This is a genomic window from Telluria sp. Soil_C_11 (genome assembly GCF_057657395.1).
Window position 1 is genome coordinate 112,643 of the sequence record NZ_JBDGIN010000007.1, and the last position, 192,378, is coordinate 305,020.

Sequence of the window (192,378 nt, forward strand, 5' to 3'; positions counted from 1 at the left end):
CGCACTACACCTACGGCGTGGCCGGGCGCCTGGCGCAGCGCCACCGCGTCGTGGTGCTCGACCGCCCCGGCTCCGGCTACTCGACCCGCGCGCCCGGCACGCCGGCCGACCTGTCGACCCAGGCGGCCTCGATCGCGGCCCTGATCCGCACGCTCGGCCTGGGCCCGGCCTTCGTGGTCGGCCACTCGCTGGGCGGCGCGGTCGCGCTGGCGCTGGCGCTGGAGCACCCGGAGCAGGTCGCCGGCCTGGCCCTGCTGGCGCCGCTGACCCACATGCGCGACGACGTGCCGCCGGTGTTCAAGGGATTGACCATCCGGTCGCCGCTGCTGCGCAAGCTGGTCGCCTGGACCCTGGCGATCCCGGCCTCGATCAAGAACAGCCGGCCGACCCTGGAAGTGGTGTTCGGCCCGGAACCGGTGCCGAAGGATTTCGCGATCAGGGGCGGCGGCCTGCTCAGCCTGCGCCCCTCGGCCTTCCTGTCGGCCTCCAGCGACTTGCAGGCCCTTCCGGACCACCTGCCGCGCGTGCAGGCGCGCTACCCCGAACTGCGCCTGCCGGTGCATGTACTGTACGGGAAGGATGACCGCATCCTCGACTGGAAAGCGAACGGCCAGGCGCTGGTCGACAAGGTGCCGGGCGCGCGGCTGGAGTTGATCGAGGGCGGGCATATGCTGCCGGTGACGCAGCCCGAGGTTACGGCGGAGTTCATCGAGGCGGCGGTGGCGTCTTCGTCCGCCGACACGGCAAAAGACGCCGCCGCCGGCTGATTAGATTACCGTCATTCCCGCGAAAGCGGGAATCCATGCCGAGCAACCGGAGCCGCCATCGTGGGCACCGTCGCCGCACCTCCGACGTACCGGCTTCTGAGGCTCAGCATGGGTCCCCGCGTCCGCGAGGACGACGCGGTGGCTAAGCCGCCGCCACCACACTCGCCACCACCGCCCCCAGCGCCGTCAAATCATACGGTTTGCGCAGCACTACCGCGTCCGGCCAGTTGTTGACTTCCCCCTTGCCGGTCGCGAACACGATCCGGATGCCCGGCGCCAGCACGCGCGCTTCGGCGGCCAGCATGTCGCCCGACATGCCGGGCAGCTGGACGTCGGTGATCAGGATGTCGGATTCGTTCGAGATCAGCGCCAGCGCGTCCTCGGCGGTGCCGGCCGAGCGCACCTCGTGGCCGAGGTGGATCAGGAGCGCCTCGGTACTGTCGCGGATTTCTTCCTCGTCCTCCACCAGCACGATGCGCAGGCGCACGGGCGTGTCGCCCTCGCCGGCGCGCGGACGCAGCGGCGGCGGCTCGTCTTGCGACCGGCTGCGCTGGTTGGCGAGTACCTGGCGGATGCGGCGCGCCAGGCTTTCGCGGGTGTAGGGCTTGCCGAGCAGTTCGACGCCGCGGTCGAGGCGTCCGCCGTGCACGATCGCGTTTTCCGTGTAGCCCGAGGTGAACAGCACGGCCAGGTTCGGCAGGCGTTCGCGCGCCATCCGCGCCAGTTCCGGGCTGCGCAGGGTGCCCGGCATGACGACGTCGGTGAACAGCACGTCGATCGGCACCCCGGACTCCACCACCGCCAGCGCGCTGGCCGCGTCGGCGGCCTTCAGCACACGGTAGCCGAGGTCGGTCAGCATCTCGACCACGGTGGTGCGCACCGCTTCGTCGTCCTCGGCCACCAGGATGGTCTCGGTGCCGCCGACAGCCGGTTGCGGCTCGGCCACCGGCGCCTTCGCATCCTCGGCCGCCAGGGTACGCGGCAGGTAGATCTTGACCGTCGTGCCCTGCCCCGGCTCGCTGTAGATCTTGACGTGGCCGCCGGACTGCTTGACGAAGCCATACACCATCGACAGGCCGAGGCCGGTGCCCTTGCCCTCTTCCTTGGTCGAGAAGAAGGGTTCGAAGGCCTGGCGCAGCACGTCGGGCGTCATGCCGGTGCCGGTGTCGGTCACGCCGATCATCACGTACTGGCCGGGCGCGACGTCGGCGTGGTTGCGGCAGTACAGGTCGTCCAGCACGGCGTTGTTGGCTTCGATGGTCAGGCGGCCCGAAGCGATCCCCCCGGCGTTCATCGCATCGCGCGCATTGATCGCCAGGTTCAGCACCGCGTTCTCGAGCTGGGCGACGTCGATGGCGGTGTTCCACAGGCCGCCCGAAATCACCAGCTCGACCTCGATCTCCTCGCCCAGCGACCGGCGCAGCATGTCTTCCATGCCCATCACGACGCGGCTGATCCTGACCACGCGCGGCTCGAGCGGCTGGCGGCGTCCGAAGGCGAGCAGGTAACTGGCCAGCTTGGCGCCGCGTTCGACCGCCGAACGGGCATTGCCGATCCAGCGCTGGACTTCGCCGCCCTCGCAATGCATCTCGAGCAGTTGCAGGTTGCCGGAGATGATCTGCAGCAGGTTGTTGAAGTCGTGCGCCACGCCGCCGGTCAGCTTGCCGATGGTTTCCATCTTCTGCGACTGCTGCAGCGCCAGCTCGGTGCGGCGGATCTGCTCGGCCTGCTCGCGGTCGGCGGTGATGTCGCGCCCGATCGCGTGGATGAAGGCGGCGTCCGGCGCCGCCGACCAGGACAGCAGGCACCAGCTGCCGTCCTTGCGGCGGAAGCGGTTCTCGAACTTGTACACATAATGGCCTTCGCCCAGCGACTCCATCTGGGTCGCGGTCGCGGCCTGGTCGTCCGGATGCACCAGGTCGAGGAAGTTGCGGCCGACGACGTCGGCATCGCTCCAGCCCAGCAGCGAACCGAAGGCCGGGCTGACCGCCTCGACCCGCCCGTCGAAGCCGGCCACCAGCATGATGTCCTTCGACAGGCGCCACATGCGGTCACGCTCGGCGGTGCGCTGGGCGACCTGCTGTTCCAGGCTGGCGTTCAGGTGCTCGAGCCGCTGCTCGCCCTGCTTGTGGTCTTCGATGTCGGTATTCGTGCCGATCCAGCCGGTGACCTGGCCGTCCTCGCCGCGCTGCGCCACCGCGCGCGACAGGTGCCAGCGGTAGCTGCCGTCCTTGCCGCGCAGGCGCATCTCGGCCTCGTAGGTCGAGCCGGAAGCGACCGCGATCGCCCAGCGCGTCGTCACCTGCGGCAGGTCGTCCGGATGGACGATGCCGGTCCAGCCGGTGCCGCCCAGCGCATCGAAACCGAGGCCGCTGTAGGCATAGGCATGCTCGTTGAACCAGTCGTTCTTGCCGTCCGCGGTGGCGCTCCAGACCTGGTGCGGAATCGCGTGGGCGAAACTGTGGAAGCGGGCCTCGCTCTCGTGCCGCGCCTGCTCGGCCAGCACGCGCTCGGTGACGTCCTGGCCCTGCACGAACACGCCGTTGACGCTGCCGTCCTCGCTGCGCAGCGGCTGGTACACGAAGTCGAGGTAGAACAGGCGGCGCTGGTGGCCATCCTCCGCCAGCCACAGCGGCGCGGCGCTGGCGGCATACGGCTCGCCGCTGCGGTACACCTGGTCGAGCAGGTCGACGAAGCCCTGCGGCACCGTCTCCGGCAGCGCCAGCCGCAACGGCCGGCCGAGCACCGGACGCTCGCCGATCAGCGTACTGCAGGCGGCATTGACCAGGGCGAACACGTGATCGGGGCCGGTGAACTGGGCCACGAAGCCCGGCGCCTGCTGGAAGATCGCGCGCAGGCGGCTGTGCTCGAGATCGAGGCCGGCCTCGGCCCGGACCCTGGCGGTCGCTTCGGTCACCAGCGCCAGCACGCCGATGATGTCGCCGTCGTCGCCGGTGACGGGCGAATAGTCGAGGTCGAACCAGCATTGCGCCGGCACGCCGCCGCGCTCCAGGGTCAGCGCATGGTCGCGGCAGGACAGCGTGCCTCCGGCCAGGACCACGTCGAGCACATTGGCGTTGAAGGCCGCGGCCTCGGGCCAGGCATCGACCGCCCGGCTGCCGAGGATGGCGGGATGGCGCGCGCCGGACAGCGCCGCATAGCCCTCGTTATAGATCAGGATCCCGTCCCGCCCCCACAGCGTGGCGATCGGCGCCGGCGAGCGCAGCATCAGTTCGACGGTGGTGCGCATCGCCGCCGGCCAGCGGGGAATGGGCCCAAGGCTGGTGGCGCCCCAGTCGAAATCGTCGATCAACTTGCCGAGGATTCCGCCGTCGTTGCCGAAGTTCCTGGCCGGGGCCGCGTCGCGCATCGCCATCTTGTCAATCTGCCTACTGTTTTTATGGGGAACGCAATTGTAAAGGTTTTGGAATTTCCGTGAAACACAAATCAAGAATTGTGTACATTTTTGAAATATCCCGGTATAAACGCGTGTCATACCGAGAATAACAATCCTGGAGAACCCATGCGCCGCCCCCTGCTCGGCACCGCCGTGCTCTTGCTGCTCGCCCTCGCGGCCTGGCTGACACTGGCACCGGTGCCGGCCGACCCCGTGGCATGGCAGGCGCCGCCGAATCCCGGCTACACCGGCGCCTATGCCGCCAACACCCGGCTGGCGGCCCTGTCGACCATCGACCTGCTGGACGGCGCGACCGGCGCCGAGCATGTGGCGCTCGGGCCGGACGGCAGCCTGTACGTGGCGGTAGTGGGCGGCAGCATCCTGCGCATGCGGCCGGACGGCAGCGGCCAGGAAATCTGGGCCCAGACCGGCGGCCGGGTGCTGGGCTTCGCATTCGACGGCAGCGGCCGCATGATCGCCGCCGATGCCCTGCGCGGATTGCTGGCGATCGCGCCGGAACCGCCGCACCACGTGACCCTGCTGGCCGACCGCATGCCGGACGGCGATCCGATCCGCTTTCCGGACGCGGTGGCGGTGGCGCGCGACGGCAGCGTCTACTTCACCGATGCCACGCAGCGCTTCGCCCCGGCCGACTTTGGCGGCCCGTTCGAAGCCAGCGTGCTCGACTACCTCGAACACCGGCCGACCGGGCGGGTGCTGGTCTACCAGCCGCGCGGCAGGCTCGAGGTGGTCGCCGAGGGCCTGTCCTTCCCGAACGGCATCGTCCTGTCGCAGGACGGGCGCGCCCTGTTCGTCGCCGAGACCGGCGCCTACCGCGTCTGGCGCATCGACACGAGTGCGCGCGGCCTCGACCTGGCGCACGGGCCGGGCGCGCAGGCCCGGGTGATCCTCGACCGCCTGCCGGGCTTCCCGGACAACCTGACGCGCGGCATGGACGGCCGCATCTGGCTCGGCCTGGCGGGACCGCGCACCGCCTCGGCCGACGCGATGGCGGCGCACCCCTTCATGCGCAAGCTGGCGCTGCGCCTGCCGCGCTTCCTGTGGCCGCTGCCGCCCAGCTACGGCCACGTGCTTGCCTTCACCGAGGACGGCCAGGTGGTCGCCGACCTGCAGGACCCGCGCGGCGCCTATCCGCAGACCACCGGCGTGCTGGAAACCGCCGACCGCCTCTACATCCACAGCCTGCATGCGCCGGTGCTCGGCTGGCTGCCGAAGACCCGCGCCGCGCTCGACGACCGGCTGCGGAGCACCGGACAACCCTGAAGCAGGCCGGGAACCGCGGCGCACGCTTGCCGCAATCGGCGTGCCGACGCTGCGGCGCGTGCTAGTGTCTTGTCCTGATCCGGCGGGCAGACGCAGGCCGAAAGCGCCCGGTTCGTGCTGCACAGCAGCAGAAAAATATTCTCGAAAAGTGCGCGTGCGAGGTCTTGCCGCAATTAATATATTTTCTGCTGCACACACCTTTACCAAGGGGAAAGTGAACTATGAGCCAGAGTCAACCTCTGTCGCTGCATGTCCCGGAGCCTACCGGCCGCCCGGGATGCAAGACTGATTTTTCGTATCTTGGCGTGAACCCTGCGGGCACCGTCCCGCGCCCGCCCGTCGACGTGCGCTACCAGGACACCCTGGAGCTCGCGTCCAGCCTCATCCGCGTGCTCGACGACAACGACGACGCCGTCGGTCCCTGGGCGCCGGAGCTGGACAGGGACACCCTGCTGTCCGGCCTGCGCACCATGATGAAAACCCGCATCTTCGACGCCCGCATGGTGATCGGCCAGCGCCAGAAGAAGATGTCGTTCTACATGACCTCGCTCGGCGAGGAAGCGATCGGCACCGCGCACGCGCTGGCCCTGAAGGACGGCGACATGTGCTTCCCGACCTACCGCCAGCAGAGCCTGCTGATGGCGCGCCAGTATCCGCTGGTCGAGATGATCTGCCAGCTGCTGTCGAACGAACGCGACCCGCTCAAGGGCCGCCAGCTGCCGGTGATGTATTCGTCCAGGAAGGACGGCTTCTTCACGATCTCCGGCAACCTCGCCACCCAGATCCCGCAGGCGGTCGGCTGGGCGATGGCCTCGGCCATCAAGGGCGACACGAAAATCGCCTCCGGCTGGATCGGCGACGGCGCCACCGCCGAGAGCGACTTCCATACCGGGCTGACCTTCGCCCACGTCTACCGCGCCCCCGTGATCTTCAACGTGGTCAACAACCAGTGGGCGATCTCGACCTTCCAGGCCATCGCCGGCGGCGAAAGCGTGACCTTCGCCGCGCGCGGCGTCGGCGCCGGCATCGCCTCGCTGCGCGTGGACGGCAACGACTTCCTGGCCGTGTACGCCGCGTCCTGCTGGGCCGCCGAGCGCGCCCGCCGCAACCTCGGCCCGACCCTGATCGAATGGGTCACCTACCGCGCCGGCCCGCACTCGACCTCCGACGATCCGTCGCGCTACCGCCCCGCCGACGAGTGGACCTATTTCCCGCTCGGCGACCCGATCGGCCGCCTGCGGCGCCACCTGACGAAAAAAGGCTGGTGGTCCGACGACGAGCACGAGAAGCTGCAGGCCGAGCTGGAAGCCGAAGTGCTGGCCGCACAGAAGGAAGCCGAACAATACGGCACGCTGATCGATGGCCGCGTGCCGAGCGCCGCATCGATGTTCGAGGACGTCTACAAGGACATGCCCGAACACCTGCGCCGCCAACGCCAACAACTGGGGGTGTGACGTGATGCGAGACATTGAAAAGGACGCCGTCGGCGCCGAGGAAGCAGAGGGCGAAAAAACGACGCCGATGACCATGATCCAGGCCCTGCGTTCGGCCATGGACGTGATGATGGAACGCGACGACAACGTGGTGGTGTACGGCCAGGACGTCGGCTACTTCGGCGGCGTGTTCCGCGTCACCGACGGCCTGCAGGCCAAGTACGGCAAGCACCGCGCCTTCGATGCGCCGATTTCCGAAGGCGGCATCGTCGGCACCGCGGTCGGCATGGCCGCCTACGGCCTGCGCCCGGTGGTCGAGATCCAGTTCGCCGACTACTTCTATCCGGCCACCGACCAGATCGTTTCCGAAGCGGCGCGCCTGCGCTACCGCTCGGCCGGCGACTTCACCTCGCCGCTGACGATCCGCATGCCCTGCGGCGGCGGCATCTACGGCGGCCAGACCCACAGCCAGAGCCCGGAAGCCTTCTTCACCCACGTGTGCGGCCTGCGCACCGTGATGCCGTCCAATCCCTACGACGCGAAAGGCCTGCTGATCGCCTCGATCGAGAACGACGACCCGGTGATCTTCCTGGAACCCAAGCGCCTGTACAACGGCCCCTTCGACGGCCACCACGACCGTCCGGTGACGTCCTGGTCCAAGCACCCGCTGGGCAAGGTGCCCGAGGGCTACTACACGGTCCCGCTGGACAAGGCGGCGATCTTCCGCCCGGGCGCCGACCTCACCGTGCTGACCTACGGCACCATGGTCTGGGTATCCGAAGCCGCCGCCAACGAGACCGGCATCGACGCCGAGATCATCGACCTGCGCACCCTGTGGCCGCTCGACCTCGAGACCATCGTCGCCTCGGTCAGGAAGACCGGCCGCTGCGTCGTGGTCCATGAGGCGACCCGGACCAGCGGCTTCGGCGCCGAACTGGCCGCGCTGGTGCAGGAACACTGCTTCTACCACCTGGAAGCGCCGATCGAGCGCGTGACCGGCTGGGATACCCCCTACCCGCATGCGCAGGAATGGGCGTATTTCCCGGGACCCGACCGCGTCGGCGCGGCATTCAAACGAGCGATGGAGGCATAAAGGTGGGTATTCACGTCATCAAGATGCCCGACGTGGGCGAAGGTATTGCGGAATGCGAAGTGGTGGCCTGGCGCGTACAGCCCGGCGACACGGTCACGGAAGACCAGATCCTGGCCGACGTCATGACCGACAAGGCGACGGTCGAGATTCCGTCGCCGGTGCATGGCACGGTCGTGGCCCTGGGCGGCAAGGTCGGCGAATCGCTGCCGGTGGGCGGTGAGCTGATCCGCCTTGAAATCGAAGGGGCGGGCAACCTCAAGGCGGAGACGGCGAAGCCGGCTACTGCTGCGCCCGCCCCGGCTGCGGACGAACCGGCCGAGCTGCCGCATGGCTTCGTGCCGGAGCCGCAGCGGGTTGCGGCGGGCGCGGCCAGCGTGCAGGCGCCGGCGGCAAGCGCGCCGGCACCGGGCACATCGGGAGGCGGCGTCACCGCTGGCGGCGCCACGGCCTCGCGCTCGCGCGCCGCAGGCGGGTCTTCGGGAAATGGCGCCGCCTCGCGCGCCATTTTCCGTGATGCGAACGAAAAGCCGCTGGCTGCACCGGCCGTACGCAAGCGCGCTTGGGACATGGGCATCGAACTGCAGTACGTGGCCGGCAGCGGCCCGGCCGGGCAGATCACGCATGCCGACCTCGACGCCTACGTGTCCGGCCGCAGGCAGGGCCACGCCATGCACGGCGGCGCGGACGGGCGCTACGCCGAGCTGCACGGCGAGGAAGCGGTGCCGCTGATCGGCTTGCGCCGCAAGATCGCCGAGAAGATGCAGCTGTCCAAGCGCCAGATCCCGCACTTCACCTATGTCGAGGAAGTCGACGTCACCGAACTCGAAGCCCTGCGCGGCCAGCTGAACGCCCGCTACGGCGAGGAGCGCGGCAAGCTGACCCTGCTGCCGCTGCTGATGCGGGCCGTGGTGCTGGCGATCCGCAAGTTCCCCGAGGTCAATGCCCGCTTCGACGACCAGGCCGGCATCGTCACCCGGTACCAGCCGGTCCACCTCGGCATCGCCACCCAGACCGACGCCGGCCTGATGGTGCCCGTGATCCGCAACGCCGAGGCCCGCGATCCGTGGTCGAGCGCAAAGGAGATCCTGCGCCTGGCGGAAGCCGCGCGCACCGGCAAGGCGGCGCGCGACGAACTGTCCGGCTCGACCATCACCATCACCAGCCTCGGCCCGCTGGGCGGCATCGTCAGCACGCCGGTGATCAACCATCCGGAAGTGGCGATCGTGGGCGTGAACCGGATCCTCGATCGCCCGGTGGTGAAGAACGGAGGCCTGGTGCCGCGCAAGCTGATGAACCTGTCGTCCTCCTTCGACCACCGCGTGATCGACGGCATGGTCGCGGCAGAATTCATCCAGGCCGTCCGCGGCTACCTGGAAACCCCGGCGACCCTGTTCGTCGAATAAGAGAGGGCAATCGACAAGATGACGATGGAAACGACTTTACTCATCATCGGCGGCGGCCCGGGCGGCTACGTGGCCGCCATCCGCGCCGGCCAGCTCGGCATCAAGACCGTGCTGGTCGAAGGCGAGCAGCTGGGCGGCACCTGCCTGAACGTGGGCTGCATTCCGTCCAAGGCGCTGATCCACGCGGCCGAGGAATTCCACAAGGCCAGCCATTACGCCGCGGTAGGTGCCGATGAGTCGCCGCTGGGTATCCGCGCTTCGGCGCCGAGCATCGACATTGGCCGCACCGTGGCCTGGAAGGAAGGCATCGTGAAGCGCCTGACCGGCGGCGTCGGCGCGCTGCTGAAGAAGAATGGCGTGCAGGTGGTGCGCGGCTGGGCCAGGATCCTGGACGGCAAGACGGTCGAAGTCATGGGGGCCGAGGGCAGCAAGACCGGCGCCGCCAACGACGCCGGCGGCCAGACCACCCGCATCCGCTGCGAGCACCTGCTGCTGGCGACCGGCTCGGAGGCGGTCGAGCTGCCCTTCCTGCCCTTCGGCGGCAACGTGGTGTCGGCCACCGAAGCGCTGTCGCCGGAAACCCTGCCCGAACACCTGGTGGTGGTCGGCGCCGGCTACATCGGCCTGGAGCTGGGCACGGCCTACCGCAAGCTGGGCGCGCGCGTGACCGTGGTGGAAGCCGCCGGCCGCGTGCTGCCGGCCTACGACGACGAACTGGCCCGCCCGGTGGCGGCGCGCCTGAAGGCCCTCGGCGTGGACCTGCACCTGGAATCGAGCGTGCTGGGCCTGAGCGAAGACGGCAAGGGCGTGCGCATGAAGAACGCCGGCGGCGAGGAAGTGACGATCGCGGCCGACCGCGTGCTGGTGGCCGTCGGCCGCCGTCCGCGCACAACCGGCTTCGGGCTGGAAAGCCTGATGCTGGACATGAACGGGCGTGCGGTACGCATCGACAACCAGTGCCGCACCTCGATGCGCAACGTCTGGGCGATCGGCGACCTGACCGGCGAGCCGATGCTGGCCCACCGCGCGATGGCGCAGGGCGAGATGGTGGCCGAGATCATCGCCGGCAAGCGCCGCCATTTCATGCCGGCGGCGATTCCCGCGGTCTGCTTCACCGATCCGGAAGTGGTGGTGGTCGGCCTGACGCCGCAGGAGGCCGCGAAACAGGGCCTGGACTGCATCAGCGCCAGCTTCCCCTACGCCGCCAACGGCCGCGCCATGACCATCGAAGCCACCGACGGCTTCGTCCGCGTGGTCGCGCGCAAGGACAACCACCTGATCGTCGGCTGGCAGGCGGTCGGCAGCGCGGTGTCCGAACTCGGCACGGCTTTCGTCCAGTCGATCGAGATGGGGGCGCAGCTGGAGGACGTGGGCGGGACCATCCACGCCCACCCGACCCTGGGTGAGGCGGTGCAGGAGGCGGCGCTGCGGGCGCTGGGACATGCGCTGCATATCTGAGGGCTACGCAAATCAACTCCGTCGTTCCCGCGCAGGCGGGAACCCAAGTTTGTTAGCGCTGCGTTAGCTCAAGCAGCATCTGGACCCCGTCTTCGCGGGGACGACGGAATTCACTTGGGTCCCCGCCTGCGCGGGGACGACGAAGTGTACGCTGCTTATTTCCGGCCGAAGTGTACGCTGCTTATTTGCGGCTCCGCTGTTCACTCCGCTCCGCATCCTCCGCCGACTGCCGGCTCCCGGCATTCCCGGTGCTCAGGCTCTCGGTCCCGCCGAGCCCGGTCTGCAATTCCCCGGCTTCCTCTCCGGCATGCCCGGTATCCGAGCCGACCACATCGTCCAGCCGCGATTCCGACTGCCTGTTGCCGACGTCGCTGTGGCCCCAGTCGTTGTGCTGGTTGCCCGCGCCGCCGATGTCTTCGCCGGCTTTCGGCCGCTTCCCTTCGTTCTCTGTATTCATGGCGTCGAGTCCTTGTTGGATTGGCGGTTGCCGGGGTTGCCGCCGACCTTGTTGCCGACTCCTTCCAGGCCGGTCTCGAGCGCGTCCGGCTGGCTGGGACGGTAGCCCTCCCGTTCAGATTCGGTTCCCGGATTCAACAAATCGTCCGTCCGCGCATCCGACTGGGCGTTTCCGGCGGCCACTTCGCCCGACATGCGGCCGACGTCGCCGGTGCCGCCCGTGCCCATGGTGGCGGCCGAGCTGCTGCCGTCCTTGGTCACCTGGTCGTAGTTGCGGCCCTTGGCATCCTTGCCTTCGCTTTGCATCGACATGACCTGCTCCTTTTCCGCTAAGGTGTCAGGTCATCATAGGGCCGCGCCGCGCGCCGGGAAATAGGCAAGCGCCCGTCTGGCTTGTAGGACATGTCGGGCGCGATGTTGTGGAATAATCAAATCCATGAGCCAACAACACATCCTGGTCCTGTATGCCCATCCTGCCCCGCACCGCTCGCCGGTCAACCGCCGGCTGGCGGACGCCGCGCGCGCCACGCCCGGGGTCGTGGTGCAGGATCTGTACGACACCTACCCCGACTTCGACATCGACGCCGAGCATGAGCGGGCCCTGGTGCGCGATGCCAGCGTGCTGGTGTTCCTGCACCCGATCCGCTGGTACGGCATGCCTTCGCTGCTGAAGGAGTGGCTGGACGTGGTGCTGGTGCCGGGCTGGGCCTACGGCAAGCCGGATTCCGTCCTGCGCAGCAAGGGCTACTGGCTGGTCGCGACCACCGGCAGCGGCCCGGACGCTTACCAGCCCGGCGGCCTGCACGGTCGGCCCTTCGCCGACTTCCTGGCGCCGTTCGAGCAGACCGCGGCCTTGTGCGGAATGGACTGGATCGCGCCGCTGCTGATGCATGGCGCGGCCCAGGCCGGCGAGGCGGCGGTCGAGGCGCATGTGGCCGAATTCAGGCGCCGCCTGCAGGCCTACGCGGCGCCGCTGCATACCCCGGGGAGCTAGACCATGGAACACAGCCTGCTGACCAATGCCCTGGTCTATCTCGCCGCCGCCGTGGTCGCGGTGCCGCTGTCCAAGCGCCTCGGCATGGGCACCGTGCTGGGCTACCTGGCGGCCGGGATCCTGATCGGGCCCTACGGCCTGAAGCTGATCGGCAATGTCGAGGATGCCCTGCACTTCGCCGAGTTCGGCGTGGTGCTGCTGCTGTTCCTGATCGGCCTGGAGCTGGAGCCGGACCGGCTGTGGGCGCTGCGCCGGCCGATCTTCGGCTGGGGCGGCGCGCAGGTGGCGGCCGTCGCTGCGGCCCTGGCCGGCGCCGCGCTGCTGGCCGGCGTCGGCTGGAAGCTGGCGCTGATCGCCGGCCTCGGGCTGTCGCTGTCCTCGACCGCGATCGCCCTCGCCTCGCTGGAAGAGCGCAACCTGATGCCGACCCCGGCCGGCCAGGCGGGCTTTGCGATCCTGCTGTTCCAGGACATCGCCGCGATTCCGATGATCGCCATCGTGCCCCTGCTCGGGATGCCCGACGATGCCGGCTCGAGCGGCAACTTCTGGCTGGCCACGTTCAAGGTGGTCGGCGTGCTGGCCGGCCTGATCTTCGGCGGCCGCTACCTGGTGCGCCCGCTGCTGCAGGTCATCGCCCGCACCGACACGCGCGAGATCTTCACCGCCTTCGCCCTGCTGCTGGTGATCGCGATCGCACTGCTGATGCAGTGGATCGGGATGTCGATGGCGCTGGGGGCCTTCATGGCCGGCGTGCTGCTGGCCGATTCCGAATACCGCCACGCGCTGGAGACTGACCTCGAACCCTTCAAGGGCCTGCTGCTCGGCCTGTTCTTCATCGCAGTCGGCATGTCGGTCGACTTCGCGGTCTTCTTCGCGCGTCCGCTGCTGATCCTGGGGCTGGTGGCGGCCTTCCTGGCCATCAAGACCGGCGTGCTGTACGGGCTGTCGCGCCTGCTCGGCATCGCGCGTGGCCAGCACCTGCAGTTCGCGCTCTTGCTGTCGCAGGGCGGCGAATTCGCCTTCGTCGTGTTCGGCGCGGCGGCCACGGCGCGCGTGTTCACGGACGAGACGGCGTCGATGCTGGTGGTCGTGGTGGCGCTGTCGATGGTGGTCACGCCGCTGGTGCTGATGGCCTGGGACCGGGTCATGGCGCGCCGCGAGTGCAAGGACAACAAGCCGGACGCCGACGCGATCGAACCGAACGAAGACCACGTGATCATCGCCGGCTTCGGCCGCTTCGGCCAGATCGTGGGCCGCTTCCTGAACGCCAACGGCATCAAGCTGACGGTGCTCGACCACGACCCGGACCAGATCGAGGTGCTGCGCCGCTTCGGCTTCAAGGTGTTCTACGGCGACGCGACCCGCGCCGACCTGCTGCGCGCCGCCGGCGCCGCCCGCGCGCGCGCGCTGGTGGTGGCGATCGACGACATCGAGGACAGCCTGGCGCTGGTCGAGACGGTCCGCCGCGACTACCCCGGCCTGCAGATCTTCGCCCGCGCCCGCAACGTCACGCACTGGTACCAGCTGATGGACCGCGGCGTCTCCATGATCGAGCGCGAGACCTTCGAATCGGCCCTGCAGCTGGGCCGCACCGTGCTGACCGCGGGGCTGGGCCACAACGCCTACCGCATCCGCCAGGCCGCGCTGAAGTTCAGGCGGCTCAACATCGCCAACGTGCACGCGGTCTACCCGTACTACAAGGACCGCGAGCAGTACGTGTCGATGGCCAAGCAGGCGCGCGAGGAACTCGAGGAGATGATCGCGCGCGACCGCCGTGCCCAGGAAGGCGAGACGCGGCACGACTGGGACTGAGGACCTTCAGGCCGCCTCTTCGCGGTCGCGCGCGCCCTGCTCCGCCAGCGCCGATTCCGCGGCTTCCGGCGTCAAGGGCTTGAAGTAGAAGTAGCCCTGCACGAAATCGCTGCCCATGTCGCGCAGCAGCTGCAGTTCGGCGTCGGTCTCGACGCCTTCCGCCACCACGTCCAGTTCCAGCGCCCGCGCCAGCATCAGCACCACCTCGACGATCTGGCGCTTGTCGTCGAATCGGTCGAGCTGGCTGACGAAGGAACGGTCGATCTTCAAGGTATCGATCGGCAGGCGGCGCAGGTAGCTGAGCGAGGAATAGCCGGTGCCGAAGTCGTCCAGGCTGACGCGCACGCCCAGCGCCTTCAGTTCGGCGAAGATGCCGAGCGCGTGCTCGGCGTCCGCCATGACGGCGCTCTCGGTCAGCTCGAGCTTGAGGCTGGCCGGGGCGATCCCGGTCTCCGCCAGCACGCGCCGCACCGCCTCCACCAGTTCGCCGCCGGTGAACTGGACCGCCGACACGTTCACGCTCATGTCCAGCCGCATGTCGTGGCTCTGCTGCCACTCGCGCAGCTGGCGGCAGGCCTGTTCCAGCACCCACGAGCCGATCGGCTCGATCAGGCCGATCTCCTCGGCCACCGGGATGAATTCGTTGGGCGGCACCAGGCCATGCGTTGGATGGCGCCAGCGCAGCAGGGCTTCGAAGCCGCTGACGCGGCCGTCGCGCGGCGACACGATCGGCTGGTACTGCAGGAACAGCTGGCCCTGCGGCAGCGCGTCGCGCAGGTCCGCCTCCAGTTGCAGGCGTCGCACCGCGGCCAGCTGCATGGTCTGGTCGAACATCACCCAGCGCGCGCGGCCGGTCTGCTTGGCGTGGTACATGGCGATGTCGGCGTCGCGCAGGATGTCCTCGACGTCGGCATAGCCGCTGGCGCTGAGCGCGATGCCCACGCTGGCGGTGACGAACACGCGCTGCCCGGCCACCTCGAAGGGTTCGGCCAGGACGCCCATGATGCGCTCGGCGACCACGATCGCCCGCTCGGCGCTGCCGATGCGGTCGAGCAGGATCACGAATTCGTCGCCGCCCAGGCGCGCCACCAGGTGGTCTTCGGCGAGCGTGATGTCGCGCGCCACCATGTCGGTCTGGCGCAGGCAGGACGAGAGCCGTGCCGCGGTGCCGATGATCAGCTGGTCGCCGGACTGGTGGCCGAGTCCGTCGTTGATCGACTTGAAGCGGTCCAGGTCGACGAACAGGACCGCGAAGTGGTTGTCCGGCGCACGCTGCGCGCGCAGCAGCAGGTGCTGCAGGCGGTCCAGGAACAGCTTGCGGTTGCCGAGCTGGGTGAGCGGATCGTGCAGGGCGTCGTGCACCAGCTTGTCCTGGGCGCGGCGGCGTTCGATCACGCGCCCGAGCTGGGTGCCGATCTGGGCCATCAGGCGCAGCATCGACTCGCTCGGCGCCTGCCGCTCGACGCTGAAGAACTCGAGCACGGCGACCACTTCGGCGCCGATCATGACCGGGAAGCCGAACAGCGAGGCGAAGCCGGCGCGCACGATCTCTTCAAGGCGCGGCAGCTCGGCCAGGGTGGCGCCGCCGACGTCGACCCAGACCGGCGCGCCACTGGCCACCACCTTGCCCGGCAGTCCGCCGCCGAGCGCGAACTCGCTCTGTTCGGTGAGCGCGCGCAGCGCCTGCACCGGGCCGGCGCCCTCGCGCGCCACGCTGTCATGCCAGATGCTGGTGGAGTCGAAGCGCCGTTCGCCGTGGCGTTCGGCGATCAGCCACAGGTGGCCGAGCGGCCAGTTCGCGTAGCGGCACATGGCTTCCAGCGCCCGCTGCATCGCTTCGTTGACGCCCGATGCCTCGTTGGCGGCCACGGCGATGCTCTCCAGCAGGCCGATCTCCTGCTGGCGCTGGAACAGGTCGCGCAAGCCCCGTTCGGCGATGGCCTCGGCTTCGTGGCGGGCGGCCACTTCGCGTTTCAGGCGACGCTCGAGCCGCGCGACTTCGGCGCCGGGCGCCGGGGTGCCGGCGCCGGTCATTGCGGCAGGCTGCGGACCTGGAACATGCAGCGCTCGGCGCCGTGGTGCATGCACTGGCTCTGGCCGATGTCGAGGCGTTCGCCGAAATGGTCGGCGGCGCCGTGCATGAAACCTTCGGCCAGGGCGCACAGGCGGCGCGGCGAGTTGTAGCCGATCGCGAGCACGTCGGCAAGGCTGGTGTCGAAGTCGAACACCGGAGTCTGGGCGCCCGGATACAGCTTGCGCACTTCGGGATGGATGATGTTATTCAGGGTCAGCAGGTAGCTGCGCACGTTCTCGTGGTTCTCGAAGAAGGCGGGATAGCGCCTGGCCAGCAGCGGCATCGCCTGGCGCCCGAACCAGCGCAGCACTTCGCTTTCGGGCAGCGCCAGGGTCTCGGAGGCCACCTTTACCAGCGCGAAGATTTCGTCGTCGCCATAGCTGCCCAGCGAGGTATAGGCGCCGTCCAGGCCGGCCGCGTCCAGCAGTTGATCCCAGGCGGCGTCGCCGTAAGCCGTACTGACCACTTCTTCCAGCAGATTGAATACGATGCCCTTCATTATTGCCCTCAAAAAAAATTCAGTGATGCCATTGGGGCTCCAATCAAAGACAGATCAGCCACCTCGCGATTCCATGAATATTGCATCAAATCAACAAATATATCAAATTCTATCGTGCGCACCCTGCCTTCGCGCCGACGGAATGATGCTTTTTTGCCGATAAGCCAACGCGAAGAGGCGTCTCAGCGCGGCGCCGGCCGCTCGTCCCGGCTCGGCCCCGGCGTCACGGGCTTGCCGTCCACCCAGTCGATGCGGTCGATGCACATGTGCCGTCCGGTGCGCCCCGGATCCCAGGCGTGGTAGACGATCCAGGTCTCGCCGCCGGGCGACAGCGTGAAGGAATTGTGCCCCGGCCCCACCAGCTCGCCCGATCCGGGGGTGCGCATCAGCAGCGCCTGGTGCCCGCCTTCGGGACGGCGGTACGGGCCCTCGGGGTGTTTCGCCACCACATAGCTGACGCCGTAGTTCTCCTTTTCCCACGCTCCGCCGCTGTAGAAGCAGTAGTACAGGCCGTCGTGCACCAGCACCGCCGCGCCCTCGACCGTGTGCCAGTCGACCACCTTGCCGTACATCGGGCGCTCCTTGCGGAACACATGCCAGTCGTGGTGCGGGCGCACCACCACGCGCGGCTCTCCCGCCAGCGTCGTCATGTCGAGCAGGCGGTCGACCACGATGCCGGTGCCGATCCGCTCGTCATGCGACATCTCCAGGAAATCGACGCAGTAGAACAGCCACCACTGGCCGTCGGCGTCGCGGAACGGATGGGCGTCGATCGAGAACGGCTGGTCCGGCACCAGCACCTTGCCCGCGTCGAGGAAGGGCCCGGCCGGATGCTCGGCCACGGCCACCCGCAGCTTGTGGTCGGTGCCCTCGGGCGCCTTGCCGGCCGAGTAGTACAGATAAAAGCGGCCGCCGTGGCTGGCCACTTCCGGCGCCCAGAATTGCCAGCCCTGCTCCGGCTCCATGCCCGGCGCCGGCAGCAGGGCATGGCCGAGCGCCTTCCAGCTCACCAGGTCGGTCGAGCGCAGCACCGGGACCTGGCGGCCGTCGGCGGCGCCGGGCGCGGTGCCGTAGGCGTAGTAGGCGCCGTCGTGCCGCAGCACGAAGGGATCGGCGAAGGGGTCCGGATGGACCGGATTACGGTAAGTGTTCATCAGTTCCGCAGCTGGCCGGGTGGTCGCGGATGACGCCCGGTCCGTGCATCATGCGCCGATTCCGGCCCCGCCTCAATAGGCCGCGGCCATGCGTGCGCGGCGTTCGCGCGCCGGCATGGCCGCGCCGTCCGCGCCGAACAGGCAGGCATGGCCGGGGTCGAAGGCCAGCAGCACCGGGCTGCCCAGCGCCGGCAGCGCCTGCCCGCCGCCGCACTTGACGGCCACCATCTCCGGCGCGCCCTCGACCTGCACGTAGGCCAGCATGACGTCGCCCAGGTATTCGACCAGGCTCACCGTGCCCGGGATGCCGGGGCCGTCGGCGCCCTCCGCGTCCAGCATGCGCAGGTGTTCGGGCCGCACGCCCAGCGTGACCCTGGCCCCGACCGCGGCGTCGCCGGCGTCGGCCGCGACCTCGACAAGCGCGCCGCATACCAGGCGCACGGTGGCGATCGCGCCCTCCTCGCCCACCAGACTGGCTTCCAGGAAGTTCATGCGCGGCGAGCCCAGGAAGCCCGCCACGAACAGGTTCGCCGGCCGCTGGTACAGCTCGAACGGCGTGCCCGCCTGTTCGATGCGCCCGCCATTGAACACCACGATCTTCTGGCCCAGGGTCATGGCCTCGACCTGGTCGTGGGTCACGTAGATCATGGTGGCCCCCAGCTCCCGGTGCAGGCGGGCCAGTTCGACCCGGGTCTGGGCGCGCAGGGCCGCGTCGAGGTTGGACAGCGGTTCGTCGAACAGGAACACCGCCGGCTTGCGCACGATGGCGCGGCCAATCGCCACGCGCTGGCGCTGGCCGCCGGACAGGGCCTTCGGCTTGCGGTCGAGCAGGTGCGGGATCTGCAGGATCTCGGCGGCGCGCTGCACCCGCTCCCTGATCTCGGCCTTCGGCACCCTGGCCAGCTTCAGCGCGAAGCCCATGTTCTCGGCCACCGTCATGTGCGGATACAGCGCATAGCTCTGGAACACCATGGCGATGCCGCGCCGCGCCGGATCGACGCCGAGGCTGGGCACGCCGCCGATCTCGAGCTCGCCCTCCGTCACGTCCTCCAGTCCGGCGATGATGCGCAGCAGGGTCGACTTGCCGCAGCCGGACGGCCCGACGAAGACCACCAGCTCGCCGTCACCGATTTCCAGGTCGATGCCCTGGATGACGGGATTGTCCCCGTAGTCCTTCCTGACGCCGCGCAGACTTACCGATGCCATACCCGCTCCTTGTTCTTTGAACTTATCCCTTGAGCCCGCTCGCCGCGAGGAAGCCTTGCGTGACCCGGCGCTGGAAGGCGATGTAGGCCAGCGCCACCGGCAGCGCGCCCAGCAGCGCCGCCGCCATCAGCTGGGCGTAGCGCACCCCGAAGGCGTCGTAGGTCTGGGTCAGCCCCAGCGGAATCGTCATCATGTCGGTCGAGGTGACGATGATGAAGGGCCACAGGAAGTTGTTCCAGGCCGCGATGAAGGTCACGATCGCCATCGCCCACACGATGTTCCCCGAGATCGGCAGGTACACGCTCCACAATACCCGCAGCGGGCCGGCGCCGTCCATCAGCGCGGCTTCGCGGAAGTCGGCCGGGATCCCGTCGAAGAACCGCTTGAACACGTAGATCGCCACCGGCGACACCACCTGCGGCAGCACGATGCCGGCATAGGTGTTGATCAGGCCGAGCTGGTTCATGGTGCGGAACAGCGGCACCAGCAGCGCCTCGAAAGGCAGCAGGAACGCCAGCATGGCGGCGCCGAACAGGATGGTCCGGCCACGGAAACGCAGCTGGGAAAAGGCGTAGGCCGCCATCAGGCTGGTCGCCAGCGTCAGCACGGTCACCAGCAGGGCCACCAGGAAGCTGTTGAACAGCCAGCGCGGCACATTGCCGGCGGCCAGGGTCCTGGCGAAGGCGTCCAGGGTCCAGTGCCGGGGCAGCCAGTGGAACTCGCTCGACACGGTGTCGAGTTCCGGCCGCAGCGCGGTGGAGAGCGCCCACAGCAGCGGCGCCGCCCACAGCGCCGCCAGCAGCACGGCGGCGGCGACGCCGATGAGGGTCCAGCCCAGGTTCGCCCTGGCCTTCATGCAGACCTCCCGGCCAGCGATCCGGCGATCCAGGCCTGCAGCAGCGACAGCAGGATCACGATGAGTACGAAAGCCATGGCGATCGCGGCCGCGTAGCCGGCGTCGCTCTGGGTGAACGCAGTCTCATACATGTAGTGCAGCGTCACGCGGGTCGTGTTGAACGGTCCGCCGGCAGTCAGGATATAGGTCTGGCCGAACACCTTCAGCGAGGCGATGACCTGCAGGACGAGGGCCGTGGCCGCGACCGGGCGCAGCGCCGGCCAGGTGATCGAGCGGAACAGCGCGAAGCCGCGCGCCCCGTCCAGCGCCGCCGCCTCGTACAGGTCGGCCGGGATATTCCGCAGGCCGGCCAGGAACAGCAGCATGTTGAAGCCGACCGTCCACCAGACGGTGCCGATCGCGACCGCCGGCAGCGCCCAGTGCGGGTCCGCCAGCCAGGGCCGCTGGCTGCCGAGGATGTGGTTGATCACCCCGGAGGAAGGCTGCAGCATCCAGTCGGCAATCAGGGTCATCACCGAGACCGGCAGCACGAAGGGAAGGAAGAACACGCCCTGCAGCCAGGCCCGGGCCTTGACGAAACGGTCGACCAGCAGCGCCATGACGAGCCCGAGCGCCGTCAGCGGCACCACGGTCAGCAGCGCGAAATAGAAGGTGTTCAGCACCGAGTCCCAGAACGCGGGATCGGCCGCCAGGGTCGCGTAGTTGGCCAGTCCGACGAAGGCATTGGTGCGGGTCAGGCTGCTCTCGGTCAGGCTCATCCAGAAGGTGACGCCGGCCGGAGCCAGGAAAAACAGCAGGAACGCGATCACGAAGGGCGCCAGCAGCAGTGTCGCCGGCAAGCCTTGGCGCCGTGCGCCGCGCAGGATGGGATCGTCGGGTTGCATTCGCCTCCCTGGTTCAGTAGCGCGGCGGGCGCTTGCGGATCAGGCGCGCGCCCTCGGTCTCGAAGCGCCTGATCGCCTGCGCCGGGGTCATATAGCCGTACAGGGCCGCCGGCAGGAATTTCGACGCGATCGCCTCCAGCGGACCGGCCGCGCCCATGGTCCAGCCGTCCGGATCGTAGACCACGTTGCGGGCAGCCTGCGCATACTGGGCGTTGGGTTGCAGCGCCAGCGCCTCGGGCGACTCCGCCGCGGAGCGGTAGGCCGGGATGTGGCCGCCCTCGGCCCAGCCCATCGCGTGGTGGCTGACGTAGGCGACGAAGCGCAGCGCCGCCCTGACCCTGGCCTGCGATGCCGGACTGCCGGCGTCCGCGGCGTTGCTGGAAGGGATGGCGAAGGCATGCGAATCGGCCCAGGCGCTGGCGTTGGCGTACATCTTCGGCAGCGGCACGATGCCGTAGTCGAAGCCGAGCGTGCCGGCCTTCGAGGCCCGCACCAGTTCCGGCACTTCCCACACGCCGTTCAGCATGAAGGCGGCGCTGCCGCCCATGAACTGGCTGGTCGAGGCCGGGTAGTCGAGCCCGGCTTGGGCATAGCCATTGCGGAACCAGTCGCTGATGCGGGCCAGCGTGGCTTCGCCGGCCGGGCCGTAGCTGTACTGGCCGTCGCGCACGATGGCGATGTCCTGCTGGGCCAGCATCGACAGCCACAGGCGCCAGATCGCGAACGAGCTCTGGCTGCTCTCCATGGTCAGGCCGCGCCGGCCGGTCCGTTCGGTGGCGACGCGGAAGGCCTCGGTGAGCGCCTCCACGCCTTCGATCGGTGTCAGGCTGCCGGCATCGTCCAGCAGGCCGGCCTGGCCGGCGAGCTGCTTGTTGTAGTACAGGACCAGCGGGTGCACGTCGAGCGGGACCGCCCAGGTCTTCCCTTCGTAGCGCGCCTTGTCCCACTGGCGAGGCAGGAAGTCGCTGCCCGCCAGGCCGACCTGGGCCAGCTCGGCATCGGAGATCGGACGCAGCACGCCGCCGCCCGCCAGGTTGACCAGGCGCGACAGGTGAATCGTCGCCAGGTCCGGCCCGGCCCCGACCACCGTGGAGGTGATCAGTTTCGTATAGAACGGCTCGCCCCATTTCAGGGTCGTGCTCACCACGCGCACCTCGTGCTGGCTGGCGTTGAAGTCGTCGACCAGCGCCCGCATGCGCGCGCCGTCGCCCCCGCTCAGCAGGGTCCACATCCTGACTTCGATCTGCGCCCACGCGGGCGCCGGCCCGAAGACCAGCGTCACCAGCAGCGCGGCGGCGGCGAGGTGATGTCCTCGTCTTGCCACGGCGTCCCCATCTTCGTTGAGTTATTCCCGAGCGGAGCGCCGTTGCAGGATGATCCAGGTCCGGGTCAGGCCACCTTGCGCCGCGCGCGCGCGCCTGCGCCGCCACGGCCGCGGCGTTCGAATCCGCCTGCCCCGGCCGGCGGATTCACCGGCGGTTCATCCGGCCGCTCGCCCGGATAGCTTATCACTTCCGCAACTTCTCCGACACGCGTCCATTCTATCGGGAAATCTGGGCCGCGCCGCGCGAGCCAGCGTTTCGCATGGCCGAGGGGGTCAAGGTGCCAGTCGTGCAGGTGGGCGTCCGGGCCGCGGGTGGCCACCGCCAGCGCTTCCACCGGCGCCTTCGGTATGCGGTCTTCGTTGAGCAGGCCGTTCTTTTCGAGGAAGGTGTCGGCCAGCTGGGTATAGCAGAAGCCGGACAGCGGGCGGCAGGCGTGGATGGCCGCCATCAGCTGCTGGTAGCGCGCCAGCAGTTCCTTGCCGTCCTTCGCCACCGAATAGCCCCAGCCCTGCTCCTCGCCCGGCTTCATGACGGCGATGCCGCCGAACTCGGACAGGAACAGCGGCTTGCCGACCCCGCTGAAGCCGTCGATCAGCAGGCGGCGCCGGTCCGGCTGCACGTGCTGCAGGGTGTAGGCGACGGCGTCGCGGCTGCCGTAGCGCTCGAGCAGGATCTTGGGGTCCTGCTCGTAGTCGTGCACGCAGACCAGGTCGCCGCACGGCATCTCCCAGCCGTCGTTGCCGACCACCGGGCGCGTGCCGTCCAGCGCGCGGGTCATGTGGTACAGGGCGCGCACGAAGTCGACCTGGCGGCGGTCGTTCATCAGCTCGGGCACGCCCCAGGATTCGTTGGTCGGCACCCAGGCCACGATGCAGGGATGCGAGATGTCGCGCTCGACCAGCTCCTTCCACTCTTCCATCACGCCGTGCACGGTGGCGCTGGAGAAGCCGTAGGCCGAGGGCATCTCGCCCCACACGCACAGGCCCAGCACGTCGCACCAGTAGAGCCAGCGCGGGTCCTCGGACTTCTGGTGCTTGCGCACGCCGTTGAAGCCGAGCCGCTTGATGAGCAGAACGTCGTGGCGCAGCTGGTCGCTGGACGCCACCATCAGGCTGTCCGGCCAGTAGCCCTGGTCGAGCACCATGCGCAGGTAGTAGGGCCGGCTGTTCAGGATGAAGCGGTCGCCCTCGACCCCGACCGTGCGCAGCGCCGTGTAGCTCTGCACGCTGTCGATCAGGTTGCCGTCGCTGCTCCTGATCTCGATCTCGGCGTCGATCAGCTGCGGGCTTTCGGGACTCCACATCCAGAGGCCGCGGGCGTCGTCGATGCCGGGGTCGGGCAGCTGGAAGATGCGCGACAGGCGCGGCCCGGTCAGCAGGCAGCGGTCGGCCACCAGCAACCGGTCGCCGAGGCGCAAGGTGACGTTGGCGATCCCGCCGTCGGGCACGTGGGCGATGTCGGCATCGAGCCGGATCTGCCAGGAGGCGACGTCGGCGGTCCAGCGCAGCTGGCTGACGTGGGCGCGCGGCACCTTCTCGATCCAGACCGTGCGCCAGATGCCGCTGCTGCGCGGATACCAGATCTTGTGCGGCTCGGGCTCCCAGTCCATCTTGCCGCGCGCCTTGTGCATGTCCTGCGGGTCGTCCTCGGCCTGCACCACCACCTCGAGCAGCGAACCGTCGAGGTGGCGGCTGACGTCGATCGAGAACGGGCTGTGGCCGCCGCGGTGCTCGACCGCGAAGCGGCCGTTGACCCAGACCCGGGCCCGGTAGTTGACGGCGCCGAAGTGCAGCATCAGGCGTTCTTCGCGCGATGGCGCCATCGACGGATCGAGCTGGATCTGGCGCTTGTACCAGACGCGCCGCCGGTAGCCGCGGTCGTGCACGCCGCTGGCGCGCGCTTCGGGCGGATACGGGACGACGATGGTGCGGTCCCAGGTGACCTCGGACGGATCGGCGCATGCCGCCAGATCGTCGAGCATGGCTTGCCATGGGCCATCCAGGCTGCGCCAGGCGGCGCGCCGCAGTTGGGGGCGGGGGTATTCCACGGTATGCTCCTTGTCCTTCTTATGAAGCCTATTTAATGACCCGCCGTCCACGAAAGCAAGCGCTTTCACGCACCGTTACAAACGGTTTCGCGCCCTGTATTTTTATGGCGACAGGCTGCTGACGGCGACCCGGACGAAGCTGGCGCGCCGTCCCGCGCCACCCAGCGCGACGGGCCCCGGCCGGGCGCCGGCGGCGGGCCCGTGGGTCAAGGCGCCCGCCGCCGGCCCAGGTGCGTCCGTCCTGGCCCGAATATGCCGTATAACGTTCCAGGCCCCCCTCCCGGTGGACAGCGCGGCGCGGCCAGGCGGCGGCGCCCGGCGTGCCGGCCACCGGCCGACGCTGCGCGGGAGCGCCGCGGATGTGAGCGGCGGCCGATCCACGATTCCCTACTCTGGTATCATGACGGCCTTTACCCCAGCCGTCCCCACGACGATGCAGACCAGGATTTCACGCCGTTTCCGCTCGCGCTGCCTTTGCCCCGTGCTCGCCTGCCTGCTGGCCGGCGCCGCGGCGGCCGCCGCGGCCGCGGACGCGGAGCTGAAGCCCTGGCCCGCGAAGCAGGCCACGCCCGCCCTGCGCCTGTCCGGCCTGGACGGCAAGGCCTGGGACCTGGCCCAGCTGCGCGGCAAGGTGGTGGTGGTGAATTTCTGGGCCAGCTGGTGCGCGCCCTGCGTGGAGGAGCTGCCGGTCCTGAACGCCCTCGCGCGCCAGGATCCGGCCAGGGTGGCCGTGGTCGGCGTGAACTACAAGGAACCGCTCGAAAGCATCGAACGCTTCGCCGGCGCCCGTCCGTTCGCCTACCCCGTGCTGCGCGACCGCTCCGGCGACATGTTCAAGGCCTGGACCGCCGGCGTGATGCCGACCACCATCCTGGTCGACCGCCAGGGCCGGGCGCGCTGGCGCAGCGTGGGCGAGATCGGCGCCGGCGATACGCGCCTGAAGGCCGCGATCGACGCCCTGCTGGCCGAATGACACGAAGAACGCAACAAGAACGACATCCACACAGGAAGACCGACCATGGACGACACCAAACCCTCGAGCCGCCGCGCCCTCCTCAAGGCTGCCACCGGCGCACTGCTGGCCGGCGCACTGCCGCGCATGGCGCTGGCCGATGGCGCCGCTGCGGCGCAACAGGAGCAGGAACGCCATTTCGACCCGCGCCCGGGCGAGTGGAAGAGCTACGAGGTGGTGACCCGCGTGCACCTGCAGCGCGCGTCCGGCCCGTCGACCGTCTGGATTCCCCTGCCGGCGGTGGACACCGACTGGCAGCGCACGCTGTCGAACAACTGGTCGGGCAATGCGACTTCGATGCGCGTCGGCGCCGATCCGCATTATGGCGCGCGCTTCCTGGTGGCCGAATTCGACGGCAGCGCTCCGCCGGTGCTGGAAGTCGTCTCGCGCGTGCAGACCCGCGACCGCGCGGCGAACTGGAAAACCCGCACGACCGGCGGAGAGTCCGCTGAAGACCTGCGCCTGTGGCTGCAGCCGACCGACCTGATGCCGCTGGACGGCATCGTGAAAAAGACCGCGCTGCAGATCACCTCGGGCGCGCGCACCGATGAAGAGAAAGCCCAGCGCATCTACGACTGGATCGTGCTGAACACCTTCCGCGAGCCGAAGGTGAAAGGCTGCGGCACCGGCGATATCAAGACCATGCTGGAGACCGGCAACTTCGGCGGCAAATGCGCCGACCTGAACGGCCTGTTCGTGGGCCTGTGCCGTGCCGCCGGCGTACCGGCGCGCGACGTCTACGGCATCCGCATCGCCCCCAGCGCCTTCGGCTACCGCGAACTGGGCGGCAAGCCGGCCGCCCTGCAGGGCGCCCAGCACTGCCGCGCCGAGGTCTACCTGAAGCGGCACGGCTGGGTGGCGATGGACCCGGCCGATGTCGCCAAGGTGATGCGCCAGGAAACCCCGAACTGGATCAAGGACCCCGACCACCCGCTGGTCGCGCCGGTCAAGCAGGCCCTGTTCGGCGGCTGGGAAGGCAACTGGATGGGCTACAACTTCGCCCACGACGTGCGCCTGCCCGGCTCCCGGGCCGGCAAGGTCGGCTTCCTGATGTATCCGCAGGCGGAAAACCGCGGCGAGGCCTACGACGCGCTGGCGCCGGACAGCTTCGCGTACACGATCACGGCGCGCGCCATCTGAGGCTGGGCTGACGATGAACCAACCCCCGGAGCGCAAGGCGGGCGGCCTGCTCGCCTTTGCCGTATTCGCATCGATCCTGGCCTCGACCTGCTGCGTGCTGCCGCTGGTCCTGGTGCTGGTCGGGATCACGGGCGCCTGGATGGTGCACCTGACGGCGCTGAAGCCGCTGACGCCCTGGGCCATCGCCCTCACCGCCGGCGCGCTCGGCTGGGCCGGCTGGCTGCTGTTCCGCCCGGCCGCCAGCTGCGCGGTCGGCGACCAGGACTGCGCCACCACCCGCCCCGCCATGCGCAGGCTGTTCATCGGCTGCGCCGTGTTCATCGCCCTGCTGCTCGGCTTCCCGCTGATCGCTCCTTTGTTCTATTGAGACCACGACCATGAAAACGCTGAAGACCCTCGCCCTGATCGCCACGCTGGGCGCCGCGCCGTTCGCGCTGGCCAAGCCGCAGACCGTCAAGCTGAACGTGCCGACCATGGACTGCGCCACCTGCCCGATCACGATCAAGGCGGCCCTCGTCAAGGTGCCGGGCGTGTCGAAGGTACAGGTCAGCTACGAGAAGCGCGAAGCGGTCGTCGTCTACGATGACGCCCAGGCCAGCGTGGCCGACCTCAAGAAAGCGACCGAAGAAGTCGGCTATCCCTCGATGCTGAAGGCGGCGCGCTGATGCCAAACAGTTACGTCGGGAAAGAACTGTTCCCGCCGTAACTGTTTGGAACAATTTCGTTACGTGCGCGGCTGTATGCAGGATTACGATTCCTGCATGAACTTTACGTTTTCATCACCAACTGCCGGTGCCTGCGCGGTCAAGCTGTGGGCAAGCGGACGCTACGGATTCTCGCTGCCGAAGAAGGTCGACATCGTGGGTCCGGACGGCGATACCGCCACCTTCCTTTACTACAACCGCAAAGTCAGGCTTACCGCCGAGCTCAGCAACCGCGCCATCGTCAAGATCGCGATCGCGCAGTTCCTCGCCGGCGCCGGGCGCGATGGCGAACCGGTCGAGATCGACCATGCCGCCGCGCCCTACGAAGGAGAGCTCACCCCGGTGCGCTCGTCGACGCCGCGCGCGCCGCTGCGGGTCCGGCCGGGCAAGCTGCACGCCCGCATGCGGCCGGAATCGCCCGGCGGGCTGCCCTGAAGACCAGCAACGAGGACGAGACCACCATGCGCATCCAGTACACACCCGGACAGCTCCGCATGCTCATCCAGCGCGCGGAAACCCAGTTCGAACACACCATCACGCAATCGCTGGCCGCCGACCCCACCGGCAGGCACATCGTGCGTACGGCCCACGCGGCGGTGCACGAAACGGTCGTCAGCCTGATCAAGCTGTTCCGCGACCAGATTCCCGGCGCGGCCGAGGTGGCGACCCGGCTCGCGCGCATGTATGCCAAGGGCGCGGATGCCGATGCCGGCGTGCCGACCCTCGACTGCCTGCGCGCCATCGCCCAGGTGACGCGCGAGGCGCGCGAACGCTACCTGCCGGCCCCGCTCGAACACTTGTGACTGGCAGTCATCAATCCCGGGCCGGCATCAGCCTCGGCTGGACATTGCGCAGCGTGACCAGCGCCCTGTACTCGGTCTTGTCGAGCACGAACTCCAGCCGCGCCTGCGGCGGATAGCTGGTCTTGATCAGCATGCTGGATGCCATTTTGGCGTCGAAGGCGGTGCGCACCCAGCCCGCCAGCGCCTGCGGCTTCTGCTCGGGCGCTTCGCGCAGGATGCGGGTGATGGCGCGGTAGTGAGCCGGGTTGTCGCGCTGGACCCGGGCCAGCGCGCCGGGCGCGTCGAGGTCGACGTGGCGGCTGGGGCCGAACCCGGCGTGGGCGGAAAAGGCGGCGCTGGCGAACAGCGCGGCGAGCATCCATTTCATGATGCACCTCCTGGTTTCACCTGCCTAGTCTACTCCCGCCGTGGGGTCAGGCCGCGCCCAGATGCTCGTACAGGATCAGGCCGCCAATCGCGATCAGCACCAGCCCGCCGATCAGTTCCGCGCGCTTGCCGACCAGGTGGCCCAATCCCCGGCCCAGCATCACGCCGAGCGTGACCATCGTGAACGTCGCCAGCCCGATTGCGCCGGCCGTGGCGACGATGCTGGCGTCGATGAAGGCCAGGCTGGCGCCCACCACCATGGCGTCGATGCTGGTCGCAAAGCCGGTGATCGCCAGCAGCCAGAAGGAATGGCTGCTCGGCTTTTCGTCTTCTTCGTCGTCCGCGGCCAGGCTGGCGTGGATCATGCGCAGGCCCAGCGCGCCCAGCAGGGTGAAGGCGATCCAGTGGTCCCAGGCTTCGACATACGGCGCCGCGACCTTGCCCAGGGCCCAGCCCGCAAGCGGGGTCAGGCCCTCGATCACGCCGAAGATGAGGCCGGTGCGCAGGGCTTCCTTGAGCTGGGGACGGTGCAGGGCTGCGCCCTTGCCGATGGCGACGGCGAAGGCGTCGGTGGACATCGCAAGCGCGATGGCTAGCGTGGCGGCTACATTCATGATTTCTCGCTGGCCGGGCAAAGACGAAGGCAGGCCGCGCGGCCCGGTCGAAGCGCGCGGCATGCCAAAGGTCTTGCCAACCGAGACGGCTGCCCGTACCACGTCGCCAGGGCGGCGACGAGTATGTTGATACGGGAACTTCCGGGAAACGGAAGCAGGCTACTCCCCAATGGGTGGCGCTATCTTACCGCATGAGCGCGCCGCTGGGAAGTTCCGTCAGGAACTACGGTGCAGGCTGGCGTACTTGATGCCGAAGTAGCAGATGAAGGCATAGCAGGCGGCCGGCACGAAGAACGAGGGCTGCACGCCGATCGCATCCGCGACAAAGCCCTGCACGAAAGGCACGATGGCGCCGCCGACGATGGCCATGCACAGGATGCCGGAGCCCTGGCCGGTGTGGCGGCCCAGGCCATGCAGGGCCAGGCTGAAGATGGTCGGGAACATGATCGAGTTGCACAGGCCGACCGCCAGGATCGCCCACATCGCCAGCGCGCCCTTGCCGAAGATGGCGGCCAGCACCAGCGCGATGGCGGCCAGCGCATTGAAGGCCAGGCTCTTGCCGGGACTGACGTAGCGCATCGCGGCAAAGCCGATGAAGCGGCCGACCAGGGCGCCGCCCCAGTACAGGCTGACGTAGCTGGCCGCGCTGGATGCGGGCAGGCCCGCGACCTGGCGCTCGCCCAGGAAGTTGATCAGGAAGCTGCCGATGCTGACCTCGCCGCCCACGTACAGGAAGATCGCGACCGCGCCCAGCACCAGGTGGCGGTAGGCCAGCGCCGAGGCCTTGCCCTCTGCCGCCGCCGTGCTGTCGTCGCCATGCGAGATCTTCGGCAGGCGCGCCAGCGCGAACAGGACGGCCAGGATCGCCAGCGCCGCCGCCAGCGCCAGGTAGGGCCCCTGCACGCTGGCCGCCTCGTGGGCGCGGTAGGCCGCCAGTTCGGTGGCGTTCATCGCCGCCATCCGGTCCGCGCCCACCGCCGCGGCGGACAGGATCAGCATGCCGCCGACCGCCGGCGCGACCGTGGTGCCGAGCGAATTGAAGGCCTGCGTGAGGGTGAGGCGGCTGGAGGCGGTGCTGGCCGGACCGAGCACGGTCACGTACGGATTCGCCGCCACCTGCAGCACGGTGATGCCGCTTGCCAGCACGAAGAAGGCGAACAGGAACAGGCCATAGCCGCTCTTCGAGGCGGGATAGAACAGCGCGCAGCCGAGCGCCGCGATCAGGAGGCCGGTCACGGCGCCCTTCTGGTAGCCCAGCCGGCGGATCAGCGCCCCGGCCGGCACCGAGACGATGAAGTAGGCGCCGAAGAAGCAGAACTGCACCAGCATCGCCTGCACATAGCTCAGCGTGTAGATGGCCTTCAGGTGCGGGATCAGGACGTCGTTCAGCGACGTCAGCAGGCCCCACATGAAGAACAGGATGGTGACGATCACCAGCGGGCCGGCGTTGTTGCCGGCGTCGTTGCCGGCGCTGGTGCCGGCCTGCGCGGCCGGCGCCAGCGCCGGGTTGGGTGCGGAATGTGCCATGGAAATCTCCTCGTATTCGTTGGCGTTATGGGTGTGCTTGGTTGAATGCGGCGCCCTTCAGGAAGGAGCGGTACCAGTGCGCGCTGTCCTTCAGGCGCCGTTGCTGCGTGGCGTAATCGACGTGGACCAGGCCGAAGCGCTTCCGGTAGCCCTCGGCCCATTCGAAGTTGTCGACCAGGCTCCAGGCGAAATAGCCCTGCACCGGCACGCCGTCCCCGAGCGCGTCGCGCAAGGCGCCCAGGTGGCGCATCAGGTAGTGCCTGCGCTGCGTGTCCTCGATGCGGCCGTCGGCGCCGACCGTGTCGTCGTAGCAGGAGCCGTTCTCGGTCACGTAGATCGGCCCCGGGCGGTAGTCGCGCTCGACCCGCGCCAGCAATTCGGCCAGCCCCCGGGGCTCGACCTCCCAGCCCATCGCGGTGATCTCGTCCCCGCGCGGCGGCAGGATGCGCGCATCCAGCGGCGCGTGGCCCGGCGCGTCGGCGACGGTCTCGGGGAAGTAATAGTTCACGCCGAGGAAATCGGTCGGCACGGCGATCGCCTCGAGGTCGCCCGGCAGTACTATCGGGGCCTGGTCGCCGACCAGCGCCAGCGTCTGCTCCGGATAGCCGCGGCCGTACAGCGGATCGAGGAACCAGCGGTAGCGCAGGCCATCGTGGCGTTCCATCGCCGCGATGTCGCGGGCGCTGCCGCTGGCCGGCCGCAGGGGATGCAGGCTGAGCGAGATGCCGACCTTCGCGCCGGGAACGTTGGCGCGGATCGCCGGAACCGCCTTGCCGTGCGAGAGCAGCACGTGGTGGCTGACCTGCAGCGCGGTCCTGAAGTCCGTCAGGCCGGGCGCGTGGCAGCCTTCGAAATTGCCGAGGATGGCCGTGCACCACGGCTCGTTATGCGTGATCCAGTGCTTGACGCGGTCGCCGACCTTGCGGGTCATGGCGTCGGCCAGCTCGACGAAGGCGTCGACGGTGGCGCGTTCGTTCCAGCCGCCGCGGTCCTGCAGGTACTGCGGCAGGTCCCAGTGGTAGAGCGTGGCCCAGGGCTGCAGGCCGCGCTCGAGCATGCCGTCGACCAGGCGCGCATAGAAATCCAGGCCCTTCGGGTTCGGCCTGGCGCCGGCTTCCGAAAAGATGCGCGGCCAGGCGATCGAGAAGCGGTAGGCGTTCAGGCCCAGCGCGCGGGCGATGTCCAGGTCTTCCGGCCAGCGGTGGTAATGGTCGCAGGCGACCTCTCCGCTCGAGCCGTCGCGGATCCGGCCCGGTGTGGCGGCGAAGCGGTCCCAGATCGATTCGACGCGCCCGTCTTCGCGTGCGGCCCCCTCGATCTGGTAGGACGAGGTGGCGCAGCCCCACAAAAAGCCAGGCGGGAAATCGGCGCGCTGCGGCGCCTGCGGTTCGGTGCGGGAACGGGTACTCATGGTGCGGTGTCGGTCAGTGATGCGTGAATTTGTATGGAAAGCTTTCCAGCAACGGTTCGAAAAAAAGCGCCGGCGCCGGCGCGGAGGAACCGCCCTTCATGCGGCCTTGCGCGCGCCGGCCGCCCTGGCGAGCGAGGCGCGCAGGGTCACGCTGGCCGGGAAGTTGCGGGTCACCGGACGCTTCATGTCGTAGCACAGGTTGAGCAGCGCATTGATGCCGTTCTGGGTCATCTCGCGCCAGGGCATGTGCACCGAGGTCAGGCCCGGCGCCGAGAAGGCGGCGCTGGGCGTGTCGTCGTAGCCGATCACCGACAGGTCGTGCGGCACGCGCAGGCCGGCCTCCTGGAAGCAGGACAGCGCGCCGACCGCCATCTCGTCGTTGGCGCAGAACAGCGCCGTGCACGGGTAGCCCGAATCGAGCAGCTCCTTCGCCGCGGCCCAGCCGCCGGCCGGAGAAAAGTCGCTCTCGACACGCCAGAGCGTGTCCGGGCCGATGCCGTTCGCGCGCAGCTCGGCGGTAAAACCTTCGATGCGCGCCACGTTGTCGGCCGCGCTGCGCGGACCTTCGATCACGGCGATCCGGCGGTGCTCGTGGTCGAGCAGCGCGCGCGCCGCCAGCCGTCCGCCCAGCGCGTGGTCGACCGTGAAGCACTGCCCGGCGATGCTGTCGAGGCGATGGTTGAGCGCCACCAGCCGGCCCGCCTTCGGGCCCAGCGCGGCCAGATCCTCGTCCTGCAGTGCGCCGGTCATCGCGATCAGGCCGTCGCAGCCGCGCGCGACCAGGAACTCGATGCCTTCGAGCGCCTGGCGCCGCTCGTCGCCGAGCCCGACCCCGAAGGCCAGCACCATGTGCAGGCCGGCGGCGCGCAGCTCGGTGTCGATGATCTGCAGGATCGGCGTGTAGAAAGTCCCGCTCAGCACCGGAATGTAGACCCCGATCATGCGGCTGGAACCCGACAGCAGCGCGCGCGCCGCATGCGAAGGCCGGAAGCCCAGCTCGTCGATCGCCTGCCTGACTTTCGCCAGGGTCGCCGGCGACACCGAGCCTTTGCCGCTGATCACGCGCGAAGCGGTGCCCAGTCCGACGCCGGCAAGTTTCGCTACATCCTTGATGGTGGGCACAGGCCTCTCCTTGGTGACGGTTGGCGCATCACAGGCGGGCGCCCGACGCGGGATCGAACAGCGACACCCGGTTCGCATCCAGCGCGAACCGGACTTCCTGGCCCGGCGCGAAGGCGCCGTCGCCGTGCACCAGCGAGGAAAGGAGGTGCTCGCCGCAGCGGATCCACACGACCACGTGGTTGCCCATCGGCTCGACCAGCGACACCGTTCCCGCCAGCGCGCCGTCCGCACGGATCGCCACGTGCTCGGGACGCACGCCGAGCACGGCGGCGCGGTCCGCGATCGCCGCCGCGCAGCAGCCGGCGCCCGGCTGGACGGCCAGCCCGCCGGCGGTGAAGCGCCCTGCCCCGTCGAGCCGGCCGTCGACGAAGGCCATCGCGGGCGCGCCCAGGAAGCCGGCGACGAAGCGGTTGGCCGGGCGCTCGTAGACTTCCAGCGGCGTGCCGACCTGCTGCACCTGGCCTGCCTGCAGCACCACGATGCGCGAGGCCAGGGTCATCGCCTCAACCTGGTCGTGGGTCACGTAGATCATGGTCGAGCCGAGCTGCTGGTGCAGCAGCTTCAGTTCGCGGCGCAGCTCGGCGCGCAGTTTGGCGTCGAGGTTGGACAGCGGCTCGTCGAACAGGAAGACCTGGGCCTGGCGCACCAGCGCACGACCGATCGCCACCCGCTGGCGCTGGCCGCCGGAGAGCTGCGACGGCTTGCGGCCGAGCAGTGCGTCGAGCTGCAGCATCCCGGCCGCATGCGCCACGCGGCGCCTGATCTCGGCCTTCGGCGTGCCGGCGATGCGCAGGCCGAAGGACATATTGTCTTCCACGCTCATGGTCGGGTACAGCGCATACGACTGGAACACCATGCCGATCCCGCGCTCGCTGGGGTCGGCGTCCGTCATGTCGCGCCCGCCGATCTCGATCGTGCCCGAGTCGGCGTCGACCAGGCCGGCGATGCTGTGCAGGAGGGTCGACTTGCCGCAGCCGGAAGGCCCCAGCAGCACCAGGAATTCGCCCGGTTCGACCTGCAGGTCGAGGTCGCGGATGATGCTCTTCCCGCCCAGGATGATGTTCAGTTTGCGCAGGCTTACGTTCGCCATATCGTCCTCTTCAACCCTTGACCGCGCCGGCGGCGATGCCGCGCACGAACCAGCGTCCGGATGCGAAATACAGGGTCAGCGGCACCAGCGCGGTCAGGATGGTGGCGGCCATGTTGACGTTGTACTGGCGGGTGCCGGTGGTGGTGTTGATCACGTTGTTCAGCTGGACCGTCATCGGCAGGTTCTCGCGCCCCGCGAACACCAGGCCCAGGATGTAGTCGTTCCACACGCCCGTCACCTGGATGATGGCGGCGACGACGATGATCGGCAGCGACATCGGCAGCATGATGCGCAGGAAGATGCGCCAGAAGCCGGCGCCATCCACGCGCGCCGCCTGGAACAGCTCGTGCGGCACCGAGCAGTAGTAATTCCGGAACAGCAGGGTCATCATCGGCATGCCGAACACCAGGTGCACCAGCACGATCGCGGGCAGCGAACCGAACACGCCGGCCAGCGCCATCACCCGCACCAGCGGATAGATCATCACCTGCACCGGCACGAAGGCGCCGGCCATCAACGCCCCGAACAACAGGTTCGCGTAGCGCGGGCGCCAGAACGACAGCGCATAGCCGTTCACCGCCCCGACCAGGATCGGCAGCACGGTCGACGGCAGCGCGATCGCCACCGAATTCCGGAAGCCGGTGCGCAGGCCCTCGCAGGCCGCGCCGGTGCAGACCGTGCTCCAGGCCTGGCGCCACGGTTCCAGGGTGGCGGCCAGCGGCAGCGCGAAGATGCCGCCCGCGCGGATCTCGTCCATGCTCTTGAGCGAGGTGACGATCATCACGTACAGCGGCAGCAGGAAGAACAGCGCCGCGCCGAACAGGAAGGCATACAGGCCGATGCGGGCCGGCGTCAGGCGGCGCCGGCGGCGCGCGCCGGCCGCGGATCCGTCGCGCACCATGGCGGCCGGCAGGCCTGCGGCGCTGCTGCGGGAATTCATGCGGCCTCCTTGCGGCTGCGGGCATACGCATAGGGCGCGAACAGCGCCAGCACCGGCACCAGCAGCACCACCGCGCCGGCCGATGCCAGCCCGACGTTCGAGCGCAGGAACAGGTGGTCCATGATGAACTTGGCCGGCACTTCGCTGGCGGTGCCGGGGCCGCCCTGGGTCATCGCCACCACCGCGTCGTACAGTTTCACGACCGCGGTGGACAGCAGCAGCAGGACCGTGGCGACGGTCGGCCACATCATCGGCAGCACGATCTGCAGGTAGACGCGCCAGGCCGGGATGCCGTCCAGGCGCGCGGCCTTCCAGATCTCGGGGTCGACGCCGCGCAGGCCGGCCAGCATCAGCGCCATCACCAGGCCGGACGCCTGCCACACGGTGGCGATCACCACGGTGTAGATCGCCATGTCCTGGTCGACCAGCCAGTCGAGGCGGAAGTCCTGCCAGCCCAGCGCGCGCACGGCCGAATCGATCCCGTCGCCCGGCTGCAGCAGCCATTGCCACACCAGGCCGGTCGCCACGAAGGACATCGCGTACGGGTACAGGAACACGGTGCGCAGCACCCCCTCCCCGCTCACGTTCTGGTCGATGAAGACCGCCAGCAGGAAACCGATCACCAGGCAGGCGAGCACGAACAGCAGGCCGTACACCGCCAGGTTCTGCAGCGACAGCATCCAGCGCTCGTTGTCGAACAGGCGCTGGTACTGGGCCAGGCCGATGAAGTGGCGCGACGGGAAGGTGCGCGAGGCCGTCATCGACATGCCCAGGGTCCACACGGCCGAGCCGATGTAGCAGACCAGCACGGTGACGAACATGGGCAGCAGCGCCGCGTAGGGTGTGAGGGTGCGCTTGATCTTCATTTTAATAACGCAGCGCCGAAGCGATGCTCTTCTGCGCCTTCTCGACCGGCATATGGGTATTCCAGTAGGCGGTCAGCACGTCCTGCAGGGCGCCGTTCTGGTCCGGGGTCAGGTAGACCTCGGGGACGCCGAGCGGACGCGCGCGGTCGCGCAGGATCGCCATCCCCTTCTGCGCGCAGGCATCGAGCCGGCCGGCGTCGAGGTCGGTGCGCACCGGCAGGGAGCCTTTCAACTGGCTGAAGCGGAGCTGCACCGCGGGCTGCCCGACCACCCTGGCCATCAGCTTCTGGGCGCGGATCGCCTCGGGGTCGCCGGTCTTCGGGAACACGAACACGTCGCCCTGGATCAGGTAGGGGCTGTCGGCGGACAGGCCCGGGATGCAGCCGTACTCCTTGCCGGCGGTCTGGCGGGCATTGGTGAATTCGCCCTTGGCCCAGTCGCCCATGATCTGGATCCCGGCGCGCCCGGAAATCACCAGCGCGGTGGCGTCGTTCCAGTTGCGGCCAGGCGAGGCCGGATCGACATAGGACTGCAGGCGCTTGTAGGCCAGCAGCACCTTGCGGAAGGCGCCGGACTGGATCGCCGCCTGGTCGCGGTCGCGCATCACCTTCAGGTACAGGTCGCGCCCGCCCAGGTTCGACAGCATGCTGGCGAACAGGATCACCTCCTGCCAGGACTGGCCGCCATGGGCCAGCGGGATCAGGCCGGCGGCCTTCAGCTTGTCGAGCGCGGCGAACAGTTCGCCGACGCTGGCCGGTTCCTTGCGGATCCCGGCCTTCGCGAACGCCGCCTTCGAATACCACAGCCAGGTCTGCATGTGGATGTTCATCGGCGCCGCGTACCAGTGGCCCTTGACCTTGATGACGCCGACGATCGGTTCCGGCAGCAGCCGGTCCCAGTCCTGTGCGAGGGCGAGTTCGTCGACGTCGTTGAGCATGTCTTCCTCGATGATGTCGAGGAACTGCTTGGAGGTGTTGAACTGGGCGGCGGTCGGGGGATTGCCGCCGATGATGCGGTTGACGGTGACGGCGCGCGACTGGTCGCCGCCGGCGATGGCGCTATCGATCCAGGTGCCGCCGGCGGCGCGATAGGCCTGGGCGACTTCGCGCACCGCGGCCGACTCGCCTCCCGAGGTCCACCAATGGATCACCTCGGCCCTCGGACCGGCGTGCGCCGCCGCAGCGGATGCGCACAGCCAGGCGGCGAGCGCCAACCTGCGTACAACCATCTCGTCTCCAATGTATCGGCCGCCACTTGCGGGACGTATTTGGAAACGTTCCCATGGCTGTTGCCGGACTATAGCACCGGGCCGAATTTAGTGTCAAACAGAAAATTCCAACTTGGATTTTCCTATAAAACACAGACGAGATGGGGGAATTTTACAGTCCCGTCGCCTTACTCATCCAAACAGCTTCGCCGCCGTCTTCGCCACCAGATCGCCCTGGAAGCGCGCGCCATCCAGTTCGTTCCTGCTGGGCTGGCGCTGGCCCTGGCCGCCGGCGATCGTGCTCGACCCGTAGGGACTGCAGCCGGTGACCTCGTCGAGCGTCATCTGGCCGGCGAAGCTGTACGGCAGGCCGACCACCACCATCCCGAAGTGCAGCAGGTTGGTGATGATCGAGAACAGCGTCGTTTCCTGGCCACCATGCTGGGTGGCGGTCGAGGTGAAGGCCGCGCCGACCTTGCCGTGCAGGGCACCGCGCGCCCACAGGCCGCCGGTCTGGTCGAGGAAGGCTCCCATCTGCGAGGGCATGCGCCCGTAGCGGGTCGGCGCGCCGATGATGATGGCGTCGTAGTCCGGCAACTCGTCGACGGTGGCGATCGGCGCCGGCTGGTCGAGCTTGAAGTGGGCCGGGCGCGCGATGTGTTCGGGCACCGTCTCCGGTACGCGTTTCACGTCGACCGTGGCGCCGGCGCCACGCGCGCCTTCCGCGACCGCCTGCGCCATCTGCTCGATATGTCCATAGGTGGAGTAATACAGAACCAGTACTTTCGCCATGTCGCGCCTCCTGTAGGGTGGATCGGTGATGTGTGCGCCATGCTAGCCCAAACCGCCGGGCGGAGACGCCCGTCAGAAAGGCGGGCGATGGCCGCTGCATGCACGTACAATGTCGCCCACCAGCAACTATTTCTCCGCCGGATGAAAGCCCGTACCTACCTGATCCTGATGGCGGCCGCGATCCTCGTGCCGGCGGCGCTGATCGCTTCGATGGGCCTGTCGCGCCTGCTGGATTCGGAACGCGAATCGCGCATCCGCAGCGTGCAGGAGACCGGGCGCGCCACCGTGCTGCTGATCGACCGCGAAATCGCGGTGGCCGAGGCGTCGCTGCGCGGCATCGTGAATTCCGAAGCGCTGCGCCGCGGCGACTTCGCCCAGCTGCACCGCGAGGCCAGCGCCATGAACCGCGCCACGCCCTGGTCCTGGACCCTGCTTTCCGACTATAGCGGCAAGCCGCTGTTCAATACCCTGCTGCCCTGGGGCCAGCCGCTGCCCGCGTATTCGGGCGGCTGGGCCTCCCAGGCCTACGACACCCAGAAGACCCACGTATCCGGCTATTTTCTAGGCCTGGTGGCGCGCCGGCCCACGATCTCGATCGACGTGCCGGTGCCGCGCGCCATCGGCAAACCCTATGTGGTCAGCCAGGTCTTCGACGCGAACTACTTCGCGCGGGTATTCAGCGATCCCGCCATCGGGCGCGACTGGGTGATCACGATCTTCGACGCCAACGGCATCGCGATCGCGCGCAACCGCAACGCCGAGGAGCTGGTCGGCAAGCCGGTGCGCCCCGAGCTGTATCGCGCCTCGCGGCGCCAGCCGAACGGCATCCTGCGCCACACGACCCACGACCGCATCGACGTCTACTCGGTCTACACGCGCGCGCCGCTGTCCGGCTGGACCCTGGCGATCGGCGTGCCGGCGCCAGAGATCGAGGCCCCGGCGCGCACCGCCACCCTGTACGCGGCCCTGTCCCTGCTGGGCATGATGGGCCTGGCGACCGGGATCGCGGTATTCCTGGCCAAGCGCCTCTCGCTGTCGCTGGACCAGGCGGGCGTCGCGGCCAAGGCGCTGGCAAGCGGCGCCGAACCGCCGACCGCATCGACCAGGGTCGCCGAAGTGGACCTGCTGCTGGACGGCCTGCGCCACGGCAGCGCCGACCTTGCGCGCGAGCGCGGCGCGCGCCAGCGCCTGCAGGACGAACGCGAGGCCCTGCTGCGCAGCGAACAGGCGGCGCGCCGCCAGGCCGAGGCCCAGAGCCACGCCAAGGACGCGTTCCTGGCGATGCTCGGCCACGAACTGCGCAACCCGCTGGCGGCGATCGCCGGCGCGGTCCAGGTGCTCGACCTGCCGCACGTGAAGCCGGAGCTGGCGGAGCACGCGCGCGAGATCGGCCGGCGCCAGGTGCGCCACCTCACGCGCATCGTCGACGACCTGCTTGACATGCGCCGCATCCTGTCCGGCAAGGTCGACCTGCGGCGCGCCCGCATCGACGCCGGCGCCCTGCTGCGCCAATGCTGCGAGACCCGCGCGCTGGCCGACGGCGGCGCCCATGCCTGGCAGGTCGACGCCGGCGCCCTCTGGATCGACGCCGACCCGACCCGCCTCGAACAGATCTTCGACAACCTGCTGCACAACGCGATCAAGTACACGCCGCAGGGCGGCGCGATCGCGGTGAGCGCGCGTGCCGACGGCGGCGAGGCCGTGGTCGAGGTGAGCGACACCGGCATCGGCATCGATGCCGACACCCTCCCGACCATCTTCGATACGCTGGTGCAGGGCCCGACCGGGATCGACCGCGCCCAGGGCGGACTCGGGCTGGGCCTGGCGCTGGTAAGGGAACTGACCGCCTTGCACGGCGGCAGCGCGAGCGCCCGCAGCGGAGGATCGGGCATGGGCAGCACCTTCACCTTGCGCTTCCCGCTGGCGCAGGCGCCGGACCCGACCGGCGCTTGAGTTCTGTCCGAAATATCCTACGTCGCCCTCGCCTGTTTTCCGATTGCCCGCTCCGGTGAGGGGCATACCATAGGGTTTTCGGCACAGACAAGGAGGCATCAATGCCAAGTAACCAGGAATACAAGGGTAAAGGCATGAAGGGCCGCAACTATGACGAAATGAGCGGCGTCGGAACCAGCAGCGCCGGCAAGACCGGCACTACGGGCAACCTCAACGACGGCGGCCGCGATGGCGGCGTCGGCGCCCCCGACCCTTCCGACTCGGGCAACCTGCAATCGGCCAACGCCGGCCAGCCGGGCGGTACGCCGGCACAAGGCAATTCGCGGCGCGGCCAGGCCAGTCAGCAAGGAGGCAACATGAACCAGCAATCAGGAAAGGACATGAACCAGCAGAGCGGCAACCTTGGCAACCAACAACAGGGAGGCAAGCAGCAATCAGGTCAGCAGCAAGGCAGCAACCAGGGCAACCAGCAGAGCGGCCGGCAGCAAGGCGGCCAGCAGGGTGGCCAGCAGCAGAGCGGCAACCGCCAGAGCGGGCAGCAGGGCAGCCAGCAAAGCGGTCAACAGGGCAGCCAGGGCGGCCAGCAGATCGGCCAGCAACAGGGCCAGCGCCAGCAGGGTCAGAACCGGCTGAATCAGGACGATTACGGTTCCGACGACCAGTTGTAATCACCATCCATGCGGCGGGCCCCCTGCCCGCCGCCGCATCACACCCAGGATTTGTCTCCGGCCGAATCGGCGCCGGCCGCCTCTTCCAGCGGGTCCGCCACCAGCAGCGCCAGCCTGCCGTCCAGCGCCTCGAAGCGCAGCGGCAATTCCAGCTTGCAGACCTCGCCATCGACCGCGACCTTGACCCGGCGCCGTCCGGACAGCAGCGGCGCGCGCACCGTCATGCTGCGGAAGGCGAACGCGACCACGTCCTCGGCCTCGCCGAGCCGCCCGAGCGCGCCGCGCAGCAGCAGGCCGAGCATGCGCCAGCGGCCGACCGGGCGCGGGGCGATCGCCGCCAGGCGCCCTTCCTCCACCGCATGGTCGAGCGGCTGCATGCCGACCTGCTGCATCTGCAAGCGGTTGTTGCCGACGAACAGGGTCGGCGTGCGCAGCCGATGCGTGGCGCCGTCCAGCTCGAGCGCGATGCGCAGGTTGCGGTGCCGCCCCAGCGCCGTCTTCAGTGCCGACACCAGCGCCACCACGCGGCTGCGCCCGAACTGCCGCTTGTCGTGCTCGCGCTCTTCGAGCAGGCGCGGATACAGGCCGACGCTGGCGTTCACCAGGAAGCTGCGGTTGTTGACCATGCCGATCTGCACGTGGCGCACGCGGGCGCGCAGCAGCGCGTGCACGGCATCGGCCAGGTCTTCGGGAATGCCGTGGGTGCGGCCGAAATAATTGAAGGTGCCTTGCGGCAGCACGCCGAACACGCAGCCGTGCCGCACCGCCTCGTGCGCCACGGCGTTGAGGGTGCCGTCGCCGCCGGCCGCGACCAGGATCGCGCCCTCTTCTGTCGCACGCCGTGCGACGTTGGCCGCGATCTCCGGCAGTTTCGAACCATCATGGACGACCTCGAGCACGCAGGACCTGCCTGCGGCTTCCAGCACCTGGCGGATGGTGTCGCAGCGCAGCTCGGTATCGGTGCGTCCCGAGCCGGCATTCAGCACGACATAGAACGGCGCATCGGGCCGGGGTTCCTGCTTTGCCATCGTCTCAACTTCCTCCTGACGCTATCTGTCCCGACAGATTAACAGCTACGCGCGAAGCACCCGTTCCCCTTGCCCGCAAGTACTTACCTGTCACCATTTTTGCGACGAAAGCGCGCACGGGACGAGAGTTATACTGCCTGCATGAAAATCAGCAAAGAAAAAGCCGCCGAGAACCGGGATGCCCTGGTACGGGCCGCCAGCAGACTGATTTGCGAACGCGGCTATGATGGCGTCGGCGTGGCGGAAATCAGCACGGCGGCCGGACTCACCCACGGCGCCCTGTACGCGCATTTCCGCTCGAAGGAAGAACTGGCGGTGGCTGCATTCTCGTACGGCCTGGAACAGGCGGGCGCACGCATGGAGATGAACGAAGCGGACGGCACGCCGGACCTGCCGGCCTTCCTCGACCGCTTCCTGTCGGTCGAAAGCCGCGACGACTATGCCGGCGCCTGCCCGATCGCGGCCTCGGCCAGCGAAGTCGGACGGCATGACCGCGACCTCAGCATCCGGTTTTCGGAAGGCTACCTGGACATGGTGCGCGTATTCGAGGGCAGCATTGCCGGCAGCCGTTCGGCCGAGGATGCACGGGCCCGTGCGATGACCCTGGTGGCGACCCTGGCCGGGGTCCACGCGGTGGCGCGCGGGACCGCGAAGGGCGACCCGGCGCTGTCCGAAGAGGTGCTGCGCGCCGCCCGCCAGGTGATCGGCGAGGCGATCGGCGCGCGCTGAAGAGTCTTACTTGGTCACCGCGATCTGGGTGCGGTGGCCGCCCTTGAAGGTGTACAGGGTGATGGTGCCGTCGCGGATGTCGCCATGCGGGTCGAAGGCGATGTTGCCGGTCACGCCCTTGTAGTGGATCTTCGCCAGTTCCGGCAGGTATTTCGCCGGCGCCGACGAACCGGCCTTGTCCATCGCCTCGGCCAGCAGCAGCGTCGCGTCGTAGGAGTACGGGGCGATGATCTGGACGTCGATGCCGAAGCGCTTGCGGTAGGCCGCGCGGAAGTTGTCCATGCCCGCCTTGCCCGATGCTTCGACACCGCCGGCTTCGGCGCACACGACCTGGCCGTCGGCCATGGTGCCGCCGGACAGCTTGTGCATCTCGTCCGAGCAGATGCCGTCGCCGCCCATCATCTTCACGTTCAGGCCGAGCTGCTTCATCTGGCGCAGCATCGGGCCGGCCACCGCGTTCATCCCGCCAAAGAACACCAGGTCCGGATTGCTGGCGCGGATGCGGGTCAGGATCGCCGAGAAATCGGTCGCCTTGTCGTTGGTGAATTCCTTGGCCACCACGTTCATGCCCTGCTGGCGCAGGCCGTTGACGAACTCGCTCACCAGGCCCTGCCCGTAGGCGGTGCGGTCGTCGATCACGGCGACACGCTTCACGCCCATGGTCTTGACGGCGTAGCGGCCCAGCGCACGGCCGAGCTGGATGTCGTTGGCCACCACGCGGAAGGTGGTGTTGAAGCCCTGCCGCGTGTACTGCGGGTTGGTGGACGAGGCCGTGATCTGCGGGATGCCGGCATCGTAGTAGATCTTCGAGGCCGGGATCGTGGTGCCGGAGGTTTCGTGGCCGATCACGCCATTGACCTTGGCGTCGGCCAGCTTCTGGGCGGCGGCCGTGGCCTGCTTGGGTTCGCCGGCATCGTCTTCCGGCGCCAGTTGCCATTTCACCTTGCGGCCGCCAATGGTCGCGCCGCGCGCGTTCAGGGCCTCGATCGCCATGCGGACGCCGTTTTCGCTGTCCTTGCCGAAGTGGGCCACCGGTCCGGTCATGGCGGCCACATGGCCGATGCGGACGACTTCCTGGGCCGGCGCCAGGCCGGCGGCCGATAACGCAGCAAGGGCAAACGCGTACTTCTTCATTCCATCCTCGTCTAAATAATTGATTCTATATAACCAAACCATAAGGGTACAGCGGATGGCGATAACAAACAAGGTTCTTATGGCAACATCTGGCTTTCAGGCACAATAGCGCCCATGCCCGACCATTCCGCTTCCCTGCCCCTGCCGCCGATGTCCGGCGCCACCCTGCTGCGCGCCCTGTTCAAGCGGGCCGCGCCCGCAGCCGGTTCCGCCGCGGCCGCCGGACCGACCCGCTACCGCCTCGCCCGGATCGACGCCGCCCAGGTCGCGCGCTACCGCGAGGCGCTCGGCTTCACCGGCACCCACCTGCCGCTGACCTATTGCTACCTGCTGGCCCAGCGCGCCCACCTGGCGACCATGCTGGACACTGCGTTTCCGTTCCGGCTGGCCGGCGCGATCCACGTCGACAATGCGCTGAGCGCCGGCATCCAGCCCGCGCCCGGCCGTGCGCTCGAGCTGGTGACCGGGGTCCAGGTCGGACCGGCGGCCGCCAACGGCGCCGTACACGCCGTGCTCGACACCCGCGCAAGCCAGGATGGCGCGCTGGTGTTTTCCTGCCGCAGCACCTACCTAGTGGTGCGCGGCAAGCGCGGTGGCGGACAGCATGCGCCGCGCCCGGCGCCGGCGCTGGCCCCGCTCGCGCGCTGGCCGCTGGCGCCCTCCGGCGGCCGCGCGTATGCCGCGCTGTCCGGCGACTGGAACCCGATCCACCTGTGGCCGTGGTCGGCACGCCTGATGGGACTGAAGACGCCGATCATCCACGGCATGCACACCCAGGGCCGGGCCTGCGCCGAACTGGAACGGGCCGGCGCGCGCCCCGTGGCCCGGCTCGACGGGCGCTTCCGCGCGCCGATCGCGCTCGGCGGCGTAGCGGCGCTGGCGGCCGACCTGGCGGCCGGCCAGTACACGGTCGAGTCGGGCGGAAGTCTTGCCGTCGAGGGCCATTTCAGTTTTGACGCAGGTCAAACTATGCAATGCGCATAACCGTCTATACTGAATAGGCCGGCAACGGCAAATTCTAGGAGGATGACCATGTACAAGCGCATCCTGATCCCGACCGACGGCTCGGAGGCGTCGCAGCGCGCGATCCTGGCCGGCGTCGATTTCGCCCGCGAAGTGGGCGCCGAAGTCGTGGGCCTTACCGCCACGCCCGAGTTCCACGTGCTGAGCACGGACACCGAGATGCTGGAGGACACGCGCGAGCAGTTCGCGGCCAGCAGCGCAACGCAGGCCCGGCGCATCCTGGCCGACATCGAGAACGCCGCGCGCGACGCCGGCGTCGCCTGCCGCACCGAGCACGTCACCGACGACGATCCCTACGCCGCCATCATCGGCGCCGCCCAGCGCCTGGGCTGCGACCTGATCGTGATGGCCTCGCACGGACGGCGTGGCCTGAAGGGCCTGCTGCTGGGCAGCGAAACCCAGAAGGTGCTGGTGCACAGCACGATTCCGGTGCTGGTGCACCGCTGAGGAGGCACCATGTACCGGCGCATCCTCGTGCCCACCGACGGCACCGAATTGTGCAGCGCCGCCCTCGCCACCGCGCTGGAACTGGCGAAGCTGGGCGGCGGCTCCATCGTCGGTTTCCATGCGGCCCCGCCCGACCGCCTGGGGCCGCTGGCCGAAGACGACGCGGTGCGCGCCGCCTGGCTGGCCGAACGCCAGCAGGCCGGCACCGACGCCCTGGGCTGGATCGCGCGCCGCGCCGCCGAAGCCGGCGTGCCCTGCGAAACCCTGATGCTCCACCATGAGAGCCCGGCGGTCGCCATCGTCGAAACGGCGCGCGACCAACTGTGCGACCTGATCGTGATGGCCTCGCACGGGCGCACGGGCCTGGCCGCGAACCTGCGCGCGCGCTTGCTGGGCAGCGAGACCTGGAAAGTGCTGGCGCTGTGCGCGATTCCGGTGCTGGTGGTGCGGGGGCCGTCGAACGGAGCCGCAGGCGTTCCGGGCGCGCCTTAGTCCAGGCCGAGCCAGCGGCGATAGGCCGCGTAGTGGTGCACGACATAGCCTCCGAACGAGCGCATCGTGCCGACGCTGCGCGAGGTGGCAGCCAGCTCCCGCTCGAGGTCCGCCTCGCCCAGGTGGTGGAATGATACTTTGCGGATCTCGTTCGGCAAGGTCTCGATGCCGATCAGGACCGGGCGGCCAATCTCCTCACCGTACTTCAGCTCGTCCAGCGCATGGCTGACCAGGCCGTCGGCGCCATCCGCATGGTCGCGGTAATCCATCAAGGCCACGTAGTCGTAGATGTCCTGCAGATGCCGGCTGACCGGCTTGCGCTTGCCCTTCCACGCGAGCTCGATCCCGTCCAGCCAGAACGGGATCGCAGGCCCGACAGGCAAGTCCTGGCCCGACTGTGTCTTCGCCCGCATCAGCGCATCCGACAGCTCGACCAAGCCCGCCAGCAATTCCATCTTGCGGGTCGACCACTCGGCCAGGATGTGCGGCTCGATGTCGAGGTTGACGCCGTCGAAGCGTTCTTCCGGCGCTGCCGCCTGGTTGTAGTCGAGCACGCGCTGCAACATCGCGACGGCTTCCTCGCGGTGGCGCGGCAGCACGTAGCGCTCGGTATGCAGGTAGCCGGAGCCGAGCAAGGCGTACACCTTCAGGCCGCAGGCATGCAGGCGGCGCAGCAGACGGCGGTAGCGGCCGGGTTCGGACACGATCAGCTGACGGCCGCGCCAGGCGTCCGCGTACAGGTAGATCGTGCCGATCGACCTGGCTTTCAGGAAGGCGATGCCCTGCGCGGCCGTGCCTTCGCTCTCGAGCATGGCATAGGACTCTCCTTCCCAGGTCCAGATCGCGCGCGGGCCGGGCCGGTCGGCGGCTGCGGGCGCAGCAGCAGCAACAGCAGCAGTAGCGCCGGCGACCATCGGCACCGCCAGCAAGGCCGCCAGTAACGCGGCGGCCCGGCGCTTCACAGCTTCATCTCCACGTGGTACTGGCCGATGCCGATCGAGCGCCCGGTCTCCGGATGCGAAGGAATCACCGACACGTAATAGGTACCATGCGGCAGCTTGCCCAGCTTCGCCGGCAGCGCCACCTGGAGCGAGCCGCCGGCGTCCAGCGTGGTCAGCTCGCCGGAGGCCTCGATCAGTTCCAGTCCGCCGGCGTCGCTGACCACTAGCAGCGGCACGAACGGCCGGGACGCTGCCGACGACTGGTTCGACAGCGTAGCTTCGATCACGGCCTCGCCCTGCGCGCCCGGCGCGGCGGCGCGGCGCAGGCCGGATACGCCGACCACGCCGCCTTCGGCCGCCAGCGCCACGCTCCGCAGGCTGCGATGCTCGTCGCGGTAGGCCGCCAGCTGTTCGAGGTGGGAGGGCGGCGCCAGCGCCGACGCGCGCGCTGCAACGCCGTTCGCCTGCAGGAAGGACTGGAACTGCGAGCGCGCGGTGGCCAGCGCCTTGCCGTCCGGCGCGCGGTCGGTCAGCATGCCGTCGGCGAGCGCGTACAGCCGGCCCTGGGCAAGGTAGACCGAGCCCGATACGAAGTCGCTGAGCTCCGTCTTGGTCTGCTTCAGCGGAATCACGTGCAGGTTGCGGAACGACGGTTCGGTGTCCAGCCCTGTGCCGAGCCAGGTGGCAGCTTGCGGCGCCTTCAGCCCGTAGTTCTTCGAGAGGTAGGCCAGCAGCGAGGGCGCAATATCGAATTGCGAGGACACGGACTTGATCGCGCGCGGCTTCTTCAGCAGCGGCGAGTAGACGATCAGCGGCACGTGGTAGCGCTCGATGCGGGTCTCCATCGGCAGCTCGGGCAGGCGGTGGTCGCCGGTGACGATATAGATGGTGTTCGCATGGCCCGGCAGGCGCGCGGCGCCCTCGAAGAAGCGGCGCAGGGCGTCGTCGGTGTACAGCACGCTGGCGAAGATCTCGCGTTGCGCGGCGTAGCCCGGGTTCGCATCCGGCGCGATGCCCAGCTGCGCCAGGCGCTGCCCCACCTTCTCCAGGTAGCGCGCCTTGTCCGGGAAGGTGAAGGGGTCGTGCATGCTGACGGTCTGGATGATCGAGACCGACGGCGCGTCCTGGCGCTGCTGCCACTCGCGGCGCAGGACGGCATCGACCAGCTCGCCGTCCGCATGGCCCCACTCGTTGCTGCGCTGGACCGGCGGGCCGATATCGCGCTCGCTGACGAACTGGTCGACGCCTTCCTGGCGCAGGAAGGTGCCCTCGTTATCGAATTCCAGGTTGCTGCCGCTATAGAACTTCAGCCGGTAACCCTGCGCCTTCAATACGCTCAGCAGCGAGGCATGGCGCGGCATCTTGTCGCCGAGCGCTGCCAGGCCGTTCTCGCCGAAGGGCAGCGAACCGAAGACCGTGGGCAGCACGCCGAAGGTGCGGCCCTGGCCGGCCAGGAAGTTATCGAAGTAGAGGCTGCGTCCGGCCAGTTCGTCGAGGAAGGGCGTGAAGCTGCCGAGGCGGGCACCAGGACCGGAAAAGGTACGGCCCAGGCCTTCGACGATGATGAAGACCAGGTTCGGCGGCGCGTCGGACGGCCGCTCGAACAGCGGGCCGAGCGTATCGGGCGTACGATCCGGACGCAGGAAGGGATAGCGCGGATCCTTGCCGGTCCAGGGCAGTTCCCCCGCCTGCAGTCCGGCGGAAGCGGCGCCGGGCGCGCCCGCCAGGTAGGCCAGCGAGCGGTCGGCGAAATAAGCGGTCTTGTTCGGCAGGTAGTCGATGCTGGCCTCGCCCTGGGCGGCCGGTGGCGCCACCTGGCCGGGCAGGAACACGAAGGCCAGCAGGCTGGCGGTGCCTGCGGCGAGGCCGCGGCGCGCGCTGGCACGCGGCCACCACGGACGCCCGCAAGCGCGCAGCGCGCCCCACAGCACTGCCAGCGAAGCGGCCAGGAACAGCACGAGCACCGGATCGACACGCCAGCCGGCACCGACGGTGGCCGCAAGTTCGGCGCTGGTGTAACCGAACAGGTCGGCGCCCAGCGGCGCGCCCGAGACCCAGTGGTACTGCAACAGGACAGCATGCAAGACCAGCAGCGCCGACCAGCACAGGCCCAGCAGCACCATGCGCGAGCGCCGGGACGGGAGCAGCGCGAGCAAGGGTGCGCCCAGCACCAACACGAAGCCGTAGCGAAGCAGCGACAGCAGGTCGTTCGCCAGCGCCGGGCCGAACAGGATGGAGACCTTGATGTCGGCGCCGGCGGCATGCCAGCTCTCGGCCACGCGCAGGCACAGCCAGGCCAGCATCAGGGCCGGCAGGCAAGCCAGCACCTCGCCCAGGGCGACGCCGAGCGCGCGGCGCACGGGGCCGGCCGGCTCGACCGGAGCAGCCGCCGCCTTGTCGGCCACGGCTACCATCGGTGGTACAGCGCGAACGACAGGCCGCGCTCGTTGCCGCCGGCGCCGGCGCCGTTGCCACTGTGGGTGCGCGAGAAGGTCGCGCCGATCTTGCCGCCCCATTGCGGCGTGAAGTAGCGCACCAGGGCGAGGCCGCCGCCACCGGAACGGGCGCGCCCGCCCAAGAGGCTGAGCGGATCGTCGCTGCGGCCGCTGTTGGCGCTCAGTTCGAGGTAGTTGTCGCCGTCGCCGGCGTAGTACCAGCGCGCCAGCAGGCGCTCGCCGGTGCTGTGCGAGCCTTGCGTCACGATGTTCTGGTGGCGCAGCTGGACGTAGAAGTTGCCGATGTACTTCGCGATGCTGGCGCCGTAGATGTTCACGCGCGAATCGAAGCCCAGCACGTCGTCGCTGAGCGAGGCTTCCCATCCCTGCCCGAGTGCCTGCCAGACCTCGATGCGGCCGGCGTTGCCCGGGAACAGGCGGGCGGTGGCCGAGTGCTGGTAGCGCAGGTTGGCATAGGCGCCGCCCCACAGCGTCGCGTAGGCGTCGAGTGCCCAGGCGCCGTCGTGCCGGCCGAAGCGGTGCGCGCGGAGGGCTTCGAAGGCCAGCGAGCCGGACGACGTGTAGCGGCGCACGCTGGCGGTCTGGTCGTTCCAGCGCGGGCCGTTGCCGAGGTCGGTCCAGCCTGCGGACAGGCCGGCCGCCCAGCCGTAGCCGGCGGCGCCCGCCGCATCCGGCGTGCCGGCGGAAGGAAGCGCGGGACGCGGCTGCAGCCCGTCCAGCAGGCTGTCGATCTCGCCGGCATCGCCGCCGAGCGTGCGCGCGCGTTCGAGGTCGGCACGCGCCTGGGCCGCATGGCCGAGGGCGCGAAGTGCGCGTGCCCGCACCACCAGGGCGGCCGGGTCCTGCGGGCGCAGCGCCACCAGCCGTTCATACGCTCCCAGCGCCTTCGCCGGCTGCTCGCTCCAGCGGTAAGTATTGCCGAGCGCTTCCCATACATCGGCGTAATCGGGCGATGCCTTCGCCGCCGCGAGCAGGTCCGCCTCGGACTCGCTCCAGCGTCCCATCCGCGCGTAGACGATACCGCGGCCCAGCAGGACGTCGGCATTGCCCGGCGAACGGGCCAGCAGGGCCGACCAGGCTGCCAGCGCCAGTTCCGGCTGGCCGCCGTTGGCCAGCGCACGCGCTGCCGCGTACTGGTCGTCGAAGGATGCTGCGCTGGCGGCTTGAACCTGTGCGGGCGGATCGGAGGGAAGCTGGAAATCGATGGGCATGTAAGAGGCAGACAGGAGGTGGACGGCGCGGCGGTCCGCGCAGCCGAAACTGTGCCGGACTTGCTCTATTGCGTCAAGGAAAGCACGTCTCGAACAACGCTTTTGCGCATGCCGATGTCGCGCAAAATCCTCAAACCTGGCCTCATTTCAAGCCTGGCCTGCTCAGGTCGACAACACGCCCCAACAGCATGAAGATGCCGTCGCCTCGGTAGCGCAGGGTCGCCGAATGGATGGACCGGAAGCCTACGGCGGGCAGCCGCGCGGATCGTGTGGAGCAACGCCCGGATCGCAGACGCTGGCGGTGCCGGCCGGGGTCAGCACCACGGCCAGCGGCTTGAAGGCGCCCTGCCGGCCCAGTGCCGGCGCCAGGTCGATGCGGCCGATGCGCGGCGCGACGCTGCCGTCGATCCAGCCCATTGGCGTGAAATACACGGCGTCGGCGTCCGCCGGGCTCAGGGTCAGCATGACGGCATTGGTGGCGGCCAGGCTGTCGGCGCTGCGCGCCACGGACCGGAAGCCCCTGGCCCGGCCGGGATCGCCGGCGGCCGCGGCGCCCGGCGTCGACCAGCTGCCGCTGCGCTCGTTGCAGGGCGTGGTCGGGGTCGGATAGCAGATGTCGACGCGCCAGTCCATCTGGCCGGTGACGGCGTTATCGCTGAGTACCAGCCGGCTGGCGCTGTGATGCTCGACCGCCTGCACGCGCGCAAGGCGGAAGCCTTCCTTGTAGAAAGCGGCCGCGGCCCCGGCCTCGCGCGCCAGCCGCCAGCCCGACAGTGTCGGGACGGCCACCGCGGCCAGCACGGCCAGCACGGCGAGTGCGACCATCGCTTCGACCAGCGTGAAGCCACGGGCTGGACGCCTTGGACAGCAGCTGTTTCCTTGCATGACTTCCACTTCAAACAGAATTTCCTTGTAGCAATAATAATGCAAAACAAAGGAAATGCATCCGTCAAGGTGCGGGATTTACAGCGTTTGTTGCGTAAAGACGCCATCAAGGCATGGAATATTTGCCAACTCCGTGAACAGACCGACAATCTTCTTGCTTAGCCGTCAATTCGCCGACACATATATACCGCCCGACCGGGATAGGTCGAAAGCGCCTGGGCGCCCTGCCCCGGCGCTGTTTCCGAAAATCCCAGGTTTTCCCAGAACGGACGCGCATCCAGCACGGCGACCAGTGCGCCGTGGGCCAGGCCGAGGCCGCGCGCGGCGCCGAGCAGGGTCTGCGCCAGGCGCCGCCCCAATCCCCGCCCATGTGCGCGCGGATGCACGGCCAGATCGTGCACATACAGGGTGTCGGCATCGGCAGCGGGCGCGAAGCCGGCGTTCAGCGGCGTGATCCTGCCGAGTTTCGACGGGTAGGCAAAGACGTAAGCACAGATGCCGCGCGGGTCCCCGGCGACCAGCGCGGTGCCGGGCGCGGCGCGCAGCCGGGCCAGCACCACCGCGGCCGGCTCCTGCATGGCGGGCGGATAGCAGGCGGCCTGCACGGCCAGCACGCCGTCCAGGTCCTGTTCGGTCATCGGACGCAACATCATCGGGTACGGCATCATCGGGAGCAACATCGGCGGCGGCATCGAGGGCAGTCTCGGCGGTTCGTCATGGGGCCTGCATTATGCCGGAGCCTGCCCGGAGTCCTGTTTAGTAAAACGCCATGAAACTTCGCCACCCATCCAGCTCTGCTATTGCTGACCGATACGTTTAGGGCTATGTTTCATGAATTGCACTAAGGAGACACAATGGGCACGCGCCTCTCTCTTTCCCTCATCCCGCTGGCGGCCACCCTGCTGTGCGCCGGCATGGCCTGGGCCGCGCCGGACGCTTCCGGCGCCCGCGTGGCCGAGGTCAACGTCTTCGTCGGCACCGGCGGCGACGGCCATACCTTCCCGGGGGCGACGCGTCCCTTTGGCATGATCCAGCTCAGTCCCGACACCCAGGTCCGCCACTTCCGCCAGAGCTATCCCTGGGCCGCCGGCTACCGCTACGAGGACGATTCCATCCTCGGCTTTTCGCACACCCATTTCTCCGGCGCCGGCCACTCGGACCTCGGCGACGTGCTGCTGATGCCGACCAGCGGCGAGCTGAAACTGGAGCCGGGCTATCCGGAGCGCCCGTTCAGCGGCTACCGCTCGCGCTTCTCGCACAAGGACGAGCATGCCGAGCCCGGCTATTACGCGGTGAAACTGCTCGATAACGAAGTCGACGTCGAACTCACCGCCAGCGAGCGCGTGGGCCTGCACCGCTACCGCTTCAAGCCGGGCGCGGAGGCGCGCGTCGTGCTCGACCTGCGCAGCAGCATCTACGATTACGCCGGCAAGAACCTGTGGTCGCGCCTGCGCCTGCGCGGCAGCGATACGCTCACCGGCATGCGCGAAACGCGCGGCTGGGCGCCGGGCCGCCAGCTCTATTTCGCGATCCGCTTCTCGCGCCCGCTCCAGTCGCACCAGATGATGAACCGCGAGGAAGGCGTCGAATACAAGGGCTTCGCCTCGCCCGGCAAGAGCCCGTCCGAGAAAGTTCTGGTGGAAGGCAAGGCGCTGGAAGCGGCACTCGACTTCGGCCGCCTCGGCGAACAGCCGCTGCTGGTCAAGGTGGCGGTGTCCGCGGTCAGCGAGGATGGCGCGCTGGCCAACCTGGACGAGATGGCGGGCTGGGACTTCGACAAGGAACGCGCCAACGCCAGCGCGGCCTGGGAACAGGCCCTGGGCGCGGTCGACATCGAAGCGCCGCAGCCGATGAAGCGCATGGTCTACACCAGCCTGTATCACAGCTTGCTGGCGCCCAGCCTGTTCATGGACCGCGACGGCAAGTACCGCGGGCCGGACAACCAGGTGCACCAGGCCGACGGCTTCCGCTTCCACTCCACCTTCTCGCTGTGGGACACCTACCGCGCCCTGCACCCGCTGCTGACCCTGATCCAGCCCGAGCAGCGCAACGCCGACTTCGTGCGCTCCCTGGTCGCCTCGCAGCAGGCCAGCCCCTACGGCATCCTGCCGGTCTGGCAGTTCGCCGGGCTCGAGACCTGGTGCATGATCGGCTACCACGCGGTGCCGGTCATCGCCGACGCCTACATGAAGGGCATCCGCGGCTTCGACCCCGAACAGGCGCTGCGCGCGATGACGGCCAGCGCCGAGTACGGCCCCTACGGCGGGCTGCAGCACTACATGAAGTACGGCTACGTGCCGATCGACCTGGAACTGGAAGCGGCCTCCAAGACCGTGGAGTACGCCTTCGACGACTGGACCATCGCACGCATGGCCGAGAAGATGGGCAGGCAGGACGTGGCCGCACGCTACTACAAGCGCGCCCAGAACTGGCGCAACGTGTTCGACCGGAAGACCGGGTTCGTCCGCGCGCGCAAGTCGACCGGCGAATTCCGCACCCCCTTCGATCCGGTGCAGTCGAACTTCGGCAGCGACTATACCGAGGGCAGCGCCTGGCAGTATTCCTGGTATATGCCGCACGATAACGCGGGCCTCGTGACGTTCCTGGGCGGCGATGCCGGCCTGCAGGCGAAGATCGACCAGGTGTTCGACGCGAAGATCGATGCCAACGTCTACGCCCACATGGAAGACATCTCCGGCCTGATCGGCCACTACGCCCACGGCAACGAGCCCTCGCACCACGTGGCCTACCTGTACAACTTCGCCGGCGCGCCGTGGAAAACCCAGGGCCGCCTGGCCCGGATCGTCGCCAGCCAGTACAAGGATGCACCGGACGGCCTGGCCGGCAACGACGACCTCGGCCAGACCTCGGCCTGGCTGGCCTTCACCGCGATGGGCTTCTATCCGGTGGCGCCGGGTACCAACGAATACGTGATCGGCCGGCCCTTCGTCGAGCGCGCCACCTTGAACCTCCCGAACGGCAAGCGCTTCACGGTGCGCGCCGAACACCTGTCGGCCACGAATCCGTATGTGGGCCGCGTGACCCTGAACGGCAAGCCGCTGGCGCGCAGCTTCCTGCGCCACGAAGAGATCCTGGCTGGCGGCGAACTCGTGTTCACCATGCAGGCCACGCCCAACACCGCCTGGGGCAAGGACAAGAGCGCCCGGCCCTACACCCAGACTCCTTACCAATGACGACGATGCGACTTCTCCTTACCGCCACCCTCGCCCTCGCTGCACTGTCCTGCCAGGCCGCGGACGCCGCCCGTCCGCTGCCGCTGGATTTCGTGAATCCGCTGATGGGCACGCAAAGCAAGCCCGAGCTCTCGAACGGCAATACCTACCCGGCCATCGCCCTGCCGTGGGGGATGAATTACTGGACTCCGCAGACCGGCAAGATGGGCAACGGCTGGGCCTATACCTATGACGCCGACAAGATCCGCGGCTTCAAGCAGACCCACCAGCCGTCGCCGTGGATGAACGACTACGGCCAGTTCGCCGTCATGCCGGTCACCGGCGCCAAGCGCTTCACGCAGGACGCGCGCGCCAGCTGGTTCTCGCACAAGGCCGAGCTGTCCAGGCCCGACTACTACCGCGTCTACCTGGCCGACAGCGACGTCACCACCGAACTCACGCCGACCGAGCGCGCGGCCCAGTTCCGCTTCACCTTCCCCAAGACCGAGCAGGCCTGGGTCGTGATCGACGCCTTCGACAAGGGCTCGTACGTGAAGATCCTGCCGGCCGAGCGCAAGATCGTCGGCTACTCGACCCGTTACGCCTACGGACCGCTGGTCAACTTCCGCAACTGGTTCGTGATCCAGTTCGACAGGCCATTCAAGAGCGGCGAAGTGTGGGATGGCGACAAACTGGTCGCCGGCGCCCAGGAAGCCCAGGTCCAGCACGCCGGCGCCATCGTCGGCTTCGCGACCCAGGCCGGGGAAAAGGTCGGCATGCGCGTGGCCTCTTCCTTCATCAGCCTGGAACAGGCCGAGCGCAACCTGGCGCGCGAGATCGGCAACGACGATTTCGACACCACCCGCGCCAAGGCCGCGCAACGCTGGAACGAGGTGCTCGGCAAGGTCGAGGTCAAAGGCGGCAGCATCGACCAGCGGCGCACCTTCTATTCCAGCCTGTACCGCATGGTGCAGTTCCCGAACAAGCTCTATGAACTGGACGCGGACAACAAGCCGGTCCACTGGAGCCCGTACAACGGCAAGATCCTGCCGGGACGGATGTTCGCCGGCACCGGCTTCTGGGACACCTTCCGCGCCCTCTACCCCTTCCTCAACCTGATGTACCCGTCGATCAACCGCGAGATGCAGGAAGGCCTGGCGAACGACTTCCGCGAAGGCGGCTGGCTGCCCGAATGGTCCAGCCCCGGCTACGCCAGCGTCATGGTCGGCAACAACTCGGCCTCGGTGGTGTCGGAAGCCTGGGTCAAGGGCCTGCGCGGCTACGACGTCGAGACCCTGTGGCAGGCGCTGGTGCACGGCGCGAACAACGCCGGCCCGATCGAGGCCGTCGGCCGCGCCGGGGTCGAGGACTACAACCGGCTCGGCTATGTCCCTTACGACGGCGGCCTGAAGGAAAGCGCGGCCCGCTCGCTGGAATATGCCTACGACGACTTCGCGATCTACCAGCTCGGCAAGGCGCTGGGCAAGCCGCAGTCGGAGATCGCGGTGTATGCCGAGCGCGCCCTCAACTACCGCAAGCTGTTCGACAGGGAGACTGGCCTGATGCGCGGGAAGAACCGCGACGGCAGCTTCCAGGCGCCGTTCAACCCGTTCAAGTGGGGCGATGCCTTCACCGAGGGGAACAGCTGGCACTACACCTGGTCGGTGTTCCACGACGTGGCCGGCCTGGTCGACCTGATGGGCGGCCGCCAGGCCTTCGTGAACAAGCTGGACCAGGTATGGAGCCTGCCGCCCGTGTTCGACGACAGCTATTACGGCCAGGTGATCCACGAGATCCGCGAGATGCAGATCGCCGGCATGGGCCAGTACGCCCACGGCAACCAGCCGATCCAGCACATGATCTACCTGTACGACTACGCCGGGGCGCCGTGGAAGACCCAGTACTGGGCGCGCGAAGTGATGAACCGCCTGTACCGCGCCACGCCGGACGGCTATTGCGGCGACGAGGACAATGGCCAGACCTCGGCCTGGTACGTGTTTTCGAGCCTGGGCTTCTACCCGGTCACGCCGAGCGTCCCGCAGTACGCGCTGGGCGCGCCGCTGTTCCCGGAAGCCGTGCTGCACCTGGAGAACGGCCGCAAGGTGACGATCCGCGCGCCCGGCAACAGCGACGAACGGCGCTACGTCGACGCCCTGCGCATCGACGGCAAGCCGGCCAGCCGCAACTGGGTCGGCCACGATGAGCTGATGCGCGGCGCGCGCCTCGACTTCAGCATGTCCGCGAAGCCCAACCTGCAGCGCGGCACGCATCCGGCGGACGCGCCCTATTCCTTCTCGACGGACCCGGCGGCGCAGCGCCGCTGAGCGCGGGCGCCGGCGCCTGCTACGATGTCGTGCCCCTGCTCGCGCGCAGGCGCGCGAGGTCGCCCAGCTTGTCGGGATTGCGCACCACGTAGATCGCGGCGATGCGGCCGTCGCGCAGCGCCAGCGTGGTGACCGAATCCGGCTGGCCGTCGCGCCAGGTCAGCAGGCCGGGCGCGCCGTTCACCTGCACCAGCTGGTGGCTGCCGCCATCGGTCCACTTGCGTTCGATGCCCACCACCAGGCGCGCCACGCGCTCCGCGCCCAGCACCTTGCGCACGGTGGTCTTCGCCTTGCCGCCGCCATCGCCCATGTAGGCGGCGTCCTCCGTCAGCAAGGCCTGTACGCGCTCCGGCACGCCCGAGCGCGCCGCCTCGATGAACTTGCCCAGCAGCGCCAGGTGCTGTTCGCGCCCGACCGCGAAACGCGGCCGCTCCGCGCGCACCCGCTCGCGCGCCCGCTGCAGGATCTTGCGGCAGGCCGGCCCGGTCTTGCCGACCATCGCGGCAACCTCGTCGTAGCCGAACTCGAACACCTGGTGCAGCAGGAACACCGCGCGTTCCTCGGGGCCGAGGCGTTCCAGCATCAGGAGAAAGGCGGTCGAGATGTCGCCGGCGGCTTCCAGCGCCGCCTCCGGGGACCCGGCCGCTTCCTCGACCAGCGGTTCGGGCAGCCAGGGCCCGACGTAGCGTTCGCGCTCGGCGATGGCGCCGCGCAGGCGGTCGATGCTCAGGCGCGTGACCACGGTCACCAGCCAGGCTTCGGGGATGCGCGCCTCTTCGCCGCCGTGCTGCCAGCGCAGCCAGGCTTCCTGCACGATGTCCTCGGCGTCCGCGCGCACGCCCAGCATGCGGTAGGCGATGCCGAACAGGCGCGGGCGCAGGGCCTGGAAAATGTCGATTGTCGTGTCCATGTGGCCTAGACGCTGCAGGGTTCCGGTTTGTGACAGGCGATGCGGCTTCCATCATACCTGTCACAAACCGGCGTGCCGCTTCGACTAAGGGAGGTATTCATCCACCACTGAAGGAGCACACCATGCAACGACTCGATTTCGGCAAAGCCTCGCCGGCCGCCTACAAAGCCCTGCTGGGCGTCGAAAACTATATTCGCGATACCGGACTCGAGCACAGCCTGCTCGAGCTGGTAAAGCTGCGCGCTTCCCAGATCAACGGTTGCGGCTACTGCGTCGACATGCACGCCACGGATGCGCGCCAGGCCGGCGAATCGGAACGCCGCCTGTACGCGGTGGCCGTGTGGCGCGAGACGCCGTTCTTCACGCCGCGCGAACGGGCGGCCCTGGCCTGGACCGAAGCCCTCACCCGGCTGTCGCAGCAGCCGGCGCTGGACGCGGATTATGCGGCGCTGCGGGAACAGTTCAGCGAGCGCGAGATGGTCGACCTGAGCCTGGCGATCGCGGCCATCAATAGCTGGAACCGGCTGGCGGTCGGATTCGGCGCGCAGCCGGCGGCGTAGGAAGGGTAAGGCGGGCGGCCCGGTTACCCGGGCGCTTGCCCGATCAGCTGCCCGCGATCGGGCTGCCGAAAATGCCGACCGCCAGTTCGGCCCAGACCAGCGCCAGGGTCAGCAGCAGTCCGCCGCCGATCGCCCGGCGTTGCGAGGCCGTGCGCAGCTTGCGGGTCAGCAGGACGTACGCGGTGCCTATGCCGGCCAGCAAGATGCCGGCGACGAGGAAGTCGAGCGGGCTCCAGTTCACTTCGCGGATAAAGCGCATGGCCACGAGCGGCACCAGCAGGATCGCGCCGGTGCCCAGCAGGACCCGGCCCAGGTCCCTGGCCAGCTTGCCTGTGTCCGGGCTGCCCTTGTTTTCCTTACTTGCGTGCATGTGAACTTCTCCCTGTATGCCGGATGGATCGATGTCTTGTGTTGACATCATAGTACGGTTCGGAAGAAAAGTCGCGCCGGCCTGGATGGGAGCCGGGCGGGCCGCTCAGAGCGGCGCGGCCTGGACCAGGCCGAGGCCGGACTTGGCCAGGGCCATCGCCACCGGCAGGGCGCACAGCACGAGCACGACACCGATGCGGACACGGCGGGCGCGCTGCTTCTGCTGCGAAAGACGGGAGAGGCGGAATCCTTTATCGGTAGTCATACGTGCCCTTTCATGTGCGTTGGATATCCAAATCATAATACGCCCGCATCAAAACCCGCGACACGAATGGTTTCGGAATATCCACAAGCATTGTCCTCGCGCACACGCCCATGTCTCTCGCCCGCAACAGGCCTCAGTCGAAGCGCCAGGCCACGGCCGACGCGTCGTCGGCCTGCTTGACCGCCATCGCGGTGCCGGCGCCGGCCGCATGCTCGTGGGCCCGCAGACTGGCCAGCATGGCCTCCAGCCCATCGCTTGCGCAGGCCCGGGCCAGGCTGGCATCGCCGTGCAGGCGGTAGGGATCGACCAGCCGGTAGAAACCGTCGGTCATGACCAGCAGCATCGAGCCCGGCGCGGCCTGTACCGAATAACGGCGCGCGGCGAAAGGGCCGGCCGGCGCCAGGCACAGGGACGACGGCATCGGCGCGGTGTTCTGCTCCTCGCGGCGGCGCCTGAGCATGGGCAGCAGCCGTTCGCGCCGCTCGGCCGGATCGGTGACGCCTTCCGCGGCCAGCGCGGCGATGGCATCCTGCAGCACCGCCTCCTGCGGATTCACCCACGGGTCGAGGTCCTGCACGCTGCCGTCCGGCCGCAGCAGCAGGGTCTTGCAGTCGCCCAGGCAGTAGAGGATCAGTTCCGACACGCCGCGTCCGGGCAGGATGCGAATCCAGCTCATGGCCGCGATCGGCCAGGCGTACACTGGCACCGCCTGCCCGGCCGTGTGCCACTGGAAATCGGAGCGCACCGCCTCCAGCGCCGTGCGCACCGCCTGTTCCTGCGGCGTGCGGGCGGCCAGCGCCTCGCCGAAGGCGGCGCTGAAACGCCGCACGAACCAGGCCACGTCGCCGCGGTCCGGGTCGATGTAGTTCCGGCCCGCCACCGAGGTGGCGCCATCCAGCAACACGATATCGGCCACATGCCCCTGCTCGAATACCGCTACATGATCCTCGTTGGCTTGGCCGCCGCCGCGCGAGGATACCGAAGTCCAGCTCATTACGTTGCCCTTAATTAAATTTCCATTACTATAGAGCAATTCAGCGGGCGACGCTAAACAGGCAGGAAAAACCGCTTCAGGAACCCAGCACGGTGACCACGACGCGCCGGCGGTGCGGCGCCGCGCGGTGTTCCCACAGGTAGATGCCCTGCCAGGTCCCGAGCAGCAGCCGGCCGCCGCCGACCGGCACGCTGACGCTGGTTCCGCTCAGCATGCTGCGGACGTGGGCGGCCATGTCGTCCGGCCCCTCGGCATCGTGGCGGTACGCCGGATCGCCGTCGGGCGCCAGGCGCGCCATCACGGTCTCGAGGTCGCGGCGGACGTCGGGATCGGCGTTCTCGGTCACCGTCAGCGAGCAGCTGGTGTGCTGCACGAACACATGCACCAGGCCGCAGCGCAGTCCGGACCTAGCCACCGCCTCGGTGACGGCAGCGGTGATGTCGCGCGTGCCGCGCCCGGCGGTCGCGATCTCGAGGGTGGTCTGGTGGGTCATGCGCGCCAGCTTATCACGGCGGCCGCGGCCCGCGCTTCAGGCGGCTGCGCCGACGATCCGGTCGCGCCCGCCGTGCTTGGCCTCGTACAGGCGGCGGTCGACCGATTCGATGAAGGCGCGCGCGCTGTCGTGCGCGCCCGGCACGATGGTGCCCACGCCCATGCTGCAGGTGACGAATTCGGAGGCCGGGGAGCCGCCATGCGGGATCGCCGCCTGCGCCAGCATGCGGCGGCAGCGCCGCGCCACGTCCAGCGCCGCCACGGCGCCGGTCACCGGCAGCAGCAGCGCGAATTCCTCGCCGCCCAGGCGTGCGCACAGGTCGCGCGTGCGCGAGGCCGATTCGTCCAGCACCTTCGCCACCTGGCGCAGGCAGGCGTCGCCCTGCGGGTGGCCGTGACGGTCGTTGTAGGCCTTGAAGAAGTCGATGTCGAGCAGGACCAGCGCCAGCGGCTGGCCGGTCACGCGGGCCCTGGTCCATTCCATCTCGAGGATGGTGTCGAACATGCGGCGGTTGGCGACCTGGGTCAGGCTGTCCTGGTAGGAAAGCGCTTCCAGTTCCTTCTGCAGCTGCAGGATCTTGTCCTCGGCCTTCTTGCGCTCGCTGATGTCGAACATGAAGCCGACCAGCGCCTCGGGGCTGCCGTCGGGCCGGCGCACCACGTGCACCACGTCGCGGATCCAGACGTACTCGCCGTCCGGGGTCAGCGCGCGGTAGTCGGCTTCGTGGTCGACGCCCTGCTGCGACTGGGCCACGCAGAAGTCGACCGTCTTCTGGCGGTCTTCCTCGTGGATGCGGGATGCCCAGTCGTCGACGGTCTTCCAGCTGTCCTGGCGCCAGCCCAGCACCTGCTCGATCTGCGGGCCGATGTAGGCGAATTCCATCGTGGCCCAGTCGATCTTCCAGGGAATCGCCCGGGTCGATTCGAGCAGGGTGCGGTAGACGTCCGGGTCGTTCGAAAAGGCGCTCACGCGGCATCTCCTTCGGCTCATGAACAGGATGAGCCGACGATGTTACCGGACTTGCATGAACAAAAGATTAAATCTTGGAAGGATGTGCCTGACAAGCGACAGTCCGGTATCTCACTGCAGCAGGCGCGGTGCGGCGGACTTGCGGAAGTCCGCCAGGTGGGACGACGGGATCAGGTTGATCTCGGCGGAATGGAAATGCTCGCACAGCGGGCGCACGGCGCCGTCTTCCGGCTTCCAGCAGGCGGCCTGCTCGCCGTCTTCGTAGATGTCGACGGTCCAGCCGGCGCCGCCGATGGTCTGCACGATGCCGCTCACGCCGCCCTCGAACGAGGCCGGCAGGTCGAAGGCGATGCGCAGCACGGTCGCCTCCGGCAGGCGCGGATACGGTGTGGTGTAGAAGTCGAACAGCTCCGCGCCCGGCCAGAACAGGGCCAGCACCTGCTGCAGCACGGCCTGGCTGTTGGCGCCGTCGCGCCCGGTGACCACGATGCGCACGCCCAGGCGCAGCCATTCATCGGCCGCTACTTCGGGGCGCTCCAGGGTTTCGACGGTCAGCATGGCATTCGACTCCGGTAGTTTGACGCTCGTCATACTACTACCAGTGCACTCGAAGAAGCTCTCGAAATATCACACGGCGGCGATTCTGTCGCCGCCGGTTGCGGCTACGCCACGGAAGCTAGCTTCGGTAACAACTTATCGAGGGTGACCGGATAATCGCGCACCCGCACCCCGGTGGCATTGTAGATCGCGTTGGCGACCGCCGCCCCGACCCCGCAGATGCCCAGTTCGCCCACGCCCTTGGCCTTCATCGGCGAGGAGACCGGGTCGGTCTCGTCGAGGAAGACCACCTCCTGGTGCGGGATGTCAGCATGCACCGGCACCTCGTACATCGCGAGGTCGTGGTTGATGAAGCAACCGATGCGCTTGTCGACCACCAGGTCTTCCATCAGGGCCGCGCCCACGCCCATCGTCATTGCTCCGATCACCTGGCTGCGCGCGGACTTCGGGTTCAGGATGCGGCCGGCCGCGCACACGGCCAGCATGCGCCGCACGCGGGTCTCGCCGGTGACGGCATCGACGCCGACCTCGACGAAATGGGCGCCGAAGGTCGACTGCTGGTATTTCTTGTCGAGGTCACCGTATTCCATCTTGTCCTCGGCGTTCAGCTCGCCGCCCTCGGCCGCCTGGCGCAGCGGCAGGCGCCTGCCGCCCGAAGACACCTGGCCGCCGGCGAATTCGGCCGTCGCCGGGTCCAGCCCCAGCTTCTCGGCCACCATTCCGCGCAGCCGCACGCAGGCCGCGTACACGCCGGCGGTCGAACTGTTGGCGCCCCACTGCCCGCCCGACCCGGCCGACACCGGATAGCTGGAATCGCCGAGGCGCACCACCACCTGGTCGAGCGGCAGGCCCATCATCTCGGCGGCGGTCTGGGCGATGATGGTATAGGTGCCGGTGCCGATGTCGGTCATGTCGGTCTCGACCGTCACCTTGCCGTCGCGCTCCAGGCGCACCCGCGCGGCCGAGCGCATCACCAGGTTGTTGCGGAAGGCCGCGGCCATGCCGTAGCCGATCAGCCATCGTCCATCGCGCAGCTGGCCGGGCACGGGGTTGCGCTTGTTCCAGCCGAAGCGTTCGGCGCCGATCCGCAGGCAGTCGACCAGGCGCCGCTGCGAGAACCTGCGTTCGCGCTTTTCAGGATCGACGCTGGTGTCGTTCACGATGCGGAACATCACCGGGTCCATCTTGAGCTTTTCCGCCATCTCGTCCATCGCGATCTCGAGCGCCATCATGCCCGGGGCCTCGCCCGGCGCGCGCATCGCGTTCCCTTCCGGCAGGTCGAGTTTCGCCAGGCGCAGCGCCGTGTAGCGGTTCGGTCCCGCGTACAGCAGGCGGGTCTGGTTGACGGCCGTCTCGGGCTGGCCGCCGGGCAGGTCGCCCGACCAGCTCTCGTGGGCGATCGCGGTGATCCGCCCTTCGCGCGTGCAGCCGATGCGGATGCGCTGGATGGTGGCCGGGCGGTGGGTGGTATTGTTGAACATCAGGGGGCGCTGCAGCGCGACTTTCACCGGGCGTTTCGCCGCGCGCGCGCCAAGGGCCGCCAGCAGCGCCTCGGCGCGCAGGAACAGCTTGCCGCCGAAGCCGCCGCCGATGTAGGGCGATACCAGGTGCACGTTTTCCTCGGGGATGCCGAGCGTCTTGGCCATGTCCTTCATGCCCCAGTTGACCATCTGGTTGGCCGTGAAGATGGTCAGCTTGTCGCCTTCCCACTTCGCGATCGAGGCATGCGGTTCCATCATCGCGTGCGACTGGTCGGGGGTGGTGTAGAGGGCATCGAGCTTCACCGGTGCGCCGGCCCAGGCGCCGGCGAAGTCGCCGGTGCGGGTCTCCGGCTTCTCTTCCTTCTTCGCCAGGCCCGCCTTGTCCTTCGCCTTCGCCAGGTCGTATTCGCCCCTGCCTTTCGCGTAGTCGATTTTCACCAGGCTGGCTGCCGCGCGCGCCTGCTCGAAGGTCTCGGCCACCACCAGCGCCACGGCCTGGTGGTAGTGCTCGATCTCCGGGCCGCCGAGCAGGGTCGCGGTGTTGAACTTGCCCTTGCCCAGCTTGCCCGCATTGTCCCTGGTCACGATGGCGATCACCCCCGGCGCGCGCTTCGCGGCGGACAGGTCCATCGAGACGATGCGGCCCTTGGCGATGGCGGCGCCGACCACGTAGCCATACGCGGCGTCGGGCACGGCCTGGTGCTGTTCGTAGGCATAGGGCGCGGTGCCGGTGGTCTTCAGCGGGCCCTCGATGCGGTCGGTGGGCCGGCCGACGACCTTCAACTGGTCGATCGGATTGGTGCCGGCGGGAGTCGTGAATTTCATGGCCGGACCCTCCTTGCCTCGATCAGCACCCCGTCGATCGTGCGCTGCACGAGGAGCACCTTGAATGCGTTGTCGTCGTTGACGCGGGCGCCGGCCAGCAGCTGTTCGGCCACCGCCCGCCCGCCGCGCGCCAGCTGGGCGTCGGCGGCCGGCAGGCGCCAGGGCTTGTGCGCGACGCCGCCCAGCGCTACCCTGCCGCTGCCGTCGGCCTGCACGACGGCGGCCACCGACACCAGCGCGAAGGCATACGAGGCGCGGTCGCGCACCTTCTGGTAGAAATGGCGCCCGCCCACCGGCTTCGGCAGGGTCACGGCCGTGATCAGCTCGCCGGGCATCAGGACGTGCTCGATGTGCGGGGTGTCGCCCGGCAGGCGGTGGAAGTCCGCGATCGGGATCGTGCGCCGGCTGCCGTCCGCGCGCACCGTCTCGACCTCCGCGTCCAGCACCCGCATCGCCACCGCCATGTCGCTCGGATGGGTGGCGATGCAGGCCTCGCTCGTGCCGACGATGGCATGGTGGCGGTTGAAGCCGCCGATCGCCGAGCAGCCGCTGCCCGGCGCGCGCTTGTTGCAGGGCTGGTTGGTGTCGTAGAAGTATGGGCAGCGGGTGCGCTGCAGCAGGTTGCCGGCGGTGGTCGCCTTGTTGCGCAGCTGCGGCGAGGCGCCGGCCAGCAGGGCGCGCGACAACACCGCGTAGTCGCGCCGCACGCGCGGATCGGCCGCCAGGTCGGTGTTGCGCACCAGGGCGCCGATGCGCAGGCCGCCATCGCCGGCCGGCTCGATCCGGTCCATGCCGGCGCCGTTGACATCGATGAGGTGGGCCGGCGTGTCGATCTCCAGCTTCATCAGGTCGAGCAGGTTGGTGCCGCCGGCAATGAAGCGCGCGTTCGGCGAGCCCGCCGCCGCGGATGCCGCTTCGGCCGGCGTCTTCACGCGCTGGTAGGTAAAGGCTCTCATGCCTGGTTCCCTCCCCCGGCGACTTCCGTGATCGCATCGACGATGTTCGAGTACGCCCCGCAGCGGCAGATGTTGCCGCTCATGCGCTCGCGCAGCTCCATCGGCGACAGCAGCGGACGCGCGTTCAGGTCGGCGCTGACGTGACTCGGGATGCCCTGCTTCACCTCGTCGAGCATCGCCACCGCCGAGCAGATCTGGCCCGGGGTGCAGTAGCCGCACTGGTAGCCGTCGTGCCGGACGAAGGCCGCCTGCATCGGGTGCAGCCGGTCGGGCGTGCCGAGGCCTTCGATGGTGGTGATCTCCCCGCCTTCGTGCATCAGCGCCAGGCTGAGACAGGAATTGATGCGCCGGCCGTCGGCGAGCACGGTGCAGGCGCCGCACTGGCCATGGTCGCAGCCCTTCTTGGTGCCGGTCAGGCGCAGGTGCTCGCGCAGCAGGTCGAGCAGCGTGGTCCGCGTGTCGACTTCCCGCTCGTAGCGCTGGCCGTTGACGCGCAGCGCCACCCTGGCCGTGACCGGGGCCGGCGTGGTCCCGGCCTGGGGCGCGCTTGCGGCAGGCGCCTGGGCGTTGGCGGCGCCGGGCAGCGCGGCCGCGGTGGCCGACAGGGCGCCCGCGATCAGCAGTCCGCGCCGCGCGGTATCGATGTCGGGCGTGTCATCCCTCGGGTAATCGTCCATGGCATTGCTTCCTTTCGAATGTCGGCGGCGCCGGGCGCCGGAGCGTCGCGCCATCTTAAGTCGATTCGCCTCCTGCACCGCACACGGTTCGGCTGGCCGGAAAACGCACCAAACAGGTGCATCGCGATGCGACCCGGCGCAGCTATGGTGTGGGCGGCGCCCGGGCATGTTGAGTAGAATGGCCAGTTTGATCGACACCGGACCGCCCACCATGAACCACCGCGATGCATTCCTGGCCAATGGCGGCGACGCCGGCGCGCGCATCCTTGCGCAGGACTGGAGCGCGCACCCGCTCGGTCCGGTCGCCGGCTGGCCGGCTTCGCTGCGCATGTCGCTCGGCATCATGCTCGGGTCTTCCTTCCCGACCTTCCTGGCCTGGGACGAAGGGCTGTTCGTACTCCATAACGACGCCTACGCGCCGATGCTCGGCAACCGCACCGGTACCGCGCTCGGCGCGCCCCTGCCCGCCCTGTGGCCGGAAATCTGGGATACCCTGGCGCCGCTGGTGCGCCGCGTGCTGGACGGCGAAGCCCTGTACTTCGAAAACTTCCAGGTCATGGTGGAGCGCAAGGGCTATCCGGAGCAGGCCTGGTTCACGTTTTCGTACAGCCCGCTGCGCGACGAGGCGGGCACGGTGCGCGGCCTGATGTGCACCGTGGTCGAAGAGACCGACAAGGTGCTGGCCCTGGCGCGCCACAAGGAAGCCGAGGAGCGCTATGCCCTCTGCATCGAAGCCTCCGGGAATATCGGCACCTGGGCCTACGAGGTGGATACCGGCGCCACCTTCGTCGACGAGCAGTTCGCGCGCCTGTTCCAGGTCGATGCGTCGCTGGCCCGCGCCGGCACCGAGCTCGAACGCTTCACCAACATGATCCACCCGGACGACCGCCCGCGCGTGGTCGCCGCGATCGGACACGCGATCGCCAACGACACCCTGTACGACATCGAATACCGGATCCCGCAATTGTCGCGCGCGGATGCGTGGGTGAATGCGCGCGGCAAGGTATTCCATGAACCGGGCACCGGCAGGCGGCGCTTCGCCGGCGTCGCCGTCGACATCACCGAACGCAAATACGCCGAACTGGCCCAGGTGGCGGCCGAGCGCGCCATGAAGGACAGCGAGGCACGCTTCCGCTCCATCGCCAACCTGATCCCCCAGATGGTGTGGTCGGCCGGCGCCGGCGGCACCAACGACTACCTGAACGCGCGCTGGCGCGAGTTCACCGGCCTGCCCGAAGAGGATTTGCTCGGCGAGGGCTGGACCAGGGTCGTCCACCCGGACGACCTGCCCGGCCTGGACGCCGCCTGGCAGCACAGCCTCGCCACCGGTACGCCCTACGAGGTCGAACACCGGCTGCTCCACCATACGGGCCACTACCGCTGGGTGCTGAACCGCGCCCTGCCCGTCACCGGCGAACACGGCGCCATCGCCCGCTGGATGGGGGCGCTGACCGACATCCACGACAAGAAGCGCGGCGAGGAAGAGCTGAAGGCGGCGGCGCGGCGCAAGGACGAGTTCCTGGCGATGCTGGCGCACGAGCTCAGGAACCCGCTGGCGCCGATCAGCAGCGCGGCCCAGTTGCTGGTCCAGGTCGCCGCCGACGAAAAGCGGGTGCGCCAGTCGAGCGAGATCATCGTGCGCCAGGTGCGCCACCTGACCGGCCTGGTGGACGACCTGCTGGACGTCTCGCGCGTGACCCGCGGCCTGGTCGAGCTGCAGCGCGAACGGGTCGACCTGAAGGGCGTACTGGCCAGTGCGCTGGAACAGGCGCGGCCGCTGGTCGAATCGCGCCGCCACCATCTCGACCTGGCGCTGGACGCGGCGCCGGCCTGGGTCGACGGCGACCGCATCCGCCTGGTGCAGGTGGTCGCCAACCTGCTCAACAATGCCGCCAAGTACACGCCGCAGGGCGGCGCGATCGCTCTCTCGCTCGAGGTGGATCGGGGCCTTGCATCGGTCGCGGTGTGCGACAACGGCATCGGCATCAGCCACGACCTGCTGCCCCAGGTGTTCGAACTGTTCACCCAGGCCGAGCGCACCCCGGACCGCGCCCAGGGCGGCCTGGGCCTCGGCCTGGCGCTGGTGAAAAGCCTGGTCGGCCTGCATGGCGGCAGGGTCGGGGCCGAGAGCGACGGGCCGGGGCGCGGCAGCACCTTCCGCGTGGTGCTGCCGCTGGCACAGGCGGCGCCACCGATGCCGGCCGCCGGCGGCGAAGGCGCGGCGCGCGGCGCCCTGCCGGCCAACGGGCATGCCCTGCCGGACGTGATGATCGTCGACGACAACGCCGACGCCGCGCAGTCGCTGGCCGAGATCCTGCGCGCCTTCGGCCACCGGGTGGCCGTGGCGCACGAGCCGCGCCACGCGCTGGCGCTTGCCGAACAGGAGTGGCCGGACGTCTTCATCCTCGACATCGGCCTGCCCGACATCGACGGCTACGCGCTGGCGCGGCGCCTGCGCGCGATGGCGGAAGAAAAGCCGCGCGGGCGCGCGGCGCTGTACCTGGCCCTGACCGGCTACGGCCAGGCGCACGACAAGGTGCTGTCGAAGGCGGCCGGTTTCGACCGCCACTTCGTCAAGCCGGTCGACCTCGAAGCCCTGCTGGCCGCGCTGGCCGCCGCACCGGCCGCGCGCGCCTAGCGCAGGGACTTCAGGACGGCTTCGCGCGCGGCGCTCCAGCCGCTTTGCGCCAGCACGGGCGCGCAGCGCTCGCAGGGCGCGAAGGGATCGCAGTCGTGGTCGAGCTCGACGTAATGGCCGCCGGTCACCAGTTTGGCGGCGCGTGCATCCTGGCGGCCGGATGCCGGCTCGCCCTCCTTGGCCATCCACCGCGCGAAGGGTTCGGTGGCGACGCCATCCGGCACATACCAGCGCTTGCGGGTCGGATTCCAGCGGGCGCCCAGCTCGCGGGCCTGGTCTTTTTCGGCGTAGGGAACATTCAGGAACATCATGGCGCCATCATACCATCCGTTCGAGCACACCCTTGAGGTCTTCCAGCCGGTAGGGCTTGGGAACGATCCAGAACGGGAACCCGAGCGCGTCGCGCTCCGGCCCGCCATAGCCGGAGGCGAACGCCACGCGCAGCGCCGGCTGTTGCCGGACCGCCAAGCGCGCCAGCTCGACCCCGGACTTGCCGGCCAGGTCGATGTCGGTGAACAGCAGGTCGAACGGGCTTTCGCGCAGCAGGCCGGCGGCCGCGTCGAAGCTGACCGCGCCGCGCACCTCGTGGCCGAGGGCCTCGAACAGGCTGCAGGTCATCTGCATCAGGTCCGGATTGTCTTCCGCCACCAGGATGCGGCGGCGCCCGCCCGGCGCCACCACGCTGCCCGCGGCGGGCGCCGCGGGAACCGCGCGGTTGGCCAGCAGGTGGCGCACCTTGCGCGCGAGCTGGTCGCGGCCGTACGGCTTGGACAGCAGCTCGACGCCCGGATCCAGGCGGCCGCCGTGCACGATCGCGTTCTGCGTGTAGCCCGAGGTGAACAGCACCGCCAGTCCCGGCAGCAAGGCCTTGGCCTGGCGCGCCAGGTCGGGGCTGCGCAGCGGTCCGGGCATCACGACGTCGGTGAACAGCAGGTCGATCGGGATCCCGCTCTTCACGATGCCGAGCGCGTCGTGGGCGTTGTCGGCTTTCAGCACGCGGTAGCCCAGGCTGTCCAGCATCCCGACCACCGTGCCCTGCACCGCCGGGTCGTCCTCGACCACCAGCACCGTCTCGCTGCCGCCTTCGACCCTGGCGCCGGCCAGGCGCGTGAGCCCGGTCTCGGTCTCGAAGCTGCGCGGAAAGTACATGCGCACGGTGGTGCCTTCCCCGACCTCGCTGTAGATTTTGAAGTGGCCGCCGGTCTGCTTGACGAAGCCGTAGGCCATCGACAGGCCCAGGCCGGTGCCGGCGCCTTCCGGCTTGGTCGTGAAGAACGGTTCGCAGGCCCGTTCCAGCACCTCGCGGCGCATGCCGCTGCCGGTGTCGGACACCGCGATCATCACGTACTGGCCCGGCACGATGTCCGGCTCCGCCGCGACATAGGAATCGTCCAGCATCGCATTGCCGATCTCGATGGTCAGGCGGCCGCCGCCCGGCATGGCGTCGCGCGCGTTGATCGCCAGGTTCAGGATCACGTTCTCGAGCTGGTTGGGATCGACCACGGTGTTCCACAGGCCGCCGCCCTTGACGGTCTCGATCTGGATCGTCTCGCCGAGCGCACGGCGCAGCAGGCCGTCCATGTCGCTGACGATGCGTCCCGGGTTGACCACCACCGGCTGCAGCGGCTGGCGGCGCGCGAAGGCCAGCAGCTGCGAGGACAGCTTGCCGCCGCGCTCGACGGCCTGCAGCGCCACCTCGAGCAGCTGCTGGCCGTCGCCGTCCGGCAGGCGGCGCTGCAGCAGCTCGAGGTTGCCGCCGACGACCTGCAGGATGTTGTTGAAGTCGTGCGCCACGCCGCCGGTCAGCTTGCCGATCGCTTCCAGTTTTTGCGAGCGCTGCAGCGCGTGCTGGGCCGCCGACAGTTCTTCCGTGCGGGCGCTGACCAGCGATTCCAGCTCGAGCTGGTGGCGCGCCAGCTCGTCCTGCGCCTGTTTCTGTTCGCTGACGTCGCTGCCCTGCACGAAGATGCCGATCACCTCGCCCATCGGATCGAGCACCGGCTGGTAGATGAAGTCCAGGTGGCGGGTGGTGCTGGCGCCGTCCGGGCCGCTGGCCAGTTCGACCGGCACGGCGCGGCCGATGAAGGCCTTGCCGGTGCGGTAGACATCGTCCAGCAGGTCCGTGAAGCCCTGCGCCACGACCTCGGGCAGCGCGGTGCGGATCGGCTTGCCGATCAGTTCGCGCCCGCCGGTCAGCTGGCGGTAGGCCGCATTCGCCAGCTCGTACACGTGCTCCGGGCCGCGCATGACGCAGATGAAACCGGGAGCCTGCTCGAACAGGCGCTGCAGGTGCATCTTGTCGCCCTGCAGTTCGTTGGCCAGCTTGAGGGCGGCGTGCGCTTCCGACAGGGCCGCGGTGCGCTGTTCGACCATGCGCTCCAGCTCTTCCTGCTTGCGGCGCAGGCTTTCTTCGGCCAGCACGCGCTCGGTGACGTCGTTCCCCTGCGAGAAGATGCCGACCACGGAACCGCTTTCGTCGACGATGGGCTGGTAAACGAAGTCGATGTAGCGCAGGATCGCCGCGCCGCCGCTGGCCGGCACCACGCCCAGCGGCAGCGCTGTGCCGACGAAGGCCTGGCCGCTGGCGAACACCTGGTCGAGCAGCTCGAAGAACTGCTGCCCTTCCAGCTCCGGCAGGGCCTCGCGCACGGGCTTGCCGATGATGTCCTTGAAGCCGGCCAGGCGGTGGTGGGCGTGGTTCTGCAGCTCGTACACATGCTGCGGACCGCGGAAGAAGCAGACGAAGCCCGGCGCCTGCTCGAACAGGCGCAGCAGCTCGCGGTAGGGCCGGCTGATCTTGGCCTGCTCGAGCGCGGATTCGGTGGCGAGGGTGGGTGGATGCGTGGGGGAAGCGACGGCCGCTTGGCCGGGCGGGGTAGGACTCATGGGGTGGGGCTGACCTTGGGCTGGACCGTTGCAGAGAAAGTGCAAAACGGCATTTCTTTCAATGTTACCTTCTAAGCGCTTGCCGCACAACCGGGCGTGACCTCATACGCGCACTGCCCCGCCCTGCTGTGACAATAGTATGGTCTCAGGCCTCGCCGTCGACCACTACCCGGTCGCGGCCGCCGCGCTTGGCGGCGTACAGGGCCTTGTCGGCGGCTTCGATCAGTGCCTTGGCCTCGTCGAGGCGCCCCTTGTCGATGCTGGCCACGCCGATGCTGAGGGTCACGTAGGGACGCACGGCGCCGGGCGCATGCGGCAGGTTCAGCGAGGCGACGTAGTCGCGGATGCTTTCGGCCAGCTGGCGCGCCTGGGCCGCATCGGTGTCGGGCAGGATCGCCGCGAACTCCTCGCCGCCGTAGCGTGCGGCGACGTCGGCCGGGCGCTTCAGCCTGGAGGCCAGCGCCTGCGCCACCGCCGACAGGCAGGTGTCGCCGGCCTGGTGGCCGAAGTGGTCGTTGTAGGCCTTGAACGAATCGATGTCGGTCAGCAGCAGCGACAGCTTGCCGCCGATGCGCTGGGCGCGCCGCAGTTCGCGGTCGAGGGCGACGTCGAAGTAGCGGCGGTTGGCGATGCCGGTCAGGCCGTCGACGTAGGAACGGGCGCGCAGCGATTCGGCGTGGTCGAGCAGGCGCCGTTCGCGCTCATTGGAGCCGCTGACGTCGCGGATCTCGACCAGGCAGAACACCTCGCCGTCCTCGCGGAACGGCGATACCGACACCGCCTGTTCGATGCGCGGGCCGTCGAAGCTGCCGGCGGCGCGCAGCGGGAACGGGCTGCGGCTCTCGCCCTGCGGGATCGCGGTGGCGGTGTCGTCGAGCAGGGCAGCCAGCACCGCCGCCTCGACGCGCGAGCCGCGCAGCTCGGGGAAGACCTCGAACAGCGGATGGCCCATGACGCGCGCGGCGGCGCGCCCGCAACGCGGCGTCAGCCAGCTGTTCCAGAGGACGATGCGCTGGTCGGCGTCGAGGACGATGACGCCGCCGTTGACGAGGTTGAGGACACGCGCGGTGAGATGCGCCGGGTCGGCGCCTGCTTCTGGCTTGGAAGTGATCACTTGGCAGTTAGTTAACGAATTAACTGCCCGATCATACCGGAACTCAGCCGCGCAGAACAGCTCGCAGGGTCCGCGACAGGTCTTCGGCCGAATACTTGGCCACATAGGCGTCGGCGCCGACCTTCTTGACGTGTTCCTCGTTGGTGGTGCCCGACAGCGAGGAATGGATCACCACCGGCAGGCTGGCAAAGCGCTGGTGGGTCTTGATCTTGCGGGTCAGGGTGAAGCCGTCCATCTCGGGCATCTCGAGGTCGGTCAGCACCGCGGCCACCTTGTCGTGCACGCTCTTGCCCTCGGCTTCGGCCGCGGCCGCGATGGCATTCAGCTGCTCCCAGCACTCCTTGCCGCTCCTGGTCATGATGAACGGCAGGCCCATCGCGTCCAGGCCCTGTTCGATCAGGGCCCGCGCGACCACGGAATCGTCGGCCGCCAGCACCACGGAACCGGGCTTCACGGCGATCCGGCTGCCGACCGCCTGCGCCACCGCACGGTCTTCGGTTTCCGGGCCGAGGTCGCGCAGGATGGTCTCGACGTCCAGCACCTGCGCCAGGCGGGCCGGCTGGCCGTCCTGCGGCTCGAGGCGGGCGATGCTGGTCACCATGCCGCTGCCGGCGCCGTGCTCGGACGACATCACCTGGCTCCAGTCCAGGCGCACGATCTCTTCCACGCTCTCCACCGCGAAGGCCTGGGTGGTGCGGGCGAATTCCGTGACCAGCATGATGTTCAGGCCGGTGATGGGCTTGACGCCGGCGATGGCCGGCAGGTCCAGCACCTGGATGATCTGGCCGCGCAGGTTGACCACGCCCAGCACGTGCCGCGGCGCGCCGGCGATCGCGGTGATCTCCGGCATGGCGACGATCTCGCGGATCTTGAAGACGTTGATGCCAAACAGCTCGCTATGCTGGCCGTTCTCGTCGCCGCCGAGGCGGAAAAGCAGCAATTCGAATTGATTGGTGCCGGTGAGATTGCTGCGCTCGTCGACTTCCTGCTGAACCGATTTCATGTCTCCATCCCACATATTTAATTCCTCTGGGAAACGATTTTAGAGAGGAAGCCGGGATTTGTGTCATTACATCGGTCAACTCTTGCCCGGTTTCGGTCGTTTTGTTCCAAAAAGCCACGGAACACCCGTGCAAACGCTAGCTTCCAATCGACAGCGCCAGCGACTCCTTCACCTCTTCCATCACCACATAGCTTTTCGACTGCGCCGAATCCGCCAGATGCAGGATCTCGCCCAGCAACCTGCGGTACTCGGACATCTCGGGAATCCGCGCCTTGATCAGGTAGTCGAAGTCGCCCGACACCAGGTGGCACTCCATCACCTCCGGGATGCCGAGCATGGCGCGGCGGAAGCGTTCGAAGGCTTTTTCCGACTTCTGCAGCAGGGTGATCTCGACGAATACCAGGATCTGCAGCCCCAACGACTGCGGATTCACGCGCGCGTAGTAGCCGGCGATGACGCCGTCGCGCTCCATCCGCTTGACGCGCTCGATGCACGGCGTCAGCGACAGTCCGACCCGCTCGGCCAGGTCTTTCATCACGATCCGGCCGTCAGTCTGCAGGATGGACAGGATGTGGAGGTCGATCCGGTCGAGCACCCGGGTCGATTCTTTTTGAACACGCATGAAGATTCACTAAATGGAGCATTAAAATTAGGAACAATTATGCCCTCATGACATATAAGATAGCAATATTTCCTGAACCAATTCTATCTATTTTCTGAGAACACTATGCGGGTAATCGTACTGGGCAGCGGTGTGGTCGGCGTGACGACTGCGTATTATCTGGCGAAGAGCGGCCACGAGGTGACCGTGATCGACCGCCAGCCGGGAGCGGCGCTGGAAACCAGCTTCGCCAACGCCGGCCAGATCTCCCCCGGCTACGCCTCGCCCTGGGCCGCGCCCGGCATCCCGCTGAAGGCTTTCAAATGGCTGTTCCAGCGCCACGCGCCGCTGGCGATCCGCCCGGACGGCTCGCTGTTCCAGCTGCAATGGATGTGGGAGATGTACAAGAACTGCGACGCCGACCGCTACGCCGTCAACAAGGAACGCATGGTGCGCCTGGCCGAGTACAGCCGCGACTGCATCCGCGCACTGCGCAACGAGATCGGCATCGACTACGAAGGCCGCCAGCAGGGCACCCTGCAGCTGTTCCGCACCCAGGCCCAGTTCGACGGCGCCGCCAAGGACATCGAAGTGCTGCGCCAGGCCGGCGTGCCGTTCGAAGTGCTGGGCCGCGAACAGCTGGCCAGTGCCGAACCGGCGCTGGCGAACGTGCGCGACAAGCTGGTCGGCGGCCTGCGCCTGCCGAACGACGAAACCGGCGACTGCCAGATGTTCACCACCAGGCTGGCCGAGATGGCGCGCGCGATCGGCGTGCGCTTCGAATTCGGCACCGCGATCCACGCCGTGGAATCGCAGGGCGACCAGATCACCGGCGTGCGCACGGACAAGGGCACCTTCACCGCCGACCGCTACGTGGTCGCGCTGGGCAGCTATTCGCGCCTGCTGCTGAAGCAGTTCTTCCGCGTGCCCGTGTATCCGCTGAAGGGCTATTCGATCACGGTGCCGATCACCGACGCGGCCCAGGCCCCGGTATCGACCATCCTCGACGAGACCTACAAGATCGCCATCACGCGCTTCGAGAACCGCATCCGCGTCGGCGGCATGGCCGAGATCGCGGGCTACAGCAAGGAGCTGAACCCGCGCCGCCGCGAGACCCTGGAGATGGTCGTGACCGACCTGTTCCCGGGCGGCGGCGACGTGTCGAAGGCCAGCTTCTGGACCGGCCTGCGCCCGATGACCCCTGACTCGACCCCGATCGTCGGCGCCACGCCGATGCGCAACCTGTTCCTGAACACCGGCCACGGCACGCTGGGCTGGACCATGGCCTGCGGTTCGGCCAGCGTGATCGCGGACCTGGTCAGCGGCAAGGTCCCCGCCATCCATACCGACGACCTGGCGATCTTCCGCTACGCGGGCGCGCGTCCTGCCGGCGCCCGCACCGACTTCGCGAAGGCCTGAGATGATTGGCGTCGCGAGTGGAGCCGATTCCGCCCGCGCCGGGGCGGTGCTGACGATCGACCTGGACGCGATCCGGGCGAACTACCGCCTGCTGCGGGAAACCGCGGCCGGGGCGGCCTGCGCCGCCGTGATGAAAGCCGACGCCTATGGCCTCGGCATGGAGATCGTGGCGCCGGCGCTGGCGCTCGAGGGCTGCCGCGTGTTCTTCACCGCCCACCTGGAGGAAGGCATGCGCCTGCGCCAGGTGGTGCCGGAAGATAGCGCGATCTACGTGCTGCACGGTCCGCCGCCCGGCGCGACCGCCGAGTTCTTCCAGTACGACCTGGTCCCGGTGCTGAACGACCCGGCCCAGGTCGACGACTGGCGCCGCGCCTGCCGCCTGCTGCAGCGCCGCCTGCCCGCCGCGCTGCAGTTCGACACCGGCATGTCGCGCATGGGCCTGGCCCCGCGGGACGTCGAGCGCCTGCTGGCCGACCCGGGCTGGAAGGACGAGCTGCAGCCGGTGCTGGTGATGAGCCACCTGGCCTGCGCCGACGAGCCGGATCACCCCATGAACGCGAGGCAAGCCGAACGCTTCGCCGCCCTGCGCGCCCGCTTCCCGGGGATTCCGGGCAGCCTGGCGAATTCCTCCGCCGTGTTCCTCGGCGAAGCCTTCCGCCACGACCTGGTGCGCCCGGGCGCGGCACTGTACGGCATCAACCCGCAACCCGGCACGCCGAATCCGCTGCGCCAGGCGGTCGGGCTGCATGCCCGCATCGTGCAGTCGCGCACCGTCCAGGCCGGGGACTTCGTCGGCTACGGCGCACGCTACGCCGCCACCGGCCCGCGGCGCATCGCCACCATCGGCATCGGCTACGCGGACGGCTGGCTGCGCAGCCTGTCCGGCCGCGGCCATGCCTTCATCGACGGCGTCGCCGTGCCGGTCGCCGGCACCGTGTCGATGGACAGCATCACCTTGGACGTGACCGGGATTCCCGAGGCGCGCGTGCAGCCGGGGCAGGAAGTCGAGCTGCTGGGTGCGCACCAGAGCGTGGACGATGCGGCGCGCGAGGGTGGGACGATCGGGTACGAGGTGCTGACGCGGCTGGGTGCGCGGTTCCACCGCAGGTATACCTAGGGGTCAGAGTCCGGTTCTTCTTTTAGGGACTCTGACCCCTCTTAAAACAGCGCCCCCTGCGGGCTGGTCAAGCGCGCAAAACTATCCCCCAGGAACGGCAGAATCGCATCCGCCACCGGCTCCAGCTGCTTCGTCAGGTAATGCTCGTAGTCGATCGGTGACGCCGCGCCTCCCTCGCGCACGTCGAGCGGTTCGGGACCGGCGGGCGTCATCACATAGCGGATCCAGCCGCCGTTGCGGTACTGGGGCGGGCGGCCCTGGCGGATGTGGAACTCGTCGGCGATGCGCGCCGCGCGCACGTGCGGCGGGACGTTGCGTTCGTACTCGTCGAGCGCCCGGCGCAGGCGCTTGCGGTACACCAGCAGCGCATCGAGCTCGCCGCGCAGGGTGCGCGCCACGTAGTCGCGCACGTAGTCCTCGTACGGCTCGCGCTTGAAGATGCGTTCGTACAGGCCCTGCTGGAATTCCTGGGCCAGCGGGGTCCAGTCGGTGCGGACCGTCTCCAGTCCCTTGTAGATCATCTCGTCGCTGCCGTTTGCCGCGGTGGCCAGGCCGGCGTAGCGCTTCTTGCTGCCCTCGTCCGAGCCGCGCACGGTCGGCATCAGGAAGCGCCGGAAGTGCACGTCGTATTCCAGCTCCAGCGCGCTGTCCAGTCCCAGCTCGTCGCGCAGGGTCGCGCGCCACCAGCCGTTGACGTGGTCGACCAGCTCGCGGCCGATCCGCTGCGCGTCCTCGTCCGCGTGCGCGCGCCCGAGCCAGACGAAGGTCGAGTCGGTATCGCCATAGATCACCTGGTAGCCGCGCTCCTCGATCAGCTCGCGCGTGCGGTGCATGATCTGGTGGCCGCGCATCGTGATCGACGAGGCCAGGCGCGGATCGAAGAAGCGGCAGGCGGTGGTGCCCAGCACGCCGTAGAAGGCGTTCATGATGATCTTCAGCGCCTGCGACAGCGGCGCGTTCTTCTCGCGCTTGGCCGCTTCCCTGCCCGCCCACACGCGGGTGACGATGCCCGGCAGGCAGTGCCGGGTGCGCGAGAAGCGCCCGCCGCGAAAGCCCGGCACCGTGGCATCTTCCGGCTCGGCCAGTCCGGCAACCAGGCCGACCGGATCGATCAGGAAGGTGCGGATGATCGACGGGTACAGGCTCTTGTAGTCGAGCACCAGCACCGAGTCGTACAGGCCGGAGCGCGAATCCATCACGAAGCCGCCCGGGCTGTCGGCGCCGGGCACGTCGCCGATGTTGGGCGCCACGAAGCCCTGGCGGTGCATCAGCGGGATGTAGGAATGCTCGAAGGCGGCCACCGAGCCGCCGCTGCGGTCGGCCTGCAGGCCGGTCACGCTGGCCCGCTCCAGCAGGAAGGACATCAGGCTGGTCTTCTCGAAGATGCGGGTGACGAGTTCGCAATCCTTCAGGTTGTAGCGCGCCAGCGCCGGCTTGTCCTCGTTGAACATGCGGTCGATCGAGGCCATGCGGTCGTAGGGATTGTCGACCTCCTTGCCCTCGCCCAGCAGGGTTTGCGCGACGGACTCCAGGCTGAACGACGGGAAGCTCCAGGTGGCCGAACGCAGCGCCTCGATGCCGTCGATGACCAGGCGGCCGGCGATCCCGGCGAAATAATGCTCCTGCCCGCCCTGACGTTCGCCCCCACTACGTTCGCGCCATTCCATCGCGCTGCCGTCCCGTCCCAGGCGCAGCGGGCGGCGCAGCTGCTCGGCGTGCTTCTGCAGCACGCGCAGGTCGAACTGCACCAGGCTCCAGCCGATCACCGCATCCGGGTCGTGGACGCGGAACCACTCTTCCATCTTTTCCAGCAGCGCCAGCCGGGTCTCGCAGTACTCGAAGGCGAAGCCGAGGCCGGACGGGTCGCCGTTGGGCGGACCCAGCATGTAGACCTGGCGCTGGCCGCAGCCTTCCAGCGCGATCGAACGCAGCTCGCCCTGCATCGTGGTCTCGATGTCGAGCGACACCGTGCGGATCCGCGGGCGGTAGTCGCCGTCCGGCTTCAGCTGGCCGTCCAGCAGCAGGTGCGGATCGTGGTCCGCCGGGGTGCCCGCGAACAGGACCGGCGCCGTGATGAAGCGCTCCATCAGGTAGCGTTCGGGCGGACGCACGTCGGCTTCATAGACGTCGACGCCGTGCTGGCGCAGGCGCTTTTCGAGCGCCAGCAGCTTGCGGTAGTGGCGACAGTACAGGCCGAGCACAGGGCGATGGTGGAAGTCGGTCAGGGCCAGCGCGCGCAACTCGCAGCCGCGCTCGCCGCGCAGCACGAACTCCGCGGCTTCGCGCTGCTCGGCCGGGATGAAGGCGACCGCGCTCTGGCCCGGCACGCGCACGCGGCGCGGACCGTCCCCGGTCGCCAGCCAGAACTCCAGCTCGACACCGGACTCCTGGTCGCGCCAGTGGCGGGTCAGCAGGAAGCCGGTTGCCTTGTCCATCTTCCCACTCTCAGGCGTCGAAGCAAACGCTGTCGCCACGGTAGCGCGCCAGTTCCGCGTCCAGGAAACCGGCGCGGCGGCGCGCCTCCAGGTTGAACGGTCCCTTCAGCACCGGCGCCTGGTAGCGGACCGCCAGCGCTTCGTAGGTGCCGACCGGCTCCAGCCCGCGCCCGGCGCACAGGCCGAGGTACCAGCGGTTGCCGATCTCGACGTGGCCTACCTCGTCGCGCAAGATGATGTCGAGGATTCCGGCCGCCGCCATGTCGCCGGCCTGGGCCAGCTTGGCGCGCAGCGGCGGGATCGCATCCAGCCCGCGCGCCTCCAGGGTGCGCGGCACCAGGGCCATGCGCGCCAGCACGTCCTCGCGGGTCTTCTCGACCATCTCCCACAGGCTGTCGTGGCCGGGATAGTCACCGTAGGCGTGGCCGAGCGTGCCCAGGTGGGCGTCCAGCAGCGAGAAGTGGTAGGCCTCTTCCTTCGCCACCCGCAGCCAGTCGGCGTAATAAGCCGGCGGCATGCCGGGAAAGCGCCAGACCGCGTCCAGCGCCAGGTTGATGGCGTTGAATTCGATATGCGCCAGCGCGTGGACCAGCATCGCGCGGCCTTCGGGCGTGGCCATCGAGCGGCGCCCGACCAGGCGCGGCGGCACCAGCTCGGGTCTGGCCGGGCGTCCGGGAATGGCGCCGCCTGGCGCGAATACCGCGGCCGCATCGAGGGCCAGGGCGCCGGCGGCATGCGCTTGCGCCAGGGCCTCCACGCCGGCGCATTTGCTGCGCGGGTCCGTTTCAAGCAGGGAGTTCAGTGCGCCTGCGCGCAGCTCGGGCGGAGCGGACATCGGGTGATTACCTGGTGCGAAAAAGGCGAAGTGTACCAAATCCGCGGCTGCGGCGAGGACCTGGCCGGGGCGTCCATCTCAGTCCCGCACGCCGGGCACGGGCTGCCCGCGCAGGGCCGGCTCGTCGCTGGCCTTTTCGTCCTTCAGCTCCTTGCTGAGGAAGTAGTTGAGCGCAGTCCGGATCACCGCGATCGCCGCCAGCTTGCCGATCCGCTCCCAGGTCGGCGCCACCGAGGTCGACAGGATGTCGGCCGCCAGCTGCAGTTCCAGCGCCAGCGTCAGGTAGCGCGCGAACGCCAGCCGGATCGGCACGAAGCTGCCGCCCCGTTCCGCCAGCAGGTGGCGGGCCAGGGCCACGATGACGATCCCCACGCCGGCGGCGATCACCAGCGCACCGAGCGCTTCGACCAGCAGGCGCAGCCACTCGACGTAGATCCGTACCTGTTCCTCGACCTGCTCGAACAATCTCCGCTCCCTTGGTGGTTATGCAATCGGCCCGCCAGGATTGCAAGGGTGCTGGCGCACTGTCACGGCCGATGCCAAATCTGCAACAATATTCGTAACATACTGAATTTCGTGGCGGACTGACGCACGGATAGCAGATGAGTCGAACCGGCCCTCGCACGGCGGGTTCGCAACGGACGGCGGACACGTTTTTCCACCTTTTCGATCGCAGTCAGTGCACGCGACGGCACCGCAGGGTCGAGGTCCAGCTGTCGAGATCGACCTCCTCGCGCATGTCGGCGCAGGCGTCCAGCAGCTTGGCGATCTCGCGCCGGCCCAGGCCGGCGTTCAGGGTCAGGCGCACCAGCGCGCGGTTCTTCGGCGTCGCCGGGGCGCAGAACACGGCGCCCTGGATGCCGCGGTTCTCCAGCGCCTTGCGCAGCACCAGGGTCTTCGGTTCGGTGCCGACTTCCAGCGAGATGATCTGCTCGCTGCCCTCGCCGATGCAGTAGCCGAGCCGTTCGAGGCCGCTGCGGACCTCGGCGGTGATGCGGCGCAGCGCGGCGCGGCGGGCGTCGGCCCGTTCGATGAAATCGATGGCGGCGTCGAACCAGGCCAGCTCGTGATTCAGCAGGCAGGAGCTGAAGATGGCCGGGCGCGACTCCGACAGGAAATAGGGCTTGAAGCGGCTCGAGCAGGTGATGATGCCGGCGCGTCCGGCGAAAGCCTTGGCCAGCGAGGCGGTGCGGAAGTGCACGCGGTCTTCGAGCCCGGCCGCGACCACCAGGCCGGCCCCGCGCGGCCCGTGGGTGCCCAGCGAGTGGGATTCGTCGACCACCAGCACGCTGCCGCTCTTCTCGGCCAGGGCGACCACGTCGTGCAAGGGCGCCAGGCTGCCGTCGGTGCTGTACAGGGCGTCGACCACGATCACCCCGGCGCCGTGCTTGTCGAGCTGGCGCTTCAGGTGATCCATATTGTTATGCAGGAAGGGGATGCCCTTGGCGCCGCCCAGCTGCACGCCGTCCCACAGCGAGGCGTGCGCCATGATGTCGAGGTAGACCGGCACCTCCGGCGCGGCGATGCTGTGCAGCAGTCCGACGTTGGCCGCCCAGCCCGACTGCGCCAGCACCGTCTCCTCGGCGTGCATGAAGTCGGCGAACTTGTGCTCGAGCCGGTGCTGCAGGCTGCCGGTCTGCAGGAATACCGCCGACATCAGGGCCTGGCCGCCGTTCGCCCGCAGGCAATCGGCCTGGGCCGCGAGCAGGCCCGGTTCGTTCGACAGGCAGAGGTAATCGTTACCGGCCAGCATGACCGCCCCCGGCCCCGGCCGCTTCCATACGTGCACGTGCTCGCCGCCCATCAGTTGCTCGATGCGGGTCACGTGGTGGGCATCCATCCTGCGGGTGACGAAGGACGGCATGTGCAGGCTGGCGCGGCGGGCATTGATCTGGTTGGTAGTCAGCATGGTCATTCTTCTTCTCCGGAAAAAAATTTAATTGTGTCAATACGTAAAGGTCGAGCTCGCCTCTTCGACACACAATTGACCGAGATCAATCTGGGTTGAGCAGATTCCGTCAAGCTCAACCGAAAATTGAGTGAAATCAATTTCGAAGTGACAAGTATCGAAAACGGACGGTCTACGACCGGGAGCTGCCGAGTGAAGAATCTGCTGTACAGGAGCGTCGCGAGCATGACTGCGCCGATCAGGGCGCGCTATCACCTGACCCGGCCAGCCTTGCTGCGGTGGCTGCTGCGCCAGGAGCAGCAGCAGGAGCACGCGGTGGTGCGCCTGCACTTCCTGGCCTGGGTCGGTTGCATCGGCATGCCCTTGTACTACTTCATCTGGACAACCTGGTTTCCACAGAGGTACGAGAGCTTGGACTTGCGTGGCGTGGGATTTGTTCTTTGCCTTCCGGCTTTATTGTTCCCGCGCAAATTCAAGGGAAAGTGGCTGCGCGTTTACGAATTCATCAGCGTGACCTATGTCATGCCTTTCTTCTTCAGCTACATGTTTTTGATGAACCAGGGATCGGCTGTTTGGGGCGAATCCCTGCTGCTGGCCCTGATCCTGCTGTTCCAGTTCGACACGCTGTGGGCGCTGGCGTCCTGCGCGACCGGCGCCCTGGCTGCCTGCGTCCTGTACATCCTGACCGGCGATCCGAGAGCGACCGCGGCCGGCTTCCACGCGATGCCGGTGGTGCTGGAGCAGGCGCCGATCTATGTCTTCACGATCGTGATCGTGGCCCTGACCAGGGTCGGGCGGCGGATGGTGGCGCGCGAAAAGCTGGCCGGCATGGCGCAGGCGCTGGGGATGGTGTCGCACGAGCTGCGCACGCCCCTGATCAGCATCTCCGCGAATATCCGCGGGATCGAGCGCGCCGCCGCCGGCTGGGAGGGCGGCGTGCCGGGGGCGCTGGCGCGCATCCGCTTCGAAGTGCGCCACATGAACCAGATGATCGATTTGTTCCTGATGTCGGCGGCGGCGATGAACCAGCACATGGCGCCGACCGAGCGGGTCTGCATGTCCGAGATGGTGCATGCGGTGATCGAGCGCTTTCCCTTCGCCAGCGAGGAGCAGCGCCTGCAGGTGGAGGTGGTGGTGCGCAGCGACTTCGCCTTCCTCGGCCGCCAGGAACTCGGCGCCGTCCTGCTGCTCAACCTGCTGCGCAATTCCCTGAAGGCCCTGCAGCGCGCCGGCAAGGGCAAGGTGCGGATCATCGTCGACGGCGCCCGCAGGCGTCCGCGCCTGCTGCTGATGGACAGCGGCTGCGGCATCCCGGCGCGCCAGCTGCCCTACATCTTCGAGCGCTTCTACTCCTACCCGGCGCATACCGGGTCCGGCATCGGCCTGGCCCTGTGCAAGGACATCGTGCACGCCTGGCACGGCAGGATCCGCTGCCGCTCGCGCGAGAACCTGTACACCGCGTTCGCGCTGGAATTCCCGCCCGCGCGGCGCGCCGCCGACGCGGCGCCGGCTCCCGTTTCCGCGCAAGCCCTTGATCACCGAGGCTTATCATGACGCTCCCGATCTACCAGCACCCGACCATGACCGTCCTGGTCGACGACAGCCCCAGCTTCCTCGACAGCCTGCGCTTCCAGCTGGGTCCCGCCTTTCCCAGCATCGGCTTCAGCGACACCGGCGCCGCCATTGCCTGGCTGCGCCAGCACGGCGCCGCCCCGGCCACCCTCGCCAGCCTGCTCTCGCCCAGCGTCGACACCTACACCCTCGCGCCCCAGCCCTACAACATCGCCCTGCACGTCGAACAGGTGTGCGGCATCCGCCGCCATCCGCAGCGCTTCATGACGCCGTCCGTGCTGGTGGTGGATTACGCGATGCCGGGCATGGACGGCATCGAATTCTGCGAGACGGTGCGCGACCTGCCGTGCCGGAAGATCCTGCTGACCGGCGTGGCCGACGAACGGGTCGCCATCGACGCCTTCAACCGCGGCCTGATCGACCGCTACGTGCACAAGAGCGACGTCCACGCCCTCGACCGCCTGGAGGCCGAGCTCACCGAGCTGCAGGAGAGCTACTTCCTGGCCCAGTCGGAGGCGCTGCGCATGCTGCTGGCCCTGCACGACTACAGCTTCGTCAACGACCCCGCCATCTGCGCCCTGGTGCGCGAACTCGGCGCGCGCCACAAGATCGTCGAGCACTACCTGTACAAGTCGCCGCCGGGCTTCCTGATGCATGACCGCGACGCCCGGCCCTGGCTGCTGGCCGTCGAGACCGAGCACAGCATGGACGCCCAGTTCGAGATCGCACTCGACGGCGGCGCCCCGCCCTCGCTGCTGGAAGCGCTCGAACAGCGCCGCGTGGTGCCGAACTTCAGCGACGGCGACGGCATGTACTCGGCCGTCCGCCACAAGGAATGGCACCGCTTCACCGCGCCGGCGCAGTCCTGCCACGGCCGCGAGCAATATTACTGGGCGATGTTCGCGCTCGATCCGGACATCCTGGACGGGCCGGTGGACTCCTTCGCGGACTTCCTGCGCAAGCATGGGGGCGGCGATTGAGCCTGGTTCAATCGTGTGCCGTACGGAAATTTCAAATGTTAAATTTACCGGGCAACAAGAAACGGAATTGCCGGTGTGCACCGTTCCGGGCGCGCCGGCGTCCCCATAAGGTTTGACAACCACAACGGAGATCGCATCGATGCACACCCTGTCCCGCAAGACGGTGGCCACTCTGCTGCCGCCCCTGTTCCTCGCCTGTTCCGTCCTCCTCGCCCCCCGGCCCGCGCAAGCCTATCCCGGCGGCGGCGGCGCCGCCAATGGCAAGGGTTTCGATACCTGCGCCGCGCCCTCCACCTCGCAGATGCAGGCATGGTGGACCAACACGCCCTGGAGCTTCGTCGGCGTCTACATCGGCGGCGCCGTGCGCGCCTGCTCGCAGCCGAACCTGACTTCGTCGTGGATGAACACCACCTACAGCCAGGGCTGGCGCCACAGCCTGATCTGGGTCGGTCCGCAGGCGCCCTGCACCACCTTCTCCAGCCGCATCAGCTACGACACCGCCACCGCCTACCAGCAGGGCAAGGACGAGGCGCTCAAGGCCTACAACGCGCTGGTCGCGCTGGGCATCACCAACAGCGCCACCGGCACCCCGGTCGTGTACGACATGGAAGGCTACAACAACGACGCTTCCTGCAAGGCGGCGGTGAAGCAGTTCCTGCAGGGCTGGGTGGACCAGCTGGCGGTGGCGCCGGCCCAGGTGGCCGGCGTCTACGGCTCGGCCTGCAACAGCTATTTCAGCGACCTCGCGACCATGGCGCGCCCGCCGCAATTCATCTGGGCCGCGAACTGGGACGGCAACCCCTCGACCTCGACCCTGTCCTGCATCAGCGGCACGTCCTGGTCCAACCACCAGCGCCTGAAGCAGTACCAGGGCGACCACAACGAGACCTATGGCGGCGTGACCCTGAACATCGACAGCAACTGCGCGAACGGCCCGCTGGCCCCGACCGGCGGCCTGAACTCGTCCAGCTCGTGCAACTGAGCGCCCGCCCACAGCATCCAGCCAGGAGTCCCATCATGCATCTCCATTCCTCCCTTGCCCTGTCCACCCTCTCCCTCGCCCTGCTCGGCCTGTCACCTGCCGCACACGCCGCACCGGACGCCGCGCGCGCCTGCGCCGCCGCCGACGTCAGGCTCAGCGCCGGCCCAGCCGGCGCCTGGCGCGGCCAGGCGACCCAGGAAATCCGGATCGCCAACACCGGCGGCGAAGCCTGCCAGCTGCCGGGCTTCCCCAGCGTCCAGCTGCAGCCCACCAACGAAGCGCCGCAGACGGTCGGCGCCAGCGAGCAGGCGCCGCAACTGGCCAGCACGCGCATCGAGCTCGCGCCCGGCGAAGAAGCGATCGTCCTGCTCGGCACGCCCGGCAGCTGCGAAGCCGCCAACAAGCCGCAGCGCAAAATCAGCAAGCGCCTGCAGGTTGCCCTGCCCGGCGGCGGCCTGAAGATCCTGGACGGGGTCCACGTCGACACCCTGTGCGGCCGCGCCACCGTGATGCGCTTCGACCGCGTGCAGGGCGAAGCCGCGGCGCGCGCCATGGCGCTGAAGGCGAGCGGTGCGCTCAGCCAGCTGACCGGCAGCCTCAGCGCCCCCGACGAGGCGGTCCGCGGCGGCCTGCTCCGCTACACGGTCACGCTGAGCAACCCCGGCGCCGCCCCGGTCTCGCTGGCCGCCTGCCCGGCCTACACGCAGTCGGTGTACGCCGACGGCAAGTCCGCCGACACGACGGCGCGCCTGAACTGCGCCGGGGCCGGCGGCCAGATCCCGGCAAACGGCAGCGTCAGCTTCGACATGCAGGTCCAGGTGCCGGCCGGGCTGCCCGCCGGGAGCGGCAAGCTGAGCTGGAAGCTGGATGGCGGTCCGGGCGTGGGCAAGATGATCGGCCTGCGCTGAGTGCAATCAGCCCGGCCGGCCGGCGGCAAGCAGATGCCGCCGCCGGCCGGGCCGCTGGTGGCCGGGTTTTTGGTATGCCTTGCATTTTCCTGTCGGTTAGTTGCATATTACCGGCAGAAGCGCCCGCCGCCGGTGCTATCCGGGACGCTTCCCCGCGCGGCTGCCCAGCACCAGGGCGATGCCGCCCAGGATCGCCAGCGCCGCCACGCCCAGGCGCAGGGTGAAGGCCTCGTCCAGCAGCAGCACCCCGCCCAGGGCGGCGATCAACGGTACCGACAACTGCACCGCCGCCGCACGCAAGGCGGTCAGCCGGCGCAGCGCCGCGTACCAGACCACGTAGCCCAGCCCCGAGGTCAGCGCGCCCGACGCGGCCGCCAGCGCCACCCCGCGCGCATCCGCGTGCAGGCGCGCCGCGAACGCCAGCGCCAGCAGGATGCCGAGCGGCGCCGCGCGGATGAATGCGGCCGCGGTGGCGGCCAGCGGATCGGCCGGGTTGCTGCCCGATGCGCGTCCGCGCAGCGAATAGCCGCCCCAGGCCGCGCCGGCGCCCGCCATCAGCACTGCCCCGCCCGGCGACGGCGCCGCCGCGCCCGGCAACAGCAGTACCGCGAGCCCGGCCATCGCCAGCGACAGGCCGAGCCAGCCCGCCGGCGCGAAGCGCTCGCCGCGCAGCAGCCCGGCGCCGAGCATGGTCAACTGCACCGCCCCGAACAGGATCAGCGCCCCGCTGCCGGCAGCCAGGGAGACATAAGCGAACGAGAACAGCGCCACATAGGCGAACAGCAGCGCGGCGGAGCGCCAGCCGCCATCCCCGCCCTGCGGCCGGCGTCCGATCCGGACGATGGCGGCCAGCACCAGCGCGCCGGCCAGCAGCCGCACCGCGCCGAAGGTGGCCGGGTCGATCCGGTCCTGCTGCAGCGCCAGCCGGCACAACAGGGAATTGGCGGCGAACGCCAGCATCGCCACCGTGGTCAGCCCGGCGGCGGCCAGACCCGGGCGCAGCGCCGCGCGCGCCGGCAGGGTGTCTTCGGTGTGCTCGCTCATCGTCCCGTCCCCACGGATATTTTTTCCCAGTTTAAACCACGGCACCGTACGAGGTTCCCTAAATCCCGATCAGCTTGTAAGCTATGCGGTTTGACAAGGCAACACCGCGCAGCTCAGCCGCCCGGCCACAAGCCGGCACGGCCAAGCGCAAGCGCCGCCCTTCTGCTACCGTATGGAGCTTGCCGGCTCAGCGCCCACTTCAACTTCTTTGACTGAACACGACATGACCCTCTCGACAGAATCGGATACCGGCCTCCCCCTCGACATGACCATCTTCGGCGGCATGGGCGACCTGGCGATGCGCAAGCTGCTGCCGGCCCTGTACATGGCCTACCTGCACGGCAACCTGCCGCCCTCGACGCGCATCATCTCCACCGGCCGCCAGGAATACGACCGCCACGCCTACCTGGCCCACGTGCAGGAGCATTCGCGCTCCTTCATCGCCGAGGCCAACTTCAACGAGAAGACCTGGGACGGGTTCCTGCAACTGCTCGAGTACGTCCGCCTCGACGTCCAGCAGGCCCCCGACTTCGGCGCGCTCGCCGCCGCCTCGCGCCAGGGCGCCCAGCGCGTGTTCTACCTGTCGACCGCGCCATCGCTGTTTACCACCATCTGCGAAAAACTGGCGGCCGCCGGCCTGGTCGACGGGAACGCCCGCGTGGTGCTGGAAAAGCCGCTCGGCACCGACCTGGCCTCGGCCATCGAGATCAACGAGGCGGTCGGCAAGCACTTCGAGGAATCCCAGATCTACCGCATCGACCACTACCTCGGCAAGGAAACCGTGCAGAACCTGATGGTGCTGCGCTTCGGGAACTCGATCCTGGAACCGCTGTGGCGCGCGCCGAACATCTCGAGCGTGCAGATCACGGTGGCCGAGGAAGTCGGCGTCGGCAGCCGCGCCGGCTTCTACGACGGCGCCGGCGCGATGCGCGACATGGTCCAGAACCACCTGCTGCAGCTGCTGTGCATCGTCGCCATGGAGCCGCCGACCTCGCTCAACGCCGACGCCGTGCGCGACGAGAAGCTGAAGGTGCTGCGCTCGCTGCGCCGCTTCAGCCTGGCCGACATCGCGCGCGACACCGTGCGCGGCCAGTACACCCGCGGCGTCAGCGGCAACCAGGAAGTGCCGGGCTACCACGAAGAGAAGAACGTGCCGCCGGACAGCAAGACCGAGACCTTCGTGGCCCTGCGCACCTTCATCGACACCTGGCGCTGGTCGAAGGTGCCGTTCTACCTGCGCACCGGCAAGCGCATGCAGCGCCGCTCGTCGAAGATCGTGATCGAGTTCACGAATCCGCCCTTCCCGCTGTTCCCGGACGCCCCGGGCGGCGTGGCCAACCGCCTCGTGATCGAACTGCAGCCCGAGGAAGCGATCAAGCTGCAGCTGATGGCCAAGGAACCCGGCAGCGGCATGCACATGCAGCAGGTGGCCTTGAACCTCGACCTGCAATCGGCCTTCCAGCAGCGACGCGCCGAAGCCTACGAGCGCCTGCTGATCGACGTCGTGCGCGGCCGCCTGACCCATTTCATGCGCCGCGACGAACTGGAAGCGGCCTGGCAATGGGCCGACCCGATCATCGAAGGCTGGGGCACGCTGGGCGAGAAGCCGCATGCCTACGCGGCCGGCTCCTGGGGTCCGGCCGAGTCGTTCGCGCTGCTGGCGCGCGACGGTTTCAGCTGGGTGGAATAAGGCAGGCGTCTGCGGGGATTTGTGACCGGGCGTCACAAATCCCCGTGCGGTATTACTCGGCCTTGACGTCGGCGACGGCCAGCGCCGTCATGTTGACGATGCGGCGCACCGTGGCGCTCGGGCTGAGGATGTGCACCGACTTGGCCGCGCCCAGCAGGATCGGTCCCACCGTCACGCCCTTGCCGGACGAGACCTTCAGGATGTTGAAGGTGATGTTGGCGGCGTCCAGCGAGGGCATCACCAGCAGGTTGGCGCTGCCTTCGAAGCTCGTCAGGCCGGCCGGCAGGTAGATCGCGCGGATGCTCTCGTCCAGCGCGGCGTCGCCATGCACTTCACCCAGCACGCCGAGTTCCGGGCAGTCGCGCGCCAGGATCTCGCGCGCCTCGCGCATGCGCTGCGCCGACGGGCGCTTCGACGAACCGAAGATCGAGTGCGACAGCAGCGCGACCTTCGGCTCCAGGCCGAACTGGCGCAGCTCGTCGGCCGCCAGGCGCGCGATCGCCGCCAGTTCGGCGCCGCTCGGCTGGTCGTTGACGTAGGTGTCGGTGATGAACAGGGTGCCCTTGTCCAGCACCAGCGCGTTCATCGCCGCCATCGTGGTCGCGCCGGGCGCCAGGCCGATGTCGCGCTGCACGTGCTCCAGGTGGCTGTCGTAGCTGCCCTTCATGCCGCAGATCAGGGCGTCGACCTCGCCGCCGGCCAGCATCGCGGTGCCGCGTGCGGTCGTATCGCCGTCCGCTTCGGCCAGCGTGTAGTCGGCGTCGCGGCGCAGGCGCAGGCCGGCGGCGCGGATCGCCTGTTCCACCTCGGCGGCGCGGCCGATCAGCACCGGCTTGGCCAGGCCTTCGTCGACCACGGTCTGGACCGCGCGCAGCACGCGCGGATCCGCACCTTCCGCATACGCGACCTTGCGCGGATTCGCGCGCGCCTTGGCGAACACCGGGCGCATGAAGAAGCTGGTGTGGTAGATCATCGCGGCGAGGCGCTCGCGGTAGGCGTCCATGTCGGCGATCGGGCGCGCGGCCACCCCGGACGCGGCCGCGGCGGCGGCCACCGCCGGCGCGATCGCCGCCATCAGGCGCGGATCGAAAGGCTTCGGGATGATGTAGTCGGGACCGAAGGACAGGTCCTGGCCGGCGTACGCTGCCGCCACGGCGTCGTTGGCCTCGGCTTCGGCCAGCTCCGCGATCGCGCTCACGCAGGCCAGTTTCATGGCTTCGGTGATGCGGGTCGCGCCGCAATCGAGGGCGCCGCGGAAGATGTAGGGGAAGCACAGGACGTTGTTGACCTGGTTCGGATAGTCCGAACGGCCGGTGGCGACGATGCAGTCGGGGCGCGCGGCCTTCGCCACTTCCGGACGGATCTCCGGCTCCGGGTTGGCCAGCGCCAGGATCACGGGACGGTCGGCCATGGTTTTCACCATCTCGCCGGTCAGCACGCCCGCGGTCGAGCAGCCGAGGAAGACGTCGGCGTCCCTGACGATGTCGGCCAGCGTGCGCGCCTCGGTCTGCTGGGCGAAGCGCGCCTTGTTGGCTTCCATGCTGGCGTCGCGGCCCTGCCAGATCACGCCCTTCGAGTCGGTCACGAAGATATTCTCGCGCTTGACGCCCAGGCTCACCATCATGTCGAGGCAGGCGATGGCGGCGGCCCCGGCGCCGGAGGCGGCCAGCTTGACCTTGCCGATGTCCTTGCCGACCACCTTCAGCGCGTTCAGCAGGGCCGCGCTGGAGATGATGGCGGTGCCGTGCTGGTCGTCGTGGAAGACGGGGATGTTCATGCGCTCGCTCAGCTTCTTCTCGATGTAGAAGCATTCGGGCGCCTTGATGTCCTCGAGGTTGATGCCGCCCACGGTCGGCTCGAGCATGGCGATGGCGTCGATCAGCTTGTCGGGGTCGTTCTCGGCCAGCTCGAGGTCGAACACGTCGACGCCGGCGAATTTCTTGAACAGGCAGCCCTTGCCTTCCATCACCGGCTTCGAGGCCAGCGGGCCGATATTGCCCAGGCCCAGCACCGCGGTGCCGTTCGAGATCACGGCCACCAGGTTGCCGCGCGACGTGTACTCGGCGGCCATGGCCGGGTCGGCGGCGATTTCCTCGCAGGCATAGGCTACGCCCGGGGAATAGGCCAGCGACAGGTCGCGCTGGTTCGACAGGGGCTTGGTGGCGACCACTTCGATCTTGCCGCGCACAGGGCTGCGGTGGTAGTCGAGGGCGTCGGCACGCAGCTGCGCGTCCTTGCCCGGTTCCTGGATGCCGCTATCGAGGCTGCTTTCGGTGCTCATCGGTGAATCTCCTTGCGTTATCGAATGGGCACTATAGTCGCAGAAACGGCCGAATTGCGCTCGCAGCGGCCCGGTTCGGCACCGGCAGCCGCTCAGAAAGCGTGCAGCACCGTCGACAAATGCGTGACGTTCGGGGCGCCGTCGAAGCAATGGCCGACCAGGGCCCGCCAGGCCTGGAAGTCTTCGCTGCCGCGGAAATGCACGGTGTGGTCTTCCAGCGTCGCCCATTCCACCAGCAGGCGGTAGGCGCGCGGGTTCTCGACGCCGCGCTGCAGGCGCATGCCGCCGCAGCCCCGCGCCCGCGCGAACAGCGGCGCGGCCTGGCGCACGCCGTCCTCGAACGCCTGTTCCATGCCCTCTTTCACCAGGATTTCCGCACTTTCCAGCACCATGTCGCTTCCTTTCGTTCAGTAGATGGGCCCATGATTATGCCAGCACAACGGGCCCGGCGGCGGCGGCGCGAATCCGGTGATGACAGCCGCCTTCATAAGGCATACAGTGATACTTGCCTTACCTCTTTTGGGAGGAACCGCCATGTACACCATGTACAAGACCATCGTCGTCCACATCGACGGCGACGCCCGGCAGGAAAGCCGCCTGCGCGCAGCCGCCCTGCTCGCCGTCAGGCACGGCGCCCACCTGGTCGGCAGCGGCGCCACCGGCCTTTCCCTGATGGACTACAGCCTGCTGACCGGCGGCATGACGGCGCCGGTGATCGGCGACGACTTCCAGGGCCTGCGCGACGCCGCCGCCGCGCACCTCGAAGCCTTCCGGCAAGCCGCCGCCCACCTGGGCGTGACGAACCCGGAAGCCCGCCTGATCGAAGACGATCCACGCTACGCCCTGCTGCTGCAGTCGCGCTACGCCGACCTGGTGGTGCTGAGCCAGGACGGCGGCGCCGAGCCCGGCCAGCTGGTGCGCACGCGCGGCCTGCCCGAACACGTGGCCCTGCGCGGCGCGCGGCCGGTGCTGGTGGTGCCCGGCGCCTACCAGGGCGACCCGCTCCCCGGCACCACCGTGGCGGCCTGGGACGGCGGCAACCAGGCGCTGCGCGCGATCACGGCCGCCCTGCCGCTGCTGGCGCAGGCCGGCAGCGTCAAGCTGGCCGTGGTCAATCCCGACGCGCTGTCCGACCTGCACGGCGAACAGCCGGGCGCCGACATGGCGCTCTGGCTGGCGCGTCACGGCGTCCAGGTCGAGGTCGTGGTCGAGCACACCCGCGCGACGGCCGGCGACGCGCTGTGCGCCATGGCGCGAAGCTACGGCGCCGGGCTGATGGTGGCTGGCGCCTTCGGCCACAGCCGCTACCGCGAGTGGATCCTGGGCGGCACGACGCGCGAGCTGCTCGAGCGCGCGCCAGTGCCGCTGCTGATCGCGCATTGAGGGAACGATCGAGAGACGATGAGGCTGCATCGCCCGCCCATCCAGCCGCCGGCCTATACCGCCGCGCTGCGCCACGCGCGCCGCCTGCTGTGCACTCGCCTGGCGCGCAGCGCAGGCGCGCCGGACGCGACGTTTGCGCACGATTACGTGGACATCATCGCCGAGGTCGAAGCCCATCTGCGGCACGAAGAAACCGTCATGCAAGCCTGCCGCGTCAAGCGGCTCGAGGAACGGGTGCATGAGCAGCGCCAGGAAAACGCCGCGATCCTGGCCGCCCTGCACCATACGCTGCCGCAGGTGGAGTCCGGCCAGCTCGGGCTGGCGCGCCAGCTGGTGGCGGCGCTGACCGACATCCTGTCCCTGCACCGCATCAGCGCCGACCTGGCCCTGCCGCACCAGCTGCCACCGCCGGCCGGCCCGCCGCGCATGCGCGGACGCGCCGCGCGTGCGCCCCACCCCGCGCCGCCGCGCCCGCCGCGCCGCGCGCGCGAACACGCCGCGCCCGAACCCTTCGCCTTCCCGATGGAGATTCCGATGTCGCTGCAGTCCATCCTCGTCCACGCCGACCTGTCGCGCCATGCGCCGGCGCGCATCCACGCCGCCGCCCTGCTGGCGCGCGAGCACGGCGCCCATCTGCTGGGGGCCGCCATGATGGGCGTTTCGCGCGCCATCTTCCCGGACGGCTACCAGGCGCGTCCCGGCACCCTGAGCGCGGCCTGCTTCGATCCGCTGGCGGAAAACGCCCGGCTGGCGCTGGCGCGCTTCGAAGCGATCGCCAGCGAGCGCGGGGTCCCGCACGAGACCCGGCTGGTGCCGGACGAAGCCGACGACGGCCTGGCCATGCTGTCGCGCTTCGCCGACCTGGTCGTGGTCAGCCAGGACGACCCGGCCGAATCGGTGTCCGACCACGTCCTGCGCATGCCCGACTACGTGATCCTGAACAGCCCGCGGCCGGTGCTGGTGATCCCGTACGGCGTGGATCCGCCCGAGACCGGCGTGGCGCGCCGCATCCTGCTGGGCTGGGACGGCAGCCGCGAAGCCGCGGCCGCGATGGGCGCCGCGGTGCCGCTGCTGCGCCGGGCCGACGCGGTGACCGTCACCATGCTGTCCGGTCCGGCCCTGGCGCCGGCCGAGTGCGCGGCCCAGCAGGAAGAACTGCTCGGCTTCCTGGGACGGCACCGGGTGAACGCCACCGTGCTGGTGCGCGATTGCGTCGCCGACTATGGCGGCGATACCGGCCACGCGCTGCTGTCGGTGGCCGACGAGCTGGACGCCGACCTGCTGGTGATGGGCTGCTACGGCCACAGCCGGCTGCGCGAGCTGTGCCTGGGCGGCGCCAGCCGCACCGTACTGGCCGAGGCGCGCATCCCGGCCCTGCTGGTGCACTGAGCGGGATATCAGGCTGGCCCGCTCGCGCGCCGGCGCCAGATCCACAGGTAGAGGATCGCATTGATGGCCAGCACGGCCACGCCCAGCCCGAGCTGCAGCCCACGCGTCAGGCCGGCCGGATAGATCAGCGGCAGCAGGTAATGGTCGACAAAGCCGCCCTCATAGCCGGCCTCCCCGGCCAGCTGCCGGAAAAAGACTTCGGCCCAGGTCAGCGGGCAGGCCGCGCCGCTAGCCTCGACCAGCACGCCCCAGCCCGCCGCCACCAGGTGCACGGGCAGCCAGCGGTGGCGGCGCGCCACCAGCAGCGCGCCGAACACGACGAACAGGATGAAGCCGACATGCAGTAGCAGGACGGCATCGGCGAGGAAACGGTAGAGCATGGTTTCAGTGTACCCGCTGCGATACAGGTGGACAGCACGACTGATCGACATCAAACGCCAGACATATCACCCACTTATTCTGCATGTGAACCGCAGGAAGGAGAACGACATGCCACATAAAATCCCCGCCGCTGCAGCCCTGCTCCTGCTGTGTGCGCTGTCGCCGGCCATGGCCAACCCCGCCGTCAAGCAGGACCGGGCGGCAAGCCCGGCCAGCAACGACACCGCCACCCGGCGCCAGCAGGCCGCCGTCAAGCGCATCAGCGACGCCGTCGCCGTGGTCACGGCCATGAACCGGGAAGCCGGCATGCCGGACCTGCTGGCGAAGGCGCGCGGCGTCTACGTGGTGCCCACCTACGGCCGTGCGGCGCTGGGCATCGGCGGCGAAGGCGGCCCGGGCGTGCTGATGGTCAGGCGCAGCGACGGCAGCTGGGGCAACCCCGCCTTCTTCAACATCGGCGGGATCAGCGTCGGCCTGCAGGCGGGCGTCGAGGGCGGTCCCTTCGCCCTGTTGCTGATGAACCAGAAGGCCGTCGATCACTTCCGCAACCGTAACAATTTCTCGCTGAGCGCCGACGCCGGGATCACCGTCGTGAATTTCACCCGTCTCGCCCAGGGGACCGTCACCGGCGACGTGGTGGCCTGGTCCGGCAGCAAGGGACTGTTCGGCAATGCCGCGACCCTGGCGCTCAACGACATCCGCTTCAACCAGCGCCTGAACGAGGCCTACTACGGCAAGACGATGACGGCGCTGCAGACGATCGACAGCACCGAGATGAATACCCAGGCCGATGCCTTACGGAAGGTTTTGGGCAAGTAGAAATATCCCTGCGGATAAGCGTTTGGCCGGCCGCAAAGGGAGGCGTCATTTATCCGGTGCGGCATTGGTATGCCTGCCGCATTGGCGTACATTGCAGTCTTCCTGAAGAAGACGAGACCGCCATGTACCCGACAAACTGGAATTCATTCGGCACCCTCGGTGCCCTGGCCCTCAAGCAAATGGACCGCAGCCGCCAGGCACGCGGCCAGATGCTGGAGCGTGCGGGCTACGGCCCGCGGCCAACCCCCTCCACCCTCCTGCACAGCGAGCCCGGCCTCAAGCTTCGGCGCTTCGGCGCGGAATTTGCCGACGGCCCGCCGGTGCTGCTGGTGCCGGCGCCCATCAAGCGCGCCTACATCTGGGACCTGGCGCCCGAAGTCAGCGTGGTGCGGCGCTGGCTGGAGCGCGGCTACCGGGTCTACCTGGCCGAATGGGCGCCTCTGGACGAGTCCGGTGCGGACGATGCCGTCGAGAAGCACGACTTCGGCCTGGCCGACTACGCGGACCGGTTGTTGAGCGCCTGCCGCCAGGCCATCGCCGCCGACGCGGGCGGCACGGACGCCAGGCCCGTGATCGCCGGCCACTCGCTGGGCGGCATCCTGGCGGCGATCCACAGCTGCCTGTATCCGGAGCAGTTGCGCGCCACCGTCCTGCTGGAATCGCCGCTGCATTTCCAGCCGGCCTCCTGCTGCTTCAACCGGCTGGTGCGCGCCACGCCCGATGCGCGCGAGATCGCCGCGACCTTCGGCCACGTCCCCGGCGTGTTCCTGAACACCATGAGCGCGATGGCCGAACCGCAAGCCTTCCAGTGGGAACGCTGGAGCGACCGCTGGCTCTCGCTGGGCGACCCGCAGGCCATGGCCACCCACATGCAGGTGGAACGCTGGACCCACGACGAGTTCGCGCTGCCGGGCCAGCTGTTCACCGACCTCGTCGAATCGCTGTACCGCAGGGACGAGTTGATGCAGGGCGAGCTGGAGATCGGCGGCCGGAGAGTCGGCCCGGGCGAGTTGCGCACGCCGCTGCTGAGCGTGATCGACCCGCGCAGCAGGCTGATCCCGCCAGCAGCCGTGCTGCCCTTCCACGAAGCGGCGGCCAGCCCGCGCAAGCAGGTGCTGCATTACGAAGGCGATGTCGGCGTCAACCTGCAGCACGTCGGGGTGCTGGTCGGCCGCAACGCGCATGCCAGGATCTGGCCGGCGATCTTCGACTGGCTCGGCTGACCGCGCCCGCGCTTCATAGCGGCCGCAGGAACAGGCCGACGGTGAGGGCGACGCCGATGCCGACGATGGCCACGCGCAGCGCCTTCTCGTTCACCCGGTGCAGGGCCCAGGTGCCGGCCAGTCCGCCGAGGATGGCGCCGACCGCCAGCACCGCGGCCTGCAGCCAGTGCAGCTCGGGCGAGGTGATGAACAGGACGACCGCCGAGGCGTTCATCACGCCCGCCAGCACGTTCTTGGTGCCGCCCGCGTTGCGCGCCGACAGCCCGGCCATGGTCAGCGCCGCCATCATGAGGATGCCGATGCCGCCGCCGAAATAGCCGCCGTAGACGGCGATCAGGAATTGCGCGGCGCCGGTGGTGAAGCGGCCCAGGTGCGCCGCCTTCTCCTCGGCGCCCTTGCGGAAGAAGCTGCCCCAGGTGAAGACGGCGGTGGCGAACAGCACCAGCCACGGCACCAGGCGCGCGAACACCGTGGGCGAGGTATGCAGCAACAGCAGGCCGCCGGCCGCGCCGCCGAGGATGCTCAGCACGAACAGCGTACGGAAAGACAGCCCGGCCGCCCCGCTCACCAGCTTGCGGCCGGCATAGCCCGCGGTGATCTGGCCGGGAAACAGGGCCACCGTGGAAGTGATGTTGGCCGCCAGCGGCGACATCCCGGACAGGATCAGCGCCGGCAGGGTCACGAAGGAGCCGCCGCCAGCGAGGGTGTTCTGGACGCCGGCCCAGAGACCGGCAAGAAAGACCAGGAGCAGCAGCATCGCGCTTCCGCCTCAGCCGGCGAGGACCTGCGGCCCGATCTCGCGGATCGACTTCACGCCGGTCAGGACCATGTTGGTGCGGATATCCTTCTCCATGATCGCCAGCAGGCGCTCGACCCCGGCCTGGCCGGCGGTCGCCAGCGCGTAGATGAAGGCGCGGCCGATCAGGACGCCGTCGGCGCCCAGCGCCAGCATGCGGAACACGTCGGTGCCGGTGCGCACGCCGCCGTCGGCGAAGATCGTCATCTTGCCCTTGACCTCGTCGGCGATGGCCGGCAGCACGCTGGCCGAGGACGGCGCGCCGTCGAGCTGGCGGCCGCCGTGGTTCGACACCACGATGCCGTCGGCGCCGAAGGCCAGCGCATCGCGCGCGTCCTCGGTGTCGAGGATGCCCTTCAGGACCAGCTGCCCTTTCCACTCGTCGCGGATCCACTGCAGGTCCTGCCAGCTGATGCCGGGGTCGAAGTTCGAACCGAGCCAGCCGATGTAGTCTTCCAGTCCGGTCGCGTGGCCGCGGTAGGTGGAAATATTCCCCAGGTCGTGCGGACGGCCGTGCAGGCCGACATCCCAGGCCCAGCGCGGATGCATCATCGCCTGCAGGATGCGGCGGCGCGGGCCGGCCGGGCCGCTCATCCCGCTGTGCAGGTCGCGGTAGCGGTTGCCGGGCACCGGCATGTCGACCGTGAAGATCAGGGTGGTCGCCCCCAGCTCGCTGGCGCGGCGCATCACGTCGCGCATGAAGCCGCGGTCCTTCAGTACATACAGCTGGAACCAGATCGGCCTGGAGGCCTTGGCCGCCACCTCGGCCAGCGAGCAGACCGAGACCGTGGACTGGATGAAGGGGATGTTGGCGCGGCCGGCCGCCTGCACCGCCTGTACCTCGCCGCGGCGCGCATACATGCCGGCCAGCCCGATCGGGGCCAGCGCGATCGGCAGCGCGCTCTCCTGGCCGAACCAGTTGGTCGTCAGGTCGAGCTGCTCGGAGCCGCGCAGCACGCGCTGGCGCAGCTTGACGGTCTGGAGGTCGCCGACGTTGGCGCGCAGGGTCTGTTCGGCGCCGGCGCCGCCGTCGAGGTAGTGGAACAGGAAAGGCGGCAGCTTGCGCCGCGCGGCTTCGCGGAAATCGGTTGCGGATGAAATGATCATGGGTCTCGGTTGGCCTGCCGGCTGCGGTTCTTGTCGTACTGTCCAGTGTACGACGAAACGGCGCGATACGGGTATGCCCCATGCCTGATTTCCCGGCGGCGATGCTATAGTGTCCGGTCCATTTCACTGAACAGTAAAAAGACCCCGATGTTCCCGGCAGTTTCCCTCGACGTGGCGGCGGCCCTGAAGACGCTCGTCCTGACCCTCGACCTGGTCGGCACCTTCGTGTTCGCGCTGAGCGGCGCGACGGCCGGTGTGAAACGCAGGCTGGACATTTTCGGCGTGCTGGTGCTGTCCTTCGTCGCCGCCAACTCGGGCGGCATCGTGCGCGACCTGCTGATCGGGGCGACGCCGCCGGCCGCCATCAGCGACTGGCGCTATGCGGTGGTGTCGGTGATGGCCGGGCTGCTGATCTTCTTCTGGTATCCGAAACTGCGCCACCTGAAGAGCCCCGTGATGGTGTTCGACGGCGCCGGCCTGGCGCTGTTCTGCGTCGCCGGGGCGCAGAAGGCCCTGGTGTTCGGCCTGGAGCCGGTGATGGCCGCCCTGCTCGGCATGCTCACCGGCGTCGGCGGCGGCGTGGCGCGCGACGTGCTGCTGTCCGAGGTGCCGGCGGTGCTGCGCGCCGAGGTGTATGCGGTGGCCGCGCTGGCCGGCGCCGCCGTGGTCGTGATCGGCCATGTGCTCGGCCTGCCCTCGGCGCCGATGGCCTGCGCCGGCGCGGCCCTGTGCTTCGGCCTGCGCATGGCGGCGATCCGCTACGACTGGCATTTGCCGGTCGCGCGCACGCCCGAGGATTGATCCGGGCTTGATCCGGCTCAGCGGCACCACGGGATCATTGGCGCATCCTGAAGGCTTTCGTCAATACCGGGAGCCGCCGACATGAAAGCGCAAGCCTTGGCAGCGATGCCGCGCGCGGGTCGGCCCCTGGCCAACCTGGCCTTCAGCGCCCTGCTGTTTTCCATCCTCGGCTGGACCCTGCTGGAGCGCTGGAGTTTCGGCGCCCGGGCCGGCGCCTGGGCCCACCTGCTCAATACCCTGGCCTGCGCCCCGGTCCTGGCCTGTTCGCTGCGCCGCTTCCATGCGGCCTGCCCGCGCCGCCTGCGGGCGCGGACGCGGCCGGCCCGCACGCCCACGACCGCCGCGCCGGCGCTGGCGCTGCTGGCGATCCTCGGCGCCGCCTGCGGCATCGCGGCCGGCAGCGGCTCGATGGCGGCGATCGTGGCGCCGGCGGCGCTGTGCTGCTGTGTGCCCTGGACCACGCTGCGCGCCCACCAGCTGCACCTGTTCCTGCCGCTGCTCGCGGCGGCGGCGGGCGCCGCGCTGGCGCCGTCGCTGGCCGGGCAGACCTTCGGGCTGGTGCCGGCGCTGGCCGCGGCCTGGTGCCTGTGGACCGCCGCCGCCATGCTGTGCGTCGGGCTGTGCGGAGCCGAACTGTTGAACGGGAAAGGCGGGCGCCGAGGGGGCGCCGCGCAGCGCGGGCGCGGAGCACGGTAGAATCCGCTTTTTGCCTGCGCGCGCCATGACCACACAACCGCCCCGCTCCACCGCCACGCCTCCCATTCCCGACCTGGTCCTCGGACTCGAAGACCGCCCCGCTCCCCTGATCGGCATCCTCGCCGCCCTCCAGCACCTGCTGGCAATCATCGTCCCCATCGTCACCCCGGGCCTGCTGATCTGCCAGTCGCTGGGCGTGTCCGCGCGCGACACCAACCTGATCGTCTCGATGTCGCTGGTCGTGTCCGGGATCGCCACCTTCATCCAGTGCCGCCGCTTCGGGCCCTTCGGCGCCGGGCTGCTGATCGTGCAGGGCACCAGCTTCAACTTCGTCGGCCCGCTGATCGCCGGCGGGACCCTCCTGGTCAAGCAGGGCACGCCGGTCGAAGCGGTGATGGCCGCGATCTTCGGCGTGGTGGTGGCCGGCTCCTTCATCGAAATGGGCGTGTCGCGCATCCTGCCGTTCGTGAAGCGCATGATCACGCCGCTGGTCACCGGCATCGTGGTGCTGATGATCGGCCTCACCCTGATCAAGGTCGGCCTGATCAGCATGGGCGGCGGCTTCGCGGCGATGTCGAACGGGACCTTCGCCAACGGCGAGAACCTGCTGCTGTCCGGCGTGGTGCTGGCCATCATCGTGGCGCTGAACCGGGTTCCGGTCGTGTGGATGCGCAGCGGCGCCATCATCATCGCGCTGGCGGCCGGCTACGCGCTGGCCGGCTCGCTCGGACGCCTGGACTTCACCGGCATGCACCAGGCGGCCTGGTTCCAGGTGCCGCAGCCGCTGCACTTCGGCCTGGCCTTCTCGTGGTCGCTGTTCATCCCGATGATCGTGATCTACCTCGTCACCTCGCTCGAAGCCATCGGCGACGTCACCGCGACCAGCAAGGTCTCGCGCGAGCCCGTCGAAGGCCCGGTCTGGATGCGGCGCATCAAGGGCGGCGTGCTGGTCAACGGCGCCAACTCGCTGCTGGCCGGACTGTTCAACACCTTCCCCAGCTCGATCTTCGCCCAGAACAACGGCGTGATCCAGCTTACCGGCATCGCCAGCCGCCATGTCGGCATGTGGATCGCCCTGTTCCTGGTCGTGCTCGGCCTGTTCCCCGGCGTGGCCGGCGTGATCCAGGCGGTGCCCGAGCCGGTGCTGGGCGGCGCGGTGATGGTCATGTTCGGCGCGGTGGCCGCGGCCGGCATCAATATCCTGGCCAGCGTGACCCTGGACCGGCGCGCCCTGCTGATCATCGCCGTCTCGCTGGCGCTGGGGCTGGGCGTGTCGCAGGTGCCGGAATTCCTGGCCCACATGCCGGCCGCGCTGCGCCATGTGCTGGAGTCGGGCGTGGCGACAGGCGGCATCTGCGCCGTGCTGATGAACTGGTTCCTGCCGCCCGCGCACGGGACCGGCGCCACGCCGTGATACAAGAGCAAGGCATGGCTGCGTCGAGCGCGCCCGCGCGCCTGTCCGCGCGCGGCCTGCGTTCGGGCTTCGGCGGCCCGTTCGACTTCGACCTGCTGGCCGGCGAATGCGTCGCCATCCAGGGTCCGTCCGGCGCAGGCAAGAGCGTCCTGCTGCGCATGCTGGCCGACCTCGACCCGCACGAGGGCGAGGTCCTGCTCGACGGGAAGGCCAGCCGCAGCATGCCGGCGCCGGCCTGGCGCGCCCAGGTGGTCTACCAGGCCGCCGAACCGGCGTGGTGGGAAGCGACCGCCGGCGAGCACTTCACGGCCGCACAGCGCGGCTTCGTGGACCAGGCGATGGCCGCGCTGAACCTGGCGCCGGCCCTGCTCGACAGCGAGGTCGAACGCCTGTCCACCGGCGAGCGCCAGCGCCTGGCCCTGGTGCGTTCGCTGGCGCGCGCGCCGCGCGTGCTGCTGCTCGACGAGCCGACCGCCGCGCTCGATCCGCCCTCCGTGGCGCGCGCGGAAGCCCTGCTGGCGGCGCGCCTGGAGGACGGCATGGCGCTGCTGATCGTCACCCACTCCGCCGACCAGGCCGGCCGGCTGGCGCAGCGGGTCTTCCATCTCGAACACGGAAGGCTGAGCGGCGCATGAACGCCATCCACCTCGGCGCCTGGGACCTGCTGGCCGCTTCGCTGCTGATCCTGCTCGACGCCGCGCTGTCGCTGGCGCTGCGGCTCGGCCTGCACCGCCAGATCCTGGTGGCGGCGGTGCGGATGGTGGTGCAGCTGGCGATCGTCGGGCTGGTGCTGCGCGGCGTGTTCGCGGGCGGCTCCCCGTTTGCTACCGCCGCCGTGATCCTGTTCATGGTGGGCGCCGCCGCGCGCGAGGTCGCGACCCGGCCGAAGCAGCGCCTGAAGCGCCACATGAACTATCAGATCAGCGCCGCGGTGGTCGCCTGCGCCGGCTTCGCCACCGTCCTGCTGGCCCTGACCACGGCGGTGCGGCCCGACCCTTGGTACGCGCCGCGCTATGCGATTCCGCTGATGGGCATCGTGCTGGGCAGCGTGCTGAACGCGGCCTCGCTGGCGCTCGACGGCGTGCTGGATGGCGTGGTGCGCGAACGCGGGCGCATCGAGGCCCGGCTGGCGCTGGGCACGCCGTTCCGCGAAGCGATCGGCCCGCTGGTGCGCGGCGCCACGCGGCGCGGCATGATCCCGGTCGCGAACCAGATGTCGGCCGCCGGCATCATCACCCTGCCCGGCATCATGACCGGCCAGCTGCTGGCGGGGATGGATCCGATGGAAGCGGTGAAATACCAGATCCTCCTGATGTTCCTGCTGGCCGGGGCCAGCGGGCTGGCTTCGGTGGGCGCGGCGCTGCTGGCGGTGCGCGCCCTGAGCGACGAGCGCCAGCGCCTGCGGCTCGACCGGCTGCGCGCCTAGCCGCCGGCCCTTAGCGCCGCCGGGCGAAGTCGCGCAACACCTCGCGCGCCGCATTGTGGCCCGGCGCCCCGGTCACGCCGCCGCCCGGATGCGTGCCCGCACCGCAGGTGTACAGCCCCTCGACCGGCCCGCGATAGTCGGCGTGTCCCAGCATCGGCCGCGCCGCGAACAGCTGGTCGAGTCCCAGCGCGCCGTGGAAGATGTCGCCGCCCACCAGGCCGAAGGTGCGCTCCAGGTCGAGCGGGCTCATGATCTGGCGCCCCACCACGGCGCGTCCGAAGTTGGGCGCATATCGGGTCACGGTGGCGATCATCAGGTCGGCCACCTGCTCGCGGTGGGCATCCCAGCTTGCGCCGTCGGGCAGCTCGGGCGCCACGTGCTGGCAGAACAGGCTGGCCACGTGCTGGCCGGGCGGCGCGAGGGTCGGGTCGAGCGTCGACGGTATCAGCATTTCGACGATCGGCTCGCGCGCCCAGCCGTGCGCCCGCGCGTCGTGGTAAGCGCGCTCCATGTACTGCAGGGTGGGCGCGATGATGATGCCGCTGGCGTGGTGCTCGGCCTTCTTCTTGCCCGGCAGGCAGCTGAAGTCGGGCAGTTCGGACAGCGCCACGTTCATGCGGAAGGTGCCGGAGCCGCAGCGCCAGGCCCGCATGCGGCGCAGGAAGTCGTCCGGCAGCGCGGCCGGGTCGACCAGCCGGGTGTAGAGCAGGCGCGGATTCAGGTTCGACACAACCACGCGCGCATCGAGGCGCTCGCCGTTCGCGGTGACGACGCCGGCGGCGCGGCCCTTGTCCAGCAGGATCTCGCTGACCGCGCAGCCCGTGCGGATCTCGACGCCGCGTGCCCGGGCCGACTTCGCCATCGCCTGCGTGATCGCGCCCATGCCGCCGATGGCGTGGCCCCAGGCGCCCTTCTTGCCGTTCACTTCGCCGAACACGTGGTGCAGCAGCACGTAGGCGGAGCCGGGCGTGTACGGGCTGGCATAGTTGCCGACCACGCTGTCGAAGCCATACGCGGCCTTGATCGGCGCGCTCTCGAACCAGCCGTCCAGCACATCGCCGGCCGAGCGCGTAAACAGGTCGAGCAGCTCGCGCTGGGTGGACAGCGGCAGCTTGCGCACCCGGTTGCCCAGCCTGCCGGCCTTGACCAGCTCCGGCAGCGCGTCGAACCAGCCGCCCTGCACCCGGTTCGGCGGCGTTTCCAGCACCAGGCCGCGCAGCAGGTCGGCCGCGGCGTCCAGGTGCCGCGCATAGTCGTCGAGGCGGCCGGCATCGCGCGGCGAGAACTTCGCGACTTCGGCGGCGGTGCGCCCGGCGCCGAGCTTCAGGTAATGCGTATCGTCCAGCGGCAGGAAATTCGCCAGCGGACGTTCGACCACGCGCAGCCCGTGCGCGGCCAGCTCCATGTCCCGGATCACCTTCGGGTTCAGCAGGGACACCGTATAGGAGGCGACCGAGTTGCGGAAACCCGGATGGAATTCTTCCGTCACCGCCGCGCCGCCGACCACGCCGCGCTGCTCCAGCACCGTCACCTTCAGCCCGGCGCGGGCCAGGTAGAAGGCGCATACCAGGCCGTTATGGCCGCCACCGACAATGATTGCGTCGCGCATGCAAGGTCTCCCGGTTGAACACGAGCATTGTGAACCGATGAGCGGGAAATTGCACTCGAAAACCCGGCCCGGATGAAACCAATGCCGGCCTGGACATTAAATTTCCGTTAAGTCCTGCGTGCGCCCCTCCCGGGACGGTATCCTCCTCGCATCGCCAACCATCCAGCCAGAACACACATGCCCAGCCAGCACCAATATTCATGGAACACGGGACACGCATGCCGGGCGGATTGATCGACTGGATGCTGCACCTCGACACCCACCTCGGCGCGCTCGCCGCGAGCCACGGTACGCTGGTCTACCTGCTGCTGTTCACAGTCATCTTCATCGAGACCGGCGTGGTCGTCCTCCCTTTCCTCCCCGGCGATTCGCTGCTGTTCGTGGCCGGCGCGCTGGCGGCCGAGGGGACCTTCCGGCTTCCGGTGCTGGTGCCGCTGCTGGTCGCCGCCGCCATCGCGGGCGATGCGATGAACTACGCGGCCGGCTCGCTGATGCGCAGGAAGGTGGGCGACGGCCACCGGCTGCGCCTGGTCAAGCCGGCCTACCTCGAACGCACCGAAGGCTTCTTCGCGCGCCATGGCCGCAAGACCATCGTGCTGGCCCGCTTCGTTCCGGTCGTGCGCACCATGGCGCCCTTCGTGGCGGCGCTTGGGCGCATGCCGTTCGGGGTCTTCCTGGCCTACAACGCGATCGGCGGCGCCGCATGGGTGGCAGCGCTGCTGGGAGCCGGCTACGCCTTTGGCAACCTGCCATGGGTGGGCGAGCACCTGACGCTCGTCTTGCTCGGCATCGTCGCGCTCTCCGTCACGCCGGGGCTGGTCGCCTGGCTCAGGCAGCGCAAGGACACCAACACGGCGCCGGCACGCGCCGAGGAGAAGACATGACAGGGAATGAACCTAGCGAATCCACGGATCCGGCGCCGGCGCTGGGCAAGGTGCCCGCCGTGACGCTCGGCTTCTGGCTGGTCAAGATCGCCGCGACCACGCTGGGCGAGACAGCGGGTGACGCCCTGACGATGTCGCTGGACCTCGGTTACCTGGCCGGCACCCTTATCTTCGCCGCCATCCTCCTGTGCGCGCTGGCGCTGCAGATCCGCGCACGGCGCTTCCACCCGATGCTGTTCTGGGCCGTCATCGTCGCCACAACCACCGTTGGCACCACGCTCGCCGATTTTTGCGACCGATCCCTCGGCATCGGTTACCTGGGCGGAACCGCGCTGCTGTCGGCGCTCCTCGCGGCATCCCTGCTGGCATGGCACCGGACCCTGGGCAGCGTCTCGGTCGAGCGCCTCGACTCGCGGACGGCGGAGATCTTCTACTGGCTGACCATCCTGTTTTCGCAAACCCTCGGTACCGCGCTCGGGGATTGGGTGGCCGATCCCTTGACCGGCTGGGGGCTGGGATACGAAGGCGGCGCCATGCTGTTCGCGGCAGGCCTCGGCCTGGTCATCGCCGCCTGGTTGTGGTCGCGCGTCTCGCATACAGTGCTGTTCTGGGCCGCGTTCATTCTGACCCGCCCGCTCGGCGCCACGATTGGCGACTTCCTCGACAAGCCGGTCGCCAACGGCGGCCTGGCGCTGGACCGCTTCTCCGCCTCGGCGGCCTTGGCCGGGTGCATGCTGCTGATGATTCTCGCGCTGCCGCAGCGCCCCGAGCGGATCCGGCCGCGCGCGTGAGAAAATCGGGTTTTCCCAACACTTGGCGCGGATATGGAAAACGACACACTGACATTCGAGGGGTTGATGGCGCTGGCCCGGTCATCGCGCAGCGTGACGCGCGCCTGCGCATGCGGGATCGGGCGCTATCGCGAGTGGACCCGCATCCCCGCCGATTTCCCGCAGGCGCAGATGCGCACCGCCGGCAGCCTGGCCGGCGATCCCTACCTCGAAGCGACCTACGCCGAATACCATCCGCACGGCACCGGCTACTGGTCGCCCGAGGCGCCGATCGCGCCGCGCTTTTACCCCTACAACCGCTGCGCGGTGCAGCAATGCACGGACTGCGGACGCAGCTGCCTCACTTATGTGGAAGCGGGCGGCTACTACGTCGAGCCGCGCATCCGTGCGCTCGATCCCGCGCTGCTGGTGGATGCGCCGCTGGACGCGTGATGGCCGCTCAGTCCAACGCCCTCTGGCGCGACTCGACGTCGACGCACAGGATCGCGAGCGCGCCGATCGCCAGGAAGGCCGCCAGCATGGCCAGCGCCAGCGTGAAATGCGCCGCCATGACCGGCGCGATGACCGCCGGCGCGAACAGGCCGCCGAAGCGCGCGACCGCACCCGCGAATCCCATGCCGGTCGCGCGCAGATCGGTCGGATAGACCTCTGGCGTGAAGGCATACAGGGCGCCCCAGGTGCCCAGCAGCGCGAAACTCATCAGGAGAGTCGAGCCGACCACCAGCGGCGTCGCGCTGCCGAAGCTGTACAGCATGCAGCCGGCGGCGCTCAGCAGCAGGAAGCCGACCAGGGTCGGCCTGCGCCCCCAGCGTTCGACGCCATAGGCCGACAGCGCGAAACCGGGCAACTGCACCAGCGCCAGCACGATCAGGAATTCCTGCCCGCGCATGAAGCCGAAGCCCTGGCCGCTCAGTTTCACCGGCAGGTAGACGAACACGCCGTAATAGGCGATCGAGATCAGCATCCACGCCACGCACAGGGCCACGCTGCGGCGGCGCAGCTGGCGCGCGAACAGCGCGAACACCGACGTCGGCACCGGGTGCTCGGTGTGCAGCGCCGGAATGGCGACGCTGCGGCCGTTGACCCGGGCGACCCGCTCCAGCACCGCGCGCGCCCGCTCGGGCCGGCCGCTGCGGTTCAGGTACATCGGCGACTCGGGCACCGAAAAGCGCAGCACCACGCCGACCAGCGCCGGGATGCCGGTGACGAAGAAGATCACGCGCCATGCGTCGTCGCTCCAGCGCAGGGCCACCAGGGCCAGCACCGCCAGCAGGATCGTGCCGACCGCCCAGAACGATTCGAGCAGCACCAGCCAGCGGCCGCGCCGGTCGCTGGGCAGGAATTCCGCCATCATCGTGTAATCCACCGGCAGGGTCCCGCCGACGCCGATGCCGGTCAGGAAGCGCAGCGCCAGCAGCCAGGTAAAATCCGGGGCGAAGCTGGACGCCACGCCGAAGCAGGCATCGACCACCACCGCCGCCATCAGCACCGGCCGGCGCCCGATCCGGTCCGCCAGGCGGCCGAAGGCGAAGGCGCCGACCAGCATGCCGATGAAGAAGAAGGTGCCGGTTTCCAGCGCTTTCGGCATCGCGATCCCGAAGGTCTTCGCGATCGAGGGCGCGCTGAAGCCGATCGACAGCACCTGCATGGCGTCGGCCATCCAGACCAGGCCGAAAATGACGAACAGGCGGTACTGGAACCTGCCGACGCCGGCCGCCCGTATGCCTTCTTCCACGCTGATGGGTAAGGTGGACATCTTTCCTCCTCTGCTGTTCGCTCAATGTTGAAGCCAGTTTGCAGAAAAGAGCCGCCTGGCACCGTGCAGTGGAAAACAGATGCGCAAAAAAAAATCCCGCCGCAGCGGGATACATGTCAAACCACCCTGACGCCGATATCGCCGCTGGAAATGCGCATGTTCAGGTCGAAATCGTCGACAACGCCGCCGGGACTGCCGTCGATGAGGACGGAAATGGCGCGGCCGCCCTGCACCAGCTTCATTTCCTCGCGGGACAGCGAGCGGATGAAAGTTGCTTGATTGGATGACGAAATGTGCTCGATAGAAAGATCTTCGATGACCAGGGTTTCATGACATTGCTCCTCGATGCGAATGCTTCGGAAGAAGTGAGCTTGCCGCAGGCGCTCACTCTCTCCCACGCATGGAGCGTGCCAGGCCGATGCCGGCGCCGGACCGGCCAGGGCCGCCCGCCGAAGCGTCGGATCCACGGCAACAGCTGCACGGAATGCAGTCGGGCCGCGCCCAACATGCCGTTCAAGCCAGCGCCGCTTCCAGCACCCGCGCCACGTGCACCGCCTCGCGCTGCGCCCCGTCGGCGATCTGGTGGCGGCAGCTGGTGCCGTCCGCCACGATCAGGGTGTCGGCCCCGGCCTTGCGCACGGCAGGCAGCAGCGACAGCTCGCCCATCTTCATCGACACGTCGTAATGTCTGGCCTCGTAGCCGAAGCTGCCGGCCATGCCGCAGCAGCTGCTCTCGATCAGCTTGACGTCGAGGTCCGGAATCAGTCCCAGCACCAGCTGCACCGGCTTGACCGCGTCGAAGGCCTTCTGGTGGCAGTGGCCGTGCAATAGCGCCGTCGATTGCGGCAGGGCCTTGAGCTTCAGCTTCAGCTTGCCCGCCTTCGACTCGCGCGCGAGGAATTCCTCGAACAGCATGGCGGCGCCGGCCAGCTGCCGTGCTTCCTCGCCGAAGCCGTAGGCCAGGAACTCGTCGCGCATGGTCAGCAGGCAGGACGGTTCCAGTCCCACCACCGGCACGCCGCGCCGGACGAACGGCAGCAGCGCGTCGATGGTGCGGCGGGCTTCCTGCCGGGCTTCGTCGACCTGCCCCGCGGCCAGGTAAGTCCGGCCGCAGCACAGGGGGCGCGATTCGCCGGGCGCGCGCGCCACGTGCACGTGATAGCCCGCGGCCCGCAGCACGCGGAAGGCGGCGGCGGCGTTCTCGGACTCGAAGTAATTGTTGAAGGTGTCCGCGAACAGCAGCACTTCCGGGACGCCGTCCGCAGCCTGCGCCGCCGCCGGCGCCGAGGACAGGAAGGTATCGGCGCGCCAGCGCGGCAGGCTGCGCTTCGCGCTCAGGCCCAGCCATTTTTCGCTGAGGCCGGCCGCGCCGGGCAGGCGGTCGCGCAGGTTCAGCAGCGGCGCCAGCCTGGCCGCCCATGGCGCGTAGCGCGGCAGGTTCGCCACCAGCCTGTCCTTCATGCTTGACCCGTGCCGCTTGCGGTAGTGGTACAGGAATTCGGTCTTCATGCGCGCCATGTCGATGCCGGTCGGGCAATCGCGCTTGCAGCCCTTGCAGCCGACGCACAGGTCCATCGTGTCGTACAGGGCCTCCGACGTCAGCGCATCCGGCCCGAGCTGGCCCGACACGGCCAGGCGCAGGGTGTTGGCGCGGCCGCGCGTCAGGTGCTGCTCGTCCTTCGTCACGCGGTAGCTGGGGCACATGGTGCCGCTGTCGAACTTGCGGCAGTGGCCGTTGTTGTTGCACATCTCGATCGCCTTGGCGAAGCCGCCGGTGGCGTCGCCGCCCGTGCCGGGCGCGCTCACCTGCTCCGTCACCGGGTCGGTCTGCACGTTCCATGCCGACCAGTCGAGCGCCGTCCGCAGCGGCTGCTCCGCGTAGCCGGGCTTGAAGCGGTACAGCGAGCGGTCGTCCATCTTCGTGGCGCGCACGATCTTCCCGGGGTTCATCAGGCCGTCCGGGTCGAAGGCGTCCTTGATCTCGCAGAAGGCGCCCATCATGCGCTCGCCGAACTGCCAGTCCACCCACTCGCTGCGCACCAGGCCATCGCCATGCTCGCCCGAGAACGCGCCCTTGTACTTGCGCACCAGGCTTGCCGCTTCTTCCGCGATCGCGCGCATTTTCGCGCTGCCGTCGCGCCGCAGGTCGAGGATGGGCCGCACGTGCAGGGTGCCGACCGAGGCGTGGGCATACCAGGTGCCGCGCGTGCCATGCCTGGCGAACACCTCGGTCAGGCTGTCGGTGTAGGCGGCCAGGTGTTCGAGCGGCACCGCGCAGTCCTCGATGAAGGACACCGGCTTGCCGTCGCCCTTCAGGCTCATCATGATGTTCAGGCCGGCCTTGCGCACTTCCCACAAGGCTTTCTGCTCGGCTTCGTCCGCCATCTCGACCACCGTCCCCGGCAGGCCGAGGTCGCCCATCAGCGCCACCAGGTCCTTCAGCCTGCGGTCCTGCGCGGCCTTGTCCTCGCCCGCGAACTCCACCAGCAGGATCGCATCCGGCCTGCCGATCAGGGCTTTCTCGACGGTCGGGCGGAACGCCGGATTGGACAGCGCCAGTTCGATCATGGTGCGGTCCACCAGCTCGACCGCCACCGGGCCCAGCTTGACGATATGTTGGGTGCTGTCCATCGCCTTGCTGAAGTTGCCGAAGTTGACGATGCCCAGCGATTTCGCCTTCGGCAGCGGGGCCAGCTTCAGGGTCAGCTGGCGCGAATACGCGAGCGTGCCTTCCGAGCCGACCAGCAGGTGCGCCATGTTGACGCTGCCGTCCTGGGTGTACGGGCGTTCCGACTGCGGATGGAAGATGTCGAGGTTGTAGCCGCCGACCCGGCGCATGACCTTCGGATAGCGCTCGCCGATTTCATGGCGTTCGCGTGCGGCGATCGCCTCCACCGCCGCCACCAGGCGCTGCACGCGCGCGGGCGCCTCGGCGCGCATCGCGGCCAGCGGGCCGAAGCGACTCGCCGTGCCGTCCGCCAGCCAGGCCTCGATCGCCAGCACGTTGTGCACCATATTCCCGTAATGGAGGCTGCGCGAGCCGCAGGAGTTGTTGCCCGCCATGCCGCCGATGGTGCACTGGGCCGCGGTCGAGACGTCGACCGGGAACCACAGGCCATGCGGCTTGAGCCAGGCATTCAGGTGGTCGAGCACGATGCCCGGCTGGACCGTGACCGTCATCGCTTCCTTGTCGAACTCCACCACCTGGTTCAGGTACTTGCTGTTGTCGAGGACCAGGGCCGCGCCCACGGTCTGGCCGCACTGGCTGGTGCCGGCGCCGCGCGCGAGCACGGGCACGTGCGCATCGCGCGCCAGCGCCAGCGCCCGCACCACGTCGTCTTCGGTGCGCGGGATGAACACGCCGACCGGCTCGATCTGGTAGATCGACGCGTCGGTCGAATAACGCCCGCGCGACAGGCGGTCGAACAGTACCTCCCCCGATGTTTCACTGCGCAGCCGGCCGGCCAGCTCCTGGCCATCGATGCGTGCCTGCACGCCGGCGGACAACAACACCTTGGAAGGTACCGAATCGTTCATCTCTGGGTTCTCCGGATCATTCGTCGTTGGTGGCGGGCGCCTGCGCCGCGCGCAGCACCGCGATCACGGCGTCGCGCTTGTTGCGCAGGTGCTGCTGCAGGATCGCGCGCAATGCGTCGCCGTCGCGCCGTTCCAGCGCTTCCAGCATCAGGCCGTGCTCGCGCACCGCCGCATCCCACTTTTCCTGGTTGAAGTTGGAGCGGAAGCGCAGGCTCTGGATGCGCGCATTGATCTGCTGGTAGGTCTCGGTCAGGACCGTGTTGCGCGCCATCGCGTTGATGCGGTCGTGGATCGTGTGATTCAGCTTGTAATAGCTCGGCAGGTCGCGCCGCGCGTGGGCCGCCAGCATCTCGAAGTGCAGCGCACGCACCTCGGCGACTTCCTCGTCGGTCGCGCGGGCGCAGGCCAGTTCGCCGGACAGGCTTTCCAGCGCGCCCATCACTTCGAAGGTCTGTTCGATCTCGGGCATCGACATCTGCGCCACGACGGCGCCGCGGTTCGGCTGCAGCACGATCAGGCCCTCGACGGCCAGGGTCTTGAAGGCTTCGCGCAGCGGCGTGCGCGAGACGTTCAGTTGCTCGCACAGGACGCGCTCGTTGAGGCGGGTGCCGGGCGCCAGGACGCCCTCGACGATCATGTCCCTCAGGCGGGCGCCGACAGCGGCGGACAGGCCGAGGCGGTCGATGCTGGCAATGGCAGGTGGAGTTGCAGGATTATTCATGGTTCGTCAATTGTATACCACATACAAAATACGCTACCAGCATTACCTCTCAATTCTGCTAGGACGACAGAGCGCAAATACGATATGCATTGACTTGGTTTTAATTCTGCATATTGTATACAAAACTTTTTCGCGATTTTTTCTTCAACACGACAGGATTGCACATGGTAAAACTGAACTCCCACCCCGCTGGCCGCCACTTCCTGCAGATCCCGGGTCCTTCGACCGTCCCCGACCGCATCCTGCGCGCGATGGACTACCCGACCATCGACCACCGCGGCCCCGAATTCCAGGCCCTGGGCAAGAAGGTCCTGGCCGACATCCGCAAGATCTTCCAGACCGCGAATCCGGTCGTCATCTACCCGGCCTCCGGCACCGGCGCCTGGGAAGCCGCGCTCGTGAACACCCTCTCGCCCGGCGACACGGTGCTGATGTACGAGACCGGCCACTTCGCCACCCTGTGGAAGAAGATGGCCGACAAACTGGGCATCAACGCCGAGTTCATCGGCGACGACTGGCGCCGCGGCGCCGACGCCGGCAAGATCGAAGCGCGCCTGGCCGCCGACCCCGGGCACCAGATCAAGGCGGTGTGCGTGGTCCACAACGAAACCTCGACCGGCGTGACCTCGGATATCGCCGCGGTGCGCCGCGCGATCGACCGTGCCGGCCATCCGGCCCTGCTGCTGGTCGACACCATCTCCTCGCTGGGATCGATCGACTACCGCCATGACGAATGGGGCGTCGACGTCACCGTCAGCGGCTCGCAGAAGGGCCTGATGCTGCCGCCGGGCCTGTCCTTCAATGCGGTATCAAGCAAGGCGATCGCCGCCTCGCGCCAGGCGAAGCTGCCGAAGGCCTACTGGGGCTGGGACGAAATCCTGGAAGCGAACAAGAACGGCTTCTGGCCCTACACCCCTGCCACCAACCTGCTGTACGGCCTGTCCGAAGCCTGCGACATGCTGCTCGAGGAAGGCCTGGCCAACGTGTTCGCCCGCCACCAGCGCCACGCCGCCGCCACCCGCGCGGCCGTCGAAGCCTGGGGCCTGGAGATCCTGTGCCAGAACCCGGCCGAGTACAGCGGCGTGCTGACCGGCGTCGTGATGCCGAAGGATGCCGCTGGCCAGTATTACAACGCCGACGCCTTCCGCAAGGCGGTGCTGGACAACTTCAACATGTCGCTGGGCCAGGGCCTGACAAAGCTGTCGGGTTGGGTGTTCCGCATCGGCCACCTGGGCGACTTCAACGACTTGACCCTGATGGGCACCCTCGCCGGTGTCGAGATGGGCTTCGAGGTAGCGGGCATCCCGCACCGCAAGGGCGGCGTACTGGCCGCCATGCAGTACCTGACGGCCACTCGCCCACAAGGCAAGCACGCCGAAACGCTGGCAAAGGCGGCCTGACGAGCGCCACGCCGGTTCCAAGAAAAATTCGAACAGGAGACACCACATGAAAGCAAGCCGTGCCACGACGCAGGTGCTGATACTACTCTGCGTGATGTACCTGATTACCTATGTCGACCGGGTCAACGTCAGTACCGCCGCCGCCAGTTTCGGCAAGGAGTTCGATCTCAGCAAGACCCAGCTGGGCCTGATCTTCTCCGCCTTCGCCTACCCCTACCTGGTGTTCCAGATCATCGGCGGCTGGCTGGGCGACAAGTTCGGCGCTCGCAAGACCCTGACCATCTGCGCCCTGGTCTGGGCCGGCGCCACCATCCTCAGCGGCCTGGCCACCGGCCTGGTGTCCCTGTTCCTGGCGCGCATGCTGCTGGGCCTGGGCGAAGGCGCGACCTTCCCGACCGCGACCCGCGCCATGGCCAGCTGGTTCTCGGCCGAGAAGCGCGGCTTCGCACAGGGCATCACGCACGCCTGCGCACGCCTCGGCAACGCGGTGACCCCGCCGCTGGTCGTGGCGCTGATGGCGGCCACCAGCTGGCGCGGCTCGTTCATCATCCTCGGCTGCATCAGCCTGGGCTGGGTGCTGTGGTGGGCCATCAGCTTCCGCGACAACCCGGCCGACCATCCGCGCATCACCAGGGACGAACTGGCCGTGCTGCCCGAGTACAAGCAGTACAAGGACCGCCCGAAAGTCCCCTGGATGCCGCTGTTCAAGCGCATGATGCCGGTGACCATCACCTACTTCTGCTACGGCTGGATCCTGTGGCTGTTCCTGAGCTGGATTCCGCAATACTTCCTGCACAACTACCAGCTCGACCTGAAGAAGTCCGCGATCTTCTCGGCCGGCGTGTTCTTCGCCGGCGTGGTCGGCGATGCGCTGGGCGGCATCGTCTCCGACCACCTGCTGAAAAAGACCGGCAACCTGAACACCGCGCGCCGCAACATCGTCGTGATCTGCATGCTGCTGACCCTGGCCTCGCTGGTGCCGCTGATGTTCATCCATGACCTGGTGATCTCGGCGATCTGCCTGAGCCTCGGCTTCTTCTTCATCGAATTCACCATCGGCCCGATGTGGGCGATCCCGATGGACATCGCGCCGAAGTTCTCTGGCACCGCCAGCGGCATGATGAATACCGGCTCGGCGCTCGCAGCGATCATCAGCCCGCTGTTCGGCGGCTGGCTGATCGACAAGACCGGCAACTGGGATACGCCGTTCATCTTCTCGATGGCGCTGATGGTGGTGGGTTCGATCACCGCCTTCGCGATGAAGCCGCAGAATCAGTTCGACGAGAAAGCCCATCTGCCTCTGCAGCCGCAACCTACCGTCGCCGTGTAAACCGGGCAGCCGGCCGGGGTGCTTGACCGGCCGGCTCCCACATCCAACATTGCAAAGGAGCTCCATGAGTAACGGCCATGTGCAGCTGACCGTCGAAAACGGCATCGCTGCCATCCTGATCGACCGCCCGCAGGCGCGCAACGCCATGACCTGGGCGATGTACGAAGAGCTGGGACGCATCTGCGAGGAGCTGTCCAGCCGTTCCGACGTGCGCGTCGCCACCTTCCGCGGCGCCGGGGGCGAAGCCTTCGTGGCCGGCACCGACATCGAACAATTCAAGGCGTTCGAGGGCGGGCTGGATGGCATCGCCTACGAAAAGACCATCGACCTGCGCATCGGCCAGATCGAACGGCTGCCGATGCCGACCGTCGCCATCGTCGACGGCTGGTGCATCGGCGGCGGTCTCGCCATCAGCGCGGCCTGCGATTTCCGCATCGCCGCCCCGACCGCCTCCTTCGGCGTACCGATCGCGCGCACCCTGGGCAACTGCCTGTCGATGGCGAACACGGCCCGGGTCGTGGCCGCGTTCGGCGTGGCGCGCGCCAAGCGCATGCTGCTGCTGGCCGACCTGATCTCCGCCCAGGAAGCGCTGGAATGCGGCTTCGTCACCGAAATCGCCGACGCCGCAACGATCGATGCCGCGGCGGACCGGCTGTGCGCAAAGCTGGAAAAGCTGGCGCCGGTGACCCAGCGCGTATCGAAGGAAGCGATCCGCCGCGTGGTGGCGGAAACCGTGCCGCAGGGCGACGACCTGGTGTCCGCCTGCTACGGCAGCCAGGACTTCAGGATCGGCGTCACCGCTTTCCTGGACAAACAAAAGCCCGTGTGGAGCGGGTCGTGAACCGGACTTCCCCATGACAGACACCCACAACAAACCTCATCCCGGGCCGCTGGCCGGCATGCGCGTGCTGGAGCTCGCGCAGATCATGGCCGGCCCCACCTGCGGCATGATGCTCGCCGATATGGGCGCCGACGTCATCAAGGTCGAGAAACTCCCCGGCGGCGACGATTCGCGCGGCTACCGCGAACCGCGCGTGAACGGCGTCTCGGCGCCGTTCATGATCCTCAACCGCAACAAGCGCGGCATCGCGCTCAACCTGAAGCACGCGAAGGGACGCGAGATCCTGCTGAACATGGTCAAGCAGGCCGACGTCCTGACCGAGAACTACCGCCGCGGCACCCTGGAAAGGCTGGGCCTCGGCTACGAAACGCTACGGGAGATCAACCCCGGCCTGATCTACTGTTCGGTATCGGGCTACGGCCGCGACGGCCCGTATGCCGACAAGGGCGGCTTCGACCTGATCGCGCAAGGCTTTTCCGGCCTGATGTCGGTGACCGGCGAACCCGGGCGCGCGCCGGCCAAGACCGGCAACTCGATCGCCGACATCAACGCCGGCATCCTGGCCGTGGTCGGGATCCTGGCCGCCTACGCGCACAAGCAGAAGACCGGCCAGGGCCAGGTGGTCGAAACCTCGCTGATGGAAGCGGCCCTGCAGCAGACCTACTGGCATGCGGCGATCCATTTCGCCACCGGCGAATCGCCCGGCCCGACCGGTTCGGCGCACCTGCTGGCGGCGCCCTACCAGGCCTTCCAGGCGAGCGACGGCTGGATCAACATCGGCGGCGCCAACCAGGCCAACTGGGAGCGCATCGCCGACGTGCTCGGCCACCCCGAGTGGCGCGACGATCCGCGCTTTGCCGACAACAGCGCGCGCATGGCCAACCTGCCGGTCCTCACCGATGCGATGGGCGAGGTGCTGCGCACCCGCACCCGCGCCGAATGGATGACGGCGTTCGACGCCGCCGGCGTACCGGTCGGCCCGGTCCACACCATCGGCGAGGCGCTGAGCCATCCGCAGGTGCTGGCGCGCGGAATGGTGGTCGAGGTCGAGCATCCGCAGGCCGGCTCCACGCGGGCGCTGGGGTGTCCCCTGCACTTTTCAAGAACGCCCACCAGCGTGCGCCGCCATGCGCCGGTGCTGGGCGAGCATTCGCGCGAACTGCTGCGCGAGTACGGCTACGGCGACGACGAGATCGACGCCTTCGCCGCCGACGGCGTCATCGAAGAGGCCCGGCTGGGATAGGTTCCAGGCGCCGGGGGGCGTTCGCGCCCCCTCCCTTCGATTCGAATTCCACGAACGCGTCGCGCACCGCCTCGGCCAGCTCTTCCTCGATCCAGGGCTTGGTCAGGAACTTGAAGATCGCGCCCCGGTTCACGGCGTCCGTCACCGACTGCAGGTCGGTATAGCCGGACAAGACCATGCGCACCGCGTTCGGATACATCTGCTTGACCCGCGACAGGAACTCGGTGCCGCTCATGCCGCGCATGCGCTGGTCGCACAGGATGACGCCGACGCCGTTGGTGGCCAGGATCTCGAAAGCCTCGTCGGCGTCGCTCGCCGTCAGCACCCGGTAGCCGCTGTTGCGCAGCGCGCGCCGCACCGCCGCCAGCAGGTTCACCTCGTCGTCCAGGTACAGCAGCGTGCGCTCGTAGGGCTGCGGCTGCAGCTTGTCGAGCGCCAGCGACTTCCCTTCGCGCAGCATGCGCTCGCACTCGGCGGGCGGCGCCGGGCGGCTGAACAGGTAGCCCTGGATCTCGTCGCAGCCGTTCTGCGCCAGCAGCGCCAGCTGGCCCTCGGTCTCCACGCCTTCGGCGATGACGTCGAGCCGCAGCCCGTGCGCCATCGCGATCACCGCGCGCGAGATCGACAGGTCGTCCGGGTCGTTGGTCAGGTCGCGCACGAAGGACTGGTCGAGCTTGATCTTGTCGACCGGGAAGCGCTTCAGGTAGTTCAGGTTGGAGTAGCCGGTGCCGAAGTCGTCGATGGCAAGCCGCACCCCCATGTCCTTCAGCTTGCGCAGCGTCTCGAAGGTCTTCTGCGGATCGTCCATCGACGCGGTTTCGGTCAGCTCCAGTTCGAGCAGGCCGGGTTCGAGGCCGGTCTCGGCGAGGATGCGGCCGACCGTGTCGGCGATCCGTTCCGAGAACTGGCGCGCCGACAGGTTGACCGACACCGGCACGGCGCGCAGGCCGGCGCGCTGCCAGGCGCAGCTCTGCTCGCAGGCCATGCGCAACGCCCGCTCGCCGATCGGCAGAATCAGCCCGGTCTCCTCCGCCAGGCCGATGAAGCGGCCCGGCGGGACCAGGCCCAGCTCCGGGTGCTGCCAGCGCATCAGCGCTTCGAAGCCGACGATCTCGCCGGTCGACAGGCTGACCTGGGGCTGGTAGTAATTGATCAACTCGCCGCGCTCGAGCGCGCGGCGCAAGCCGTTTTCGACGCGGAAGCGCTCGACCATGCCCTCGTTGAGTTCGGGCCGGTAGAAGGCGCAGCGGCCATCCTTGCTGGCCAGGGCCCGCTGCAGCGCCGCTTCGGCGCCCTGGGCGACGCTGTCGAAGTCCTGGCCGTCGTTCGGGAACAGCGCCACCCCGATGTAGGGATCGAGGTGCACGTCTTCACCCTGGTACTCGAAGGGCCGGTCCATCAGCTCCTGCACCCGGCGCACCAGGGTGCCGACCTCGCTTTCGTTGGCGCACAGCGCCCCGATCGCGAAGGTACGCTCGCCGGTGCGGGCGACGGTAAGGTCGCCTTCCGCCAGTTCGCCCAGGCGGCCGGCGACCTGGCGCAGCAGCGCCTGCTCGGCTTCCAGCCCCAGGCTTGCCTTGATCACCTGCAGGCGCGCAGCCTTGACCGACAGGTAGCCGATCACCTGCCTGCCTTCGATCACGCGGGCCTTCATCTGGCGCACGCGGTCGCGCAGCAGCACCTGGTTCGGCAGGCCGGTCTCCTGGTCGAAGTTGCTGAGGTAGCGCAGCCGCTCCTCGGTGCCGCGCAGCTCGGTCACGTCCATCCCGGTCGAGACCACGCACGCCACCTCGCCGTCGGCGCCGCGCAGCCAGGTCGTCGACCAGATGACCTTGCGAACGGTGCCGTCGCGCGCCAGCCATTCGCCGCTCTGCTGAACCGGGGGGGCATCGCGCGGCGGCGGCTCGAACGTGACCTTGGTGTCATCGGCCCTGCGGAAGAACTTGCGGAACTCCTGGCCCAGCACTTCCTCGGCGCGCCAGCCCGAAGTCTGTTCGGCCGCCGGATTGAACAGGCGGATGATGCCGGCGCCGTCGCACACGACGACCAGTGCCCCGCTGGTGTTGACCACGCTCGACAGCAGCGCGCGCTCCGCTTCCAGCGCCGCCGTGCGCTCGTGCACCAGGCTTTCCATATGCGCGTACAGGTGGGCGCGCTCGATCGCCACCGCGACCTGGCTGCCGACCGTCTCGAGCACGGTCCGGTCGTCGCTGTTCAGGTCGCCGTCCATCAGGGTCAGGCACATCACCCCGCGCGGGCGAACCCCGGCCGCCAGCGGGATCCGCAGGCTGGACCGGCCATGGCAGGCCTCCGCGCCGGCCGAGGCGTCGCACCCGCACGGCTCGACCGCATCGCCGGAGGCGTCGCGCGCGGCCCGGAAGGCCGGCTTGCCGTCGTTGTCGAGCAGCGTGATCGCGGCCTTTTCCACGCCCGGCAGGTCCAGCACGCGATCCAGCGAGAGCTCGGCCACCTTCTGCTCCGAGAGCACCGGATTGAGCGCCTCGGCCACCCGGTACAGCCCTTCCAGCGACTGGTAGGAGTGGGCGATGCGCGCCTGCTGGGCGCGCAGCTGCTCGGTCATGTGGATCGCTTCTTCGTAGGTCGAGATCAGCAGGTCGAAGATCTGCTGGCGTTCCGCGGTGATGAAATGGGTCTGCCCGCCCAGGTTGACCTGCATCCCGAGCTGCACCCGTTCGTTGGAGCGCAGCGCCCGATTCGCCAGGATGAAGCGGATGCGGCCAAGCAGGTAATTGGCTTCGAAAGGCTTGCGGATGAAATTGTCGGCCCCGCAATCGAGGCCCTTGATCACGTCGTACAGGCTGCTGAGGGAGGTCAGCAGGATCACCGGGATGTCGCGCAGCGCCTTGTCGCGCTTGATCTCCTTGCACATCTCGAAGCCGTCCATGTTCGGCATGGCGATGTCGGTGACGATCAGCGTCGGGTGCTGGCGCCGCGCTTCGCGCAGCCCTTCCCTGCCGTCGCTGGCGATGCGGACCCGGAAGCCGCCTTCGCCTTCCAGCATTTGCGCCAGCTGGCGGGCCTGGGTGGCGCTGTCCTCCACCACCAGGATCTCGATCTCGTTCTCGTGTCTTGAACGTGCGGTGCTCATTTCGGTTTTCATTGTTGGGATAGGGATGGAGGGAAGGGATCGGCCGGCAGCCGCACCAGCAGCTTGCCGATCTCGGACGGCTCGAGCACCAGCATCGCGGCATCCAGCCGCACCGCTTCACCGGGCATGCCGTACACCACCGAACTGGCCCGGTTCTGCGCGATCGTCAGCGCGCCATGCTCGCGCAGCTGCTTCATTTCGGCGGCGCCGTCCTTGCCCATGCCGGTTAGCAGCACCGCCGCCGTGGCCGGACGCAGCTCCGGATCGATGGCGCGGAACAGGTGCGACACCGACGGGCACATGCCGTGCTCCGGCGGCGCCTCCAGCAGCCTGCAGACGGGACCGGAGGCGAGCGCCACCTGGCGCCCCTCCGGCACCAGGTAGGCGCGCCCGCCCAGCAGGGGCTGGGCGTCGTGAGCCAGCTCGACCGGGTAACCGCTGGCGCCCGCCAGCCAGTCGGCCAGGCCGCGCGTAAAACCGGGCGCAAGGTGCTGGACGATCACCAGCGGCAGCGGAAACCCGGGCGGCAGCTCGGCCAGGATATCGCGCAGCACGGTCGGCCCGCCGGTCGAGGCGCCGATCGCCACCAGCCGCCGCTGCGCGGCCTGGCTGCGCGGCGCCGGGCGCCGCGCGTCGCCCCAGCGCCGCACCACCTTCACCTCGGCCATTGCCCTGACCGTGCGCACCAGGGCGCGCGCGCTTTCCGCATGGGCCGGATTGCCGATGCCGTACGGGCGCCGCACCAGCACCAGCGCTCCCGCCTCGATCGCGCGGAAACTGGCGTCGACTTCCTTGCGGTCCTCGCCGCCGCTGACGACCACGATCCGCGTCGGGCAGGCCTGCATGATCTGGCGGATCGCCTCGTAGCCGTCCATGCGCGGCATCTGCAGGTCCATCGTGATGACGTCGGGCTTGAGTACCTGCGCCAGCTGCAGCGCTTCCTCGCCGTTGGCAGCGCAGCCCACCACCCGCAGGCCGGGAGCGGCGCCGAGGATGTTTTCCAGCAGCGCGCGCACCGAGCTCGAATCGTCCACCACCAGCACCCTGATCATGGCGCCTCCATGCCGCCCACGCGGCGCAGCGTGGCCAGCAGCCGGTCCTGGTCGAAGCTGCCCTTGGTGAAGTAGGCGTCGGCGCCGGCGCGCAGGCCGGCCTCGCGCTGTTCCGGCGTCTGGAGCGAGGTCACCAGCACCACCGGCAGCTCGGCGGTGGCCGGGTTGGCGCGGATGCTGGCGGTGAGCGCCAGCCCGTCCATCTGGGGCATCTCGACGTCGCTCACCACCACGTCGTAGCGCGTGCTGCGCAGCCTGGACAGGGCGTCGAGTCCGTCGACGGCGGTGTCGACGCTCCAGCCGGCGCCTTCCAGCAGATGCTTGAGCAGCAGGCGCGAGGTGACCGAGTCTTCCGCCACCAGCACCCGCTTGACGCCTTTCGCGGGCGCCTGCGCCGCCGGCGCGGCGCGCGCGCTGCCGAAACCGTGGGCGGCGACGTCCTCGAGCGCGATCACCGGCGCCAGGGCGCCGTCGCCGAGCTGCGCCGCGCCGCTGAACCAGCGCACCCGCCGCAGCATGGGGCCGAGGCGCTTGGGCAGCACATCCTGCTCGGCGACGATGGCATCGACCTGGATGCCGAAGGCCTGGTCTCCCACGCGCGCCACGATCACCACGCCCTGCCCGCCCTCCTGGCCGGGACGCGCGCTGCCGAACAGCGCCCCGAGCCGCACCAGCGGCAGGACCCGCCCATCCGCCAGCACCGTCTCGATACCCTCGACCGTGCGGATCGCCGCCTGGGCCGCGCTGCGCACCGATTCCAGCCCCGACAGCGGCACCGCATAGCGCGCGCCGTCCACCTCCACGACCAGCGCGCGCAGGCTGGCGACGCCGACCGGCAGCAGCAGTTCGAAGTACGCCCCCGCCCCCGGCGCGGTCCGCACCAGCACCTGGCCGCCGGCCGCGGCCACCTGCTCGGCCACGATCGCCAGCCCGATGCCGCGCCCCGACACCGACGTGACTTCGGACCGGGTCGATACCCCGGAGCGCAGGGCCAGCTGCAGCTTCTGCGCTTCGCCCATCTGCGCCAGCGCGGCCTGGTCCAGCCCCAGGCGCTGCACTGCCGCCTGCGCGACCGCGTCGGCGTCGATCCCGGCGCCGTCGTCGCAGACCCGCAGCGCCACGGTGCGCGCATCGAGCTGGGTCACGGCGATCTCGATGCGTCCGGCCGGATCCTTGCCCGCCGCGGCGCGCACCGCGGGCGGCTCGATGCCATGGTCGACGGCATTCGTGACGAGGTGGATCAGCGCTTCGCGGACCACGCCCAGCACGCGGCGGTCGATCTCCACGCCGGCGCCACGCGTCTCCAGGCGGACCTGCTTGGCGTGCCCGCGCGCCAGGTTGCGCACCAGCCCAGGCAGCTCGTCGAGCGCCATCGCCGACGGCACCAGCGCGGTCTGCAATGCGGCATCGAAAAGGCGGGCGCGCACGGCATGCAGTTCCTTGCCGGTGCGTTCCAGCCCGCTGGCCAGGCGTTCGCAGGCCAGTTCGAAGGATGCGCTGTCCTGCCGTTCCGGCCCCGCTGCCTCGTCGCGCCGGCGCGCGGCCATCCCGGCCGCCAGCGCGCGCAGTTCCTCGACATGGTGGCGCAGCTTCAACTCGACCGGCAACAGGGCCTCGGCCTGCGCGCGGATCGCGTCGATGCTGCGGCCGTCCACCCGGATGAGTTCACCCGCGCCCTCGTCCCGCCCCTCGGACAACGCCTGTTCCGGCTCCGGCTCCGGTTCCGGCTCCGGTTCCCGGTCGGCAGGCGTACCGGGCGGCCCGGCCTGGTCCTGCACGGATGGCGCCGGCGCCTGCGGCGTCGGGGCCGGGGCCGGGGCCGGGGCCGGGGCGGCCGACGACACGCCGCCCGATGCCCCCGGCAACTGTTGCGCGATGTCTTCGAGCTTCCCGGCCAGCACCGCGGCGCGCTTGCGGCTGCGCAGGCCGGGCGCGTCGACCACCTCGCGGGCCGCGCCGGCGGCCAGGTGCATGGCGTCGAACTGTTCGGCCGACGGCGGCGGACCGCTTTCGCGCGCCGCCACCAGCACGCTTTCCAGCGCATGGCACAGGCGCTCGAGTTCGCGTTCGTCGACCGCGCGCGCCGCTCCCTTCAGCGTGTGCAGGGCTTTCATGGCCTGCTCGATCGCCGGGGCGCGCTGAGGCCCGTCCGCCTGTTCGAACGCGACCAGGGCGGCGTCGATCTGCGCCAGGTGCTCGCGCGCTTCTTCGCTGAAGATCGTGCGCAGGCGCTGCAGGAACTGCTGGTCGCTCATGGCGCTCAGAGCTGGAAACGGTCGACGATCTGGCGCAGCGACTGGCCCAGGGCGTGCAGGTTGCGGGCCGAGGCTTCGGCCTGGCGCGAACCGGCCGCGTTTTCGGCGCTGGCCTGCTGGATGTTTTCCATCGCCAGCGCGACCTGGTCCATGCCGGCCTGCTGCTGCTGGCTCGACACCGCGATCTGCACCGCGGCCTGCGCGGCGTCGGCGATATTGTCCGCCAGGTCGCGGATGGCGCGGCTGGCCTGGCCCACCTGGTCGACGCCCTGGGCCACGGTCTTGGCGCCCTGTTCGGTGATCATCACGGCCGCGCCGACGCTCTTCTGGATATCGCCGAGGATCTCGCGCACCTGGCGCGTGGCCTGGCGCGACTGCTCCGCCAGGCTCTTGACCTCCTGCGCCACCACGGCGAAGCCCTTGCCGTGTTCGCCGGCCTTGGCGGCTTCGATCGCCGCGTTCACGGCAAGCAGGTTCGACTGCTCGGCCAGGCCGGCGACGCTGGCCGTGATCTCGCCGATCGCGTGGCTGCGCTCGCTCAAGCGCACCACGGTGCTGGCGATCGCTTCCATCTTTTCCTGGATGGTCTGCATGCCCTGCATGCTTTCCTCCAGCGCCCGGCGTCCTTCGGCCGCGGTGCGGGCCGCTTCCTGCGCGGACTCCGACACCGCGCGCGACTTCTCGCTCGACAGCATCGAGGTCTGCTTGACTTCCTCCACGGTGGCGGTGGTTTCGCTGACGGCGGCCGCGGTCTCGACGGAGCTGGCCGCCCCTTGCGCGGTGCTGGCGAGGATTTCGCCGGCCGCGCCGCTCAAGGTGGCAACCCCGCGGCTGGTTTCGGCGGCGAGGTTGCGCCACGCATCCACCATCTCGGCGAGCGCGCGCAGCAACTGGCCGACCTCGTCGCGGCCCCGGTTGGCGGGCACCTCCACCCGCAGGTCGCCGGTGGCGATCCGCACCGCCACCGCGGTCGCCTGGCGCAGCGGATCGGCAATCGCACGGTTCAACCAGTAGGCCATGACGCAGGCCAGCAGCACGGCGGCCACATTGAACGCGACCAGACGCGTGACGGCGTGTTCCACCAGCGCGGCGCCGGCCTGCAGGCGCTCCTGTGCCTGGGCCATCTGCACCTTGCTGGTCTGCTCGGCGACCGCCCTGAACTGGTCGAACTTGCCCTGCAGCCGCCCGGTGGCCGCCTCCAGCGCCGCCGCACGCTGGCCCGCCTTGTACAGGCCGAGCACCTCGTTGTCGCGCACGCTGCTGTAATCGTGATGTGCGGCTACCAGGCGCGCGTAATCGCCGGCATAGGCATGGTCTGCCTCCTGGTGGGCGCCCAGCTCGTCGAGCAGGGTCCGGATCAGCGCCTTCTCGGCGTCGAGCTGGTGGCCGAAGCCCGCCTCCGCGGAGGATCCGGCGACCAGTTGCGACAGCAGCGCGACCCGCTCGCGGTTGATGGCGTTGCGCAGCGCTTCTACCTTCAGCGCGATCCCGACATCGCCGTCGAACAAGATCTGCTGCGTGGCCCGCTGCTCGGCCATGGCCTTGTAGGACAGGGCACTATTCGATGCCATCGCCGCAACCAGCAGGCCGAAGCCGAGTATCAGCTTCGCGCGGGTGGAAAGGTCGGCAAACATACGCATTAGAAATCTCCTGTTTCAGCGGTCGGCATTCACGACCAGGGTGGAATCGTTCAACAGGCGGCGCGCGTCGAGCAGCGCGGTGCGGTCGGGGGCGACGCCCAGCAGATAGCTTTTATCGAGGTCGGCCAGCATCGGCAGGCAATGGCCCAGGCCTTCGGGGGCGAAGCGGCAGGCGCCGTCGACCGCCTCGGCCAGCACCGCAAAGCGCTTGTCCTCGCCGCGCAGCACGATCAGCGCGCTCGGGTCGGCCAGTTCGGACACCGGCAAGGCCAGCAGGACGCGCAGGTCGAGCACGGCCAGCACCTCGCCATCGACCATGGTGACGCCGGCATAGAAGGCCGGCAGGCCCGGGATCGCGGTCAGCGGCAGCAGCGGCAGCACGCGCGCGACGCAGGCCGCATCGAAGGCATAGCGTTCGCCCGCGCAGCGGAACGCCAGCGCCTCGATGCCGTCGTCCGGCCTGGCCGCCGCCGCGGGGGCGGACGCGGCGGCCAGAGCGGCGGCGCGCTCCCTCAGCAGGCGTTCGCGCGCCGCCTGGTCGTCGCCGCCGAGCGCGGCCAGCGAGGCGGCGCTGGCTTCCAGGCGCCGCATCAATGCGTCCCAGTCGAAGCCGTTCATTGCATGCGCTCCAGCCACTGGTCGACCGCGCCGCGCAGATCGGCGTCGGCGCCGTCCGCCGCGGCCAGCCGGCGGCAGTCATGCAGCAGGCGCATGGCCGGGGCACGCCTGCCCTCGGCATCCTCGATCAGCGCCGACAGGTAATGCCCGATCGCGCTGTCCGGATCGAGATAGAGCAGGCGCCGCACGCCCTGGCGCGCCATCGCCCGGTCGCCGTGTTCGAGGGCGAACAGCGCGGCGCCCTGCTGCAGGGTCGCCGACAGCGGGTTGGCCTCGACCGCACGGCGCAGGCATTGCAGCGCTTCTTCGCGCGCCCCGGCCTCGACCAGCGTGCGCACGCGCGCCATCAGCGCATCCTGCGGCGCCGGCGCGCACTCCTGCACCGCCGCCCGCACCGGGGTCGGCGCCGGCGCCGCGGTCCTGCGCAGCGGCGCTCTGGCCGCACCGGAGCGCACGGTCCAGGCGCGCGCCGACGACGGCGCCGGACCGGACGCCGTTTTCGCATCCTTGCGGAAGAACACCGCATCGCCATAGGGCACCGGCGTCAGGCCCGGGAACAGGTCCGGCGACGCCTCGCTCGCGTTCACCACCAGCCAGCCGCCCTCCACCAGGCAATCGCGCAGCCGCGCAGTCACCTGCATGACCTGCGGGCGCCGGAAATACATCAGGACATTGCGGCAGAAGATGACATCGATCGCCTCGGTCGCCGTCGCCGCCGACGGGTAGGCGCCGGAAACCAGGTTCAGGCGGGCGAAGCGGACCTGTTCGCGCATCGACGGATCGATCTCGAGGCGCCCGTCTTCACGCGGCCGGAAGAACGCCGCCTGGTCGGCGGCGGAAGTGCGGCGGAACGACCAGCGCCGGTAGGCGCCGGCGCGCGCGACCTCGAGGAAGGCCGCGTTCAGGTCGGTGGCGAGGATGCTCACCATGTCCGGCGCGAGCTGCGGAACCCGGCGCCGCAGCGCCATCGCGATCGAATAGGGTTCTTCGCCGGTACAGCAGCCTGCGCTCCAGACCCGCAGCGGCCGGGCCGCGCCCTGCGCGAAATGCGCGCGCGCATGGTCGCACAGCAGGTCGAGCGCGCGCGGTTCGCGGAAAAAATAGGTCTCGCCGATGGTGAAGAAGCGTGCGCACAGCGCGCTGCGCGCCTCGTCCCAACCGCCTTCCAGCAGCCAGGCCGCGCATTCTTCGGGGCTCGGGTAGCCCAGCGCCGCCGCCATCCTGCCGAGGGCGAGCCGGAACTGCCTGCGCTTGGCGCCGGAAAAATCGAGCCCGATCTCCGCCTCGATCCGTTGCGCGGCCAGGTCCAGCGCAGCGGCACCCGGCGCGGATTCTTCAGTGGCGTCCACGCGATGCTCCCGCCAGTGACTGCGCCAGTTGTTCCCGCTCGTGCGCGAACAGGAAGCGCGCCGGATCGATCACGAGGCACAGGCCATCCGGCAACTGCAAGGCGCCGTCGACGAACCCGGCGACGCCGGCCGCGCCCGGCCAGCCGCCGCCGGCCCGCGCGGCCTCGCCGGGACCGACGATGCTGTCCACCACCAGCGCGCACAGGAAGCCACCCAGGTCGACGATCAGGAACTGCTGCGTGGGGTCGATGACAGTCGGGGCGCATCCGGCGCGGCGCGCGAAATCGAGCACCGTCACGGTGTCGCCACCGATGTTCAGCACCCCGAGCACGATCTCGATGGCGCCCGGCAAGGGGCTGGGATGGGCGCTGAGCACGGCGCGCCGCACGCACGACAGCGGCACCGCGAAACGCTGCCCCTGGCAGGCGAATTCGAGCACTTGTATCCTGTCCTGAAACGCATCCTGCCCGGCTGGCGCGGCGGCATCCCGTTGCAATGGAGGCATGCCTGCCTCGGGCGCGCGAATCGAAGAATTCATGACAATGGCCTTGTTGACGGCAAACGCTTTTAACCAACAGTTTTTGCTCTAGATGAATCCCATCGTAACCAAGCTTGAGCCTGCCGTCACAGCCGAGTCCGCCGTATTTACCGTCGTCGGCGCGCCTGGAAATGCATATAATTTCTTATGCAAGCCATTGAAAACATTCGGGTTATTGGCATTCGACCGGCAGATGCCTGACAGCACATGTCACAATAATCGCATTGCATGTCACGAATTGAACGACGTTCTAGACAGGCGAAATGTTGCACGCAATCAACGACAGGCATGCAGCGTTGCGTAGACCGGATTTCTGGAGGGAGGTAGCAGTGCAGCCCGGCGCGCGGGCCGGGCTGGGGCCATGTGGATGGCCGTGACGACGGGGGAAAGGGGCGGCGCCCTCAGCTTTCCAGGTTGCTCAGCTTGCCCAGGCAGCGGCGCTGGAAGCTGTCGAGCCCTTCGGCAACGAGTGCGTCATCTTCGCCCAACATGGCGCCGTCGAGCAGCAGGCGCAGCTTGGCGATGCGGTCGCCCTGCCTGAGCGCCAGCGCGAGGCTGGATTCGCCCGGGTCGCTGGCTTGCGCGATCGCGTCGGCGACATCGTGCGGAAATTCCCAGTGCTTCGCGATCTCCGCCGAGAGCTGCCGGCTGCGGGCCAGCAGGCTGACGCCGAACTCGCCGGACACGGGCACCTTGCCGTTTTCGCAGACCCGATCGGCCAGCCGGAACGCGACCACCAGGCCCACGTTCTGCATCAGGCCGGCCAGGTAGGCCTCGAACACGCCGGCGGTCAGGCCGGGCGCCATGAGGCTGGCGGCGAGCGCGCACTTTTCGGACTGGCTCCAGATCTGGGGCGCCACGCGCCGCGAGAAGCCATCCGACTGCATCTTGATGACCGGCCGGAACCCGACGCGCGCCAGCAACATGCGCAAACCGTTCTGGCCGAGCATCATGATGGCGGCCTCGATGGTTTTTACCGCACTCATGGGCCGGTAGTAGGCGCTGTTCGCCTCGCGGATGACTTCCGCCGTCAGCACCACGTCCTGGGCCACCAGGCGCGACAGTTCGGCGGCCGACGAGTCCTCGTCGTTCAGGCTGCGCAAGAGCTGCGGAATCACCTCGGGGACGCGCGGCACCAGGCCGGCCGCGTCGGCGGGCCGGCCGGCCAGGGCCTGGACTTCGTCGAGGATCCGGGTCTCCATCTCGGCAGGCGCGTTGAACGCGGCCGGCCCGGTCAGCCAACGGTAGTAGGCGGCATCGATTTCGCCGCTGATGCGTTGCGAGCGCTGCGCCTGGTCTTCACCGTCTTCCGCGGCGGCGGCAGTGGACGCCTTCTGGTCGCTGTCTGCGCCGCCAATCAATCGAGACATCCATTTCTTCATGAGATTTTACTTCCCGGCATACGGTGTTTGGGCACTGGCTCGCGGACGAACCAATGATTCTTTAATGCAATTAATTGTAATACTGAAACAATCCTGCTCCAACGTCCCGCCTGCACAGGTTGCGAAAACATGACAGTCCGTGTCAGGGAAGCGCCAGGCGCCGCCGGACGGACAGGATGGTCCCGCAGCCCGGCCTGCCGCAGATGTGCAGGCTGGCGCCGATGCCGCCGGCCCGCTCGCGCATCCCGGCGATCCCGATTGCCGCCGGCGCGTCCGCGGCGCCGCGGGCGATCCCCGCGCCGTCGTCGCAGATGCGCAGCAGCAGGTTCCGGCCGCGTACCGCAAGCTGTAGCTGGACCTGGGTCGCGCCGGCGTGGCGCAGCACATTCGTCAGGGCTTCCTGGCAGATGCGCAGCAGTTCGGCCGCCACGGAGGACGGCGGCTCGACGTAGCCGGCCGCGGCGTGCCGCAAGCGGCAGTCCAGCCCGAAGCGGCGCCGGACCTGCTCCGCTTCGTCGCGCAAGGCCGCGGCCAGGCCGCCGGCCCCGAGCTCGGGCGAGCGCAGCAGCTGCGCGATGTCCTGGACCGATGCGATCGCCTGGTCGATGCTCGAACGGGCCGAGCGCAATTCCTGCAGCAGTTCCCCGGACGGCGGGACCTCGCCGTCGTGCGTGCGCCGTTCCAGCAGGCGCAGGTCGATGTTCGCGGCAGTCAGCAGTTGCCCGAGCCGGTCATGGACTGCGCGCGCCAGCCGCCGGCGCTCTTCGCCGCGCGCCGCTTCCAGCGCCGCGCGCCACGCCTGTCCCATGCGCAGGTGCGCCTGGATGCGCTCGGCCAGTTCTCCGGCATCGCAGGGGACAGCCACCACATCGTTCGCGCCGCTCCGCAAGGCCCGCCTGCGCGCCGCCGCATCGGATCCGGCCGACAGCAAGATCACCGGCACCGCCTCGAGCGCTTCCTCGCGCCGCAGCGCACGCAGCAGCCCCAGACCGCCCGCTTCCTCCTCCGCTTCGCCCGGCACCAGCACCAGCACATCGGGCCGGATCGTGAGTGCGAGCGCGACGCCTTCCCGCGCCGTCGATGCGCGATGCAGCGCGACCCCGCGCCGGCGCAGGCGCTGCGCCAGCCCGTCGTGCGGCGCAGGCCCGGCATCGATCAGCACGACGCTGGGGGCATGCTCGAAAGGAGAGACTGTCATGTCGGATCAGACCAGGCGAATATTTCCATGTTCATCCCATTCCACGCGCGCTGTTCCCGGCTCTTCCAGCTCCAGGTGTTCGAGCTCGATCTGCTGCAAGCCGAGCGCCAGGTGGTCGGCCTCGACGTCCGGCCCGTGCGCCGGCGGCCGGCCCGGCTTCCCAAGCATCGCGCTGTCCCTGCGTCCGAAGGCTTCGCGCACCGTCCCGATCAGCTCCTCATGTTGCCACGGTTTGGCCAGGTAGCGGAACACTTCCGCCCGGTTGACCGCGGCGATGATGTCGCCGGACTCGGTGCTGGCGCTGACGACGATCCGCACGGCGTCCGGCTGCAAGCCCTTCACCAGTTGCAGCACATCGGCGCCGTTGAGGCCCGGCATGCGGTAGTCCGAGATGACGACATCGAAGTCCTGTTCGCCGGCGCGATGCACCGCGGCCTCGGGTTCGTCGAACGTTTCGATGACGACGGCCTCCATCGGGAAGGCCGAGCGCAGCGCGCGCCGCAAGGCATTCAGGACCGCGGATTCGTCATCAAGAATCAGAATGCGGCGCATCCGTTCCTCCTGACTTGATGAAGAGCTGCAGTTCGACACCCGACCTGCGCTCGAATTCGGCGAGCTGCTTCAGCATCCGCTCGGTCAATACATGGTCCGCGGACAGCAGCAACGCGCCTTCCGAAGAAATCAGGTCGCGGCTGAGCACCATGCCCGGCTTCAGCTGCGCCACGCCCATCGCGATTTCGGCGATTTCGTCGCCGATGCTGCGCCCGGTCCGGATATCGTAGAAGGCCTCGACGACGCCGGGATCGTAGCGCTTGCCCCTGCTTTCCACGACCAGGTCGGTGGCCCGTTTCGCATCCACCTGCTGCTGGACGAGCAGGCCCTGCTGCAAAGCCTCGAAGTCGCGCGCCACCGCCAGCACCCGTGCGCCGAGCGGAATGTCGAAGCCGGCGACGCCTTCGGGAAAACCGGAGCCGTCGAAGCGTTCGCGGTGCGCGCGGATGATGCGCGCGGCCTCGCGCAATTCGTCGAGCGGCATCAGCAGCTCTTCGCCGAGCTGGGGGTATTTGCGGTAGCGCCCCAGGTTATCCCCTTTCATCAGGGACTCGGGCATGCCGAGCAGGCTGTCCGGCAGGCCGGTCTTGCCGATTTCGTGCAGCAGGCCGGCCACGAACACGTCCTGGACTTCGCGCGCCGGCAGGCCCATCCTCTGGGCGATCCGGCGCGCCAGGTCGGCGACCCGGCGGCCATGCCCCGCCATCACCCCGCCGCGCATTTCCACCATGCTCGAGAGTATCTTGATCAGGGTAAGGAAGTTCGTCTTCAGCCGCTCGTGCGATGCCTGCAGCGAGGTCTGGGCGGCGTTCAGTTCCGCCGTCCGGTCGCGCACCCGCTGCTCCAGCGTGGCGTTCAGTTCGCGCAGCGCCTCGTTCTGCTCCCTGGTCAGCTCCTCCAGCCGGCGTTTCTCGCGTTCCAGCGCCTGGCGTTCCAGCCCGTCGCGGATCACCAGCAGCATCGCGTTTTCATCCCAGGGCTTGGTGATGTAGCGGTAGATCTCGCCGCGGTTGATCGCGCCGATGGTCGACTGGACATCGGCGTGGCCGGTCAGCAGCAGGCGCAAGGTGGAAGGCCAGCGCTGGCGCACGGTTTCGAGGAATTCGGTGCCGTTAATTTCCGGCATCTGCATGTCGGAGATGACGATGTCGACCTGCTCCTGCTCGAGCACGGCCACCCCTTCCCTGGCCCCGTTGGCGACCAGCACGCGGTAGTTCTCGCGACGGAAAAGGCGGCGCAGGGCCGCCAGGATATTCGGCTCGTCGTCGACGCACAGGATGGTGGCTGCGGGTGCGTCCGACCTCGCGGCGGCGCTCAGGTTCATGGATTCTCCTCCGGCTTGTCTTGTGCGTCCTCATGCCTGATCGGCAGCGCGATCCGGAATACCGTGCCGGCCCCGGGCTCGCTCTGCACGTCGATGCGGCCACGGTGTTTTTGAATGATGCCATACGACAGCGACAGGCCCAGGCCCGTCCCGCTGCCGATCGGCTTGGTGGTGAAGAAGGGATCGAAGATGCGCGACTGGATCGCCTTCGGGATGCCGCAGCCGGTATCGGCGATCTCGATCCACACATGGTCCCCGCCAGCGCCGGTCCGGATCGTGATCCGCCCACGCGGCCCGTCGATCGCCTGCGCACCGTTCACGACGATATTCATGATCACCTGGTTGATCTGGGACGGCAGGCATTCGACCTCGGGGATGTCGCCGTATTCCTTGACGATATCGGCCTTGTACTTGACCTCGTTGTTCACGATGTTCAGCGTGGTGTCGATCCCATGGTGCAGGTTCACCCACTGCCAATCCTGGTACGCATCGACGCGCGAGAAGTCCTTCAGGTCCTGCACGATCTTGCGCACCCGTTCGATGCCCTCGCGCGATTCGCTCATCAGGACCGGGACGTCGTCCATCAGGAAATCGAGATCGACCTGGCGGCGCAGGGCCGCGATCTGCCGCACCATGTCCGGGTCCGTGATGAACTCCTCGGCCCGTTCGTACTGGACCAGCACCCGCAGCAGGTCGGCGACATAGGTCTGCAGGGTGCCGAAGTTCGAAAAGACGAAACTGATGGGGTTGTTGATCTCGTGCGCCACGCCGGCGGCCAGCTGGCCGATGGACGCCAGCTTTTCCGACTGCAGCAGCTGTTCCTGCGCGCGCGACAGCTTTTCGTTCAGTTCCGTGAGTTCCTGGTTGCGGCGCAGCAGCTGCGCCTCGACCGACTCCCGGCGCGGCACGGTCCCGTCGCTGCGCGCCGTCTCAAGATTGTCTATCATTTTTTTTCTGGCTCTACATTAAAAGCAGGCATGCTTCCTCGAACTGCGCTTCGGTTTCGCGGCAGACCGTCCGCAACTGTTCCGGCGCGAGGCCGAGGCTGTCCCAGGTCGCGTCGAGCAGGCGCGGCACCGCCATGTGTTCGCCGCCGCCCAGGTCCAGTGCCTGCACCATCGCGTTCGCGGCGTGCACGACGCCGGGCACGGCGCACAGGTCGCTCGCGGCCGGCGCGTGGTGCTGCCCGATCGCACGCTGGATCGGCGCCGGGAACTGCCAGGCTTGCGCCAGCATCTGGCCGGCGCGCTGGTGATCGATGCCGAACACGTGCAGCTCGGCCTCGCTCATGGTCGTGTCGTGGTGCGCGCAGTAGTCGAGCGCCTGGGCGTAGTGGTCCGGGAAGCTGGACGCCAGCACCAGCCGCCCGATATCGTGCAGCAGGCCGGCGATGAAGGCGGCGTCCTGGTCGAGTCCGGCATGCCGCGCCAGGTTCTTCGCACCCAGCGCGGTCGCGATCGAATGGCGCCAGAATCCGGCCACGTCGATCCGCCGGTAGGCGTCGCCGCTGAAGGTCTCGATGACGCTGCCGGCCACCGCCAGCGCCCGCGCACTGTCGAAGCCGAGCACGACGATTGCGTCCCTGACGGTCCTGACCTTCGCCGGCAGGCCGTAGAACGACGAATTCGCCAGGCGCAGCATCCTGGCTGCCAGCGCCTGGTCGCGCGACATCTTTTCCGCCAGCACCGTGGCATCCAGGTCCTCGCGTTCGAAGGATGCGATCAGGTCGAGCACGATGGACGGCAAGCTCGGCAGGTCCCGGATCCGCTTCACCATCAGGCCGATATCCAGCATCTTCAGGACAACTCCCCCAGGCGATATTCTTCGACGACGTCGCGCAGCACCAGGTTCGCCGCACCGCTTCCGGCATGGCGCGACAGCCAGGCCAGTCGCTGCCGTACGCGCACGCGCTCGGCACTGAGCTGTTCCGGCGTGAGCGCGTCGTCGACGATCGCCAGCGCCGCGACCCCGCGCCGCAGCAGGGACCCGATCAGCGCCCCGGTCAGGGCGGTCAGCCTGGGCAGCAGGACATTCCCGGCCCGATCGCGGATCTCCTGGTGCAGGCACATGCCTTCCGCGGCCTCGGCGATGGGAACGATGCGGAAACGCTTCATGATGCTGGCGCCCCCCTGGCGACCGGCTTGGTGTGCGGCGATGGCGATCAGCCAGCCGCGCGACTGGCTCCCGCTGCCCATCGGACGCAGGTCGGCGATGCAGCGCTGGTCGCCCACCCGATGTTCGAACGTGAATGCGGACCCTTCCGGCAAGCGGGCGGGAAAAGCGGGAAAGAATTGGCGGACGTCGCAACCCAGCAGCGGTCCGTGCCCGGAGAACAGGTCCAGCGCGGCGCGGTTGGCCAGCACGATGGTGCCCGCATCGTCGCTCGCCAGCACCGGCAACGGCACGTTGCTGAGCGCCTCGCGCACGATGTCGAGGCTGATCTCGCCGCGTTCGATCTCGTTGCGCGCCTGCGCCAGCACCGTCTCGAGGCGGCGGTTCACCGCCGCGAGCTGTTGGTTGGCGGTGCGCACCTGCAGCGTCAGCAGGCGGTTCTCGTTCGCCATCGCGCCGTACAGGAAAGCCTCCTGGATATGGCCGCGCAGCTGCTCGTCATCCCAGGGCTTGGTCAGGAATTTGTAGATCGCCCCGGCATTGACGGCGTCGGTGACGGTCTGCAGCTCGGTAAAGCCGGACAGGACGATGCGCACCGTGTCCGGGTAGAGCTGCCGCACGGTGCGCAGGAACTCGACCCCGGTCATCTCCGGCATGCGCTGGTCGGACACGATCACGTCGACTGCGTTTTCCGCCAGCACCTTGAGGCCTTCGATCCCGCTGTTCGCCGTCAGGATCCGGTAGCCGTCGCCGCGCAGCAGGCGCCGCAGCGAGGAAATGATGCTCGGCTCGTCATCCACCAGCAGCAGCGTGGGCTGGGTGCGGTTGAAGCGCAGCAGGTGCGGCGCCAGCCCGAAGCCGCCGCGCAGGAACTCGGTCATGGCGTCCGCCGGAACCGGTTCGGACACGTAGTAACCCTGCACCTCGTCGCACATGTGGCGCGACAGGAAGTCGCACTGGGCTTCGCGCTCGACCCCTTCGGCAAGAACCCGCATGCCCAGGCTGTGTCCCATCGTGACAATCGCGTCCACGATCGCCGACGCGTCGTCCGCCTCCGGCACGCGCTGCAGGAAGGAGCCGTCGATCTTGAGGACATCGATCGGCAGGCGCTGCAGGTTGGCCAGGCTGGAATAGCCGGTGCCGAAATCGTCGAGGCACAGCCGCACCCCGAGCTTTCGCAGTGCAAACAGGCTTTCGACCGCGCGCTCCAGGTCTTCCATCAGCAAGCCTTCGGTCAACTCCAGGTCGAGGCAGTCGGCGGGCAGGCCCGTGTCGGCCAGCGCGTTGACGATGGAACTTTCCAGATTGCGCATCGAGAACTGCCGGGCCGACAGGTTGACCGCGACCCGTAATTCCGTGAAGCCCATCTCCCGCCAGCGCGCGGCCTGGGCGCAGGCGGTGCGCAACACCCAGTCGCCCAGGTCGCCGATCAGGCCGCACTCTTCCGCGACGCCGATCAAGGTGGTCGGCGGGACCTTCTCGCCATCCCTGGTCCAGCGCACCAGCGCTTCCACGGCGCAGGGCTTGCCGGACACCAGGTCGACCTGGGGCTGGTAATGGACCTGCAGCTCCTCCCGCGCCAGCGCCTCGCGCAAGGCGAAGCCAAGATGCAGCCGCTCCAGCTCGGCGCCGTCCGGCGGGGTATCGTCCCAGCGCAGCATGCCCGGCCCCGCTTCCCTGGCGCGGCCCAGTGCGCGATCGGCGGCGAGCAGCAGGCTGTCGGCGGTCTGGCCGCTCAAGGGGAAGGTCGCAGCGCCGACGCAGCAGGTCACGTACACGGCGTGTCCTTTATGGTCGAACGGTTCCGCCAGGGCCTTCACGACCTCCTGGATCCGGCGCGCCGCGTCGGCCTGTTGCTCCTCTTCGAACAGCAGGAGGAACTTGTCCCCGCCTTCACGCGCAATCGTCGCCCCTGGGCCGGCCACGCGCCCGATGCGCTGCGCCACTTCGCACAGGATGCGCTCGCCGCACTCGCGGCCGAGCAAGGCATTCACGCGCTTGAACATGTCGAGGTCGAAGGCCGCCAGCTGGACCGAGCGCTGCGCACGCGCGGCCCGCTGCAAGGCGTGCGCGAGCCGGTCGCGGAACAGTGCGTAGTTCGGCAGCTTGGTCAGGACGTCGTGCGTGAGGCTGAACTGGAGGTCGCGTTGCGAAATCGTTTCCATGGTCACATCGCTGCCCTGGATCAGCAGGCCGGCGACGCTCTTCCTGTCGCGCGAGGGAATCGGCTGCACGACAAAGTCCACATAACGCAGTTGCGACCCGCCGTCGGCGCCGCCGAGATGCACCGCATAGGCCCGCTCGACATGCCTTTCACGGCGCACGATGACGTTGTTCAGCATCTCCGTCACCCCTTGTTCGGCCACTTCCGGCAAGGCGACATGGAAGGGCAAGCCGATCAGGTGCTCGCGTCCTACCAGGCGCTTGTAGGCATCGTTCGCATGGGTGAACACCAGGTCCGGAGCGGCGAGAAACGCGACGAAACCGGGCGCGTGCTCGAACCATTCCAGCGCCACGTCCGCTTCGGGGAAAGCGGGCACGGTCAATGCGCCCGCCTCCTCCGGCGCGGCGGCGCGGCGGTCTGGAATCCCTGTATGGTCTGGTTTGGCTGCTTTCATGGCGTAGCGCCCGAAGAATTCGGCGGGCTCTTGAGGAATCAGGCTGATGTGTCAAGGATATAGAACAATGTGGCGCGACATGCTCGCAGAATTTGCGACAATCCTGTCACAGCAATGATGCGGCCACATCGCCAGAGCGACGCTGCGGACCGGGTACGCCCATTTCCTCCTAGGAGCGGCAGGTCGCGGTGGATATGTGAGCTGTCGTGGTTTCTACGACAGGAAGACAAGCATTATCTTGCTTACAATCATCATTGTGACTTGCAGTAACGCAACACATCGCACTGCGCGGGGCAGGCAACCAGGGGGAAATCATGATCAGGATTGTCGTGGCCGACGATCACCAGCTCATCCGCGAAGGCATCAAGAAGACGCTCGCGCACGCGGATGACATCGTGGTGGCCGGCGAGGCATGGGACATGCCGTCCCTGCTGTCCGCCCTCGCGCAACAGCAGGCCGACCTGGTCGTGCTCGACCTCACCCTGAACCCGGAGCATGAGCTGGCGGCCCTGCGGACCGTGCGCGAACGGTTTCCCCAGGTCCCGGTCCTGGTGATCAGCCTGTATCCGGAGAATCAGTTCGGGGTCGCCTGCCTGCGCGGAGGAGCAAGCGGCTACATCAGCAAATCCATGACCGTGGATGTGATCGAGAAGGCGGTGCGCAAGGTGCGCGCCGGCGGCCACTACGTGAGCGAAGCGCTGGCGGACCTGCTGGCCCGCGAATTGACGGCGCCGAAAGCGCCGAGTCCGCACGAACTGCTGACCGAACGGGAAGCCCAGGTACTCGCCCTGCTCGCGACGGGCCTGTCGGTCAAGCAGGTCGCGGGCAAGCTCGACATCAGCATCAGTTCCGTGAACACCTATCGCGCCCGCATTCTCACCAAGATGGGACTGGCATCGAACGCCGAACTCATACGCTACGCCATCAAGCACCGCATCGCTTCCTGAGGCGCATTAAGGACAGGGTAGATCTCCCGCCTTGTATCCGAGGGTTTCGGCATGCACGATGGTCACCGATGTCGGCAGTTTCAGGGGCAGATCGATCAGCGAAATCAGTGGTTCGTAGGGCACGGGCGTGCACTTGTCGCCGCCCTGGCCCTCCTGGCAGATGCGGGCCTGGACCGCGCGGATGCAGCTGGCGCTGTTCGGGTCGAGCATGCAATTGAGCCTGTTCTTTGCCGGACAACTTGGCATGGCCCCGTCCGGAATCAGCTCCAGCCTGTCCGCCTTGGCGGGCAGGTACAGGTACTCGATCCGGATATTCTCGGCGGTGATCGGACTGCCGAAAGGCAGCTTGCCACCGGCCTCGTCGAAGACCGCGTGCTTGCGCGCCAGGGTCAGCCCATTCCCATCCGTGAACGAGAGATTCGCCGCATCCCGCGCCACGCTGCGGGTGACCTCGGCCAGCGTGTTGTACATATACATGACGCGGGCAAACTCGATGATCCCAAGCACGACCGTGAAGAACACGAGCGCGACGACGGCAAACTCCACGGCCGCGGCGCCGTCCTGGCGGGGCCTGCCGATGCGCTGCGGCCTGGCCTGGCGCGATTTAATTGCCGACATAATAGCTTCTTGCGGTCGCGTTGATCGGAATGGCGATCGATCCCTTGTCCGGAGTGAAAAAAGAGGTCACCGCGGTCAAAAACGGATCTTCGACCGTCATCAGGATATCGACGGCCACCGTCTTCGGCACGGCGGAGCCCCGGTTCACGGGGCATCGCTGGTCGTCGCAATACACGGTCACCTGGGGCAAGGCCGAGCCGGGATTGAGTTCGTCGATTTCCGTGTACGCCAGGTTCTGCGCGGCGCTGACGATGCACGCGTCCCGGGTGCTGACGCACTGCACTTTCATCTCCGTCGGGCTGGCCGAGGCAAGGAACCTGGCAGCATCGTGCGCCGCCTTTTCGGCCACCGTGTAGTGCCAGAAGAAGCGGCCGAAGAACAAGGCCGCCGCGAGCAAGGGAATGAGGATGGTTCCCAGGACGGCAGCGAATTCGACGGCCACCGAGCCGTCTTCGTTTTTTTTCATCCGGCGCACTGGCTTGTTCATTGCATCAGCTCCACGGAACCCGCAAGTTCTTCCTGAAAGGTGACACCGGCAAACTCCGCATAGATGCCATTCGCATCGGCCGGCACCGTCATGAAAAAACGCCCCAGGGCAAGCACTTTTCCGGGCGCGCCGCCGCCGGAACAATCGAGCAAGGGGACGTTCAGTACCCGCCGGTAGGCAACCCCGGGGTAGTTGGTCGACGGACCGCTCACCTGCGTGAAATATGGCGGCGACTGCAGCCCGGTCCTGGGGTCCGTCGGATAGGTTTTCAGGCCCGGTCCGGTGCTGTACAAGGCTTTCCAGTTGGGCACCGTGGCGTCGAACGTTGCATAACCTTTTGCCGGCTCGGCCTGCCCCGCCGTATAAGCCGACCAGGGAACCGGCCGGGAAAAGACCCAGAGCGGCCCGTACAGCGCCGGTGTCTGGTCGTTCGGCGGATCCAGGTCGGCAATGGTCTCCAGCCGGCTCGTGGACGTCGCCCCCTGGGCCACCTGGCGGTTCGGATTGGTCATCCAGGTATTCGTGCCGAAGGTGAACTGCTTGACGTTCGCATCCGGCGGCGCCGAGGCCGGGCTGCACTGGTTATTCGACAGATTCAGCCGGGAATTGAGCTGGTTGAAGTACTTGTCGACCTGGAAGCCGCTTTGCAGGTTGAGCGTCCGGCCGATCACGCCCGGCAGATCGACGGTGCCGGTACAGACGTACGCGCCGATGATGTTTGCCGAGAAGTCGCCGGTCTTCGGCGGCAGGCTGACGGGATCGATGACATAGCTCACCGGCGTCGACGAATTCGGGCTGAGCCTCATGAGGTTGTAACTGATCCCGCGCCGGAAGCCATACTCGGTCAGTTCGGAATAGCCGGCCGCATTCACCCTTTCCTTGAAGGGATTGGCCGGGTCCTTGTGCATCGCGCACAGTGCGAAAGGCATGACCTTGAGGGCATGGCGGCCGGCGATCGCGATATGCGCCACCGTCATCGATTCCCGCTTGCTCAGGAACTGCATGAACATCAGCGCGACCGTTCCGTAGTCGACATCCAGCCGGTTCGTGTCCACTTTGACGTAAGCGATTCCCGCCGGCGCGGCTTTGGCCGCATCGGCGTCCATCCATGCGCCATCCGGCGACTTGGCGAACGCGATCGCGCCGTCGGAAAACGTCATCGTCTGCCAATAGCCGTAATAAGGCATCGTGGTCGAGCCATCCCCGCTTTCGACCACGTCGTGGGCCGCCGCGAGCGCCGCGTCGATACCGTCGCTGGTTCCATTCAGTTTTTTTGCGGCAGAGATGGCGACCACATCGGCCACGGCCTGCATCTCGGCTTTCCTGTTGTACAGCCGTCCCAGCTCGAGCGCCAGGCCCAGGAAACCGATGAGCAAGGGAAGCAGCACCGCCACCATGATGCCGATGGCGCCGCGCTGCCGGCGGATTGCGAAGCCATGCACGTTTGATTTCCTCATTGGCGTTCCCTATTGCGGCAACGAAATTAACAACAAGAAAATACTAGTGCTCACCCGGGGGAGGGCTTTGAGGCGGGACAACAGTCAGAGTGCTCTAGGGTGCGAGCAGGCGGCGCAACTGGGCCGCCTGGTAGGCCCCGAAAGTATCGCCGAACAGGCAGCGGATCAGCGGATCGTCGACCACCTCGGCCTGCGCCAGCGCGCGCTCGGTGCCGGCATCGAACACGGCATCGTTGATGCGCATGTACATCGAGGTCAGCGACTCGCCGAGTTCGAGCGCCGCATACAGCTTGGCGGCGGGGATGTCGGTGGTCCAGGCCGGCGGCGCGGCGCTGTCGTCCGGAGTCGCGCCGCCGCCGGGCTCGAGCCGGTAGCGGAGGCGCGTCGCCTGGCCCGCGTGATCCCACACCGACAGCTGCCAGATGCGCGGCTGGTCGAAATAGTCGGAGGAAGCCTCGGTGGCGCCGTACCTGCCGGGCAGGCCCGTGCGGCAGTATTCCATGACGCGCGCCAGCTGCGGCGCCGTCAGCGGCGCGAAATGGCGCGCGATCTCGGCCGTGGGAGGCGGCGCCGCATTCCCTTCATACACGTAGTCGACATCCTGGTCGCCGACCGGAATCACCCAGGCCAGGGGCGCCGCCGGCCGCAGCGAGCCGGCGTCCAGCAGCACCGAGACCGAAGGGTCCAGCCGCACCACCTGGCAGGACGGCAGCGCCGCCCTCACCTCCTGCGCGAACCGTGCGTACGAAATCGGGAAGAAGGCCCGGTTGTACCACGACCACGGCTCCTGGAGGAACTGGCAGGAACTCGGCACGACGTAGCGCGGATCGAGCGTCTTCAGCTGCGCCAGCCACTCTTCCGGCAGCGCGGGCGGCGCCGCGACGGCGCGCGTTGGCGCCAGCACCTCGAGCTCGCGCATGGTCTGGAAAGGCCACAGCACCATGTCCCACGGCCCCTCCGCGGCGAGCCTGGCGAGGATCGCGTCGTCGATCCAGGAATCGACCACGTTCAGGACATTCAGCCCGGCGGCCTTTACCTGGAAGATCGAATCGACGTCGGCATCCATGGCTTCGCGCGGCACCACCTGGAAAGCCCCGACCGCGACCGGTTCGTCCAGGCGCAAGGCATGCACCTCGGTGAAGCCGAGCTGGCGCACCATGTCGAACAGCTCCTCGAAGATGCAGTAGATGTACAGCGGCGTCGCGCGGTCCAGCAGGTCGAGGCTCTCCAGCGAGCAGTGGTCGTCGTGGAAGTGGGAGATGAAGACGGCGTCGAACCGCTGGCGCCGGATCTGGTCGCGGTCGAAGCGGACCTCGGGAAAGGCGTGGCAGTTGCGGCTGAACGGGTTCTCGAAGATCGTGTCGAAGGCGATCCGGGTGCCGGCGCATTCGAACACGTAGCCGGCGTGGAGAATGCGCGAGATGGTCAGCGATGCGGGCGACATGTGCCTGGCGCCCGGCTCAGTCCAGGCGCTTCAGGCGCTGGCCGTGGATGCCCCAGCGGCAGTCGATGCCGTCGACCTTCCCGCACAGGGCCCAGCCGGTGCCGATCTTCTCCACCGTGACGGGAGACTCGATTTCTTTGGCCAGCTTCTCGGCCCACATGCTTGCCGCACCCCGGCCCTTGAACAGTTCCTTGCCTTCGTAGATGACGGTGGCGTCGAAGACGGGCATGGCGAATACGGTCATTGCTTCCTCTGGATGCTGGAGATGAAAGCGCTATCCTAACATTCGCCGCCCGCGCAGCAGAAGACGCGCCGCAGTCCGGGCATGAAACCGCCTGGTCGCCGCCGGCGTTCGCCTGGTTGCCGGCGCCGCCCGACGACCTCGACTTCGGAAGGTCGTCGTCGCCATGCAGGACTAGTCCAGCGCCCGGTCGATCGACCAGGATGCGGCGCCGTTCGTATCGTCGGCCATGCGGTGGCCCAGGCCGGACACCGAGGGAAGCCGGTGCAGCCTACCGGCGAGCGCCTTGACCGTGCCCAGCGTTTCGCCCGAGGTGTCTTTCCCGGGCACGATCGTCCATGTGTCCCCGGCAGTTGGCGAACGCGCGACATGCAGGCCAAGCACCTCGCCCGGACGCCGCGTGCACCCGGCGATGTGGTCGACGCCGACTTGCGAAGTATGGGTCATCAGTACTGCGCCCGGCTTGGCGACCTGGTCCAGGCGACGGAACAGCTTCTCCTTCCCCTCCCTGTCGGCGTCGACCGCGTCGACGATCAGGTCGCAGTCTTTCAAATGGTGGAAATTGACGGTTCCTGCCAATAGCGCCATGCGCCTGTCGCGTCCATCGGCTTCAGGCCGGGCAAGCGCGATGCCCCGGTCGAGCGATTCGCGATCGAGTTCGAAAAGTGTGACGGGGACGCCGGCATCGAGCAGGCTCACGGCGATGCCGATGCCGACGGCATTGGCGCCGATGATGCCGACGCGTCCGACCTGGATATCGTTCTGGTACTGGGACATGATGAGACTCCATTTAAATGCACTGAAAGGTGAAACCGGATGAGTCCATCATAGGGTCGACACGCCCGCCGTTCCGCTCTCTGGCAGAGGACGCGAAAAAGTATGTTTACCTTTCGATTCAGTCACTTGGTTTGCAAGTTCCATGATGTGGAAAGCCGTCCTGTGCAACGGAATCCCGCGCCGCGCCCGGACCGGCATCGACTTCACGATGTGAAACAGGGTTTGGCGGTGTGAAAAATGCCCGCTACACTCGCGTGGTTCACACCCGACATTCCAGAGCAAGACATGAAACATCGTTCAGAGGGCGGCCTCGTCTATTCCACCGACGGCGGCCGCATGTGCCCCGCATGCCGCCAGCCCGTCGCGGACTGCGCCTGCAAGGCGAAGGCCGCGCCCGCGGGCGATGGCCTGGTACGCGTATCGCGCCAGACCAAGGGCCGGGGCGGCAAGAGCGTCACCCTGGTCAAGGGATTGCCGCTCGATCCCGTCGCGCTGGCCGCGCTGGGCAAGCAACTGCGCACTGCCTGCGGCTCAGGCGGAACCGTGAAGGATGGCGTGATCGAAATCCAGGGCGATCACTGCGAACGGATCATGGACGAGCTGAAAAAACAGGGGCACCAGCCGAAGCGCGCGGGCGGCTGAGGCTGCGTCAAATGCCGGCATACCATTCGTAGCCCTGGTCTTCCCAATAGCCGCCCTTGCCGCCGCGCAGTCCGTCCAGCCGCTCGACGACCTCGATCCGCATCAGGTACTTGGCCTGCTTGTAGCCGAGCTGGCGTTCGACGCGCAGGCGCAGCGGGGCGCCATTCTTGACCGGCAGCGGCTCGTCGTTGAGCGCATAGGCCAGGATGGTCTGCGGGTGCACGGCCTCGAGCAAGTCGATGCTTTCGTAATAGGTCGAACCGGGCGCCTGCACGTCCGAGCCATCCATCGGGTCGGCGCAATGGAACACGATGTAGCACGCCGCCGGCAGCGGCTGCACGCGCGCCAGCACCTGCCGCAGCGGCACGCCGGTCCACTTGCCGATCACGCTCCAGCCCTCGACGCAGTCGTGGCGCGTGATCTGGGTACGCGGGGGCATCGCCTGCAGCTCGGCCAGGCTGTACTGCGCCGGCCGGGCGACCAGTCCGCCCACCTGCAGCCGCCAGTTTCGGAACTGGCCGGCCAGCAGTTCCCGGTACAGGCGGCTGTCCGGCATCGCCGTGCCGTTGCTGCGGAACTCGTCGGCGATGTCGTCCTCGCCGAATTCCTGCGCCATCGCATCGACCCCGGTCACCAGCCGCTGCGCGCGCCAGCTCAGGAACTGGGCGCTGCGCAGCATGCCGTTGAACGCGTCGCTCGCCGCCAGCCGGTCGCAACCGGCCAGCGCGCCCGGCAGCGCCGCGCCGAGCGCGAGCCGCAGGAAGCGCCGCCGCCGCATCGCCGTCATGGCCCGCCCTCCTCGTGCTCTTCCCGCGGCAGGCGGTAGTAGCCCGTGATCATCGAACGCAGGTTGTTCCACAGGCCGGTCACGATCACCTCGAACACGTGCACGGCGACGAAGGCGAGCAGCAGGAAGGCCGCGATGAAGTGCAAGGTGCGCGCGGACTGGCGGCCGCCGAGGATGTCGACCCAGCCGCCGAACAGGGTGTCCATCCGCGGCGACATGCCGAGGCCGGCCAGCACGATCAGCGGCAGCAGGACGAAGATCACGGCAAGGTAGGTCAGGCTCTGCAGCACGTTGTAGCGCTTGGCGGCCTCGCCGGTCGGATGGCGCAGCAGCAGGTGGTCCCTGATCGAGCCGCCGATGCCGCGCAGCTCCGCCTTGCGCGGCAGCAGGTCGCGCCGCAGGTGGCCGCTGAACAGGGTGAACGCCACATACGCGATCCCGTTCAGCACGAACACCCAGGCGAAGAACAGGTGCCAGTTGCGCGCCGTGGCCAGGTATTGCTGGCCCGGAATCGTGGCCCAGGACGGGAAGGCCCGCCCGGTCTTGCGCGCCGCGCCAGCGACGCGCGAGGCGCCCAGCACGCCGTCCGTGTCGAACACCTGCGTGCCGACCTGGGTGAAGCCGTGCGGCTCGCCGTCCGGCCCGGGCCGGGCAGTCATGGACAGCAGCGGCGCTTCGAAGTCCGAATCCCTGCCCCAGTACAGGTGAGGATGGGCGTTGAAGATGCCGAGACCGCTCATCAGCATCAGGAAGAAGCTGACCACGTTAATCCAGTGCATGACGCGGATCGGCAGCCGGTGCCGGTAAAACATCCGGCGCCGGTCTGCCGCTGCTGCGGCCGGGCTGGCTCGAGAGGTGAATCGGTGCATGGCGCTGCCTCCGAATGCGCCATATTCTACGCCCGTTCAGGCGCCGGCACGAATGCGTTCGTCAGCCTTCGGCGCCGATCCTGGCGAGTTGGTCCGAGGCCAGGACGACCACGCCCTTCGCCTGCGGCACGGTCCTGACCAGCGAGTGCGCCACGGCCCGCGCGTGCACTGGGCGGTAAGTTCCGGGCAGGACCGGCGCGAGCAGTTTCCCGATCGGGATCGCGATCCTTTCGCCGAGCCGCGGCGGCTGTCCCAGTCCGTCGCGGTGGTCCAGCAGCAGCGAAGGCCGGGCGATCACCAGCGCCGCCAGGTCCATGGCCTCGAGCGCCTCTTCCAGCTCGCCCTTGACGCGGTTGTAGAACACGGAAGATCCCGCGTTCGCGCCTGCCGCGCTCACCAGCCCGATGCCGCGGACACCCGCGGCGAACGCGGCCCTCGCCACCGCGAGGTTGGCGTCGAAGTCGACCGCACGGAACGCCTGCTGGCTGCCGGCCACCTTGATCGTCGTGCCCAGCGCGAGATAGGCCTCGTCGGCCGGCGGCAGTTCGGGCAGGCGGCGGAAATCCACGAGATGCACGCGGAGCCTGGGGTGCTGGAGTCGCAGTGGCCGGCGGCTCAGTGCGTGCACCTGCGCGACCGTCCCGTCGGCAAGCAGGGACTGCACGATCAGCCCGCCAACCAGACCCGTGGCGCCGGCGACCAGCACCGTCCGTCGTGGTGGCATGTTACGTTGGTCCTGCATCGCTCAGGCGCCCAGTCCGAGCTCGTCCCTCACCTGCTCGCGCAAGAGGTACTTCTGGATCTTGCCCGTCACCGTCATCGGGAAGGCCGTCACGAAGCGGACATGGCGCGGGATCTTGTAATGGGCGATCTGGCCGCGGCAGAAGTCCTGGATCTCTTCGGCGGTGGCGGTTTGCCCGGGACGCAGGATGATGCAGGCGCACAGCTCCTCGCCGAATTTCCGGTCGGGCACGCCGACGCACTGCACGTCCAGGACTTTCGGATGACGGTACAGGAACTCCTCGATCTCGCGCGGGTAGATGTTCTCGCCGCCGCGGATGACCATGTCCTTGGAGCGGCCCACGATCGACGCGAAACCCTCGTCGTCGATGACGGCCAGGTCGCCCGTATGCATCCAGCGTGCGGCATCGATGGTGTCGCGTGTCTTTTCCTCGTCTCCCCAGTAGCCGAGCATGACCGAATAGCCGCGGGTCAGCAGTTCGCCCTTGACGCCGCGCGGGACGATCCGTCCGTCGCCGTCGACGATCTTGACCTCCAGGTGAGGGTGCACCCGGCCGATGGTCGTGACGCGCAGCTCGACCGGATCGTCGACCGAGCTCTGGAACGACACCGGGGACGTCTCCGTCATCCCGTAGGCAATCGTAATTTCCGCCATGTGCATCCTGCCGATCACCCGGCTCATCACCTCGGCCGGACAGGGCGAGCCGGCCATGATGCCGGTCCTGAGCGTCGACAGGTCGTAGCGCGCGAAGTCCGGATGGTCGAGGACGGCGATGAACATGGTGGGCACGCCGTGCAGGCCGGTGCAGCGTTCCGCCTGCACCGTCTCCAGCACCGCTTTCGGATCGAAGCTCTCGCCCGGGAAGACCATGGTGGCGCCGTGCGTGACGCAGGCCAGGTTGCCGAGCACCATGCCGAAGCAGTGGTACAGGGGCACCGGGATGCACAGCCGGTCGCGCTGGCTCAGCTTCATCGCCTCGCCGATGAAGAAACCGTTGTTCAGGATGTTATGGTGGCTCAGCGTCGCCCCCTTCGGCGCGCCCGTGGTGCCCGAGGTGAACTGGATATTCACCGGATCGTCGAACTGCACGCCGTCCTGCACGCGGGACAGCTTTTCCAGCTCTTCCGCGCTGGGCGGCGCCAGCAGCTCGTCGAAGTTGAACATGCCGGGCGTCGGATCAGGGCCCAGGCGCACCACGTGGCGCAGGTGCGGCAGCCGCGCCGACTGCAGCTCGCCCGGCCTGGAATGGTGGATTTCCGGGACCACGTCCTGGACCATGCCGATGTAATCGCTCGACTTGAACGCGGGCGCCAGGACCAGGGCGCTGCACTGCACCTTGTCGAGCACATACTCCAGTTCGGAGCGGCGGTAGGCCGGATTGATGTTCACCATGATCAGGCCGGCGCGTGCCGTCGCAAACTGGACCAGCACCCACTCGGCGCAGTTCTGCGCCCAGATCCCGACCCGGTCGCCGGGCTGGAGCCCCAGCCTGAGCAGGCCGGCGGCCAGGCGCGTGACCCGCTCGTCGAATTCGCGCCAGGTCCAGCGGATGTCCTGGTGACGCACGACCAGCGCCTCGTCGTCGCCAAAGCGCGCCGCGATGCCGGCCAGGTGCACGCCGATCGACTCCCCGATCAGGGGCACCTCGTGCGCGCCGTGGACGTAGCTCAGGGTTTGCTGCATGCCTGTCTCCTTGTCGTTCTCTGGTGCCCGTGAGCTTATCACGTTGCCAATCGCGCGGATCGTGCGTACACTGCCCACCGTCGTTTCGACAGAGACGGCACAACGCTGGGGGTCCTGCATCGTCGAGCACGGCGCGCGGGTGAGAAACACCCTTCGAACCTGATCTGGGTAATGCCAGCGAAGGGAAGCTCGAGCAGCCTGCGCGTGTCCGCCACACGCATGCGCCGCCACTCCATTCGCCGGATCCCGATCTTCATCGCGATGACCGAGGAGTGCACATGAACGCCGATCCGAATTCCTGCCTGCCAGCGTCCGCCCGCCATGGGGCGGTGTACCGATGAAGGTCATCGTGCTGGGAGCCGGCGCCGTCGGGACCGCGTCGGCGTGGTACCTGCGGCAGGCCGGCCACGAGGTGACGGTGGTCGAGCGCCAGCCCGGCCCCGCGCTCGAGACCAGCTTTGCGAACGGCTGCCAGATCTCGGTGTCGCATGCCGAGCCGTGGGCCAATCCCGCCAGCCTGCTGAAGGTGTTGCGCTGGCTCGGCCGCGAAGATGCGCCGCTGCTGTTTCGCCTGCAAGCCGACCCGCTGCAATGGCGCTGGTGCCTGCAGTTCGTGCGCGAATGCGCGCCCGCGCGCGTGGCCGCGAACCTGCGCCGCATCGTCGCGCTCGCCGACTACAGCCGCCGCAGCCTGCAAGTCCTGCGCGCGGAAACCGGCATCGACTACGACTGCCTGACCCGCGGCATCCTGCATTTCTATACCGACCAGGGCGAGTTCGATCGCTCGCGCCATGCAGCGGAAGCGATGCGCGAACTGGGCTGCCCGCGCATGACGGTCGACGCCGACGAGGTGGTACGGATCGAGCCGGCCTTGCGCGCGGCGCGTCCCAGGCTGGTGGGCGGAGACTACACGGCCACCGACGAATCCGGCGACGTCCACCAGTTTACGTCCCGGCTTGCCGCCAGGGGCGAAGCCGCCGGGATCCGCTTCCGCTACAACATGACCGCGACCCGCCTGCTGGCCGGCGCGGGAAGCGTCCAGGGCGTGGAAGCCATCGATGGCGAAGGCCGCTACCAGGCGCTGCATGCCGACGCCGTGGTGGTCGCCCTCGGCAGCTTCTCCCCGGCCCTGCTGGCGCCGCTGGGAGTGCGGCTGCTGATCTATCCCGGCAAGGGCTATTCCGCCACCTACCCGATCGTGGACGCCGCCGCGGCCCCGACGGTGTCGCTGACCGACGACGGTTGCAAGCTGGTCATGTCGAGGCTCGGGTCGCGGCTGCGGGTGGCCGGCACCTGCGAATTGGGCGGCTATTCGCGCGAACTGAACATGGTGCGCTGCAACGCGATCACGCTCCGCGTGCGCGCGCTGTTTCCCGATGCCTGCGACTACGATCGCGCCAGCTACTGGGCCGGCCTGCGGCCGCTGACGCCATCGAACGTGCCGTATGTCGGCAGGACGCGCCTGCCGAACCTGTACCTGAACACCGGCCACGGCACGCTCGGCTGGACCATGGCCTGCGGCTCGGGCCGGGCGCTGGCCGATATCGTCTGCGGCCGCCGGCCCGAGGTCGACTTCACGTTTTGCCGATGACCGCTATACTTGCGTCTTTTTGGCGAAGCACCCGATGGAAACTGGCAGTGAACTGGCGCTCATCGCGCATCTCGAGCGTATCGCGGAACGCCACCTGGTCGAACACGAAGGACGCATCCTGTGCTGGCGCGCATTCGGCGCCGGCGCCCCGCTGGTGCTGCTGCACGGCGGGCACGGCTCATGGCTGCATTGGGCCAGGAATATCGAAGCCCTGTCCGCCTCGCACCGCGTGCTGGTGCCCGACATGCCCGGCTATGGCGACTCGGATGCGCTGCCGGCGGGGAGCGGCTACGGCGACATCGTCGATGCGATCAAAGCCTCGCTCGACAACATATTCGGCGCCGGCGCGGCCTTCGGCCTGGCGGGCTTTTCCTTCGGCGGCGTGATCGCCGGATGCCTCGCGGCCCGGCACCCGGGCGTGCGCCGACTAGCCCTGCTGGGCGCGGTGGGACATGGCCTGCGCCGCCGCCAGCCGGGCGCGATGCGCATCTGGCAGGACGCCGCCGACGAACAGACCATGCTCGCGCACCTGCGGCACAACCTGGGGGTGCTGATGCTGCATGGCCCGATCGACCCGATGGCGCTGGAGATCCACCGCCGCTCCTGCATCCGCACCCGTTTCGAGAGCAAGAAGACCTCGATGAGCCCGGCCCTGTCGGAGGCCCTGGCCGGGCTGGAGATCCCGGTCCTGATGCTATGGGGTGAACACGATCCGACCGGCGACCCCGCCGAAGTCGGGCCGCTGTGGTGTGGCGCCCGTGCCGAGCGCACCCATCACGCGATTCCCGCCGCCGGGCATTGGGTGCAGTACGAGGCGGCGGATGAGGTCAACCGCCGCCTGCTCGACTGGTTCGCCTGACGGCTTCAGCGCGATGCAGCCGCCGCCTTCGCGCGCGCCTTGTGCAGCTTCCTGTAGCTGTCCATCAGGCGGTGGTGGCGGTCGAGTCCTTCCAGCTGCATGCTGGTCGGCGCCAGGCCGAAGAAGCGCACGCTGCCGTCCACCGAGCCCAGCACCGCGTCCATGCGCGGATTGCCGAACATGCGGCGGAAGTTGACGACGTAATCTTCCAGTTCCAGCTCGTCGTCGAGCACCACTTCCAGCACCGCATTCATCGCCTGGTAGAACAGCTTGCGCTCGACCGTGTTGTCGTTGTACTGCAGGAAGGCGCCGACCAGCTCGTGCGCCTCTTCAAAATTCTTCAGGGCGAGATTGATCAGCAGCCGCAACTCGAGCACCGTCAGCTGGCCCCAGTCCGTGTTCTCGTCGAACTCGATGCCGATCAGCGTCGCGATGTCGGAATACTCGTCCAGCTCGTTGTTCTCCAGGCGCTCCAGCAGCGCCGCCAGTGCGGCATCGTCCAGGCGGTGCAGGTTCAGGATGTCTTCGCGGAACAGCAGCGACTTGTTGGTGTTATCCCAGACCAGGTCTTCGACCGGGTAGATCTCGGAATAACCCGGCACCAGGATCCGGCAGGCGACGGCGCCCAGCTCGTCGTACACCGCCATGTACACCTCCTTGCCCATGTCTTCGAGAATGCCGAGCAGGGCCGCGGCTTCCTCGGCATTGGCGTCGTCGCCCTGCGCCGTGAAATCCCACTCGACGAAATCGTAGGCCGCCTTGGCGCTGAAAAAGCGCCACGACACGACGCCGCTGGAGTCGATGAAGTGCTCGACGAAGTTATACGGCTCCGTGACGGCCTCGCTCGCGAAGGTCGGCGCCGGCAAATCGTTCAGGCCCTCGAAGCTGCGCCCCTGCAGCAATTCCGTGAGGCTGCGTTCCAGCGCCACCTCGAAGCTGGGGTGCGCGCCGAAGGAGGCGAACACACCGCCGGTGCGCGGGTTCATCAAGGTCACGCACATGACCGGATAGGCCCCGCCCAGCGACGCATCCTTGACCAGCACCGGAAAGCCCTGCGCTTCCAGTTCCTGGATCCCGGCCACGATGCCGGGGTATTTCGCCAGCACCTCCTGCGGCACGTCCGGCAGCGCGATCTCGCCTTCCAGGATCTCGCGCTTGACTGCCCGTTCGAAGATCTCGGACAGGCATTGCACCTGCGCTTCGGCCAGCGTGTTCCCGGCGCTCATGCCATTGCTGGCGTAGAGGTTTTCGATCAGGTTGGACGGGAAATAGACCGTTGCACCGTCCGACTGCCGCACATAGGGCAGCGACACGATACCGCGCTTCGCATTGCCCGAGTTGGTGTCGACCAGGTGCGAGGCGCGCAGCTCCCCGTCCGGGTCGTAGATGCCGAGGCAGTACTCGTCGAGGATCTCCGCCGGCAGCGCATCGCCGGGACCGGGCTGGAACCAGCGCTCGTCCGGATAATGCACGAAGGCCGCGTTGGCGATCTCCTCGCCCCAGAAGGCGCCGGCATAGAAATGGTTGTTGCTGATGCGCTCGATGTACTCGCCCAGGGCCGAGGCCAGGGCGCTTTCCTTGGTCGCGCCCTTGCCGTTCGTGAAACACATCGGCGAATGCGCATCGCGGATATGCAGCGACCACACATTCGGCACGATATTGCGCCACGACGCGATTTCGATCTTGATGCCCAGCTCCGCCAGCAGGCCCGACATGTTCGCGATGGTCTGTTCCAGCGGCAGGTCCTTGCCCGGGATATAGGTAGCCGCGTCGCCGGCCGGCTGCAAGGTCAGGAGGGCCTGGGCGTCGGCGTCCAGGTTGTCCACTTCTTCGATCACGAACTCGGGACCGGCCTGCACCACTTTTTTCACGGTACACCGTTCGATCGAGCGCAGGATGCCCTGGCGGTCCTTTTCGGAGATATCCGGCGGCAGCTCCACCTGGATCTTGAAAATCTGCTGGTAACGGTTTTCCGGGTCGACGATATTATTCTGCGACAGGCGGATGTTTTCGGTCGGGATGTTCCGGGTATTGCAGTACAACTTCACGAAGTAAGCCGCACACAGGGCCGACGACGCCAGGAAATAATCGAAGGGGCCTGGCGCCGAGCCATCGCCCTTGTAGCGGATAGGCTGGTCGGCGATGACGGTGAAGTCATCGAACTTGGCTTCGAGGCGCAGCTTGTCGAGGAAGTTGACTTTGATTTCCATGGAAGAATTCCAAAAATGATGCGAACAATGATATCGGGCCTGCGCGATCGGACGATCGGCCATTCAAAACATAAAGCCCTGTGAGGACAGGGCTCTAGCGGTCAATCAGCGGCGGGAAGCAAGGCCATCGGACGTGGCGGCCTCGAATGAACAAGCGCGGCTCCGCCAGGCAATGGGGATGACAGGACAGTATCCGTCGGTGGCGCATTCCCGAATGGCACCGGACGCCTATTATAAGGCCAAGCGCCGCCCGGCCGGCTGAAAACCCATCCTCTCTTCCGCCGCGCCGGGGCAAGCCACCTTGAATCGCGAGCTTTATCCTTGCAACGCGACTTCTTGTGTCGAAGAAATTTACACTTTCACCAGGCAAGAACGTTCGCCCGCCCGAGGATTCGTGCAAATACATTTCCAAAACAATAAGTTATAAATACTGAAAGTTCCTGGCACGGATCATGCTCTACGTTTCCGACAGGAATACCAGAACTACCGCGGAAGCGCTGGGATGTCCTGAGGACAGTGAATTCATCAATCAAAAAGGGGAAGTAAATGAAAGTTGGCAAAGCAATCGGACGTCACCCAATCCTTCGCACGATCTCGGCCTGCGTGCTCGCCGCCGCATGCTCGGTCTCGGCCCACGCGACCACGCTCACGACCAGCGGCACCCTGCCGGATGAGCCACTCGGTGCCTATCAACTGTACAACTTCGACGTCACGGCCGACGGCACCACTACGCTGTTCCTGGACGGCAATACGGATGCCTGGCTCGGGGTTTTCTCCGGTACCAACGTGATGAGCAATGCCACCTTCATCGCGCAGGATGATGACAACGGCGGCAATCTGGACAGCTTCCTGAGCCTGAACCTGGCCGCCGGCAGCTACACGGCCTGGATTACGACCCACGGCAGCTTCTGGAACACCAACACGAACGCGATTTCCATCAACCACGACCACACGCCGATGGCTTACACGCTGACGATCAATGGCGAGGTTGCGGCTGCCGATGTTCCCGAGCCGGCTTCGATGGCCTTGCTGGGCCTGGGCCTGGCCGGTTTCGCCGCAGCACGCCGCCGCAAGGCCTGATGCCGCATGCTCCCGGCAGGTGCGCCTGCCGGGGCACACCCGGGGATGCGCACGGCATCCTCAGGCAAACCTGCCCATCCGGCGCGTGCTGGCGAAGCCCTGGGTGATCGGCACCGGAAGCAGCTTCAGCAGGTAATGCAGGGCCAGCGGGACCAGCACCATATCGTCGACGGCGCCCAACAGGGGGATCGCCAGGTTGAACGGGGCCAGCGCATACAGCAGCAGGCCGGCCGTGACCGGCAGCAGCCAGCCCGGACGGGCATCGTGGCGCAATGCGAACCACAAGAGGCGAAGGTCCGCTTTGCTCATACGCCACATCATCAGCAACAGTCTTTTCACCGGATTCCCCTTCCCAGGCAGTAGACCGCCAATGTGCGGCCGAAGTGCGCGCACACAAGGTCCTCTCCATTATGCATGGCGCATACGGCCTTTTTCCGGCATTGCACGCACTTTTACAAATGCTTTCGCCTGTAACGTTTACAAGCTTTCGTACACAGGATTTAACAAGTAGTCTGTTGGGCTCAGCAGTAGCAAGCGCAATTTTCTATACGGAGTCTTCCTTGTCCGAACCAATCAATCCCCAACCGAAGACGGTCATCAAGATCATCGGCGTCGGCGGCGCCGGCGGCAACGCCATCAATCACATGGTGTCCTCCGGACTGGCCGACTTCGAATTCATCTGCGCGAATACGGATGCGCAGGCGCTGTCGAACACTGCCACCGAAATGCGGATCCAGCTCGGCGAGAGCGGCCTCGGCGCCGGCAGCGACCCGGTGGTCGGGCGCGAAAGCGCGATCCGCGAACGCAGCATCATCGCCGACGCGCTCAAGGGCGCCGACATGGTGTTCCTTACCGCCGGCATGGGCGGCGGCACCGGCACCGGCGCCGCGCCCGTGATCGCGGACGTGGCGCGCGAGCTGGGCATCCTGACCGTCGCCGTGGTGTCGAAACCCTTCGAATTCGAAGGCCCGCGCCGGACCCGCGTGGCCGAGGAAGGCATCGCGGTGCTGGCGCGATGCGTCGATTCGCTGGTCATCGTCCTGAACAGCCGCCTCGAGGAAGTGCTGGGCGACGACATCACGCAAAAGCAGGCCTTCGCCGCCGCCGACGAGGTGTTGAGCAAGGCCGTGACCGGCATCGCGGAAATCATCGCCGTGCCCGGGATGATCAACGTCGATTTCGAGGACGTCCGCACGGTGATGCGCCAGACCGGCATGGCGATGATGGGCTCCGCCGAGCATTCCGGCGCCGACCGCGCCGTCAAGGCGGCCGAGGAAGCGATCTCCTGTCCCCTGCTCGACGGCAAGAACCTGCGCGCCGCGCGCGGGGTGCTGGTCAACATCTCCGCTTCCGAGGAAACGCTGAAACTGCGGGAAACCAAGGAGGTCATGAACGCCATCTGCGCGCAGACCAGCGATGACGCCATCATCAAGTTCGGCGCGGTCTTCGACGAGTCGCTGGGCGACGCGATGCGCGTGACGGTGGTGGCCACGGGGCTGAAGCGGCCCAGCGATTTTACCGGCGGGAAGCGATCCCTGATGTCGCGCCTGGTGCCGGGCAGCGGCCTGGGGCCGGGCTCCGCCAGCCAGGTACGCGGCGGCGTGCGGGAGAGCCAGTCGGTGCTGCGCCAGCCGGGGTCCAGGACGGTTGCGCGGCCGGCGCAGCAAGCGCCTGTTGCCGGCGGGGACGACCAGCGGGCCTGATCAGGAAATGAGCGCAAAACAGGCTGTTGACCATTCGTGCGGTGATCAGCGGCCTTTCTGATTACGCGGCCACTCGCCTGGCGCCAACGATCGTCAAGGCGCCGTCCGCGTCATGGCCCGCACATGGTCTGCCCGGCCCGCGCGCCAGCCATTGAAGCCCGCCACCGATCCGGGCACGAGGAACAGCGCGCCGCACCAGGCCAAGCCGCCGGTCGCGTCGCGTATCAAGCCGACGACCAGCGGGCCGAGGGCAGCCAGCAGATAGCCGACATTGCGCTATGCTGGACAGCTGCGCCGCGATGTGCGGATCGCCCGCGCGCAGCACGATGACGGTCATCGCCGCCGCGATCGGGCCGCCCTGGCCGACCCCTTGCAGGGCCGCCCACAGCCAGACCGTGGACAGCGGCGCGAACAGCAGCCCGGTCAGCGCCACCACCGCGATCGCGCACAGCGCCACCTTGATCAGTCGCTGGTTCTTGCCGCGCACGCAAGATGCGGCACCGCCAGCCAGGCCATGGCCTGGATCATCATCGACATCGGCACCACGCTGCCCGCCGCCAAGAGGGCGCAAGCAGGACCAGCACGCCGAACAGGGTCTTTTCGACCCCTCGACAGCCTCGGAACTCGGCGAAGCCTGCAACGAAAAGCCCGCCAACCTGACCCGGATCTGCGACGGGCTGGCCGCCAAGGAGCTCGCCAGGCGCGGTCGTTAAAGCACCCAACTGCGACAATCCCTGATACTATATATTATGATATAATGTATTCTTGTAGATTGTTGGCGAAAGGGTTGGCCTTATGCCGCCGAATCAAGAGAAACTCGATTTGAAAGAAATGCAGGCTGCCGCGACGGAAGCATGCGCCCTGCTGAAGACACTTGGCAACCCCGACCGCCTGTTACTTTTGTGTCAACTGACGCAAGGCGAGTTCTGCGTTAGCGAATTCGAAACCATGCTCGGCATCCACCAGCCCACGCTCTCCCAGCAGCTTGGCCTCCTGCGAGAGGAGGGCCTGGTCAACACGCGGCGCGAAGGCAAGCAGATCTATTACAGTCTTGCGAGCAAGGAAGCGACTGCCGTCATGCGCGTGCTCTACGAACTTTTTTGCACCAAAGAACAGAAAGACCATCATGACCATTGACTGGCTTCACTTTACGCCGTGGACGTCGCTCGCCGGAGGCCTGTTGATCGGGCTGGCCGCCTCGGGTTTCGTCCTGCTCAACGGCAGGATCGCCGGCATCAGCGGCATCCTCGGCGGCCTGCTGCGCCCGCTGCGGGGCGACATCGCCTGGCGCCTCGCCTTCCTCGCGGGCCTGGTCGGTGCGCCCTTGGCCTATGCCCTGTTTTTCGCCTTGCCTGAAGCCCACATCGACGCCGGCGACGGCGCCCTCGCCGCGGCCGGACTGCTGGTCGGGCTGGGTACCCGTTACGGCTCGGGCTGCACCAGTGGCCATGGCGTATGTGGGCTGTCGCGTCTGTCTCCGCGCTCGCTGGCGGCGACCTGCGCGTTCATGCTGGCGGGCTTCGTCACTGTATTCGTGCTGCGGCACGTCCTTGCTTGAGGAGCGAAAGATGTCGATCATTAGCGCGTTCATCGTCGGCCTGGTATTCGGAATCGGCCTGATCGTCTCGGGCATGACCAATCCCGCCAAGGTCCAGGGCTTCCTCGACCTGGCCGGCGACTGGGACCCCTCGCTGGCCTTGGTCATGGGCGGTGCCATCCTGGTCGGCCTGGTCACTTTCCGCTTCGCCGGCAGGCGCGAACGCTCGCTGCTGGGCGAAGCCATGCGCTTGCCGACCGCCACCGTGATTGATCGCCGCCTGGTGCTTGGAGGCCTCGCGTTCGGCGCCGGCTGGGGACTGGCCGGCTTCTGTCCAGGTCCAGCCCTGGCTTCGCTCTTCAGCAGCGGTAGCAAGGGGATGATTTTCACCGGCGCCATGCTGGCCGGGATGCTCGTGTTCGAAGTCCTGGAGCGCCGCGTCGTCGCCGCGAGGGCACGCACCACCTGACCGGAGGCAACCCATGCTGACCTCGCTGACGCTCGGTCTCGCGGTCGGGCTGATCCTCGCCCTCACCGGGGCCGGCGGCGGCATCCTCGCCGTGCCGCTGCTGATATTCGGCACCCATATCGTGGTGGCGCAAGCGGGACCGATCGGCCTGATGGCGGTCGGTATGGCGGCTGCGCTGGGCGCCAGCCTCGGCTTGCGCGCCGGGCTGGTGCGCTATCGCGCGGCGCTGTTAATCGCGGTAACCGGTATGCTGTTCGCTCCCGCCGGCCTGTGGCTGGCGCACCGGATCGACAATCGCTGGCTCGGCGTGCTGTCCGCCCTGGTGCTGCTGTATGTGGCGATGAACACCTTCCGCAAGTCACGCGGCACCCAGGCCATGGCAGCCGACGGCCGGACCCGGCCGCCCCCGTGCGTGCGCGGGTCCGGTACAGGCCGCTTCATCTGGACTGGCCCGTGCGCCCGTGCACTTGCCCTGTCCGGCGCGATTGCCGGCCTGCTGTCCGGCTTGCTGGGCGTGGGCGGCGGCTTTGTGATGGTGCCTGCGCTGCAGCGCCATACCGACCTGGCGATGCAGCCGGCCGTGGCGACTTCGCTGGCCGTGATCGCGCTGATCTCGACGGCCGGGGTGGTCACCAGCGCAACCAGCGGCGCACTCACGTGGAGCATCGCCCTGCCCTTTTCCGCCGGCGCGCTGGCCGGCATGGTGGCCGGCCGCACCCTGTCGGCGCGGCTGTCGGGCCTCCATCTGCAAAAGGCTTTTGCAGCCGTATCCACCGCCGTTGCGGTGGGCATGATCGCCAAGGCAATTCTGTAATTCCCAATCGACGCCCCGGGAGCACACCATGCACCTCAATCCGATCCAGCTGTTCGACACCGAATCATCGACCTTCACCTATATCCTGGCCGCTCCCGGAAGCCCGGACGCAGTCATCATCGACCCTGTCGACCGCCACTGGGAGCGCGACCTGCGCCACCTCGAACGTCTCGGCCTCAAGCTGGCTTACGTGCTCGAGACGCATGCCCATGCCGACCACGTCACATCGGCCGGCAAGCTGTGCGGGCTGACAGGAGCGAAAGCGGCGGTTCCCGGCGGTTGCGGGATCGCCGCCGCGCAAACCCAGCTCAATGAGGGCGATATCGTCCGCTTCGGCAAAGGCGAGACCATTGAAGTCCTGCATACGCCGGGCCACACCGCCGGCAGCATGAGCTATGTCTGGCGCGGCAACGCGTTTACCGGAGACACGCTGCTGATCGACGGCTGTGGCCGCACTGATTTCCAGAGCGGCAGCGCCGACGCACTGTACGATAGCGTGACGCGCAAGCTGTTCACCCTGCCCGACGACACCCGCATGTGGCCAGGACACGACTACAAGGGTCAGTCGGTGTCGACAATCGGCTGGGAAAAGCGCCACAATGCCCGTCTCGCGAACCGCAGCAAGGACGCGTTCGTGAAGCTGATGGGTGAGCTGAACCTGCCCAGGCCCAGGCTGATCGATGTCGCCGTCCCGGCCAATCAGCATCTTGGACTTCCCCACGGCGCCTGAAGCAGCCCGCCAGCTTCGGCACCGGAGCGCCCGTACGCGGCCCCGTTCCAGAAGATGTTAATGTCGAACTACCCAGATCATGGAGCTGACATGCATACCTTTCCCGACTTGATCGACTCCTTGCATACGTAAGCCGGCTAGCATGATGGACATGCTGCCTGGCCACTTGTCCGGCCTCGCCGAACAGGAAGCGGCACAGCGATTGCGCGTGGAAGGTCCCAACGAACTTCCTGCATCGAAGCCGCGCAGCCTGCTGCGCCTTTTGCGCGACGTCGTCCTTGAACCGATGTTCCTGCTGCTGGTAGCCTGTGGCGGCATCTACATGATGCTGGGCGACCGCCAGGAAGCGCTGATGCTGCTGGCCTTCGTGTTCGTCGTGATGGGCATTACCTTCGTCCAGGAGCGCCGCACAGAGCGCTCGCTTGATGCCTTGCGCGACCTGTCGAGTCCGCGAGCCCTGGTCTTGCGCGGCGGATACCCGGTCGCGAACTGGTGCGCGGCGACATCGTTCTCCTGGCCGAAGGCGACCGTGTACCGGCCGATATCCGCTTGCACGAATCGTCGAACCTGATGGTCGACGAATCGATGCTCACCGGGGAGTCGGTGCCGGTGGCCAAGCATGCTGCGCCGACGTCGGCCTCCGCCACGGTGGCGCCGGGCCAGGAAGCGCCAGAGAACGTTTTTTCCGGCACATTGGTGACGCAAGGTACGGCGCGCGGCGAAGTGGTGGCCACCGGCGAACACAGCGCCCTGGGCAGGATCGGCCGATCGCTTGCATCGCTGGGCGGCGAAAGCACGCCCATCCAGGCCGAAACGCGGCGTATCGTCAAATACGTGGCGCTGGCGGGCCTGGCCTTGGCAGCCCTGCTGGCACTCGGCTATGGACTATTGCGCGGCGACTGGCTGCATGCCATGCTGGCAGGACTCACCCTGGCGATGGCGGTCATTCCCGAGGAGCTGCCTGTCGTCCTGACGCTTTTCCTCGGGCTTGGCGCATGGCGCCTGTCGCGGGAAAACGTACTGGCGCGTAACGTACCCGCAGTCGAACTGCTTGGCGCCACGACCGTACTCTGCGTGGACAAGACCGGGACGCTGACCACCAACCACATGATCGTCCGCAAGCTCTGGTGCGAGGACACGGAATACGGGGTCGCGGAAGCGGTGAATGCCCTTTTCCCTGAAACCTTCCACGCCGTGCTGGAGTACGCGGTCCTGGCGAGCCACCGCCGCGCATTCGATCCAATGGAAACGGCCATCACCGAAGCCGGCCAGCAACTGCTGGCCAACACGGAGCACCTGCACCGCGACTGGACGCTGGTCGACGACTACCCCTTGTCGCGCCAGATGCTCGCCATGTCCAGGGTATGGCAATCGCCCGATACGGCCGAACGCATGATCGCGGCCAAGGGCGCTCCGGAAGCGATCGTCGATTTGTGCCATCTGGACGCCGTGCAAAGCAAAAGGATCGCGGAACAGGTCACGCGCATGGCAGCCGCCGGCCTGCGCGTCATCGGGGTGGCAAGGGCGGTCTTCCCCGCACAGGAACTGCCGGAGAACCAGCACGATTTCGATTTCCGCTTCCTCGGCCTGGTCGGACTGGAAGATCCGGTGCGGCCCGATGTGCCGGCCGCCATCGCCGAGTGCCACGCGGCGGGCATCCGCGTCGTGATGATCACCGGCGACCATCCGGCGACCGCGCTGTCCATTGCGCGCGAGGCGGGACTGTCTGCAAACGGGAGTCTCATGACCGGCCTCGAACTGGCGATGCTGGACGACGAAGCGCTGGCGATGCGTCTCGACACGACGGATATCTTCTGCCGCGTACAGCCCGAACACAAGCTTCGGCTGGTGCGGGCATTCAGGGCCAAGGGTGAGGTCGTTGCCATGACGGGCGACGGCGTCAACGATGCGCCGGCCCTGAAAGCCGCCCACATCGGCGTTGCGATGGGCGCACGCGGCACCGACGTTGCCCGGGAGGCTGCCGGCCTGGTGCTGTTGAAAGACGACTTTTCCTCCCTGGTCACAGCGGTGCGCTATGGCCGGCGTATCTTCGCCAACCTGCGCAAGGCGATCGTGTTCGTGATCGCCGTCCATGTGCCGATCGTCGGCCTGTCGATCCTTCCGGTGTTGTTCGGATGGCCGCTGATACTCCTGCCTGCACATATCCTGTTTCTGCAGCTGATCATCGACCCGAGCTGTTCGCTGGTGTTCGAGGCGGAGGTAGAGGAACGGGATGCGATGCGCAGCAAGCCCCGCCGCTCGGACGACCGGCTGTTCGACATGGCCGTGCTGGCCAGGGGCCTATCGCAGGGAACGGGTTTGTTGGCATTACTGTGCGGCGTCTATCTCTGGAGCAGCCATCAGACAGGGGCCGATGATGTCGCCCGCGCGATGACTTTTACGGTATTGGTACTCTCCAACATCGGCCTGATCTACGTGAACCGCTCCTGGGATGGCCCGATATGGCAAGGAAGACGTGCCGGCAATCGTTATTTCAACTGGATGGGCCTGCTGACGGCGGCATTGCTCGCCATCGTGCTCGCCACGTCGGAGATTGCGCGCCTGTTTTCGTTCGCCCTGCCGCCAACCCGGATGCTGCTGGTCGCCGCAGGCAGCGCGATCGTGGCCACACTCTGGTTCGAAGGGGTCAGATCCGTACTTCGCCAGCAGGAAAAATCCACCCGTGTCGGCCATCCTGGAGGCAGAATTGCATGAGGAATGAGGAAGCGCACGGCATCGAACGATTGGAATGGTTGCGTGCCGCGCTTGTCAATGATTAACCACTTCTGGAATAGCGATGAAATCCGATCCTGATTCGACCATCAGCAAGATTACCCGTGTTGCCGCCGGCGATGACCGCACGGTTTACGACCATGTCTCCGTCGTCCTGCACTGGCTGACGGCGCTGCTGGTGCTGAGCCAGTTCGCGCTTGCCGAAACCTGGGAATGGTTTGCGCGCCCGACCCGGCACCTCATGATCGTCGCCCATATGTCGTTCGGGATCATCCTGTCGGCCGTCATCGTGATCCGCATCGTCTGGCGTCTGATACCCGGCCATCAGCTCCCGCCTACCGTATCCGGCTGGACCGAGACGGCATCCAGGGCCGTCCATTGGCTGCTGTACGCAATGCTTGCGGCCGAGGCTGTGCTGGGATTCGTGCTGCGGTGGGCAGGCGACGAATCGATGAGCTTCTTCGGACTGCTGATTCCTCCGCCGTTCGCACCCTTCTCCAGGTCGGCGCACCACCTGGTCGGCGAGCTCCATGAACTGAACGGTTGGGCCATCATCGTCCTCGCAACCGGCCATGCCGCCGCCGCGCTTTACCACCACTACGTGCTGCGCGACCGTGTGCTGTCGCGCATGCTGCCCACGGTGCGAGAGCGCCAGCCTTGACGGCGGGTCAGGCACCGAAGGGCCTGCACACGGGATTCCTCAAGAAGCCGATGCATCACTGAATTCCGGCTGGGACGCTTCCCTGGGATCGCGCAACACCAGCACCGGGACCGGGGACGACGCCAGCACATACTGTGCAACGCTTCCGGCATATCCCCTGTCGAGCACGGATGGGCCATGGGAACCCATGAAGATCAGGTCGCAGCCATACTCCTCCGCAGTGTCGACGATTTCCGGCCCCGGCGACGAAGCCAGTTTGATCAGCGTTTCGCAGGATACCCCGCCGGCCTTGGCGATGCGCGCCACCGTGTCCACGTGCGCACGAGCCGCCTTCAGGGCGCGATCGACGGCGGGTTCCAGCTCCCTGCTGGACTCGAGCCGTGGGGCGAGCGAGAACTGCGGCTGGGCGACAGATACCGCCACGACCCGCCTGGCTCCCGTATGCGCCAGCAGCACCGCCATTTGCGCGGCCCGGACCGCGAGGTCCGAGCCATCGGTCGCCACGCATATCTTCTCGATGATCATGACGACCTCCTGTCTATACCTGAATGATGACTTTCATCGCATGGGTATCGGCGGCCCGCCCGAACGTGTCGTATGCCTGGTCCATGTCTTCGAGCCGGAAGCGATGGGTCACGAGCGAGGCCGGCTCCAGCTTGTGCGCCGTGACCGCTTTCAGGAGCTGGGGCGTGGTCACCGTGTCCACCAGGCGCGTCGTGATCGTGATGTTGTGCGACCACAGCCGCTCGAGGTGAAGGTCGACCTTGACGCCATGGACACCAACGTTCGCGATGGTGCCGCCCGGCGCCACCAGCTCCTCGCAGAGCTCGAAACTTGCCGGCACGCCGACGGCCTCGATGACGACATCGGCGCCCTTCCCGTCGGTCAGGGCCTGTACACGCGCAACGGTGTCGGCGTCCGGCGGGAGAACATCGGTAGCGCCGAAGCGCCGCGCGATCTCGAGGCGATGGCGGTCCGGGTCGATGACGACCAGGGTCGCCGGTGCGAAGAACTGTGCCGTCATCAAGGCAGCCAGGCCGATCGGACCGGAGCCGACAATGGCGACGCTGCAGCCGGGTTGCACCTTGCCGTTCAGAACCCCGCATTCGAACCCGGTTGGCAGGATGTCACTGAGCATCGTCAGCGCCTCTTCATCGACGTTGTCGGGAAGATGATGCAGGCTGAAATCGGCATGCGGAATGCGGACGTACTCTGCCTGGGTGCCGTCGATCCGGTGTCCAAGGATCCAGCCGCCATCAAGGCAATGGGAATACATTCCCTTGCGGCAGTACTCGCAATGGCCGCACGAGGTGATGCATGAGATCAGGACGCGATCGCCCGTGTGGAAGCCGGAGACCGCCCCTCCAACGGAGTCGATCACGCCGACGCCTTCGTGCCCGAGGATGGTGCCGGGCTGGCAGGTCGGCACGTCGCCTTTCAGGATGTGCAGGTCGGTGCCGCAGATGGTTGTGCGCGTCAGTCGCACGATGGCGTCTCCGGCCTGCTGGATGGAGGGCTCTGGCCGCTCTTCCAGGGCCCGTACGCCGGGTCCTTTATATACGAGTGCCCGCATGATATTTGTCCTTGTTGGATTTCGAGGGTGTGGGAGTCACGTGATCAACGCTCTCCTGGGTGCCGGCAGCCAGCTCCTCGAGATGGCGCATGTCGAGGATTTCGAGTTCGCGGCGTTCGAGCCTGATCAGGCCCTGTTCGCGGAAGCGCGCGAGCAAGCGGCTCACGGTCTCCAGCTTCAGGCCCAGGTAACGCGCCATCTCGTCGCGTGACATGCGCAGCTGAAACCGGCGCGGTGAAAACCCGCGCATGGCGTAGCGCGAGGACAGGTCGAGGATCAGGCTGGCCATCCGCTCGTCCGCGCGCAGGATGCCGAGGAAACGAATGGCCGACTGGTCGCGCAGGATCTCCTGGCTCATCGTCCTGTGAAAGTGTTCCATCATGTTTGGAATCTCCACCATCATCTGCCGCAGGCGCTCGTAAGGTATCTCGCAGACTTCGCTGTCTTCCAGCGCAACGGCGGTGCTGGCATGTTCGCCGTTACCGATGGCATCCATGCCCAGGAGGTCGCCCGCCATCTGGAACCCGGTGATGTAGCGCTCGCCCCGATGGTCGCTACGGCAAGTCATGAAATGACCGAAGCGCACGGCGAACAGGTTGCGGAAAGGCTGTCCCACACGGAACAGTGGGTCGCCGCGCGCCAGCCGCCGGCGGCAGCCGATCGCATTTTCCAGTTTGGTCATTTCATGGTCGCTCAATCCCAGCGGCAAACAGAGCGTGCGGTAGGCGCACTGCCCGCATTTTCCGCCGAGGGCATCGCTACCCACCTGTTCGCCTGCCGGCATCATCCGCAATGTCTGCTCAGTCATCCCTTGTTCCTCGCTTTTTATTACCAACAATGCAAGCAGTATCGGATCGAATCGGGTATGTGGGCAGCATGTATTCCGTCAGTGCGCGGTCAGGGCAGCTTGACAGGACATGTAGGGATTCCCCTACTAGATCAGACCGTGCTCAAGCGCGTATCGCGTCAGCTCGGCGTTGCTTGACATTCCCATCTTGTCGAGGATACGCGAGCGATAGGTGGTGACGGTATTCGGGCTCAGATGCAGGCGTTCGCCGATCTGCACGAGGGGCTCGCCCCTGGCGATCAGCTTGAATACCTCGAGTTCCCGGTTCGACAGCGCATCGTGCCCGGCCGCGGCGGCATCGCCGCTCACCAGCGAAGCCAGCTTGTCCACCAGCGAGGGGCTGACATACTTGCGCCCGGCCGCCGCGCGCCGGACCGCTTCGATCAGCACGGCCGTCGGCGCGTCCTTGGTGAGGTAGCCAGCCGCGCCCTGCTTCAGCGCACGCACGGCGTAAATCTCTTCCGCGTAGGTGCTCAGGATAAGGACAGCCATGTCAGGGTGCTGGCTGCGGAAATGGCGCAGAAGATCCAGTCCGTTCATGCCGGGCATCGTGATGTCGACCAGTGCCACGTCGAACACCTGGCGCCGCACCAGCTCCAGCGCCTGGTGGGCATCCGCGGCTTCACCGGTCACGTCGATATCGGCGCCCGTGCCGAGCATCAGGCGTACGCCATTGCGCGCGATCGCGTGATCGTCGACCAACAGCACACGGATGGTTTCAAACGACACGATCGGCCTCCACTGGCATCTGGAACATGACGACCGTGCCGCCGCCCGTGCGCGGCAGGACGCTCAGATCCCCACCCAGGCTGCGCGATCGTTCCTGCATGCCACGGATTCCCCAAGACACATCCGAAGACGCCCCGACCGTTTCCGCGATGCCGCAGCCGTCGTCCTCGATCGACACAGTCAACTTTCCATTCGTGTAGTGGACCTGCAACCTGATCTTGTCCGCCGCAGCGTGGCGCTGGATATTCGTCATCGCCTCCTGCACGATGCGGAACAGCATGATGCTGCGATCTGGATCGATGGCCAGCGAGGTGACGGAAGGCGGAATCTCGCAATGGCATTCGAGCCCGGAACGCTGGGCAACCTGGGCCGCGTACCAATCGAGCGCTGCCCAGATGCCCAACTGATCCAGCACGCTGGGACGCAGATCCGTGATCACACGCCGGACGGTATCGATGGCTTCCTGCGCCAACGCGGCCGTCTCCCCCAACAGCGGATCGGCCGGCCTTCGCGCCTGCATACAGCGGGCATCGATGACCGAAATGTACGCCTTGATGCCGGTAAGCAGACCGCCCAGCTCATCGTGAATTTCGCGCGCGATGCGCTGTCGCTCAGCTTCCCGGATCCTCTCCTGGTGCGCCGCCAGGCGCCTCAATTCGTCCCGCGTCTCGATGAGCTTTTGCTCGGCCAGCTTGCTGGCCGTGATGTCGATCAGCGTGCCTTGCATGAACAGTGCTTGCCCGGTCTCGTCATGCACGATGTCGGCCTGGTCGCGGAACCACAACACGTCGCCGGACCGGGCATGCAGACGGTATTCCAGGCGTAGCGGCAGTCCGCCGGTACGGCAGCGGAGCACCTCGGCGAGCACCCTCTTCCTGTCTTCCTTCTGTATGCTGGCCGTGTACAGCCCAGGGTTGCGCAGCCACTCCTCGGGCGTCGCCCCGAGTATTCCGATTTGCGGACTGATGTAGTGAAAGCGGTCGGGGCGTCCGATTGCCACGATATAGCTGATTGCCTGCGTTTGCTCGACCAGGGTCCGGAACCGGGCTTCCGCCTGGCGCTTTTCCTTCACCAGCCGCCGCTCGCGCTGGAGACGCTCGATAGCGGATGGCAGCAGTTCCAGATACCGTCCTTCGGCATCCTTGACCACATAATCGCGGGCGCCGTGTCGCATCGCTTCGGTGGCGACGGCCGCGCTGTCGGCGCCGGTCAGCATCAGGACCGGCGTGGTGCGGACGGCGTCGTCCGGATCGGCGTTCAGGCGGGCAAGAAACTCGATCCCGCTCAGGTCGGGCAAGCGATAGTCGAGCAGAATGCAATCCGGACGCAGGCTGCCGGCCAGCGCCAGCCCACGTTCCCCAGCGTCTGCTTCCTCCAGCCGGAATCGCATGCCGGAAGTCGAGGCCAGTCGCCGCCGGCACGCCATACGGTCGACGGAATCGTCCTCGACCAGCAGCACAAGTATCGTGTTCATTTCAGGGCAGCCCGCTCATGGTCCAGTACTGGTCGATGGAACGAATGACCTCGACAAAGCGCCGGTATTCGACCGACTTCGGCATATAGCCTGCGATCCCCAGCTCGAAGCTCCTGAACTTGTCCTCCTGCTCCTCGGAAGTGGTCAGCACGACGGTGGGAATACGGCGCAGGCATTCGTCGCGCTCGATGTGTTCAAGGAATTCGATGCCGTTCATGACCGGCATGTTCAAATCCAGCAGTACCAGGCAAGGCGGCTCGTCCGTATTGCGCAGCCACGCCAATCCTTCCTCGCCGTTCTCGCACACCACGAGCGGGTTGGTGACCTGGACTTCCGTTAGCGCCCGCCGGGTGGTGAGAACGTCGACCCGATCATCCTCGACAAGCAGAATCGGCTTCGCGGAAGAGTTCATGGCTCCCCCAGTTGGGTTTGGCGGTGCGTCTTCGGCATGGTGAAATAAAACGTGCTGCCCTCTCCGGGAACCGAGTCGAGCCACACCCTGCCTCCCTGCAGCTCGACGATCCTCTTGACCAAGGCCAGGCCGACGCCGGTGCTCTCGATGCGGTCGCGCGGGGCCAGCGTCTGGAACAACTGGAAAATGCGCTCGAAGTGGCGCCGCTCGATGCCGATGCCGTTATCTGCGACCGAAAAGCGCCAGTAATCACCCTCGTCGCTGCAGCTCACGGCGACCTGCCCCTCGGGCTTGTCCATGTACTTGATGGCGTTCGAGATCAGGTTATGGAAGACCTGCCGGATACGCGTGGGTTCCGTCCAGATCACCGGGAGCCCGGGCGCGACGGCCACCACGATCGACGGCGGCGGCGACAGCAGGTCCACGGTTTCCGCCAGCGCTGCATTCAGGTCGACGACCCGCAGCGCGCCTCCTTCGCGCCCCACGCGCGAATACTGGAGGATGCCATCGATCAGGCTTCCCATCCGATGCACACGACCGATGAGCAGGCGCATGTGCTCCCGGCCTTCATCGTCGAAACGGTCCGCATAGTCCGTCACCAGCCAGTCTGCGAGCGCGCCGATTGCGCGCAATGGCGCTTTCAGGTCGTGCGAGACGACGTGTGCAAAATTGCCCAGTTCTTCGTTGGCGCCTCGCAGTTCCTTCAGTAGGTTATCGGTATGTCTTTCGCTCTCCTTGCGTGCGGTAATGTCACGGACCAGTCCCGTGAACATCCGTGTTTCGCCGATCCGCATTTCCGTGACCGCCAGCTCCATGGGGAACAGCATGCCGTCCTTGCGCAACCCATGCACTTCGCGGCCGATGCCGATGATCCGCCGTTCGCCGGTACGGAGATAATGGCGCAGGTAGCCGTCGTGGCGTTCACGGTCCGGGAACGGCATCAGGACGGACACGTTACGCCCGGCCAGTTCCCGCTCCGTGTAGCCGAACATGCGCTCCGCGGCCGGGTTGACGCGCTCGATCAGGCCGCGCTCGTCGATGGTGATGATGCTGTCCGCCGCGGTCTCGAACACGGCGCGCATGCGCGCTTCGCTGTCGCGCAGCGCCTGCTCGGCGCCGGCCCTGGCACGCATGTCGTGGACCGTGGCCAGCGTCAGCGAAGTCTCCCCGGCGTCAAGTCGCGACAGGCTGATCTCGACGGGGAACTGCCCGCCAGCCTGGTCGACGGCCATGAAGCGCCCGCTGCCCATGGCGCGTGTGCGGCCGGCGTGACGCCGCAAGTCTGCGTGCGAAGTGCGCAGGTCTGCCGGCACCAGGACTTCGACCGGTTCGCCGATCAATTCCTCGAGGGGCCAGCCGAACAGTGCGGAGAGCGGAGTATTGGCGCAGACAATGACGCCGGCGGCGTCGCACACCAGCATCGGGTCACGAGCCGCGGACAAAAGCCAGTCGAGGCTGGCGGAGGCGTGATCGGGATCCATGATCTGAGCGTAAATACATGAACTCGGCCATCTTAAAGACTATTTTGCTCAGCATCAAAGCCAATGAGCGAATTTTCAGGACTTTTTGCGAAAGTTTAGCTCTTTTTGATCTGCATCAAGTGAAGATTAGACGCCGGCAAACCAGGGGCATACAGTAGCGTCGAAGGTCTCGCTCCGCCATCGATCAATGCTCCTGCAAGGAACCTGGAATGTACAAGACCATTGTAGTTCACGTCGACGGCAGTCCTCAGCAGCACAGCCGTCTGCGCGCCGCGGCACAACTGGCTGCCGCCCACGAGGCCCACCTGATCGGCAGCGGGATGACCGGAATGTCATGGCTCGACTTTGCCCTGCTGACCGGGTCGATGGGTGCGCCGATGATGCCGAACAGCGATTATCAGGGCCTGAGGGATGCGGTCAGCGTCCGCCTGGACGAGTTCACGCAACAGGCTCGCCACCTGGGCGTAGCCTCTCTCGAAGCGCGCCTGGTGGAGGACGAGCCGGGCTTTGCCCTGCTGATGCAGTCGCGTTACGCCGACTTGACGATCTTGAGCCAGGACGTTGCGCCCATATCCAGTCCCGAGCTCCCGTTCGTCCCGCGCGTGCGCCGCCTTCCGGAACATGTCACGCTTCATGGTGCCCGTCCTGTACTGGTCATACCGGAATCGTACGACGGCGGACCGATTCCTGGCACAGCCGTCGTCGGCTGGGACGGCAGCATGCAGGCGATCCGTGCCATCGAAGGAGCCTTGCCCCTGCTGCAGCAGGCCGGCAGCGTGAAGCTAGCCCTGATCAACCCCGACCAGCTGACCGAACTGCACGGCGAAGAGCCTGGCGCCGACATGGCTCTCTACCTCGCCCGCCAGGGGGTGCAGGTCGATGTCATCGTCGAACGCACCCGTTCCACGGCGGGAGATGCCCTGATGTCGCTGGCGCGTACCAGCGGCGCCGGCCTGCTCGTCACGGGCGCCTATGGGCACAGCCGTTACCGTGAATGGGTGCTGGGGGGCGTGACACGCGAACTGCTGGAACGTTCGCCGCTACCGCTGCTGCTGGCGCACTGAGCGATGACCGGCGAACCGTTACCGGTTCTCCCCGGCTCCGGGCGCCAGCCGAAGGCTCATCAGCATGGTGCCGTCGTCGGCGGATTGCATGTCGAAGCCGCAATGGAGGGCCAGCGCATGCATCCGTAGGTTGTCGGCCAGCGCCGCGCCGCGCACCAGACCGAGGCCCCGCGCGCGGCAATAATCGAGCAGGCAGCCCATCAGCAGGCTGCCCAGGCCGCGGCCCTTCAGGTCGGAGCGTACGACGATGGCGAACTCGCCTTCCGTCTCGTCGGGATCGATCGCAACCCGCACCACGCCCAGGGTCTCGTCGCGCCCGTCCTTTGACCGGGTGGCGATGAACGCCATCTCCCGCGCATAGTCGATCTGGGTGAAGCGCGCCAGCTGGGCCGCGGGCAGGTCGCGCATCAGCCCGAACATCCGGAAATGCACGTCTTCCGGGCTCAGCGCGTGGAAGAATTCCTGGTGTGCCTGCGCATCCTCGGGCCGGATCGGACGCACCGTCAGGCGGCCCACGCCGCTGTCGACGCGCCGCTCCAGCCGGTCCGGATACGGCAGGATGGCCAGGCGGGCGAGCGGATCCCGGCCGGGAGGCACTGGCACCAGCCGCATGCGTGCGTCCAGTGCCACCACGCCGTCGGCTCCGGCGAGCAGCGGGTTGATGTCGAGCTCGGCCAGCTCGGGCAGGTCGGCTGCCAGCTGGCCCACCCTCACCAATACGTCGTAGAGCGCTTCCATCTTCACGGCCGGATAATCGCGGAACCCTGCCAGCATCCGCGCCACGCGCGTGCGGCCGACCAGGTCGGCGGCCAGCACGCGATTCAGCGGCGGCAGCGCGACCGCCTGGTCACTGTTCACCTCGACCGTGACGCCGCCATGGCCGAACAGGATCACCGGGCCGAACAAGGGGTCGGTAGTGACCCCGACGATCAGCTCGTGGGCATGCGGCAGACGCGCCATCGCCTGTACCGTGAAGCCGGCAATGCAGGCCTGTGGCAGCAGCTTGCGCACCCTCGCGAGCATTGCCTCGGCGGCGTGTGCCAGCGCCGTTTCGTCGGCCAGGTCCAGCGCGACGCCGCCGATGTCGCTCTTGTGCGCAATGTCCGGCGAAAGTATCTTCAAGGCGACGGGGTAGCCGATCCGGGCCGCTGCCTTCACAGCCTCCGTTGCATCGCGCACGGTGACGGTGGGCACCACCGGGATGCCATAGGCGGCAAGGATCGCCTTCGCGTCCGCCTCCCCGACTTTACTTGTCCCGTGGTCGAGCAGCATGTCGACACGTGCGCGCGCGACTTCCCGTTCCGGTGGCGCCATCGATCCCGCCGCCGGAACCTGCATCAGTACCTGCTGGTTGCGCTGGTAGCCGACCAGTTGCAGGAAACCGCGTACGGCTTCCTCGGGGGTGTCGAACACCGGCAGCCCCGCATCGGCGCACAGTGCGCGCGCCTGTTCCACGCTGGCGCCGCCGAGCCAGCAGCACAGCACTGGCCGCGTGGCGGTCCGCAGCAGCGGCAGCAGCGCCCGCGCGATCTCGGCGCTCGGGACGATGGCCGTCGGCGCATGGATCACGAGCACGGCATCCGCATCCGGCTCGTCCAGCAAGGCTTGCAGGGCAAGGCGGTAGCGTCCCACCGGCGCGTCGCCGATGATGTCGACCGGGTTGCCATGAGACCAGGTGGACGGCAGTCCGGCGGACAGGCGCTCCACGGTGACGCCCGCCAGGCGCGCGAGCTGGCCGCCGCCCGCGACCAGCGCATCGGTCGCCATCACTCCCGGTCCGCCGCCGTTGGTCAGGATGGCCAGCCTCGGACCGGCAGGCCGGCGCGGCTGGGCCAGGATCGCCACGGCATCGAACAGCTCCTCGGTGGTATGGACCCGCAACATTCCGGCGCGACGGATCGCGGCGTCATAGACCAGGTCGGAGCCCGCCAGGGCGCCGGTATGGCTGAACGCGGCATGTGCCGCTTCAGCCACCCTTCCCGCCTTGACGATGACGGTCGGCTTGGCGCGTGCGGCACTGCGCGCTGCAGACATGAACTTGCGCGCCTGGCGCACGCTTTCGGCGTACAGCAGGATCGCGTCAGTGCCCGGATCGCTTGCCAGGTAGTCCAACAGGTCGCCGAAGTCGACGTCAGTGCCGTCGCCCAGCGACACGAAGCATGAGAACCCGATCTGGCGGGCGCGCGCCCAGTCCAGCACCGCAGTGACGAGTGCGCCGGACTGTGCAACGAAAGCGATTCGTCCCGGCAGCGCCGCCACCGGTGCGAAACTGGCGTTCAGCGCGCTGCCAGGCGCCAGCAGCCCGACGCAGTTCGGGCCGAGGATGCGCAGCAGGTAGGGCCGCGCGGCGTCCAGCATTGCCTGGCGCAGGCTGCGTCCATCGTCGCCGGTGGCGTCGAGCCCGGCGCTGAGGACGACGACCGCGCGGCAGCCGAGCTTGCCGAGCCGGGCGACAATGCCTGGAACCGTGTCGGCCGGGGTGCACACCAGCGCCAGCTCCGGCGCTCCCGGCAGGTCGCCGACATCGCGGTACACCGGCAACTCCTCGAGCTGGCGATACTTCGGATTTACCGGCCAGATCTTGCCGCGAAAGCCTGCACTGACGAGGTTGGCAAGAACCGTCGCGCCGACGCTGGCCGGCCGACTGGAAGCGCCGACGACGGCTACTGTGCCCGGACGAAAGAAGTGCTGCAGGTTCCGTACACTCATCGTTATACCCTCATGACGTTGGCGTTTCGCAAAGCCTAGCGAAGCCGCCTGCATAAATTTTGATGGAGGTCAAAATAGACGTAACTAAGTGTGCTAATTGCGGCGTCCTTGTAGACATGAGAGGCAGTGCGCACTAGGCTCATCGGGTGAAGGATTCCATGCCGGAGCACCAAATGGCTTACAAGACGATCCTCGTGCATGCCGACCTGAGCGACGCTGCGATCACCCGGATCCGCTGCGCTGCCCGCCTGGCACGGCAGTGCGGAGCCCATCTGGTCGGCGCGGCGCCGACCGGGATCTCGCGCTTCGTACCGCCCGAGGCGTTCACCGCCGGGCGCAATCCGCTGGCCAGCCGCTGCCAGAGTCTGCGCACAAAAGCCCAGCAGGCGCTCGAGCGCTTTTCCAACCTCGCACAAGCGGAAGGCGTGCTTTCGTACGAGCCGCGCCTGATCGATGACGATGCCGACGGAGGCATGCCTGTCCAGAGCCGCTATTGCGATCTCGCTATCGTCGGGCAGCCCGACCGCACTGTCATCGATCCCCTGCGACCGGCAGACCTGCCCGCGCGCCTGTTGCTGGCCGGCGGCCATCCGCTATTGATACTGCCGAACACCGGAATGCCCCCTACGCTCGACGGCGAAGCCCTGGTCGCGTGGAACGGCAGCGCGGAAGCATGCCGCGCCGTGGCCCGCGCGCTGCCCCTGCTCAGACTGGCACGCGGCGTCAGGATACTGGGAGTCGGCGACGAATTGCCCGCAACCGGACTGGAGCAGGAGCCGTGCGCCGCGTTGGCGGTGTGGCTGGACCGGCATGGTATCGCCGCCTCTCCACACCGTATAAGACGCCAGGAAGATGCCGGAAAGGTTCTGCTCGCCGAAGCCGCCAAAAGCGGCGTCACCCTGCTTGTGATGGGCGCTTACGGGCGTTCCCCGCTTCGCGAGGGGATGACGGATGGCATCACCGCGACGGTACTGCGCTGGGCACACTTGCCGGTGCTGTTTGCTCATTAGCCGGCCGCATGAGTATTTGATCGAAGTCGAACTTTTTACCACTCCTTCACCGACGTTGCGCCGCAGCGTCACTCACCATGAGGCCACCATGCCCTTATTTACGAGAAAAGCCGTGTGGTGCGCCGATCGCGCCGTCCTCCGTCACGTGCACCAGGCACTTCGTCACCGAATCAGGGAGCTCCAGGCCGGAACCGACGACGATTTCGCCAGAGGGTTCAGCCACATGGTCGCCACCGTCGAGGCAGGCCTGCGCCACGAGGAAACGCTTCTGGAAGCGTTGGGCGACCGGCACCTGCGCGAGCGAACGGCGGAGAACGCGATGATTCTTTGCGCGCTACACCGCGTTGCGCCGACGGTCGAGACTGGACAGGTGGAACCGGGCAGGCAACTCGCCGCCGCGCTCGAGCAAATGCTCGCGCTGCATCGCCTTTCCGGTGTACTGGCGACTTCAAGGCGAGCCGCACCTTTCCGCCTGCATGGACGCGCAGGGATGCGGGCCCATGCAATCCAGAAACGGACGCGTCAATTCCAGTAGGGCCTGGACTGCGATGCCTTCGATACAGGAAGTGCAGACGGCGGAAACGCCCACCCATGCCACGCCGTTGGCGTCGCCCGACACTCGGCGCCTCTTCGAACGCCGCTCGCAGCGTTACCTGCGGCGACTGCTTCCGAGCTTCTGCGCTATATTCGGCATCAGCGTCCTGGTTGCAGGCATGTGGAGCTTCGCGGTCGATGCGGAGCAGACACCGGCCAGCCTCGCGCTCCGCCTCACGCTGGTCGCGCTCGCCTCTTTCGCCTACCGGATGCCGCGCTCCGGGCCTTCGTTGGCTGGCCGTGCCTCCTTCGTCTACATGTTGCATGCCGCAGCGCTTGTCATCAGCGCCCGACCTGTCGCAGATGGTCTGCTGCAAGGCATGCCGGTCCTGTTTGTCTGGATGGTTGCCGCCGGCATGATCGAGCCACGTCCGGGACCGTGCGTGCGCATCCTCGCGCCGACCGCACTGCTCTGTGCGGCCACCGGTGTGTTGATGCTCCCTTCCTCCGCCGCGTTCGCCATCTGGTGCCTCGCCATCGCCGCTCCACTGCTCGCCGTTGCGCTCGGTGCGGCAACCTTGCGCCTGCGCCATGAAGCATGGTCGCGCGAGCGCCAGCTGCTGCGTGCATGCCGCTACGACAACCTGAGCGGTGCCCTGTCGCGTGCTTACCTGACGGAGCTGGCCCGGCACGACCTGTCGCTGGCGCAACGCCATCAACGACCCCTGGCGGTCGCGATGCTCGATATCGACCATTTCAAGCGCGTCAACGACCAGCATGGGCACGCGGTAGGCGATGCCGTGATCCGTGCGCTGGCGGCGTCATGCATGAGAACCCTGCGTAGCACGGACTACGTTGGCCGGGTCGGCGGCGAAGAATTCGTCTGCGTGCTTCCCGAGGCCGACGCGGAAGAGGCGCGGATCTGTGCCGAGCGCATGCGAAACGCCTTTGCAAACGTCCATATCCCGGGCGCGCCGCAGGATTTACGTTGTACCGTGAGCATTGGCATCAGTGTATTCAGCCGCCAGCCGGACTGGGAAACCCTGCTGCGGGAAGCAGACGCGGCACTCTACGAGGCCAAGAGCGGTGGCCGCAACCAGGTCGTGCTGGCCGGCAGGCGGTCGCATGATGCTGCGGTTCACGGCACGAGCACCGCGGCGCCATCGATCCGCCCGGAGCGCAGATCGTCGAGTGCCTGATTCGCCGCCGCCAGCGGATAGGCAACGACACTGGTCTTGAGCTGGCCGTGCGCAACGCGCGAGAAAAAGGCTTCGCCGTCGGCCCGCGTCAGGTTCGCCACCGAACGCAGGCAGCGTTCGCCCCACAGCAGGCGGTAGGGAAATGCCGGTATGTCGCTCATGTGGATACCGGCGCAGACTACCGTGCCGCCCCTGGCGGTTGCCGCCAGCGCGGAAGGCACCAGTTCGCCCGCCGGCGCGAACAGGATCGCCGCATCGAGTTCCTCCGGCGGCAGGTCGCTGGACGATCCGGCCCAGCGGACACCGAGCGACCGTGCGAATGCCTGGGAGCGCGCATCGCCCGGGCGGGTGAACGCGAGGATGTCGCGTCCTTCCTGAAGAGCGAGTTGGGCGACAAGGTGGGCGGCGGCGCCAAAACCGTACAGCCCCAGCCGCCGAACCTGGCCTGCCGCCGCGTAGGCCCGGTAGCCGATCAGGCCGGCGCACAGCAGCGGCGCGACGTGCAGGTCATCGTAGGCATCCGGCAGGGAGAAACAGTAGCGCTCGTCGGCCAGCGTGAAGCCGGCAAAGCCGCCGTCCCGGTCGTAGCCAGTGAAGCATGCCTGCGCGCACAGGTTCTCGCGCCCGCTGCGGCAGTAGTCGCATCCGCCGCAGGTGCCACCAAGCCAGGGCACGCCGACCCGCTGGCCGGGACGCCAGCGCCTGACCGACGCGCCACATGCCACGACCACGCCCACGATCTCGTGGCCCGGCACCAGCGGCAGACGGTGCGGCGGCAGGTCGCCGTCGACGATGTGCAGGTCGGTACGGCAGACCGCGCACGCCATGACCCGGAGCAGGACGTCGTATCCTTCCGGCTGTGGCACCGGACGGCACTCCCGGCGCAGCGGCTTGCCGGGGGCGTCCAGGACCATTGCTGTCATCGATATGTCCATCGCAGCCTCGGCGGCCTCTCAACCCAGGTACTGGCCACCATTCACATCGAAGGTGGCCCCGGTGATGAAGCCGGCCGCATCGTCGGCCAGGAAGGCCACCATTCGCGCGACGTCGTCCGGCGTCCCCAGCCGGCCGACCGGAATCCCGGCCACGATGGCCTGCAGCACCTCCGGGCGGACCGCAGCGACCATCGTGGTCTCGCAATAGCCGGGCGCAACGGCGTTGACAGTGATGTTGTGCGAGGCATTCTCCAGCGCGAAGGAACGGGTAAAGCCCAGGATGCCTGCCTTCGCTGCCGCATAATTCGATTGTCCGGCCTGCCCCTTGCGCCCGTTGATCGAACTGATGTTCACGATGCGGCCGTAGCGGCGCTCGCGCATGTCCTCGATCACCTGGCGCGTCATGTTGTACATCGAGCCAAGGTTGGTGCGTAGCACGTCCCACCACTGGGTTTCGCTCATCTTGTGGAACATGGCGTCCGCCGTGACCCCGGCGTTGTTCACCAGGATGTCGACCGGTCCCAGCCGGTCGCGGACGCGTGCCATGCCGGCGCGGCAGGATTCCAGGTCCGCGACATCCCAGTACTCGACGGCGACACCTGTTTCCTCGGCCATCCGGCGCGCTTCCGGCCCTTCACTACGGCACGTTGCCACGACGCGGCAGCCGCGTTCGCGCAATGCCGACGCGATGGCCCTGCCAAGACCGCGGGTCCCGCCCGTTACCACAGCCAGCCTTTCCATATCTTTCCTCCTCATGAGAACAGTTGCGCTGCCAACGGCGACGTATCATTGCTGGCGCATCGCCGCCCCGAATCTGGCCAGCGACACCCCGAACAGGACGGCGCCGATCGCCGCCAAGAACAGGAACCGCGGCCATACCACGTCCAGCCCTGCTCCCCGGAAAAGGATGGCCTGGCTCAATTCGACGAAATGGGTGGTCGGCGCCGCCAGCATCAGTTCACGCAGCACGTAAGGGATGCTTTCGCGCGGCGTGGTCGCGCCCGACAGCATCTCCAGCGGCAGCAGCACCAGCACCACCAGGATTCCAAACTGCGGCATGCTGCGCGCCAGCGTCGCCAACAGGATGCCGAGCGAAGTCACTGCGAACAGGTGGAAGGCGGCGCCGGCGAGGAACAGGGGCACCGATCCGCCGACCTGTACGTGCAGCAGGCCGCGCACGATGCCCAGCAGCGCCACCAGCGTGGCCAGCAGCACGACGGCCGCCATCGACCACAGCTTGGCAAGCATGATCTCGAGCGGCCGCACCGGCATCACCAGCAGGTGGTCGACGGTGCCGTGTTCGCGCTCGCGGATCAGTGCCGTCCCGGTCAGGATCACCGATAACATCGTGATATTGTTGATCAATTCCGCCAGTCCGCCGAACCAGGAAGGCGCCAGTGCCGGGTTGAAACGGGCGCGCACCGAGAGGTCGACGGGAGGAACAGCCTGCTCGCGCACACCCTGCAAGAAGGTAGCGATCTCGCCAAGGGCAATCTGCTGGACGTAGGCGCTGCCGGTGAAAGCCTGGCTCATCCGGGTCGCATCCACATTCAGCTGCAGTTCGGCCGGACGACCCGCCAGCACCCTGCGCTGGAAGCCGGCCGGGATCACCAGCACGAAGGTCGCGCGGCCGCGGTCCAGGCGCATGTCGGCCTGCTCCAGCGTGATCAGATCGGGCGGCATGAACTGCGGCGGCACGTAGGCCGAGCGCAGCCGCAGGGACAAGGGAGACTGGTCTTCGTCGACGATCGCGAGCGCCGCGCGGCTGAGCGTGTCCGGCTGCGCGGTCGCTGCGATATAGACGGCAGCGGTGAAGGTGTACACGATCAGCAGCAGCATGACCGGGTCACGCGCCAGGCTCCACCATTCCTTGATGCCGAGGCGCCAGACCTTGCGCAGGGAAACGGCGATCACGCTAGCGCTCCTGTTTTGGCAAGGCCACGATCGCCAGGCCGAGGATGATCGGGACGGCGACCGCCAGCGCAAGGTAATCGGGCGCGAGTTCTGCCAGGCCCAGTCCCTTCCCGAACACGCCGCGGCTGATGGTGAGCATGTGCGAGGCCGGATACGCTTCGCCGAATGCCCGCCCGACCCCTTCCAGCGCAACCACGGGGTTGATCAGGCCGGCATACTGGATGGCCGGGACGATGGTACCGATCATGGTGAAGAACAGTGCAGCGATCTGGCTGCGGGTGAAACTCGACGCCAGCAGGCCGATTCCGGTCGAGCAGATGCAATACAGCAGAGCCGCCACCGAAAGGGCCGCCGCGCTGCCCTTGAGTGGAACCTGGAACACGGCGACCGCCATCGCCGCCATCAGCACGAAGTTCACCATCGCCAGCATCACATAAGGCGCCTGTTTCCCGAGCAGGAACTCGCTGCGCCGGACCGGAGTGACGTACAGGTTGACGATCGAGCCCATCTCCTTTTCCCGCACCACGGCCAGCGCCGCCTGCATCGCCGGCAGCATCAGCAACAGCAGCGCCATAATCCCGGGAACCATTGCAGGCAGGCTGCGAACATCCGGGTTGTAGCGGAACCGTGTTTCGATGCTGGCGGCGGCCGGCGTCATGCCATTTCCGGCCTCGAGCGCCCGGCTGCCCAGCCATTCCTGGTGCATGCCAAGCACATAGCCTTGAACGGTTTCGGCCCGCACCGGCATCGCACCGTCGATCCAGGCGCCGATCTGCGCGGGACGGCCGCGCGCGACCTCGCGCGCGAAACCCGGAGGAATCTCGATCGCCAGCGAAAGTTCGCCGGAACCCATCCTGGCGTCCATATCGTCGTAGCTGGTAAGCGGCGGGCGCTCGACAAAGTAGCGCGAGCCTGCCAGGTTGAGCACGTAGTCGCGGCTGAGCGCGGTCTGGTCCCGGTCCAGCACCGCGAAGCGCAATTCTTCCACATCCATGCTGATGCCATAGCCGATCACGATCATCAGCAGTAGCGAACCGAACATCGCCAGCGCTGCACGCACCGGGTCGCGCCGCAGCTCGAGGGTTTCGCGCCAGGCATAGCTGGCTGCGCGCCGCAGCCAGCTGCCGCGCTGCGCTGCGCCGGCCGCCGGCAGGCGCGGCGCGGCCTGCATATCGTCCTGTGCGGCGTCGCGCAGCCAGCCGATGAACGCGGCTTCCAGGCTGCCGGCACTTCGTTCGCGCCGCAGCCCGTCAGGCGTCCCGATGGCAAGCACCCGGCCGCCGTGCATCAATGCCACGCGGTCGCAGCGCTCGGCCTCATTCATGAAGTGAGTGGAGATGAAGATCGTCACCCCGTCCCTGCGCGACAGGTCGAGCAGCTCCTGCCAGAACCGGTCGCGCGCGATCGGATCGACGCCCGAGGTCGGCTCGTCGAGGATCAGCACCTCGGGGGCATGCACCATGGCCACCGCAAGCGACAGGCGCTGGCGTACGCCGAGCGGCAACTTGCCTGGCAGCTTGTCGAGCAGGGAACCGAGGCCGAAGCGCCTGGCCAGCGCGGCGCAGCGCGCTTCGGCCTGCTCTTCGAACAGGTCGAACAGGCGCGCGTGCAGCATCAGGTTCTGCCGCACCGTCAGTTCCTGGTAAAGCGAAAAGCCCTGCGACATATAGCCGACCCGCCGACGCGCCTGCGCACCGGATACGCCGGCGGCCTGTCCGAACAGGCGGGCGCTCCCCGCGCTGGGCGCCAACAGCCCGGTCAGCATTTTCATGGTGGTCGTCTTGCCGCAGCCGTTGGAACCGATGAAACCGAAGATTTCTCCACGCGCGATCCGGAAACTGACATCCTTCACGGCTTCGAAATCGCCGAAACGCCGCGACAGTCCCTGGGCCTCGATCACGACTTCGCTGGTCGCGCCCGCCCGGATCGGCTGCCAAACCAGTGGCCGGTAGCCGATGCGCCGCTGCGCCGGCAGCAGCTCGATGAAGGCCTGCTCCAGGGTGGCGCTGCCGCTCCTCTCGAGCAGCGCGTCCGGCGTCCCGCACGCCAGGACACGCCCGGCGTCCATCGCCACCAGCCAGTCGAACCGGCGGGCCTCGTCCATGTAGGCGGTGGCGATCACGACGCTCATGCCGGGCCGGGCGTCCCGTATCGCGGCGATCAGGTCCCAGAACCGGGTGCGCGCAAGCGGATCGACACCGGTGGTGGGTTCGTCCAGGACCAGCAGGTCGGGGTCGTGCACCAGAGCGCAGCACAAACCCAGTTTTTGCCGCATCCCTCCCGACAACTGACCCGCCTGCCGTCCGAGAAACGGCAGCAGCCCGGTGCTGGCCGCCAGCAGCCTGATTCGCGCGCGCCGCTCCTGCGCCTCCAGGCCGAACAGGCGCGCGAAGAACTGCAGGTTCTCCTCCACCGTCAGGCTCGGATAGAGATTGCGCCCCAGCCCTTGCGGCATGTAGGCAATGCGTGGACAGATAGCCGTACGGAAGCGGGGGTCCGTCATGTCGCCGCCCAGCACCTCGAGCCTCCCTTCCTCGACCCGGCGCGCGCCCGCGATGGTTGCGAGCAGGCTCGACTTGCCGACCCCGTCCGGCCCGATCAGGGCGCTCATCCGACCGCTGGGCAGGGCGAGGTCGATCCGGTCGAGGGCATGCACGGCCCCATACCGCAACCCCAGCCCCGTCAGCCGCACCACCGGCGGCGCCGCTCCGGCGTCCCTCACGGCACGCTCCGCAGCGCTAGTTCCGCAGGCCAGGGCCGGGCCGGATCCAGGCGTATCCAGGCAACCCCGGGTACGCCTGCCTTGACCTGGTCGGCGTAGCGTTCCAGCAGGCGCCGGTCGACCTGGGCCTTTACACGGAACATCAGTTTCTGGCGTTCGCTCGCCGTCTCGACCGATTTGGGCGTGAATTGCGCGCTGCTGGCGACGTAGCTGACAGTGGCGGGGACGACGAAGCCCGGCGCGGTGTCCAGCACCAGCCGCACTTCGGTGCCGAGCGCTATGCGCCCTGCGGCGGTCTCGGGAACAAAGAAGGTCATGTAGACGTCGGTGAGGTCGATCAGGTTGAGAACCTTGCCGCCCGCCCCCAGCACTTCACCCGGCTGGGCCACGCGGTACTGGACGCGGCCGGCGCGCGGCGCCACAAGCTGCTCGTCACGCAGGTCGGCATCGATCCTGGCGGTCGTGGCGACGGCGGCCTCGACCGCGGAACGGCCCTGCACGACCTGCGCCTGGGCCGCGGCGACGGCGGCGCGCGCGGCGTCGATCTGGGCGAGGGCCGCGCGCAGCGTGGCCTCGACGCCGGCGGTACGGGCGCGGTCGTCATCCAGTTCCTGCAAGGACGCGGCGCCGGCCTGCGCAAGCACGGTGGAGCGCGCCAGACGCCGGCGCGCCGCGTCGAGTTCGCTCTCGCGCTGCGCCGCCAGGGCCGCTGCCGCGGCGAGGTCGCTGCGCCGCATTGCGAGCTGAGCCTGGGCACCGGCCACGGCATCGCGCGCCTGCTGCTCGCGTGCAAGCGACTCGCTTTTCTGGGCATGCAGGGAGCTGGCATCCATGCGCGCAAGCACCTGGCCCGCCGTTACCACATCGCCCTCATCGGCGAGAACCTCGGTTACCCGTCCCGGCAATTTGGTGGCGATGTCGATGTCGACCGCTTCGATTCTGCCGTTTCCGCTGACAAATCCAGGTCCAGGTCCTTGCTGCCGCGATATCCGCCAGGCGTTGGCGCCGCCCGCCGCGAGCAGCAGTACGGCCAAGCCCGCGGCGATGCGCTTCATCAGTGTTTTGCTCATCATCGTCCTGCCCGCATTGAGCGGGCGCCACGCCGGACGTTGAGGCCCGCAGGACGTCCCATGACAGAGAACCTAGCGTTATATCAATACTTACCACTATAAGAGCGGGTTCGTGGCGGCAGGTATGACGCAAATCAAATCGGACTGCCATGAATAAGGGAGTTCTCGCCAGAGATCTTGAATATGTTTCTTGATCTGAGTCATACCGGAGCCGTATCCCGGAGGGCTAGCATTGACCTTACCCAATCTTCCTGCGTAAAGGAGTACGCAATGGATGCAATAAGCGAAAACGCCCTGCGATTCGTGGTCGCCCTGCTGCTGGCAAGCCCTGGACTGGTCGTTGCGCAGGACAATCGCCCCGCCAGCACTGACACGACCGCGTCCGCCGACCGCCAGATGACTGCCGCCGAACATCACGTCTCGGACGCCGTCAACGTGGTCCGCCGGTTGGAAATGGATCCCCGCATGCGATCGCTGCTGGCGGCGGCCAAGGCTCTTTTCATCGTACCTTCCTACAAACGCGCGGCCGCCGCCATCGGCGCGGAAGGCGGAGCGGGCTTGCTGGTCGTCAGGCGCGACGACGGCAGCTGGTCGCAACCGGTCTTCTACAACACCGGCGGACTGAGCCTTGGTTTGCAGGTCGGCGCGCAAGGCGGCATGCTCGCCTTCCTGCTGAATAACCAGAAGGCCATCGACGCGTTTCTCAAGAAAACCACCGTGTCGCTGAGCGCCAGCGCCGGCCTGACGGTCATTAACTGGAGCAAGATGGCGGAGCGCTCGGCGGGCGCCGGCGCTGGCGATGTCATCGCCTGGTCAGACACCAAAGGACTATTCGGCAATGCGGCAACGGTGGAATTGAACGGTGTACGCTTCAGCCAGAATCTCAACAACGCCTATTATCGCCATGCCCTGTCCGCCAGCGACATTATCGGCGGCAAATCGAGCAATCCACAGGCAGCCCAGCTGGTGCAGGCCCTGGCCGCGGGCGAAACCGGCCGCTGACAATCGCCCAGGCCACGCATCCAGGATGCCGATCATGGATTACAAAACGATTCTTGTTCACGTCGACGATTCCCCAGCCTCGTCCGATCGCGTGATGTTCGCCGCCCAGCTCGCGAATGCCCAGCAGGCCCACCTGATCGGGGTGACGCAGACGGGGCTCTCCCGCTTCATCCGCGAGGCCCTCCTGCCCGGGGTAGAGCTGGGCGACCTGACGCCCTTGTTCGGCGAACTGCGCGAGGCCGCCGAGCAGCGTGCCGCGCAATTCGATGCAATGGCCCGAAAGGCCGGCGTCGCGTCGTTCGAGAACCGCATCGATGACGACGAGCCCGGCATGGGCCTCGCGATCCAGGCCCTGTACGCCGACCTGGCGATCGTCGGCCCGACAGTCCCGGGGCCCTCCGGCTATGCCGCGGGCGCCGGCATCCCGGAATACGTGTCAATGAATTCGCCGAGCCCAGTGCTGGTGCTGCCGCATGGCGGGACACATACGCCCGCGTTCGAGCGCGTCCTGGTGGCCTGGAATGCGAGTCCGGAGGCGGCACGCGCCGTACGCCTGGGGCTGCCGTTCCTGGCGCGCGCGAAGGAGGTGGAGGTTGTCCTGTTCGACGAGGAAAGCTCGAGTGCCCGTTCGCCGCGGGATGCGACTGACATGGCGCATTTCCTTTCCAGGCATAAGGTCAATGTCGACGTGCACCGGCACCATGCCCGCGCGGAAGTCGGCAGCGCCTTGCTGGTCCTGGCCGAAAACCGGAAGGCCGACCTGGTGGTCATGGGATGCTACGGTCACTCACGCTACCGTGAAATACTGCTGGGGGGCGTCAGCCGCACCGTATTGCGGCGTGTTCCGGTGCCCGTGCTGCTGGCCCATTGAAGGTTCGATACCGATTCAGTGCCATTCCAGGAAGCCGGACGCCATGCTCAAGACCATTCTGGTGCACGTCGATCAATCGGTCCACGCCCCCGCACGCATACGTTACGCCGCATCGGTGGCGCGCGCTGCCGGGGCCGACCTGATCGGTGTTGCAATGCTCGGTGTATCGAGGACCATCTTCCCCGATGGCTACGAGACTCGGCAGGATACACTCAGCGCGAGCTACTTCCAGCCGCTGGCCGACCACGCGGCGCAGGCACTGGCGAAATTCACGAAGATCGCCAGCCAGATGGAAGTGCGCCACGAACAGCGTTTCGTATGCGACCAGGCGGACGATGGCCTGGCCCGGATGGCGCGCTTCGCGGACCTGGTCGTCATCAGCCAGGACGACCCGGCCGAATCGATGCCGGACATGGCCGTCCGCCTGCCGGAATACCTGATCCTCAATTGCGCCCGTCCGGTGGTCGTGGTGCCGCGCACCGACCCGGCCCCCTGGCATAACCCGAAGGTGCTGGTGGCCTGGGATGGCGGCAAGGAAGCAGCGTTCGCGCTGAGCGCCTCCGCCCCGCTGCTGCGCCGTGCAGCCGGCGTCACCGTGGTCGCGCTGGCAGGGGCAGAAGCTGCCGGAGTGGAATTCGAAACCGAGCAATCAGAGCTGAAGCATTACCTCAAGCGCCACCACGTCGCACCGCACATGCTGGTCCGTACCACCCGGCACGATACCGGCCGGGAGCTGCTGGCGCTGGCAGGAGAGCTGGGCTGCGGCATGCTCGTCATGGGGTGCTACGGCCACGGCAAATTCCGCGAGCTGTGCATTGGCGGCGCCAGCCGGACGGTATTGGCGGACGCCGCGATCCCGGTGCTGTTTGCACATTGAGGACGCCACCTCCGAGGGCCGCCCTCATCCGTGAAGACCTGGCGTCGATCGCCAGGCTCGACGCCGGCGCTTCCCTGCGCCTTCTCGAAACCGGTCCGGACGGACTGTCCGCGACCGAGGCCAGCGCCAGGCTGGCAAGCCATGGTCCGAACCTGGTCTCCGACCGGCACCGGCATTCCCCCGCCTTCGCTTTCCTCGGCCAGTTCGCACGCCCGCTACCCCTCCTGCTGCTCGGCCTTGCCGCGATCGACATGGTCACCGGCCAGCGGATCAGCGCCGCGGTCATCGCCGTCATCGTGGTCCTGTCCTCCGTTCTCGGATTCGTCCAGGAATACCGGTCCGACCGCGCGGTCGAGCGCTTGCGCGCGATGGTACGGACCACGGTCCGGGTGCTGCGGCCTGGCGGCGCGGCGGTCGAGCATCCGTTGGAACAGCTGGTGCCGGGCGATATCGTGCTGCTGGCCGCGGGCGACCCCATTCCCGCCGAGGTGCGCTTCCTCGAGGCCGTCGACCTGTTCGTCGACCAGTCCTCGCTGACCGGCGAATCGCTGCCGGTGGAAAAGTGCGCCGGCCCCGTCGGCGATGACGGTTCGCCTGCCGGATTCGCCAACATCGGCCTGATGGGCACACACGTCACGAGCGGTAGCGCACGGGCCGTGGTCGTGGCGACCGGCGCCGCGACCAGCTTCGGCAGGGTCGCGGCAGCGTTGGCGACGGCGCGCGAGCGCACCGACTTCGACCGGGGGATCGACCGGGTCGTCGGGCTTCTGCTGAGGATCATGCTAGTGATGGCGCCTCTCGTCCTGCTGCTCAACTGGGCCAGCAAGGGGGACTTGCGGGAAGCCCTGCTGTTCGCCACCGCCGTGGCCGTCGGGCTGGCGCCCGAAATGCTGCCGATGATCGTCACCGTCAACCTCGCGCGCGGCGCGCTCGCGCTGGCCGGGAGCCAGGTGATCGTGAAGCGTCTGGGGGCCGTCCAGACCCTGGGCGCGATCGACGTCCTGTGCACCGACAAGACCGGTACCCTGACCCAGGATCGCGTGGTCCTTGAAAAGCACGTCGACATCTCCGGCAAGGAGTCGGAGACCGTCATCGATTATGCTTACCTGAACAGTTTCTACCAGACCGGGTTGAAAAACCTGCTCGACAACGCCGTTCTCGAGCACGCCAACGTCCACGCGCGCCTGCGGGCGGACCTGGACTGGCGCAAGGTCGGGGAGGTCCCTTTCGACTTCAGGCGCCGGCGCATGTCCGTGGTGCTCGCACGGCCGGATGGCCAGCGGGTCATCATCTGCAAGGGGGCCGTCGAGGAAATCATGTGTGTCTGCGCGAGCGCCGAACGCGAAGGCGAGCCAGGTGCGCTCGAAAGCAGCCATGCCGGTGAACTCGGAGCCGTCGTCCAGGGCCTGAACGAGGACGGGCTGCGCGTCATCGCAATTGCCTATCGCCTGCTGGATGCGAACGAAGACAGGCTCACCGATCCCGCGCTCGAGCGTGGCCTGGTCCTGGTCGGCTATATCGCTTTCTTCGATCCGCCCAAGGACTCCGCGCCGGCGGCGATCACGGCCCTGGCGCGTGCCGGCGTCGCGGTCAAGGTACTCAGCGGCGACAACCTCGCGGTCTGCCGCCACGTATGCAAAATGGTCGGTATCGACGCCGCCACCGCCATGGATGGTACCCAGGTTGACCGGCTGAGCGATGAGGAACTGGGCAGGCAGGCAATGCAGACCAATGTCTTCGCAAAACTGGCGCCGGAACAGAAGACCCGCGTGATCCGCAGCCTGCAATGGGCAGGCCGGGCCGTCGGTTTCCTTGGCGATGGCGTCAACGACGGCCCTGCCTTGAAGGCGGCCGATGTCGGCATCTCGGTCGACACCGGCGCCGACATCGCCAAGGAATCGGCAGACCTGATCCTGATCCAGAAAAGCCTGGTCGCGGTAGCCGGAGGCGTCCTCGCCGGCCGCACCGCGTTCGGGAACATCGTCAAGTATGTCCGCATGAGCGCAAGTTCGAACTTTGGCAATATGTTCAGCGTGCTCGGGGCCAGCGTGCTGTTGCCCTTCCTGCCGATGGCGCCGGTCCAGGTGTTGCTGAACAACCTGCTGTACGATTGCTCGCAGACGGCGTTGACGACCGACCGGGTGGATCCGGATTACCTGGCCCGGCCGCGGCGCTGGGAAGTCGGCAGCCTGCGCCGCTATGTCCTCTGCTTCGGGCCGATCAGTTCACTGTTCGACTATGCGACGTTCGGCCTGCTCTGGTTCGTGCTGGCGCCGGCGCACGACCCTGCTCAGTTCCAGACGGGATGGTTCGTCGAATCGCTGCTGTCGCAAACCCTGATCGTCTACGTGATCCGGACCAGCACCCTCCCTTCGCTCGCCAACCGGCCTTCCCTGCCGCTGCTGGTGGCCAGCCTGCTGGTAGGCGCAACCGGCCTGTGGCTGCCCTGGTCGCCTTTGGCGGCGGTACTCGGGTTCGCACCGCCCCCATCGTCCTACTGGTGGGGACTGGCCGCCGTTCTCGTCGCCTATGCGATCCTGACCCAGGCGGTCAAGTCATGGCTGATACGGCGCTTCGGGATTGAATAAGCCTCGTGCCGGCCTAGCCGCGGTCCAGGGAGGCGCTGCCGAACCCGACTCCGCCGGCCAGCGCTTCGCTCCAGTCACGGACGATACGGCGAAACTCCACCCCGGCCCGGCGGATACGCCTATCCATATCGAACAGACCGTTTTCCGTGACTTGACCGCGCCGTTCGCGCAGGTCGATATCCCAGTCGACCTGGTCGGTCAGGCTGTACCATGTAAATCCGATCACCGGATAACCTTCCTGACGCAGGCGCAGCACGTTCGCCCATTGGCGCTCCAGCCAGAACGCGGCGTTCGATCGCTCGACCTGGTTGGTCTCCGTGTGCATGATCGGCAACCGGTAGCGATCATGGTATTGCCTCGTCAGGCCGTAGTATCCCAGCACGTTCGATCCGTCGGTACGCCCGTCCGGGAAGACGACCTGTTCGCTCGCCTCGTAGTAATCGGTGCCCATGATGCACGAAGACCGGATGTCGCGTTTCATGAAATAGTCGAGCCTGGAAGGCGACATCCCGTGTTCGAAGAGGTAGTTCACCATGCTCGCCCCCGGCATTTTTCCGTAATTGAGGTCGAGCGAGAGGAAACGGTGCGCGTTCCAGTATTCGGCGTGGGCGGCGGCATCCGGGTTATATGGATGGTAATAGCGCGTTGCCTCGCTCTGCACGAACCAGGGACAGCAGTGCCGGCAAATCGCTTCGCTTGCGCGGATATTCGCTTCCACGATATTCGACAAAGCGGTCACGAAGGCCAGGCCGCTGGAGAGCCGCTCGTTCCAGAAACCGCGCAGCGCGGAATACTCGGCCGTGACCAGCATTTCGTTCACCGGGGTGTAGAGCCAGACCCAGGGATAACGGCGTGCGAACGCCTCCGCATACTCGGCGAAATAACGTGGAAATTCGGGATTCTGGAAATTGCCGAGCCAGTCGGGAATGCCGAAGTGGCACAGGTCGGCGATCGGCGTGATGTCCAGCCGGGAGAGCTCGGCGAAGGTGTCGTCGGTAAACGACCAGTCGTATCGACCCGGGCCGAGGTGCGTACGATAGTATGGAGGCCCGTAGCGCAGGCAGCGCAAGCCAAGTTCATGCACGAGCTGGAAATCCTCGCGCCACCGGACATCATGGCCGGAAGCCTTCATCTGGTCGATCCTGCACCGCTCCCCGTCGGGGCCCCGGATGACGGGAGCGCTGTTCTCGATGCCCGTGCAGAACGAAAACGAACGGATCAGGGTGATAGGCGAAGGCGGATGACACGGATGGCCAGCAGGTGATCGGTTCATGTCTGGTGCAGTGATGCGGGAAAGACGTACTCCCAAGCCCGTTCCGCAACGCGTCAGGCTGCAGACCCGAACTCAGGCTAGACGCAGCCAAATAAATTTTGTTTGAGCTAGGTCAAATCGTTAATGGATGTAGCGACTTGACATCATTGCCGCCTACTGGCTTCGGCAGCGCAGTATGAGTGACGCCGCGCCTCTGCTACGATAGGAAGGCATTCGATCTGCCACGAGAGGACGACGCCATGGAGACTCGACGCGAATTCATCCGCTGGTTCTCGGAACTGGGGATCGCCGATGTGCCCTTGGTGGGAGGCAAGAATGCATCGCTCGGCGAAATGTACCGCGAGCTGGGCGCCCAGGGCCTGCGCGTGCCGAACGGCTTCGCCGTCACCGCCGCGGCATACAAGGCCACGCTCGACCGCGCCGGAGCGTGGGAGCGCCTGCACGCGGCGCTCGACGGTGTCGATCCGGCCGACGTGACCGACCTCGCGCGCCGCGCCGCGCACGCGCGCGAAATCGTCTATCGCGCACCGCTGCCGCCCGAGCTGGAAGAAGGGATCCTGCAGGCCTGGCGCAGGCTTCGCGACGAGTACGGCGAAGGACTCACGGTGGCCGTGCGCAGTTCCGCCACCGCGGAGGACTTGCCCAACGCCAGCTTCGCCGGCCAGCATGAAACCTATCTGAATGTCGCGGGCGAAACCGCGCTGCTCGACAGCATCCGCCGCTGCTTCGCCAGCCTGTTCATGGACCGCGCGATCGTCTACCGCATCGAGAACGGCTTCGACCATTTCAAGGTCTACCTGTCGGTCGGCGTGATGAAGATGGTGCGCTCCGACCTTGCCTGCTCCGGCGTGATCTTCACGCTCGATACCGAGACCGGTTTTCGCGACGTGGTGTTCATCACCGGCGCCTATGGGCTGGGCGAAAACGTGGTGCAGGGCACGGTGGACCCGGACGAGTTCTATGTGTTCAAGCCGCTGCTGCGGGACGGCAGGCGCACGGTCCTGCGCCGCAGCCTTGGCGGCAAGGAAGCGAGGATGGTCTATGCGCCTTCCGGCGGCCGCGAGACGACACGCAACGTGACGACCGCACCCGAAGAGCGAGCGCGCTTCTGCCTCGACGATGACGGCGTGCTCGAGCTGGCCGAGGCCGCGATGCGGATCGAGGAGCACTACTCTGCCCGCGCCGGACATCCGGTCCCGATGGACATCGAGTGGGCGCGCGACGGCATCGATGGCAAGCTCTACATGGTCCAGGCACGGCCGGAGACGGTCGCATCGCGCAAGTCCGGTACCCGGCTCGAAGAATACCGGCTCGATGGCAAGGGACAGGTACTGGCCACCGGACGTGCGGTCGGCAGCAAGGTTGCTTCCGGCAGGGCGCGCGTCATCGGCGATGCCAGCCAGCTCGCACAATTCCAACCGGGCGAGATCCTGGTGGCGGCAACCACCATGCCGGACTGGGGAACGGTCATGAAGACGGCCGCCGGCGTGGTAACCGACCGTGGCGGCCGCACCTGCCATGCCGCCATCGTGGCCCGGGAAGTCGGCGTTCCGGCGCTGGTCGGCTGCGGCGGCGCGACGGCCGCGATCCGGAGCGGCGATGAGGTGACCGTGTCCTGCGCCGAGGGCGATGTCGGCCATGTGTACGGCGGCCGGGTCCCGTTCAGCCAGGCCAGCATCGACCTGGCCGCGCTTGCCATGCCGCGCACCCGCCTCATGGTCAATATCGGGAATCCGGAAATCGCCTTCCGGACACGTTTCCTGCCGAACGATGGCGTCGGCCTGGCGCGCATGGAGTTCATCGTCGCGGACCACATCCGCATCCACCCGATGGCGCTCGTCCATCCGGAACAGGTAACAGACCCGGACGTGCGGGCCGAGATCGAGCGGCTCACGCATGAATATCCGTCGCCGGCGGACTATTTCGTGCGCGAGCTGTCGGAAGGGGTCGGCACGATCGCCGCGGCGTTCTGGCCGAAACCGGTGATCGTGCGGATGTCGGACTTCAAGACCAACGAATACGCAAGCCTGATGGGCGGCGCCTGCTTCGAGCCGCAGGAGGCCAATCCGATGCTGGGCTTCCGTGGCGCCGCCCGCTACTCCCACCCGGCCTATGCGGAGGGTTTCGCCCTCGAGTGCCGTGCGATGAAGCGCGTGCGCGAGGAAATGGGATTGACCAACCTGCGCCTGATGATACCTTTCTGCCGCCGCGTGAAGGAGGCCGAAGACGTGCTGAATGCGATGGCGCAGCATGGCCTCGAGCGCGGCAGGAACGGGCTCGAAGTGTTCGTCATGTGCGAAATCCCGAACAACGTAATCCAGATCGATGCCTTCGCCAGCCTGTTCGATGGCTTCTCGATCGGGTCGAACGACCTGACGCAACTGGTGCTGGGCGTGGACCGGGACTCCGAGATCGTGGCCTTCGACTTCGATGAGCGCGACCCCGGCGTGCTGGAGATGCTGCGCCAGGCCATCACCGGCGCGCGGCGCAATGGCCGCCATGTCGGCATCTGCGGCCAGGCTCCGTCGGATTACCCGGAAGTGGCGCGCTACCTGGTCGAACAGGGTATCGATTCGATCAGCCTGAACCCCGACTCGGTGGTGACGACCGTGCGCAACCTGGTCGAGGTCGAGCGTGCGCTCGGCATCGCCCCGCGCGAACAGTAGTCGGCCCGAACCATGGACCCGCCCATTGCACGCCTCGCTCTCATGACCGGCGGCGGCGATGCGCCCGGCCTGAATGCGGTGATCCGTGCGGTCGTCTTGGCCGCCGGCCGCCTCGGATGGGAATGCCATGGCATCCGCGACGGCTTCAACGGCCTGCTCGCCCCCGCCGAATGCCTGGGGGAACCGGTCATGCGCCTGTCGGCCCAGTCCGTGCACGGCATCGGCCATCTCGGCGGCACGATACTCGGCAGCACCAACCGCGGCAATCCGATGCGCTATCCGGTAAGGCGGAGCGACGGCAGCCTGGCAGAGGAAGACCGTAGCGGCGAACTGGCCAGCCTGATCCACCAGCGCGGCTTCGATTCGCTGGTGGTAATCGGCGGCGATGGCTCGATGGGCATCGCCGAGTGCCTGCACCGCAAGGGAGTGCGGGTCGTCGGCGTGCCGAAGACGATCGACAACGACCTCGACCGGACGCTCCAGACCTTCGGGTTCGACTCGGCGGTCGGCTTCGCGACAGAATGCATCGACCGCCTGCACACCACCGCCGACAGCCAGCACCGGGTCCTGGTGGTCGAGGTGATGGGCCGCTACGCCGGATGGATTGCACTGCACGCGGGCATGGCTGGAGGTGCCCATGCGATCCTGCTGCCGGAGATTCCCTTCGACACCGCTGTCGTGGCCGGCGCCATTCATGCACGCGACGCGCTTGGCTGGCGCCATTCGATCGTGGTCGTGGCCGAAGGCGCGCTGCCGATCGGAGGCCAACGCGAAGTTCTGGAAGCGGCCGGGACCGGCCGCGCCGAACGCCTGGGAGGGATCGGCGCCTGGGTCGAAGCGCGGCTGGCGGCGCTGACCGGCAAGGAATGCCGCAATGTGGTGCTGGGCCACCTGCTGCGCGGCGGCAGTCCGTCCGCATTCGACCGCGTCGTCGCGTCGCGCTTCGGCGCCGCGGCGGTGCGAACGCTGGCGCAGGGACAGTCGGGTGTCATGGTGACGCTGGAGGGTCCGGCCATCGGCGCCGTGCCACTGGCCGACGTGGCCGGGCGTACCCGGCGCGTCCCGGTCGATGGCGATACGGTGCGCACGGCGCGCGAGCTTGGCGTCTGTTTTGGCGATTCCGCGCTTGCTTCATAGCGAGAGCCAGCACCTGGGCTTGATCACTATCATGATCGCCTTCCTGCTTCAGTTGCCGACTCTTGTGACCCTGACCCGTTTACCATCTTGGCGGAACGGCACGGGCGTCTGGATAAAGTAGTCGAGCGGAACTTTCTTCAATGAGATCTTATAAGGAGTACGACCATGCCGGGCAAAACGAACTCTTCTATCAATATTCTCTCTCGACTCGTTTTCATGGCGAGCCTTGCTGCCTGCGTTAGCCCGTCCGGCGACCAGGATCATGGCCAACATCATCCAAGACAATCGTCGAACATTACAGCGCCAGATTCGTCTGGCGGATCCGCCGCCCAGGGCGGTATGGGGGGCGGCGCGATGGCGGGCAGCCAGGCTGGCTGTCGAATGATGGACAGCGGCATGACGGGAAGCCAGGGCGGCTGCGGCACGATGGGGAATAACACCGCGGCTGGACGCATGCAACAGATGGACAAGGAGTCCATGTGCGCAATGTACCGGAGCATGCGGGACGCCCCGACAGAACAGGCGCGACAGGCAATGATGGACCGGAACATGCAGGGGATGTCCATCGAAATGCGCGAGCGGCACATGGAGATGATGCGGCATCAGTGCCAATGATTGCGCCGCAAACGCATAGGAGGCTGCCGGCTACGGTCCGAATTGATCTCGTGTACCGTTGGCGCCATGGCACGCGATCCGGTAACGATGCAGCCCCCTATTCTCTCGAATTGCCGACCTTGAGTAAGCTTAAAATAGTTCCGCTCAAACCATTTATGTTTGACTAGTCCTGAAATAGGTTGACAGTCAAACGTAGCAAGATTCACTAAATTCTTGCGCTCTCAAAGACGCCCGATGCACTTCGTCGGGCGTTTTGTATTTCAGGGCCAGGTGTGGCCGTTCGTTGTTGTAGATGTCTACCGACTGCTTAACCATGCGTCGTGCCTCGACAAGGTCCTTGGGAGGTGCCAGCAAGTATTCGGTCTTGAGGATGCCATTGATTCTTTCAGCCAAGGCGTTCTGGTAGCAGTCATAACCGTCGGTCATTGAGTAAGTCAGGCCATGTTTATGGTGCAGGGCTTGATAGCTGCTTGCGCAGTACTGGATTCCGCGGTCGGAGTGATGAATCAATGGCAGGCGCCCAGATCGCGAGCGCAGTGCAGCTTTTAGCGCGCGGGCCACTTCTTCGGTTTGCAAGGTGGCGTGGACATAGTGGCCGACGATCTTGCGCGAGAAGGCGTCCGTAATAAG

173 protein-coding genes and 2 riboswitches (1 of these 175 running past the window's edge) are annotated in these 192,378 nt (G+C 67.8%); of the genes, 73 read left to right on the top strand and 100 right to left on the bottom strand.

Going from position 1 to position 192,378, the window contains the following annotated elements; translation table 11 throughout:
- Positions 1-767: the 3' portion of an alpha/beta fold hydrolase gene (locus tag AC3A6M_RS13725; RefSeq protein WP_487853269.1), read on the top strand. Its footprint begins 229 nt before the window's first position; 767 of the gene's 996 nt are visible here — the last part of the coding sequence; its start codon lies beyond the left edge, outside the window; the stop codon is at positions 765-767.
- A gap of 142 nt (positions 768-909) precedes the next feature.
- Here AC3A6M_RS13725 and AC3A6M_RS13730 read toward each other — a convergent pair whose 3' ends face one another.
- Positions 910-4,137, bottom strand: coding sequence for a hybrid sensor histidine kinase/response regulator (locus AC3A6M_RS13730; protein WP_487853270.1), 3,228 nt, complete (start codon positions 4,135-4,137; stop codon positions 910-912).
- A gap of 153 nt (positions 4,138-4,290) precedes the next feature.
- On the opposite strand from AC3A6M_RS13730, the gene AC3A6M_RS13735 reads away from it, so the two are divergent.
- The 5 genes from AC3A6M_RS13735 to lpdA all read left to right on the top strand — a co-directional run bounded on the left by AC3A6M_RS13735 (position 4,291) and on the right by lpdA (position 10,835).
- Positions 4,291-5,448, top strand: a complete 1,158-nt coding sequence (locus tag AC3A6M_RS13735) for an SMP-30/gluconolactonase/LRE family protein (RefSeq protein ID WP_487853271.1) — start codon at positions 4,291-4,293, stop codon at positions 5,446-5,448.
- 221 nt (positions 5,449-5,669) lie between these two features.
- On the top strand, positions 5,670-6,902 hold the full coding sequence (locus AC3A6M_RS13740) for a thiamine pyrophosphate-dependent enzyme (protein WP_487853272.1): 1,233 nt from the start codon (positions 5,670-5,672) through the stop codon (positions 6,900-6,902).
- Between the two features lie 67 nt (positions 6,903-6,969).
- Positions 6,970-7,974 carry an alpha-ketoacid dehydrogenase subunit beta gene (locus tag AC3A6M_RS13745; protein WP_487853441.1) on the top strand — a complete coding sequence of 335 codons (1,005 nt, stop codon included), beginning with the start codon at positions 6,970-6,972 and terminating at the stop codon, positions 7,972-7,974.
- Positions 7,975-7,976: 2 nt separating this feature from the next.
- Positions 7,977-9,377, top strand: coding sequence for a dihydrolipoamide acetyltransferase family protein (locus AC3A6M_RS13750; RefSeq protein WP_487853273.1), 1,401 nt, complete (start codon positions 7,977-7,979; stop codon positions 9,375-9,377).
- Between the two features lie 18 nt (positions 9,378-9,395).
- Positions 9,396-10,835 (top strand): dihydrolipoyl dehydrogenase, encoded by a 1,440-nt coding sequence (gene lpdA, locus AC3A6M_RS13755; protein WP_487853274.1) that lies wholly within the window; start codon positions 9,396-9,398, stop codon positions 10,833-10,835.
- A 181-nt stretch (positions 10,836-11,016) separates the two neighbouring features.
- On the opposite strand, the gene AC3A6M_RS13760 is transcribed toward lpdA, so the two are convergent.
- Together AC3A6M_RS13760 and AC3A6M_RS13765 are read right to left on the bottom strand one after the other, a co-directional pair.
- The gene (locus AC3A6M_RS13760; protein ID WP_487853275.1) at positions 11,017-11,292 is read right to left on the bottom strand and encodes a hypothetical protein; all 276 of its coding nucleotides are present in this window, start codon (positions 11,290-11,292) and stop codon (positions 11,017-11,019) included.
- Entirely contained in the window at positions 11,289-11,603 is a 315-nt protein-coding gene (locus tag AC3A6M_RS13765; protein ID WP_487853276.1) for a hypothetical protein, read from the bottom strand. The genes AC3A6M_RS13760 and AC3A6M_RS13765 overlap by 4 nt, the downstream gene beginning before the upstream one ends.
- Before the next feature lie 124 nt (positions 11,604-11,727).
- Here AC3A6M_RS13765 and kefF point away from each other — a divergent pair, with 124 nt between their 5' ends.
- Together kefF and kefC are read left to right on the top strand one after the other, a co-directional pair.
- Complete coding sequence (gene kefF / locus AC3A6M_RS13770; RefSeq protein ID WP_487853277.1) at positions 11,728-12,285, top strand: glutathione-regulated potassium-efflux system oxidoreductase KefF; 558 nt, start codon at positions 11,728-11,730, stop codon at positions 12,283-12,285.
- 3 nt (positions 12,286-12,288) lie between these two features.
- Positions 12,289-14,097, top strand: a complete 1,809-nt coding sequence (gene kefC / locus AC3A6M_RS13775; RefSeq protein ID WP_487853278.1) for a glutathione-regulated potassium-efflux system protein KefC — start codon at positions 12,289-12,291, stop codon at positions 14,095-14,097.
- Between the two features lie 6 nt (positions 14,098-14,103).
- Here the strand turns inward: kefC and AC3A6M_RS13780 are convergent, their stop codons facing one another.
- From AC3A6M_RS13780 to AC3A6M_RS13815, 8 genes are all read right to left on the bottom strand, one after another.
- Positions 14,104-16,131, bottom strand: a complete 2,028-nt coding sequence (locus AC3A6M_RS13780; RefSeq protein ID WP_487853279.1) for a putative bifunctional diguanylate cyclase/phosphodiesterase — start codon at positions 16,129-16,131, stop codon at positions 14,104-14,106.
- Positions 16,128-16,670 (bottom strand): heme NO-binding domain-containing protein, encoded by a 543-nt coding sequence (locus AC3A6M_RS13785; protein WP_487853280.1) that lies wholly within the window; start codon positions 16,668-16,670, stop codon positions 16,128-16,130. The genes AC3A6M_RS13780 and AC3A6M_RS13785 overlap by 4 nt, the downstream gene beginning before the upstream one ends.
- Before the next feature lie 182 nt (positions 16,671-16,852).
- The gene (locus AC3A6M_RS13790) at positions 16,853-17,824 is read right to left on the bottom strand and encodes a glycoside hydrolase family 43 protein (RefSeq protein ID WP_487853281.1); all 972 of its coding nucleotides are present in this window, start codon (positions 17,822-17,824) and stop codon (positions 16,853-16,855) included.
- Between the two features lie 72 nt (positions 17,825-17,896).
- A complete protein-coding gene (locus AC3A6M_RS13795; RefSeq protein WP_487853282.1) occupies positions 17,897-19,030 on the bottom strand; it encodes an ABC transporter ATP-binding protein in 1,134 nt (377 codons plus the stop codon).
- A gap of 22 nt (positions 19,031-19,052) precedes the next feature.
- Positions 19,053-19,886: a carbohydrate ABC transporter permease gene (locus AC3A6M_RS13800; RefSeq protein WP_487853283.1), complete on the bottom strand. Its 834-nt coding sequence runs from the start codon at positions 19,884-19,886 to the stop codon at positions 19,053-19,055.
- On the bottom strand, positions 19,883-20,770 hold the full coding sequence (locus tag AC3A6M_RS13805; RefSeq protein WP_487853284.1) for a carbohydrate ABC transporter permease: 888 nt from the start codon (positions 20,768-20,770) through the stop codon (positions 19,883-19,885). Before AC3A6M_RS13805 ends, AC3A6M_RS13800 begins: the two co-directional genes overlap by 4 nt.
- A gap of 13 nt (positions 20,771-20,783) precedes the next feature.
- Entirely contained in the window at positions 20,784-22,094 is a 1,311-nt protein-coding gene (locus AC3A6M_RS13810; RefSeq protein WP_487853285.1) for an extracellular solute-binding protein, read from the bottom strand.
- Between the two features lie 65 nt (positions 22,095-22,159).
- The gene (locus AC3A6M_RS13815; protein WP_487853286.1) at positions 22,160-24,142 is read right to left on the bottom strand and encodes a glycoside hydrolase family 2 TIM barrel-domain containing protein; all 1,983 of its coding nucleotides are present in this window, start codon (positions 24,140-24,142) and stop codon (positions 22,160-22,162) included.
- A 481-nt stretch (positions 24,143-24,623) separates the two neighbouring features.
- Between AC3A6M_RS13815 and AC3A6M_RS13820 the strand changes: the two genes are divergently transcribed.
- From AC3A6M_RS13820 to AC3A6M_RS13845, 6 genes are all read left to right on the top strand, one after another.
- Positions 24,624-25,115 carry a TlpA family protein disulfide reductase gene (locus AC3A6M_RS13820; protein WP_487853287.1) on the top strand — a complete coding sequence of 164 codons (492 nt, stop codon included), beginning with the start codon at positions 24,624-24,626 and terminating at the stop codon, positions 25,113-25,115.
- 45 nt (positions 25,116-25,160) lie between these two features.
- A complete protein-coding gene (locus AC3A6M_RS13825) occupies positions 25,161-26,294 on the top strand; it encodes a transglutaminase-like domain-containing protein (protein ID WP_487853288.1) in 1,134 nt (377 codons plus the stop codon).
- 13 nt (positions 26,295-26,307) lie between these two features.
- On the top strand, positions 26,308-26,661 hold the full coding sequence (locus AC3A6M_RS13830) for a mercuric transporter MerT family protein (RefSeq protein WP_487853289.1): 354 nt from the start codon (positions 26,308-26,310) through the stop codon (positions 26,659-26,661).
- Between the two features lie 10 nt (positions 26,662-26,671).
- Positions 26,672-26,959: a mercury resistance system periplasmic binding protein MerP gene (merP, locus tag AC3A6M_RS13835; protein WP_487853290.1), complete on the top strand. Its 288-nt coding sequence runs from the start codon at positions 26,672-26,674 to the stop codon at positions 26,957-26,959.
- Between the two features lie 96 nt (positions 26,960-27,055).
- Positions 27,056-27,433 (top strand): hypothetical protein, encoded by a 378-nt coding sequence (locus AC3A6M_RS13840; protein ID WP_487853291.1) that lies wholly within the window; start codon positions 27,056-27,058, stop codon positions 27,431-27,433.
- A 26-nt stretch (positions 27,434-27,459) separates the two neighbouring features.
- Entirely contained in the window at positions 27,460-27,801 is a 342-nt protein-coding gene (locus AC3A6M_RS13845; RefSeq protein WP_487853292.1) for a hypothetical protein, read from the top strand.
- A 10-nt stretch (positions 27,802-27,811) separates the two neighbouring features.
- On the opposite strand, the gene AC3A6M_RS13850 is transcribed toward AC3A6M_RS13845, so the two are convergent.
- From AC3A6M_RS13850 to wrbA, 10 genes are all read right to left on the bottom strand, one after another.
- Positions 27,812-28,168 carry a hypothetical protein gene (locus tag AC3A6M_RS13850; protein WP_487853293.1) on the bottom strand — a complete coding sequence of 119 codons (357 nt, stop codon included), beginning with the start codon at positions 28,166-28,168 and terminating at the stop codon, positions 27,812-27,814.
- 46 nt (positions 28,169-28,214) lie between these two features.
- Complete coding sequence (gene mntP / locus AC3A6M_RS13855) at positions 28,215-28,781, bottom strand: manganese efflux pump MntP (RefSeq protein ID WP_487853294.1); 567 nt, start codon at positions 28,779-28,781, stop codon at positions 28,215-28,217.
- A 6-nt stretch (positions 28,782-28,787) separates the two neighbouring features.
- Positions 28,788-28,958, bottom strand: a riboswitch (yybP-ykoY riboswitch).
- Positions 28,959-28,997: 39 nt separating this feature from the next.
- Positions 28,998-30,308, bottom strand: a complete 1,311-nt coding sequence (gene fucP / locus AC3A6M_RS13860) for an L-fucose:H+ symporter permease (RefSeq protein WP_487853295.1) — start codon at positions 30,306-30,308, stop codon at positions 28,998-29,000.
- Between the two features lie 25 nt (positions 30,309-30,333).
- A complete protein-coding gene (locus tag AC3A6M_RS13865) occupies positions 30,334-31,719 on the bottom strand; it encodes a GH1 family beta-glucosidase (RefSeq protein ID WP_487853296.1) in 1,386 nt (461 codons plus the stop codon).
- Between the two features lie 96 nt (positions 31,720-31,815).
- On the bottom strand, positions 31,816-32,841 hold the full coding sequence (locus AC3A6M_RS13870; protein ID WP_487853297.1) for a LacI family DNA-binding transcriptional regulator: 1,026 nt from the start codon (positions 32,839-32,841) through the stop codon (positions 31,816-31,818).
- 28 nt (positions 32,842-32,869) lie between these two features.
- Positions 32,870-33,931 carry an ABC transporter ATP-binding protein gene (locus AC3A6M_RS13875; RefSeq protein ID WP_487853298.1) on the bottom strand — a complete coding sequence of 354 codons (1,062 nt, stop codon included), beginning with the start codon at positions 33,929-33,931 and terminating at the stop codon, positions 32,870-32,872.
- A 10-nt stretch (positions 33,932-33,941) separates the two neighbouring features.
- Positions 33,942-34,871: a carbohydrate ABC transporter permease gene (locus AC3A6M_RS13880; protein ID WP_487853299.1), complete on the bottom strand. Its 930-nt coding sequence runs from the start codon at positions 34,869-34,871 to the stop codon at positions 33,942-33,944.
- Entirely contained in the window at positions 34,868-35,737 is an 870-nt protein-coding gene (locus tag AC3A6M_RS13885; protein WP_487853300.1) for a carbohydrate ABC transporter permease, read from the bottom strand. The genes AC3A6M_RS13880 and AC3A6M_RS13885 overlap by 4 nt, the downstream gene beginning before the upstream one ends.
- Before the next feature lies 1 nt (position 35,738).
- On the bottom strand, positions 35,739-36,965 hold the full coding sequence (locus tag AC3A6M_RS13890; protein ID WP_487853301.1) for an ABC transporter substrate-binding protein: 1,227 nt from the start codon (positions 36,963-36,965) through the stop codon (positions 35,739-35,741).
- A gap of 171 nt (positions 36,966-37,136) precedes the next feature.
- The gene (gene wrbA, locus AC3A6M_RS13895; protein WP_487853302.1) at positions 37,137-37,736 is read right to left on the bottom strand and encodes an NAD(P)H:quinone oxidoreductase; all 600 of its coding nucleotides are present in this window, start codon (positions 37,734-37,736) and stop codon (positions 37,137-37,139) included.
- 141 nt (positions 37,737-37,877) lie between these two features.
- Between wrbA and AC3A6M_RS13900 the strand changes: the two genes are divergently transcribed.
- A complete protein-coding gene (locus AC3A6M_RS13900; RefSeq protein ID WP_487853303.1) occupies positions 37,878-39,689 on the top strand; it encodes an ATP-binding protein in 1,812 nt (603 codons plus the stop codon).
- Between the two features lie 101 nt (positions 39,690-39,790).
- The gene (locus AC3A6M_RS13905; RefSeq protein ID WP_487853304.1) at positions 39,791-40,357 is read left to right on the top strand and encodes a hypothetical protein; all 567 of its coding nucleotides are present in this window, start codon (positions 39,791-39,793) and stop codon (positions 40,355-40,357) included.
- 38 nt (positions 40,358-40,395) lie between these two features.
- Here AC3A6M_RS13905 and AC3A6M_RS13910 read toward each other — a convergent pair whose 3' ends face one another.
- A complete protein-coding gene (locus tag AC3A6M_RS13910; RefSeq protein ID WP_487853305.1) occupies positions 40,396-41,385 on the bottom strand; it encodes a diacylglycerol/lipid kinase family protein in 990 nt (329 codons plus the stop codon).
- Between the two features lie 141 nt (positions 41,386-41,526).
- On the opposite strand from AC3A6M_RS13910, the gene AC3A6M_RS13915 reads away from it, so the two are divergent.
- Entirely contained in the window at positions 41,527-42,114 is a 588-nt protein-coding gene (locus tag AC3A6M_RS13915; RefSeq protein ID WP_487853306.1) for a TetR/AcrR family transcriptional regulator, read from the top strand.
- Between the two features lie 6 nt (positions 42,115-42,120).
- Here AC3A6M_RS13915 and AC3A6M_RS13920 read toward each other — a convergent pair whose 3' ends face one another.
- Positions 42,121-43,248, bottom strand: a complete 1,128-nt coding sequence (locus AC3A6M_RS13920; protein ID WP_487853307.1) for a branched-chain amino acid ABC transporter substrate-binding protein — start codon at positions 43,246-43,248, stop codon at positions 42,121-42,123.
- Between the two features lie 114 nt (positions 43,249-43,362).
- Here AC3A6M_RS13920 and AC3A6M_RS13925 point away from each other — a divergent pair, with 114 nt between their 5' ends.
- The 3 genes from AC3A6M_RS13925 to AC3A6M_RS13935 are packed head-to-tail and all read left to right on the top strand — an operon-like array spanning position 43,363 to position 45,210.
- A complete protein-coding gene (locus tag AC3A6M_RS13925) occupies positions 43,363-44,232 on the top strand; it encodes a MaoC/PaaZ C-terminal domain-containing protein (RefSeq protein ID WP_487853308.1) in 870 nt (289 codons plus the stop codon).
- Positions 44,233-44,280: 48 nt separating this feature from the next.
- A complete protein-coding gene (locus AC3A6M_RS13930) occupies positions 44,281-44,718 on the top strand; it encodes a universal stress protein (protein ID WP_487853309.1) in 438 nt (145 codons plus the stop codon).
- A 9-nt stretch (positions 44,719-44,727) separates the two neighbouring features.
- The gene (locus tag AC3A6M_RS13935) at positions 44,728-45,210 is read left to right on the top strand and encodes a universal stress protein (protein WP_487853310.1); all 483 of its coding nucleotides are present in this window, start codon (positions 44,728-44,730) and stop codon (positions 45,208-45,210) included.
- Here AC3A6M_RS13935 and AC3A6M_RS13940 read toward each other — a convergent pair.
- From AC3A6M_RS13940 to AC3A6M_RS13960, 5 genes are all read right to left on the bottom strand, one after another.
- Complete coding sequence (locus AC3A6M_RS13940) at positions 45,207-46,172, bottom strand: hypothetical protein (RefSeq protein WP_487853311.1); 966 nt, start codon at positions 46,170-46,172, stop codon at positions 45,207-45,209. The two genes, AC3A6M_RS13935 and AC3A6M_RS13940, sit on opposite strands and share 4 nt — an antisense overlap.
- Positions 46,169-48,565: an LTA synthase family protein gene (locus AC3A6M_RS13945; protein WP_487853312.1), complete on the bottom strand. Its 2,397-nt coding sequence runs from the start codon at positions 48,563-48,565 to the stop codon at positions 46,169-46,171. The genes AC3A6M_RS13940 and AC3A6M_RS13945 overlap by 4 nt, the downstream gene beginning before the upstream one ends.
- Complete coding sequence (locus tag AC3A6M_RS13950; RefSeq protein WP_487853313.1) at positions 48,559-49,818, bottom strand: YaiO family outer membrane beta-barrel protein; 1,260 nt, start codon at positions 49,816-49,818, stop codon at positions 48,559-48,561. The genes AC3A6M_RS13945 and AC3A6M_RS13950 overlap by 7 nt, the downstream gene beginning before the upstream one ends.
- 243 nt (positions 49,819-50,061) lie before the next feature.
- Complete coding sequence (locus tag AC3A6M_RS13955) at positions 50,062-50,703, bottom strand: prepilin-type N-terminal cleavage/methylation domain-containing protein (protein WP_487853314.1); 642 nt, start codon at positions 50,701-50,703, stop codon at positions 50,062-50,064.
- Positions 50,704-50,861: 158 nt separating this feature from the next.
- Positions 50,862-51,383 carry a GNAT family N-acetyltransferase gene (locus AC3A6M_RS13960; RefSeq protein ID WP_487853315.1) on the bottom strand — a complete coding sequence of 174 codons (522 nt, stop codon included), beginning with the start codon at positions 51,381-51,383 and terminating at the stop codon, positions 50,862-50,864.
- A 174-nt stretch (positions 51,384-51,557) separates the two neighbouring features.
- On the opposite strand from AC3A6M_RS13960, the gene AC3A6M_RS13965 reads away from it, so the two are divergent.
- On the top strand, positions 51,558-53,897 hold the full coding sequence (locus tag AC3A6M_RS13965; protein ID WP_487853316.1) for a GH92 family glycosyl hydrolase: 2,340 nt from the start codon (positions 51,558-51,560) through the stop codon (positions 53,895-53,897).
- A gap of 5 nt (positions 53,898-53,902) precedes the next feature.
- A complete protein-coding gene (locus AC3A6M_RS13970) occupies positions 53,903-56,200 on the top strand; it encodes a GH92 family glycosyl hydrolase (protein ID WP_487853317.1) in 2,298 nt (765 codons plus the stop codon).
- Between the two features lie 19 nt (positions 56,201-56,219).
- On the opposite strand, the gene sigJ is transcribed toward AC3A6M_RS13970, so the two are convergent.
- Complete coding sequence (gene sigJ, locus AC3A6M_RS13975) at positions 56,220-57,110, bottom strand: RNA polymerase sigma factor SigJ (protein WP_487853318.1); 891 nt, start codon at positions 57,108-57,110, stop codon at positions 56,220-56,222.
- Between the two features lie 122 nt (positions 57,111-57,232).
- Here sigJ and AC3A6M_RS13980 point away from each other — a divergent pair, with 122 nt between their 5' ends.
- Positions 57,233-57,670 (top strand): carboxymuconolactone decarboxylase family protein, encoded by a 438-nt coding sequence (locus AC3A6M_RS13980; protein ID WP_487853319.1) that lies wholly within the window; start codon positions 57,233-57,235, stop codon positions 57,668-57,670.
- A gap of 43 nt (positions 57,671-57,713) precedes the next feature.
- On the opposite strand, the gene AC3A6M_RS13985 is transcribed toward AC3A6M_RS13980, so the two are convergent.
- From AC3A6M_RS13985 to paoA, 9 genes are all read right to left on the bottom strand, one after another.
- Complete coding sequence (locus tag AC3A6M_RS13985; protein ID WP_487853320.1) at positions 57,714-58,040, bottom strand: hypothetical protein; 327 nt, start codon at positions 58,038-58,040, stop codon at positions 57,714-57,716.
- Positions 58,041-58,145: 105 nt separating this feature from the next.
- The gene (locus AC3A6M_RS13990) at positions 58,146-58,304 is read right to left on the bottom strand and encodes a hypothetical protein (RefSeq protein WP_487853321.1); all 159 of its coding nucleotides are present in this window, start codon (positions 58,302-58,304) and stop codon (positions 58,146-58,148) included.
- 133 nt (positions 58,305-58,437) lie between these two features.
- On the bottom strand, positions 58,438-59,298 hold the full coding sequence (locus tag AC3A6M_RS13995; RefSeq protein ID WP_487853322.1) for a SpoIIE family protein phosphatase: 861 nt from the start codon (positions 59,296-59,298) through the stop codon (positions 58,438-58,440).
- A 76-nt stretch (positions 59,299-59,374) separates the two neighbouring features.
- The gene (locus AC3A6M_RS14000; RefSeq protein WP_487853323.1) at positions 59,375-59,791 is read right to left on the bottom strand and encodes a secondary thiamine-phosphate synthase enzyme YjbQ; all 417 of its coding nucleotides are present in this window, start codon (positions 59,789-59,791) and stop codon (positions 59,375-59,377) included.
- Between the two features lie 36 nt (positions 59,792-59,827).
- A complete protein-coding gene (locus AC3A6M_RS14005) occupies positions 59,828-60,760 on the bottom strand; it encodes a diguanylate cyclase domain-containing protein (RefSeq protein WP_487853324.1) in 933 nt (310 codons plus the stop codon).
- 111 nt (positions 60,761-60,871) lie between these two features.
- Positions 60,872-61,318: a hypothetical protein gene (locus AC3A6M_RS14010; protein ID WP_487853325.1), complete on the bottom strand. Its 447-nt coding sequence runs from the start codon at positions 61,316-61,318 to the stop codon at positions 60,872-60,874.
- A 104-nt stretch (positions 61,319-61,422) separates the two neighbouring features.
- Complete coding sequence (gene paoC, locus AC3A6M_RS14015; RefSeq protein WP_487853326.1) at positions 61,423-63,624, bottom strand: aldehyde oxidoreductase molybdenum-binding subunit PaoC; 2,202 nt, start codon at positions 63,622-63,624, stop codon at positions 61,423-61,425.
- Positions 63,621-64,580, bottom strand: coding sequence for an FAD binding domain-containing protein (locus AC3A6M_RS14020; protein ID WP_487853327.1), 960 nt, complete (start codon positions 64,578-64,580; stop codon positions 63,621-63,623). The genes paoC and AC3A6M_RS14020 overlap by 4 nt, the downstream gene beginning before the upstream one ends.
- Entirely contained in the window at positions 64,577-65,257 is a 681-nt protein-coding gene (gene paoA, locus AC3A6M_RS14025; RefSeq protein ID WP_487853328.1) for an aldehyde dehydrogenase iron-sulfur subunit PaoA, read from the bottom strand. The genes AC3A6M_RS14020 and paoA overlap by 4 nt, the downstream gene beginning before the upstream one ends.
- A 178-nt stretch (positions 65,258-65,435) precedes the next feature.
- Between paoA and AC3A6M_RS14030 the strand changes: the two genes are divergently transcribed.
- Positions 65,436-67,895, top strand: coding sequence for a hybrid sensor histidine kinase/response regulator (locus AC3A6M_RS14030; RefSeq protein WP_487853329.1), 2,460 nt, complete (start codon positions 65,436-65,438; stop codon positions 67,893-67,895).
- On the opposite strand, the gene AC3A6M_RS14035 is transcribed toward AC3A6M_RS14030, so the two are convergent.
- The 5 genes from AC3A6M_RS14035 to AC3A6M_RS14055 form a co-directional block, all read right to left on the bottom strand.
- Positions 67,892-68,206 carry a DUF5710 domain-containing protein gene (locus tag AC3A6M_RS14035; RefSeq protein WP_487853330.1) on the bottom strand — a complete coding sequence of 105 codons (315 nt, stop codon included), beginning with the start codon at positions 68,204-68,206 and terminating at the stop codon, positions 67,892-67,894. The two genes, AC3A6M_RS14030 and AC3A6M_RS14035, sit on opposite strands and share 4 nt — an antisense overlap.
- Positions 68,207-68,213: 7 nt before the next feature.
- Positions 68,214-70,781 carry a hybrid sensor histidine kinase/response regulator gene (locus AC3A6M_RS14040; protein ID WP_487853331.1) on the bottom strand — a complete coding sequence of 856 codons (2,568 nt, stop codon included), beginning with the start codon at positions 70,779-70,781 and terminating at the stop codon, positions 68,214-68,216.
- Positions 70,782-70,926: 145 nt separating this feature from the next.
- Entirely contained in the window at positions 70,927-71,895 is a 969-nt protein-coding gene (locus tag AC3A6M_RS14045; protein ID WP_487853332.1) for a diguanylate cyclase, read from the bottom strand.
- Positions 71,896-71,938: 43 nt separating this feature from the next.
- Positions 71,939-72,898 (bottom strand): chemotaxis protein, encoded by a 960-nt coding sequence (locus tag AC3A6M_RS14050; RefSeq protein ID WP_487853333.1) that lies wholly within the window; start codon positions 72,896-72,898, stop codon positions 71,939-71,941.
- Positions 72,899-73,034: 136 nt separating this feature from the next.
- Positions 73,035-73,520, bottom strand: coding sequence for an Lrp/AsnC ligand binding domain-containing protein (locus AC3A6M_RS14055; protein ID WP_487853334.1), 486 nt, complete (start codon positions 73,518-73,520; stop codon positions 73,035-73,037).
- Positions 73,521-73,625: 105 nt separating this feature from the next.
- On the opposite strand from AC3A6M_RS14055, the gene AC3A6M_RS14060 reads away from it, so the two are divergent.
- Together AC3A6M_RS14060 and alr are read left to right on the top strand one after the other, a co-directional pair.
- The gene (locus AC3A6M_RS14060; RefSeq protein WP_487853335.1) at positions 73,626-74,918 is read left to right on the top strand and encodes a D-amino acid dehydrogenase; all 1,293 of its coding nucleotides are present in this window, start codon (positions 73,626-73,628) and stop codon (positions 74,916-74,918) included.
- 1 nt (position 74,919) lies between these two features.
- Positions 74,920-76,035, top strand: coding sequence for an alanine racemase (alr, locus tag AC3A6M_RS14065; RefSeq protein ID WP_487853336.1), 1,116 nt, complete (start codon positions 74,920-74,922; stop codon positions 76,033-76,035).
- Positions 76,036-76,076: 41 nt separating this feature from the next.
- Here alr and AC3A6M_RS14070 read toward each other — a convergent pair whose 3' ends face one another.
- The 4 genes from AC3A6M_RS14070 to cqsA all read right to left on the bottom strand — a co-directional run bounded on the left by AC3A6M_RS14070 (position 76,077) and on the right by cqsA (position 81,220).
- Positions 76,077-78,470: a DNA polymerase II gene (locus AC3A6M_RS14070; RefSeq protein WP_487853337.1), complete on the bottom strand. Its 2,394-nt coding sequence runs from the start codon at positions 78,468-78,470 to the stop codon at positions 76,077-76,079.
- Positions 78,471-78,480: 10 nt separating this feature from the next.
- Entirely contained in the window at positions 78,481-79,305 is an 825-nt protein-coding gene (locus tag AC3A6M_RS14075) for a ferritin-like domain-containing protein (RefSeq protein WP_487853338.1), read from the bottom strand.
- A gap of 78 nt (positions 79,306-79,383) precedes the next feature.
- Positions 79,384-79,770 carry a DUF1622 domain-containing protein gene (locus tag AC3A6M_RS14080; protein WP_487853339.1) on the bottom strand — a complete coding sequence of 129 codons (387 nt, stop codon included), beginning with the start codon at positions 79,768-79,770 and terminating at the stop codon, positions 79,384-79,386.
- A 211-nt stretch (positions 79,771-79,981) separates the two neighbouring features.
- Positions 79,982-81,220, bottom strand: coding sequence for an alpha-hydroxyketone-type quorum-sensing autoinducer synthase (gene cqsA, locus AC3A6M_RS14085; protein ID WP_487853340.1), 1,239 nt, complete (start codon positions 81,218-81,220; stop codon positions 79,982-79,984).
- 219 nt (positions 81,221-81,439) lie between these two features.
- Between cqsA and AC3A6M_RS14090 the strand changes: the two genes are divergently transcribed.
- From AC3A6M_RS14090 to AC3A6M_RS14105, 4 genes are all read left to right on the top strand, one after another.
- Complete coding sequence (locus AC3A6M_RS14090) at positions 81,440-82,768, top strand: sensor histidine kinase (RefSeq protein WP_487853341.1); 1,329 nt, start codon at positions 81,440-81,442, stop codon at positions 82,766-82,768.
- Positions 82,765-83,766, top strand: coding sequence for a response regulator (locus tag AC3A6M_RS14095; protein WP_487853342.1), 1,002 nt, complete (start codon positions 82,765-82,767; stop codon positions 83,764-83,766). Before AC3A6M_RS14090 ends, AC3A6M_RS14095 begins: the two co-directional genes overlap by 4 nt.
- A gap of 139 nt (positions 83,767-83,905) precedes the next feature.
- Positions 83,906-84,748, top strand: coding sequence for a DUF1906 domain-containing protein (locus AC3A6M_RS14100; RefSeq protein ID WP_487853343.1), 843 nt, complete (start codon positions 83,906-83,908; stop codon positions 84,746-84,748).
- A gap of 35 nt (positions 84,749-84,783) precedes the next feature.
- The gene (locus AC3A6M_RS14105; protein WP_487853344.1) at positions 84,784-85,656 is read left to right on the top strand and encodes a DUF4232 domain-containing protein; all 873 of its coding nucleotides are present in this window, start codon (positions 84,784-84,786) and stop codon (positions 85,654-85,656) included.
- Between the two features lie 135 nt (positions 85,657-85,791).
- On the opposite strand, the gene AC3A6M_RS14110 is transcribed toward AC3A6M_RS14105, so the two are convergent.
- Complete coding sequence (locus tag AC3A6M_RS14110; RefSeq protein ID WP_487853345.1) at positions 85,792-86,700, bottom strand: DMT family transporter; 909 nt, start codon at positions 86,698-86,700, stop codon at positions 85,792-85,794.
- Positions 86,701-86,923: 223 nt separating this feature from the next.
- Between AC3A6M_RS14110 and zwf the strand changes: the two genes are divergently transcribed.
- A complete protein-coding gene (gene zwf / locus AC3A6M_RS14115; RefSeq protein ID WP_487853346.1) occupies positions 86,924-88,390 on the top strand; it encodes a glucose-6-phosphate dehydrogenase in 1,467 nt (488 codons plus the stop codon).
- Positions 88,391-88,442: 52 nt separating this feature from the next.
- On the opposite strand, the gene AC3A6M_RS14120 is transcribed toward zwf, so the two are convergent.
- Together AC3A6M_RS14120 and AC3A6M_RS14125 are read right to left on the bottom strand one after the other, a co-directional pair.
- Positions 88,443-90,671: an NADP-dependent malic enzyme gene (locus AC3A6M_RS14120; protein WP_487853347.1), complete on the bottom strand. Its 2,229-nt coding sequence runs from the start codon at positions 90,669-90,671 to the stop codon at positions 88,443-88,445.
- Between the two features lie 92 nt (positions 90,672-90,763).
- Positions 90,764-91,063 carry an antibiotic biosynthesis monooxygenase family protein gene (locus AC3A6M_RS14125; protein ID WP_487853348.1) on the bottom strand — a complete coding sequence of 100 codons (300 nt, stop codon included), beginning with the start codon at positions 91,061-91,063 and terminating at the stop codon, positions 90,764-90,766.
- A 142-nt stretch (positions 91,064-91,205) separates the two neighbouring features.
- Here AC3A6M_RS14125 and AC3A6M_RS14130 point away from each other — a divergent pair, with 142 nt between their 5' ends.
- Together AC3A6M_RS14130 and AC3A6M_RS14135 are read left to right on the top strand one after the other, a co-directional pair.
- The gene (locus tag AC3A6M_RS14130; protein WP_487853349.1) at positions 91,206-92,054 is read left to right on the top strand and encodes a universal stress protein; all 849 of its coding nucleotides are present in this window, start codon (positions 91,206-91,208) and stop codon (positions 92,052-92,054) included.
- Between the two features lie 18 nt (positions 92,055-92,072).
- The gene (locus AC3A6M_RS14135) at positions 92,073-93,443 is read left to right on the top strand and encodes a universal stress protein (RefSeq protein WP_487853350.1); all 1,371 of its coding nucleotides are present in this window, start codon (positions 92,073-92,075) and stop codon (positions 93,441-93,443) included.
- A gap of 8 nt (positions 93,444-93,451) precedes the next feature.
- Here the strand turns inward: AC3A6M_RS14135 and AC3A6M_RS14140 are convergent, their stop codons facing one another.
- Entirely contained in the window at positions 93,452-93,823 is a 372-nt protein-coding gene (locus AC3A6M_RS14140; protein ID WP_487853351.1) for a DUF2784 domain-containing protein, read from the bottom strand.
- Positions 93,824-93,932: 109 nt separating this feature from the next.
- Here AC3A6M_RS14140 and AC3A6M_RS14145 point away from each other — a divergent pair, with 109 nt between their 5' ends.
- Positions 93,933-94,643, top strand: coding sequence for a lipid-binding SYLF domain-containing protein (locus tag AC3A6M_RS14145; protein WP_487853352.1), 711 nt, complete (start codon positions 93,933-93,935; stop codon positions 94,641-94,643).
- Positions 94,644-94,765: 122 nt separating this feature from the next.
- Positions 94,766-95,866 carry an alpha/beta fold hydrolase gene (locus tag AC3A6M_RS14150; RefSeq protein ID WP_487853353.1) on the top strand — a complete coding sequence of 367 codons (1,101 nt, stop codon included), beginning with the start codon at positions 94,766-94,768 and terminating at the stop codon, positions 95,864-95,866.
- Positions 95,867-95,879: 13 nt separating this feature from the next.
- On the opposite strand, the gene AC3A6M_RS14155 is transcribed toward AC3A6M_RS14150, so the two are convergent.
- Together AC3A6M_RS14155 and lldD are read right to left on the bottom strand one after the other, a co-directional pair.
- The gene (locus tag AC3A6M_RS14155; protein ID WP_487853442.1) at positions 95,880-96,620 is read right to left on the bottom strand and encodes a sulfite exporter TauE/SafE family protein; all 741 of its coding nucleotides are present in this window, start codon (positions 96,618-96,620) and stop codon (positions 95,880-95,882) included.
- Between the two features lie 15 nt (positions 96,621-96,635).
- Entirely contained in the window at positions 96,636-97,769 is a 1,134-nt protein-coding gene (gene lldD, locus AC3A6M_RS14160) for an FMN-dependent L-lactate dehydrogenase LldD (protein WP_487853354.1), read from the bottom strand.
- 147 nt (positions 97,770-97,916) lie between these two features.
- On the opposite strand from lldD, the gene AC3A6M_RS14165 reads away from it, so the two are divergent.
- The 5 genes from AC3A6M_RS14165 (at position 97,917) to AC3A6M_RS14185 (ending at position 102,106) form a co-directional block, all read left to right on the top strand.
- Positions 97,917-98,570, top strand: a complete 654-nt coding sequence (locus tag AC3A6M_RS14165) for a trimeric intracellular cation channel family protein (protein WP_487853355.1) — start codon at positions 97,917-97,919, stop codon at positions 98,568-98,570.
- An 81-nt stretch (positions 98,571-98,651) separates the two neighbouring features.
- Positions 98,652-99,266, top strand: a complete 615-nt coding sequence (locus AC3A6M_RS14170; RefSeq protein ID WP_487853356.1) for a hypothetical protein — start codon at positions 98,652-98,654, stop codon at positions 99,264-99,266.
- Positions 99,267-99,291: 25 nt separating this feature from the next.
- Positions 99,292-100,680, top strand: a complete 1,389-nt coding sequence (locus AC3A6M_RS14175) for a nucleobase:cation symporter-2 family protein (protein ID WP_487853357.1) — start codon at positions 99,292-99,294, stop codon at positions 100,678-100,680.
- Positions 100,681-100,694: 14 nt separating this feature from the next.
- On the top strand, positions 100,695-101,315 hold the full coding sequence (locus AC3A6M_RS14180) for an ABC transporter ATP-binding protein (protein ID WP_487853358.1): 621 nt from the start codon (positions 100,695-100,697) through the stop codon (positions 101,313-101,315).
- Positions 101,312-102,106, top strand: a complete 795-nt coding sequence (locus AC3A6M_RS14185; protein ID WP_487853359.1) for an ABC transporter permease — start codon at positions 101,312-101,314, stop codon at positions 102,104-102,106. The genes AC3A6M_RS14180 and AC3A6M_RS14185 overlap by 4 nt, the downstream gene beginning before the upstream one ends.
- Before the next feature lie 10 nt (positions 102,107-102,116).
- On the opposite strand, the gene AC3A6M_RS14190 is transcribed toward AC3A6M_RS14185, so the two are convergent.
- Positions 102,117-103,715 carry a phytoene desaturase family protein gene (locus AC3A6M_RS14190; RefSeq protein WP_487853360.1) on the bottom strand — a complete coding sequence of 533 codons (1,599 nt, stop codon included), beginning with the start codon at positions 103,713-103,715 and terminating at the stop codon, positions 102,117-102,119.
- A gap of 200 nt (positions 103,716-103,915) precedes the next feature.
- Here AC3A6M_RS14190 and AC3A6M_RS14195 point away from each other — a divergent pair, with 200 nt between their 5' ends.
- Genes AC3A6M_RS14195 through AC3A6M_RS14205 form a run of 3 tightly spaced genes read left to right on the top strand, consistent with a single transcriptional unit; the run spans position 103,916 to position 105,822 of the window.
- Positions 103,916-104,599: a VTT domain-containing protein gene (locus tag AC3A6M_RS14195; RefSeq protein ID WP_487853361.1), complete on the top strand. Its 684-nt coding sequence runs from the start codon at positions 103,916-103,918 to the stop codon at positions 104,597-104,599.
- A complete protein-coding gene (locus tag AC3A6M_RS14200) occupies positions 104,596-105,390 on the top strand; it encodes a COG4705 family protein (RefSeq protein WP_487853362.1) in 795 nt (264 codons plus the stop codon). Before AC3A6M_RS14195 ends, AC3A6M_RS14200 begins: the two co-directional genes overlap by 4 nt.
- Positions 105,391-105,423: 33 nt before the next feature.
- Positions 105,424-105,822, top strand: coding sequence for a hypothetical protein (locus tag AC3A6M_RS14205; RefSeq protein ID WP_487853363.1), 399 nt, complete (start codon positions 105,424-105,426; stop codon positions 105,820-105,822).
- 7 nt (positions 105,823-105,829) lie between these two features.
- Here AC3A6M_RS14205 and AC3A6M_RS14210 read toward each other — a convergent pair whose 3' ends face one another.
- The 4 genes from AC3A6M_RS14210 to AC3A6M_RS14225 form a co-directional block, all read right to left on the bottom strand.
- Entirely contained in the window at positions 105,830-107,146 is a 1,317-nt protein-coding gene (locus tag AC3A6M_RS14210) for an MFS transporter (protein WP_487853364.1), read from the bottom strand.
- A gap of 116 nt (positions 107,147-107,262) precedes the next feature.
- On the bottom strand, positions 107,263-107,613 hold the full coding sequence (locus AC3A6M_RS14215) for a hypothetical protein (RefSeq protein WP_487853365.1): 351 nt from the start codon (positions 107,611-107,613) through the stop codon (positions 107,263-107,265).
- Positions 107,614-107,659: 46 nt separating this feature from the next.
- Complete coding sequence (locus tag AC3A6M_RS14220) at positions 107,660-110,683, bottom strand: FAD-binding and (Fe-S)-binding domain-containing protein (RefSeq protein WP_487853366.1); 3,024 nt, start codon at positions 110,681-110,683, stop codon at positions 107,660-107,662.
- 16 nt (positions 110,684-110,699) lie between these two features.
- Positions 110,700-111,404, bottom strand: coding sequence for a GntR family transcriptional regulator (locus tag AC3A6M_RS14225; RefSeq protein ID WP_487853367.1), 705 nt, complete (start codon positions 111,402-111,404; stop codon positions 110,700-110,702).
- Between the two features lie 164 nt (positions 111,405-111,568).
- Here AC3A6M_RS14225 and AC3A6M_RS14230 point away from each other — a divergent pair, with 164 nt between their 5' ends.
- The 4 genes from AC3A6M_RS14230 (at position 111,569) to AC3A6M_RS14245 (ending at position 116,218) form a co-directional block, all read left to right on the top strand.
- Positions 111,569-112,804: a pyridoxal-phosphate-dependent aminotransferase family protein gene (locus tag AC3A6M_RS14230; protein ID WP_487853368.1), complete on the top strand. Its 1,236-nt coding sequence runs from the start codon at positions 111,569-111,571 to the stop codon at positions 112,802-112,804.
- Positions 112,805-112,850: 46 nt separating this feature from the next.
- The gene (locus AC3A6M_RS14235; protein WP_487853369.1) at positions 112,851-114,134 is read left to right on the top strand and encodes an MFS transporter; all 1,284 of its coding nucleotides are present in this window, start codon (positions 112,851-112,853) and stop codon (positions 114,132-114,134) included.
- A 64-nt stretch (positions 114,135-114,198) separates the two neighbouring features.
- A complete protein-coding gene (locus tag AC3A6M_RS14240) occupies positions 114,199-114,975 on the top strand; it encodes an enoyl-CoA hydratase/isomerase family protein (protein ID WP_487853370.1) in 777 nt (258 codons plus the stop codon).
- Between the two features lie 13 nt (positions 114,976-114,988).
- On the top strand, positions 114,989-116,218 hold the full coding sequence (locus AC3A6M_RS14245; RefSeq protein WP_487853371.1) for a CaiB/BaiF CoA transferase family protein: 1,230 nt from the start codon (positions 114,989-114,991) through the stop codon (positions 116,216-116,218).
- Here AC3A6M_RS14245 and AC3A6M_RS14250 read toward each other — a convergent pair.
- From AC3A6M_RS14250 to AC3A6M_RS14315, 14 genes are all read right to left on the bottom strand, one after another.
- A complete protein-coding gene (locus tag AC3A6M_RS14250; RefSeq protein ID WP_487853372.1) occupies positions 116,193-119,327 on the bottom strand; it encodes an EAL domain-containing protein in 3,135 nt (1,044 codons plus the stop codon). The genes AC3A6M_RS14245 and AC3A6M_RS14250 overlap by 26 nt on opposite strands.
- Positions 119,328-119,335: 8 nt before the next feature.
- Positions 119,336-120,379: a chemotaxis-specific protein-glutamate methyltransferase CheB gene (gene cheB / locus AC3A6M_RS14255; RefSeq protein ID WP_487853373.1), complete on the bottom strand. Its 1,044-nt coding sequence runs from the start codon at positions 120,377-120,379 to the stop codon at positions 119,336-119,338.
- Entirely contained in the window at positions 120,376-122,634 is a 2,259-nt protein-coding gene (locus tag AC3A6M_RS14260) for a hybrid sensor histidine kinase/response regulator (protein WP_487853374.1), read from the bottom strand. The genes cheB and AC3A6M_RS14260 overlap by 4 nt, the downstream gene beginning before the upstream one ends.
- A 5-nt stretch (positions 122,635-122,639) precedes the next feature.
- Positions 122,640-124,274 carry a methyl-accepting chemotaxis protein gene (locus AC3A6M_RS14265; protein WP_487853375.1) on the bottom strand — a complete coding sequence of 545 codons (1,635 nt, stop codon included), beginning with the start codon at positions 124,272-124,274 and terminating at the stop codon, positions 122,640-122,642.
- A gap of 15 nt (positions 124,275-124,289) precedes the next feature.
- Positions 124,290-124,892 (bottom strand): chemotaxis protein CheW, encoded by a 603-nt coding sequence (locus tag AC3A6M_RS14270; RefSeq protein ID WP_487853376.1) that lies wholly within the window; start codon positions 124,890-124,892, stop codon positions 124,290-124,292.
- Positions 124,889-126,241 carry a CheR family methyltransferase gene (locus AC3A6M_RS14275; RefSeq protein ID WP_487853377.1) on the bottom strand — a complete coding sequence of 451 codons (1,353 nt, stop codon included), beginning with the start codon at positions 126,239-126,241 and terminating at the stop codon, positions 124,889-124,891. The genes AC3A6M_RS14270 and AC3A6M_RS14275 overlap by 4 nt, the downstream gene beginning before the upstream one ends.
- Positions 126,228-126,779, bottom strand: coding sequence for a chemotaxis protein CheW (locus AC3A6M_RS14280; protein ID WP_487853378.1), 552 nt, complete (start codon positions 126,777-126,779; stop codon positions 126,228-126,230). Before AC3A6M_RS14280 ends, AC3A6M_RS14275 begins: the two co-directional genes overlap by 14 nt.
- Before the next feature lie 401 nt (positions 126,780-127,180).
- Positions 127,181-128,149 (bottom strand): HDOD domain-containing protein, encoded by a 969-nt coding sequence (locus AC3A6M_RS14285; RefSeq protein ID WP_487853379.1) that lies wholly within the window; start codon positions 128,147-128,149, stop codon positions 127,181-127,183.
- Between the two features lie 154 nt (positions 128,150-128,303).
- On the bottom strand, positions 128,304-129,359 hold the full coding sequence (locus AC3A6M_RS14290; RefSeq protein ID WP_487853380.1) for an ATP-binding response regulator: 1,056 nt from the start codon (positions 129,357-129,359) through the stop codon (positions 128,304-128,306).
- 6 nt (positions 129,360-129,365) lie between these two features.
- The gene (locus AC3A6M_RS14295) at positions 129,366-129,911 is read right to left on the bottom strand and encodes a response regulator (protein ID WP_487853381.1); all 546 of its coding nucleotides are present in this window, start codon (positions 129,909-129,911) and stop codon (positions 129,366-129,368) included.
- Complete coding sequence (gene nosR, locus AC3A6M_RS14300) at positions 129,889-131,235, bottom strand: response regulator c-di-GMP phosphodiesterase, NosR family (RefSeq protein ID WP_487853382.1); 1,347 nt, start codon at positions 131,233-131,235, stop codon at positions 129,889-129,891. The genes AC3A6M_RS14295 and nosR overlap by 23 nt, the downstream gene beginning before the upstream one ends.
- A complete protein-coding gene (locus AC3A6M_RS14305) occupies positions 131,232-132,182 on the bottom strand; it encodes an ATP-binding protein (RefSeq protein ID WP_487853383.1) in 951 nt (316 codons plus the stop codon). The genes nosR and AC3A6M_RS14305 overlap by 4 nt, the downstream gene beginning before the upstream one ends.
- A gap of 13 nt (positions 132,183-132,195) precedes the next feature.
- Entirely contained in the window at positions 132,196-133,029 is an 834-nt protein-coding gene (locus AC3A6M_RS14310; RefSeq protein WP_487853384.1) for an HDOD domain-containing protein, read from the bottom strand.
- Positions 133,030-133,031: 2 nt separating this feature from the next.
- On the bottom strand, positions 133,032-135,965 hold the full coding sequence (locus AC3A6M_RS14315) for an EAL domain-containing protein (RefSeq protein ID WP_487853385.1): 2,934 nt from the start codon (positions 135,963-135,965) through the stop codon (positions 133,032-133,034).
- A gap of 314 nt (positions 135,966-136,279) precedes the next feature.
- On the opposite strand from AC3A6M_RS14315, the gene AC3A6M_RS14320 reads away from it, so the two are divergent.
- Positions 136,280-136,912 carry a response regulator gene (locus tag AC3A6M_RS14320; RefSeq protein ID WP_487853386.1) on the top strand — a complete coding sequence of 211 codons (633 nt, stop codon included), beginning with the start codon at positions 136,280-136,282 and terminating at the stop codon, positions 136,910-136,912.
- A 6-nt stretch (positions 136,913-136,918) separates the two neighbouring features.
- Here the strand turns inward: AC3A6M_RS14320 and AC3A6M_RS14325 are convergent, their stop codons facing one another.
- From AC3A6M_RS14325 to AC3A6M_RS14350, 6 genes are all read right to left on the bottom strand, one after another.
- A complete protein-coding gene (locus AC3A6M_RS14325) occupies positions 136,919-137,530 on the bottom strand; it encodes a TadE/TadG family type IV pilus assembly protein (RefSeq protein WP_487853387.1) in 612 nt (203 codons plus the stop codon).
- Complete coding sequence (locus tag AC3A6M_RS14330) at positions 137,517-138,017, bottom strand: TadE family protein (RefSeq protein ID WP_487853388.1); 501 nt, start codon at positions 138,015-138,017, stop codon at positions 137,517-137,519. Before AC3A6M_RS14330 ends, AC3A6M_RS14325 begins: the two co-directional genes overlap by 14 nt.
- Positions 138,014-139,459, bottom strand: a complete 1,446-nt coding sequence (locus tag AC3A6M_RS14335) for a TadE/TadG family type IV pilus assembly protein (RefSeq protein ID WP_487853389.1) — start codon at positions 139,457-139,459, stop codon at positions 138,014-138,016. The genes AC3A6M_RS14330 and AC3A6M_RS14335 overlap by 4 nt, the downstream gene beginning before the upstream one ends.
- Positions 139,460-139,568: 109 nt before the next feature.
- Positions 139,569-140,918 carry an MBL fold metallo-hydrolase gene (locus AC3A6M_RS14340; RefSeq protein ID WP_487853390.1) on the bottom strand — a complete coding sequence of 450 codons (1,350 nt, stop codon included), beginning with the start codon at positions 140,916-140,918 and terminating at the stop codon, positions 139,569-139,571.
- A 16-nt stretch (positions 140,919-140,934) separates the two neighbouring features.
- Positions 140,935-141,162 carry a hypothetical protein gene (locus tag AC3A6M_RS14345; protein ID WP_487853391.1) on the bottom strand — a complete coding sequence of 76 codons (228 nt, stop codon included), beginning with the start codon at positions 141,160-141,162 and terminating at the stop codon, positions 140,935-140,937.
- A 171-nt stretch (positions 141,163-141,333) separates the two neighbouring features.
- Entirely contained in the window at positions 141,334-141,936 is a 603-nt protein-coding gene (locus tag AC3A6M_RS14350) for a 3-hydroxyacyl-CoA dehydrogenase NAD-binding domain-containing protein (protein ID WP_487853392.1), read from the bottom strand.
- Between the two features lie 285 nt (positions 141,937-142,221).
- Between AC3A6M_RS14350 and AC3A6M_RS14355 the strand changes: the two genes are divergently transcribed.
- Complete coding sequence (locus AC3A6M_RS14355; RefSeq protein WP_487853393.1) at positions 142,222-142,578, top strand: translation initiation factor Sui1; 357 nt, start codon at positions 142,222-142,224, stop codon at positions 142,576-142,578.
- A 7-nt stretch (positions 142,579-142,585) separates the two neighbouring features.
- On the opposite strand, the gene AC3A6M_RS14360 is transcribed toward AC3A6M_RS14355, so the two are convergent.
- The 4 genes from AC3A6M_RS14360 to AC3A6M_RS14375 all read right to left on the bottom strand — a co-directional run bounded on the left by AC3A6M_RS14360 (position 142,586) and on the right by AC3A6M_RS14375 (position 146,659).
- Entirely contained in the window at positions 142,586-143,365 is a 780-nt protein-coding gene (locus AC3A6M_RS14360) for a molybdopterin-binding protein (protein ID WP_487853394.1), read from the bottom strand.
- Positions 143,362-144,234 (bottom strand): cytochrome b/b6 domain-containing protein, encoded by an 873-nt coding sequence (locus tag AC3A6M_RS14365; RefSeq protein ID WP_487853395.1) that lies wholly within the window; start codon positions 144,232-144,234, stop codon positions 143,362-143,364. Before AC3A6M_RS14365 ends, AC3A6M_RS14360 begins: the two co-directional genes overlap by 4 nt.
- Positions 144,235-144,295: 61 nt before the next feature.
- Positions 144,296-144,958, bottom strand: a complete 663-nt coding sequence (locus AC3A6M_RS14370) for an NAD(P)H-binding protein (protein WP_487853396.1) — start codon at positions 144,956-144,958, stop codon at positions 144,296-144,298.
- A gap of 21 nt (positions 144,959-144,979) precedes the next feature.
- Positions 144,980-146,659 carry an AMP-binding protein gene (locus AC3A6M_RS14375; RefSeq protein WP_487853397.1) on the bottom strand — a complete coding sequence of 560 codons (1,680 nt, stop codon included), beginning with the start codon at positions 146,657-146,659 and terminating at the stop codon, positions 144,980-144,982.
- 97 nt (positions 146,660-146,756) lie between these two features.
- Positions 146,757-146,862, top strand: a riboswitch (TPP riboswitch).
- 134 nt (positions 146,863-146,996) lie between these two features.
- Between AC3A6M_RS14375 and AC3A6M_RS14380 the strand changes: the two genes are divergently transcribed.
- Both AC3A6M_RS14380 and AC3A6M_RS14385 read left to right on the top strand, forming a co-directional pair.
- A complete protein-coding gene (locus tag AC3A6M_RS14380; RefSeq protein WP_487853398.1) occupies positions 146,997-148,250 on the top strand; it encodes a D-amino acid dehydrogenase in 1,254 nt (417 codons plus the stop codon).
- 34 nt (positions 148,251-148,284) lie between these two features.
- Positions 148,285-149,109, top strand: coding sequence for an alpha/beta fold hydrolase (locus AC3A6M_RS14385; RefSeq protein ID WP_487853399.1), 825 nt, complete (start codon positions 148,285-148,287; stop codon positions 149,107-149,109).
- A 5-nt stretch (positions 149,110-149,114) separates the two neighbouring features.
- On the opposite strand, the gene AC3A6M_RS14390 is transcribed toward AC3A6M_RS14385, so the two are convergent.
- A complete protein-coding gene (locus AC3A6M_RS14390; protein ID WP_487853400.1) occupies positions 149,115-151,319 on the bottom strand; it encodes an OsmC domain/YcaO domain-containing protein in 2,205 nt (734 codons plus the stop codon).
- A gap of 546 nt (positions 151,320-151,865) precedes the next feature.
- Here AC3A6M_RS14390 and AC3A6M_RS14395 point away from each other — a divergent pair.
- Positions 151,866-152,399 carry a DVUA0089 family protein gene (locus tag AC3A6M_RS14395; RefSeq protein WP_487853401.1) on the top strand — a complete coding sequence of 178 codons (534 nt, stop codon included), beginning with the start codon at positions 151,866-151,868 and terminating at the stop codon, positions 152,397-152,399.
- 60 nt (positions 152,400-152,459) lie between these two features.
- Here the strand turns inward: AC3A6M_RS14395 and AC3A6M_RS14400 are convergent, their stop codons facing one another.
- Positions 152,460-152,708 carry a YkvA family protein gene (locus AC3A6M_RS14400; protein WP_487853402.1) on the bottom strand — a complete coding sequence of 83 codons (249 nt, stop codon included), beginning with the start codon at positions 152,706-152,708 and terminating at the stop codon, positions 152,460-152,462.
- Between the two features lie 251 nt (positions 152,709-152,959).
- Between AC3A6M_RS14400 and ftsZ the strand changes: the two genes are divergently transcribed.
- Positions 152,960-154,102 carry a cell division protein FtsZ gene (ftsZ, locus tag AC3A6M_RS14405; RefSeq protein ID WP_487853403.1) on the top strand — a complete coding sequence of 381 codons (1,143 nt, stop codon included), beginning with the start codon at positions 152,960-152,962 and terminating at the stop codon, positions 154,100-154,102.
- A 61-nt stretch (positions 154,103-154,163) separates the two neighbouring features.
- On the opposite strand, the gene AC3A6M_RS14410 is transcribed toward ftsZ, so the two are convergent.
- The gene (locus AC3A6M_RS14410) at positions 154,164-154,589 is read right to left on the bottom strand and encodes a hypothetical protein (protein ID WP_487853404.1); all 426 of its coding nucleotides are present in this window, start codon (positions 154,587-154,589) and stop codon (positions 154,164-154,166) included.
- Positions 154,590-154,897: 308 nt separating this feature from the next.
- Between AC3A6M_RS14410 and AC3A6M_RS14415 the strand changes: the two genes are divergently transcribed.
- The 8 genes from AC3A6M_RS14415 to AC3A6M_RS14450 all read left to right on the top strand — a co-directional run bounded on the left by AC3A6M_RS14415 (position 154,898) and on the right by AC3A6M_RS14450 (position 161,046).
- Positions 154,898-155,239 carry a metalloregulator ArsR/SmtB family transcription factor gene (locus AC3A6M_RS14415; RefSeq protein ID WP_487853405.1) on the top strand — a complete coding sequence of 114 codons (342 nt, stop codon included), beginning with the start codon at positions 154,898-154,900 and terminating at the stop codon, positions 155,237-155,239.
- The gene (locus tag AC3A6M_RS14420; RefSeq protein ID WP_487853406.1) at positions 155,229-155,660 is read left to right on the top strand and encodes a YeeE/YedE family protein; all 432 of its coding nucleotides are present in this window, start codon (positions 155,229-155,231) and stop codon (positions 155,658-155,660) included. The genes AC3A6M_RS14415 and AC3A6M_RS14420 overlap by 11 nt, the downstream gene beginning before the upstream one ends.
- Before the next feature lie 10 nt (positions 155,661-155,670).
- A complete protein-coding gene (locus AC3A6M_RS14425) occupies positions 155,671-156,108 on the top strand; it encodes a YeeE/YedE family protein (RefSeq protein WP_487853407.1) in 438 nt (145 codons plus the stop codon).
- Between the two features lie 13 nt (positions 156,109-156,121).
- Positions 156,122-156,922, top strand: a complete 801-nt coding sequence (locus AC3A6M_RS14430) for a sulfite exporter TauE/SafE family protein (RefSeq protein ID WP_487853408.1) — start codon at positions 156,122-156,124, stop codon at positions 156,920-156,922.
- Positions 156,923-156,950: 28 nt separating this feature from the next.
- Positions 156,951-157,652 (top strand): MBL fold metallo-hydrolase, encoded by a 702-nt coding sequence (locus AC3A6M_RS14435; protein WP_487853409.1) that lies wholly within the window; start codon positions 156,951-156,953, stop codon positions 157,650-157,652.
- Positions 157,653-157,794: 142 nt separating this feature from the next.
- The gene (locus AC3A6M_RS14440) at positions 157,795-158,223 is read left to right on the top strand and encodes a cation-transporting P-type ATPase (protein WP_487853410.1); all 429 of its coding nucleotides are present in this window, start codon (positions 157,795-157,797) and stop codon (positions 158,221-158,223) included.
- Entirely contained in the window at positions 158,145-160,367 is a 2,223-nt protein-coding gene (locus AC3A6M_RS14445; RefSeq protein WP_487853411.1) for a cation-translocating P-type ATPase, read from the top strand. Before AC3A6M_RS14440 ends, AC3A6M_RS14445 begins: the two co-directional genes overlap by 79 nt.
- Before the next feature lie 82 nt (positions 160,368-160,449).
- On the top strand, positions 160,450-161,046 hold the full coding sequence (locus AC3A6M_RS14450) for a cytochrome b (RefSeq protein WP_487853412.1): 597 nt from the start codon (positions 160,450-160,452) through the stop codon (positions 161,044-161,046).
- A gap of 39 nt (positions 161,047-161,085) precedes the next feature.
- Here the strand turns inward: AC3A6M_RS14450 and AC3A6M_RS14455 are convergent, their stop codons facing one another.
- The 7 genes from AC3A6M_RS14455 to AC3A6M_RS14485 form a co-directional block, all read right to left on the bottom strand.
- Positions 161,086-161,571 carry a universal stress protein gene (locus AC3A6M_RS14455; RefSeq protein ID WP_487853413.1) on the bottom strand — a complete coding sequence of 162 codons (486 nt, stop codon included), beginning with the start codon at positions 161,569-161,571 and terminating at the stop codon, positions 161,086-161,088.
- A gap of 13 nt (positions 161,572-161,584) precedes the next feature.
- The gene (locus tag AC3A6M_RS14460; RefSeq protein ID WP_487853414.1) at positions 161,585-162,619 is read right to left on the bottom strand and encodes a zinc-dependent alcohol dehydrogenase family protein; all 1,035 of its coding nucleotides are present in this window, start codon (positions 162,617-162,619) and stop codon (positions 161,585-161,587) included.
- The gene (locus AC3A6M_RS14465; RefSeq protein ID WP_487853415.1) at positions 162,600-163,427 is read right to left on the bottom strand and encodes a helix-turn-helix domain-containing protein; all 828 of its coding nucleotides are present in this window, start codon (positions 163,425-163,427) and stop codon (positions 162,600-162,602) included. The genes AC3A6M_RS14460 and AC3A6M_RS14465 overlap by 20 nt, the downstream gene beginning before the upstream one ends.
- A 126-nt stretch (positions 163,428-163,553) precedes the next feature.
- Positions 163,554-164,195 (bottom strand): response regulator, encoded by a 642-nt coding sequence (locus AC3A6M_RS14470; protein ID WP_487853416.1) that lies wholly within the window; start codon positions 164,193-164,195, stop codon positions 163,554-163,556.
- Complete coding sequence (locus AC3A6M_RS14475; RefSeq protein ID WP_487853417.1) at positions 164,185-165,669, bottom strand: sensor histidine kinase; 1,485 nt, start codon at positions 165,667-165,669, stop codon at positions 164,185-164,187. Before AC3A6M_RS14475 ends, AC3A6M_RS14470 begins: the two co-directional genes overlap by 11 nt.
- A gap of 1 nt (position 165,670) precedes the next feature.
- Positions 165,671-166,081, bottom strand: a complete 411-nt coding sequence (locus tag AC3A6M_RS14480; RefSeq protein WP_487853418.1) for a response regulator — start codon at positions 166,079-166,081, stop codon at positions 165,671-165,673.
- Positions 166,078-167,562 carry a sensor histidine kinase gene (locus tag AC3A6M_RS14485; RefSeq protein WP_487853419.1) on the bottom strand — a complete coding sequence of 495 codons (1,485 nt, stop codon included), beginning with the start codon at positions 167,560-167,562 and terminating at the stop codon, positions 166,078-166,080. Before AC3A6M_RS14485 ends, AC3A6M_RS14480 begins: the two co-directional genes overlap by 4 nt.
- A gap of 209 nt (positions 167,563-167,771) precedes the next feature.
- Here AC3A6M_RS14485 and AC3A6M_RS14490 point away from each other — a divergent pair, with 209 nt between their 5' ends.
- Positions 167,772-168,626, top strand: coding sequence for a universal stress protein (locus AC3A6M_RS14490; RefSeq protein ID WP_487853420.1), 855 nt, complete (start codon positions 167,772-167,774; stop codon positions 168,624-168,626).
- Between the two features lie 18 nt (positions 168,627-168,644).
- Here the strand turns inward: AC3A6M_RS14490 and AC3A6M_RS14495 are convergent, their stop codons facing one another.
- Positions 168,645-171,389, bottom strand: a complete 2,745-nt coding sequence (locus AC3A6M_RS14495; protein WP_487853421.1) for a bifunctional acetate--CoA ligase family protein/GNAT family N-acetyltransferase — start codon at positions 171,387-171,389, stop codon at positions 168,645-168,647.
- A gap of 119 nt (positions 171,390-171,508) precedes the next feature.
- On the opposite strand from AC3A6M_RS14495, the gene AC3A6M_RS14500 reads away from it, so the two are divergent.
- Genes AC3A6M_RS14500 through AC3A6M_RS14510 form a run of 3 tightly spaced genes read left to right on the top strand, consistent with a single transcriptional unit; the run spans position 171,509 to position 174,078 of the window.
- Positions 171,509-172,345: a universal stress protein gene (locus AC3A6M_RS14500; RefSeq protein WP_487853422.1), complete on the top strand. Its 837-nt coding sequence runs from the start codon at positions 171,509-171,511 to the stop codon at positions 172,343-172,345.
- 16 nt (positions 172,346-172,361) lie between these two features.
- On the top strand, positions 172,362-172,880 hold the full coding sequence (locus AC3A6M_RS14505) for a hypothetical protein (RefSeq protein ID WP_487853423.1): 519 nt from the start codon (positions 172,362-172,364) through the stop codon (positions 172,878-172,880).
- 13 nt (positions 172,881-172,893) lie between these two features.
- Positions 172,894-174,078, top strand: a complete 1,185-nt coding sequence (locus tag AC3A6M_RS14510) for a GGDEF domain-containing protein (RefSeq protein ID WP_487853424.1) — start codon at positions 172,894-172,896, stop codon at positions 174,076-174,078.
- Here the strand turns inward: AC3A6M_RS14510 and AC3A6M_RS14515 are convergent.
- From AC3A6M_RS14515 to AC3A6M_RS14535, 5 genes are read right to left on the bottom strand one after another with little or no spacing between them, the layout of a single operon-like run.
- The gene (locus AC3A6M_RS14515; RefSeq protein WP_487853425.1) at positions 174,018-175,001 is read right to left on the bottom strand and encodes a zinc-dependent alcohol dehydrogenase family protein; all 984 of its coding nucleotides are present in this window, start codon (positions 174,999-175,001) and stop codon (positions 174,018-174,020) included. The two genes, AC3A6M_RS14510 and AC3A6M_RS14515, sit on opposite strands and share 61 nt — an antisense overlap.
- Before the next feature lie 30 nt (positions 175,002-175,031).
- Positions 175,032-175,769 carry an acetoacetyl-CoA reductase gene (gene phbB, locus AC3A6M_RS14520; RefSeq protein ID WP_487853426.1) on the bottom strand — a complete coding sequence of 246 codons (738 nt, stop codon included), beginning with the start codon at positions 175,767-175,769 and terminating at the stop codon, positions 175,032-175,034.
- 30 nt (positions 175,770-175,799) lie between these two features.
- Positions 175,800-176,927: an ABC transporter permease gene (locus tag AC3A6M_RS14525; protein WP_487853427.1), complete on the bottom strand. Its 1,128-nt coding sequence runs from the start codon at positions 176,925-176,927 to the stop codon at positions 175,800-175,802.
- A gap of 1 nt (position 176,928) precedes the next feature.
- Positions 176,929-179,649: a ribosome-associated ATPase/putative transporter RbbA gene (gene rbbA, locus AC3A6M_RS14530; protein ID WP_487853428.1), complete on the bottom strand. Its 2,721-nt coding sequence runs from the start codon at positions 179,647-179,649 to the stop codon at positions 176,929-176,931.
- Entirely contained in the window at positions 179,646-180,587 is a 942-nt protein-coding gene (locus tag AC3A6M_RS14535; RefSeq protein WP_487853443.1) for an HlyD family secretion protein, read from the bottom strand. The genes rbbA and AC3A6M_RS14535 overlap by 4 nt, the downstream gene beginning before the upstream one ends.
- Here AC3A6M_RS14535 and AC3A6M_RS14540 point away from each other — a divergent pair.
- The 5 genes from AC3A6M_RS14540 (at position 180,481) to mgtA (ending at position 186,057) form a co-directional block, all read left to right on the top strand.
- Positions 180,481-180,762, top strand: a complete 282-nt coding sequence (locus tag AC3A6M_RS14540; RefSeq protein ID WP_487853444.1) for a hypothetical protein — start codon at positions 180,481-180,483, stop codon at positions 180,760-180,762. The genes AC3A6M_RS14535 and AC3A6M_RS14540 overlap by 107 nt on opposite strands.
- Before the next feature lie 227 nt (positions 180,763-180,989).
- Positions 180,990-181,721, top strand: coding sequence for a lipid-binding SYLF domain-containing protein (locus AC3A6M_RS14545; protein WP_487853429.1), 732 nt, complete (start codon positions 180,990-180,992; stop codon positions 181,719-181,721).
- Between the two features lie 34 nt (positions 181,722-181,755).
- Positions 181,756-182,592 carry a universal stress protein gene (locus AC3A6M_RS14550; protein WP_487853430.1) on the top strand — a complete coding sequence of 279 codons (837 nt, stop codon included), beginning with the start codon at positions 181,756-181,758 and terminating at the stop codon, positions 182,590-182,592.
- A 43-nt stretch (positions 182,593-182,635) separates the two neighbouring features.
- The gene (locus AC3A6M_RS14555) at positions 182,636-183,469 is read left to right on the top strand and encodes a universal stress protein (RefSeq protein WP_487853431.1); all 834 of its coding nucleotides are present in this window, start codon (positions 182,636-182,638) and stop codon (positions 183,467-183,469) included.
- Positions 183,466-186,057: a magnesium-translocating P-type ATPase gene (mgtA, locus tag AC3A6M_RS14560; protein WP_487853432.1), complete on the top strand. Its 2,592-nt coding sequence runs from the start codon at positions 183,466-183,468 to the stop codon at positions 186,055-186,057. Before AC3A6M_RS14555 ends, mgtA begins: the two co-directional genes overlap by 4 nt.
- 13 nt (positions 186,058-186,070) lie before the next feature.
- Here mgtA and AC3A6M_RS14565 read toward each other — a convergent pair whose 3' ends face one another.
- On the bottom strand, positions 186,071-187,189 hold the full coding sequence (locus AC3A6M_RS14565) for a family 1 glycosylhydrolase (protein WP_487853433.1): 1,119 nt from the start codon (positions 187,187-187,189) through the stop codon (positions 186,071-186,073).
- A 380-nt stretch (positions 187,190-187,569) separates the two neighbouring features.
- On the opposite strand from AC3A6M_RS14565, the gene ppsA reads away from it, so the two are divergent.
- The 3 genes from ppsA (at position 187,570) to AC3A6M_RS14580 (ending at position 191,748) form a co-directional block, all read left to right on the top strand.
- Positions 187,570-189,996: a phosphoenolpyruvate synthase gene (gene ppsA, locus AC3A6M_RS14570; RefSeq protein ID WP_487853434.1), complete on the top strand. Its 2,427-nt coding sequence runs from the start codon at positions 187,570-187,572 to the stop codon at positions 189,994-189,996.
- Between the two features lie 12 nt (positions 189,997-190,008).
- A complete protein-coding gene (locus tag AC3A6M_RS14575) occupies positions 190,009-191,133 on the top strand; it encodes a 6-phosphofructokinase (RefSeq protein ID WP_487853435.1) in 1,125 nt (374 codons plus the stop codon).
- Positions 191,134-191,298: 165 nt separating this feature from the next.
- Positions 191,299-191,748 (top strand): hypothetical protein, encoded by a 450-nt coding sequence (locus AC3A6M_RS14580; protein ID WP_487853436.1) that lies wholly within the window; start codon positions 191,299-191,301, stop codon positions 191,746-191,748.
- A gap of 186 nt (positions 191,749-191,934) precedes the next feature.
- Here AC3A6M_RS14580 and AC3A6M_RS14585 read toward each other — a convergent pair.
- Positions 191,935-192,378 (bottom strand): transposase (locus AC3A6M_RS14585; protein WP_487853437.1); only part of this gene is annotated, 444 nt, incomplete at its 5' end.

Bases quoted from the DNA above. Each gene is read 5' to 3' on its own strand.
- AC3A6M_RS13730 (WP_487853270.1), bottom strand. From the start codon at position 4,137: ATGCGCGACGCGGCCCCGGCCAGGAACTTCGGCAACGACGGCGGAATC.
- AC3A6M_RS13735 (WP_487853271.1), top strand. From the start codon at position 4,291: ATGCGCCGCCCCCTGCTCGGCACCGCCGTGCTCTTGCTGCTCGCCCTC.
- AC3A6M_RS13740 (WP_487853272.1), top strand. From the start codon at position 5,670: ATGAGCCAGAGTCAACCTCTGTCGCTGCATGTCCCGGAGCCTACCGGC.
- AC3A6M_RS13745 (WP_487853441.1), top strand. From the start codon at position 6,970: ATGACCATGATCCAGGCCCTGCGTTCGGCCATGGACGTGATGATGGAA.
- lpdA (WP_487853274.1), top strand. From the start codon at position 9,396: ATGACGATGGAAACGACTTTACTCATCATCGGCGGCGGCCCGGGCGGC.
- AC3A6M_RS13760 (WP_487853275.1), bottom strand. From the start codon at position 11,292: ATGAATACAGAGAACGAAGGGAAGCGGCCGAAAGCCGGCGAAGACATC.
- AC3A6M_RS13765 (WP_487853276.1), bottom strand. From the start codon at position 11,603: ATGTCGATGCAAAGCGAAGGCAAGGATGCCAAGGGCCGCAACTACGAC.
- kefF (WP_487853277.1), top strand. From the start codon at position 11,728: ATGAGCCAACAACACATCCTGGTCCTGTATGCCCATCCTGCCCCGCAC.
- kefC (WP_487853278.1), top strand. From the start codon at position 12,289: ATGGAACACAGCCTGCTGACCAATGCCCTGGTCTATCTCGCCGCCGCC.
- AC3A6M_RS13780 (WP_487853279.1), bottom strand. From the start codon at position 16,131: ATGACCGGCGCCGGCACCCCGGCGCCCGGCGCCGAAGTCGCGCGGCTC.
- AC3A6M_RS13785 (WP_487853280.1), bottom strand. From the start codon at position 16,670: ATGAAGGGCATCGTATTCAATCTGCTGGAAGAAGTGGTCAGTACGGCT.
- AC3A6M_RS13790 (WP_487853281.1), bottom strand. From the start codon at position 17,824: ATGAACACTTACCGTAATCCGGTCCATCCGGACCCCTTCGCCGATCCC.
- AC3A6M_RS13795 (WP_487853282.1), bottom strand. From the start codon at position 19,030: ATGGCATCGGTAAGTCTGCGCGGCGTCAGGAAGGACTACGGGGACAAT.
- AC3A6M_RS13800 (WP_487853283.1), bottom strand. From the start codon at position 19,886: ATGAAGGCCAGGGCGAACCTGGGCTGGACCCTCATCGGCGTCGCCGCC.
- AC3A6M_RS13805 (WP_487853284.1), bottom strand. From the start codon at position 20,770: ATGCAACCCGACGATCCCATCCTGCGCGGCGCACGGCGCCAAGGCTTG.
- AC3A6M_RS13825 (WP_487853288.1), top strand. From the start codon at position 25,161: ATGGACGACACCAAACCCTCGAGCCGCCGCGCCCTCCTCAAGGCTGCC.
- AC3A6M_RS13830 (WP_487853289.1), top strand. From the start codon at position 26,308: ATGAACCAACCCCCGGAGCGCAAGGCGGGCGGCCTGCTCGCCTTTGCC.
- merP (WP_487853290.1), top strand. From the start codon at position 26,672: ATGAAAACGCTGAAGACCCTCGCCCTGATCGCCACGCTGGGCGCCGCG.
- AC3A6M_RS13840 (WP_487853291.1), top strand. From the start codon at position 27,056: ATGAACTTTACGTTTTCATCACCAACTGCCGGTGCCTGCGCGGTCAAG.
- AC3A6M_RS13845 (WP_487853292.1), top strand. From the start codon at position 27,460: ATGCGCATCCAGTACACACCCGGACAGCTCCGCATGCTCATCCAGCGC.
- AC3A6M_RS13850 (WP_487853293.1), bottom strand. From the start codon at position 28,168: ATGAAATGGATGCTCGCCGCGCTGTTCGCCAGCGCCGCCTTTTCCGCC.
- mntP (WP_487853294.1), bottom strand. From the start codon at position 28,781: ATGAATGTAGCCGCCACGCTAGCCATCGCGCTTGCGATGTCCACCGAC.
- fucP (WP_487853295.1), bottom strand. From the start codon at position 30,308: ATGGCACATTCCGCACCCAACCCGGCGCTGGCGCCGGCCGCGCAGGCC.
- AC3A6M_RS13865 (WP_487853296.1), bottom strand. From the start codon at position 31,719: ATGAGTACCCGTTCCCGCACCGAACCGCAGGCGCCGCAGCGCGCCGAT.
- AC3A6M_RS13875 (WP_487853298.1), bottom strand. From the start codon at position 33,931: ATGGCGAACGTAAGCCTGCGCAAACTGAACATCATCCTGGGCGGGAAG.
- AC3A6M_RS13880 (WP_487853299.1), bottom strand. From the start codon at position 34,871: ATGAATTCCCGCAGCAGCGCCGCAGGCCTGCCGGCCGCCATGGTGCGC.
- AC3A6M_RS13885 (WP_487853300.1), bottom strand. From the start codon at position 35,737: ATGAAGATCAAGCGCACCCTCACACCCTACGCGGCGCTGCTGCCCATG.
- AC3A6M_RS13890 (WP_487853301.1), bottom strand. From the start codon at position 36,965: ATGGTTGTACGCAGGTTGGCGCTCGCCGCCTGGCTGTGCGCATCCGCT.
- wrbA (WP_487853302.1), bottom strand. From the start codon at position 37,736: ATGGCGAAAGTACTGGTTCTGTATTACTCCACCTATGGACATATCGAG.
- AC3A6M_RS13900 (WP_487853303.1), top strand. From the start codon at position 37,878: ATGAAAGCCCGTACCTACCTGATCCTGATGGCGGCCGCGATCCTCGTG.
- AC3A6M_RS13905 (WP_487853304.1), top strand. From the start codon at position 39,791: ATGCCAAGTAACCAGGAATACAAGGGTAAAGGCATGAAGGGCCGCAAC.
- AC3A6M_RS13910 (WP_487853305.1), bottom strand. From the start codon at position 41,385: ATGGCAAAGCAGGAACCCCGGCCCGATGCGCCGTTCTATGTCGTGCTG.
- AC3A6M_RS13915 (WP_487853306.1), top strand. From the start codon at position 41,527: ATGAAAATCAGCAAAGAAAAAGCCGCCGAGAACCGGGATGCCCTGGTA.
- AC3A6M_RS13920 (WP_487853307.1), bottom strand. From the start codon at position 43,248: ATGAAGAAGTACGCGTTTGCCCTTGCTGCGTTATCGGCCGCCGGCCTG.
- AC3A6M_RS13925 (WP_487853308.1), top strand. From the start codon at position 43,363: ATGCCCGACCATTCCGCTTCCCTGCCCCTGCCGCCGATGTCCGGCGCC.
- AC3A6M_RS13930 (WP_487853309.1), top strand. From the start codon at position 44,281: ATGTACAAGCGCATCCTGATCCCGACCGACGGCTCGGAGGCGTCGCAG.
- AC3A6M_RS13935 (WP_487853310.1), top strand. From the start codon at position 44,728: ATGTACCGGCGCATCCTCGTGCCCACCGACGGCACCGAATTGTGCAGC.
- AC3A6M_RS13945 (WP_487853312.1), bottom strand. From the start codon at position 48,565: ATGGTAGCCGTGGCCGACAAGGCGGCGGCTGCTCCGGTCGAGCCGGCC.
- AC3A6M_RS13950 (WP_487853313.1), bottom strand. From the start codon at position 49,818: ATGCCCATCGATTTCCAGCTTCCCTCCGATCCGCCCGCACAGGTTCAA.
- AC3A6M_RS13955 (WP_487853314.1), bottom strand. From the start codon at position 50,703: ATGCAAGGAAACAGCTGCTGTCCAAGGCGTCCAGCCCGTGGCTTCACG.
- AC3A6M_RS13960 (WP_487853315.1), bottom strand. From the start codon at position 51,383: ATGTTGCTCCCGATGATGCCGTACCCGATGATGTTGCGTCCGATGACC.
- AC3A6M_RS13965 (WP_487853316.1), top strand. From the start codon at position 51,558: ATGGGCACGCGCCTCTCTCTTTCCCTCATCCCGCTGGCGGCCACCCTG.
- AC3A6M_RS13970 (WP_487853317.1), top strand. From the start codon at position 53,903: ATGCGACTTCTCCTTACCGCCACCCTCGCCCTCGCTGCACTGTCCTGC.
- sigJ (WP_487853318.1), bottom strand. From the start codon at position 57,110: ATGGACACGACAATCGACATTTTCCAGGCCCTGCGCCCGCGCCTGTTC.
- AC3A6M_RS13980 (WP_487853319.1), top strand. From the start codon at position 57,233: ATGCAACGACTCGATTTCGGCAAAGCCTCGCCGGCCGCCTACAAAGCC.
- AC3A6M_RS13985 (WP_487853320.1), bottom strand. From the start codon at position 58,040: ATGCACGCAAGTAAGGAAAACAAGGGCAGCCCGGACACAGGCAAGCTG.
- AC3A6M_RS13990 (WP_487853321.1), bottom strand. From the start codon at position 58,304: ATGACTACCGATAAAGGATTCCGCCTCTCCCGTCTTTCGCAGCAGAAG.
- AC3A6M_RS13995 (WP_487853322.1), bottom strand. From the start codon at position 59,298: ATGAGCTGGACTTCGGTATCCTCGCGCGGCGGCGGCCAAGCCAACGAG.
- AC3A6M_RS14000 (WP_487853323.1), bottom strand. From the start codon at position 59,791: ATGACCCACCAGACCACCCTCGAGATCGCGACCGCCGGGCGCGGCACG.
- AC3A6M_RS14010 (WP_487853325.1), bottom strand. From the start codon at position 61,318: ATGCTGACCGTCGAAACCCTGGAGCGCCCCGAAGTAGCGGCCGATGAA.
- paoC (WP_487853326.1), bottom strand. From the start codon at position 63,624: ATGAAATTCACGACTCCCGCCGGCACCAATCCGATCGACCAGTTGAAG.
- AC3A6M_RS14020 (WP_487853327.1), bottom strand. From the start codon at position 64,580: ATGAGAGCCTTTACCTACCAGCGCGTGAAGACGCCGGCCGAAGCGGCA.
- paoA (WP_487853328.1), bottom strand. From the start codon at position 65,257: ATGGACGATTACCCGAGGGATGACACGCCCGACATCGATACCGCGCGG.
- AC3A6M_RS14030 (WP_487853329.1), top strand. From the start codon at position 65,436: ATGGCCAGTTTGATCGACACCGGACCGCCCACCATGAACCACCGCGAT.
- AC3A6M_RS14035 (WP_487853330.1), bottom strand. From the start codon at position 68,206: ATGATGTTCCTGAATGTTCCCTACGCCGAAAAAGACCAGGCCCGCGAG.
- AC3A6M_RS14040 (WP_487853331.1), bottom strand. From the start codon at position 70,781: ATGAGTCCTACCCCGCCCGGCCAAGCGGCCGTCGCTTCCCCCACGCAT.
- AC3A6M_RS14050 (WP_487853333.1), bottom strand. From the start codon at position 72,898: ATGAAATCGGTTCAGCAGGAAGTCGACGAGCGCAGCAATCTCACCGGC.
- AC3A6M_RS14055 (WP_487853334.1), bottom strand. From the start codon at position 73,520: ATGCGTGTTCAAAAAGAATCGACCCGGGTGCTCGACCGGATCGACCTC.
- AC3A6M_RS14060 (WP_487853335.1), top strand. From the start codon at position 73,626: ATGCGGGTAATCGTACTGGGCAGCGGTGTGGTCGGCGTGACGACTGCG.
- alr (WP_487853336.1), top strand. From the start codon at position 74,920: ATGATTGGCGTCGCGAGTGGAGCCGATTCCGCCCGCGCCGGGGCGGTG.
- AC3A6M_RS14070 (WP_487853337.1), bottom strand. From the start codon at position 78,470: ATGGACAAGGCAACCGGCTTCCTGCTGACCCGCCACTGGCGCGACCAG.
- AC3A6M_RS14075 (WP_487853338.1), bottom strand. From the start codon at position 79,305: ATGTCCGCTCCGCCCGAGCTGCGCGCAGGCGCACTGAACTCCCTGCTT.
- cqsA (WP_487853340.1), bottom strand. From the start codon at position 81,220: ATGACCATGCTGACTACCAACCAGATCAATGCCCGCCGCGCCAGCCTG.
- AC3A6M_RS14090 (WP_487853341.1), top strand. From the start codon at position 81,440: ATGACTGCGCCGATCAGGGCGCGCTATCACCTGACCCGGCCAGCCTTG.
- AC3A6M_RS14095 (WP_487853342.1), top strand. From the start codon at position 82,765: ATGACGCTCCCGATCTACCAGCACCCGACCATGACCGTCCTGGTCGAC.
- AC3A6M_RS14100 (WP_487853343.1), top strand. From the start codon at position 83,906: ATGCACACCCTGTCCCGCAAGACGGTGGCCACTCTGCTGCCGCCCCTG.
- AC3A6M_RS14105 (WP_487853344.1), top strand. From the start codon at position 84,784: ATGCATCTCCATTCCTCCCTTGCCCTGTCCACCCTCTCCCTCGCCCTG.
- AC3A6M_RS14110 (WP_487853345.1), bottom strand. From the start codon at position 86,700: ATGAGCGAGCACACCGAAGACACCCTGCCGGCGCGCGCGGCGCTGCGC.
- zwf (WP_487853346.1), top strand. From the start codon at position 86,924: ATGACCCTCTCGACAGAATCGGATACCGGCCTCCCCCTCGACATGACC.
- AC3A6M_RS14120 (WP_487853347.1), bottom strand. From the start codon at position 90,671: ATGAGCACCGAAAGCAGCCTCGATAGCGGCATCCAGGAACCGGGCAAG.
- AC3A6M_RS14125 (WP_487853348.1), bottom strand. From the start codon at position 91,063: ATGGTGCTGGAAAGTGCGGAAATCCTGGTGAAAGAGGGCATGGAACAG.
- AC3A6M_RS14130 (WP_487853349.1), top strand. From the start codon at position 91,206: ATGTACACCATGTACAAGACCATCGTCGTCCACATCGACGGCGACGCC.
- AC3A6M_RS14135 (WP_487853350.1), top strand. From the start codon at position 92,073: ATGAGGCTGCATCGCCCGCCCATCCAGCCGCCGGCCTATACCGCCGCG.
- AC3A6M_RS14140 (WP_487853351.1), bottom strand. From the start codon at position 93,823: ATGCTCTACCGTTTCCTCGCCGATGCCGTCCTGCTACTGCATGTCGGC.
- AC3A6M_RS14145 (WP_487853352.1), top strand. From the start codon at position 93,933: ATGCCACATAAAATCCCCGCCGCTGCAGCCCTGCTCCTGCTGTGTGCG.
- AC3A6M_RS14150 (WP_487853353.1), top strand. From the start codon at position 94,766: ATGTACCCGACAAACTGGAATTCATTCGGCACCCTCGGTGCCCTGGCC.
- lldD (WP_487853354.1), bottom strand. From the start codon at position 97,769: ATGATCATTTCATCCGCAACCGATTTCCGCGAAGCCGCGCGGCGCAAG.
- AC3A6M_RS14165 (WP_487853355.1), top strand. From the start codon at position 97,917: ATGTTCCCGGCAGTTTCCCTCGACGTGGCGGCGGCCCTGAAGACGCTC.
- AC3A6M_RS14170 (WP_487853356.1), top strand. From the start codon at position 98,652: ATGAAAGCGCAAGCCTTGGCAGCGATGCCGCGCGCGGGTCGGCCCCTG.
- AC3A6M_RS14175 (WP_487853357.1), top strand. From the start codon at position 99,292: ATGACCACACAACCGCCCCGCTCCACCGCCACGCCTCCCATTCCCGAC.
- AC3A6M_RS14180 (WP_487853358.1), top strand. From the start codon at position 100,695: ATGGCTGCGTCGAGCGCGCCCGCGCGCCTGTCCGCGCGCGGCCTGCGT.
- AC3A6M_RS14185 (WP_487853359.1), top strand. From the start codon at position 101,312: ATGAACGCCATCCACCTCGGCGCCTGGGACCTGCTGGCCGCTTCGCTG.
- AC3A6M_RS14190 (WP_487853360.1), bottom strand. From the start codon at position 103,715: ATGCGCGACGCAATCATTGTCGGTGGCGGCCATAACGGCCTGGTATGC.
- AC3A6M_RS14195 (WP_487853361.1), top strand. From the start codon at position 103,916: ATGGAACACGGGACACGCATGCCGGGCGGATTGATCGACTGGATGCTG.
- AC3A6M_RS14200 (WP_487853362.1), top strand. From the start codon at position 104,596: ATGACAGGGAATGAACCTAGCGAATCCACGGATCCGGCGCCGGCGCTG.
- AC3A6M_RS14205 (WP_487853363.1), top strand. From the start codon at position 105,424: ATGGAAAACGACACACTGACATTCGAGGGGTTGATGGCGCTGGCCCGG.
- AC3A6M_RS14210 (WP_487853364.1), bottom strand. From the start codon at position 107,146: ATGTCCACCTTACCCATCAGCGTGGAAGAAGGCATACGGGCGGCCGGC.
- AC3A6M_RS14220 (WP_487853366.1), bottom strand. From the start codon at position 110,683: ATGAACGATTCGGTACCTTCCAAGGTGTTGTTGTCCGCCGGCGTGCAG.
- AC3A6M_RS14225 (WP_487853367.1), bottom strand. From the start codon at position 111,404: ATGAATAATCCTGCAACTCCACCTGCCATTGCCAGCATCGACCGCCTC.
- AC3A6M_RS14230 (WP_487853368.1), top strand. From the start codon at position 111,569: ATGGTAAAACTGAACTCCCACCCCGCTGGCCGCCACTTCCTGCAGATC.
- AC3A6M_RS14235 (WP_487853369.1), top strand. From the start codon at position 112,851: ATGAAAGCAAGCCGTGCCACGACGCAGGTGCTGATACTACTCTGCGTG.
- AC3A6M_RS14240 (WP_487853370.1), top strand. From the start codon at position 114,199: ATGAGTAACGGCCATGTGCAGCTGACCGTCGAAAACGGCATCGCTGCC.
- AC3A6M_RS14245 (WP_487853371.1), top strand. From the start codon at position 114,989: ATGACAGACACCCACAACAAACCTCATCCCGGGCCGCTGGCCGGCATG.
- AC3A6M_RS14250 (WP_487853372.1), bottom strand. From the start codon at position 119,327: ATGAGCACCGCACGTTCAAGACACGAGAACGAGATCGAGATCCTGGTG.
- cheB (WP_487853373.1), bottom strand. From the start codon at position 120,379: ATGATCAGGGTGCTGGTGGTGGACGATTCGAGCTCGGTGCGCGCGCTG.
- AC3A6M_RS14260 (WP_487853374.1), bottom strand. From the start codon at position 122,634: ATGAGCGACCAGCAGTTCCTGCAGCGCCTGCGCACGATCTTCAGCGAA.
- AC3A6M_RS14265 (WP_487853375.1), bottom strand. From the start codon at position 124,274: ATGCGTATGTTTGCCGACCTTTCCACCCGCGCGAAGCTGATACTCGGC.
- AC3A6M_RS14270 (WP_487853376.1), bottom strand. From the start codon at position 124,892: ATGAACGGCTTCGACTGGGACGCATTGATGCGGCGCCTGGAAGCCAGC.
- AC3A6M_RS14280 (WP_487853378.1), bottom strand. From the start codon at position 126,779: ATGAATTCTTCGATTCGCGCGCCCGAGGCAGGCATGCCTCCATTGCAA.
- AC3A6M_RS14285 (WP_487853379.1), bottom strand. From the start codon at position 128,149: ATGTCTCGATTGATTGGCGGCGCAGACAGCGACCAGAAGGCGTCCACT.
- AC3A6M_RS14290 (WP_487853380.1), bottom strand. From the start codon at position 129,359: ATGACAGTCTCTCCTTTCGAGCATGCCCCCAGCGTCGTGCTGATCGAT.
- AC3A6M_RS14295 (WP_487853381.1), bottom strand. From the start codon at position 129,911: ATGCGCCGCATTCTGATTCTTGATGACGAATCCGCGGTCCTGAATGCC.
- nosR (WP_487853382.1), bottom strand. From the start codon at position 131,235: ATGAACCTGAGCGCCGCCGCGAGGTCGGACGCACCCGCAGCCACCATC.
- AC3A6M_RS14305 (WP_487853383.1), bottom strand. From the start codon at position 132,182: ATGATAGACAATCTTGAGACGGCGCGCAGCGACGGGACCGTGCCGCGC.
- AC3A6M_RS14310 (WP_487853384.1), bottom strand. From the start codon at position 133,029: ATGCTGGATATCGGCCTGATGGTGAAGCGGATCCGGGACCTGCCGAGC.
- AC3A6M_RS14315 (WP_487853385.1), bottom strand. From the start codon at position 135,965: ATGAAAGCAGCCAAACCAGACCATACAGGGATTCCAGACCGCCGCGCC.
- AC3A6M_RS14320 (WP_487853386.1), top strand. From the start codon at position 136,280: ATGATCAGGATTGTCGTGGCCGACGATCACCAGCTCATCCGCGAAGGC.
- AC3A6M_RS14325 (WP_487853387.1), bottom strand. From the start codon at position 137,530: ATGTCGGCAATTAAATCGCGCCAGGCCAGGCCGCAGCGCATCGGCAGG.
- AC3A6M_RS14330 (WP_487853388.1), bottom strand. From the start codon at position 138,017: ATGAACAAGCCAGTGCGCCGGATGAAAAAAAACGAAGACGGCTCGGTG.
- AC3A6M_RS14340 (WP_487853390.1), bottom strand. From the start codon at position 140,918: ATGTCGCCCGCATCGCTGACCATCTCGCGCATTCTCCACGCCGGCTAC.
- AC3A6M_RS14345 (WP_487853391.1), bottom strand. From the start codon at position 141,162: ATGACCGTATTCGCCATGCCCGTCTTCGACGCCACCGTCATCTACGAA.
- AC3A6M_RS14350 (WP_487853392.1), bottom strand. From the start codon at position 141,936: ATGTCCCAGTACCAGAACGATATCCAGGTCGGACGCGTCGGCATCATC.
- AC3A6M_RS14355 (WP_487853393.1), top strand. From the start codon at position 142,222: ATGAAACATCGTTCAGAGGGCGGCCTCGTCTATTCCACCGACGGCGGC.
- AC3A6M_RS14360 (WP_487853394.1), bottom strand. From the start codon at position 143,365: ATGACGGCGATGCGGCGGCGGCGCTTCCTGCGGCTCGCGCTCGGCGCG.
- AC3A6M_RS14365 (WP_487853395.1), bottom strand. From the start codon at position 144,234: ATGCACCGATTCACCTCTCGAGCCAGCCCGGCCGCAGCAGCGGCAGAC.
- AC3A6M_RS14370 (WP_487853396.1), bottom strand. From the start codon at position 144,958: ATGCCACCACGACGGACGGTGCTGGTCGCCGGCGCCACGGGTCTGGTT.
- AC3A6M_RS14375 (WP_487853397.1), bottom strand. From the start codon at position 146,659: ATGCAGCAAACCCTGAGCTACGTCCACGGCGCGCACGAGGTGCCCCTG.
- AC3A6M_RS14380 (WP_487853398.1), top strand. From the start codon at position 146,997: ATGAAGGTCATCGTGCTGGGAGCCGGCGCCGTCGGGACCGCGTCGGCG.
- AC3A6M_RS14385 (WP_487853399.1), top strand. From the start codon at position 148,285: ATGGAAACTGGCAGTGAACTGGCGCTCATCGCGCATCTCGAGCGTATC.
- AC3A6M_RS14390 (WP_487853400.1), bottom strand. From the start codon at position 151,319: ATGGAAATCAAAGTCAACTTCCTCGACAAGCTGCGCCTCGAAGCCAAG.
- AC3A6M_RS14395 (WP_487853401.1), top strand. From the start codon at position 151,866: ATGAAAGTTGGCAAAGCAATCGGACGTCACCCAATCCTTCGCACGATC.
- AC3A6M_RS14400 (WP_487853402.1), bottom strand. From the start codon at position 152,708: ATGAGCAAAGCGGACCTTCGCCTCTTGTGGTTCGCATTGCGCCACGAT.
- AC3A6M_RS14415 (WP_487853405.1), top strand. From the start codon at position 154,898: ATGCCGCCGAATCAAGAGAAACTCGATTTGAAAGAAATGCAGGCTGCC.
- AC3A6M_RS14420 (WP_487853406.1), top strand. From the start codon at position 155,229: ATGACCATTGACTGGCTTCACTTTACGCCGTGGACGTCGCTCGCCGGA.
- AC3A6M_RS14425 (WP_487853407.1), top strand. From the start codon at position 155,671: ATGTCGATCATTAGCGCGTTCATCGTCGGCCTGGTATTCGGAATCGGC.
- AC3A6M_RS14430 (WP_487853408.1), top strand. From the start codon at position 156,122: ATGCTGACCTCGCTGACGCTCGGTCTCGCGGTCGGGCTGATCCTCGCC.
- AC3A6M_RS14435 (WP_487853409.1), top strand. From the start codon at position 156,951: ATGCACCTCAATCCGATCCAGCTGTTCGACACCGAATCATCGACCTTC.
- AC3A6M_RS14440 (WP_487853410.1), top strand. From the start codon at position 157,795: ATGATGGACATGCTGCCTGGCCACTTGTCCGGCCTCGCCGAACAGGAA.
- AC3A6M_RS14450 (WP_487853412.1), top strand. From the start codon at position 160,450: ATGAAATCCGATCCTGATTCGACCATCAGCAAGATTACCCGTGTTGCC.
- AC3A6M_RS14455 (WP_487853413.1), bottom strand. From the start codon at position 161,571: ATGATCATCGAGAAGATATGCGTGGCGACCGATGGCTCGGACCTCGCG.
- AC3A6M_RS14460 (WP_487853414.1), bottom strand. From the start codon at position 162,619: ATGCGGGCACTCGTATATAAAGGACCCGGCGTACGGGCCCTGGAAGAG.
- AC3A6M_RS14465 (WP_487853415.1), bottom strand. From the start codon at position 163,427: ATGACTGAGCAGACATTGCGGATGATGCCGGCAGGCGAACAGGTGGGT.
- AC3A6M_RS14475 (WP_487853417.1), bottom strand. From the start codon at position 165,669: ATGAACACGATACTTGTGCTGCTGGTCGAGGACGATTCCGTCGACCGT.
- AC3A6M_RS14480 (WP_487853418.1), bottom strand. From the start codon at position 166,081: ATGAACTCTTCCGCGAAGCCGATTCTGCTTGTCGAGGATGATCGGGTC.
- AC3A6M_RS14485 (WP_487853419.1), bottom strand. From the start codon at position 167,562: ATGGATCCCGATCACGCCTCCGCCAGCCTCGACTGGCTTTTGTCCGCG.
- AC3A6M_RS14490 (WP_487853420.1), top strand. From the start codon at position 167,772: ATGTACAAGACCATTGTAGTTCACGTCGACGGCAGTCCTCAGCAGCAC.
- AC3A6M_RS14495 (WP_487853421.1), bottom strand. From the start codon at position 171,389: ATGCAGGCGGCTTCGCTAGGCTTTGCGAAACGCCAACGTCATGAGGGT.
- AC3A6M_RS14500 (WP_487853422.1), top strand. From the start codon at position 171,509: ATGGCTTACAAGACGATCCTCGTGCATGCCGACCTGAGCGACGCTGCG.
- AC3A6M_RS14510 (WP_487853424.1), top strand. From the start codon at position 172,894: ATGCCTTCGATACAGGAAGTGCAGACGGCGGAAACGCCCACCCATGCC.
- AC3A6M_RS14515 (WP_487853425.1), bottom strand. From the start codon at position 175,001: ATGACAGCAATGGTCCTGGACGCCCCCGGCAAGCCGCTGCGCCGGGAG.
- phbB (WP_487853426.1), bottom strand. From the start codon at position 175,769: ATGAGGAGGAAAGATATGGAAAGGCTGGCTGTGGTAACGGGCGGGACC.
- AC3A6M_RS14540 (WP_487853444.1), top strand. From the start codon at position 180,481: ATGCGCGCAAGCACCTGGCCCGCCGTTACCACATCGCCCTCATCGGCG.
- AC3A6M_RS14545 (WP_487853429.1), top strand. From the start codon at position 180,990: ATGGATGCAATAAGCGAAAACGCCCTGCGATTCGTGGTCGCCCTGCTG.
- AC3A6M_RS14550 (WP_487853430.1), top strand. From the start codon at position 181,756: ATGGATTACAAAACGATTCTTGTTCACGTCGACGATTCCCCAGCCTCG.
- AC3A6M_RS14555 (WP_487853431.1), top strand. From the start codon at position 182,636: ATGCTCAAGACCATTCTGGTGCACGTCGATCAATCGGTCCACGCCCCC.
- AC3A6M_RS14565 (WP_487853433.1), bottom strand. From the start codon at position 187,189: ATGAAGGCTTCCGGCCATGATGTCCGGTGGCGCGAGGATTTCCAGCTC.
- ppsA (WP_487853434.1), top strand. From the start codon at position 187,570: ATGGAGACTCGACGCGAATTCATCCGCTGGTTCTCGGAACTGGGGATC.
- AC3A6M_RS14575 (WP_487853435.1), top strand. From the start codon at position 190,009: ATGGACCCGCCCATTGCACGCCTCGCTCTCATGACCGGCGGCGGCGAT.
- AC3A6M_RS14580 (WP_487853436.1), top strand. From the start codon at position 191,299: ATGCCGGGCAAAACGAACTCTTCTATCAATATTCTCTCTCGACTCGTT.